The following is a 204,016-nucleotide window of genomic DNA, read 5'->3' on the forward strand; positions in this document are numbered from 1 at the left end:
TTATGATTTATAAAACAAAATCTATTGAAAACTTATGCAATGATTAGGCGATGGTATAGATAAGGTAACGATGACAGGTAGGCGAGCATATTCGGTGGACTCAATCTAATGATTTAAGCCGCGGATTCATCGCTCAAAATCAGGGCGAAGTGTAAAAAATTACGTTTCTGTCATAAATATTTAATGTTTGTATGGGTTGTTAAAAAACTGGATATTAGACATAGTGTTATTAAGCCAATAAAAAATGGCTTTTATAATAAATAGGAGATTAACTATGCATAATGAAATGATTCAACCTTCGCACTTCGGCATTATCGGCCGTACCTGCATCGCTTCAGTACTTATGATTGCGGGTGTTTTCGCTCTTATTTAAGAGTCAAGGGTAACGATGATTACCTTTTAAAGAGTAAGAAAATTCAGGGAATCACCTTAACCTTGTGTAAGGTATTCCCCTGAAAATCCAAGCTAGTCTGTAGTTATTAGCTGAAGAAGCTAAAAATCAATGCACTTACCGCCACAATGCCTGCTGCTAGAACAAAGTAAGTAGAGACATTTCCTCGATATTGTTTCATCGCCTCGATTTTATACACCGCTAACATTGGCATAATAAATAAGATCATTGCAATAACAGGCCCTGACAATGCTTCCATCATACCAAGAATACTTGGGTTCATGATCGCCGCCGCCCAGATTGAGAAGAACAGTGCTGCCACGCTGATACGATCAACACGCTTCTCAGGTAGGTTAAAATGCTTGTTAATTAAACCATTTAAGCTTTCACGCGCACCTAAAAAATGCCCAAGGAAAGATGAAGTGATAGCGACAAACGCTACTAAAGGACCAAGTGTTGCAATAAATGGATTATCGGTTGCGTTCGCTAAGTAAGACAATACGGATACGTTTTGTTCTTTTGCTTGAGCCAATTGTTCAGGTGACAGTGTTAGCACACAGGAAAATACAAAAATAAGAACAAAGGCAATCAGCATGATGCTAGTGCGACGAAGAATAACTTCGGATTTGGCATCTGCCTGCTTACCGTAATGGCGACGTTGTACATTTGCAAAGCTTGAAATTGCAGCTGCGTGACTAAACGAGAAAATCACTACAGGAACTGCTAACCACATAGTGCTAGCAAAAGCTGACGCTTCTGGCACATCCATGACAGGCATGGTCCAGTTCGGTATTAAGTAAAATGATAGAAAGGCAAGAATGGCAACAAGTGGGAACACCATAATGGCAAAGGCCCGTAGCATTACTTTTTCACCCGCCATCATAATAGCAATTAGTGCAAACACTAGTACGCCAGAAAGCAAAGGTCTAGGTAAAGAAGCCATATCAGCCTGATTTACCATGAAGCTATCTACTGTGTTTGTTATTCCAACACCATATATCAACAGGATCGGGAAGATCGAAAGAAAATACAGCAGTGAAATAGAACGGCCTGCTTTTGCGCCGAAGTGCTCTTCCACTACATCAGTGAAGTCTGCGTTTTTGATCTTAGAAGATAGTACAAAACGAGCTAAGCCACGGTGCGCAAGATAGGTCATTGGAAAAGCAAGTACTGCCATCGCGACTAAAGGCCAAAAACCACCAATCCCAAGGTTAATTGGCAGAAACAGGATGCCTGCGCCAACGGCTGTTCCAAATAGGCTAAGAACCCAATGTGTATCATGTTTTGACCAAGCTGTGGTTGTGTTTATTTCACTAGGATTTAAGGCATTTCGAGATTCTTTCACTTTAAAACTCGCTTTTATAAAAATAATAATGCTGAAAATGGTAAAGGTTTTAGTGTTTATTATCACACGCGAAGCTTGGTGAATAATGCTGTGAATTTGGGGTGGTTGTAAATTATCCAACTATGAATTTTTCAATAAACCAGAATAAAGTTCTTAAATTCAATGCGTTTAATGGTTGTATGTGTTGAAATTTTCATCTTGTGTGGTTTTTGATTTTGCGGTTAAAACTTAATCACGGATGTATGTTCTAAGTGAGTTAGGCCTAATTTTCAGGAAGAATATTACATTTCTTAAGCACTTAATTGAGATGTTTGTGTCCCGTCATTTAGATGAGATTTAGGTATACTGCTGCCATTCATGTTAAAGAAGGAGTCATTGAATGGACATCTTGTCTGCGCAAAAAGAGGACTTATTTGCCATATATAAGCTCGAAAATACTTTATTTGGAGAACACGCCTATCCTCAATTTTTCTTTCGGCAAGCTTTTGATTGTTGGGGAGAGAGCTTACTGGTAGCAAAAGAGGGAGAGCAGGTCGCAGGGTATATATTGCTAACGACTAGCACAAATGCACATCAATATTGGATCATGTCATTGGCCGTCGATATTCAACATAGAGGTAAAGGTATTGCGCGTTCCCTCCTAGAAAACGTTATTGCGCCGTTGACGTTAGGCTCAAGCGTGAAATTGACTGTCGATCCTAAGAACCAACCTGCATTGTCTTTATACCTCTCCCTTGGCTTTAAAACGTTAGAAGAAGAAGCGCATTATTTTGGTGACGAAGAATCCAGGTTAGTCATGGAATTAGTAAAGTAATACTGCACGATAATGACCGAAATTTGCACACAATCAGTGCGTAGCATTACGTTGCTATAATTGGTTTTAAGCTAACCTTTTGTATAGTAATGGTTTTTAATCTTGGCACCTCACTTGCTTTACATAAACGTTCATCGATAACTCGATGCACCGCTCTCAATAGCAGGCGAGAGCGGTATAGGGTATTACTTTTTGAAAATGTACTAACAGCGTTAAAGGCATTGCTGCCTCTCTCGATTCGGGAGAGGCTTTTTTTTGCTAGTAAGTTGGGCTGAATCGCACTGGAGGTGTTATGTCGCAAGGATGCAAAAAAACCACTTGTCCCTATTGTGGTGTTGGATGTGGTGTCGAGGTCAATGCGAAAGGAATCGTTGGGGATGCGTGTCATCCTGCAAATGCGGGATCACTGTGCGTAAAGGGCGTCGCGTTGGCAGAGAGCTTGAATATGCCTTCGCGCTTGCTGTATCCAAAGCTTGTCACCAAGCTGCGACCTCAAGGGCAAGAAGTGCAATGGCAACAAGCCACGGATCTGATTGCAGAAAAGATTCATCAAGCGAAAGCAGAGTTTGGATCGGATTCCGTCGCGATGTATGTGTCAGGGCAGTTGTTGACGGAAGACTATTACGTCGCCAACAAACTCATGAAAGGCTATGTTGGCAGCGCAAACATCGATACTAACTCCCGTTTGTGTATGTCTTCGGCGGTTGCGGCTCATGTACGAGCGTTTGGCGAAGATGTCGTTCCTGTCAATTACGATGACATTGATAATACCGAGCTGTTGGTCATCTGCGGTGCGAATACTGCTTGGACGCACCCTGTTTTATTTCGACGCATTCAACAAGCGAGAGAGAACAATCCTAATCTCAAGCTGGTGGTCATTGACCCGCGTGAAACGGTCACCGCACAGCAAGCGGATTTGCATCTACCGATTAAAAACGATGGTGATGTGTCACTCTTCAATGGGCTGCTCAAGTTTCTTATTGAACAACAATTGATTGATTCTGAATACATAAATTCTTATACCGACGGATTTAATGCACTTAGAGAAGAAGTTTCTGATTTTCGTTACGATGTCACTAATTTGACGTCTTCCATTGGCATTTCAGAAGAAAAACTCACGACATTCTTCCAATGGTTTGCGCAAAGCCCAACCGCAATTACGTTGTTTTGCCAAGGGGTTAACCAAGCCGAAAATGGTGTCGACAAAGGCAATGCCATTATTAATGCACATTTGGCGTCAGGTAAAATTGCCAAGTCAGGTTGCGGACCATTTTCTATTACAGGTCAGCCGAATGCGATGGGCGGACGAGAAGTCGGTGGTTTGGCAAACCAGTTAGCGATTCATCGCGCTTTTGACGCAAAGTCTATCAAGCAAGTGCAGGCGTTTTGGGAGTCACCAGAAATTGCCACTCAGCCCGGTTTAAAAGCTGTTGAACTGTTTGAGGCGGTAGAACGTGGTGAGATTAAAGTTCTCTGGATCATGGCAACCAATCCTGTTGTCTCTTTGCCAGATAACCAATTGGTAAAACGTGCACTAGAGATTTGTCCGTTTGTGATTGTTTCCGATATCACAGCGGATTCGGATGTAGCGCATTATGCGGACCTATTGCTACCCGCCGCTGGCTGGGGGGAGAAGCAAGGCATGGTGACCAATTCTGAGCGTCGACTTTCAAGGCAGCGCCAGTTTCAAATGCCTCCGGGTGAAGCAAAATCAGATTGGTGGGCGATAAGCCAAGTCGGACAAGCTCTGTGTGCATTGGAAAAGACACAAAATGGCTTTGCGTTTACTTCTGAGCGGGCGGTATTCAGGGAATATGCGGCGATGACAGGTATGAATGCAGATTCGCCATTGAAGCTAGATCTTTCTCAATACGCCAACTTAACCCAGCAAGAATACGAAGAGTGGATGCCGACACAATGGGGAGGAGAGCGTCCTTTTGCTGATGGCATCTATTCGCACCCAGATGGTAAAGCACGTTTTGTCGTGACCAGTGAATCTCCTACGCGTTTAGAAAGAACAAAAGGCTGGTGGCTCAATACGGGCAGGCAACGTGATCAATGGCATACCATGACGCGCACAGGTCATATCGCACACCTTGCCGCCTCTGAGTTAGAACCAACCGTGTACATGAACACACTCTCTGCTACTCAAAATCGCTTAAAAGCAGGACAACTCACCAAGCTGTTTCAGCCTACTTCAAACACCAGTATTTATGCCAAAGTTGCCATTGATGAAGGTTTGGGTTTTCAAGAGCTATTTATGTCAATGCACTGGGCGGGTCGATATGGCGGTGAAAACAGTGTTAACGCGATAGTAAACAGCGCAAAAGACCCTATTTCCGGGCAGCCTGCGTTTAAGTCGTCTTATGTTGAAGTGCAAGATGCGGCGGTAAAAACCTACGGTATGTTCATCGGTACACAGTTTGATTCCGGTAAATTTCTCTACAGCGCATTTCAAGCAGAAAGCAATTTGGGCATTTGGCGCTTTGCACACGATAAGCGACCAAAGAAGCAGAGTTTTTGTCGAACGGAAAAGAGCCGCAGAATTACGATAGATATTGCCCAAGGTTGGTTAGCAGTGGATTACGACCTTGTTGGAGACGTTCGTATCATTCGTTCTGTTTTAGTGGTGTCTAGTGAACCGATTCAAACCGACTACACCAACTTTACCGGCTTGATTGGCAAGCCAATGGAGCTATCGCAACTGCTTACCATCACTCAATCGCAAAGCAGTGCCAAACTGGTTTGTAGTTGTTTCCGTGTCACTGATAAACAAATACATGACGCGATGGAGAAACAAGACTGCACGTCACTGACCCAGCTTCAAAACAAACTCAAATGCGGCACCAACTGTGGCTCGTGCGTCTCTCAAATCAAACAAATGGTCGACAGTCATCAGCATCAAAAGGGCAAACAGCAAGCGAACCAGCAAAGTCTGGCTATTCAAATAAAGTAAGTCATAAAGAGGATAAGCACATGGAAGCGCCTTATCAAAAGTCTTGGTTTAAGAAAGGACAAGCGAGTCAGAATCAAGAACGCTCGTCTCGCTTTTCTAAGCATGATCAAGCAAGCAAACTGAACCAACTCTTAGAAGACCATTCAGTAGACTTCGACGCGAACCGCAAAGGTTTTGTCTCGATTGTTGGAGCAGGGCCGCACGATCCTGACTTGTTAACGGTAAAAGCTGTGAAAGCGATTATGTCGGCAGAGGTACTGTTGTACGACCGTTTGGTTAACAAAGATATTTTGGAGTTGGCTTCGCCACAAGCCGATTGGATTTACGTGGGCAAAAGATGCGGACAACCTAGTATTGGTCAGGAAGAAATTTGTGACTTGATGGTATCGCTCGCTCAACAAGGAAAGCGAGTTGTACGCTTAAAAGGGGGAGATCCTTTTGTATTTGGCCGTGGAGGTGAAGAGGCGTTAGCACTCGTCAAACACTCAATCGCGTACGAAGTCATTCCCGGCATTACCGCTGCGATTGGATGTTCAGCAAACAGCTTGATTCCGCTGACTCATCGTGGCGTTGCTCGTAGCGTTACCTTTGTGACGGGGCAAGTGGTAACAGGCGCATTTGAAGCGTGGAGCCAACTGATGCAAAGCGGACAAACGTTAGTCTTCTATATGGGGTTAGAAAAGTCATCGCAAATACAAACGGGTTTAATAGGCTCTGGTTTGAGAGAAGATTTTCCAGTCGCGATCATCACTCATGGTTGCAGCCCTCAACAACAAGTGCATGTTACCCAACTCAATCAGCTCAATGATTTATCGATTACACTTAAAGGCGTGAGCCCAGCATTGATTGTGATGGGAGAAGTTGTCAAACTGCGCGAACAACTAATAGAAACCGTACAGTCAGTGACGGAATACGAGGGAATATGAGCAGCATTTTGGAATGTATCAGAATAGTCGGTCGTGGCGAACGTGGTAGAAAACCACTGAACTTTGACCAAGCGTTTCGAGTTATGGATGAATATCTAAACGGTGAGTGCGACGACGATCAGATGGCGATGTTATTGATGCTGATCCGTGTACAGAACGAAACTCAACAAGAAATCGCTGGCTTTGTGAAAGCATTCCAATCCCGCATGCCTGCTATTGGTGCAGACATTGACTGGCCATGTTATGCGGGCAAACGTGAAGCGGCAGGTCAACCGTGGCACCTGTTGGCAGCGAAGATCCTCGCGGATAATGGCCATAAAGTGCTGATGCACGGCTATCATGACCGTCAATCTGGTCGTTTGCATGCCGAAGATTACCTCGACAAGTTTGCTATCAAGAAAGCGGAATCAGCCGAAGACGCAAAACGGGTCTTAGAAACACAAAACATCGTGTATCTGCCGCTGAGTTCGTTTGCACCCCAAGCAGAAACCATGATCGGTTGGAAGAATCGTTATGGGCTTAGAACGCCGATTAATACCGTGGTTCGAGCATTGAATCCGGGGCAGGCGACGGTTGGTATTCGTGGTAGCTTCCATCCTGGGTTCCAACAACTTCATGCTGAAGTCGAATTCGAGATTGGTCAAACCGCTCATGCCGTTGTTTCATTCAAAGGACAATCGGGTGAGTCAGAATACAACCCGAAAGTAAGCCAAACGGTATGGCTAAGCCAAACAAGCGGCGTGACATCGCACTACTGGACGGAGCAAATGCTGTCTGAGGTGCCAATGCCTGCGAACTGCTCATTTGGGACGTCAGAAGATGACATGAACCAAATGGCAAATACGGTTCTTGCCACAATGACAGTGGTCTTGTTTGCACAGATGCACGACAGAGAAAAAGCATTCGAACGAGCTTTCTCTTACTGGCAAGCCTATTGCGGCCAGCAATAAGATACTATTGTCAATTAATGTAAAACCAACGACGCAAAGTTGTTGAATCTGAATCCATTATCTATTGTTTGAAGAAGGTAAAAGATCCTAGCTCGCCAATGATGTGTTTCACCACCTTGCTCCGTATTAGAGTGGTGAAACCGCAGTTTTAGCCTCAATCGCGTTCGTTTCTCGCTGCGCTTTTGAGAATGAGAAAATCCCATATGGTAAGACACAGAGGACATGGATAATGGTTCTAAAGCATACCACTCCTAGTGAAAAGGCTTCTCATCCGATCCCGCAAGAAGCCTTCGATTGGTACGACGAATACGCCCACGGAAAAATCACGCGCCGTGAGTTTCTTAACAGGCTGGGTGGCCTTGCGGTGCTTGGCTTTAGCATGACAGCACTGGTCGATGCGCTAACCCCGAATTATGCACTCGCAGAACAAGTTTCATTTAACGATCCTGACATCAAAGCAACTTACGAAACCTTTCCATCTCCAAATGGGCATGGAGAAGGGCGTGGTTATTTGGTGATGCCACAGAAGAAGACCTTAAAATCGCCGACTGTGTTGGTGATCCATGAAAACCGAGGTCTGAACCCTTATATCAAAGATGTCGCAAGACGACTTGCAAAAGATGGCTTTATTGCTTTCGCACCAGACGCACTTTATCCACTCGGCGGCTATCCGGGGAACGACGATGAGGGGCGCGCCATGCAGAAAGAGATGGACAGAGCCAAGATCGAACAAGACTTTATTGCAGCGGCTAACTTCCTCAAACAATACGAGGGTGGCAACGGTAAATTGGGCGCGGTTGGATTCTGCTTCGGTGGATACATTGTCAACATGCTTGCCGCGGTAATGCCAGAAGAACTCGATGCAGGTGTGCCTTTCTACGGAACACCAGCGGCGCAAGAGATTCAAAAGCAGGTCAAAGGGCCGTTGATGATTCACTTCGCAGGGCTCGATAAGCGCGTCAACGACACATGGCCTGCCTATGAGCAGCAATTAATCGCGAACGATGCGCAATATCAGGCGTTAATGTATGAGAACGTCAACCACGGCTTCCATAACGACTCAACAGCACGCTACGCACCGGAAGAAGCGGCGCTCGCTTGGGAACGCACACTCGGCTTCTTCAAAGAACATCTCGCTTCTAGTTAAAAGGCTTCTACTTTAGTTGGCACATTCCTTGTTATGTCTCTCTTAGTGAGTGAGATATAAACAAGGAATGTGCATGACTCAATCAACGTCAAAAACACCCATCATAGTATGCTGTGATAGCCTCCAAGAGCAGGCTCGATTGTCCGGCTTATTGAGCAAAGATTACGACAACATCATGGGTTGCCAATTGGCACAACTAGAAACGTTAATGCAACGAGAACCGTCAGCAAGCGTTGTGGTTGGATGGCAGCAACCAACCGCGGAACTGCGTTTGATCGTCGATTTCTGCCGCAGAAAATTGGCACCACTTCTTATCGTCTTAAAGCAATTATCATCCAATGATATCAATCGTTTATCAGAAAAAATGGACTATGTTCTTATGCCGCACGATAGTGAGTTTGCACTTCAACCTTGGATTGAACATGCGACATTAGTGAGAGCGAAATTCGAAAGTATGCAATCGGAAATTGAATTACTGACCAATAAGATTGAAGAGCGCAAGCTGGTGGAAAAAGCGAAAGGTCTGCTGATGAAGATGCACAGCGTTGATGAAGGACAGGCTTATAAAGCGCTAAGAAATTCAGCCATGCAATCGAGCCAAACGCTCGCACAAGTTGCCAAGAATTTGATAACTACTTTGGAGGTGCTTGATTAGTCGTTCTACTACTTTGGGGTTATAGTGCGTTTTCTAACGTGGTGCGTGTTGCACTATCAGCAAGCAATAACAGGGAATAACAAACGGCAAGATATACTAATCTATTGTATTTACTGTGAAAAATAAGTTGGCACAGTAATTGGATTAGAAGAATTGGGTTTATTGTTGAATCGCTTATCTCAATTATCAACGGCGGTAATTGTAGACTTAGCAACGGCGCTACTGCTCTTCGGAGTAGCGGCGCTTTTTTTATGGGAGCAAACCAATGAAATGGAGTTCGATGCTGAAAGTGTCAGCAATTTCGTTATCGGTATTCACCGCGGTCAGTGTAAAGGCAGAGTTGGGTGAGCCAGAAATTGAAGATCTGAAGTTTGGTTTTATTAAGTTAACCGATATGGCACCGCTGGCGGTTGCTTATGAGAAAGGCTTTTTTGAAGACGAAGGCTTGTACGTCACTTTAGAAGCACAAGCAAACTGGAAGGTGCTATTAGACCGAGTCATCGACGGTGAGCTTGCTGGCGCGCACATGCTTGCTGGTCAGCCATTGGGCGCAACGATTGGTGTCGGCACAAAAGCGGAAGTGATTACCGCGCTCAGTATGGATTTGAACGGCAACGCAATCACGGTTTCCAATGATACTTGGGAACAGATGAAGCAATACATTCCAAAGCAACCAGATGGCAAGCCAGTTCACCCAATCAAAGCGGATGCACTGAAGCCTGTGGTCGACAGCTATCTGGATAAAGGCAAACCGTTCAACATGGGGATGGTGTTCCCTGTATCGACGCACAACTATGAGTTGCGATACTGGTTAGCGGCAGGTGGGATTCATCCAGGTTTTTACGCACCAGACTCAGGCGATAACAGTGGCCAGTTGGATGCTGACGTTCTTTTGAGTGTTACACCGCCACCACAAATGCCAGCAACAATGGAAGCGGGCACGATCAAAGGGTACTGCGTAGGCGAACCATGGAACCAACAAGCTGTATTCAAAGGTATTGGTACGCCAGTCGTGACCGATTACGAGATCTGGAGGAACAACCCAGAGAAAGTGTTTGGTGTTTCCAAAGCTTGGGCTGAGAAGTATCCAAACACGCACATTCGCGTAGTGAAAGCCTTGATTCGAGCGGCACATTGGTTGGATGAAAATGACAATGCCAACCGCCAAGAAGCAGTGAAGATGCTATCAAAAAGCGAATACGTCGGAGCCGATGCCGAAGTTATTGCCAACTCAATGACCGGCACATTTGAATACGAGAAAGGCGACAAACGAGACGTGCCAGACTTCAACGTGTTCTTCCGTCATAACGCCACTTATCCGTATTACAGCGATGCGATTTGGTACCTGACCCAAATGCGTCGCTGGGGGCAAATCTCAAGCGAGAAATCCGATGATTGGTACATGGATGTCGCAAAAGAGGTTTACCGTCCGGACATTTACCAACAAGCGGCTCAAGCACTGATTGAAGATGGTGTGTTGAGCAAAAAAGACTTCCCAGATTTTAGTGCTGAAGATGGTTTCCGTGCGCCACAAACACACTTTATCGACAACATCGTTTATGACGGTCGCGAGCCAAATAAATATTTAGAGAAGTTCTCTATCGGGCTTAAAGGAAAAGACAAGGTTTAACCATAACGGTAAACGCCACAGGCGAGGGAATTCGCTTGTGGTAACAAGGATGTAAATTTCTTAGGAGTGAGTATGTCTAGTAATGTCATTTCCCTTTTTCCTGCTAAGCAGGTAGTGAACCGAAGTCGGTTGGTACTTTTGCCCGTCATTGGTTTGCTGATCTTTTTGGCAATGTGGCACTTAGCAGCGAGAGAAGTGCAAACCTCATTAGGTACGCTACCGGGGCCTGTGCAAACTTTTCAGCAGTTCAGCAACCTTGTCGATGACCATTGGCAAGAGCGAGAAAAGGAACAAGCGTTTATCGAGCGTCAGGAAAAGCGCAATGCTGCGAAGTTAGCCAAGAATCCGGACGCGGAAGTGAAGATTCGTCCCTACACAGGTAAACCGACGTTCTTCGATCAAATCATAACAAGCCTAGTGACTGTAACCGCGGGCTTTTTACTGGCGACGGTTATCGCAATTCCGCTTGGTATCGTGCTTGGTCTTAATCAAGGGCTGTATCAAGCGTTCAACCCAATCATTCAATTGCTCAAGCCTGTATCACCTTTGGCTTGGCTGCCTATCGTCACTATGGTTGTAAGTGCCACTTATGTGAGTGATGACCCGATGTTTGCTAAGTCGTTCATCAACTCACTGATCACCGTGGCGCTGTGTAGCTTATGGCCGACGCTGATTAATACCGCTGTGGGTGTAACGAGCGTTGATAAAGACTTAATCAACGTGAGTAAAGTGCTTCAACTTTCGTGGTGGCAGCACATCCGCACTATCGTTTTACCTTCTGCCATTCCAATGATCTTCACAGGTTTACGTCTCTCTTTAGGTATCGCTTGGATGGTGTTGATTGCGGCAGAAATGCTCGCTCAGAACCCAGGGTTAGGCAAGTTCGTTTGGGATGAATTCCAAAACGGCAGCTCGGCATCATTGGGTCGTATTATGGTCGCCGTCATCACCATCGGCTTTATTGGATTGATGCTCGATAGAGGCATGTTGCAACTTCAAAAGTGGCTGTCTTGGAATAAACAACAAGCGTTGAGATAAGGGAAAAGATCATGGAAAAAGCATTATTAGATCTAACGCGTTTAGGGATGCGATTCCCAACGCCAGATGGCGAGTTCATCGCGCTTAAGAACGTCGATTTACAAATCAATAAAGGCGAGTTTGTATCGCTGATTGGCCACTCTGGCTGCGGTAAATCAACGGTATTGAACTTAGTTGCAGGGCTACACATGCCAACAGACGGCGGCGTAATCGTCGATGGACGAGAAGTAGCTGGACCGGGACCTGACCGCGCAGTGGTGTTCCAAAACCATTCATTGTTGCCTTGGCTCACCGTATATCAAAACGTTGAGCTAGCTGTAAAACAAATTGCCGGCAAAAAGGGCAAAGCGTGGATTCAGGAGCAAGTGAATCACTATTTGGAGTTGATTCAAATGCAGCATGCCGCGCACAAAAAGCCGGATGAAATCTCGGGTGGTATGAAGCAGCGAGTCGGCATCGCCAGAGCACTGGCACTTCAACCAAAGGTTTTGCTGATGGATGAACCATTTGGTGCGTTGGATGCGTTAACTCGTGCGCATTTGCAGGATGCACTGATGAAGATTCAAGCCGAGCTAAACAACACCGTCATCATGATTACCCACGATGTGGATGAGGCGGTGTTGCTATCCGACAAAATCGTGATGATGACTAACGGACCGGCGGCAACCATTGGTGAAGTGTTAGAAGTGAATTTACCGCGTCCCCGTGAGCGTGTCGCACTGGCGGATGATGCGCAGTATCAGAAGTGTCGCCAAGCCGTGTTGAAGTTCCTTTACGAGAAGCAATCCAAAGTCGAGATTCCTGCTTCGAAAGAAGACAAACCCAAAACCGCAGCGCAAACGGCATAAGGAGACAGCGATGAACAGTCCTTTAACGATTCCAGTAAAGAACGCATTGAGCCACATCGTTGTGGTAGGCAACGGTATGGTCGGGCAACACCTCGTCGAGCAATTAGTGCAGAAAAACGCGCATTTGGAGCACCGAATTACCGTGATTGGTGCAGAGCGCTTTATCGCGTATGACCGTGTACAGTTGTCCTCTTTGTTTGCGGGTAAGTCTCATGATGATTTGATGCTGAGTAACCAAGAATGGTACGACATGCATGGCATCCAACTCGTACTTGGCAGCCAAGTAACAGGCATCGACAGAGAGCAAAAGCGTATTCTGCTTGATGGTGAAGATGTGCTGGGTTACGACCAACTCGTGCTCGCGACCGGTTCTTACCCGTTTGTGCCTCCAATTGAAGGTAAAGACCGAGACAACGTGTTTGTCTACCGCACGCTTGATGACCTTTCACAAATCAAAAAGGCATGTGAAGGCGCAAGAACAGGCGCAGTGATTGGCGGCGGCTTGTTGGGTTTAGAAGCGGCAAACGCACTCAAACTATTGGGGTTAGAAACTCACGTCATTGAGTTTGCGCCTCGCCTGATGCCCGTGCAATTAGATGATGGTGCAGGCTTGGTGCTAAAAGAGAAGATTGAAGCGCTAGGGCTAACCGTTCACACCTCAACGGGTACGGAGCGAATCTGCGATGGTGAAACGGCTAAGCATCGTATGGTGTTTAAAGACAAAGATCCTCTCGAAGTGGATGTGATTGTCTTTTCCGCAGGCATTCGCCCTCAAGATGAGTTGGCAAGATTGGCCGAGCTAGAGGTCGGTGAGCGAGGCGGCATTGTGATAAATAACCAATGCCAAACCAGCGATGAGAACATATACGCGATTGGCGAATGTGCCCTTTGGGAGCAGAAGATCTTTGGTTTGGTCGCTCCCGGTTACACCATGGCGAGAACCACTGCCGATGTTTTGACTGGTATGCCGAGCGAAGGTTTTAAAGGTGCAGACATGAGCACCAAACTCAAGCTGCTTGGGGTGGATGTGGCGTCTATCGGCGATGCACAAATGCAAACCGAAGGCGCTCAAGAAATGGTATTGCAAGATGCGGTTGCAGGCATCTACAAAAAGCTGGTGGTTGATGCGAGCGGCACCCAATTACTTGGTGCGATTCTCGTTGGTGACAACAGTGACTACGATGCGCTCTTACAGTGTTATTTGAACAAAACTGTCTTGCCAGACCATGCAGCGAACCTGCTGTTTGATACCGGAATGCTGGACGGAGAAATGCCAGACAGCGCCATCATCTGTTCTTGTCACAACGTCACAAAAGGCGACTTAGTTGCCGAGATTCAAGCTGGTACTACCAACCTGACGGACCTTAAAGCCAACACCAAAGCCGGTACTGGCTGTGGTGGCTGTAGCAATATGGTCAAGTCGGTATTGGATACTCAATTGGCAGCCATGGGGGTAGAGGTTAACAACCACCTTTGTGAGCACTTTGAGCTTAGTCGCCAAGAGATGTTCCATATTTGCCAAGTGGAACAAATCAAAGACTTCGACACCTTAATTGCACTGCATGGCAAAGGGCATGGGTGTGATATCTGTAAGCCGACAGCAGCATCTGTGTTTGCTTCTTTGTGGAATGAACACATCATGGAGCCGCAGCATCAATCTCTGCAAGATTCTAACGATGCTTTCATGGCAAACCTGCAAAAAGATGGCTCTTACTCGATTGTACCTCGTGTTCCGGGCGGCGAAATCACACCAGACAAACTCATCGTGCTAGGCGAAGTTGCTCAGCAATACGATCTGTACACCAAGATCACTGGTGGTCAACGCGTGGATTTATTTGGCGCGCAGTTAGAACAGCTTCCTGAAATCTGGCAAACCTTGATTGATGCTGGTTTTGAAACAGGGCACGCCTACGGCAAATCGGTGCGCACCGTGAAATCTTGCGTCGGTTCTACGTGGTGTCGTTATGGTGTTGATGACTCGGTCGGATTAGCCATTGAGTTAGAGAACCGCTACAAAGGATTGCGAGCGCCCCATAAGCTTAAGTTTGCCGTATCGGGCTGTACTCGCGAGTGTGCAGAAGCGCAAAGTAAAGACATTGGGGTGATCGCCACTGAAAACGGCTGGAATCTATATGTGTGTGGTAATGGCGGCATGAGACCAAGACACGCTGATTTGTTTGCATCCGACTTATCTAAATCAGAGTTGATCACCATGATCGACCGACTCTTGATGTTCTACGTCAGCACCGCAGATCGCTTGCAGCGTACGTCGTTGTGGATGGAGAACATGGAAGGGGGCCTAGACTACCTTAAACAAGTGATTTTGGATGACTCTCTCAACCTATGTGACTCTTTGGATGAACAAATGGCGCGCGTTGTAGATACCTATCAATGTGAGTGGAAGAGTACGTTGGATAATCCTCAAAAATTGCAACGCTTCCGTCCTTTCTTGAACAGCACGTCGGGCAGCAAAGTCTTGCCGTACCAACGTGTGCGCGGTCAGCGTATTCCAGTGAAACAGGAGGTGTAAATGGCAGCGTTAACCAAAGTGAAATTGTGTCAGCTTGATGACCTAATGCCGTTCATCGGTGCCACGGTGTTGATTGAAGGCGAGCATGTCGCGTTGTTCTACATTCCTGATAGCGGTGTTTACGCCGTTCAAGATTGGGATCCAATTGGTAAGGCTTATGTGATGAGTCGAGGGATTGTCGGTGATATCGATGGTGAGATGTGTGTCGCATCACCACTGTATAAACAGCACTTCAGTTTAAAGAGTGGGCAATGTTTGGAAGACGATGCGCACTGTCTAAAAACGTGGCAAGTAACAGTCGACGATAATCAGGTTTGTTATTTAGTCGAAGAATGATCCTCGAAATTAGCTTGCGCGATATGAGTAAATTCTTAGCGTAAGAGACAAGCGAATAAAGCTCCAGAGACACCACAGTATGGCTCTGGAGCTTTTTACTATTTGGAAGGATTCACTTGTAGTTCGGTATAGCCAGTCGAGTCGTCCATCGCTCTAGTGAACTCAAGCTCTGAGTAAGAATGGATGATCAATTCTGCGGTAGTATCAATCACTGTGCCTTCCAGCAAATGCCCACCCCAAACTAGTCCATCACGATCAGACACCGAGATATGAACGTGCTGATGCTCAGGCGTTAGTGTTCCCATCACAGAGACGATTTCAAATGGTTCTTGTTTGGTTAACGTACTCTCTGCACCTGCCAAACGAAGGTTGAGGTCAGAGATACAGCCAACGCATGAGGCAATCGAGCCTGCTTTGATACCATGCTGCTCGACCAATTTCGCTAGGCTCAGCTTTAAGTCCATGCCTTTGGTAAGACGTACTGCTATCACTTCAATCGACATGTCACTTCCTAATCAAAACCAGCAAGCAGGAAAGCGCCGTATCCAAGTCGGCATAACGTTTGGCTTTGCCAAGTACGCGCATGCCTTGCATGTTGTTGAGAACAAAACGAGCAAGCTCTTCTGGTTTCAACGTTTTCGGCACTAAGGTTTCTTTTTGCGCATTGGTCAGCGCATCCGCAATGATGTCGATAAGATGGTCGAACAAAAAATGCCCTTTACGCAGTACATCATCGTCTTCACCAGCGTGCTCAATCAACGCATTTTGGATAAAACACCCACAGTTGCGTTTGCGTTGCAGTTCAGCAAAAGATTTAAGGAACGATTCCAACTCAGGTAAGGACGCGTCGTCTTTTTCCAAATCATTCAGTGACGGTAGCGAGACCTTTTTCAAGTAGGTATCGAGCGCTTCGTAGTAGAGCTGTTGCTTGTCACCATAGGTGTTGTAAAGACTGAAGCGGTTGATGTTCAACTCGTCGGTGAGATCCGAGATAGACGTGTTCGCAAAGCCCTTGCGCCAAAACACATCCATAGCCACGAGAAGCTTTTCATCTCGGTCGAAGTTGGCTTTTCTTGCCATAAATTACCTGCCTGGGTCTGCTTATCGGGTAATTAAATTGCTTTGGAGGGATGGTACAGAGAACCTCTAGCGTTCGAACTGAACCAATATGATGAATACCCATCTATTCTTGGGTATCAACCTCCAAATTCATGTGAACTCACAAACGGCATCAAAAATCTCGCTCAGCAAACAGACCCACAACTGTTTGAAAATTTTTGATAGTGAAGTTCTTGACTGATCGTTTATAAACTGGCTACAGTATATCCTAACCAATCGGTTAGAAAAAGATAAAAGGATGTGAAATGAAGCTCTATGAAACCGCAATGACTCCAAGTTGTAAGCGAGTTAGCATTTTTCTAAAGGAAATCGGTGGCGAGGTTGAGCGAATTGCGCTGAACGTTCGTGAGGGCGATAACCTATCTGAACCGTTTAAATCGAAAAGCGTGAACGGTAAAGTGCCTCTACTAGAACTGGATGATGGTACGACGATCTGTGAAAGCGTGGCGATTTGTCGCTACCTAGATGAAGCGTTTGAAAATGATCTGGCGCTGTTTGGTGCTAACCAGCTCGAACGTGCTCAGGTGGAAATGTGGCATCGTGTGGTGGAGTTCCAAGGACTAAATGCGGCATTTCAGGCGTTTCGAAACATGACCGGAGTTTATGGAGACAGAGAACGTTGCGTTGAAGCATGGGGCGAAGAATCAAAACAACGCGTCTACGAATTTCTGCCTGTCTTAGACAAGCGTCTTGAACATAATGATTTTATCGCCGTAGACCATTTTACTATTGTTGATATAACAGGCTTTATTTTGATCAGTTTCGCAATTAAAGGCCTAGAAATTGATGTGCTATCGACGTCGCCAAACATTGCTCGATGGTATAACCAAATTTTAGCTAGACCTGCATTTCAGAGTTAATGTATTGCAGCGAGTGGATGATAGCTCGCTGCTACCACCTTACCGATTCTTAACTCAGCAGGATATTCAAATTTTTTCAGATTTTTCTTATTTCTTCTCCTATCGCCTATAATTGGAAAAACAACCTCAATTTGCTTCGTTGCGTTTTAGAGCCTTGGGCTCTTGGTCCGTAGACGCTCTCTTTCATCATGGAAAGTCTAATAATAGACAAGGAGAGGTCATGAGTATTCAAGTGAAAACTATCAATAATATTCTAATCGCCCTGTTAATGGTTTCGGTTTTTGGTCTATTCGCACTGTACCTCAATTACACACAGCAGAATGAACAGATTGAAAGGCTGCAAAGTCAGTTAATCGAAAAAGAGCATCAGATACTAATTTCTAATGAAGCGTTGTCTTACACTCGATATCAACACCAATTATTAGCCGAAGACTACAGCCGTTTTAGAAATGAGCAGTCAGTGACTAGTGTTTTGCGTTAGCCAGTAAAGCAACCGTATTAAGGAGGAAGATGAAACCCATTCTTTTGGTCGATGATAGTAAAACAGTACTGCTTTACATTAGCAGTGCATTGGAAAAGCAGGGCTATGAAGTGGTTGCAGTTGAAGACGGACGAGCGGCGCTTGAGGTGCTAACCAACCGCCCTGATATTCAGTTTGTGCTGAGTGATTTAATGATGCCTGGAATTAACGGTATTGAATTGTGTCGCCAATTAAAATCTAAAGTTAGCGAACGTTACATTTTCTTTGTTCTACTGTCTTCTAGAAATGACCAAAGTTCGATCGTGAAAGGCATTGATGCTGGCGCAGATGATTTCGTAGATAAAAAGACGTCTGTAGAGGAACTTCAGGCCAGAATCCGTGCGGGGTTTCGTACTTTAGAACTGCACAACAAACTCGTTGAGAGAAATAAAGAGCTAGATGCGGCCTATCAAACAATCCACCAAGACCTACAGTCTGCTAGTCATCTGATGGAGCAACTACTCCCTGCTGAATCAACTATTCAGAATGTAAATTTTAGCTATGTCTACAAACCATGCTCCCAGATTGGTGGTGATATGTTGGGGTATTTGGAGCTCGATGAACAACATGTTGCGTTTTATGTACTTGATGTTTCTGGTCATGGTATTTCTTCAGCTTTGATGGCTTTTTCTATTCAACAGACGCTATCTCAAAGTCAGGGGCCTGATTCGATCACGATGGAGTTGAGAGATGACGGCTATTGCGTAAGTGAGCCAGCATCTGTGATTGAACGGCTAAATCGGCGTTATCAGCAAACTAGAAACAGTCAACTTTACTTTACTATGGCTTACGCCATTCTTAACACAAAATCAGGGCAACTTAGCTATTGCACGGCTGGCCACCCCAGGATCTTAGTTTGGCGAGCGAGTACGAAAACGATGGAACAGATAGGTGACGATAACTTTATCGTTGGTGCAATGCAGCCGATGGAATATATCGGTAACCAAATTAATCTGGATGAGGGCGATGCATTGTGGCTTTATTCGGATGGCTTGATTGAAGCGAGGCAGGGTGAGGAGATGTTTTCACTACAACGATTGGCATCGAGTATAAAAGCTGTTTGCACGCTGCCAGTTGAAGATCAAGTGGGAGACGTCTTTAAAAAAGTACAATCTTGGCATAACGAAGATGAGTTTGATGATGATGCCAGCCTTTTACAGGTAAAATGGCATGGTGAGAGGCTCGATTTTAAGGAAAAGAATGTCAAAGAGCGAATTTAAACGAACTTACGGGAGCTCCCTTACTCACTCACGAAGTGCGAGCAAAGACGTTGTTCGGTTTTTGATGGGTCATCAAATCCCCTTAAATGCAATTCAATCATTGGAGCTTTGTGTCGTTGAGCTCATGAATAACGCTTATATTCATTCTTACAGTGAAATAGAAGGCCTGCCAATTGAAGTGGAGTGTAGGGTTGGGGATGACCAAGTGTCCGGTTTCGTGGAACTGAGAGTCTCTGATTGCGGAGCGCCGATCAATGAAAAGACGTTCATCCAACATAAAAACAAACAGATTGAGGCACCTAACTTAATGGATGACGATAGTTGGTCCTCCTCTGGTCGCGGACTGATGTTAGTCGCTCAATTATCTGACCTGTTTAAATTGGAAAAAGGTTTCGAAAACAATACGTTTGTTGTAGTGAAAAGGAATAGGGAGAGAAACTAACAACCAAGCAAAGTCGATTTCCTTCACTTGGTCCCTAGCGTTAACCTGACGGTTGCGTTGTATATCATTGTTATTTTGTATTCGTTGTTGGTGCCGGTGATAGTAACGCCTCCAACTCTTCTGGTGTTAGAATATCACTGATGTTTAACATATTACTTTCATCATCTAGCGCCATCTTTGTACGGCTAAGTAAGTACCTTTTTTGAGTTGGTGTTAGGTCTTTGAGAGACTCAATCAACTCCCTGAAATTGCTATTATTCATTGCCATATTTCCCCCAGTTAAGCCTTGAATTTCTTTATTGCATATTCTTCAAGTAAGCGAAGATTTGTTGATTAATTGCAGCTAGCTCTTTAGTAACTATAGCTATATCTGAGCTATCTGGCGCTGTATCGTTTCTGGTTTTTTCTTCTATTCTTTGAAACGCAATGACCGCGGTGTCTTCTCCGAAACTCTCTAGAATGCCTTTTAAACTATGAGCTAATAGATAGAGTTCTGACCAACATCTGCTTGCATATAGCTCATCTATACGCTCTATATCATTCGTGTGATCTTCAAGGTATGTAGAAAAAACAGTGACGATCAGATCTACGTCGTTATCCATGTATGTATTGAGAACATCAAAATTAATCATGTATACCCCTATTAAACGTTGAGGTAGAGGAATGTTTCGGATAATGAAGGCTTAGCCGAAGGTATGAATGGCATAACCAGTATTTGAGCAGAAATAGTTTGCTTGTCGCTTGAGATAAACTTACAAAAAGAAAGTCATTGTTAAAGATATTTTGACTTATATCCAAACGGCAATGGTCGAAATGTAGGGATGAAAAAACTTCAACTCGTGTGTTTTTAACACAAGTAGCAAAGGGGACGTTTCCAAGTAAAACGGCGAGTCGGTAAGTGTCTTGCAGTCCTAGTTTAAGGCTATCGTTACATACGGACGCCAGACGTTCGCCAACTTTGACTATTCCTTCAGTCAAGGCTAACTCTCCTCATTAAGTACAAGTATAAATTAGCAATCTAGTTGCATATTGGCAAGTAATCTGCGGCAAAAAAGGGACTCGCGTCCCTTTTGTATTACTAGCTTTGCTTAGAGTCCTGTTCTATTTGCTTCATAAGCTCGTTGGCTTTCTTCATAGCGCGTCTTGCGCTTGAAGTCCTTCGCTTATTAAGTAATATATCGGAGAAGCGTAAGTATTTATCAGCAGTTTTGAATCTTAAATCGTTAACATCCTGAAAACCAATAGGAAAGTTTTTCGAGAACAGATCCACATCCTTCACTAAGTTATCGAGATGAGTTGTCGTCCTTGCCTTTTCTAGGCGAGAATAAAAGTTTTCAAACTCTTCTTGGAACAGGATTCTAGCGGCATCTTCTGGAAACGGTAGAGGGCTGTTGGAATCTAGCGCTGTCTCATACAATTTCATTTCCAGCACTGCATCTTTCATCGCATTACTTATCTGTAAGTTCTCTTGATGCTCTTCTACGTTTGAAAAGAAGGTGTTCCCAACCTTAATAAGAGCAACAAGTGCAGCTGCGTCTTTCTTTTGGAGTGCTTCAGTGAGGTGCTGACCGAAAACATCGCTAGATAACGAACTTGGCGTGAAAGGATAACCTTGATGAATCTGATTTAACTCATCCTTGAGCTCATAGATGGATTTACTGCCATCTTCTTTACTGTACCGAGACTTTTCTAGTTGACTGTTGATTTGCCTTGCTATCGAAAGTAACGTGGAGTGCTTGCTTGACTGAATATCTAAGGCAAGAACTTCTATTTTATGTGAGTCAGGATAGTAGGTTTTTGCTTTATCAAGTATGGACTCAATTTCATCATAATTCGGGTAGTTGTTGGCATCAGAATTCAAAACCTGATCAATTTCAGATTCAAACTCGCTGAGAATATAGGTCTTGTGTAAGCGTAATAAGCCAGCCTTAACGACTGGATGTAAGCTTTTTTCACTATCAATCAGTGCCAAACTTTTTTCTGCTGGCGTATCAAGCTGCCACTCTTGTCCGGCAATTTGATCATTTTGCTTGCTAATAACGGTTTCCAAAGTGGCGATGGTTTCTTGTTGCTGCTGATAACCAAATACTATGCCGCTAACTAATAATATACTCGCTGCCGCGCCGCTAGCGATAGGCCAATAGCGCATATTCAATTTGTGTTTCAACTGCTCAGGGGTCAGCTCGTTCGGAATGATGCCAGTTGAAAATACGCTTGAAAATATTGGCCACTTAGATGCAGGCATGTTAGTTGGTTTAGAGACCTTGATCTTCTTTTTGAGAGCTTCATTAACTGGAGTTCTTGCGTAAGGGTGTTTGCAACTCAATAACTCGTAAGCAATACAAAATAGAGCAAACATATCGTCGCTTAAGTTCGGTTCCTTACCGGATAACAGGTTGAGTGATGCATAGTTGGGAGTATAACCAAGCGTTTCAACATTTTCGGATTTACGTTTAGCCGCATATTGATCCTGCTTTAATTGATGAGTTTTAGATACACCAAAATCAAGCAGCTTAACGTTACCCTCAGACGTTAAAATCACATTAGCGGGCTTTAGGTCGGCGTGCACTACACCAAGAGAGTGAGCATATGAGAGTGCATCGAGTACCTGATTTAGGATTGATAAAGTTGCATTAAACTTCAGCCCATGGGGCCTAGAACGCTGTATTAAACTCTCTAATGTTTCTCCGTTAATATACTCCATAACTAAAAAGTATATTTCGCCATCAACACCAAAATCAAAAACCCTAATGATATTAGGGTGGCTTAACCTTTGAGTTTGTTGAGCTTCACGTATTAACATGCGTGCAGTCTCTGGTTGAGAAGCAAACTCTTTCTGTAATATTTTTAACGCAACGTAGGGTGTTTCTGAACCTGAAGATTCAAGAATCTTATCTTTAGCTAAGTAAACATCGCAAAGCCCACCATGCCCAATAACCGACTCAATTTCATACCGATTTTTAACGGTCGTTCCTATTAAGCTTTCGTTAATAACATCTTTGTTATTATTTAATGAGTCATCTTTATTGTTTTTTTTCTTATTAACTAACGGAGTGTTTTCTTTTTGAGACAGTTTTGTATTTGTTTCATTTTTATTTTTAACGGAGGTTTCATTATTAGTGAGTTTGGTTGATTTAATTGCATTGTCTCGTTTTTGAGTCTTTACAATTTTGGTTTTATCTCCGCTTTCTTCGTTATTTATAGAATTGTTTTTATTACTGTCTTCCATCACAAGAACTCCGTATAAATGATGGGGGAATATATACCTTTCTGCTCAATGAAAAGTCATTATGTTAGAATTTCTCGGCCAAACTAACATTCGTTTTTTTATTGATGAAAGTCTAAGTTTCAAAAATTTGAACTTGGTTGGATAATTAAAATTGTTGAACAATACGTGATTGCTTTGATAAAAAAATGATTCATTATTCCGTGCATGATTTTCAATGGCAGTATTAAGGTTTTTATTAATCTTACTGTTAATAAGAAAGCAATTAATAATAAAATTAAAAATAATATCTAGCAGGTCTTTGGCGAGGTTTACATGAAGTTGGTTTTAACCATAACAAGTTTTCACAAATTTACTCCAGAGATTGAGAGTGAGTTCGTGTTTGAATCAAGTGATGAACATGCCAAGGTTACATTTGGTAGGTCTGAACAATGTGATTGGACACTACCAGATCCTGAAAGAGTGGTATCCGGAACCCACGGAGAACTGATTAAGTTTGGTGACAAATACTTGATAAAAGACCTCTCAACTAATGGTACTTTTGTAAATAATGCAGTAACTCCTGTGGGTCAAGGAAATGAAATAGCACTAAGCGATGAGGATATGGTTAGCTTAGGCGATTATCAAATTTCAGTTTCTATTAAAACAGATACAGATGTATTCAGTCTTGAGACAAGTAAAAATCTTTCTAGCGCCCCCCCTAAAGTAGTCTCAAGTCCATCGGAAGCAGAATTTGTTGACCTAGGCCTTAGTGCTAGTGAACTCTTAAACGAAAGTGTTCCTTCTGACTTTCAGCTAGATATTGGTTTAGTCGATGATTTTATTGATATCCCAAAGCCCGAAAAACAGAGCACCGTATCTGAAACTTTACCGAAAGTTGACCGACAATCAGAACACCTATCGACTCCCAACTTTGATACCAATGGGGGTGAACTTGCGGCTTTTGTTAGAGGGGTGGGTATAGATCCAATGATGATTCCCAGCGATAACCGAGAGGAATGGTTTGAGCAACTGGGGGAGTCATTTTCTTTGATGCTAGTTGGTTTAATGGAAACGCTGCATAACAGAGCAGTGTTTAAACAAACAAATCGACTTAGTCATACCGCATTTCGTAAGTCAGAAAATAACCCTTTAAAGTTTTCTGCAAACTTAGAAGATGCGATTCATAACTTATATAACCGTCAAACCGCTAGCTTCTTAAAGCCAAATGCAGCCATTAAAGAAGCATTTAATGACATCGAAAGTCATGAGCAAGCCTTAATGAAAGGTGTTGAAGGTACGGTTTCGAGTGTTATGTCACTTGTTGAACCTACTTCTATATACTCAGATGCTTTAGCAAAAGACACGGTTATCAATAAGGTTATTCCAGCTAGAAAATATGCTCAAAGTTGGAAGAGGTTTGAGGATATTCATAAAAAGTTATCCGATGATATTATCAATAAAGAGTCTCCGTTCTATTTAGAAGACTTCGCTAAGCACTATGAATTAGCATTAAAAAACAAAGGTTAGGAATTAGGGTGATGAAAAAGTTTTACCAATATATTTTGTTATTAATTTCAATGGCTTTATTTGGGTGCTCAGCAGCGAACCTAGTTGTTGATCCATACTCAGATTTAGAAATAGCAGCAAGTCATAACATTAATCCTGATTCAAACGGCAGGCCTTCTCCTGTAGTGGTGTATGTATTTGAATTAACGTCAAATACCATTTTCGAAAGCCAGGACTTTTTTTCTATTTATGAAGACAGTGAAAAAGTTTTAGGACCTGATTTAGTGAATAAATATGAAGTTTCATTAACTCCAGGTCAGAAAGAAACATATCAAGCAAGTATGTCTCCAAAGACAGAATATTTAGGCATTGTCGTCGCGTTTCGAGATATTGAAAACTCAAATTGGCGACAAGTCATTAAAGTGGATAAGACCGGTTACAACACATATCAAGTATTGTTAGAAGATCTGTCTTTGGTCGTTAAATAACGTTTAGTTGGCTAATTATAAATGACGCAATACTCCAAGACGGCTTGGTGCGAAGGAATGTTTTTACGTCCCCAGCACTTCCAACAACAAGAACGCGCAACCTCTCAAGAATTCAAGGGCTTACATCAGTTAGGTGGGGCTTACAATTGGGGAGTTTGGAAATGTCGAGTAAAAAAACACGCGCTAAAAGATGGTCTTATTGAACTTGAGCATCTTGAAGCTGTTTTGCCAGATATGACGTTGGTTAATACGTTAATATCCAACGATTCAGTTTCGCCTCTACTTATTGATAAAAACACTGAAAATACGTTAGTAAAAATAACTCTCCCTCTTTCAAGTGTTACAGGTAAAAACGTTTCAGATGTAAGCGAATCGATCGTCTCTCGTTATGTACTTCAAGATATCGACGTGATAGATAACCTTACAGGACAAGATGAGGAAACCATCCAAGTTGCAGCCCTTAACCTAGAGTTGAAAGCGAGTAATGACAAATTAGCGGGTTATGTGGAGTTACCTATCTTAAGGATCAAAGAGGTAACTCCTGAAGGGGAAGTTATACTAGACGATGAGTACGTTCCTCCGCTTATCAATCTCCTTAGCGACAAAGTTATGTCAGCCTATCTACGTAACGTTATCGCGATGACAAAGATGCGTGCTGACGTTATTGCGCAGCGCTTGATTAAGGGTAAATCTGCATCGGCATCTGCTGTTGATTTCATCATGCTCCAAATGCTGAACCGATATGAGGCGAAGTTAAAGCATTTCAGTGAGTTAGATAGGTTACATCCACTGGAATTAGCGACGACACTTAAAGGTTACATTGGTGAGTTAGCCACTTTTTCTAATAAAACTAAAAGAGTCCCAAGTTTGCTTGCGTATGATCACTTAGATGTATCAAGTGTTTATAGCGAGTTGAATCAGATACTCAGTCAGTACCTCAGTGTTGTTCTTGACCAAACTGCGACCAAACTTCCGTTGGAGCCTCGCCAGTACGGTATTCAAGTGACGCCACTTCCAGATAAACGCTTGCTTGAGTCATGCCAATTTGTGCTAGCAATTAAAGCAGATACCACAACAGATGAAATAAGACGCCTGGTCCCAGCGCAACTCAAGTTTGGCCCGGCAGAACAGATTCGCGATCTAATTAATAATCAAATCAACGGTATAAACGTAGTGCCGTTGAGTGTCGTCCCGAGACAGATTCCTTACCAAACGGGCTATGTCTATTTCGAAGTTGTCAAGAAAGGGCCATTTTGGATGAGGCTAAAAGATAGTGGCGGTATTGCGCTTCACCTATCAGGGCATTTTCCGAATGCTGAACTTGAGCTTTGGAGTATTAATCAATAGGCGCGCTCAGTATGGAACAAACGATCGTAAAACCAACACCGGGTGGAAGAGCACCCGCATCGAAACCACAATCAGAAAAGTCACTGGATAATACCGTAGTTATCTCAAAAAGCCCTGAATTGGTGAACAATGATTCAGTGGTCGCTTATGGGAATAACTCTCTACTAGCAGAGGCGAATGGCCTGTTATCTATTATCGGTCAAATTCGGTCGACAGCGACTCATTCCGATCCGTTGTTTCTAAAAGAGACATTGGCACAAAAGCTTAGAGATTATGAGAACCGATTACGTCAGCATGACGTTGATTTGGATACCATTGATACAGCTCGTTATTGTTTATGCTGTTCACTAGATGAAGTTGTCCTTAACACCAATTGGGGTGGGCATTCATTCTGGAGTCACGATTCATTACTTAGCTCCTTCTATGCTAGCAGTCAAGGTGGGGAAGCGTTCTTTAAGCATCTTGATAAGTGCATGGCGAAACCAGATGCGAACTTAGATTTGCTTGAACTAATGTATGTGTGCTTATCTCTCGGGTTTCTGGGTCAATACCGTTTAGAAAAAAATGGACTGGAATCGCACCGGAAATTGAGAAGACAGGTTATTGCTAGTCTTAAGTCTTATGGGAGAGGAGTCCCTCAGGAGCTAAGTAATAGTATCGACCAACACATTTTGAATGGCTCAAAAGCTTCTGATAGAGCCCCTCTTTGGGTTGTATGTTCTGTAACGGCGGCATTATTGGTCTGCATATATATGTATTTTAGCTATGAGCTAAATAAGGCATCCAATCGCACCTTTTCTCAATTAGTCAATTTGATTCAACCGCAACAACTTAACCAAGATGCAACGTCAGAATCAAAATCAGCGCCAATTGCAGAAAAGATTTCAATGTATCTAGCAACTGAGATCGGTAAGGGGCTAATCAATGTTGAGCCGCTGCAAGACAGGGTAAGAATTTCGTTAAAGTCTCAAGATCTATTTGAATCAGGTAGTGCTGATGTTGTCGCTTACATCCAACCCGTTATTTCTAAGCTTGCGAGAACATTGGAGTCGACCCAAGGCAAGATCATTGTTACTGGTCACACCGACGATAGGCCTATTTTCACGAGTAAATATCCCTCGAACTGGCACCTATCATTAGCTCGAGCCACTGCTATGTCTGAACAACTGATCTCGAATAGTGCATTAGAAGGGCGAGTGATACCCGAGGGATTGGGGGATGCAAGACCATTAGTTGAAAACAGTAGTGATGAAAACCGAGCTATTAACCGCCGGATTGAAATCGACCTTCTTGTCGCGAATTAATAATAGGTAGATAGAGATGCGTATTAAAGAAATTGGCAGAATATTTACTCAAAGATGGTTTCTCGGTCTTATCGGTGTCGCTGCTTGTTCTATTTTCATTTGGGTTGTTGGTCCACTTATTACGATAGCGGGATATGAGCCCCTAAAGAGTGACTTTCAACGGCTAGTCACTATTCTAGTGTTGGTGTTGCTTTGGGCGATATTTAACGTTACCAAGCAGCATAAGCAAAAGGTGAAAGAAGACGAAAGTATTCAAACGTTGCTTGAGGTTGATAGCCAATCAGATAAAGAAGCGGCAAGTGAAATTGACTTAATGCGCGAGCGTATTGAGCAAGCTGTCAAAGTAGTGACGAAAACACACAAAGGCAAGAGAAGCTTGTATGACTTACCGTGGTATGTATTGATTGGCCCTCCTGGAACGGGGAAAACAACCGTATTAAAGCAGTCGGGGTTAGAGTTTCCATTAGGAGACAGCCTTGGCTCTGACTCTATTGCCGGTGTAGGTGGCACTCGTCACTGTGATTGGTGGTTTGCAAATAAAGCAGTTCTTATAGATACGGCTGGCCGGTATACGACACAAGACAGTCAAGAAAAGGTCGACTCTAAAGCGTGGCATGGTTTCTTAGGATTGTTGAAAAAGTATAGAACGCAAAGACCAATTAATGGTGCGATTGTTACGATAAGCTTAGCCAGCGTGATGTCTCAGACTCGAACCGAGCGAAGTCTTCATGCTCGAGCAATTAAGTCGAGACTTCAAGAACTGAAAAACCAGTTAGGCATGCAGTTTCCGATTTACGTATTGCTCACCAAAATGGATTTAGTTGCCGGTTTCAATGAATTCTTTGCCGATTTAAGTAAGGAAGAACGAGATGATTTATTTGGTTTCATGTTCCCTCGTGAAGTGGATGATGAAAGAGGCGTTATTTCTCTATTCAACAAAGAGTTTCATGGCATGTTGGAGCGCCTTGATGCCCGTATGCTTAGAATACTTGAAACTGAGGACGATTTAGATAAACGCGCGCTTATCTTTGAATTTCCAAAGCAATTAAGAGTGCTACAAGCTAATCTTGACGAGTTTTTAGCTGAAATTTTTGCACAAAACAGTTTTGAAGAGCCTGCCTTGATTCGTGGTGTGTTTATGTTGAGTTCGGTTCAAGAAGGCTTACCAGTCGATAAGCTGATGAATGAATCAACCAATGGACTTGGGTTAAATCGTTTAGCTCTAGCAAAGAGTCAGACTGGTTCTCATAGTTATTTCGTAAAGAATCTTTTTGACAAGGTTATTTTCAAAGAGCAACTGTTAGGAACAGTTAATCGTCACTATCAAAAGCAGTCAGGTTGGATGCGTCGAGGTGTTTACATTGGATGTACAACGCTACTGCTAGGAGCTTCTGCGCTTTGGTTTATGAGTTATAAGTGGAACTCACAGTTAATTGTCGATACCAATGAACAAGCTAGCCATATTGATGCACTGATTGGCGCTCAAAGTTTAGATTTTGAAGCGGATATTGTTTCAGCTGTAGAAACATTAGATAGGTTGATGACGCTTCCTCTCGGAAAGCAAAGCAACTACGGTGATGCCGACTCTGTAAAGAGGTTTGGTCTCTATCAAGGAGACAAAGTATCTCAGGCGGCAAACAATGCATATTCTGATGCTTTGACCCAATATTTCGCCCCTTTGCTTCTTGATAGCTTGGTGTCAGAAATGGAGAGCAATCAACAGCATCGTGAGTATTTGTACGAAACGTTAAAAACGTATTTGATGTTATTCAATCCAGACAAATATCAACAAGATGAAGTGTTGGCTTGGTTTAACTTTTATTTCGAACGTCAATATCCGGGTGAGCTAAACGCAGACTTAAGAAGACGTTTGCTACAGCACACTCAATATTTATTAGGCAACGATGGACAAGGCTTTACTTACAACACTGCTGCCGTTACGAGTGCTCGAGAAGTGTTGACTCAAATGTCTCTACCTGAACGTGCTTATCAGCGAATGAAAATACAATTTTCTAAGAGTCATGTACCTTCATTTCGCTTGACTGATGTATTGGGACCTAAAGGGCTTGAGCAGTTCGAGCGAGCTAGTGGAAAACCGCTATCACAAGGCATTTCGGGTTTCTACACGTACAATGGTTTTCATAGCATTTTTCAGATTCAGATCAACCGTACAGTAAAAAGCCTAATGGAAGAGAACTGGGTTTATGGTGACGATCTTAAGGCTCATGAAATTGATCAAGATAGTGCCATCCAAGGCGTTCAGTCTCGATACTATCAAGATTATGTTAATGAATGGAAAACGTTGATCGAAGATATTCAATTGAAGCAGGCTCCGAGCCTAGAACTTGCGACAGAGCAAGCGAGGGTTTTATCTGGAGTTGAAAGACCAATCGAATCTTTGTTGAGAGCAATCCAAAAAGAGGTTGCTCTATCAAAAGTATCATTGTCAGAAAATCAAAAAGCCGCTTCTGAAGTTGCTGGTAAAGTTGCCAAAGTTAAGTTTTCAAATACGGCAGATAGACTAGACATGTATTTACCTGAAGAAAACGGCTTCAATGTTGCTCTGCCAGGTAAAGAAGTCGAATCGCATTTTTCAGAGATCTTACGCCTTGGTGAGCAAGACTTTGATGATATTCAACAAGCAATGGTTAACTTGCGTTCGTATTTAAGTGACTTATCAAGCTCTGGTAACAATCAGAAAATTGCCTACAAAAGTATTTTAGATGGAACCGTTACACAAGATGTCGCAGCTTCCTTCGCTCGTGCTAAAGAACTTTTGCCGAGACCATTTAATCAATGGCTAGGTGAGCTTTCTCAAGAGTCGGTTAAGTTTGCGGAGAGCGGTTCGAAGGATCATCTAAATCAACTTTGGGTAACACAGGTGGTCCGCCCTTATCAGCGGACTATTGCTGGCAGATATCCATTCGAGCCCAACGCGAGCAGAGAAGTTAGATTGAAAGACTTTAAGCGATTCTTTGGTTATGGAGGTACGCTTGACGCATTCTTCCAAGAATACCTCGAACCGTTTGTGGATACTTCGAAAAGTCGTTGGCGATTAGAAAAGGAAATTGGAGTTCGTCCAGAAACACTAATGGTCTTTCAAAGAGCGCAACGTATCAGGCAGTCTTTCTTTGAATCTGATAATTCATTACGCGTAGAGTTTGGGATGAAGCCTGTTTATCTAGACCAGCACATTACTCGATTTGTCTTAGAGTTGGGTGGACAAGATTTGGTTTATAAGCATGGACCAGCAAGAGCTAAATCGTTGAGTTGGCCTGCCGGTCAAGATCAGACTCGAATTGTGTTCACACCACCTGAATCTAAACGCGAAATTGCGCATACCTATGAAGGTGAGTGGGGCATATTCAAGCTTTTGGATCAATCACTTAAAGCAAGGCCAGAATCGCGTAAAGACAATATAGTTATGATTGATTTAAAGGGAAACAAGGTGCAACTAGAGCTTATTCCTTCTAGTGCTATTAATCCGTTTTGGTCAAATGAAATGGAGAGGTTCAGATGTCCACGAACCTTATAACATCAGGCTGGGGATATATCGGCAAAATGCCTGCAAAAGGGGACTTTGTGAAAGATGGTTTATCACAAGATTTCTCGGAGCGTTGGCATGATTGGCAACAGGCGGTTATTGCAGTCAGCAGGGAACAACTGGGTGAAAGCTGGAATGAGCACTTTTTAACGGCTCCTGTGTGGCACTTTGCTTTGGATATTAGCTATTTAGAAGACTCAACCTACATTGGTAGCATGATTCCTAGTGTTGATGCATGCGGTAGATACTTTTTCTTTACTATAGCTCGTGCCGTAAAAGGTGAAGCTGCGCAATATTGGGGTGACAGAGCTTGGACAGAGGACAGTGCCGCTCTTGCTCTTTCAGTACTTGAGGACGACTTTGTCTTTGATGTTTGGCATAAGAGTACTCAAGAAAAAAATGACCTCGTTGCGAATGTAACAAGTGAAGTGAGGCCTCTAGAGTTTCTTTATCAAAGCCAAATATCTACAGTTTTTCATGATCACGGCAATACTGATCAAAATACGCTTTTGAATTACCTCATTAAAGAAAAATTGAGTAAACCATGTTTTTGGTGGACTGAAGGTTCAACGAAGGTTGAACCATGCATGTTCATTACTAGTGGATTTCCTTCAATTGGTCAGTTTTCAGCCATGCTTGATGGCGGCTGGAAAAAGTGGAATTGGTAGGATAGAAGAATGAATTGGAACTATTTTACCTTTGCTAAATCGCACGCAGGAAAAGTACGCCCTTATAACGAGGATGCTCTGTTGGATATGACAGAACAGCATATTTGGGTGGTTGCCGATGGAATGGGTGGACACAGTGCTGGCGATATAGCAAGCCAGATGCTAGTGGATAGAGTCGCGCGCCACATGCAGGATGTCTCCAATACTAGTATCGATGATATCCGAAGAGTGGTTCAAGAAGCGAACTTAGAAATTTACCAATACGCACAAAATCACTTAGACGGTAAAACGATGGGAACAACACTTGTTTTGTTGTTTATTCAGGATGGGTATTACCACTGTCTTTGGGTGGGTGATAGCCGAATTTACCAGCTTAGAAGTGGTAATTTTGTCCAAAAAACACGTGATCATAGTCAAGTCATGGACTTAGTGGATCAGGGCTTATTGGCATTTGAAGATGCCGAATCTCACCCTCTTGCAAATGTTATTACCAGAGCTGTTGGGGTCGACGAAAGTGTCACTATTGATCAAGTTTCAGGGCAGTTGGCTGACGGCGATCAGTTTCTACTCTGTAGCGATGGACTCTCTAAGGAACTTACGAGTGAGGAAATTCATCGGACATTGTATGCAGACTCAGTCAACCAAGCTGGATTAGCGCTCATGCATTCGGCTTTGGTTCGGGGCGCAAGTGATAACGTAACTTGTGCTTTGATCAAAGTTCGCCAAGCGCAAACGGAGTGCGAAACAGTAACTAGAGAAGACGCGACAATACCTGTCTTTCTAAGAGGGAGAGCTTATGAGTAATGAAATGTTTGATTGGTATGAACAAGCGTTGGCCCCTATATCTCAAGAAAATCCTACAGGTGTTGATCCTAGAGAGGATGTATCACCACAGTCTGCATACTATCGGTTGAAAGATCAGCGTATGGCCGCCCGCAACGCTGAACGTAATGCTCTTATAGAAGAAGAAAGTATCTATACCCACAGTAATTTATGGCGAGTATTTATTGAAGATGTCCCAGAAATACTCACGAATCAGTCTAAAGATTTGGAGTTTGTTGCCTGGCTTATAGAAGCCCTAACTCGATTGTATGGTTTTCGTGGTATGGGCGTTGGCTACAAACTCGCAACCAGTTTAATTGAGAACTTTTGGGATGATCTGTACCCAATGCCTGATGAAGATGGTATTGAGACAAGAATATCGGCGATTATTGGCCTCAATGGTATCGATAGTGAAGGAACACTTATTTTTCCAATTGCTTGTATACCATTGACTGACTTAGGCGTGGAGCAAGCTTATGCCTATTGGGAATATCAGCAAGCTATAGAGCTTGAGCGCTTAGACGAAGATAAGCGCCGAAATCGAGTCGAGCTTGGGGCTGTTGAGCTATCTGAAATTACAACTACGGTTAAGTCGACTTCTGATACGTTTTATCGAGAATTAATCACGGATTTGGAGTTCGCTAAGGAATCATTTAATGAATTCAGTCAGCGATTAGATGAAGCGGTCGGTGATGTGACTCCTAGTTCTTATATATCAAAAAGACTTGAATCAATACACTCGGCATTAAAGCACCTTCTTGGAGATCGTTTTAATCAACCACAAGCGGTGTTTGAAGAGCTAGAGGATCTTGATGAATCTTCTTCTGAACAACCGTTAAGTTCACAAAGTTGTGATGCATTATTAGCGACAAACATGAAATCACGAGAGCAGGCAATTAGACAATTGCAGCAAGTAGCTGATTTCTTCCGAGAGAGTGAACCTCACTCACCAGTTTCTTACTCCATCGAACAGATCATTCGTTGGTGTGGGATGCCTCTGCCGGAGTTACTGGCGGAACTTATCTCTGACGGGGATGCAAAGAAAAGCTACTTCCGTTTGGTTGGCATAGCAGAACAAAATGAAAATTAATAAAGGGAGAATGGTATGACGAGTATCCACTCGAAACTATCACGAGTACGGAAGCCTCGTGTCCACATTACCTATGATGTTGAAACTGAAGGTACAACTCTTAAGAAAGAACTGCCTTTTGTTGTAGGTGTAATGGGTGATTTCGCTGGTCAAAACACAGAAGCGTTGAAGCCATTAAAAGACCGCCGTTTTATTCAGATCGATCGAGATAACTTTGACGATGTACTCAAAAAAATGAATCCATCGGTGAAGTTTAAAGTTGCGAATAAGCTTGCGAATGACGATTCACAGTTTGAGGTCGATTTAAACTTTAAATCAATGCAAGACTTTGAGCCTGCTGCGATCGTAAATCAAGTTGATCCACTACGCCAATTGATGGAAACGCGTAATAAACTGCGTGATTTGATGACAAAAGTTGACCGCTCAGAAGAGCTTGAAAATATCCTAGAGGATGTTTTGAACAATACGGACAATCTGGCAAGACTTGCAGGCGAGTTAGATCTTGACAAGAAAGCGAAGTCAGACAGTACTGAAGGAGCGGAATAATGACGACTGAAGCTGAAAAACAGTTAGATCCAACAGTTAATGAACAGACAACTTCATTCTTAGATCAAGCTATTGGTGCGACTAAGCAGACCGAAGCTTCTCGTGCTGAGGAGCTGATTAAAACGCTCGCTGAAGAAGCAATGAAAGGGACAGTTACTTGGAACAAAAACCTAACTGTAACTTTTCGTGAAGCGATTAATTTGCTCGATAGGCAGATTTCTGATCAGTTGTCTGAAGTAATGCATCACCCAGAATTACAGAAACTCGAAGGTTCTTGGCGCGGCTTAAATTATCTAGTGATGAATTCAGAGACCAGCTCTACTCTGAAAGTTCGCATGATGAGTATGACCAAGAAAGAGCTACATAAAGACTTGAGCAAAGCTGTTGAGTTTGATCAAAGCCAGATCTTTAAAAAGGTTTACGAGTCTGAGTTTGGTAGTGCTGGTGGTGAACCGTATGGTGCATTGATTGGAGACTATGAGTTTACCAACCACCCAGAAGATATTGAGTCGTTACGTCTAATGTCAAATGTAGCGGCTTCTGGCTTCTCTCCATTCTTGTCCGCGGCTTCACCAGCACTATTCGGCTTTGATGAGTGGACTGAGCTGTCAAAACCACGCGACCTAGATAAGGTATTTGAATCACTAGAATACGCCCAATGGCGTTCGTTCCGCGAGAGTGCCGATTCGCGCTTCGTTAGTCTGACGATGCCAAAAGTCCTTGCTCGTTTGCCATACGGACAAGCTACCGCTCCAGTCGAAGAGTTTGGGTTTGAAGAGTTCGAAGTAGATCCTGTTTCAGGTATTGCTGTTAACGCTGAACATAACGACTACTGTTGGATGAACTCTTCGTATGTTCTTGGTGTTAAGTTAACCGACGCATTTTCAAAATATGGATTTTGTACTGCCATCCGTGGTGCAGAAGGCGGCGGTCGAGTGGATAACTTGCCAACGCATTTCTTCATGAGTGATGATGGCGACCCTGATATGAAGTGCCCAACAGAGATTGGTATTACCGACAGACGTGAGGCGGAGCTTGGTAAGCTTGGTTTCTTACCGCTTTGTCACTACAAAAACACCAACTATGCAGTGTTCTTTGGTGCGCAAACCTGTCAAAAACCAGCGAACCATGAATCCCCTGAAGCAACGGCCAATGCGGCCATTTCTGCCCGCCTACCTTACATGATGGCAACATCTCGTTTTGCGCATTATTTGAAAGTAATGGCTCGAGATAAAATTGGTAGCTTTATGGAAGCAGAAGACGTTGAGTCTTGGCTGAACCGCTGGATCCTAGGTTACGTCAATGCTTCTGAAGGCGGTGGTCAAGAGATCAGAGCGAAATACCCTCTAGCAGACGCTCGTGTTCAGGTTAAGGAAATTCCTGGCGCACCTGGTTCTTACAATGCCGTAGCATGGCTGAAACCTTGGTTGCAAATGGAAGAACTGACGACATCTTTGCGACTTGTGGCCAAGATCCCTCAGTCAGGTGGATAAGAAACGAATTGGCTGGTCGAAAGGCCAGCCATGACCAATCTTTATGTTCTAGATGGAATTAGCAGTGTCACTTAACTTTCGCGACCCTAGCAAGCTAAAACATGAGTTCAGTACCGGAGGCTACGCTGAACTTGATAGCCCGTGGTTGACTCGATTCAATGAATCTTCTGATCTTGTAGCGTCAGCGCGAATTTGGCTAGAAGGTACACGTTCAAGAGATTTGGACAGCTTTCGTCATAGTGTGATGAACACAATTAACCGCATTGATGAGCTATTAGAATCTCAACTAAACGAAATATTACATCATCCTGAGTTTCAACAGCTCGAAAGGGGGTGGGTTGGAGTTAGGTATTTATGTGAACAGGTTGATTCTCATTCATCGGATTCTGTAAAAGTTAAGGTTTTAACGGCGACATGGAATGAAATCAGTAAAGATGCTTTAAAAGCCATCGAGTTTGACCAATCAGCACTATTTAAGTTGCTCTATCAAAATGAATATGGCATGGCAGGGGGAGAACCCTTTGGTGTGGTGGTTGGAGATTATCAGCTTCGCTGTGACCCTAGTAAAAATTATTTTGATAGAGATCTGTCTGTGCTGAGTAAGATCTCTCAGTCTGCAGCTGCAGCATTCAGCCCATTTATCATGTCTGCATCGCCAGAGATGTTTGGTGTTGATAGTTTCGCTCAACTCTCTGCGATAAGAGATATAGCGGCCCAATTTGAACAGGAAGATTATGCAAAGTGGCGTAGTTTGAGAGATAACGATGATGCTAAATTTATTGGTTTGACTGCACCTAACGTCTTGTTCCGTCAGCCATACAAAAGTGATGGCTCGCGGAATGATAAATTCAATTTTCAAGAACACATCTACGACTCCAACCGAGATTTGCTATGGGGGAGTAGTGCGTACTGTTTTGCTGCCGTATCAATTAGAGCATTTCAGGAACATGGTTGGTTCACGCATATGCGAGGGATTAAACAAGGCGATTACAGTCAGGGTATTATCGTCGCTCCTACAAGGAGCAAGATGCGTGTTAATGGCAAGAATGATCGTGAAAGATGTCCGTTAAACTTGAAAATCTCTGAGAGAAAAGAACAAGAATTGTCTGAGTGCGGTTTTATTTCTATTTCTCCAATACCTGAGACCGATATGGTGGGGATGACCTCGAATGTATCTCTCTACAAGCCCAAACAATACGCAGAAAAGCATATTTCAACGAATGCAAAACTGACATCGATGTTGCAATACACATTGTGTGTATCGCGAGTCGCACATTATCTCAAGGTTATGGGGCGTGACAAAATTGGTGGGTATCAAGACGCAAAAAGCCTAGAGCGTGACTTTCAACGCTGGTTACATCAGTACACTACCGCATCAGATGAAGCGTCTGATGAGCTTCGAGCTAAATACCCCCTAAATGAAGCGAAAATTACAGTTCGAGAGAAAAGAGAAACTCCTGGACATTATTACTCAGTTATCCATTTGCGACCGCATTTTCAACTCGATCAAATGGTATCTAGCATTAAATTAATTACCGAATTATCACCAGAGCACATGGTGTAAGGAAATAACAATGACTCAATGGAAAAATGCTTTGTCCCAAGGCCTATTGCAACACGCTCTAGAGCAATTAATTGATGAAATTAAAGCAACCCCTAAAGATGCGAGCTTGAGAAGTTCCTTCATTGAGCTTCTTTGCATTGATGGGGACTTCGAGCGTGCGGACGCTCAGCTCATGCAATCGATTAAATTGTTTCCTGAGTATCTGCCTGGTGCAAGTCAGCTACGACATTTAGTGAAAGCAGCTCAAGCTAGAAAGGATTTTATCAATGGTGCGGCTAGTGCCAAAGTAATAGGTGATGAGGAATTAACTAAAGAGCTTGTTCGATTTAATCTTGCTCTCGGAAATCAAGAGTACGAAGAAGCGTCACGTCTATCGCATCGCATTGAAGAGCATCGTACTATTAAAGGGTTTAACGTAAACGGCACAAACTACGAAGATGCTAGAGATATTGATGATCGTTTAGGTGGTTACATTGAACTGTTTTCTACAGCAGGTAACTATTTTCTTGTACCCATATCGAGCATCCATACGCTAGAAGTTAAAGCACCTGCTTCTTTGTTAGAGAGTATTTGGCGACCTGTCGAGTTTGATATCGATGGGCTTGGTGAAGGCGAAGGCCATATGCCGTTGACATATGTTGACTCAGAGACCGATGCGCAAAAGTTAGGTCGAGAAACGGATTGGAAGCAGATTGGTGAGCAAGAATCTTTTGTTGGCTTGGGTCAAAAATGTTGGTTAGTCGGTGACTCAGCGCTTCCAATCTGTGATTTGACTACATTATTAGAACAGAAACAAATAGCGTAGAAATATCATGTCGTTAACCGTTTCTCTGCTCGACAAATTGATAGATAGTGATCCTCTCACTCGAGATGAGAAAGACTTCCCTGCAAGCCAGCAACAGATGTTGAGCAGCTTACTTAGAGATCTAGAGTCGATGCTGAATAGTCGTATTGGATGGAAAAACATTCCTGATGATCTTCTAGAGGTTCGTTATTCAATATTGAATTATGGGCTGCCAGATTTTTCCTCAATGCCCTATAGCAGCCAAGAAGGGCAGAATCAGCTTTGCGACATTGTTCATGATGCAATTAAAGAGTTTGAGCCGAGGTTAAGGAACCCTCATGTCCAGATTTCGGACGAGAAAAACGCTATTGATAGGGTATTGAGGTTACAGATAAATGCCACTTGCTTAATTGATAACAGTATTCATGAAGTGCGATTCAATTCTGAAGTAGAGCCGGTAAATTTAGGTATGAAACTGAGTAGAGCAAAATGAGTGAAGAGTTTCTCAAGTACTATAATCGCGAGTTAGCTTATTTGCGTCACAAAGGGCAAGAGTTTGGTGAGCAGTATCCCAAGATTGCCGCGAGACTTCGTATTAGTGAGGAACAGGTTGACGATCCACACGTAGAAAGATTGTTAGAAGGCTGCGCATTCCTAACAGCAAGGATTAGACAAAGCTTAGACAATAGTTACCCTCAGTTTACAGAGTCTTTGATGGGACAGTTATATCCGGATTTTCACGCCCCAATCCCGTCAATGTCAGTCATTAAAATGAGCTGTTCTAACTCCACTTCCTCTTATTTTGATGTAGAAGAAGGCGAGCGAGTTGTTATCGGTGCTCCTGGATATCATGAGTGCGAGTTTAGAACTTGTTATCCGGTCAGAATGTATCCTGTTGATGTGACCTCTGGCGTTTTTAAAAATGCGCCTTTCAAGCCAGTTGGCTCACGATGGGAAAGCAATGCTCATTCAGTTTTGAAAGTACAGCTCACGGCTCAAGATGAAGAGACTCCTCTTGGTGAAATGGGGGTAGAACGGCTGCGCTTCTATTTAAACGGTCAATCTCAATTGACTTTTAAGCTCTACCAAATGCTGTTTCAAAACCTAATTGGTTTATCTGTTGTTGTGGATGGCAAAGAAGTTCGTCCTTTAACCAAAAGACATCTTTCTGAAGTGGGATTTTCAGAAGGCGAGAAAGTTGTGCCATACAGTAAAAGAAGCTTTTCAGGAGCAAGATTACTTGTTGAGTATTTACACTTTCCTGAGAAGTTTATGTTCTTTGATATCACCGAACTTGGATTATCAGAGCTAGATCTTAGAGAGCAAGTCGAACTGTATTTTTACTTTGATACCAACGATGACTGGCTTCCAAAGCAAGTGGACGAAGAAAGCTTAATGGTAGGCTGTGTGCCTGTGATCAACTTATTTAAAAGTATTATGGAGCCTAAGCGTATTCTACCAACTGAATACGATTACCACTTGTCTCCACAATACCAAGAAGCTGAAAGTAATGAGGTTGTCTCAATTTCTGACGTAACGTTGAGAAATTGGAACAAAACGTACCACAATTTGCCATGTTATCACGCTGGTGAGCACACGCATTATACGAACACTAGTGAGATTTATTGGTTGATGAGACGTGAGGATAAGAACTGGGCTGGTGGGTATGATGAGCCCGGTAGAGAAACTTACATTTCTTTTGTTGATAAAAAACATCAATTGTTCAGCCCGGATAGCCGGGAAAACTGGTTAATGTACGTGGAAGCTGAGTGCTGTAACCGCAACTTAGCGCAGAAACTTCCATTTGGAGGTGGGCTGCCGCAAGTATCTTTACCGGAGGTAAATGACAATTTCGAATCTGTTCGTTGTTTAGTTTCTTTATCAGAAACTATTCGGCCAGAAATGGATGAAAGCACACGATGGCAGTTAACTAAGCTTTTAACTTTAAACCATTTTACCGAGGAAGATGGTTTAGCAACTTTGAAGCAGACCCTTAATCTCTATGCATTTTCTGGGACAGCAGAAACGAAAGCGGTAATCGATGCTTTAACTAAGTTAGAGTTTGAGCCGACTACAGGAAGAATTAGTCAGAAAGGCAAAGTTGGATTTGCGCACGGTATAAAAATTATTTTGACGGTTTCTGATCAAATTTTACCTAAAGAGCAGATCTTTCTCTTAGGTAGTGTTTTATCTGTTTACTTCTCGCAATATGCTGAAATTAACATTTTTACGCAGTTAGAAATAAGACTTAAGTCCACGGGAAAGTCTTTCCACTTATGGCCCGCATTAACTGGCGATAAGGTGTTGCTATGAACGCGGAACAATTTTATCGAGAATTAAAGCAACATCCATTGTTTGAAGCGATTCATCTTATTGAACACGAAGTTCTGCAAGCAGAGGCGCAAATAGGAACAGATGCGTTACCGAAGCATGAAAAGCTAAACTTAAAGGTTAATCCATCATTAGGTTTTGAAAATGCTCAGCTTTGTGAACTGAAAAATATAGATGACAGCAAGTTAGAGATTGAGACCAATTTAATAGGCCTAACGGGTGAGCAAGGTGTGCTTCCCCAGCACTATAGTGAATTAGCTTTACATCGCCAAAAAGAAGGCGATACGGCTATGGTGGACTTCTACGATATTTTCAATCATCGCTTATTATCTCTTTATTATCGATGTTGGCAACTGAGTCAGCTGACTGTTCAGTCTCGTGCGCATGCGCAGGGCGCGCGTTCGCCGTTAGAAAGCTGTAAATCGGCATTAACTGGGAAAGGGAGTTCACTGTCCCGGCACTATGGTGGTGTGTTTGCTTCACCAGTGAGAAGTAAAGGTGGACTAAAAAGTATTCTTGAATGTTTATCTGGATGCCAAGTAAAAGTTCATGAATTTCAAGGACAATGGTTACACCTTACGAAAGAAGAGCAAACACGCCTTGCATCCCGAACTATGCCTGAAGGGCAGTTTGCTCAACTTGGTTTAGGAGCGTCTTTGGGTTCGAAAGCATGGAACATCAACGCGGGGACAACAATAGAATTTCTGCCAAAAGATAAACAGCTAGTTAGTAAATTGCTTCCTAACCAACCCAATATAGCAATCATTAAGAACGCTGCTTATGAGTTGATTGGAAAACATAAACAACTGAAGTGGCAGCTCACCACCAAACATAGTTTGCTACCACAAGCTTGTTTATCGAAACAGCAGGGGCAGTTAGGTATTGGTTCTGTGCTTAAAAAACACGAACGTACAAAAGATCGAACTATAACAATTACTATTTAAAGGAAATGTAATGGCTTCACTCTCACTTTCAGCGTTGGTCGAAAGATTGTCTCCTCAGGCTAAGGAAACACTTGAACAGGCAGCTGCGATGGCAAGCTCCCGAACTCATCACAGTATTGAAATGTCTCACTGGTTAATGATGATTATCCGCCATCCTGACGATATTTACTCTGAAGTTTTTGACGAATTTGATGTCGATAAAATCAAGGTTGAAACCGATATTCAAAAGGCATTAGAAAAATACAAAACAGGATGCCAGTCGGTGCCTGGGCTATCAGCTCATACGGTGACTGTTATGCAAAATGCCTTGTTGTCTGCAACCATTGAATTCAATCAAGAACAGTTGGGGTGCATCCATCTTTTATTTGCCTACTTGTCTGATGATACGTTAGTCAACATGGCTGGTTCGATTAGTCCTGAACTAAACAAGATAGAACCATCTCGCTTATTGAACTTTAAAGAAAGTAATGCGCCTCAATCAAGATCGAATGACTTAGCGCAGTCAAACGCGAATTCCGCCTTAAATCAATTTACAACAGACCTTACTGAGCAAGCTAGGGAAGGTAAAATAGATCCGGTGATAGGTAGAGATAATGAAATTCGCCTAATGATCGATATTTTATTAAGACGCCGACAAAACAACCCGATTCTTACGGGAGAAGCTGGTGTTGGAAAAACAGCCGTTGTTGAAGGTTTGGCGCAAAAGATCATTGATGGCGATGTACCTCCCGCTCTGCAAAATGTGGCAATTAAGTCTCTGGATTTGGCGTTACTGCAAGCCGGCGCAGGCATGAAAGGTGAGTTTGAAAACAGGCTTAAGAACCTTGTTAAGGAAGTAAACGACGCTCCACAGCCTATTATATTGTTCATTGATGAAGCTCATGGCCTAATTGGCGGTGGTGGGCAAGCGGGCCAAGGTGATGCGGCGAATATTCTGAAGCCAGCATTAGCGAGAGGTGAACTCAGAACGATCGCAGCAACAACGTGGGCAGAGTATAAAAAGTATTTTGAAAAAGATGCAGCTTTAACTAGGCGTTTTCAAGTCGTAAAGGTTGATGAGCCTGCCCCTGAACTCGCGATCGAAATGTTACGAGGCTTACTTGATGTAATGGCACAACACCACGATGTTCATATCACTAACCAAGCTCTCAATGCAGCGGTCCAACTCTCAGCTCGATACATTAATGGTCGTCAACTGCCAGATAAAGCGGTTTCTGTTTTGGATACGGCCTGCTCACGAGTTGCGTTAAGTCAGTCATCTACACCGGGAGGCCTAGATGCGAAAAGAAATAAACTTAAAGCAAAGCAAGCTGAGTATGAGCATCTTAGCCAAGAGAATCGGCTAGGAGCATCTCTTGATGTGCAGCTGCAAAGTGTCCGAAAAGAGATTGATGCGCTATCTAATGACATTATTGAATTAGAAGGACTTTGGGAAAAAGAAAAAGAATGGGTAAGTGAAGCTAAGTCACTTAGAACCCAAATAATCCAGGAGGGTTCTGAGACTGCGAGAGACAAGTTACAAGAGCTTGAAAATAACCTCTCCGCTAACTCACAGCCCTTAGTTTTTTCGCATGTAAATGAAGCGCTAATCGCAGAAGTTATTTCGGATTGGACCGGTATACCGCTGGGTAAACTTCAGGATGATGAAATCCAAGCAGTATTGGGTTTGAAAGAAAGTTTGTGCAAGCGAGTTGTCGGGCAGGATCACGCTTTAGAGCTCATGTCTGAAGTGATAAAAACCGCGAGTGCGCAGCTCACGGATGAGACACGACCAAATGGTGTATTTCTCCTAACCGGACCAAGCGGAGTGGGTAAAACCGAATCGGCTTTGGCGATTGCAGAGAAAGTGTATGGTAGTGAAGAAAATGTCACGACTATCAATATGTCGGAATTTAAGGAAGAGCATAAAGTCTCATTGCTATTAGGTTCTCCTCCTGGTTATGTCGGTTATGGAGAAGGAGGTGTACTGACTGAAGCTGTTAGACGTAAACCTTATAGTGTAATTCTCCTCGATGAAATGGAAAAAGCGCACCCTGGTGTTCAAGATATTTTTTATCAGGTATTTGATAAAGGCTCAATTAAAGACGGTGAAGGTCGAGATATAGACTTTAAAAACACTATTATTATTATGACCGCGAACACAGGGACCGAAACGACGATGTCTTTGTATTCTGATCCTGATTTAGCGCCTGAGCCGTCAGCACTAAAAGATGCTTTACGCGATGATTTGTTGGTTGACTTTAAACCAGCATTTTTAGGGCGTGTGAATGTATTACCTTATTTGCCTCTATCAAGAAAAGTATTGATAGAAATAACAAAATTAAAGTTGGATAAAATTACGACTCGTATTCGTAAGCACTATAACGCTGACCTGTTTTTTGATGAGGAACTAATTAATGATATTGTAGACAATAGCAATGAGTCTGGGAGTGGTGCGCGTGTGGTACAAACAACCATAGAAAATACATTGCTTCCGAAGATTTCTCATGAAATATTGCATGCAATTCTTAATGATAAGACGTTTGATGAAATTATTGTTAAAGGTACAACTAGTGGACTTGATGTCTCAATAGTTTAACATCCTTTACACTCTCAATAATAATTGGGAGTTGGTTCATATTAACTATTATTTTTTATAAAAAACGCTTAAATTAAATCTTATTTAAAGATATAACAGGGCGTATTTAAAATGAAGTTTTTGATACATTAATCACTAATTATCACCAAACGTCAGATAATTAAATTATTACGATATATGTCAATTAATAATGCTATAGGAGATTAGCATGCAGTCTAATACGTATCTTAAATACGCAGATATTAAGGGTGAGGCAACAGCCGAGCAATACAAAGATTTGATTACACTACTATCTGTAGATTGGAGTGTAGGTCGTGAGATCTCATCATACACTGGTACAGCGATGGACCGTGAAGCGAGCGCTACTCGTCTATATGATTTGACTATCACTAAACTTCAAGACCGTTCTTCTCCTGACTTATTTAAAGAAGCGACGATTGGTAAAGGTAAACCAGCGGTTTTCCATATTACTAAGCAGGGTGAGAAGGTTGAAGAGATCATGAAGATCGAACTGACTGATGCGATGATTTCTAACTACTCAGTTTCTATCCAAGACGATCGTCCAGTTGAAACTATCACAATTTCTTACACAGAAATGATGATGACAGTGACTCCTACTGACGATAAGAACAACACTTCTGCTCCATTGGTATACGGCTACAGCGGTGTTAAAGGTCAACAAATGTAATTTTCATGCGGGGGAGTATTCCTCCGCATTTTTTTGAAAGAAGTATTTAATGAAAAGAGCAACTCAAGATAACAATTTCATCCGAATTTGTTCCCCATTCGGTAAAGATGCCATCATACTAAACTCGTTTGAGTATAGAGAAGAGATCTCAGAACTTTTTTCATTGCGTGCTAAAGCTTACTTTAATGATCAACGAAGTGAGTTAAACGAAATTATTGGTAAGGAAGTTACCATTACCCTTGAAAATAATGAGGATGTTTCTTCAAATCCTCGTTATATGCATGGTTATGTTTCTGCTGCAAGATTAGAAGGGAAAAGGGTTTCTAATACACATAAAGGCGAAAATTATAAAAACATAGAATTATTAATAGAGCCTAAATTACGTTTCGCTGAATATCGAAAAAATTGTAGAATATTTCAGCATAAAGATATAAAGGAAATTATCTCTGAAGTACTATCGGAGCATAGTGTTGCCTTTAGTTTTGAGTTAACCAAGTCCTATCCTAAATACACATACAAAGTACAATATGAAGAATCAGATCTTGAATTTGTTCGACGTCTGTTATCGGAGGAGGGGCTATCATTTTGTTTTACACATACTAAGTCTGCCCATACGCTCAATATTTTTGATGACATCAGTTTTTATAAGCCGGGTACTGAGTTTTTAGTCGATTTTGATACAGGTACGGCGAAATCTAGCCACATTTCTTCTTGGCATGAAACGCAAATTCTGACTACTAAAGCGAGTCAAAAGTCAGGCTATAACATGCTCAAGCCTTCTTCGAATCCTAAAAATACTGCAAAGGGTGAAAGTGATTTTTTTACAGTACCTGGAAGCGAGTATTTTGAATACATGGGTGAAATGGAGAGCAATGATCAATACGCACTGAGAAACACGCATGCAATAGAAGCACTACAGCAAAATGCATATTTGTGTCGTGGCGAGGCTACGTGCAGAACATTCAGCGTAGGTAAGTGCTTCAAGTTTAAAAAGCATGAAGATAAATCTCGAGTCGGCAAGGAATATGTACTGTCTTCTGTTTTTTTGTCAGCTGCTGTTTATAACCAGACTGGTCAAGGTGGCACCGGTGCGCAAGGTGTTAAAGTCTCGTTTAGTTGTGTTGACTCAAAGACAATCCTTCGTCCTTCAGTTAACTATCCGAAACCTCAGATGAAAGGTTTGCAAACTGCAATAGTTACGGGGAACAAAGATGGTGAAATTTACATAGACAAACATGGCCGTATCAAAGTTCAGTTTCACTGGGACCGTGTTGGTAAATACGATGTAAATAGTTCATGTTGGATTCGTGTTGCGCAAAATATCGCAGGTAACGGATGGGGGTCGGTGTTTCACCCTAGAGTCGGACAAGAGGTCATCGTCGAGTTTGTTAACGGAGACCCTGATCAACCAATCGTTACGGGGTCACTATATAACGGTAGTCAACTCCCTCCTTACGCTTTACCAGAGCAAAGTTCTCAGAGTGGTTATAAATCACGCTCTGTACAAAAAGGTACATCCAATTTTAATGAGTTGCGCTTCGATGATAAGCCTGGTGAAGAGCACATTTATCTTCATGCTGAAAAACTGTTCCAAATGCTAGTTGAAGACTGTGTTGATATCGCCGTTGAAAACAGTAAAACCGAAAAAGTGACCAATGATGTTAATCAAGAGGTTGGTCAGAACGCGAGCTTGAAAGTAGGTAAAAACTTTTCGAATGAAACGGGTGAAGTACTGTCTTTTAATGCAGGAAAGAGCGTCGAGATCAAAGTAGGTGGTGCTTCTATTCAGATGTCTAGCTCTGGAGAAATCAATATCAAAGGTAATAAAATATCCATTAACGGCTCAGCTATTGCTCTTAAAGCTGGGAAAATTTCATTGAACTAAGGTGATTTAAAGTGGGTAAACCAGCCGCAATTTTGGGCAGCTTTCATCTTTGCCCTAAAAAAACAGGAAAGATACCGCATGTCGGTGGTCCCGTCGTTGTTGGTTCACCAAACGTAACGATTGGCGGGATACCTGCGGCAAGACAAGGCGACAAGCTTATTTGTATCGGTCCTCCGGATAGTATCTCAGCAGGTTCTTCTAGCGTAACAATCAACGGTAAACCAGCCGCGAGAGTCGGCGATTCAACGTCTCATGGTGGCAAAATTCTATCTGGTATGCCTACGGTTTTAATCGGAGGCTAGATGCCACTCGCATTTCAAACGCATCTTCTATCCTTTAATGGCCGTTCACACACCGTTCGCGAGATAGCTGATGATTCTTTTAGATTGTCCGAGGAAATCCGACCCCCTGACTTTGCTCAATCAATAGATGAGCATATATTAAGCCTCGTGCGCTCTGAGCGCGAGAGTCTTGAGCAAGCTGATATCAAAGGGAATCTCTGTGTTTTTTTACCATCTTCGGTAGACAAAAGCTTGCTTAAAGCATTGATAAGCGAGCTTTCTATTTTCGTTGACCAAACTGTCAATACTGAAATTTACTTTTATCCTTATGGCCAAGCTTCATTTTTGATGGCACTAAATCGGATAAATCGTGAAGTTAATGAAACGCAAGCGACTTGGATACTGGCTATAGAGGTTACGAGTGATGTAGAAGGGCATGTCAAACCTCAAAGCTCAATCATTTTAACCAAGTGTTTTTTTCGACATTCAGGTCTTGTGCCTGATGTTGTTCGAATTGATTTAGATGCCAAACAACAACGCATCGCCGTGGACAAGGTGTTTAAGCAATTAGGAGTAAGTTGTGAACATCCACTCAGTCAATTGTATTTATCCGTTAATAAGAAAGAACCGCAATGGTTAAACTCAATGCAATTCTTGTCTCCGTGGGTGACCGATCAAACTCAGTATCAATTTGTTGATATCAAACTTGGCGGATTGGGTGCATGTGGCGGCGTTTTAAAAGCGTTAGTGATTGATGAGCTTCAAAGAAGCAGCCCCTGCCCAGACTTTCACGTGTTGCAAGCCGACATCGAGCCAGATGGCTATGCGGTAGGAGTAATATACAATTGGCGTAGTGAATAGGTCTGGCTATTGCTTTTCCTTCTAGTAGCTGAGGTTTTAGTGATGCAAATGTTATGGGGGATTGACTCGAAATTGGCCCTTTAATGATGTTTGGACAATGACTAGGCGCAGCTTGCTTTTCAAAATAGCTTTGCTCACCGCGTTTTTACAGTGTTCTTCTCGCTTTCTGATTAAATAGCCAGCCATAGAACACAAACCACATGAAAAGCTGTTCGACTCAAGATATCCTTACCGATATAAAATAACTTGAGTTTTTGGCTTGTTCGAGATCCCACCCGTGACGCATTCCTGTTTATAAACGGTACATGAACTCTGACAGAAGCAAGCCTGCTCATAGAATTGGCGGAAAGTGAATTCGAATGAAGTTTATCCACACCTCAGATTGGCATCTTGGTCGACAATTCCACAACGTGTCACTACTCGAAGATCAACAAGCAGTACTCGAACAACTGATTAACTATATTGAACACAACCCCGTCGATGCAGTTGTTGTGGCGGGAGATATCTATGACCGTTCGGTGCCACCAACGGTTGCAATAGAACTGTTAGATCGAGTCGTGAAACGCATTTGTACCGAGTTAGAAACACCAATGATATTGATATCTGGCAACCATGATGGTGCAGAAAGGCTAGGTTTCGGCTCAGAGCAAATGAAAAATGCAGGTCTCCATATTGTTAGCAACTTTGAAGATATGCTCACTCCCATCATCATAAAAACGGACTCTGCGGACGAGGTCGCGTTTTATGGTATGCCTTATAACGACCCTGAACAGGTCAGGTTTGCCTACAAAGCCTCGGTATCCACTCATGATGAGGCTCATCAATTGCTTGTTGAGCAAATTAAAGAGCGCTTTATCTCTAAGCAAAAGCGCGTGCTCGTGAGTCACTGTTTTGTTGATGGGGCCATCGAGTCAGACTCTGAACGACCATTATCTATTGGTGGTTCTGAACGCGTGAGTCATGAACACTTCTTAGATTTTGACTACGTCGCACTTGGTCATTTGCATCAGCCTCAAAAGAAAGGCGCAGAGCATATCCGTTACTCTGGCTCTCTCATGAAGTATAGCTTTGGTGAACAGAACCAGAGAAAAGGTTTCACGTTAGTTGAACTGGACAAGAAAGGATTCGTTTCTGCAAAGCATATTGATCTTACGGCTCCTCATGAAATGCGTATTGTAGAGGGCGAGCTGGATAAAGTTATTGAGCAAGGGAAAACAGACCCCAAGAATGAAGATTATTTGTTAGTTCGTTTGATGGATAAACATGCGATTTTAAACCCAATGGAAAAACTTCGTTCAGTGTATCCAAACGTTTTACACCTTGAGAAACCTGGCATGTTAATTGGGGTAGAGCAGGAAATGGCGCAAGCAAAGTTGGCGCGAAGCGAAATTGATATGTTCCGAGATTTTTTTATTGAGGCGCAAGATAGCCAGTTGTCTAAAGAGCAAGAGCAAGCTGTTACTGACATTATTAAGCAATTATCACAGCAATAGGGACCAAAGATGAAACCAATTAAACTAACCATGCAAGCCTTTGGTCCGTTTGCAAAAACTGAAATCATTCATTTTGAGAAGCTTGGCAGTAACCCTCTATTTTTGATTAATGGTCCTACAGGTTCCGGTAAAACGTCGATCTTAGATGCCATTTGCTTCGCCCTTTATGGTGAAACCACAGGTAATGAGCGACAAGGTATTCAGATGCGGTGTGACTTATCCGCGCAAGATTTACCAACCGAAGTAGTTCTCGAATTTTCGTTACACGGCAAACAATACCGAGTTGTTCGATCCCCTGAGCAGGAAGCGCCCAAGGCCCGTGGTGAAGGGATGACGATTAAAAAGCACACTGCGGCTCTTTATGAACTCGGTGAAACTGAAACGCTTATCACCAGCAAGACGACTCAGGTTAAAACTGAAGTTAGCAATATTATTGGCTTGAATGAAACTCAATTTCGTCAAGTTATGGTGTTGCCTCAAGGAAAATTCCGAGAACTGTTGCTTGCTAGCTCTAAAGAGCGTGAAGAAATTTTTGGCCAGCTCTTTCAAACTGACATATATAAAAAAATTGAGTACGCGCTCAAAGATAAAGCGAGTGCAATTAGTAAAGCGAAAGGCGAATTTGATAATCAAATTCGAGGTGCTTTACAAGTTGCAGAAGCGAGTTCTGAACAAGAACTATTACAACAACTGGAACAAGTAACTAAGCAATTAGACTCTGATAAAAAGAATGAGCAAGCAGCGTTAGATAAGCTCAATACTGCTAAATCTGAGTTGCAAAAAGCGGAAACCTTGAATGGAGAGTTTTCGAAACGAGAGCAAGCAGAAAGCGCACTCAAGCTGCATCTAGAACACTCAGATTCGATAAAAGCTCGTCAACAGCAATTAGAAAACGCTAAAAATGCCAATAAGATAGAGTTGCCCTACATCTCATTACAAAATGCAAAAGCTCAAACGCAAGAGCTTAGGCAAAAAATCGTAGCTTTGAAAGAGAGTCTCGAAAAAGCTCATGTCGTTGCGAGAGAACAAGAAAACTTGCAGCAAAGTGCAAAAGAGGCCGCGGCAAAGGTCCCGCAGTTAACGCAACTGCAGTATCAGCTTGAAAGTATGAAAAACAAGTTGGTCGAGAAAGACAATTTGGAAAGTAAAATAACGGCGGGTTATCAACAAAAACAACAATTTGAAGCAACGTTAAAACAGTACATAGAACTAAAAGATAAGTTAACGTTACAGGCCCAGCAGGGACAGAAGGAGCTAGAGAAAGCACGAGTTGATGTTGCGCTTATTGGCAGCATCGATGCGGAAATAAAACAAAAACAACGGCTGTTACAGGATCTACAAAAGCTGCATGATCTTACTTTAGAGCTCTCTAAACTCAATGCGCTAACTGTAGGCAAGCAGCAGTCACTACACGAAGCCAGTCAGCGCTATATGCAGCGTCAACAAGCCGCTGATACGATAGAGCTTAAGTGGCACAACGCTCAAGCGGCAGTATTAGCGCAGCGACTAAAAGCAGGTGAAGCATGCCCGGTGTGTGGTAGCGAAACGCATCCTAACCCCGCAACGTTTGTTGAAGAAGCCGTTACAAAAGAGCAAGTTCAGGCGGCTAGAGCGAAAGAGCGAGAAGCTCAAATCTTGTTGAACCAACTAAGCAATCAGCTAGAACACCATAACGTTGTCATTAGTCAGTATCAGAATCAGTGTAACCAGTTGAAAGAGGAGTTGGGTGAGTATGCTACATCTGAGATCTCGACGGTTCAAAATGATTTGCAAGCGCTTAATGCTCAACTCCTACGTCTACAAGCTATTGATATTGAAAAACTAGAAAGGAACGTTGAACAGCTTAATCAACGCTGCGTCGTGGGTGAAAATAAAATTCATGAGCTGCAGAATCAAATGGCGGCAAATGAATCAACCGTTAAAGCGAACCAAGAACAATTGGCTCAATTACAAGCTTTTATTGACCCAAAATACAGTTCCGCTGACTTGCTTGAACGTGAAATTTTGCTGACAAAAGAGCAAATTCTGAGTTTGAACACAGGCTTAGAAAAGGCGCAAAACGCTTTGCAGCAAGCGATATTGGAGAAATCAAATGCGGAAAGTCACTTAGCGACGAACAAGCAGTGGTTATCTGAGTCAGAGCAAAAACTTAGCCAAGCAGAATTAGCGTGGAATGAGGCACTACAGGCGAGTAAATTTGAGGATGAAAGCCATTATCTAAGTAGTCGAGTGGGAGATGATGAACTTCAAGCCTGGCAGCAAGAAATAGACAGCTTCAAACAGGCACAAACCAAGCTTGAGCAAACACTACATGATTTAAATCATGCATTGAAAGATCTTGAAAGGCCTAATTTAGAGTCGTTTAACGACAGGTTAACCACTCTGCAGGCGCAATATATTGAAGTAAGGAATCAACTTGATACCACACGCTCAATATTTGAACGCCTTGAAAAGGTTCGTAAAGATATTGCCGTGTTGCATGAGAAAAATAGTAAGTTAGAAGAAGAATACAAAATCTTTGGTACGTTGTACGACGTTGCTAGCGGTAAAACAGGCAGCAGGGTTAGCCTACATCGCTTTGTTCTTGGTGTACTGTTGGATGATGTGCTGATTCAGGCCTCTCAACGCTTAAGCCTTATGAGTAAAGGGCGCTATATTCTTGCTCGAAAAACAGAGGGCTTCAAAGGCGCTGCGGGTCGCGGCTTAGATTTAATGGTTGAAGATGGCTACACAGGAAAAACGCGTGATGTTGCGACACTTTCCGGCGGTGAATCATTTATGGCAGCGCTTGCTCTGGCACTTGGTTTGTCGGATGTTGTGCAATCCTATAGTGGCGGTATCCGTTTAGACACTTTATTTATTGATGAGGGCTTCGGTAGTTTAGACCCAGAGTCTTTAGATCTTGCTATTCAAACGCTAGTGGACCTGCAACAGACTGGGCGCATGATCGGTGTTATTTCTCACGTTTCTGAGCTGAAAGAGCAAATGGCGCAGAGGATTGATGTTGAACCATCAAGACTTGGTTCAACGGTGTCGATTAAATCTCAATGTCGCTTCGCTGTCTAATTCAGTGACTACTGTTAGATCAAAAAGCCCCTATTGTTAGGGGCTTTCTGACTAAGTCGCTACTGTTCGCAAAAGTGGCCTTCTTTTGGTGATTGGGTAATCGCATATTCGCCATCAAGGTTGCGATAAACAATCGTGTTCCAAACAGAGCCATCATCCAATTCAAACTCAATAGCATAGTTGACGCCGCTAACGATTTGCGCGTGAACATTCAGTATTCGTTTAAACGACGCTATTGTGTCCATTTTCTTTAAAACAAAGGCCATTGCCTTTTGTGCATCAGGGGTCGCGTTAAACTCATTCCACCCACCTGGCATGTTTCCTTGTGCATTACATACATCTGCCGAGGTCGTTAATTGTGTCGTTTCGCTCGGCTTTTCCTGCTGACAACCTGCAAGTAACACCAAAAGTGCACAAACTGACACTGTTTTTAATTTCATAACAATAACCTCTGTCTATAACGCAACGTATTATAGGAGGGTGATATGCCTACGAATGTCTATGTTGTGCAAAGTTTCTATATGCATAGGGTTAAATGCTGACAAAATGTACAAGCATGGTCAGCTTGTAAGTCAAAAATAGAGCAATCTTGTTATCGATTTGCAGAGATGACGAGGTTTCGGTGTTAAGCGCGCTATTGATGATGAAGAATTGTGATGTGTACCTATGAGGGCGATGGTGCGGCTTAGTGATCGATTTGTTATCTTCTAGAGTAAAATCAATCACTAATTAAAATTTAGGTGTTGTATGAAATCGATAAAAATATTTTTACTTTTGTCACTTGCAACTTTATTTGGTTGTACCTCGAAGCCGGATGGGGTGGAACCCGTGAATAATTTCGATTTAGAGCCATATCTAGGTAAGTGGTATGAGATTGCACGCCTAGACCATTCATTTGAGCGAGGCTTATCCAACGTTACCGCTGAGTATCAGGTTCGTGAGGATGGTGGGGTCAAGGTGATAAACCGTGGATATTCCGAAGAAGAGCGACAGTGGTCAGAAGCTGAAGGCAAAGCTTATTTTGTTGAAGATGAAACGGTGGGACACTTAAAGGTTTCCTTTTTTGGGCCAATATATTCTTCTTACATTGTGTTTGAGCTAGGTGAAAACTATGACTATGCGTTTGTTTCCGGTTACAACCACGACTACTTGTGGCTATTGTCTAGAACTCCTAATGTTGATGAGAAAGTAGTGGAGCGCTTTAAGTACGTAGCTAAAGAGAAAGGTTTCGCTATCGACGAGCTCATTTTTGTTGAACAAGAGAAACAACGGCAGCTTTAAGTTCATCAGCGTGGCTGAAAAAGCGGACAGAGGGGAAGCTTCCTAATTAAGAGCTCAGTTTGTCATTTCGCTTAACAGTAATTTGTTACGGCGTAACTTAATGTGGTCAAAATGGATATAGCCCCATCATTTGTGATTACTCGTGATGGGGCTTATATAAATTTGAGTGAGCGTCGAAAGGTTGCTCTATCAACAAACGGTTATGGTTTACTTAATCAAACGAACGATCAGGGAACCTGGTGCTCGAATAGATTCAACATTGTGGCTAAGTACTGTGCCGCCTGTTGGGGCGGTGTAGCGTTTAATCTCAGCGCCAAAGCTGTCGTATTGAATCGCAAGAAGTTGACCTTGCTCGACAAAATCCATCAAACTAACATGAGGCAGTACAAAGCCGCCGTGTGTCGCTTTCACACTGACGATTTCGTTTCCTTCCAAGCATGACGTAATAGGGTCCATATCACCTTCAACAATGTTATGCTTTTTCAGCACATTAAAAATGCCTGTTACAGTTCGACTGATGAGCTCTTGCTCGGTATATCGCCCCATACCTACTTCAACAGTAATACTTGGGACACCATGGTTATTCCAGACCGTTTCAAGGACGCCAGCATCTCCAGGATCATTTAAAATCGCATCAGGATTAATGAGGCGAGCCATTTCTAATGATTGCTCGATTCGGAAATCTGCAAACACGTAAAGTGGATAGGCCGCACCACTGGTTTGAGTGTGAAGGTCAATGGCTAAATCAGCATTTGGCTTGAGCAAATCATTCCACAATGCATATAAGTAACGTTGGGCCTCATTGCCGTTTTGGTCACCAGGAAAAAAGCGGTTTAAGTTTGCAGGAGACGCATCAGGGTCTGCGGAATAGAAATCGCGGCTGTGGTTTAGCATACCTGGCATGTTAATGGTTGGAACAATAGTGACAGTACCAGCGACTTCAGTGCCGATGAGCTCTCGAGCAGTTTTCTGCGCTGCTAACACACCATTGTACTCATCACCATGAACCCCTGCGGTAATCATGATCTTCTTGCCAGGTTTTTCACCTTTGAACACTAGCACAGGTAGGTGTTGCCACTGAGAGAGAGCATTCGTTGCGATGCGAAACCAAAACTTATGCTCGCCCGAATTTAGGCCTGCTACATTGAGAGATTGAATCACTTGATGACCTTGAATCACGTCATCGAGAAATTGTGTTGCCATTAAAGTTACCACTCCAAAACCATAAGCTAATCTAAAACCTTAGCGTCGTCATACCATGAATATTAATAAGGCGAGAACATGTCTCGCCTTAATTACCAATTGGTTTCGTTTTACGCAAAACCCATAATATGAGCTGCGATAACGACGATACTTGATAGGGTAAAGAGTAATAGAATAAATCGCCAGCAGAATTTTGCCCAGTCACCCCAGTCGATACGGCAGACACCAAGCGTTGCCATGAGAGATGCCGAAGTAGGGACGATAACGTTAGTAAAGCCATCGCCAAGTTGGAATGACAAAACTGCCACTTGGCGTGTAACGCCTGCAATGTCTGCCAGAGGGGCCAGTAGAGGCATCGTTAGTGCCGCTTGTCCAGAGCCCGAAGTGACGAAGAAGTTGAAGATAGATTGGAATACATACATTAACCATGCCGCAGCCACGTCAGGAAGCCCGCTAATCACGCCGCCAGCACTGTTTAGAATTGAGTTCAGTACACTCGCTTCATCAGTTGTACCACCACCAAGGATCAACAATACACCTTTTGCACAACCCACTAATAGGGCAGGTGCAAGCATAATAGCTGCACCTTCTTTAAATGCATCAGCTGCGCAGTTTAGCGTCATACCGTTCAGGCGGAAAATCGTACCGATGATCGCGACAACAAAGCCCATAGTGAAAAATTGAGAAGCGATTTCTGGGATGTACCATGCGTTAGCGACTACGCCCCAAACGACCCACACCGTGGTCGCAATAACCGTAAGGATAACGAGTGTGTCACCTAGGTTCCAACGAGAATCTTGATTGCCAAGCTCTTGCTGACGGAAATACTGGTCTGTGCGGTGGCTGTAAGAAAGTTTAGGATTTGACTTCACACGAGCGGCGTAGATCATTGTGAAAGCGATACCGATTAACGTAAAGCCAGCCCATAACCCCATGCGCACTGTCATGCCGGATAAAACAGGTACACCCGCAATGCCTTGCGCAATAGCGACGGAGAAAGGGTTCATCCAAGAAGTAGCAAAGCCAATTTGAGTCGCAACATAGGTAACCATTACCGTAGTGATACCATCATAACCAAGGCGAACCATAAGCGGCGCGATAATAATCGCAAATGCTACGGCTTCTTCACCCATACCAAATACCGCACCGCCTAGCGAGAACAGCAAAAATAGCACTGGAATGAATAGCGCTTCGTTACCTTTGGTCTTATCGATAAGGCGCAGGATACCGTTATCGATTGTGCCTGTGCGCATTACAACGCCGAAAGCACCGCCGATAACCAACATGAACATAATCACGCCGATTGCGCTGCCCCATTTAGAGCCAGAAACTAGCCCTTCGAAAGGGAAGTTCATCAGACCAATGCCACCACCAGAAGCAAACAGGCCAACCTTGTTGTAAACCAATTCACCGTTTTCGTCGGTTGCATAAGAGAAAGAAGAAGGATCGATAACTGTGCGAGTTTTTTCTGCACCGTCGACCATGTAGGTCACCTGTTGGCTATCAAAATGACCAGCAGGAATTAAGTAGGTAAGAATCGCAGCAAGAATACCAACAATGAAGATCAAAATGAGGGTATCTGGCATCTGCCACGACTTAGGGGTAGCAACCGAGTCTGCTGGTTGCGCATGTGTGTGAGACATAACTTACTTCACGTCAAATTCAATAAAGCATGAAATATCGATAAAATAGAATAAAAAGTCAATATTAATGCTTATGTTGAACTATAAATTCATCAAATATTTGAAGTGAAGTTAATTTGATTGTTTTGTGGTCAAATGTTGGGTTAATGTTTCAATATGCGTTGAGTTTGGATGATTCACGAGCTTTCATAGTCATCTACAGGTGATCTAATTACTTGATTTCTGTCTGTTCTGCATAAAAAGCAGCGACATCACGAAGGTCTCCATCATTTAACATTTTTAACTGTGCTGCCATCATTTCTGCAAGTGGCCCTTTACGCTCACCGGCTTGGTAAGATTTCATTGCATTGTAAAGGTACTGAGCATTTTGACCAGCAAGGCTTGGATAGGTGTTGTTCGTTGCGATGCCTGTAACACCGTGGCAATAGACACAGCTAGGTGATTTGATTTTACCTTTATCAGCATCACCAAACGGTTCGGCATAGATAGCGGAAGAGAAAATAAAAGAGATTAAAAGTACAAATCTGAGCATGGAGGTTATCTATTCGCTAAAAATCATGCCGATACAATAAAGCTTCCCCTTAGGGGAAGCTCAATGATCAAAATCAAATTAAAGTAGAGATTTTATACTTGATAAGAAAGTGTCGATGTCTTTCGCTGAAATATCTTTATGAGTTACAAAACGAATTGGATTTCCAGGGGTTATCGTGATGTTTTGTTCCTTTAGTTTCGCAGCGATACTTACTATGTCCACTTGAGGATCAAGCTTCGCGAACACGATGTTCGTTTGAACAAATTCAGGGTTGACTGAAAAACCAGGCAGTTCTGCTAAACCTTCCGCTAAGGTTTTTGCGTTGATGTGATCTTGTTTTAGCTGTTCCACTTGTTCGGTAAGGGCAAGTTTGCCTGCTGCGGCAAGAATACCCGCTTGACGCATACCACCGCCGACCATCTTTCTTAAGCGACGTGCTTTTGCGATGTAGTCTTTGCTACCAAGCAGTAGCGAGCCAACAGGGGCAGCCAGACCTTTCGACAGACAGATCGTCATTGAATCAAAGTACTGACCGATCTCTTTTACCGGAACATCAAGTGCAACGGCTGCGTTAAAAACGCGAGCGCCATCTAGATGCATCTGCAAGTTATGTTTATTCACGAAGTCACGTGCTTCTGCTAAGTAAGACAGAGGTAGTACTTTACCATTAATTGTGTTTTCTAAGCTGAGAAGCTTAGTGCGAGCAAAGTGACAATCATCTGGTTTAATCGCAGCAGCCAGTTTATCAAATGGTAGCGTGCCATCTGGGTTATTTTCGACTGGTTGAGGTTGAATTGATCCCAAAACCGCCGCGCCACCAGCTTCGTATTTGTAGTTATGTGCTTGTTGCCCACATAGATATTCATCTCCCCGCTCGCAATGCGCCATTAAACCGAGCAGATTGGCTTGAGTGCCTGAAGTGGTAAACAAAGCTGCTTCGAAACCAGCAAGCTGCGCAGCAAATTTTTCAAGCTCATTGACCGTAGGGTCATCACCATAAACATCATCCCCAACGGGGGCCTTAAACAGGGCTTCTCGCATGGCTTGGGTGGGCTGTGTAACGGTATCTGATCGAAAATCCATGAATGTCTCCTTGGTCAAAGTCCTAAATATATCCGCAAAGGCGCGCTTTGCTTAAGCAAGCGATCGTTTTGGCATCGGTGATCGTGCCATCGACTATCTTTTCTTCGAGTTGCTTGATTGACAAGGTGACGACCTCAATTACTTCGTCTTCATCGCACTCGTAACGGTTTGTTTTGTTGAGCTTTTCGGCAACAAATAGATACTGTATCTCATCACAAAATCCGGCAAGAGGGGTGACTTGGCCGAGAGACGTGAATTTCTCTGCACTAAACCCAGTTTCTTCCTCTAACTCTCTTTTGGCGCAGCAGAGAGGCTCTTCGTTGCCTTCTTTGGTACCAGCAGGAAGTTCCAATAGCCATTTATTAAGTGAAGGCCGAAATTGGTGGACAAGGACAATCTCACCCTCCGCTGTAATAGGGAGAATCACCGCAGCACCCGGATGATGGATTGTGGTGTGCGTAATTGCCTGTCCTGTAGGAAGCATAACGTCTTCTTCAATCAGAGAAATTTGCTTCCATTTATAAATTATCTTGCTCATGCAGTTATGAACCCTAGCTGTTACCGCATTTTTGACGTTTTTCGACATTAACCACAAATGGTGGGAAACAAAAGCAAAAAATACTGCAACACGACGAAAGCGTTTGCACTTTAAGTGAGCAATGTCTCATAAATGGAAACTTTGATTGCTTCGTCAAGAAGCGGAAAAGCATCTGCTATAAGGGGAATTCGACAAAATACATTTGTAACAAAGTTATAACAAGTGTATAAAAATGTTAACGCAATACCACTTCAGTAGCCGGAGAACGTATGACACAAACCTTATTTGCCTCAAATGCCGAAAAAGCGCTTCTCTCAGAACGCATCAATAAATTGGCGAAAGCGTTAACGGATGGCGTTTATGAGCGTGAACATACGATCAAGCTCTGCCTTCTTGCTGCACTTGCTGGTGAAAGTGTTTTTCTTTTAGGTCCCCCTGGTATTGCAAAAAGCTTAATTGCCAAACGACTCATCCAAGCGTTCGATAACAGCAGTTACTTCGAATACCTGATGACGCGCTTCTCAACCCCTGAAGAGGTGTTTGGGCCACTGAGTATCCAAGAGCTAAAAGACAACGGCCGTTATGTTCGCTTAACTAAAGGGTATTTGCCAACTGCACAAGTCGTATTTTTGGATGAAATCTGGAAGGCGGGCCCTGCAATTCTTAATACATTGCTGACAGTGGTTAATGAGAAAACATTCAAAAATGGCAGCGATATCGAGCGTGTGCCAATGCGCTTGTTGGTATCGGCTTCCAATGAATTACCCGATGAAGATAGTGGATTGGATGCGCTCTACGACCGCATGTTGGTGCGTGTGTTTGTGAATCGAATTCAGAATAAACAAAACTTTAAGTCGATGTTGACTGTGGGCACATCGCAAGAGGCACAAGTACCAGAAGGCCTAGCGATAACTGATGAAGAATATCATCAATGGCAACAACAGCTCGACAAATTGACGTTAACCGACAATGCATTCGAAAAGCTTTTCCAGCTTAAAACGATGTTAGAAAGCAAAGTTGAAGCTCAGTTTGGTGATGTGGTCAATACCGATATGTATGTCTCTGACCGCCGCTGGAAGAAAGCCGTGAAGTTGTTAAAAGCGAGCGCGTTTTTTAATGGTCGCGATGAAATCAATCCGCTTGACCTTCTACTGTTGCAAGATTGTTTATGGAACAGTCCTGAATCGCGAGATGTGGTACGTGAAGTGGTTCAAGAGTTCGCCTTAAAACATGCATTTGATCAACAAGACGCGGAGCAGGAAATTGAGTACTGCCGTGAGTCTTTGGTTGATGTCCAACATGAACTAGAAGATGCCTACCGCATGACGTTAACGTCTGAAGCGGCAACGGGTATTTTGCGTAAAGAAACCATGCGCTTTGATACCTCTAAAGCCAAGATGTACAAAGTTGGCGCAGCCGTTAACTTAGTTAAATTGGTTGTCTTGCAAAGCAACATGTCGGTTTCAGAATCAGAAAAAGGTGATAGCCGCTGGGTTTATGTACCCAAAGATGAGTTAGATCGAGTCATTAAAGAGGGAAGCGGTGATGTGTATGGTTACGTCAATCAAAACACCAACATGTGCCGTTTACGATTTGATGTTGACGCGGCGAATAACCTAGTTATCCGTGATATCGCGAACCGAGGCATTTTGGTTAGCCTAGTGACTCAAGAGGGCTTGGATGTAGAGCTTTACCAAAAGTGGTTAACGCAGAGCGAAAAAGCCGTAAATCAGCTTAGTGAGGCAGAACACCATATACGCAAGGTGAAAGCGAACTTTCATGATGCGCTTCCGCATAGCTTTGTTGATCCTGAACTACCCCGCCTAATGGAGTCGAGTCTGCAACAGGTCAGTCAGAGACTTGAATCAATCCAAGCAGAAAGTGAAAAAGTTATCCAACGCTTTAAAAACTTAAATCAGTTTTTCTCATAAGGAGACGACATGCTAGGTGCAGACGGACTTAACCTCGCGCTGATGGTGGCCGACTCCGGCATCATCGATAGCGCAGTTAATGATTTGATGGCGCGTTCACAAGTCATGATGATGGCAGAAAACCGAGGCGTTAAATCTTCGGTCAAAGGTCACTTGTTAAAGTGGCGAGGCAGCGTTAAAAAACGGATCACCAAGGTATGTGAGACAGAGCGTTTCCAACAAGAGCTGTCTTTATATCAAGAGGTCATTCACTGGGATGAAGAGGCGTTTTTTGAAAACATCGAAGATGTGATTAAAAAGCTGGAATGGCACTCTGCGTTTTACATGCAAGCTCGCCGAATGATGGAGAAGAACAAAGGGATGAATAACCCTATGTTCCCTCATTACTTTTGTGATCAATGGTACAAAAGCCTCACCGATGCTATAAAACAAGCGCAAGTAAGCGAGCTTGAAGCCAATAAAGAAAAGGTGCTGAATGACCTGTATCAACGTATGGAAACCATGCGTAATATGGATAAAGTCACGGAGTCGGGTGACGCTGAAAGTGTAGGGCGCCTGTGGGATATGGCATCTGCCAAGTTGAGTAAAACAGACTTAACGGTGATGAAGCGCCATGCTGAGTTTCTGAAGAAGCACCAAGGCTTGCAAGAAATTGCGGAGCAACTCGGTCGTATGGCGGGGCAAGTAAATGATCCTGAACTAAATCGTGCGCCCACTGAAGAACTTCAATTGGTCGAAGAGAAAAGTGATGAGGCGACGGATGATATTGTCGGTATTCACGAAAGCGATGATCTAAATAAGCTACTTCCCAACGAAACGATGTTTTTGGCGTATCCTGAACTTGAAGTTGTGTTCTATAAACACTTAGTTGATAAACGGCTCATGAACTATCGTACACAAGGCAAATCGCGCACGTTACGTAAAGTTAAAGCTCACCGACCTGACCATAAAGCGGTAGATATCGAAAAAGGCCCCTTCATTGTTTGTGTGGACGCGTCCGGTTCCATGAGTGGCTTTCCTGAGCAATGCGCCAAAGCCATGGCTTATGCTCTGATGCAAATCGCACTAGCGGAGCAACGTGATTGCTATGTCATTATTTTTTCTACGGAACACATTACCTACGAACTAACCAAACAAGATGGTCTGCGCGAGGCGGCGGACTTTCTAACTTATAGCTTCCATGGTGGTACAGACTTAGAGCCAACTTTGATTAAATCTATCGACTTGATGAGCGGTGATAGATATAAAAACGCAGACATGGTAGTCATTTCCGACTTTATCGCGCCAAAACAACAAGACGAGTTACTGGCCAAAGTGGATGCGCTCAAAGCGAAGAAAAACCGTTTTCACGCGATTAGCTTATCGAAATACGGAAATCCTGCATTAATGTCGATGTTTGATCACACTTGGTCTTATCACCCTAATGTTGTGGGAAGATTGCTAAAAAGGGTCAGCAACTATTAAACGCCTTAATGTTTCATGGGACAAAACGAACTGAAAGCGAGATTTATATTGCTTCGTTTTAAGCCAATAAGATCGAACTTTGGTCGAATTGACTTAAAAGAAATCAAACGAACAGAAAATGAAATGTTTTTGTTTGACTATCTTCTCTCAATCCGTAAAGTAGCCACCAACGCAACGGGGTAGAGCCCTGAAGCGTAATAAAAAGGCGCCTTGGCAGAGTGGCTATGCAGCGGATTGCAAATCCGTGGACCTCGGTTCGACTCCGGGAGGCGCCTCCATTATTCTTTTGAGAGTGAATGGCTTTCGAGAATAAATGCGACACTAGCTCAGTTGGTAGAGCGCAACCTTGCCAAGGTTGAGGTCACGAGTTCGAACCTCGTGTGTCGCTCCAAATTATTCAGATATGGCCATGGCGGTATCTCGATGCCAAGTGCATCAACTTAAAACCAGCGAAAGCTGGTTTTTTTGTATCTGAAGACTGATAAATTCATACCATCTCTTTTTCATTACCTGTGAGCTTAGCAACCCCATCTCTGTCACGAGTTTCTGATATTAAGTGTGACCCGATGTTTCGCACCTCAGCCAATTTCAGTTTACAATACGGGCTTCCAAAGGATTTGACGAAGACGCATGAGAAATACCGACGATTACATCATTTTTTATCACTTGATCGAGCAAGGTTCATTCAGTGCTGCCGCGAGACATATGTCACTGACCAAATCGGTCGTCAGTAAACGCATTGCCAAGCTTGAACAAGAGCTTGGTGTACAGCTTCTCTACCGAACAACGCGAACGCTAACGTTGACTGAAGCAGGACGAGCGTTTTTTACTCATGCAAAAGCGGTTTATCAAGCGGTGGCAACTGCGGAAGAATCCATTGTGGGTTTAGGTAAAAACTTATCTGGACACATTAAAATTTCGGTGCCTACTATCTCTGGTGAATTAATTCTTCCTCAAGTGATTAATGAATTTAATCAGAAATACCCAGACATCAATATCGATATGGATCTAGATAATCGTTTCGTCGATATCGTGAATGAACGTTTTGATTTGGCAATTAGAACGGGTGTGTTGCCAGATTCTAGTCTGATTGCAAGAAAGCTGGTGGATGCGAATTGGATCATTTGCGCGTCACCCCAATACCTAGCTAAACATGGCATACCTAAACAACCTCAAGCCTTGGCTAAACACAATTGTTTAGTCTATTCCTACCAAGAAACCGGAGCGCATGAGTGGGCGTTTAAAGATGGAGACGAGGTATATCAAATCACCGTCGACGGTAACCTCTGTACCAACAATTCTTCTGTATTGAGAAATGTAGCGCTGTTAGGGCAGGGAATCATCTATGTACCGCGTGTATTGGTTTATGAAGACTTAAAACAAGGCAGTCTGATTCAGTTATTTAAAGACGAAACAGCCAAATGTTTGGGTATTTATGCGGTGTATCCCTACACTCGTCAGCAACCAGAAAAAATTAAGATCTTTATCGATCATCTATACTCAAGCTTTCAAAGTCAAAACCATCGATTTTAAGCCAATAACTCAACACCGATCGTTATATTGGTGTTGAGCTTATGTTTCCATCTTCATTTCTAAGAATCCTCTTAAATTTAGGGGCTTACGCTTCTCCTCGTTTTCTTCACTAATATTGATAACAAGATACCCCGCACAACTGTTAACAAATGGTTTTGCTATTGTTTCTTTTAAGAAACGGTCTGTTTCTTACGTTAAATTTCTCAAATGTGAAAGATAAGTGACAGAAAAATAAAGAATTATTTTGTTTGTTGTTTATTGATTACGTATTGCTCGCCCGTCTGACATAGACGCAGAGAAATGGACTGCTTATAGTGGCTCAAACGCTATGCCTGCCGCTAAGCGGTGTTGTGAGCGAAGTACAATAACTAGAGATACGGATATGAAACAAAAGCAGCTGATTGAAGAATTTAAAACCATCGTTGGGGAAGAAAATGTTCTAACCGACGAGGTTAAAACGAAATATTACCGCTCGGGGTTTCGTTCGGGTAGTGGTAATGCGCTTGCTATCGTGTTTCCTAACACTCTTCTAGAACAATGGAAGATTATTAAACAGTGTGTTGAAGCAAACTGCATCATTATCATGCAGGCGGCTAAAACAGGTTTAACAGAGGGCTCGGCTCCGAGTGGTAATGATTATGATCGCGATGTGGTTGTGGTCAATATTACCAAAATCAAGAAGATTCACTTATTAGATGGTGGTAAGCAGGCGGTTTGCTTGCCTGGTGCGAGCTTACACTCTTTGGAGAAAGAGTTGAAGGCAGTGAACCGAGCACCGCATTCTATCATCGGCTCTTCATCGCTAGGTGCCACTGTGGTCGGTGGTATCGCCAATAACTCAGGCGGTGCGCTAGTTAAGCGTGGTCCTGCTTATACGGAACTGGCGATCTATGCGCAGGTGGATAAGCAAGGCCAGTTACATTTGGTGAACCACCTTGGTATTGAAGGATTAGGTGAAACGCCAGAAGAAATTCTAACAAACCTGCAAGAAGGGAACTTTGACCCAGCGAAGATCATTCATGATGAGCGAATGGCGTCAGACAAAGAATACGATGAACGTGTTCGAGACGTGACTTCTGACATTCCTTCTCGCTTTAATGCCGATGAACGCCGATTATTTGAAGCTAGTGGCTGCGCTGGCAAGTTGGGTGTTTTTGCCGTTCGGGTTGACAGCTACCCAGTACCCGAAAAAGAGCAGGTTTTTTACCTTGGCACCAATGACCCTGCGAAACTAACGAAGTTGCGAAAAGACTTCTTATCTACGTTTGATAACTTGCCTGAGATGGGAGAATACTTGCATCGAGATATCTTCAACATGGCAGAGAAGTACGGCAAGGATGTGTTCTTATCCATCGACTTGTTAGGCACAGATAAGCTGCCAAAAATGTTCGCACTTAAAGCTAAGGTAGAAAACTTCTTAGAGCGCATCCCGTTTGTCAGTAAATATCTGCCAGACACCATTTTGTACTACGCGAGCAAGTTGTTCCCACAACACTTACCAGAGCGAATGCTGGATTTCCGTGACAAGTATGAGCATCACCTGGTATTGAAAATGAGTGATGGTGGTATTGCTGAAGCACAAAAATACCTCAAAGAAGTTTGGGCTGTTGAAGACGACTGTGATTTCTTCGAGTGTACGCCGGAAGAGGGTAAAAAAGCTTATTTACATCGCTTTGCAGCAGCAGGTGCAGCAATTCGTTACGAGACGATTCACCGAAAAGACGTAGAAGACATCGTTGCACTTGATATCGCTTTGCGACGTAATGATGAAGAGTGGCTAGAAACTTTGCCTGAAGAGGTAAGTAAGAACCTTGTTCAAGCGCTCTATTATGGTCACTTTATGTGTTACGTCTTCCATCAAGATTACATTTTCAAAAAAGGGACTGACACGAAGTTGATGAAAAAGCTGATGCTAGAGCACCTCAATAGCCGTGGTGCCAAATACCCAGCAGAACATAACGTGGGTCACTTGTATGAAGCCGAAAACTCGTTGCAGAAGTTTTACCACGAATTAGACCCAACCAATACCTTTAACCCTGGTATTGGTAAAATGGACAAATATAAGCGCAATTGTAACTGCTGTGCGTGATGTGCTGTCTCACCATGATTAATAATCGTTGTTCATCGTTAAAATGATGAGCATAAGATAAGCCCTGATGACACTCGTGACATCAGGGCTTTGTGTTTTGGGTCTTTTATTGATGACTGGTATCGGCTTTGAAACAACGACTAAAGAGCACGTACTGCGGCGGCGGCGATGATGCCTGCTGCAATTGCGGGTAGAGGCTTTTTCACGATGAACATGACAACAGCAGTAGAAAACAGTGCTGCTCTAGCACCATTATCACCCTCTACTGCTAGCGGAGCTAAAAGGGCAACCAGTACGGAGCCTGACATCGCAGTAATGAAACGTTGAACCCGTTCGCTAATTGGAATGAATGACATAACATACACTCCGCCCCAGCGGGTTATGAGCGTGACTAACGCCATAGCGATGATGATAAGCAGTGTGCCACCTATGGTTGTTTCGATGTTCATGCTTTCTTCTCCTTCCAACAAGCACCCAATACTCCGCCAGTAATGGCGCCAACCACTACGTGGCTATTCTCTGGCAAATACCAATACGCCAACATAGAAGAGGCTGCTGCTATGGCCCAAATAGAAAAGATTCTTAAGTCTTTCGGCCCGGCCACCACCATAGACAGCAGGAAGCATCCCATAACCATATCGAGCCCGAGGCCCACCGGATCTTTGATTGCGCTACCAAAATAAATGCCGATCCAGGTGCCCACAATCCAAAAAGACCACATCGCTAAGCCGCCACCAACAAGCAAGCCAAAGCCTGGTTCTTTTCTACCAAATGCATTGAGTGCCATTGCCCAGTTAGCGTCTGATGCAACCAGCATTACACCGTAACGTTTTGTTGGTGGGAGTTGTCGTAACCATGGATAAAGTGTGGCTCCCATCAAGAGGTGACGAGCATTAATAGCAAATACAGTAATAAGAACTGGAATGAGAGGGACTTCTGCTCCCCACATTTCTAACGTGGCAAATTGTGAAGCACCGGCGAAGACCAGTGTGCTCATCAACATAGTGGGAAATACATCTAGTCCAGTCTGTACGGCAGCAACACCGAAAGCGAGGCCAAATATGACCACGAACATAGAGAGGGGTAAAAGTTGGGTGAATCCGTTCCAGACGTCAAGCCGATTAAATTCGTGCAACTCAGCGGAGGAGCGTTGAAGATGTTGAGTATTTTCTGTCATAGAGATACCTAGCTAGCAGGCAAAGGGGCAGTGCCATACGAGTGTGTTTGTTATTCTTTTGTAAACTTCATGTTTAACATCAATTAGAGAGGCTTTCAAACACTAAGTGCTATATAAAAATGAGCCATCCAAGCGGCTTTAAGAAACAGAGTGTAGAGAGTCGCACTTGGTAGTGCTAAAGGAGATTAAAACAACAGAAATAGTAAGCTCTGTTTAATTGATAACATCACGAGCTAGTACAGATTAGTAAATAAGAAAGAAAGCGAGCACGAGGCTCGCTTTTTCGCTCTGTTACGAATAACTGAATAGGTTTATTTTACGTAGACACGAGGGTTCGCGCTTCCCCAAACCGTGTATAGTTCAGGGAAGATGACTTCTGCGTGTTTTTCCATCTCAGCAGCTGAAATCGTTTTGCCTTGTTGGGAGCCAAACAAAACAACTTCAGAACCAGGCTCAACATCTTTGATACCTGTAACATCTACCATTGTGGTGTTCATTGAAGCAACGCCCGCAACTTTTGCACGTTGGCCATTGATCAGAACTTCTGCCGTATTCCCCATTTTTCGTGGATAACCATCAGAGTAACCAACAGGAATGTTCGCCATTAAGCTTTCTTTGCTTGTTGTGTAGCTGCTGTCGTAACCGACTGTGCTATTTTTTGGCAGGTGGTGAACGGATGCCACGCGTGTTTTGAAAGACACGATAGAAGGGTACTCAGGGTTAGTCGGTAGGTCTCCGTATAAAACGCCACCAGGGCGAACCATATCAAGCTGCGCTTCAGGAACATTAAGCGCGGTGTAAGAGTTTGCTACGTGCAGTAAAATGTTGTCGCGTTTTAGATTCGCTTCTTTAATCAGCAATGCAGAACTGTCTTTGAATGAAGCTAACTTTTGGCGCACGTCGTCTGCATTGTAGTTAGGGAAATGAGTCATGATACCAACAATATTAACGCCAGCTTGTTGAGCGATTTCTAGCGCTTCTTTCTTGCCCGCTTCTGTCGTCATATCAACACCATTACGTCCCATACCACCGTCGTTCAGAGCAAGGTGAACTTTGATTTCTTTACCAGCTTTCTCGGCTAGTTTAGACAGTGCTTTAGCTTGCTCTGCTGTGCCTATCAACTCTTCGACATTTAGGTCGATTGCGGCTTCAATCTCGCCAATATCCGCTGAGCGTACACGCATAAGTTGGCCTTTAAAGCCACTGTCGCGAACAGTTTGTGCTTCGGCGTTACTTGCAACGGCAACGCAAGGAATTTGTTGCTCGATAATAGTCGGCATCAGGCCTGCGATACCATTGCCGTATGCGTCGGCTTTCATCACGGCACAAATTTTCGTTTTGCCATCCATGTGCGATTTAAACTGCTCAATATTATCGCGGAACTGACCTAAGTTTATTTCTAGCCAAGCGTTAGCACCTTGAACTTGCTCTGCTTTTGCTGCTGTATTGCTAATTTGAAGAGGAGCAGCAGTAGCTTGCATTACAGGAACCGCGATTGCAGCAGCGATAGTCAGTGATAGTAAGGTTTTATTTAAGCGCATAAAGTCTCCGTACGCGTTTTTTGTATCGGTTATGTTATTGAGTACTTGGGGAAAGTACCTGACGAAGTAAAACGCTCCAAGTGGTGCTTTGGAGCGTTTGTTAAGATAGTGATTGAATATATACCTAAATATACCTCAGTGATGACATTCTATTTAAGCAAATCGGGATTGATTTGGTATCTACTAAGGTATCCACTGAGTTTAACTCAGTTTGAAGCGGCTCATTACATCTTTAAGAGAAATGGATAGCTGGCTTAGTTCGCGGCACGCCTGTGCGGTTTGCTCCGAACCTTGCGAGACCTCTTGAGATGCCAAATGTATGTTTTCAATGCTGCGGTTAAGCTCTTCCGCAACAGAGTCTTGCTGGTTACAAGCCGTGGCGATTTGGGTACCCATGTCTGAGATGTCCGAAATCGAATGCTCAATGTCGCTCATCAGCTGTTTTGATTGAATACCTTGTTCTGCACATTCTGAAATACTGGTTCTAGAAAGTTCAGTGGCTGATTTTGCGTCTTTTGCAAGTGATTGTAGCTGCTCAATGATCGAAGTGATTTCACTCGTTGAATCTTGCGTACGGCCGGCAAGAGTTCGAACTTCGTCTGCAACGACGGCAAAGCCACGACCAGACTCACCAGCACGCGCCGCTTCAATGGCTGCATTAAGTGCAAGTAGGTTGGTTTGATCGGCAATGTCGCGGATAACATCCACGATCACGTTAATTTTATTCGATTGCTGTTCAAGCTCTGCTACGGTATCGCCTGCAGCGCCAATTACGTTTGAAACTTCTTGAATCGCGTCAACCATACCTTGGGTTTCACGAACACCGTGTTGTGTGCGGCGGTTTGCTTCGTTAGCTTGGTTCGCTGAGTCTTCAGTGTTACGAGCAACATCGGCTACGGCCGCTTTCATTTCTGTCATTGCTGTTGCGATGTGCGTAATTTGCAGCTGTTGATCTTTCATACCAGACGCAGAAATATCGGAGATTTGATTCATTTCTTCGACAGCGCTGCTTAACTGAGTAACTGCAGCAATCACGTTATCGATAACTTGGCGTAAGTCGTCTTGCATCTTAGTGGTCGCGTCTGCCAGTTCACCAAGCTCGTCATTGCCGATTGCTTTACGGTCAATGTCACTTGATAGATCACCTGTCGCGATGGCATTTGCTTGCTCAACAACAAGTTTAAGTGGGCCACAAATTAGGCGAGTCAGCACGTATGTCATGCCTACCATGATCAGTAGAATAATCACGTTACTTGCAATTGAAGAATTACTCAATCCATTTACAGAGGACAGGATATGAGTTTTGTTGCTATCCATAGCTTCTTTAAGGAGACGGATTAGTTCGCCTAACTCTGAGTCAACCGCTTCGAAAGCAGACAAAGAGTTCGCCAAAATAGGGTGGGCCTTGCTTTTGTCGTTAGCTAGCATCGCTTCATTGTACTGGTCCATAGTAACCAAGTACTTTTTCCACTGACGCATAAGACGCTGGTAAGTTTGCTGCTCTTCGCCAGGCCAGATAGTTTCACCGTAAGCGTTGAGCTCTCTAGTGATCTTTTCGCGTTCTCTAATATTGTTAGAAATTTTAGTTTTGACTTGGTCTGCGTCTTCATAAGTGTACGCAGCAAATTGAGCTCGGCGCCAGCGAGACAAGTGGTCTCGAATCGAATCGACCCTTTCCATTGCAGGAAGCGTATCATCGGTATAGTTTAAAAGCTCAGATTTGATGCTTTTGAGCTCTGTAGATAAAAACACGCCAAATGCAATGTTGACGATGGCAATGAGTAAAAACGATAGCGATATCTTTTTCGCTATAGAAAGATTCTTGATAGACATTAGTGATATACCTTGTTTTTCTTATGTTGTGTCGCCAAAGTAAACCACATCCTTATATGTGATATATGTCCATTAAATTACTGCAACTCGTGTAACGTACCATTATTTATTGATATTTTCGATAATGAATTGAGCTTTGTTTGAAAATAAAAAAAGTCAATGATTTTATAAAGGTACGACCACATTCGATATAAAGTTATCGGTAACAAAATATGATGTTCTGTACGCAGTCGTGCCAAGAGTAGGGAATCAAATTGTTACAGATGTTACAGCGGTGAAAAGATCAGCGTTCATAACGTGATAGTCGCGTGTTTACCTCGAAGCAGTTACGGGCACTAGTATGCGTATGACTTAATAGACAATGAAAGGGAACGGGTGCTTATTGGTCTAATTGAATGCCAAATGTACTAGTCAGATCGCTTTTTAAGCACTTAAATCAAAAAGATAAAATTTATTGTTGACCAGATAAATTAATCCGTTAAAGTACGCCTCGTTCTCACGGCAAAGGTCGCTGAGACAGATGGTGTCTAACCCATCGCATGATTGCGTTGCCCTGGTGGTGGAATTGGTAGACACAAGGGATTTAAAATCCCTCGGCGTTCGCGCTGTGCCGGTTCAAGTCCGGCCCGGGGCACCATCAAAATCTTTGGTGACAGAGATACAAAATCAGAAAGGCGCCTTGGCAGAGTGGCTATGCAGCGGATTGCAAATCCGTGGACCTCGGTTCGACTCCGGGAGGCGCCTCCACTATTTCGAAAGCTAGTCTTAAATGACTGGCTTTTTTCGTTTGTAGTCCGCCTTTTCGTAACCCTTCGCGCTTTCCTAAAGTCTCCCATGTTTTGATCACCATTCAATATTTTTAACGCGCTAATCATTGATTTTGTAAATGTTAGACAACTCAATAATTGTATAGTGTGATTGGTGATAGTTTCTCTTCGATTGTAATCCGAACTTTTTGTATTACAGGCAGCAACCTAGCTAGCGTCATAGTTAGTATCGCTTGGTGCGTATATGCAGAAAGGAGGATTCTAGTCCATAACGTGAGAGAAAAATAATGAAAACATTCAACCTTAAACCTACACTTTTACCCTTAACTTTGCTGCTCAGTTCGCCTGCAATGGCGGCACAAAATGGCACCATGATGCAGTATTTCCATTGGTATGTGCCAAATGACGGTGCACTCTGGACACAAGTTGAAAACAACGCGTCGGCACTATCTGATAACGGCTTTACTGCGTTATGGTTACCACCCGCCTATAAAGGTGCTGGTGGTAGCAACGACGTCGGTTATGGCGTTTATGATATGTACGATTTGGGAGAGTTTGATCAAAAAGGTTCGGTGCGCACCAAGTATGGCACCAAAGATCAGTACCTAAGCGCCATCAATGCTGCCCATAAAAACAATATCCAGATTTATGGCGATGTGGTGTTCAACCATCGCGGTGGTGCGGATGGAAAGTCTTGGGTTGATACCAAGCGAGTAGATTGGAACAACCGAAATATTGAACTTGGTGATAAATGGATTGAAGCGTGGGTAGAGTTTGATTTCCCTGGGCGCAACGATAAGTACTCAAACTTTCATTGGACGTGGTACCACTTTGATGGCGTGGACTGGGACGATGCTGGCGAAGAAAAAGCTATCTTCAAATTCAAAGGTGAGGGTAAGGCATGGGATTGGGAAGTGAGCTCGGAAAAAGGCAACTACGATTACCTTATGTACGCTGATCTAGACATGGATCACCCTGAAGTTAAGAAAGAACTTAAAGACTGGGGTGAGTGGTATATCAACATGACTGGTGTTGATGGGTTTAGAATGGACGCGGTGAAGCACATCAAATATCAATACCTGCAAGAATGGATTGATCACCTACGTTGGAAAACAGGGAAAGAACTATTCACGGTCGGAGAGTACTGGAACTACGATGTGAATCAGCTGCATAACTTTATCACCAAAACCTCTGGCAGCATGTCTTTGTTTGATGCACCGTTACATATGAACTTTTATAATGCGTCTAAATCGGGTGGTAGCTACGATATGCGTCAAATCATGGATGGTACGCTGATGAAGGACAATCCAGTCAAAGCGGTTACCTTAGTAGAAAACCATGACACTCAGCCTTTGCAGGCGTTGGAATCAACCGTTGATTGGTGGTTCAAGCCGCTCGCTTACGCGTTTATCTTATTGCGTGAAGAAGGTTATCCATCCGTGTTTTATGCAGATTACTACGGCGCGCAGTACAGTGATAAAGGGCATGACATCAATATGGTCAAAGTGCCTTACATTGAAGAGCTAGTAACACTGCGTAAAGATTATGCGTATGGCAAACAACATTCTTATCTCGACCACTGGGATGTAATTGGTTGGACTCGAGAAGGTGATGCAAAGCATCCACATTCAATGGCCGTGATCATGAGTGATGGACCTGGCGGCTCGAAGTGGATGTATACGGGTAAACCAAGTGCTCGCTACGTAGACAAGTTGGGTATCCGAACTGAAGAAGTTTGGACTGATGCGAATGGTTGGGCTGAGTTCCCAGTAAACGGCGGATCTGTCTCGGTTTGGGTTGGCGTTGAATAATCCATTCCTGTGATTTTGATACAGAGTAGGCAATTCTTAATAAAACTTTTCAATGAATCAATGTGTTATTTGATATTCATTCGACAAATGAGTAACTTATATTTGAGCATAATCTAGAGGAAGATAAAGAATGGAATCTATTGCTGATGTATTGGTTGTGGCTATTGTGTTCGGTGCCATATTTGGGGGCGGGATAATAAAGTTAATCTTGAACCATCGTAAAGAAGTAAGAGCATTGGAGATATCTGAACGTAATACGATGAGCCGAGAAGAACAAGATAACCTTAACAAGCAAATTGGTGACTTGAAGCGACGTGTTGAAGTGTTAGAGCGAATTGTCACAGATAACAAATATCAACTTGAAAAAGAAATTGCCTCTCTGTAGATCACCACTTAATCGTAAAGCCGGCGAAGTCCGGCTTTTTCGTGTCTGTACGTCAGACCTTTCGGATGTTTAACTCAGCGTTCATCAAAAAAGTCTTTGTCGCGAATGTATTTACTCATAAAGTGATAAGAGAACGGTCGCATTAACCAACTAAATAAGGAGCGCCCAAGCCGTATGAGCGTTGGGGTGTTCTCGTATATTCTCCCGTTATATAACCATAGCATTTTGCCTACATGCCAATACAAAAAAGGTACGGGCGGCATAAAGGTCACGATGTCGATGTCGCAACAAATCCTGTATGTTTTGTGCCCCAAACGGTAGCGTTTCTTAAACGTCCAATCCCCGACAGCGGGCTGTCCGAAAGTGACCACGCGTTTAATGCTTTTTGGGTATTTTTTCTCAATATAGTCAGCAAAAACACTGCCAATCGCGCCACCTGAAGAGTGGCCAGTAATAGTGATTCTTTTTCCCCTAAGAATGAGCGGTACAACGATACCTTCGAGGCGTTCGATCACGGTCAACCCTAACCGATCTTCATTCCGGCTCGGTAAACTTTCTTGGAATAACAGATGATAGAAACCCGCGTGAATGCGATAGTTTAGTCCCAACCTTCGACAGCTTCTCGTCCACATCGCGAAGTTCAACAACCAATCACTGATACTGTGTGAGCCTTTAATCACTACGACCACTTCACTCTGTTTTTTACTCCAGAGCACGCGAATCATAATCTTACCGTGTTCATTTCTAATGACTCGTTGCCCATTAGGATCGAACCCGTATTGAGTTTGCCTGAAGACGCGAGGGTAGGCGAGATTACAAAGCACCGCATAGCGCTCGTATTGGTATCGTTTTAATGGTTTCACGTTAACTTTCTTAGTGGAGCCTAACGGTTGACTGTAATTAATGAATATTAAAAATACGTGAACCTTGATTTAGGGTCGGTAGAGATTCTGTGTATTGGTATCGCGAATGAAAGACTCAAACTGGCTTAAATGCGTCAAGATGGTTTGGCGAGAGAGTTCATGATGTTCGCTAAGTACGTTAATTAGCTTTTTCAAAGCCTTACGATCTTGTTTATTGAGATTTGCTGTCTCTTTGAGTTGTGCGAAAAATTCAATTTGACTTGAAGTGTCGTTAAAGTCACCGAGCTTGTCTTGCAATAGTTTTAGTTGTTTCACGTTGTTTTTGTGCTGTTGGGAAGGATAGAGCGTGGAAAATCCTTCTAACAAATAACGCAGCGCTTTGCACTTTATCCGCATCGAATGAATCACACTGTCACGACTTTTGTCCGAGATCTTGCGTCGTGCTTTATCAACTTTTTTAAATTGATCGGAGATTTTTTGGCTTGCGAAGAGTAACGCAGGTACGTTGCTATCCACTCGTTCGTGTTGCGTACTTCGCAGCAGACTATTCCTGACCAAAGTGCAGTGCGTTGTGTATTCTTCTGTAGCTAGCCAACGCGTAACTTTTGCCTGTTCGTAAGCACGTTCGGCTTCGATAAAGCCAAAAAGCTGCTCAAGAGACGATTTGTGGTTTGGGAGCATTTCAATGTATTGTTTTTTGCCCAAGATAAATACGTCCAAATCACGCAGCTTATTTGTTTTCTTCATCATTATTTTTAAATGAGGTTTCAAAATACTCAGTTCAAAAGGAGGTATCAGTTCGCGAAGTAGTACGCATAGTGAGCGTATGCGCCTTAGTGTGACGCGATACTGGTGTGTATATTCAGGATCCAAGTCTTCGATGATTCCCAGCTCCAGAGAGCGTGCATAATCAAATTCACTAAGGAAGAAGTAGGGCACTACGAAGTCGAGTTCGGAATCAGTATGTAGCGGTAATTGAAATGATGACTTTCGAAACATGATGAGCGCTTATTTGTCCCCTGCAGTACGAGTTAAGTTTATACCCATACTGCCAATTTGTGCGACTTGTCGATTCCTCATTGACATGAAGTGATGAAGCAAAGTAAACGAGAGCAAAGCATGCTGATGTTCTTGTGAGCAAAATGATCGCCCTTTGTTCGTTTGAGTTGGCTTTTTAACCATTTGAATAAAAAAGACTAATTTTTTGTTGACCAGATAAATTAATCCGTTAAAGTACGCCTCGTTCTCACGGCAAAGGCCGCTGAGACAGATGGTGTCTAACCCATCGCATGATTGCGTTGCCCTGGTGGTGGAATTGGTAGACACAAGGGATTTAAAATCCCTCGGCGTTCGCGCTGTGCCGGTTCAAGTCCGGCCCGGGGCACCATCAAAATCTTTGGTGACAGAGATACAAAATCAGAAAGGCGCCTTGGCAGAGTGGCTATGCAGCGGATTGCAAATCCGTGGACCTCGGTTCGACTCCGGGAGGCGCCTCCACTATTTCTAAAAACCGGCCTTGTGCCGGTTTTTTACTATCTGGTATTGTCAAACTATTCTAATACACATTTATTATTGAATAATTAATTTTTGTACAAATACCAACCTCAATTATCAGTTAATCACTCTTTAACAGGTTTTCCTGAATTGCTATCTATAGCGTTATATTATCAATGTGATTTTAGTTCAATATTGAAAATAAAGTTGTGCATATATCCTGCTTGTTTCTCTATATGTCTCTAGTTGATATTGCACTGTATCGCTCAGTCTGTCTTTTAATCGAGTATAAAACTAGGTGAGCAAAAAACTTTCACCAATTTAATTTAACATAAATTTAACAATTAAAGATGGATAATATTACTCATGAGTTGTTGAGGTATATTATTAGAATGACTCGCTATTAAGTTAATGAATTTAAAGGTTATAACTTTATGCGATGAAATTGAGATTGTTTTAGTTAAATTTATAATTGTTTGATTTTTAATGATTTAAATTGGCTGTAGTGCAAGTGATTTATTAAAGTCATTGTTGAATACAAAGGCTGTTCATATAAAACAATCATAAGATTATTTTAAGTAACTGACAAAAATGGATAAATTTATTATTACACAAACTTAACCTAAATTACTTATCACTCTGGTTGAATTTTGACCGGTTGCTTTGCTATGATTCCGGCTCTTATATTTTTGGTGGTTATCCTTTTATAACCATGTTGATGTATATAGGAACATATTTGGCTTTATAGGCTAGGGCATTTTATTTCCTAAAATTTATATTATTTTACCCTACCATTTCTGCTTATATTGGCGGGAAGGTGAACTCGTTATTAAATTAAAATTAGGTGAAGCAGTGATAAAAAATATTAAAATAAATAGAACAATCCTAAATAAAGGGTTGTCATTTTTATTAGTAATATTCGCTTGTTTACAGAGCATCCATTACGCCAGTGCAGCAGGAAGTACGACGGGACAGCAAAATACATTGGTTATCCTGCTGAACTTCAAAGAAAACCCAAATGAGCAGCCATTAACTTTGTCAGAAGCAAATAATCTAATCTTTGGTACAGTCAATGACTTCTACCGTGAAAGCTCTTTTGATCAAATGTGGCTGTCTGGGAAAGTCGTGGGTTGGTTTAATCTACCGTTGTCTAATCAGGTTTGTGACTTTACCGCTGTTCAAGATGCAGCGGATCAAGAAGCCATCGCAGCGGGAGTGAAGCTTGAAGAGTACGATCGTATTGTTTACTTGATGACAAAAACGGCATGTGGTGTCGCTGGATCCGCAACTATTGATGGCATGCCTTCACGCGCGCACATCAATGGTGATTTTTCTCCGATGAATATCGCTCATGAGCTTGGACATAACTTTGGTTTGCATCACTCTCGTGCTCTTGATTGTGGCGAGCATACGCTTTCAGACAACTGTACGTTGCGTGAATACGGTGATACCTATGATGTAATGGGTGGTCCAGACATCGGCTATTTGAATACTTTCCAGCGCGAGCGACTAGGATGGCTAGAGGGAGAGCACGCTTCAAAGACACTGGAAGTTACTCAAAATGGTACATACTCCATCGCGAATTACGAGACGACTAGTGCTCAGCCAGTTACGATAAAAGTACCTCGTGGTACTGATCCTTCTACAGGTGCAAAAAAATGGTTTTACATTGAATACCGCCAGTCTATTGGGTTTGACGACTTTTTAGATGCTCGTTCTTACTCGTTCTATCGTGGGGACGTTACGGATGGCATCATCATTCGAAGCGCTGTAGAAGGCGATGGGCGCAGCAGTAATCTGCTTCACTTTAAAACTGATTCTGAATATCGTGCGGTTTTTGGCCGAAATGACTGGTTTGACCCATCTATGCCGGTCGGTGGTAGCTATACTGACCCAGACTCAGGTGTAACATTGAGTTTGGTGAGTGCAGCGAACGGCATCGCCGAAGTAAGCGTTGTCTTTGACGACTCTGACAACGGTAATATCGGGACTTGTACTGTTAATGCTCCATCAGTGACTGCGAAAGCTGCAACAAGCCACTCGGTTGCAGCCGGCGATGAGGTTCAATATCAGGCCACTATTACTAACAAAGATAGTGCAGATTGTTCAGCGAGCAGTTTTTCTGTGAACGCGTCAGTGCCAACTGGTTGGAAAGCAAGCAGCAATGCAATCACGCTAGCAGCAGGTGGAACCGGACAAGTAATGATATCAGTCGTATCTTCGGTTGACGCTAGTGATAAAGACTATGCTTTGAAGATGATCGTGACGCACGGAGAAGACTCAAGTCTGCAAACCGCAGCATCCGTGAATTACTCTGTAACCAATGAAATCTCGCCATCACCAGAGCTCGTTGCTGTTGATGATCAGGTGACTATGTCTTCGAAACAGTCGGTGATTATCGATGTGATGGCAAACGATGTTGTTGGAGAGCAAAACTCTGCAAGCGTGGTTTCTTTTACTAGACCAAGTAAGGGGCGACTAGAGCTGTTATCAGATGGCACCCTGCGTTACACACCTGAGAAGAAATTCAAAAATAATGACAGCTTTACCTATACCATAGGTGATGGTCAAAGCAGCTCGACCGCTCAGGTCTCAGTGAAGTTAGAGTCCTCAGCTGGTGGCGATTCTGGCAACTCTGGTAACAATGGGAAAGGTAAGAATAAATAGAACGATATAGTTCGAAAGAAAACGCCTGACGAGTTAACGTCAGGCGTTGTTTTATTAAGTTGTAAGTAGACCTTATTCAGGGCAGTTAACAGGCTCTGGACAAGTTGGACATAGCGTACATTCTGCAGACGCTGTTATCGCTTCTACGACAACATTACCGAAGATAGTTTCACCACTCGCATCCACAGTATCTGTAAACGCTCTGACTTCTTCACCCGGTAATGGAAGGCCTTCACCATCTCCTGGGATTGGCTCGTAGTTACCAGTAAAGTCGTAACACTCAGCAGGCGCAAGCATACCAACCTGGATTGGATTCGAGTCTTTGTTGTCGATTACGACAATGCCGTCAATGGTGACATCGGAGGTATTACATACACTACCACTGTAATTGACTTGAAGACCGTATTCATTAATACCAGTATCCTCAAATCGATTCACGACGACGACACTACAGTCTTTCTCTAGAGACAATGAACCAGGGATGTTTTGGCTTGGGCATTCCCAATCTGCGTTGTCAGAAACCGCAACACCACCACCAGTTTCAAGTGCTGCGCTTACTTCTGCATAGTTAGTGATACCGTTTTGGTCAATAATAAACGAACCATTAAACTCTTGCGTTTGTCCAACGGCGAGCATCGCTAAATTGAACACATGGTCACCAGCAGCCATATCGTTGTCAACGGCTGTAGTGTCTGTTGCCACAACATCATACAATGCAAAGTCACCGGTGTTTTCTACAGTGAGTTTATAGTTGTATTTCAAAGTGTTACCATTGACAACATCACCAAATGTACAAGTTTTAGTGATTTTAATGTCTGGTACGCCTGGTGTGTAACAGAATGAAATATGACTTAAGCCATAGTATCTACCATTTTTCCCTACAGGTGAATGCAGCAAGGCATCATCTTGATACAATAATCCATCTGTGAAGTAGTTATATAGGTTTCCGTCAGGACCACCTTTTACGAAGATAGCTTGCATAATCACAGGGCTATCACCTTGATCCCAACTGAAGGTTTTTGCCCCAGGTTGTTGATCAATAACCACTTCAAGCATGCCATCACCGAAAGTGCCGTCTGTAACTGGCTCAAGCTTGTATTCTATCAAACCATCGATCCCTGGAAGTAATTGTTGACAGGTGTTATTCCCTTCAACAAATATTGGTTGCACGCCTCGGCTTGAAGGGTCGCCAGCGGATGCGTAAACAATTTGAGAGCTCAGCACTAAGCTAACCGCTATGACCCAAGTAAACAGCTTAAACATGCTGCTGATATTGATCGCTGTAAGTATATTCTGGCTACATAAAGTGGAACAACGGTAACTCTTATTGCCCCACCAAGAGTTAAATATGGTTTTCATAAAACCTCCTTGTGTAAGTGGGCTCGCTACGTCCTTGAGCCCACATACGTGATAGTTTTCTCACAGAGTTAAACTGCGTCGGTTGACTAGCATAGAGTGTTCCATATTTAACCTTTTGTATTTGTTGGTTATTTTTTATTTTTGTACAGAGGGGTGAACAGTTTGTTTATATTTTCATAAATGGTTGAGCTAAAACTTATTCGCTAAACTACTGAATATGTTTTAGTTAAATGAGTATTCAATTAGATGTGTAAAGGATGTAACACTATGCAAACAGGTGTTACACATCACCTTCACATTAGTTGGAACAGGTGAGTAAGCGTCTATTTCATATTCATAGTGGACAGTTTCAATACCGTCGTTTTTGTGCACCTGTCACAGGTGTAAACAATAAAGTGTCAATCTGTAACATTATCCTAGAACACGTATATATCTTTGTTATCGTAGGTTTTTTTGTCTCTTTTGTTTTCTTTCTCTTTCTTTAAAATTGAACACTCTGTTCATTCTCTTCGCTGTTGAAAATATTTAGTTTAATAAAATCATAACCTTAAGTAGTGGCATGCTCTATGCGTTATACAAGCCGAAACGAAAGTTGTATCTCGCTTTCACTCTTTCTTAAAAGGCAATTAATGACATAGGGACCTTCGTCTAGCTTTAGAAGCGTTCTAAGGAGTAGGTTATGAATTCTTGTAAGTCAGGTATCTGGCATACGATGAAGAGCTTTCTTTATGCAATATTTACAAGTTTGCTAATAGGTAGCTCTGCATTTGCAACACCAACAGATGGCGTATTTGAGTTAGAAGCAAATGCTAATGCGATAGATGACTCTGGAGTGGGAGCTCCAGATGACTGGTCAACGCCGCCAAACAGTGGTGGAGCATTAGTATTTAGCTTTGAGAATGACACGGCAACACCGGATACAATCTTTACTGGTGGTAATAAAGACATCAAAGACATACCAGAACTCGGTTGGAAGACTGGGACGGTACTTGATAAAGGGGATATTCTTCATGCGTATGCAGCGGCATACAACATTAATAATGACCTAGTACTCACCTTTGGTGCAGACCGCTTTGGTAACAGCGGTGATGCCTTCTTAGGTTTTTGGTTTTATCAAGACTCAGTCAGTACAAACCCAGACGGTACATTCACTGGTCAACATATTGCTGGCGACCTTTTGATTCAGGTGAATTATTTGCAAGGGGCAAATGAGGGGCCAGAAATTTTGGTTCTTGAATGGGACACAACTTGTGCGAAAGCTGATAACAATAATCCACAAGATGGTCAGTGTGCTGCGACAAACTTACGTTTGAAAGTTAAGACAAATGCACTGTGTTCACCGGGCGCGCAAGATGTGTGTGCTTCAACCAATACAACTGACTCACCTGCACCATGGGCGTATACGCCAAAAAGTGGTGTCGAAAATGTCTTCCCTCCAGAAACCTTCTTTGAAGGTGGTGTAAACCTTACTGAACTTCTACAAACAGACACCTGTTTTAGCTCATTTGCAGCCGAAACAAGAGCATCAAGCAGTATTACCGCTCAGTTGAAAGACTTCGTGGTTGGTGACTTTGAGTTGTGTAGTGTTGATATCACCAAAACATGTAATCAAGCGGTCGTGAATGATACAGAAGATGGTTACGTTTACTCATACAGCGGCGACGTGATTAATGATGGTGTTGGTACGCTATACGATGTTGTTGTAGAGGATTTAGAAGCAGGTACTACACATAGCTTAGGTGCCATTGCTTCAGGTGACAGTGCTTCATACAGCGGCAGTTTTGAAAGTACAAATAACGGTCTAACTAATACAGTAAGAGTCACAGCAGCTGCGACTCCGGGTGGTCAAGCGACCATTACTGATACAGCAAGTGATCCATGTGAGTCATTGAGCTTGTCTCCAATGATTAGTGTAACGAAATCATGTGAAAGCGGCTTCAAACTTACTGAAAACGGTATCATTGCAGAAGTGAGCTTCTCGGGAATGGTATGTAACACAACGCCTGGACTTACTTTAGTGAATGTTTCTGTTGTGGATGACTCAGGTACGCCTGAGGATACTTCTGATGACGTGAAAGTGGTAGATAATATCGAACTCGCTTCGGAACAATGTCAGTCTTATACTGGTAGCTATATCCCAACGGCATTTAGCAATGCAGAAACACAATCTTTCCGTGATACTGTGACAGCGGTTGGTTTCTTGAAAATCGATAATACTCAAGCGACGAATACAGCTTCTGCAGACTGTGACATTTGTCCTGCACCAAGCAACTAATTGACGTCTTGTGAATAAAAAGCCTGGAGTATTCTCCAGGCTTTTTCATATTGAATTGCGTGATTTAGTTCGGTTTCCCTTTACCGTTTCCACCACCATTCCCACCAGAACTCGATTGTAAGGTGATGCTAATCGTCGCGGTTGAAGAAGATTGACCGTCACTGATCGTATAAGTAAATGAATCATTATTCTTAAACTTCTTCGAAGGTATGTATTCAATGGAGCCATCGCTCAGTACACGGGCGCTGCCTTTGTTTGGCTTAGCGACCGTAATTGCAAGAGAAGTCGATTGTTCAAATGAGTCATTATTTAACTGTTGGATGCGAACGACGGATTTATCACTGATCGTTACGCTATCATTCACCGCTTCAAGTGGTGACGTTGACTCAGATAACACTGTGTAAGGTAGCTCGGTTTTGGCTGATTGTTCATTTTCAGCATCTATAACGTCAACGGCTATGCTGTAAGAGTTCGGTTGAGCATCGCTGTTTGACGTAACCATGACCGTCGTTTCTGCACTCATGCCGGAAGGAACCGTCAAGGCACTTGCGTCATAATTCCATCCGTCAGGAACGCTTAAAGCTGTTGTATAGGTCGCGTCTGCACATTCTGTATTGTTCTGGTTCGTCACTTTTAGATTATACGCTAATGTTTCTCCGGCATTAGCATCAGAACCTGAAAGTGGGGTTAGAGAGAGTAGAGGCGATGTCGCAACGCATTGCCCTGATTCACCACCAAATATGACACTGACCTGTGCGTTTTGACCATTAGCACTTTCCAAAGTAATCGACACGCCTGTTTTTGGATCGGTGAATGTTCCACCGATTGGAAGAGCGGGGTCTTCCCAGTCATTACTCCCAAATAATTGTCTGAAAGTGGAGTCAGGCTTCATGTGTAGCAAGCGGCTACTTTTAAGATCACCGTCTGTCGCTAGGCGCACAACCACACCTTCTGTCACATCTTGGCGGTATACGATGTACGAACGGTCACGTAAAAAGCTGTCGTAGCCAAGAGCTTGTCGATATTCAACGTAAAACCATTGGCGCTGGCCTGTAATTGGATCGGTACCTCTTGGGATTTTTAAAACTTTTGATGAAGTACTTTCAAAGTCTTCATAGGCATCAATAGAGTAAACACCATCACTAGAAATGATTTGAGCAGGGGAGGTCTGCCACCCTAAGTTTTCCAGTTGGAAGGCGCTAAAGTAACCCATATCGTAGTTACCCATCGTATCGTAGCTATCACCGTACTCTATGACACGGCAATCACCAGCCAACGTACCGTCTTTACAGTCGAGTGCGGAAGCGTGATGCAATCCAAAATTATGTCCTAATTCATGGGCGATAACTCGAGGCTCGAAAACCGCATTTATTGACGCTCTAGAGGGAGTTAATCCTTGACTACCAGAGCCTTCTGATGCACATCCAGTTTTGGTTGTTAAGTAGATAAAACGGTCATAGTTTGATAGTTGATATCCCGCAGTTTCAGCCATTTTGTTGGCTTCCGCAGCTACAGCATCATCATCGCAAATTTGGTTTGATATCGGCAAGGTGAATGTTCCAGCAACATCACCAGTTAGCCAAAGTTGCCCCTGGGACATTTGCGAATAGAAGTCGCTAACGGTATTAAAAACAACATGATGGGCGTCTTCTTTAGAGATCGGGATCTCTTGAGGGTTTTCTTGGAAATTGACGAGTACAACTAATGTTTTTTGTTCACCACTAGCCACTTGCTCAACATAAGCCTCTGATGAAAAAGAATATGCTGGCACGAGGGTTACAAAGCCAAGAGCTAGCAAGCGTAAATTTGACGCAACAAAGCCCAATTGAGGGAGGATGACCTTCTTCAATTTATATACCTACTTAATATTTTGATATTAAATGAAATTACAAATTCATAATGTTTTAAATAAAATAAATAACGAGCTCTACCCAAATAGAACCAGTAATTATCAAGTGTGCATTATGTTTTATAAAGTTTGTTTTATATTTGTGTGTGTTTATTACTTTTAAACACGAGGCGAGATATTAGCAGAAGGGGTGGTTAAAATTCAACCATGTATTTCGGTTTTTATAAGTTCATGAATTATAATGTTTAACTAATTTTTACTGGTGGTTTTTATAAAAATAATAAGAGACAATATTGTATGCAACAAAAGTAGTTACAAAGACAGTAGTAATATTACACCGTGTAGTATGCAACACTCTTAATTGTTTGTTATTTCTTTTGTTTTATATATAAATTACTTATTAAAAATAAGATGCTATCAATTCCATAGAGAAAATTGTCAAATTAAAGAAATATTAATTTCAAAAAACAAGAGATTTATTATATCTGGATATAGGCAACGCCATTTTTGCCATTTTTCTTTATCTCATACATTGCGTGATCGGCTTTTTGATACACTTCATTAAACGGTTGCTTTCCTTTGTTAAAGAGACAAACACCGATACTCATTCCTATCGTTACTTTATGTAAGTCTTGATTTATCGCTGGAATGATTGAATCTAAGAGTTGATTGCAAAGTTGGGATATTTCCTCTCGACTTGAATGCCAGTTTAAGATCACAAATTCATCGCCTCCTATGCGTCCAACTTGAGACTTGCTTGACGCAAGCTCTGTTAAGCTATTGGCGATATTGATGAGGAGGGTGTCACCAGTATGATGACCTAGCTGGTCGTTAACTGCTTTAAAATTATCTATATCAACAAACACTAAGGCAGACTGCTGAGACGGCTTGGTTTGAGGTTGATGATTAAAGTTTTCCTCAATTGCTTTTCTATTTAACAGTCCGGTCAATGGATCACTCGAAGCTAACTTAGCCAGTTGCTGCTCATATCGCTTTTCTTTTGTAATATCGATATGAGTGCCCATCATGCGCAGTGGTTCGCCATCAGAACCATACTCGACGATGCGCCCTCGATCGTAGACCCAACTATCACTGCCGTCTTTATGAATCATGCGATGAACTACCTCATAAAGGTCGGTTTTGCCAGCTAGGTGATCTTCAAATGCACCCACCGCAAGATCATAATCTTCAGGGTGGAGATTGTTTTTCCACGTTTCAACCGTCGCGGTTAACTCATGGGGCTGATAACCTAGCATTTTTCCCCACTGCATATTGAATATCGTCAAAGTACCTGAAGGAATATGCTGCTCCCACAAACACAGTCCATTACTGTCGAGTGCAGCATTCAACTTTTCTTGTAGTCGCGCATTCTTCCGCTTCAGCTCTTCATTTTCTTTTTCTAAGCAGGCAATTCGAGTTAGATATTCTTCCATTTTGCGCATAATTTACGTCGTTTTCGGAGCGACAATATACGAAAAATACTTTGCAATTTCTATGATTGAGCTTGGAGATATAAATATTGAATATGCGGTAAATAATAAAGAATCGGTGATGTTACTTAAGAGCAGTAAAGTAAATGCTTGGAAAACAAAGAAGGAAATAGGGGGTAAGCGAGGGGCTCTCCTGGTGCAAAGTCTTAAATGGAGGCCTTTGCACCGGGACTACTGAGGGTTAGCGGTTTAGTGCACCACAACGCTCAGGTTGGTATGTGATATCGACAATTTCAATTGTCTTCACTTGATTATTTGGCATTGGCCAGTCAAGTTTTTGGCCGACAGACAAACCGATCAGTGCGCTGCCTACGGGTGCAAAAATAGAGATATCATCACTGCTTTTCAGTTCAGAAGGGTAAACCAGTGTCTTTGTCATGGTTCTATCTTCACCTGAAAATTTAAACTCTACAGTCGAGTTCATCGTGACCACGTTATCTGGCATTTGTTCTGGCTCAAGAACTGTTGCTCGGTCGAGCTCTGCTTCTAATTCCACAAGCTCCGCTGCGATGTTTGGCATTTTATCCAACAAAGCCGTGATTCGGTTCATATCTAAGCTTGAGATGTAGATAGAATTGTTTTCTGACATTTTATGACTCCCAAATAAAAGGCCGCCTCACAAAAATGGGACGGCACTCTATATGTCAATTACGGTATCAATCATATGGACGCTATTCCATATGAACTAAACCTGATTTTAGTCTTTATAGTGCGACTTAGCTAGTAAAAAATTTTTGTTGTGAAGCTTGATTTTTCTAAATCTTTCAATCACTTCAGATATTGTTCTCTGATCACCTTGAAACGGTGAAGTCAAGTGAGTGCGTCGTTTAGAAGCAAAGCAGGATTTATCGTAGGTGTGCTCGGTTTCGATGGTCAGCCTAACTTCATAAAAGCAAAACGGTATAGTCCGTTGCTAGCATGGCTTCGGTTATCTCAGTTTGTTAAAACTACCAATATCCGTTAATAAATTACTTTTTATTTCGCAATAGTCAGATAAATACGTTCATCTACCCCTTTAGGGTAGTTTGAAATTGTAATTGATTTACATCATGTATTAATTTTCTTTCACAATTAACAATGAGCTCAGTGATAAGAACCTAACCCTTAGGAATTATAATGAGCAAGTTGAAGCTAGTAGTCATCGGTAACGGTATGGTAGGGCACCGTTATATTGAAGACTTAGTCGAGAAAGCTGATATGTCTAATATGGACATTACGGTTTTCTGTGAAGAACCTCGTGTCGCATACGACCGTGTGCACCTTTCCTCTTACTTTTCTCACCATACTGCAGATGAACTTTCTTTAGTAAAAGAAGGCTTCTACGAGAAACACGGTATTAACATGCTGATCGGCGAACGCGCGATCAACATCAACCGTGAAAACCGCATTGTTTACTCAAGCACTGGTCGCGAAGTTCAATACGACAAGCTGATTCTTGCTACTGGCTCATTCCCATTTGTTCCACCTATCAAAGGTCACGAAAGCAAAGACTGTTTTGTTTACCGTACTATCGAAGATCTTAAAGCGATCGAAGCGTGTGCGAAGAAGAGCAAATCAGGCGTTGTTGTCGGTGGTGGTCTGCTAGGTCTTGAAGCAGCAGGCGCATTGAAAGCACTGGGTGTAGAAACGCATGTTGTTGAGTTCGCACCGAAGCTAATGGCTGAGCAACTTGACCTTGCTGGTGGTAACCAACTTCGACAAAAGATCGAGCGTATGGGCGTGAACGTTCACACTAGCAAAAACACGCTTGAGATTGCGCCAGAAGGCACAAACGCACGCAACGTTATGCGTTTTGCTGACGGCTCAGAGCTAGAAACAGACTTCATCGTATTCTCTGCAGGTATTCGTCCACAAGACAAACTAGCACGCCAAATGGAGCTAGAAGTGGCACCTCGTGGCGGTGTTGCTATCAACGATCATTGTCAGACTTCTGATGAGAACATCTACGCGATTGGTGAGTGTGCGTCTTGGAACGAAATGTTCTACGGCCTTGTTGCTCCTGGCTACAAGATGGCGACAGTTGCTGTTGACCACCTACTAGGTAACACAGAAAGCAAATTCGAAGGCGCTGACATGTCTGCGAAGCTGAAACTTCTAGGTGTAAAAGTAGGTTCAATCGGTGACGCGAACGGTCGTACTGAAGGCTGTAAGAGTTACGTTTACCAGAACGAAGAACAAGAAGTTTACAAACGTCTTATCGTTTCTAAAGACAACAAGAAACTACTTGGCGCGGTTATGGTTGGTGACACCTCTGACTACGGCGACCTGCTTCAACTTATGCTGAACGAAATCGACCTACCAGAACACCCAGATGCGTTGATCCTTCCTGCACACGCAGGCGCTGAGAAACCAGCACTAGGTGCAGATGCTCTACCAGAAAGCGCAGTGATCTGTTCTTGTTTCGACGTAACCAAAGGCAAGATCGCTCAAGCGGTTGCTGATGGTCACCACACATTGGGCGACATCAAAGCAGTGACTGGCGCAGGTACAGGCTGTGGTGGTTGTATTCCTCTAGTAACCTCTGTCCTAAACGCAGAGCTTGCTAAATCTGGTATAGAAGTGAAGAACGACGTGTGTGAGCACTTTGCATACTCACGCCAAGAGCTGTTCCACCTAATCCGCATAGAAGAGATCAAAACGTTTGATGAGCTGCTAGAGAAATACGGTAAAGGTTACGGCTGTGAAGTTTGTAAACCACTGGCTGGTTCTATCTTGGCTTCTTGCTGGGGTGAGCACATTCTTAAGCCACAACTGGTTAAGCTGCACGACACGAACGACAACTTCCTAGGTAACATCCAAAAAGACGGTACTTACTCTGTTATCCCACGTATGGCGGGTGGTGAAGTAACACCTCAAGCACTGGGTGCGTTAGCGAACGTTGCAGCAGAATACAACCTATACACCAAAGTAACCGGTGCTCAACGTATTGGTCTGTTTGGTGCTCAAAAAGACGATCTTCCAGAGATCTGGCGCAAGCTTATCGACGCTGGTTTTGAAACAGGTCAAGCGTACGCCAAAGCACTTCGTATGGCGAAGACATGTGTGGGCTCAACTTGGTGTCGTTACGGCGTTCAAGACTCTGTTGGTCTGGGTTCTTACATCGAGAACCGTTACAAAGGCATTCGTACCCCTCATAAGATGAAGTTCGGTGTTTCTGGCTGTACTCGTGAGTGTGCGGAAGCACAAGGTAAAGACCTTGGTATTATCGCGACTGACGCAGGTTGGAACATGTACGTATGTGGTAACGGTGGTATGAAACCTCGTCACGCAGACCTACTTGCAAGTGACCTAGATAAAGAAACGCTAATCAAGTACATCGACCGCTTCATGATGTTCTACATCCGTACTGCTGCGCCACTACAACGCACATCAGTTTGGATGGAAAACATGGAAGGTGGCGTTGACTACCTACGCGAAGTGATTGTTAACGACAAACTTGGCATCAACGCTCAACTAGAAGCAGACGTAGCGAAGCTTGTAGACGAGTACGAGTGTGAGTGGACTGCGACCATCAACGACGAATCACAACTGACTCGTTTCGCGCACTTCATCAACTCTGACAAGCGCGATGAAAACGTCGTGTTTGTACAAGAGCGTGAACAGCACCGCCCAGCAACCTTCACGGAAAAACACCCTGAAGCGAAAGGCGACATCCTACACGTAGCGATCACTGAAGCATAAGGGAAGGTTGATTATGTCATTTGAAAAGATTTGCCAAATCAGCGACATCGTACCGGGCACAGGTGTTTGTGCTTTGGTTGATGGTCAGCAAGTTGCGGTATTTCGCCCAACACAAGCAGAAGAAGTGCTGGCGATCAGCAACACAGACCCGTTCTTCCAATCAAACGTGCTTTCTCGCGGTTTGATCTGTGAGCACCAAGGCGAGCTTTGGGTGGCTAGCCCACTTAAGAAGCAGCGCTTTAACCTGACAACAGGTGCGTGCATGGAAGACGAACGTTTTAGCGTGAAAGCGTACAAAACGCGTGTAACCAACGGCGAAGTAGAAATCTCTGCGTAAGCTTGGTTTTCATTCCCTCCTCTTAGGGGGAGGGAATGAACTGAAACCTAGATTTAATAGACAAAGGCTTTCCAAGCATCAACTCAGGGGAACAGGGAAGCGAGGTGTTGTAGACAGCGTTCAGGTGTCAACGGGAAGCCTTTCTCTATTCAATCTTTAACTTTTTAACTTTCAATTTTGGATAAGGACACATTCATGTCTACTGATTTTAAGCCTGCAGAATTCGTGCAAACCATGATCAATGTTGGTGAAGCGAAAACCAATACAAGCACGCGAGACCTTCTGCTTCGCGGTACGATGGCTGGCGTTATTCTTTCGCTTGCGGTGGTGGTTGCTATTACCGCGATTGTACAAACGGGTATCGGTCTTGTAGGAGCACTTGTTTTCCCCGTTGGTTTCGTAATTCTAAGTGTGATGGGGTATGACCTAGTAACCGGTGTTTTTGGTCTAGCGCCTCTGGCTAAGTTTGCTAACCGTCCGGGCATCACTTGGGGTCGTATCTTCCGTTGTTGGGGTCTTGTAGGCTTGGGTAACCTTATCGGTTCTCTGATCGTTGCTTACCTAGTGGCTATCTCTCTAACAGGTAACTTCTCTCTAGAACTGAATGCAGTAGCGAAGAAATTTGTGGCTGTTTCTACCGCGCGTAGCCTTGGTTTTGAAAACATGGGTATGGACGGATGGATCACATGTTTCGTACGCGGCATCTTCTGTAACCTAATGGTGTGTCTAGGCGTTATCGGCAACATGACGGCACGTTCTGTGTCTGGTCGCGTAGCAATGATGTGGCTCCCAATCTTCATCTTCTTTGCGCTAGTATTTGAACACACCGTAGTAAACATGTTCCTATTCCCACTAGGTATGATTCTAGGTGCGGATTTTGGTATCGCTACTTGGTTGAACTTCAACCTTATTCCAACCATTCTAGGTAATATTGTTGGTGGTCTCGTAATGACTTGTATTCCACTGTACCTAACTCACGCGAAAACAGCGCCTTCTATCAACGTAGTTGAAGAAGAAGTAAAAGCAGAGCCTGCAATCGCAAAATAAACCGCTTTTATCTGGCCCTACCTATGGTAGGTAGGGCTGTTCAACTCATTTAACTTTCGATAAGTATTGTATTGATTTAGCTATAAAAAGTAATAACTCCTTAGAGTGGTTTTAGCCCTAAGTGCATAACGCGAGTGTTACTCTTTATATCTAAATTTTTCGATAGGCGTTGATATGACAACTGTTAACTCATCTTTAAACAGCGGCTTTGTTTCTCTTGTTGGTGCAGGTCCTGGTGATCCTGATTTGCTCACAGTAAAAGGCTTAAAAGCCATTCAAGCGGCTGAAGTTGTTGTGTACGACCGATTGGTATCAAAAGAGATTCTTGAGTTGGCTCATGCATCAGCAGAGATGATTTATGTTGGGAAAAAACTCGATTTTCACTGTGTGCCTCAAGATCAAATCAACCAAATCTTGGTGCAAAAAGCGCAAGAAGGTAAGCGCGTTGTGCGCCTAAAAGGTGGGGACTCATTTATCTTTGGCCGTGGTGGTGAAGAGCTAGAAGAGCTAGCCGAATTTGGCATCAAATACGAAGTGGTTCCGGGTATCACAGCAGCAGCGGGTGCAACGGCTTATGCTGGTATTCCATTAACACACCGCGACCATGCACAAAGCGTTCAATTTATCACTGGTCATGTACAAAAAGATGGTCGTGAAATTGAGTGGCATTCACTAGCTCAGTCTAATAACACGCTTGTATTCTACATGGGTTTGAAGCAAAGCGGCCATATTATGGATAAGCTGATCACTCATGGGTTAGATCCTGAGATGTCATGCGCCATTATTGAAAACGGTACGCGCCCAGAGCAGCGCGTGTTCCAAGGAAAGTTGAACGAGCTATCGATCATGGCAGAGCAAGCCGTGAGCCCAGCATTGATTGTGGTTGGTAGCGTGACTCAACTTCACAACAAGTTGGATTGGTTCGCAAAGTAACATTGCCCAGAAGTGACTATATTTTACAGGGGCTTTGCTGCCTCTGCATTTCTTGCTTACGCATAGGCATTTGATCAATGAGGTTGTTGATAAACGGCCAGTCTGTTTCTGCGCCCCAGCGGTGCTTTTCTAGACCATCTTTACCAAGCAAAATAGCGGTGTGAGATCCTTTTTCGACCTCATAAAGACGAGCTAGCATTTTTAAGTCGAACTCTTCTTTAAGCCAAGCAGGAAAGGTATACCCTTGCTCTGTAATGACCAGTGTGACGACATCTCTGTCTTCCAACTCACACTCATTCATAAGTGTTTCTAGCAAGAATTGTTTGACGTATTCATCATTTTCCGGCGCAAAGTAGAGCACACTTCTATGTGGCCAGTATTTGGAGTGCGCTGGATAACCAAATGCTGTCGATGACAAGATACAAGAAAGTAGTATCACTAGTAACTTTCCGCCCATGACAGTTCCCCTAGAAACCCAAATAACTTTTTATACGTTAAGTTTAGTGGAATTGGCTCATTGTGCTTTTTCCAAAACTGGCATAGGGTAGGCAGCAAATAAATTGAGCGTAGAAATAGATGAGTTCGGAAAGCAAACAAAAAATCGCTATTTTGGTTGATGTACAGAATGTGTATTACACCTGTCGCGAAGCGTATCGAAGCAATTTTGATTACAACCAGTTTTGGTATGTTGCCACACAAGGGAAAGAGGTGGTAAGTGCTCGTGCTTATGCTATTGCGAGCAATGATCCCAAGCAACGTCAGTTCCACCATATTCTTCGTGGTGTTGGCTTTGAGGTGATGCTTAAACCCTACATCCAGCGTCGTGATGGTAGCTCGAAAGGCGATTGGGATGTGGGTATTACTCTCGATGCAATTGAAATTGCTCCCGAAGTTGAGGAAGTGATTCTAGTTTCGGGAGATGGAGACTTTAGTCTGCTAGTAGAGAGAATTCAGCAGCGCTTCAATAAAACGGTGACCGTTTATGGTGTACCTAAACTTACATCTCAAACTCTGATTGATTGTGCCGACAATTTTGTCGCGATTGATGACGATTTCTTGCTGTAGTTAATAGTGCAATAAAGAAAGGCGAGTCACTCAGGCTGTACGAAAACGTACAATGACTCGCCTCTAATTTATCGTTGATTTGGCTAGTTACGAAGGAATGATCATTTGCCCTAGCAAGTAACCCAAGCAACACGCACCAATCACGCCGATTAAGCCCACAGACATGAATGAATGGTTGAAGTACCACTTACCAATCTTAGTTGTGCCCGATGTATCGAAGTTCACAGTCGCGATATCTGAAGGGTAGTTGGGAATAAAGAAGTAGCCGTATACCGCTGGCATCAAGCCGATAAGCAGCGCAGGTTCCAAACCTAAGCCGAGACCAACAGGCAGCATCATGCGAGCCGTTGCAGCTTGAGAGTTCACCACAACCGACACAATGAATAACGCAAGCGCGAATGTCCAAGGATAGTTGGTTACCATCTCTACGATGCCAGATTTAAATTGAGGCATAGCGTACTGGAAGTAGGTATCTGACATCCATGCAATACCGAAGATAGCAATCGCCGCCACCATACCAGATTTAAATACCACCCCATTTGGTACGTCACGCGGGTCAGTTTTGGTCGCAAGCAAAATGATACCGCCGAAGCAGAGCATCATCATTTGAATCACAACTGCCATGCTGATTGGCTTCGAGCCATCTACGATGGTACGAATGTCTGGCCACATCGCGATAACGACGATAACCAAGATAGAAGCAATGAACAGCAATACAGAGTTACGAGCACTTGTTGGTAGTACTTCATCAAGAGACGTTGCAGTTGTGTTGAGGATTTTTTCTCTCCACACAGGATCTTTCAAACGCTCTTGGTATTCTTCATCGTCGTCTAGCTCTTTACCACGCTTTAGGCTGTAAAGTGACATCAACAACGTACCGAATAGCGTTGCAGGTACGGTAACGAGCAGAATTGAGAGCAGAGTGATCTCGTGTTGAATGTCGGAGAGTTGCGCCAAGTAGTAAACCACTGCTGCTGAAATTGGCGAGGCTGTGATTGCGATTTGAGAGGCGACAGAAGCGGCAGCCATAGGACGCTCTGGACGAATGCCGTTTTTAAGCGCAACGTCGCCAATGATTGGCATGATAGAGTAAACCGCGTGACCTGTACCAAGTAGGAAGGTCATAAAGTAAGTCACGAACGGAGCAATAAGGGTGACGCGTTTTGGGTTCTTACGAAGCACACGCTCGGCAACTTGCAGCATGTATTTCAAACCGCCAGCGGCTTCAAGAATGGAAGCACATGTTACCACCGCTAAAATGATCAACATGACGGTGACAGGAGGAGAGGTTGGCGGCATCTTAAAGATGAATACTTCAATCACCAAGCCAATTCCGGATACGACCCCAAGGCCTATACCACCATAACGTGAGCCGATATACAGCATCACGAGCAAAAATAGAAACTCAAGATACAACATGTGGATTTCCTTATTCAAAACAGAGGGCTACATAGCCAAATTACCTCTTTGTATTGTCTCGATATTCAGAAAGAAAATACTTCATGTTGTTCACAATCCGCTGGATAAGAAACAGCAATATTCAATTATTGGCAATAACTCACGCTACACAGGGAAACTGTTAACACAGTTTTATCAGGGTGTTTTTATGCTGTGTATTTTTGCGATCATGTGAGCGTTAAATGCGAAGAGGTTTAAGAGTTTGTTGCTATTCATCGCATACGTAACCAGACCTTACAGCTTCACAGAACTCGGAAATACATTCATAACTAACCCTAAGAGTGCTTCTTTGTTATGAAAACGCAAAGGATAATAGTTTGCATTGCGATTGGTGCTTGGGTATAAAGGTGTCAGAATGACTACACCAACAATAAGCCATCATGTCTGAGCAATTTTTCCCGCAACTGTTTCAAACTTCGAGTGAGATTACACCTTACCTACACGGTGATATCGGCGAGATAGGGCAAGAAGCTATCCATATCGAAAATGATATCAACCCGATCATCCAAGGCCTTTACCAGCAAATCTCGGAGGCTCATCCGGAAGCGGGAAAAGCATATTGGTTGACAAGAACGTGGGATTTACTTTGTTGGCAGCCAGTTTATGTCGCATTCATCTCTATTTACGGTTACCACACGTTGCCAAACATTCGCGAGATAGCGCAGCACCTCAAACCTTGTTTTGTTTCTGGGTACCGATTCGCCGACGAAGCGCATATACATGGCGAGCCAGAGGCGTTGATAAAAGAGGCGGGGCGTCAAATCCGAGAACTGTTCGACTTCTATCAAAAGGAGATGAGTCAATGGACACGCATTCGTCCTGGCTTCACCCATCAATTGATGTCGGACGGAATCATGGCTTGTTTAATTCGTCTCCAACAGCGCTTTCCGCAAATGACTAACTCGACACTTCAGGAGCATGCGGTCTTGTGGCTAAGCGCAATGGGTTTGGATGTTGATAATAGCCGCTCACTTCATGAGACGGAATCTGATCAGCCGCTAAAGTTAGTAAGAAAAAGTTGTTGTTTAGTCTATAAGTGTGAAGGCAGAAAGCTTTGTGCAGATTGTCCTCGTTTAGAGGAAAATCGACAGCTTATGAGCAAGAAGGTTCTTAATTAACATTTATTTAACTTGTGTAACAGTGCTCGATTTGAGAGTGAGAATAAGTATCATTGCATGCTCTTGTTGACAACAAAAAGATAAATACAATGATGAAAAGGACGTTTTCTTTCAATCTCATCGTACTTGCGATGAGCAGTGGATACGCAGTTAGCTCAATAGCAGCAGAAAATCTTCAACAAACATCGACTCCGAGCGATGAGCAATTGGTTGTTGTAGGCAGTGTGATGCCGAAATCGATCTCCGATATTCCAGGAACGGTTTGGTTTGTTGGCCAAGAAGAGATTGCTCAGCAATATCGTGCGGGGAAGACACTGGGTGATATTCTTTCTGCAACCATCCCTTCTTTAGACGTCGGCACCGGTGGTCGAACTAACTATGGTCAGAACCTTCGCGGTAGAGCAATGTTGGTAATGATTGATGGTGTCTCGTTACAGTCTTCTCGCCCGATTAGTCGTCAGTTAGACGCAATAGACCCATTCAACATCGAGCGAATTGAAGTACTATCTGGTGCAACCTCCATTTATGGGGCAGGCGCTACTGGTGGTGTTATTAACATTATCACCAAGAAAGCGTACTCGGATGACTTGTCGTTTGAATCCTACGTGAGTGGCACTACAGGTTTTAATAGCAGCGATGACTTTGATTACAAACTCGCTCAGTCTATCTCGGGTGGTAATGAGCGAATTACCGCTAGAGGTTCGGTTGTGTACACCGAGACACAAGGTGCATTTGACGCAAATGGCGACATTGTCACCCCAGACATTTCACAGGGCTCTTTGCAGTATAATTCAACGCTCGATGTTATGGGATCGACCGAGATTCAAATCTCCGATGCCAGCAAGTTAAACCTTGTCGCACAATACTATGACAGCCAGCAAGATTCGCCATACGGTTTGTACATTGTTAACAATAAATTTGTTGATGTACGAGAGGGGTTCGATTCCGACCGTGAACATGGTACAGAGCGAGTTCTCTTAAGTGCGAACTACGCTCACGACAGCGTATTCGGTCATCAACTGATAGGCGAGTTATCTTACCGTAGTGAAGACCAAACCTTTACTCCTTATTACCAAAGTGCCTCTCAACAAAAAACAGAAGTTTTTGCTGGGCGCTTAGCGTTAGCTAAAAGCTGGGAGTCATTCAAACTTGTTTATGGTGTCGATGCGTACTTAGACCGTTTTGAAAGTAACCAGGCTCTGTTCGATCCAACCATTGCGAACAGCTCTGGGAACTTAATTAATCGAACCTATGCCGAAGTGGGGCGTTACCCAGATGTTGATGTGGCGTCTTACGCAATGTTTGTCCAAGGGGATTACCAAATCAATCAAGATTGGTCAGTACAAGCAGGCTACCGCTACCAATACATGGACAATAAGATTGATGATTTTGTTGCCTATAGTATACAAAAGAAGATCGCATCGGGTAATGGTGTATCAGCGGATGCGGTACCAGGTGGCAGCACTGACTACTCTGTGAGCTTATTTAATTTGGGCACTATTTATCAGCTTAACGATGAATCTCAGCTTTGGGCGAACTTCTCTCAAGGTTTCGAACTCGCTGATCCTGCAAAGTACTACGGCCAAGGTAGCTACGATGCCGCGGATGCAAATGGTCACTACGCGTTGAACAATAGCATTAATGTATCTGACTCAAAAATGTCGGGCATCAAAACGGACAGCTATGAAATTGGTTACCGATTAGATACGGATACTGTCGCACTGCAAGCGGCGGGTTACTACTCGGTGTCGGATAACTCAATCAAGTATGACAAGAAGACGCTCCTAATCACCAATGTTGATGACGAGCAACGTGTATACGGTGCCGAAGCAAACATTAACTACTGGGTAAACCGTGATATTTTGTTAGGTGCATCAGGTCACTATGTGGTTTCTGAGCTGAAAACCAACGGTAAGTGGGAAGATCTAAGCGCGGGTAAAGCAAGTACATCAAAAGCGAACGCGTGGGCGGCTTACTATCAGGATGGCTATTCACTACGTCTACAAAGCCAGACGATGTTTGATTACGAAGATGACGCAAACAATAAACTAGATGGATACACTACGTTTGATCTTCTTGGTAACGTAACACTACCTATCGGGCAGTTAGGTTTTGGTATTCAAAACCTATTTGACGAAGACTACACAACCGCTTGGGGACAACGTGCGCAGATTCTTTATGCAGCACACTACGATGCAGCAGCGTACGACTACAAAGGAAGAGGTCGCACATTCACACTGAACTACAGTGTCGAATACTAAAGCTAACTATCTCCGAATATCAAAAAAGCCGCTTGAAGCGGCTTTTCTTTTAGGCTTGATCTGTCTGCGCTGTGTCTACAACGTTTTCCGTGTGTTCTGAAGCTTGGTTTTGTTCTTCAGCTTCCATTTTCGCGCGTTCAGCTTTGGAGATATAACGCGGCTTATTGCTCTTATGTAGCTTAGCGTTATGCTTCTTCTGCTTCGCTTTCAAGATCTGATTGATTTTCTTCTTGCGGTTCATGGTGGTGGTCCTTTAATTTAGCGAGGCAGGATAGTTACTTTTTTATCAAGTTACAACTAAATAAGCGCCGGTATCGGTCGCAAAATTCAAGTACGTTCCTATGTCCAATCATCTATCGCGTTTTAATGGAGCCCAAATGAAAACACTGTACACCGAACGTTTGATACTGCGTCTTGTGAGTGTAAATGATGCACCATTTATACTAGAACTTTATAACCACCCAGACTTCTACCGTTTTGTCGGAGACAAACAAATTCGTACCGAATATGAAGCGGCGCGTTACATAAAAGAAAACATGCTACGCATGCAAAAAATTAGAGGCGTGAGTTTACTCGTTGTAGAGAAGAAAGAAGATGGACAACCCATCGGGATTTGTGGGTTGGTTAAACGTGACACATTACAACACTATGACCTCGGATATGGATTTTTACCTTCCGCTTATGGCTTCGGCTACGGAACGGAGTCTGCAACCGCAGTGCTGGAATACGCTAGAGAGGAAATGAAACTAGATAATTTGGTTGCCATCACCAACAATGACAATATTCGTAGTATAAGTTTGCTCAAAAAACTGGGCTTTGAGTTTGAACGAGTTGAGCAGCAATATGATAATGGCCGCACGTTAGAACTTTACACAATGATGTTGTGATTTTTGGATAGCGCATGAGCGATATTTTACTTGGCAAACTCGCCACTGAATTTAAGACAGTAAAAGCCATGGTAGAGGTTTACTGTCATGACCATCATGGAACAAAACGTGACTTATGCTCAGAATGTCGTGAGCTGCTTGAATACGCAGAAGTGCGCCTCGACCGCTGTCCTTATGGAGAGAATAAACCGACGTGTAATAAATGTCCGATTCACTGCTACAAACCAGAGCCGAAAGAACAAATGCGTTTGGTCATGCGTTACTCTGGCCCCAGAATGTTACTGAAACATCCCATCTTGGCGGTTCGTCATTTGCTTCATGAAAAGCGCATGGTACCGGAAAAGCCTGCAGCGAACGCGTCAAACCGTCACAAGCGTTTATCTAAACAAAAATGCGAAGAATAAAAAAACGAGGGCGGCATGCCCTCGTTTTCGTTGAGTTCGTTGAGTAGAAGCGGCGTGATTAGAGGCCAGCGGCCATACGCTGCTTGGTTTTGCTCGCAGCAAGTAGCATGTATACGCCAGTCGCAACCAAAGCGGCAAACAAGTAGCCTAGTAAGCCGTGTTCTTGGCCCATGAATTTATCAGCGACAACTGGGCCAGCAACAGAGCCGATGCTGTAGCTAAACAGCATGACTTGTGTCGCAGAGACAATAAAGCGTTCATCAAGTCCTTCGCAACCTAAGTTGATGGCTATCGGGTACAAGGCAAAAGTAGCTGCACCTAAAAAGAATAATGCAGCAGCCAATACCACGGCTGACGAGGAAATAAAGGTCATACCGATCGAAAAAATACCCAAAATACAGAAAAACGCCATTAGCACTGTGCGGCTCATGTATTTGTTTAGCGCGGTCACCATTGGTTGAACTAGCATGCCACCTAGAATCACTAGCGCCATCAATGTACCAATGTCTTGATGGCTAATTTTACGGTTAGTTAACTCAACTGGCATTAATCCGTAGATCGCGCCTAAGGTCAAACCTGAAACAACACAACCAATAATTGCTGCATGGTTTAGTTTGGCAATTTGCTTAAATGATAAAGCGGTTGATTCATGGCTGTTTGGCTGCTCACACTCAATGAACATTAGCACCAGCATCGCCATTAAGATCAACGTCGTGATCGCAATAAACGGAACGCCGCCACTTACGCCAAGCACGCCAATACCAAACTGGCCTAATGCTGAACCACCATAAAGCGATAGCATGTACAAGCTCAAACGTTTCGCACGCGATGCTTCGTCTCCAGACATTAGCCAAGACTCAACAATGACAAAAACACCAGCAACCGCGATACCCGCAATAAAGCGAGCGGCAAGCCACATCAATCCGTTAGCAAACACGGGTAGTGTGACGATAGTTAGCGAAAATACGGCCAAGCAACCAATAAACGCGTTACGGTGACCAACTTGACGTACGATACGTTCAATAAAAATCGCGCCAGTTAATAAGCCGCCATAAAACACACTCGCCAACCAACTCGCGTAATCTGCTGAGATGTTGTATTCACCGAGCATGAGAGGGATCAAGCTCATTAAATAGCCCGAAGCCACCGCATAAAGAGACAGTGCGACGACTGGAACTATAACTCGTGGTGATGCTGCAGGAACGACTGTGTTTTCCACTGTTTTGCGCCTATAAGTTAAATGAAATCTAAGGGTTATTCGGCGCGAATATGAGGCTAATAGTTAGGCAAGTAAAATGATAAATTTAAGTCGTTTCGATAAATAATATTTGTTAACTAGATAGGTTGATAAGTTGCATAAAAACGCCAACCTACAAACAAGGTTGGCGTGGAAGATTATTTAGTAAGTGCTTGATTTAACCATTGATCGAATTGAGTTTTAGGTAACGCACCATTGATCATATCAACGCGTTGACCATTCTTGAAAACCATAATGGTAGGAATACTGCGAATACCAAATTGCGTCGCAAGTTGTTGTTGAGCTTCGGTATCAATCTTAACAAAACGAGCCGTTCCGGCTTGCTCATGAGCAACATCAGAGAAAACAGGAGCAAAACCAACGCACGGGTTGCACCATGGGGCCCAAAAATCTACTACAACAGGCATATCACTTTGTAATAGAGCAGAAAAGTTATCTTGTGTACCTTCGATAGGCGAGCCGTCTAAAAGTGCACTTTTACATTTACCGCAAGTTGCAGATTCGGCAACGCGCTCATTAGGGATACGATTTAGACCGCCGCACGAAGGGCAGCGAGTTTTAAACGATGACATGACTTCTTCCTTTATTACGTATTGATGAAAACATGACTTACCAGTCAGCCTCATTATTTGTATACTTATTTTTTAACCTGCCGAAATAACGCAGCGCAGGTTTGTATTTGAGCCTAAGGTTCTAAGAAATTTTATTAAAATACAACAATAAATAGGTCTGCGATGACAAATTACTACGCTGAAATTACAGGTTGGGGGAAATGTGTTCCGCCAGCCGTGCTCTCTAACGATGATCTTAGCACTTTCCTCGATACTTCCGATGAGTGGATTCGTACCCGCACTGGTATCGAAAACCGCCGTATTAGTCATGTAAACACGTCAGACATGGCGACCGTTGCTGCTAAACATGCATTAGCTCGAGCAGGCGTCGATGCAACAGACGTGGATTTAATCATTGTGGCGACTTGTTCACCAGATTCATTGATTCCAAATATCGCGTCTAAGGTACAGCAGAACCTAGGTATTCGTGCAGCCGCTGCCTTTGACTTAAATGCCGCATGTACGGGATTTGTCTATGGCCTAGAAACGGGCACACGTTTGATTCAATCAGGTAACTATCGTAACGCGATCATTATTGGTGCGGAAAGATTGTCTTTCTACATCGATTGGGCAATGCGAGATACCGCTGTTCTATTTGGTGATGGTGCGGGCGCCGTTGTGTTATCAAGAACGGAAAAAGAAACGGGTTTACTACAGTCTCAAATCGGTTGTGACGCAAAAGGCCGCGATATTCTGTCCGTACCAAAGTTTGGTACTTGTATGGATCGCTTTGCGGAAGACAACGGTTACTGGGATTTCAACTTTGTAGGACAAGAAATTTTCAAACGTGCAGTAAAAGGCATGGGGCTAGCTGCGAAAACCGTACTGAAAACATCACAGTTAACGACGGAACAAATCGATGTTGTGATTCCGCATCAAGCGAATATTCGTATTATTCAAACCTTGTGTGACCTGTCTGGAATTCCACACGACAAAGCGTTTGTTAACATTCAAAACTATGGCAATACTTCAGCTGCGACCGTGCCAATTGCATTGTGTGAAGCGGTAGAGCAAGGTCGAGTTAACCCAGGTGATAATATGCTTCTTGCTGCGTTTGGTGCAGGTTTGACATGGGGTGCGGCAGTATTGAAATGGGGTGACCGCGTAACGCCAGTTTCTGAAAGTGATGCGGTTCTGCCTGAATGTGAGCAATCCGCGTTAGAATTACTTGAGCGTGCCATTAAGCTGTGTAATGAACGCCGTCGCGATGAGGTGTAACGGACACTCTACAAACATAAGATGAGTAAGGGAGCGCGAGGCTCCCTTATTTGATGATGCGTTCTACAGCTAACCTGTAAAATATCTTAAGCCATAAAACCCAGGTTTGAATGAGTAAAATTACGGATGTTCGGGAAGACGTATTCCAGTGCAGCGTTATCACTCACGCCCATCCACTGTGCTAGTGTTGAACCAACTTGATCAGCGGCAATTTTGGGTATGAGTCGGCCTTGAGAGTAATCATCGTTTCCGCCCAGTATTAGTTCCGGCCATGTACCGATAGGTTGTTTCCCATTTACCGCGCCTCCAATTAATAGTTGATGGCCACCCCAGCCATGATCAGTACCATTTCCGTTGCTCATCATCCGTCGACCGAAGTCAGACATAGTGAAAGAGGTGACTTGCTTGTTTAGCCCTAACCGTTCGACCGCACGATACATTGCCAAAAGGTTTGTCGCGAGATCCTCAAGTAACACTGGATGACGTGCCAGTTGCGAATCGTGTAGGTCATACCCAGAGTGTTTAACGAAAAAGACTTGTCGTTGCTGCTTCAGGACATCTTGGCTTGCTATCAATTTGTACACGGTTTGCATCTGCTTGCCGAGCGTCGATGACGTAAACAGCGGCTCGTCAGCAATGTGGTTGAGTTGCTCGCTCAGTACACTGCTCATTACCATCGACTCATCAACCATCAAATTAAAATGACCATTAAATGGATTGTCAGTTTGATGAGAGAGAAGGCGATCATAGATCCCCTTGTATAGCGGGTTATCAATCGCGGTAAGCTGAACTGCGCGATCTTTTTTCAGGACGGTTTGGCGGTGTTCCATTGCCCGTAACCAAAGCGAGTTGCCATGCACACTGTATAGCGGTGTTATTTCTGATTCAGAGTTTAATACATCCAACATTCTGCCAGCCCAACCAAGATTTTTAGACTCACTCATTCCACCAAGTAACCAAGCGTCTGTTTGAGAATTATGAGAAAACAGTTGCTCGGGTAGTGATGCTTCACCTTGCTCAATAGCTTGTTTGGTGATGGGATGGTTGAGAATGCCACTATTGAGCACGATGCTGGCATCGCCTTGTTCGAAAACGGAAGTTAACGCATTTAACTTGGGGTGTAAGCCGAGCTTCACTGGGTGATTTGAGCTATCGACAGCACTCAAATTGATAGGGAGTATGTCTTCTTTGGCGACAGAGAGTGGCCCTCTGACTTTGGAATATTGATGATAGTGCGTCTCCGATAATGGTAGTACGGTGTTGAATGCATCGTTTCCGCCTGCTAAATACACACATATTAATGCTCGAAAGTCATTGGATGGCGCTGCGAGAGAGTAACCTGGCAGACTAAGAGAGGCTAGTGCGCCCATCGATAGCGTGCTTTGTATAAAATGTCGTCGTGAAATATCCATAATTCACTCCTAATCCTGAATATAGAATTCGTCGCCAGAAATGGCGGTAAATATCACTAGAGCGAGTTTTGTTGTTGGCACATAGTCCCCACGATAATCATTCAGGGCGGTGAGCATGAGCTCTTTCAATTCAGCAGAAGCCGTTCCAGCAAAGAAACGCTCGTTAACCAATTCGACTAAGGCACGGTGATCGTCCAGAAGAAGATAAAACTCGTTAAGATCGAAGTGGTAGGAATCACCACCTCCTCTACGAGTGCTGGTTAACATATAGTTGACCAAATCGGTATAAACAGACCAATTGAGAAGTTCATACTCTGGAGAGTTAATACCAGACTCCGTAAACTCGTTAGACGGCTGATAGTCTGGAGAGTAAAAATTAAACACGGAAGGAGAACGAAGCGGCCCTTGATTAGCGATGTTCATCATCGTTGTTGCGTCTTCGTAACGTGATCCTTTAATCGTAAAACCTGATGCTCGATGAAAATTAGTCAGGACCAGTATCGGTTCTTTCACTTTTATAGGCGGGGTATCCGTCATCCCTAATGCTTCAGGGTCGAGCAATATGGCTCGAACAACGGCGGTTAGATCGCCTTTTTCTCCTTCCCCATTGTTGTTAAATATCGTAGCAACACGCGCGACGTACTCTGGGCTTGGATTTGAACTGACCAAACGTTGGATAAGTAACTTTGAAACAAATGGAGCAACATTTGGGTGAGACATCAACATATCAATCACTTTTGAAAGCTCTTCTTGTGCGGTTAGACCCGATGGGATCACGTTCCCTAGAAATCGCTTCTCGCCGGTGTCGTGTCTTTGACTGATAACTCGCATCGGTTTCACGAATGCGATGTCGGAATTTTTCCATCCAGTTAATGCTCGCGCGAGCTCTTGAATATCAGTTTGATTGTACGTGGGGATAGGTTTGCCTGTTGCGTGGTTTAGCTTTTTACTGCCATCTAAATTGAGTTCATACAAACCGATAGTGAATAACTGCATTAACTCTCGAGCAAAGTTCTCATCGGGAAGCGTTCCTGTCGCACTATTTTCTTTTGCACTACCGAGCATAGACAAATAGCTCCCCATGACTGGATGGATGGAAACGTCATACAACAGGTCTCGGTAGTTGCCAAACGCATGCTCAACCAACAGATCGTAGTAATTCACTAACCCTGTAGGTTTGCTGGAAAGAACGCCGCCATAACGAGAAACGACTACGATCTGACTCAATGCATAAGCCGTTCGCTGTCTGAGCTGATCTTCAGCAGTAACAACAATCTGATACCAAGCATTTTCTCGGTTTGACTGTAGGCCTTTAGAAAAAGGCGTTTGATAAAGTGGTTGATGGTAGGTTGCTGGCAGGTTGATTTGTTTCTGTATCCAGTCCTCTAACCCGTTTTTCCTAACCTCATTAATTAACGCAGGAGTTGGTCCAAAAGAGGTTTGATAGAGAAAACGCGCAACGGTTTGATCGGATGGGGATTGCTGTATTTGTGCTGATACATTAGGCACATGGCTCAGCAATAAGATAGCCAATCCTAGTACCCAAGCAGAGATTTTATTTAGCTTCTGACGTCTCATAGTTAACTCGCTTACCCGAAGTAACGATTTAAGTCCATTTAACGGGAGTTATTAAGCTCTTTTGAGCTGTTTAGTAAATTTATGAAAATCAAGCAGCTGCATAGGCGAGTATAGTAGCTATAAGTGGTGAACAAAAAACTCAAACGATGAATTTGGTACTATAGTGCTAGAAGTTTTTGATGCTATTTTTTCTAAGATACTGATATTAAATATGGCCAATGAAGAGTAACAAGCAGAGATATCGCAATGGATATAGAAGGGGGACAGCTAAAGTACTGTTAACAAGAGATTGGTATGTTTGTTAAGGCTTAAGTTAGTTTCAAGAAATTATTGAGCCAATAAATAAAGTCCATTGGTTTGCACAAGAGAAAACCACACGGATGTTCTCTTGTACAAAGCAACAAAGGTTATTTTCGGGCAAGCTTATGGTGAGCACGAGAAAAGTGATCGGCACAAAATGCGCCCACGATCGAGAGTTCGCCAGCCAGACAAAGCGCAGCTGCGACTTCGGCTAACGCTTTCGCATTGCCGTTGCCGTGCAAACCCAAAATATCCAAACATGCTTTTTGTGTTGGAAGGCCAGTACCACCACCAACCGTCCCCACCATGATGTTTGGCAAGGTCACGCACGCGTACAAGTTGCCTTGAGCGTCCACATCCATACGAGTGATTCCAATGGCAGACTCTGCAACGCAAGCGGCATCTTGACCACAAGCAATGTACAGCGCGGCAAGCGCGTTTGCGTAATGCGCGTTGACGCCAATTGTCCCGCTGAGTAAACCGCCCACTGTAGTCATTTTGCCAAATTGAACCATAGACTCCGGCGTCGTATGCAGATATTTTTCCACCAACTCAGCAGGAATGGTCACTTCGGCGGATACTTTCTTACCGCGTACCGAGCGCAGTGTGTGCGCGTTTGGTTTTTTGTCGCCTGATAAGTTGCCATCCAAGAATGCTTGAGTTGGTTTGATTGGGCTGGTCGCCAAAATATGATGGAACACTTCGTTTGTTGCGATGGTCACCATGTTTTGTCCGGAAGCGTCACCAGTCACGTATTCAAAGACCAAATAAACATGGTTTCCTTCGATATTTACATTGATGTCTTTGAGTTTGCCATGTGAGGTGGTGGAGTCCGCAATTTGACGAAATGCGTCAAACTGGGTCACAACCCAACTGACGAACTGGCCAGCGTCGGCAAGGTTATTAAAGGCGAACACTGGCGTTCGGCTCACCCCTTCACTCAGCAACAATGCACTCGCGCCACCAGCGGCGGTAATAAGATTTGCGCCACGGTTGTAGGAAGCGACTAACGCGGCTTCTGTCGTTGCGAGCGGAACCAAAAAGTCATCGTTCGCATACAAGCCGTTGACGCGCAAAGGGCCTGCAATGCCGACCGGCACATTAACAGTACCAATGAAGTGCTCGATGTTGTTGGAGTAAGCATCGCAATGTGACTGCGTGAAAGGATCAAGGAGATGATCTTTATTGGTCACGTGTTCCAATACTTGCCAACGGCGCGCCAAATGCTTATCCGACAGGCCAGGGCTTAAGCAGAGACGTTTCTCTGGCTTGTGAAACTTCGGTTCTAATGCCGATTGAATCTTACTGCTGGTTTCGATATCGGAAAGGGCGGAGCTTTGAACAGGGTTATCTTGGTTTAACTTCGGCATACAAACGTTAACTGAAAAATCGAACCAGAGATTGTAGTGATTGAGGCTTTGATTACAACGTTGATTATACGTTTTGCAACAAATACCACTGTGCAAGCGCCTTTATTATCCAAGTGATTTGATATTGGAGCGACGAATTTACCGGACATAAATGGGTTTTGACAATGAATGTTGCAGTAAATGGCAGATCCGGGAGGTTATGCCTCTTAGAGAAACTGGCCTGTAGGTGTTTGGATTCGACAAGGTGTAAGCATGAGTGCCTTAAGAGCGGAATGGTTCAATCTATGAAAGGAATAAATTGTCTAACCCAGTCCCTTGGGTCAGACGTTAGTTTGAATCGGTTGTTCAAAAACTAGTTGAAGGCGCGAGCCACACGTCCCGCACTTTGAATACGGTAATGGCCAACGTAAGCAGGAACAAATACAGATTGTCCCTTCGCGGCGGTTAACGTCTCACCGTTATCACTGATGAGTGTCAGGTCGGCATCAATCGCCATCAAAATCTCTGCGCTATTGGCATCAACCACTTCATTGTTCGGTTGGTTAAGAATGCTGAAACTAAAGTCTGCCACTGGGACCGGATAAAGGCTTTGGCAACCATCGGCATTGGGTTCTAGAACAAGGCTGTTAAACGGCTTAGGCACAAAGTCTGTGCATTTAACCAGTTCTTCAACATCCATGTGTTTCGGCGTGAGTCCTGCACGCAAAACGTTATCTGAGTTCGCCATGATCTCTAATCCCGTACCTTTAATGTAAGCGTGTGGCGTTCTTGCGCTCAGGAACATCGCTTCGCCAGGTTGCAGCGTGATGACATTCAACAGTAATGGCGCAAACAAGCCGACATCGCCAGGGTATTGAGTGGATAGATCCAAGATGAGCTGGAAAACGTCGCTGTCAGTGCCTTGCTCCGATTGACGTGAAGCGTGGGCAAGAAGCTGTTTCAGTGCTCGCTCTTTTGTTTCTCCTTCCATGGTAAGAATGTGCACAAAGAAATCGCGTAAACCTTGTGAGTTGATTTCGCGTTTGAATGTGTCAAGAGGCGCGCGTAGCTCATCGATATCGCAAAGGCTAAATGCCTCAATAATCTCGGCATACGAGCGAAAACCGTTCATGGCTTGGTAACTTGTCAGCGCGTACACCAACTCAGGTTTGTGGTTTGGATCCTTGTAGTTACGATGGCTTGCGTTTAGTGGGATCCCGGCACTTTGTTCTTTTTCGAAGCCTATTTCGGCATCTTGTTTGCTTGGGTGAACTTGAATCGACAGTGCATGTTCGGCCGCTAAGATCTTAAACAGAAAGGGCAGGTCGCCAAATTTCGCTGCGGTTTCTGCTGATAAGTAAGCGGGTTGGTTTTGTTTGATCAGTTCAGACAAAGGCAGCGTGTTTTGCTCAATCTGAACTTCAGAGCAGCCGTTTGGGTGAGTACCCATCCATACTTCTGCTTGAGGCTCATTCGTTTCGTTAGAAAAGCCAAACAAATCGTGAATAGAAGAGGTGCTTCCCCAAGCGTAGTTTTGGATTTTGTTGTTCATTTGAAAGAAGCTATGCGATGAAATAGTGTTCAAATTCATGAATTTTTCCCATAGTTAACCCTCCGAACTGAATCGGAAGAAAAATTGAGCAGAGATACGTTAAATAAGGTGGGCGAGCGCGGTTAGGTCACTCGCCAATTTGCCCGAAGGGCGATAAGTCGATTTACAACCGAGGTTTTGGTTCGAGTGGTTTTCGTGATGGTTGCGCTTGCAAAAATGGCAGTAACAAAAGGCCAATGACGGCTGCACAAACTGAAATGGTGATGAAGAAACCCGTCCAATGATATTCTTCAAGAATTAACGCCAGTGGATAACCAGACAATGCTGCGCCCATGTAGGCGAACAAGCCCACGAATCCTGTTGCCGCGCCGGCAGAATCTTTGTGAGAGCACTCCGCCGCCGCCATACCGATCAGCATTTGTGGTCCAAAGACAAAGAAGCCGATGGAGAACAATCCCGCGGCTTGGAACGCAAAGTTGGTCAGGGGCATCAGCCAAAGCGCAGAGACAGATAAAAAAATCCCAATCGCGAACAGCAAGTTCATTGGTCCGCGGTTACCGCCAAAGAGTTTGTCTGAACCCCAACCCGCAACTAATGAACCAACAAAACCGCCGATTTCAAACATCGACAGAGCAGCGTTGGCGTTAATCAGGCTATAGTGATGCTGCTCGGTTAAATACAGGTTTCCCCAGTCGTTGATTGCGGTTCGGACGATGTAAACCAACACATAACTGAACGCGAGTAGCCAGATGTATTTGTTGTTAAATACGTACGATTTCAGAATTTCTCGGTAGGTGAGGCCACGTCCGTAATTTTCTTGCGCAAGTTCTAGTGCGTCGTTGCGCCATTGGCCGACACTTGGTAAACCCATTGTTGTGGGTTTGTCGCGCAATCGCCAACAAACGAATAGACCGAGTAATACCCCGATGATGCCGGGTAGAATAAAACCTTCACGCCAGCTGTAGTGCAACGTTATATAGCCCACCAAAATAGGGATCAGCGCGCCACCAACGTTGTGTGCGGTGTTCCAAATCGCCCATAAGAAGCCACGCTCGGAACGTGAATACCAAGTGGTTAACAGCTTCGAGCATGAAGGCCAGCCCCAGCCTTGGAACCACGCGTTTAAGATCCACAGAGTAATGAAAGCCGCGAGTGAGCTAGAAAAGCCGAACGCGATGTTGACCAGACCTGTCGCAATCAATCCTAGTCCCATGAAATAACGAGGATTAGAGCGATCCGAAATCGTGCCAGAAATAAACTTCGAGCAGCCGTAGGTGATGTAGAAAAGCGTACCGATAAGACCCAAATCGCCTTTATCTAAGCCAAGATCGGTAATCATCGCTGGTGCGGCGTAGTTAAAGGTCTTACGGGTAAAGTAGAAACCTGCGTAGCCGATGTACATCCCCAACATAATGTGCAAACGCCAATGGCGGTAACGCTGGTCGATTTGCTCGTTGCTTAGACTCGGTTGGGTAAATTTAGGTGAACGTAAAAATCCAAACATCTTGAGTTACACCTTAGGTAAAGTAATGCTGATTTGTGTGCCGATCACTTGATCGCTGGTGGAGTAGATAACCATTTTTCCACCTAACGCGTGCACACGCTCTTGCATGCCGCGAACGCCCATGCCTTTCATACTGTCCTGAACTTTGAAACCGACACCATCATCGTGAATCATCAATGACACCGCCGTTTCTCCAATTGTCAGTTCAATATTGATCAACTGCGCTTCTGCGTACTTGGCAGCGTTATTTAATGACTCTTGGCATAAACGGAATAGGGTTACTTTGAGTGTGTCACTCAGGCTTGTGTAATCGCCTTGCCAGTTCAGTTGAACAGTCGTTCCGTGATTGGCGAATTCCATCTCTCGCGTCAGTTGCTCGACGGATTCTTTCAAGTCCAAATCATCCAGCATTTTGGGTCTTAGCTTGCTTAACAGTCGCTTAGTAGTGTCGTACACGTTGAGGGAAAGCCCTTCAATCATGTCGGCGCAACCAACGCGTGTTTCTGCGTTATTTACCCGCTTAATGATGTTGGCTTGTGTGCGGATTGCCGTGATGTTCTGGCCGATTTCGTCATGTAGCTCGCGCGCAATATCGCGTCTTACCGATTCTTCCGCTTTGATAAGCTGGCGAGACAAATTCTGATTGCGTGCAAGTTCGCCGCGCAGTTTGTGATTGAGGTCTTTTTGTTTCTGAACCCCTAAGCCGAGCATAATGCCGGTGATGGTTTGCGCCGAGAGAGATAATAACAAATCGGTGATTTCTAGATTTGATACGCCGCTGCGAGCCGCAATCAGCGCAATGCTGTTGAGCATGGTGGCGAGCAGGGCTCCTTGCCAGCCGTAACGCAGAGCAAGCACGATGATTGGAATCGCCATACAAAATGGCGCAAATCGTTTTAGCTCTTCAGGCAAACTGGTTTGCACCAAAATACTGCCGATCAAAAGTAGCGCATAAAGCACGATATGACGCACCTGAAATACAACGGCATTACTTAGTAGGAGAGAGCTAAGCGGAGACCAACGACTTTGGAACAAATAACTCCATAACAAGTAGCACATAGGCACCACGAGCAAGCCTCCAGAAATGCTAGCCAGCCATACCATGTAAACCGAAGGAACGTGAAAACCAACGGCCATCACATTAATAAACGCGCTAATGATAATGACTGCGCTCATCACGGCTAAATGGCGGTTTTGGTCTCCGTAGTAGTATTTTTTCGCAATCAGAGTGACCGGGATACTGGCAATGCTCGCAATCAGCACGGTAAGCCACTGCGGTTGACCCAGTAACATTGCAAGTGCGATGGAAAGTCCCCACTCCGAAAGGTAAATCGTCGGCCAATAAGCGGTGCGAGTGTGTAGGGCGACACCTAATCTTAAAGCGAAAGGAAACAATAAGATCGCCAGTTCGGGATCATTGACAAAGTAATAGGCAATCACCCATAAGCAGAACCAGGCGCAAGCCATAACAAATAGTCCGCAAATGGTGGTAACAGCGTAAGCTCGCATTAAAAGGACTCTTGAGAAAATAGTTTGGCGAGCTCAACGTTGTTTTTCACGCCGAGTTTGTCGATGGCATTTGCACGATGCACATGCACGGTCTTGTGGCTCAAGCCAAGCTCTGCCGCGACAGACTTTACATCCAACCCGGTCGCAAGTAGCTGACATACCTCGTTTTCACGTTTTGTCAGTTGGCATAGAGAGGTGGTGTTGTCGCTAGGCGTTGCAAGTTTAAGTGCAATATCTGATGTGAGGTAACAGCCGCCAGAAGCACTGGTTCTCACGGCTTGAATAAGTTCGTCTGGGCTACAGCGTTTACTAAGATAGCCTTTTGCACCTAGCTTTAGTGATTTTTCCACCATCGCAGGGGAGTCATGCACGCTAAGCATCACGCAGGCAATGCCAGTTGGTATTTCGCTAAGAAAGTTTAAGCCGCTTTCATCTGGCATGGAGATATCTAGGATGACGACATGAGGGTGTACCGCAGGCAAGCCTTTGCGCGCTTCGGCGACAGAGCCGAATTCACCGACAACGGTAATATCACTTTCTAAATTTAATAATTGTGCGAAACCTGAACGCACGATGACGTGATCATCAACTAGAGCAACATGAATCATTATTACAACCAAATAGAGCAGACGACTAACAACAATAAGCTCCAACAGGAGCCAATAGAAAAACCTTTAATGATACTGAATTGATCAACTCATTTTAATGATCTTGCGCGCTTTACCGAAGTAAAGCGCGCAGAGAAGTTAGGCTTGGTTTTGTGCAAGTTGAAGCTTCTTCGCGTGTCGAATCTTCTTCTCTTCCGCGATAGCGACGAAAGCAAGCAAAACAATACAAATCATGGCGGAGGTATCTAGAGCTGCGAAGGTACCTTTCCAACCTGTTAAGCCGAAGATAGGTGTACCGTCTGCAATCATACCGAGACCAAGTTTCGCGAAGCTGTCACCGATTAGGTAAGCGAATGTACCTTTTACGCCGTCAGCCACACTGATTGCTTTTTTAGGGACAAAACCAACCGCGGCAACACCGATAAGAAGTTGCGGACCAAACACCAAGAAGCCCAATACAAATAGAGAGGCTAAGTACATGAACTCGCTAGTGGCGTGTTGGTAGAACTCAAGCGATACGATGATCAAACCAAGAGACACACAAGCAACCAATGCGCGGCGACCGTTTGCTAAGTCAGATAAGTAACCCCACATCAAAGTACCCACAAGCGCACCGACTTCGAATAGAGTAAAGCCAGAGATTGCCGTTTCTTTTGACAGACCAAGTTCTTGGTACGCGTATACCGTTGACCATTGGTCGATACCGATACGAACGATGTAAAGGAAGATGTTGGCAAAGCAAAGTAGCCAGATAACTTTGTTTTTAAGAACGTATTCAACAAAGATTTCTTTTTTGGTCATCTGGTTTTCTTCAGCGGCGGTGTCTTCTTCACTCACTGCTTCATCGAAAAGTTCTTCTACTTTACCTAGACCGTAAGCTTCTGGAGAGTCGCTACCAAAGCGCATACCGATAAAACCAACGATGATCGCGATGATAGAAGGGAACACGAACATGCCGATTACGTGGCCGTCGAATAGGTAGTTGGCACCGAAAAGAGCAACACCCGCTGCGCCCGCACCACCAACGTTGTGCGACATGTTCCACAAGCCTAGGTAAGAGCCGCGTTTGTTACGAGGTGTCCATTTTGTAATGGTTGAGTAACTAGAAGGGCCACCAGTACTTTGGAAGAAACCACTCAGAGCGTAGAAAGCCACCATCAAGAACAGGCTTGCACTACCGCCGCCCATGCTGAAGCTGAAACCAAGCATTGCAAGACCAGAAAGGATCAGCATAAAAGGGAGGAATTGCTTGGTGTTCTTACCGTCAGCGTAGTAAGAGACAACGGTTTTACCGATGCCGTATGTGATGGAGAAGCCAAGGCCAATAAGACCTAGGTCTGTCATGCTCAAACCGTAAGTTGAGATCATGTCGTTTTGCGCGACATTGAAGTTCTTACGAATCAAGTACATGGTTAGGTAGCCGATAAATACGACCAAGTAAGATTGGATGAACGGTTTAAACCACATCTTTCTTCTAACTTCGACAGGAAGATCGAGGGTCGGCTTCCGCACCTGTTCGAGGAATTTTAACATGATGAACTCTCTTGTAATTGTTTTAGAAACACAACGGAGACCGTTATGCGCTCTTGTTACCTTTGACTGAGCGGAATTCTAGAGAGTGGTTTTGTGAGGCACATGAGATGGTTGCCTAGATCGGCTAGGAAAAATTCCTAGAAATGCCTAGGAAGGCGGAAAAGCGTGAAAAGAGTCACACAAAATCCTTACTAATTTATGGGTTTTTGACAGGGTTCTTATCGGATTGGAAAGCGTTAAAATGCAAGCAGGTTAATATACGCAGCTTAGTGCTGACAAGGGGTGAGCACGTTTGGTTGGAGAGAATAGTGTCTTGTCGCTAAGTATCAATTGGGAACGAGAAGCAAACAACAGAGACCCAGAGGTCTCTGTTAGAAATATTAGGAATTCGGCTAGGTTGACGTGTTAAGGCGCGGGGCTGTATAGACGCGGCGAGCCGTGTTTTGGCAAGTGAATTAGGTTCAAATGGTTTCTTCTTGCCCATTCGACAGTTAACGCTGTAGGTGCAGATAAGCAAACCAGAGTGGGGATACGCGCGCGAACGGCTTTGTGGATCAACTCTAAGCTGCAACGGCTTGTCATGATTGCGAAGCCACTTTGAGGCTCGATGTGATTGTTGGCCAATGCGCCAATCAACTTATCTAGCGCGTTGTGGCGGCCGATGTCCTCTCGGCACAACTTGATGTTGCCTTGTAAATCTGCAAATAAGGCGGCGTGTAACGCGCCAGATTCACGTGCGGCTTCTTGATGCAGTGCGACTTTGTCTCGCAGCCCTTCGAATACACCGGAGCGCGGAGGAAGAGACGGTGTCAGCGGCGCCAAATCAGGCAAAGCTTGTTCCAGAGCCTCGACGCCACAAATGCCGCATCCGGTTGTGCCAGCAAGATTTCGGCGTTGTGTTTTTAACGCCCAGAAAGCGCGGTTGCTGATTTCCACTTCCGCATAGTGAGATTCGTGATCGCCGCCAATTTCAATGTCTTTGATCTCTTTGAAATGGTGGACGATGCCTGTGCTTAGGCTAAATCCTTTTACGAAGTCTTCCAGATGGCCTGGCGTCACCATCATGACCGCTTGGCTAATGCCGTTGTAGCTGATAGCTAAGGCGGATTCACTCGCCAGCGACATTTGTTGCACTGGGCGGCCATCAATCAATTCTCGGTAATTGAACGCACTTGGTTGAGGTGGTGCTTGATTGAAATCGGACAGTTCAAAATAAGATTGAGTAGTACATCTCATGAAATCACCTCATAAGCCGTTATGTATGCCAAAAATTGACGTGTGGGTTGTTGTTATCGATTGAATATGTTTTTTGCTTCTGCGAAGCACTGATCGGTTAGCGCGGAGAAGGGTTCTTGTTTTCGCTTTAACAAACCTAGTGGGGCGTGAACAGCGGCTTCTTCGATAGGGATAATGCGAAGCGTATCGTTCAACTCTTCCAATCCACAATTCAGAGGCATAATGGCGCAACAAAGGCCACTGGTTACTGCTTGGATCAAGTGAAAGGTGGAGTTACTTTCAATGACGGTTTGCGGAACCAGCCCTTTACTCACAAAGCTAAGATCAATTGAGTGGCGATAGTGCATGCCCTTCGAAAGCAGCCCTAGCGGAATGTTATTGAGTGACTCCCACAACACTTCAGATTCGGCAAAATCGAAATGACGCTCATCGAATAAAACGCCAAGTTTGGTCGAGTCGAGCTCGATAACATCGAAGTAAGCGGTGTTGACTTGATCGACATAACACATCCCCAAATCTAGTTGATTGCGATTGAGTTGGTCTATGATCTGTTCGGTCGTCATGGAGAGTATTTGAAAGCGTAACTCAGGGAACTGGTGAGCTAATGGTTTGAGCAATTCCATCGGGTTTTGGCTGGCGAGTGGCACCATTCCAAGCCGAAGAGAGCCGACCAACTGACCACGGCAGTTAGCAGCCTCGGCTTGCAATCCATCATGAGCTGCTAAGACGGTTTTTGCCCAAGCCAAAATGCGTTCTCCGGCTTCAGTAAATCCTTCAAATCGTTGACTTCTTTGGATTAATTCGAGATCGAGTTCTTCCTCTAAGCTTCGGATTCTCATGGACAAGGTAGGCTGCGTAATGTGGCACAATGCGGCGGCTTGACCAAAGTGTTTGGTCTGTTCAAGTGCGATGAGATATTTAAGTTGTTTGATATCCATAATGGCTTGTTAACCTTGCGTTGTGAGTCACATGTACGGGGGGAACTCCCTAAAAAGGGCACAGCACTACCGTACTTTTTAAGCGCTGGAGCGTTTTAACTGGGGAATGGAAAACCAAAACCAAGTCAAGAATAAAACCACACTCAAAATTGATCTGAATCAAAGCTATTCCTGATATTAATTAGGGTCAAATTTAAAGTATCTATAGTGTGATAGATATTATCTATTATCAAGGGTGCCGATTTTATTGAGTTCGTTAAGCGAACTAGGTGGAATCGAATGGGAAAATGATTAACCTCATAAATTGTATTGATTAAAAATGTGATGACCGTCAGTGGAAAAATTCGTCATAGATTTTGTTTATCACTCGGTCAGGATTATCAATTGGACGCATATTGAATATCGACTTAATCTTTGATTTAGATCAAGACGCAGCAATGCGAATTGAATCTACCAGTCTTAGAAACAGTAGGCGGGTATCCGATATCAAGAATCTAGATAAGTAAACGCTCGGACAAGCGAGAGCGTGTTGAGTGGTTACTTATTTGGATTAAAAAATACATGGATTAGAAACTAAGCCCTTCAATACTTCCGCATTATCTCAATAAATAACGCGCTTGTTTTCACGGGCACCCTGCTTGCTGGTATATCTGCGAGGAGTAAAGTCGTGAGCCAAAAAGAACAAATAAAAGCATACAAAGGTCCAGCTGGTGGTTGGGGTGCACTGAAAGCCGTAACCAGAAGTTGGTGGGGCAGTGAAAATGCAGTTAAAAACATTCGCACTATGCTCAAAACCAACCAAAATGGCGGTTTCGACTGTCCGGGATGTGCATGGGGTGAGTCGCCAGATAGCGGTAAAGTCAATTTCTGTGAGAATGGCGCGAAAGCAGTAAACTGGGAGGCGACCAATCGTCTGGTTGATCCTGAGTTTTTTGCCAATCACAGCGTTTCTTCTCTCTCAACGCAAACCGATTACTGGTTGGAATACCAAGGCCGTATCACGCACCCAATGCGATACGATGCTGAATCCGATCACTACGTGCCAGTCTCTTGGGATGAGGCTTTTGCACTTGTCGCGAAACATCTCAATCAATTGGATTCACCACACCAAGCTGAGTTTTATACCTCTGGTCGTGCAAGCAACGAAGCGGCGTTTTTGTATCAGCTATTTGTGCGCGCATTCGGTACCAATAACTTTCCAGATTGTTCCAACATGTGTCACGAAGCCAGTGCAATAGGGATGAAAGACACCATTGGCGTTGGTAAAGGCACAGTGATCTTTGATGATTTTGAAGAAGCCGACGCGATTTTTGTGATTGGTCAAAACCCGGGCACGAATCACCCACGAATGCTTGAACCTCTGCGCGAAGCGGTAAAACGTGGTGCTCAGGTTATCTGTCTAAACCCGCTGAAAGAGCGTGGGTTAGAGCGTTTCCAAAACCCACAAATGCCGATTGAGATGTTGAGTAACGGCTCAGAACCTACCAACACGGCGTACCTACGTCCTGCTTTAGGCGGAGACATGGCAGTGTTTCGTGGCATCGCGAAATTCTTGTTGCAATGGGAACGCGAGGCATTGCGAAACGGTGGCAAAGCGGTATTTGACCGTGAATTCATCAAGCAACACACGATAGGTATTGATGAGTATTTGGCTGAAGTGGACGCAACCTCTTGGGAACACATCGCGGAACAATCGGGTCTTGATTTAAGTGAAATAGAGATGGTGGCGAGCATGTATCGACGTGCAGAACGTGTGATCATGTGTTGGGCGATGGGGTTGACTCAGCATCGTCACTCTGTACCAACCATTAAAGAAGTCGCAAACGTGCAAATGTTACGAGGTAACGTTGGTAAGCCGGGCGCGGGTCTTTCACCAGTGCGTGGTCACAGTAACGTTCAGGGCGACCGTACGATGGGCATTGATGAAAAACCTTCAGATCTGTTGTTGGCTCGCATTGAAAGTCGATTTAACTTTGCCGTCCCGCGCGGTGAAGGCCACAACACTGTGCAAGCCATTAAAGCGATGGAAGAAGGGCAAGCGAAAGTATTTATCGGTTTGGGCGGTAACTTTGCACAAGCAACGCCAGACACAGAACGTACGCACAACGCGATGCGAAACTGTAATTTAACCGTACACATTTCGACGAAGTTAAATCGTTCTCACCTTGTCACAGGTAAAGATGCGCTTATTCTTCCGTGCTTAGGCCGTACCGAGATTGATCAGCAAGCAACTGGCCCACAAGGCGTGACGGTTGAAGATACTTTCAGCATGGTGCATATCTCATTTGGTCAGCTAAAACCGCGTTCGGAGCATTTGCGTTCAGAACCAGCGATTATTGCCGGTATTGCCAATGCGACACTCGGGGCAAAACCAATTGATTGGTTGTGGGCGATTGAAGATTACGACCGTATTCGCGATTTGATTGCCGACACCATTCCGGGCTTTACCGACTTTAACCATAAGCTTAAACACCCGGGTGGATTCCACTTGGTAAACCCAGCTGCCGAGCGTCGATGGAATACACCAAGCGGCAAAGCACAGTTCAGCTCTAGCGAGTTGCCGAAGCAGTTGATCAGCGAAGCGATACTCGAAAAAGGCCAAAAGCCAGATTTGATCTTGCAAACCATGCGCTCACACGACCAATACAATACGACACTTTACGGCTTGAATGACCGTTATCGTGGAGTATTTGGTATGCGCGAAGTGCTGTTTATCAATGAAGCGGATATTCGTAAACTCGGTTTTGAACCGGGCGACAAAGTGGACATGGTGTCATTGTGGGAAGATGGCGTTGAGCGCCGTGTGAGCGGATTTACGCTTGTTGCCTATGATGTACCAGCAGGTCAGGCGGCGGCTTACTATCCAGAAACAAACCCATTAGTTCCTTTGGACAGTTATGGGGATAGAACGTTTACGCCAACCTCTAAGTTTATTGCGATAAAATTGGAAAAATCGACATCCGATAAGATCGCTTTGGTGGAAGCGGAATAGTGAGCAAACCGGCACAACGACATTTCCGATAAGCAAACGGCTGATATTAATTATCAGCCGTTTTTAATTGCGCTCAGTCTGCATTTAGTGCGCATAGCTTGTGTATAATGTTAATGACATTATGCTGCTCGATAATAGACAGATAAGGCCGATTTGAATCTAATTTCAAGTAGTAAAACTAATAAGAAGATGCTTATGACCTTGAAAAATATAATTAAATTAACAATCAGTCACTTAGTGGCAGTTTCTATTGGCATTGCGATAGGTATCTATACTTTACCGATCCTTATTGCACCACCTGCGCCGACCGATGAACAAGTTGCTAAGAGCAAGCAAGGTGCAGAATACAGCGCAGTGTTTAAGAGGGAACTCAAAGGTAGCGACGCTTTTCATTGGGGAGAGGGAGAAATTCATTTGAGTTCTGAAGTCATTACGTTGGTAGGAAAACTCGCTCCCGGACCAGACTATAAACTCTATCTATCTCCTAAGTTTGTCGAAACGGAACAAGAGTTTAATGACCTTAAATCTGAGATGAGCTTAATTGGTGATGTCAAAACGTTCGATAACTTCGTTGTTGAGGTTCCTCAAAGCACTTCAATTTCTGAATACAATACGGTTGTTGTATGGTGCGAGACATTCGGTGAGTTCATTACTTCGGCAAAGTATCAATAAACCTTAGCAGTAGAGTGAAAGGCTTTTCTTTTCACTTTACGCTAGGATGTTGTTTCGCATAATTAAGAGGCAAAGACTCTTAAACACTCTAAATTTAAGAGCCTTTGTTTAGAGTTATTGACAGAACCATTCGACTTGTAAGTCGTTTGCACCTTTCAGGCTACGTTCTAGAAAAACAAGATTTCGAACTATTTAGAGTTATTCTCTGTTTGGCTTGTTTCGTTCGATGACGCTAATCGCAATAGCTAAAAATAGAATATCTTTTACTAAAAAGAAGTTTGTCACCAAAACCCCATCAGACACTTTCCATGTATTCGGTGTCGTAATTAGAAAGCTGAGTGTCGCAAGAAAAATAATTGCGGCGGCTATGCCAGAAAAATAAGCGACTCGTGTGTTTTTAAGGCCAACGATTAATCCAATAGCGACAATGATTTCTGTTGCGCCAATGATGTTTGATACGGCTTGAACTGACATCACATCATACAACCAACTCATCAGAAAATGATTTTCAACGAGCGGTTGTATAAGCTTGGCCTCTGTAGGTGTGAATTTATAAATACCAATCCATATTAGAACTAAAGAAACGCCGAAAACTCCGATAAGATATCCAATTGAGTCACATTGATGATGGCTTTTTACGTTTTGCATAATTAACTACATTCTCCTGTTTGTTAGCGCTTCCAACAAGACCTATAAGGTTGGTAGAAAATTTCATAGGTTTTTTCGCTCAAACAACAGATATTAAAAATCACGTGATACAGAATTACGTGTTTGATAGAACTTAAGGATATTTCGTGGAAGTTAAAATTTTTCAGGTTGACTCGTTTACATCAGAGGTTTTCAAAGGTAATCCCGCGGGTGTTTGTATCACAGAGTCAAGCCTTGATGAGGAAACGATGTTGGCCATCGCGGCCGAGATGTCGTTATCTGAAACGGCATTTCTGTCACTCAGTACAATGCAACTTCGTTGGTTTACACCGAGGACGGAAGTTGCTTTGTGTGGACACGGCACACTTGCAACGGCGCACGTTCTGAAAGAGCAGGGGTTATATAATACTGGAGATACGATTGAGTTCGTTACGCTATCTGGGGTTTTAACTGCACAACTCGATCATGAAGAAATTCATTTGGTGTTTCCTGCTCCAACTTTAGATATGCGAGCTAGTATTAACAAAGACTTACTTCATGGTTTGGGGCTAGATGCCGCCAATGTAGTCGCCTACGGTCAGTTTGATAATAAGCAGTTGGTCGTCATTAATGATGAATTTGTGCTTGAACAGCTCGACCCTGATTTTGGTGCGCTGCTTAAACAAAAAGGCCGTGGCGTCGTCATCACTGCTCAATCAAGCACTGACGCCGATTTTGTCTCTCGATACTTCGCGCCTTGGGTAGGTGTTAATGAGGACCCAGTTACAGGCTCTGCACATTGCGCTTTATGTGTTTACTGGGCTAAAGAGCTCAACAAAAAGCAACTGAAAGGCTTCCAAGCCTCCAAGAGAAGTGGGGTCGTCCATACAGAGTTGTTAAGCACTGAGCACGTTAAGCTTTCTGGAAATGCAGTAACGATATTGCGAGGATATATGAGAATCGCGTAGCGGTCCTTGTGGGAATGATTTTATTTTCGTGTTACCCAATGCTCAATAGTGAAGACGCTTGAATGCTGCTTATTTAAGTGGCTGATTTTTTTTGTAAAAACACCCCTGGCACGGTGGTGTATAACGATTGGAGAGTTATATGAAAACTATCGGTCTTCTAGGTGGTATGAGCTGGGAGTCGACGCTTAGTTATTACAAATTGATCAACGAAGGAGTCAAAGAGGCGTTAGGCGGCCTAAATTCCGCAAAAATTTGTATGTATAGCGTGAATTTTTCGGAGATAGAGAAACTTCAACATCAAGGTAAATGGGAAGAAACGGCAAGCATTCTATCTGATGCTGCATCTTTAATAGAAAAAGGGGGCGCTGACTTCATTCTTATTTGTACTAACACAATGCACAAAGTTGCGCCTCAAATTGAAGCCAGTATTAATATCCCCATACTACATATCGCAGACGCGACTGCTGAGTTACTTCGTGAGAAAGGGGTTCAAAAGGTCGGACTCCTTGGTACTCAATTCACAATGGAGCAAGACTTTTATAAAGGAAGGCTTTCCGACCGTTATGGGCTTGATGTCGTCATTCCCGATCAAGACGACCGCTCTAAAGTACATAACATTATTTATAAAGAGTTATGCCAAGGTGAAATCAAAGAGGAGTCAAGGACGATATACTTGCAAATTATTGAAAAACTAAAAGAGCACGGAGCTGAAGCTGTGATTCTCGGGTGTACTGAAATTGCCTTACTTGTAAACCAAAGTCACACCGATGTTACACTACTCGATACCACTTCTATCCATGCTCAAGCAGCAGTCCGTTTGGCAATTGAAGGTGAATGATCTACGCTTTCTTTCCTGCAAAAAAAGAGAAAACCAAGCACGTGGTTTTCTCTTTTTTATTATCAAGTTATAAGCGAGCAAATTTGAGAGTTCTGTATCCACCAATCAAGTTGCGGGCTTTGTAACCATTGTTGACCAGCTGACGGTATGCTACGTTACCGCGTAACCCAACCTGACAGTAAATCACGATCTCTTTGTCTTTAGGAAGTTCGTGCATGCGACGACGTAGTTGATCGACAGGAATATTAATTGCACCTTCAAGATAACCAACGGACTCCAATTCACCAGGATTACGAACATCAAGTAACAGTTGGTCTTCTGTCAGTGAATCCATTTCATCATAATGAATCGCGGTCGCATCGCCTTTGATGATGTTATTTGCCACAAACGCCGCTTGGTTAATTACATCTTTAGCAGAGCCATAAGGTGGCGCGTAAGTTAGCTCGAGGTGTTGCAGTTGCTCTACCGTCATACCAGCACGCTGAGCAACTGCCATTACGTCGATACGTTTATCAACACCGTCTTTACCTACTGCTTGCGCACCTAATATTTTACCTGTTACTGGATCAAACAGCATTTTGAATGACACGGTTTCTGCACCTGGGTAGTAACTCGCGTGACTTGCTGTATGCACATACACTTTTTCATAAGCGATGTTTTCACGTTTCAGCTGTTTCTCGTTTTTACCAGTAGAAGCGACGGCTAAATCAAAAATCTTACAGATCGCCGTGCCTTGCGTACCTTGGTAAGTTTCTTGGCGGCCAAGCATGTTGTCTGCTGCAATTCGGCCTTGACGGTTTGCCGGGCCCGCAAGTGGCACTAGAGTTTGCTCGCCAGTCACAAAGTCTTTCTCTTCTACCGCGTCGCCGACAGCGTAGATCGAAGGATCGCTGGTTTGCATGTATTCATTGGTATAAATACCACCAAGAGCGCCGATTTCTAAGCCAGCTTCTTTCGCTAATTTGGTCTCGGGGCGAACACCAATTGCCATAATCAAAATATCGGTGGTGAGTCTTTCACCGTTGTTTAGTGTTAATTCCAATTCACCTTCTAGATGTTGGTGTTTTTCGCTCTCACCAGAGTCGAAACTTGCCACGTGCTCGTTAGGTACGAATTTCACCGACTCAAGTGCGACGCCAAGTTTAAGGTCGATGCCTTTCTCACGAATTTCAGCATGTGCGAAGCCAGCCATTTCACGGTCAACGGGCGTCATCACTTGATCCGCCATTTCAACTAATGTGGTTTTTATGCCTAGCTGGTGGAAGGCTTCCATCATTTCCAAACCGATAAAACCACCACCAACGACCGTAGCGTGTTCAACTTTGTTGGTTTCGATCGTTTTAATGATGCGATCCATATCTGGAATATTGCGCAGCGAGTGCGTTAACGGGTTATCAATACCCGGAATAGGCGGCACAACTGGACCTGCGCCAGGGCTGAGTAGAAGAAAGTCGTAGCTCTCTTGGTATTCCGAGCCATCAAGCAAATTCTTAACCGTAACCGTTTTGTCTTGACGGTTAATAGAAACCACTTCGTTCATCACACGGACATCAACATTGAAACGCGCTAGAAAGCTCTCAGGCGTTTGAAGAAGCAGTTTGCTGCGCTCTTGGATATCGCCACCAATGTGATAGGGTAAGCCACAGTTTGCAAATGACACAAATGGACCGCGTTCAAACATAATGATTTCTGCGTCTTCACTAAGACGACGAGCGCGAGCTGCTGCAGATGCACCGCCAGCAACCCCACCAATAATCACGATTTTGCTCATGGATTTCTCCTGCTGAATGATCGAAAACGCCTACACCTTACTTAAATAAATTAGCTGAGTCTAATGTTATTTAATCTACATTAGCATTGACTTAATAATATTAATTAGTAATATCTAATGAAATGTAATGTAGTAATGAAGAGGCATAAGAATGGGCGACAGTATGCTACAAAGTGCGACCGAAGCGAGTGAGCTGCTTAAAATTATGGCTCATCCAGAGCGCCTAATCGTGATGTGTAAGCTGATTGAAGGCGAGAAAGGGGTCGGTGAACTGTTTGAAGGTTCATCATTAAGCCAATCTGCTTTTTCACAACATCTCACCGTATTGAGAAAGCACGACATCATTAAAGCTAGGAAGGTTTCTCAGCAGGTATTTTATTCAATTTCTGATGAAAGAGTTGGTCCGCTGGTTGAAGCGTTTAAGCAAGTTTTCTGTAAGTAATTAGTTTGGCGGATGCTATGTTTGAAGTTCCTTGGATGTCGCTTTTGGGCGGCATAATAGTTGGCGTATCAGCGATAACACTGATGCTATTTACTGGCAAGACTGCTGGGATCAGTGGGATCTTAAACGGTGCCGTTGAGAGCGCAGACCGCGTTTGGCGAATTGTTTTTTTAATTGCGATGGTATTAGGTGGCTTGTTTGCTGTTTATGTTCTTGGCGGGCATGTACCAGATCAGTACAGCGGTTCTCTTATTTTAGTTATCGTTGCTGGCTTGTTAGTCGGTGTTGGTACGCGTATCAGCAATGGTTGTACTAGTGGCCATGGCATTTGTGGAATAGGGCGTTTCTCAATCCGTTCTGTGGTCGCGACGTGTACTTTTATGGCCACAGCCATGTTAACCGTCTTGCTAGTATCGTGAGGAATAGTGTCGTTATGAAAACTCACGTAATGAAAAGTATTAAGCAAATGTCCGTTGTTGCATTTTCTGGTGTGCTCTTTGGTATTGGTATGGTGGTCTCTGGTATGGCTGATCCGGCAAAAGTGATCGGCTTTCTTGATATTACCGGTTCATGGGACCCAAGCTTAGCCTTCGTTATGGGCGGAGCACTTGTTGTGTTCGTTCCTGCTTATCTTTTATTAATAAAGCCAAGAAGCGAATCTGTGTTTGGTGATGAGGTTGTCTGTCCGACTTCTAAAACGATAGACAAAAAGTTAGTCGGTGGTGCAGCACTGTTTGGTATTGGTTGGGGCTTACTGGGTGTGTGTCCTGGTCCTGCGGTTGCCAGCCTTTTTACTGGCAACGTACAAGTTCTGCTCTTTATAGCGGCAATGTTGGTTGGGTCATTCACCGCTAAAAGAGTGGTTCGTGGCTAAAGAGTTCTTCAACGCAAAAAGAGTATCTCAACGTTAACAGAGAACTTGAACGCTAAAAAGTGAGTGTCGTAGAAACCGGGCAATGGTCACTCAGTTTATAGTCGAGTACATCTTGTGTTTTGAAAACGGTTTGAACACCAGACGACGCCTTTAAATCACCACTCACAATAATGTGGTCTATCACCGAGCGGAATTGGTGGGTTTTATTCGGATTACGATTAGAACGCACTTTACATTCCGCTTTAGTGTCTTTAGTCACTAGCTTTGCACTAGTATTGTCCGATATCACGTCCCATAACCAATCTCCTTGATAACCCAAGTTGTGGTTAAAGTCGCCAAGCACGACATAATGTTGTTTGTTGTCCTCGCGCGCCTTTATCCACTTAGCTAGTGCCTGTCCTTGTTGTTTCACTATCTTACAATCGCGGTTATTACGATACGCGCCACTGCAACCCGCTTTCAAATGTACAGAGAGTAGATGAGTCTCGTTTTCTTGGTTTGGATTTAAAACAAGGTAGCTCGCGAAGCGCAGCTTGCTGTTGCCTCGAGTGATAGAGAAGTCTGGCTTGTCTAATATGCTTACGCCATTGCGCACGGCAAAGCCTGTGTATTGGTTGGTGTCGTTAAACTGAAGGTGTCGGTTGGAGGCGTTTGAACGATCGGAAAGATAGATAGTGAAGTCATTGCCAACAGCTTTTTGCATTGCAGCGACGCTTTCGACTTCTTGAAAAGCAAGAATGTCGGCTTGTGTTTTATCCACATAGTGGGTCAGTTTTTCAAAATCTTGTGGTGTTCTCGACACTTTTCCACCATCTATAGATAACCATTCTATGTTCCAACTGGTTAGATTGATGGAGTTTTGAGCAAATGAAAGAGAACTAAAAAGTAATATTAACGTAACAAAAAGTGATCGCATTTTGGCCTGTTGCACTCCTATCTTTTAGCGTATTCCTTTCCATCCTTTATCCTACAAGACCTCCAAAAATAGCAAGTAGATTTAGTACCAATTTTGCAATTTTCATGGTTTTCTTCGCAACTGAGATCAACGCCAATAAGATCGATTTCTTCTTGTTCGCTAGCCAATCTTTATTGATCAAAATCAATGTTTTCGAGTGGTGCTTCTCGTTAAATACGCCACAATATATTGTGTTGCTAGAATAAAAAATAACCCCATATAGTGTGTTTGTGGATAACTCTGTGAGTATGCTCGGGTAAGGAGAACAAGGTGAAACCAATCGTAATCAAACGCGACGGATCAAGAGCTCCGTTCAACAGGGATCGTATCCAAGCAGCAGTTGAAGCAGCAGCGGAAAACAAAGATAAAGATGTCGCTATTTATGCTCTTAATGTGGCTCTTGCTGTCGAGTTACAGTTAAGAGAACACGATGAAGTTCACATCCATGAGATTCAAGACTTAGTCGAAAATGAACTCATGCAAGGTCCTTACAAAGCCCTAGCGCGTTCTTACATTGAATATCGCCACGATCGCGACATCGCTCGTGAGAAGCAAAGTGCACTAACTCGCGAAATCGAAGGTTTGATTGAAGAAAGTAATCTGGATCTAATCAACGAGAACGCGAACAAAGACGGCAAAGTAATTCCGACTCAACGTGACTTGTTGGCTGGTATCGTAGCGAAACACTACGCGAAGACGCACATTCTTCCTCGCGATGTGGTTCAAGCGCACGAAGTGGGTGACATTCACTACCACGATTTAGACTACGCACCGTTCTTCCCAATGTTTAACTGTATGCTTATCGATCTTAAAGGCATGCTGACGCATGGTTTTAAAATGGGTAACGCTGAGATTGATACGCCAAAATCAATTTCGACTGCAACAGCGGTAACAGCACAAATCATTGCTCAAGTCGCGAGCCACATTTACGGCGGTACAACCATCAACCGTATTGATGAGGTTCTAGAACCGTACGTAATCACAAGCTACGAGAAACACCTAGAGATTGCAAAAGAGTGGAACATTGCTGAGCCAGAAGAGTTCGCAAAAGCGCGCACTGAGAAAGAGTGTTACGACGCATTTCAATCTCTAGAATACGAAGTAAACACGCTGCATACAGCGAACGGTCAAACCCCATTCGTTACGTTCGGTTTTGGTCTTGGTACAAGCTGGGCATCCCGCCTGATCCAGAAATCGATTCTGAAGAATCGTATTGCAGGTCTAGGCAAGAACCGTAAAACAGCGGTATTCCCTAAACTTGTATTCGGCATCAAAGATGGTTTGAACCACAAATCAGAAGATCCAAACTACGACATCAAGCAACTTGCGCTTGAGTGTGCGTCTAAGCGTATGTACCCAGACATTCTTAACTACGACAAAGTAGTGGAAGTAACCGGTTCATTCAAAACGCCAATGGGTTGCCGTAGCTTCCTTGGTACTTACGAAGAAAACGGTGAGCTGATTCACGAAGGTCGTAACAACCTTGGCGTCGTGAGCTTGAACCTTCCTCGTATCGCTATCTGTGCAAACGGAAGCGAAGAGAAATTCTACGAGCTTCTAAATGACCGCCTACGTCTTGCTCGTAAAGCACTAGAGACACGTATCTCTCGCCTTGAAAACGTGAAAGCACGTGTGGCCCCAATCCTATACATGGAAGGCGCATGTGGTGTTCGCTTGAAAGCAGACGACTCAATCGCAGATATCTTCAAGAACGGTCGTGCGTCTATTTCTCTTGGTTACATCGGTGTACACGAGACAATTAACGCGCTATTCGGTACAGAAGCGCACGTTTATGATGACGCTGTTTTGCGTGAAAAAGCCGTCGCGATCATCAAGCATCTAAAAGATGCTGTGAATCAATGGGCTGACGAAACAGGTTATGGCTTCAGCTTATATGCAACGCCAAGTGAAAACCTATGTAGCCGTTTCTGCCGAATCGATGCGAAAGAGTTCGGTGTAATTGAAGGCGTAACAGACAAAGGTTACTACACCAACAGCTTCCACCTAGATGTTGAGAAGAAGGTGAACCCGTACGACAAGATCGACTTTGAGATGCCTTACCCAGAAATCTCAAGTGGCGGCTTTATCTGTTACGGCGAGTTCCCGAACATGCAACGCAACGTTGAAGCACTAGAAAACGTATGGGACTACAGTTACACCCGAGTGCCTTACTACGGTACAAACACGCCAATTGATGAGTGCTACGAGTGTGGCTACAACGGCGAGTTTGACTGTACAAGTAAAGGCTTCACTTGCCCAAGCTGTGGTAACCATGACTCAACTAAAGTATCAGTAACACGTCGAGTTTGTGGCTACCTAGGCAGCCCAGATGCACGCCCGTTTAACTTCGGTAAGCAAGAAGAAGTGAAGCGCCGAGTTAAACACCTGTAAGGTTAACTACCACTCGTTTTACACTTTGAAAATCAACTTTAAACAGGTTGATTTTCTTTTTCTCGATAACACAGAGACGCATTATGAATTACCACCAATACTATCCAATTGACGTTGTTAACGGACCGGGTACGCGCTGCACGCTGTTTGTGTCGGGTTGTGTGCATCAGTGCCGTGGCTGTTATAACCAGTCGACGCAACGTTTAGATTCTGGTGTACTTTTCACGCAAGAAGCGGAAGACAAAATCATCGCTGACTTAAACGACACGCGTATCAAACGCCGTGGCTTGTCGTTGTCGGGTGGAGATCCGCTTCACCCTGCTAATGTGCCTAATATTTTGAAGATAGTGAAAAGGGTGAGAGAGGAGTGCCCAGGTAAAGACATTTGGGTTTGGACTGGCTACACGCTGACGGAACTGAATGACGCGCAAAGGGAAGTGGTGCAATACATCGATGTTTTGATTGATGGTAAGTTTGAACAAGACAAGAAAGACCTCAATCTCGAATGGCGTGGCAGTTCAAACCAAATCATTCATCGCTTTACGGACATCTAATCAAGCATTCTCCGCACATAAAAAGAGCTCACGCGTGCAGAACGGGTGAGCCCTTTTGGTGTGAGTTCGTTAATGTCTTTTTGGTTACGCTGTCACCGATTGGTCATCTTCAACCATATTATTTATCCAACGTTTAGATTGAATACGGTAAGTCGTCAGTACGCCTTTCACTAACTCTTCCGCGAGCAGAGACATCAAGACAAAATGCAAAGGCAGCCCTAACACCATGCCTGTGTAATAAGTAAGGGGGATGCCAATAGCCCACTGACCGAACGTGTCGATGAAAATGCTATAGCGAATATCAGCGCCACTCTTTAGTACGCCGCCAATCCCAACCATGTTAAACACCCTCAAAATCATACCTAGCGCCATGACTAAACATACGTTAAGTGCCATGTCTGCATCGGTTAACGGGCTCAGTACCAATAGGTGATGAATCATGGGCGAGCTCAACCACACTAGGAAAAACAGCAAGGTGGCTAAGATTGCGCTGGTTAACACATACCACCACGCCGTTTTCTCGACTCGGTCATAATGTTTTGCACCAATATCATTCCCAAGAAGAACGGATGCAGCGACCGCAAATCCCATAAAGGTTGAAATCAGTACCCCTTCAATCGGTGATAAGAATGAGATGATCGCCAGTTCTGAAACGCCCAATTGACCATAGATGATGCTGTAAACGATCAATCCACCAGTCCAAAGCGCATCGTGGACCAACATGGGTAAAGAAACCTTAAAGTACTTTTTTCGATACTGTTTTAAGCGGCCTTGTACCCAATCGAACTTAGTCGGAATTAGGTAAGCATATCGTTTGTAGAAAAAATAAATCAAGACGGCGGTTTGGAAAAATCGAGAAACAAAACTACCTACGGCTGCACCAAATACGCCCCATTGAGGGAAACCAAATAAACCAAAAATCAAAACATAATTAAGCGCGACGTTAACGACAATGGCGGAGATACTAACGTTGGTTGCCAATTTGGTTTGGCCCACGGAGCGCAATACCGCTTCAATCGGTACTACTATCGCCGTAGCAATGAGGCTAAAGCCCGTAACCACAAGATAATCACGTGCATAAGTGACGTATTCAGGATCGTCTGACATAAAAGAGACGATCTCTTCATCAAAAATCGCATAAAGAACGATAAACGGCAGCGTCACCAAAATGGAAATAAACCAAGATTGCGCCAACGTTCTGCGAATTCCGGCTAGGTTTCCTGAGCCGTAGTATTGAGAAGCAAGTACGGTAACTGCACCGCACAGGCCAAAGACAACCGCTAGGTTGAAGAAAAAGATACGATTTCCAACTCCAACTGCTGCCGTTGCAGATTCTCCGAGTAGGCTTACCATGAAAATATCCACGACGCCGAGCAAAGCAAAAAGCATGGACTGAAGTGAAACAGGTAGGCCAATCGTAATCAGCTTTTGCCAAAATGCTTTATCGATGTATTCGCGTGTTAAGAGCATCGCATTTCTCCTTAAAGATTAATGCGAGTAGTTTATCCTCATGATTTGGCGGTGTATTTTTCAAAGGAATCCAAAACCTTTGTAAAACTCTCTACTAACGCACATGTGAGCCAATAAATCATGGAAGATAAACAAGAACGCTACGCGATTTCAGAAAAAACTTATCAAGAGTTTATTGATCACAGTCGAGTATTAGCACTTGAGGAGAGAGGCATTGTGCAGTGCGGCATTGCCACTTGTCGTGACTTCTTCTCTGTTTATCGTAAAAACCAAAAGAAACACATGCTGCTCTATACGGTGCGTGGTAAAGGGTGGCTAGAGAGTGGGACTTATCGATACGATTTGGAACCGGGCTCGTTGATTACAGTACCCGCAGGTGTTGAAAACGGTTTTGGTATAGAAGAAGAACCTTGGCAGATCGCGTGGCTTTTTCTTGCTCCTGATAGAGAGTGGCCGATATTAGAATGCGATGTTCGCTACCAGCTTTCATCTACACCTGAAGTGATGTATGCATGTATCCAAACACTACTACGCAGCATTCACCTTCCAATCGATTATGGTGGTGCGGTAGGTGAGCATAGTGTGGCTCAGTTAGAGCTGATGTTAAACATGCCGCCCTCAGAGTCGATATCACGCAGCCAATTGAGGCTTCGGCGTGTATTTGACCTTGTCCAACGTCAGCTCCATAAGGATTGGAGCGTTGAGCAGGTGGCGGCTCTATATCCATGTTCGGAGCCTCATTTGCATCGACTGACTCAAAAGCAGTTTGGTCGAAGCCCAATGGCACATTTAACGCGTATGCGCATGGAATATGCTGCTAGGTTACTTCGTTCAACAGAATGGCCAATTCAGCATATTGGAGAAATAGTCGGATATCCGACAAGCGCTAACTTTAGTACACGTTTTAAAGCGTGGTCGACCATGACACCAAGAGAGTTTAGAAAAAACGGTAGAGTGGATTGGTACGACAAGGAGTGAATCGTTCTTTTTCTGAACGATAGAGCGCACAAAACTCACCGTAAGCCAGAATTTTGTTCTATAATTGATGAAATAAGTGAAAAATCATTTCGTCATTTTTTGCGATGGTGTTAACGTGAGGTTCGGTACTTGAATTTCAAAGGGTTATGACTTTCATGTTTTCTAATCTCCCAACTCCCGTATTAGATCCTATTTTATCTCTATCCGTTGCATACCGTAACGATGAACGTCCAAACAAGGTTGACCTTGGCATTGGCGTATACAAAAACAGCGCAGGCGAAACGCCGATTATGAAAGCCATTCAAATGGCGCAGGATGTCGTTGTTGAAACTCAAAAAACCAAGTCTTACGTTGGTCTTGCGGGTTGCGAAGAATTTAATAAAAGCATGATCGATTTGCTGCTGACGGGAACGTCTGCAATGGATCGTGTTGCAGCAATTCAAACGCCAGGTGCAAGTGGTGCGCTGCGTATGCTCGGTGATCTGATGAAGATCGCACAGCCAGATACGACGGTTTGGATTTCCAACCCAAGTTACGTAAACCACAAGCCAGTAATGGAAGCAGCAGGCCTTAAAGTTAAGTTCTACCACTATTTCTCTTCGGAAACGAAACAAGTAGACACCGCAAAAATGATGGATGATCTTGCGAAAGCTGGGCCTTCAGATGTGGTACTTCTTCATGGTTGTTGCCACAATCCAACTGGTGCGGATATTGACTTCTCTGCTTGGCAAGCCATTACAGAATTGTCGCAGAAGAACGGTTTCATCCCATTTGTGGACATTGCCTACCAAGGCTTCGGTGATGGCCTAGAAGAAGACGCAAAAGGTCTTCGTTTTATGGCAGATAACGTTGAAGAGATGTTGATTACTACTTCATGTTCGAAGAACTTTGGTCTGTACCGTGAACGAACTGGTGCAGCGATTGTGGTTGGTAAGAACATGCATGATGTAACCAATGCAAAAGGTAAACTCCTCACTCTAGCTCGCTCGACTTACACGATGCCACCCGACCATGGTGCAGCTTTAGTTAAGACCATTCTGCAAGATGACAATCTCACTTCCGTTTGGAAGCAAGAATTGAGTGAAATGCAACATCGTTTGGTTAGCCTTCGTCAAAGTTTGTGTAACGAGTTGAGAAACAACCATAATACAGATCAATTTGATTTCATTGAGGGTCACAAAGGCATGTTTACTGTGCTAGGCTTTAGTGGAAACCAAATGGCGCAACTGCGTGAAGATTATGGCATTTATGGTGTTGGCGATGGTCGAATTAACATTGCCGGACTTACCGAAACTCATATTCCATACGTAGCGGACGCAATTAAGAAAGTATCTCAAGCTTAATTGGAGTGTGGATGAAAAACTGGAAACTGATTCTGCCGCTTATGATGAGCGGCAGTTTAATTGCTTGTACGTCAACTCAAACGACGCAGGAACCTGTTGAGCCAGAGTCGCCAAAGGTCGAAGAGCCCGTTAAAGTCGAGCCAGAAGTGAAACCTGAGGTAGATCCAAAGCCAGAGGTGGAGCCCAAACCAGAAGCGAAACCTGAGAAAAAGCCGGAACCAAAGCCTAAAAAGCCAGTCAAGGTCACAAAAACACCCGATGGCATGTTAATTCTTGGTTCTGAAGAATGGGTTTATGTTCCTGAAATTGACCAGACTTTCAAGGCTAGAGTCGATACAGGTGCGACAACATCATCAATTAGTGCGACTGACATTGTTCCGTTTGAGCGTGATGGTAAAGACTGGGTTAAATTTAAGATAGATTTAGGTGACAAAGACACCAAAGAATTTAAAGTACCCGTTGAGCGCTGGGCTAAAGTTAAGCAGTCTTCGTCAGAAGAGGTGGATAAACGAGCGGTGGTAAAAGCCTACATTACCGTTGGGGATCACAAAGAAAAGACAGAGTTTACGTTAGCGGATCGCGGACATATGACGTTTGCAATTTTGCTTGGTCGAAGCTTTTTTAGAGATATCGCCGTTGTAGATGTATCGAAAAAATATGTGCAAGATAAACCTAAAAAAACCGCTAAAAACTGATGTATTAAAGCTAGTTTCTGCTACAAGCTAATAATTCCTGATTAGCAAAAAATGGCCTCCAAAATCGGAGGCTATTTTTATTGAATCATATGCTTGCTTGTGATGCCTGGTAGTCATGTCCACTAAAATGCAAAACGAGCAGACATTACAATTTGCTGGCCATAGACACCATTATTTTTAAAATCTGCACCAAGCGATAGTTGCTGAGTTGAGTGGAATCGTGCGCCTAGATTGTAAATGGTATTCGAATCGTCATTATCTATGATTTGGCCGATACGGCCATGTAGCTCAACATTTTGCATAAACCAAATACGAGTGCCAATATTCACTTCCGTGCGCCACTCGTCGCCGACTTTATCACTGCCGTTCTCTTTAATGTTGTGTACCAACATTTGGCCATAAATATCTGCAAATTGGCCTGCTGGCCCATTAAAGCCTATACCACCAGCAATGTCCCAGTCTCCGCTGAATTCACTGTCTGCGCGAGCAATGAAATGGGTATTCTCTGTAAAGTAGGTATTGAACTCGCCACCAAATGTACCAGGGCTAGTGCCCATGCGAAATTCCATCGTGTTGTAGTTGAAATTATTTGCATGTGCGGAAAGTGGCAAAATAGCACACAAACCAAAGGCTGCAACCTTTAGAGCTTTACCTAGCATGGTGTCTCCGGGCAAGATGAATAAAATGAACAAAAAAATGGTCTGCAAAAAGCAGACCAAGATTGATAAAGCTATCATTTTAAGTGCTTGCCGTCACTATTTAGCTGTAATCGTCACTACATCATGTTGATATGCACAGCAATCGGGGTTTGTTTCACATGACCACGAGTTGTTCGACTTCAATCTCTGGTTTGTTCCCGCCTTCAAATTCGCCAAACAGACGGACTTTAGTCGTGTGATCAATCGGAGTATTTAGCTGAATATCGTCATCGAGTTCGACCATCACTTCACCGGAACCATCGCTAAAGACAAACTTATCCGCGCGAACTTGACGCAATAAGTTACCTTCAACGACCACATCTTTTTCAGTAAACATATTGGAGTCGTTTAGCAAGGCATCCAATTTTTCCACAGTGACAGGACCGTTAAACTGCAAGTTTGATTGGTTTTGAGCGTTATCTTTCGCGAACGCGATAGAAGGAGCAATAGCTAAGGCGGCGATTGTTGCGATAATTGTATTCTTTTTCATGTTACATCCTCATCGGTTTGTTTTGATGGGGTCATTAAAACAGGGCTTGTTTGAACCAATGATGATTTCAACATTCATATTCTATTCATTTGCTTGAGTAAGTGGGGACGATGACGTTATGATTGTTCATCTTCCTCTATTCCTTACAAATGTTCATGAAATCAGCGATCCCATCTTTAATGGTTCAAGGCACCACTTCGGATGCCGGAAAAAGTGTCCTTGTGGCAGGTTTATGCCGTGTATTAGCAAGAAAAGGGATAAATGTTGCCCCATTTAAGCCACAAAACATGGCACTAAATAGTGCGGTAACCAAAGATGGCGGTGAAATAGGTCGAGCACAGGCCGTTCAGGCACAGGCGTGTAATATTGAGCCAACCGTACATATGAATCCGGTTTTGATTAAACCTAACAGTGATACAGGTGCTCAGATCATTTTGCAGGGTAAGGCGATTTCCAATATGGATGCGGCTGGCTTTCATGATTACAAGAAAGTGGCGATGGACACGGTGTTAGATTCCTTCTCTCGTCTGACTCAAGAATTTGATTCGATCATTATCGAGGGCGCGGGGAGTCCTGCTGAAATCAATTTACGAGAAGGCGATATTGCAAACATGGGTTTTGCTGAGGCCGCTGATGTACCAGTGATCATTGTTGCTGATATTGATCGTGGTGGAGTGTTTGCACATTTGTACGGAACACTTGCGTTACTTTCTGAATCTGAACAAGCGCGAGTAAAAGGATTTGTTATCAACCGTTTTCGAGGTGATATTCGCTTATTGCAATCGGGCCTCGATTGGCTAGAAGAAAAAACAGGTAAACCTGTACTTGGTGTACTTCCTTTTCTTCATGGTTTGAATTTAGAAGCAGAAGACGCGATCACTGCGCAGCAAGAGTTGCACTCTGAGGTAAAACTGAATGTTGTTGTGCCTGTTTTAACCCGGATTAGTAATCATACTGATTTTGATGTGCTGCGATTGAATCCAGATATCAATCTACGTTATGTAGGTAAAGGCGAAAAAATAGATAAAGCCGACCTTGTTATTTTGCCTGGGACCAAATCAGTGAGAGACGACTTAGAGTATCTAAGAAGCCAAGGGTGGGATAAAGATATCTTGCGTCATATTCGTCTTGGTGGAAAAGTGATTGGTATCTGTGGTGGCTACCAGATGCTTGGAAACTTGATTGATGATCCAAACGGCGTCGAAGGCCAACCAGGTCAAAGCGAAGGACTTGGCTTGCTTGATATCACTACGACGCTAACTAACAGCAAACAGCTTACAAACACACAAGCACAGCTTTCTCTTAACGGCAAAACAGCCAATGTAAAGGGTTATGAAATCCACGTAGGGCGAAGTGAAGTACGGGGCCTGCAACCTCTTACATTCAGTTCCGGTGAAGCGGAAGGGGCGATCAGCGAGTGTGGCCAAATCATGGGAACCTACCTTCACGGGTTCTTTGATGAGGCAGATGTCTTAAGCCTGGTATCAGAATGGGTAAACGGCACCCAAATCAAACAACAAGACTTTAAAGAGTTAAAGGAGCAAGGCATTAATCGCATCGCAGATGCGATAGAACAACATATGCGCCTTGATTTTTTGTTTAAATAGCACATTAACTGATTGAACTTTATATTCAAATAACCTGTTCTTTCGCTTGCCTTGTATTGGAGTATCTCTATGAAAGCATGGAAACAGCATGCTTGCCTTGCGGCAGTATTAAGCATTTCATTTTCAGCAAACGCAGCAACGAACCTAAAAGTGTATGCAGCCTCTTCTATGACGAATGCGATTAACGAGATCGCGCAAAACTTTGAAGAAAAGTATGACGTTTCTATCACTCCCGTTTATGGTGGTTCTTCTTCTATCGCTCGACAAATTATCAATGGCGCACCAGCGGATGTATTCATTTCTGCGAACACGAAATGGATGGATTATTTGGTCGATAAAGACGTCATTTATCGTGACAATGTCACAAATCTAGTGCGCAATAGCTTAGTGTTGATTGCTCCTCAGTCTTCAGAATTAACCTCATTTAACTTTTCTGATGCAAAGGCATGGGAGAAGGCATTGCATGGAAATCGTCTTGCTTTAGGCAATCCGACGTCAGTACCTGCTGGTATGTACGCGAAAGAGTCATTGACTACACTGGGTGTATGGAAAGCGGTTCAAACTCACGTCGCACCAGCAAAGAATGTGCGCTTAGCTTTGGCGTTGGTTGAACGTGGAGAAGCGCCTTTAGGTGTGGTCTACAAAACCGATGCTCAGTTAACTGATAAAGTCAAAATTCTCGGCGAATTTGCGAGTGATACGCATGCGGCTATTGTTTACCCGGCTGCAATTGTGAATGATTCTACTGAGTCGGAGCAGTTCTTCCAGTACCTAAAATCGGACGAAGCCGCACGCGTTTTTGCTCAATATGGCTTTCAGCAATAGACCGGCCTTCAATTATAGGAACGAAGCGTGACAGAACTGGAATACCAAGCCTTAATGTTAAGCCTCAAAGTAGGCGCGTACGCAGTACTTTGGCTGATTCCTCTCGGCGTTTTTCTTGCTTGGCTACTTTCTCGAAAAAAGTTCTTTGGTAAATCGATTCTCGATAGCTTAATTCATTTACCACTGGTATTGCCGCCAGTGGTAATCGGCTATTTATTGTTGATTTCTTTAGGACGACAAGGGTTCCTTGGAAAGTGGCTCTATGAAAACTTAGGGGTAGTATTTAGCTTTAATTGGAAAGGGGCAGTAGTCGCTTGTATTGTCGTGGCTTTGCCTTTGATGGTTCGTTCAGTACGCTTAAGCTTAGATAGCGTCGACCCTAAATTGGAGCACGCAGCCTCTACGTTAGGCGCTTCTCCTTTAAAAGTGTTTCTCACCATCACGTTACCACTGATCATTCCCGGAATTATTACGGGCACGATGCTGTCATTTGCTCGTAGTCTTGGCGAATTCGGGGCGACGATCAGTTTCGTCTCTAACATTCCGGGTGAGACCCAAACGATTCCGCTGGCAATGTACAACTTTATTGAAACGCCAGGTGCAGAAATGCAGGCGGCTCGTCTGTGTATCATTTCTATCGCGTTAGCCTTGTCTACATTAATGATCTCTGAATGGCTAAATCGTAAAGCGGCAAGCAGATTGGGTGCGAAGCAATGACGATTAAAGTCCAATTTAAACAAATGCTTGGTGAGACTGACTTCGACATCAAACTTAAGTTACCCTGTAACGGAATTAGTGCCTTGTTTGGACGTTCTGGTGCAGGTAAAACGACGTTGATTAACATCATCAGCGGATTGGTCACTCCAAGGCAAGGGTATGTTGCGGTTGGTGAGCATGTTTTGTTTGACAGTGAACAGGGAATCAACCTACCAACGCACAAGCGTGGTATTGGTTATGTGTTTCAGGATTCACGTTTGTTTCCTCACTATTCGGTTCAAGGCAATTTGTTATATGGCGTTAAAGAAAAAGATGACGAGTATTTTGATGCAGTCACCGAACTCTTGTCTATCAAACCGTTACTAAAGCGCTTTCCGGTATCACTTTCTGGTGGTGAAAAGCAACGTGTTGCGATTGCGCGCGCATTGCTATCTAAACCCAATTTGCTTTTGATGGATGAGCCACTTGCCTCACTCGATATGCCAAGAAAGCGTGAGGTAATGCCTTTTCTTGAGGAGTTGTCGGAGAAGGTAAATATCCCTATTATCTATGTCACACACAGTCTCCAGGAAATTTTAAGGCTTGCTCAGCACCTTGCAATTATTGACCAAGGTAAAATTTCGAGTTCAGGTAAGCTTGAGGAAGTGTGGGCTTCTCATGCTATGCGTCCATGGCAATCTTTCTCAGATCAAAGCAGCTTATTTGAAGGCCGGATTGCTGAACATCATGAACGTTATGCACTGACTTGTATCAGCCTTGCACCTAATGTATTCCTGTGGGTGCAAAAGATTGACGGAACACCAGACACGCCAATACGCTTGCAAGTGCGTGCCAACGACGTTTCTATCACGCTCGAGCAACCCAAGGCGACGTCGATTCGAAATATTTTGCCTGCTATTGTCGATTCCATCGAGGCGTTTAACGCAGCCGATGACAAGCAGAGTATTAATGTATCACTCAAGCTAGACGAGAAATGTTATTTGTGGGCAACGATCACACCGTGGGCCCTTGATGATCTCAACCTAAAAGTTGGTAGCCGTGTTTTTGCACAAATTAAAGGTGTCAGTGTGACACAAAAAGATATGGCACTAGCGCCTCATTAACCGTTTAGACTGATTTACGCTTCATGATCAAAAAAGACCGCAAAGTGCGGCCTTTGTTACTAGAAGAATGTCGGAATTACTTCGCGAATACTTCTTTGAATTCACGCTTAAGAAGTGGGTCACGGCGTGCTTTCTTAAGTTGCTTAACCATGTCTTTCACACAGTTGTGAAGCACATTATCAAGTAGTTGAGCACGGTATTCTTCTTTATCTTCATCTGTCATGTTTTCTGGCAGATTAAGAGTCGGAAACTCTTCCATCACATTAATACCAGCGAATGCTTGGCCTACAGAAACTAGAGCATGAAACTGTTCAAAGTTGTCTAGAATGTTCTGTGCACTTGCTGGCATTTCGTCCCATGATTCACGTACCGCTTCTTCAGACACTTCATGGATAGAGGTAACCATTTCGAACATTTGCTCTGGAACTTCGTCAAATTCGATAACTTTACGTAGCTCTGGAGAAATGCTGGCTAGATCGATTTTTTTGCTTTCGCTGTTAGTTGCTTCTGACATGGTGTGTCTCTCATTACAAAAAGGCGGGAATATTAATACCAAATGCATCAAATAGCTATACCCATTAGTCCGCAAGATGACCAAAGTGAATGAGTTTGTTGAACTTCTGCTCACAGGCCATGATTAGATAGGGTAACGTCCAGTCTAACTGCTTTATGCAATGGATTCCGTGATATTCAAACAAAAATATAGCACTTAATTATGAGTCAAATGCAACAACTCTATGAGTATGGTATATGTTTAATAAAGACATAATTAAAAATGGAACGCGTTATGCAACCGACAGGGACATCGATGCGAATCCTTCTGGTTGACGATGTTCAGCTAGACAGGATGCAGTTGGCTATTCGTCTAAAGCAACTTGGACATATTGTAAAAGCCGTAGGTAGTGGACTAGAGGCGTTAAATACCTACGAGAGTTTTGATCCGGAACTGGTGTTACTCGATATATCAATGCCAGATATGAACGGTTTTGAAGTCTCTCTTCATATAAGAGAAACGTTTCCGGATTGGATCCCAATTATTTTCTTGAGTAGTCACGAAGAGCCAGAAATGATTGCTAAAGCCATAGATGCGGGCGGTGATGACTATTTAATTAAGCCGGTAGATAAACTGGTACTGAACTCTAAACTTATCGCAATGCAGCGTATTGCTCATATGAGACGAGAGCTTAAGCAAGCGACAGCTCAATTGGAGCAGGTTAATCAACTTTTGACTCAGCAAGCGAATGAAGATGGCCTAACCAAACTCTATAACCGCCGTTATATCGACCATAAGTTGGAATCGATGGTTGCATGGCATGGTCGTCACAATATGCCAATGGCTTTGATTCTATTGGACGTCGATTTTTTTAAACCGTTTAATGATAATTACGGTCATATTGAGGGCGACCGTTGCTTGCAAGCGATTGCGAATCAACTCAAGGCTACTTTTTGTCGCTCTGGGGAATATGTAGGTCGATATGGTGGAGAAGAGTTTGTCGTGTTGCTAGGGTGTACCGACACTCAAACAGCAGAAAGAGAAGCCGAGCGTATACAAGAGGCTATGTATTTTCTCGATTACCCACATGAGTATTCTAGTGTGTCAAATAGAGTGACAGTGTCACAGGGTGTTTTTGTTTTTCAACCGACAGGGAAAGAAGTGCAATCAGACTTGTATGCAACCGTTGATAAAGCACTATATACATCAAAATCTTTGGGAAGAAACACACATACTGTAGTTAATTCTTTTTAAACAAAATCTTATGAATGCCATTTTTTTGTTGCGTTGTCACGTTTTGGTGATTCTTTTAAAGTTAACTCAAGTAAGATAGGCAAACAGTACGAACGGATGTCGCAATCGGGCGTATACCTTATACCTTTGATTAGATAGATAACATCGGGATAGTGGCAACGATGAGTGCAGGGAAGTTCGGTTTAGTTGTAAACCCAGACAAGCTTGTTAACTTTCACGATTGGTGAGGGTCTAACGAAGCTTTATGCAGTTACGTCCGGCCTTTTTCGCTTTGTAAAGTGCTTCGTCCGCTGATTTAATGACGTCCAGAGGAGCTTGCCCATTCCGGCTATCAGCAACTCCGAAACTTGCGGTAACAAAAACCGACTTTCTTTTCGAACTGTTGCTACCACGACGTTTTTGTCCTTGTTTATGGTTCTCAGGGCGAGATTCTTCATCGCGTAATATCATCTCGTATTCTGCAATCGATTTGCGAGCTTCTTCCAAAAAGTTCTTACATTCGTCAGCGTATTTGCCTTTAAAAACGATGGTAAATTCTTCTCCGCCAAATCGATAAACTTTTGCGCCGCCTGGGGTTTTAGTGAGGCGCGAAGCGACCATTTTTAGAACGTCATCACCAGTATCGTGACCGTAGGTGTCGTTAAACTTTTTAAAATGGTCAACATCAAGCATTGCGATCGTGAACTTCTTACCCATGTGTTTTAGATCGAGATCAAGTGCACGTCTGCTCGGAATCAGCGTTAGGCTATCGGTGAAAGCCAGTTGATGGCTAGCGGAAGCGGCATAAATAATGATAAGCAGCCCTGTTAGCGTAAACATGGTGCTTGATATGTACTGCACATCAAAGAAAATGAACGTCGCAGACGCCAATACCATGGCAGAGTAGGTCATCGCATGGATAATTTCATTCTTCTTTAAAACAAGAATTCCAAGAAAACAGACAATACCCACGCAATATAAAACAAGAATGAAAGGCAGTTTAGAGACCGTCGGTACAATAAATAAAATACCGCTTGTCCATTGTTCAAACCCTCCTTCAACGTAATATGCTAGCGTTAGATAAGACCAAAGAACGAACATTGCTAACATCAAGATGTAAGTCAACATGGCTCTGGAGTCAAAACCTTCTTTACTAAACAAAAATACCGTAAGAAACGAGACAGGAAGTAACGTGGCTAAAATGGTTAGCTCAAGTAAAGCGGTACCACTTTGAAGCGGGACTTGTAGGCGGTGCTGTATCACGAAGTAGGCTAGCAACATTGCCAAGCACACCATGGACTCTCTGCCTTGCTTAAATGAATAACAAAGGAGTAGCGCACAACCTAATAGTATGTACGGCAAGTTTGCGGCAATGCCCCAGTTTGCCTGAGTCATCTGAATAATGCTGTCCATGCCCGAACTCACTATGCCCAGTAGCAAAAAAGGGAATAAGAATCTGAAGCCTGATGAAGTCATTGACGATGAGGACATCTATTACAAACTGCCTGAAAATAGTTGACTATATAATTGGTTAGGTAAATCGTTTTATCAATATGGATATTTATCCGTTATTGAATTTCGAACTTTGAGAACTAGCAAGAATACGTCTATTTGTTCCTTTTCCCAAGTATTTTGGAAGACATTACCGCAAAAAGAGAGAGATTGATTAAATTAAGAGCAATCAATAAGTTGTTATAAACAAGTCGTTGCTATACTCATTTCATAGGAAAAAGGAGATTTACAGATGCAGATAAGCTCAGATGTGCACAACTACATGGAAACATTAGTAGGCCAGGTTCTCAGTTTGCCTGAATTTTTAGAACAGTATGACAACGAACAGTTAGCCGATATTGCTTGCCTTGCGCTTATCCAGCTCAAGCCTGTCTATATCCGTCATGATATTGATTTTTTGTCTTCACTTCCTGAACAAAAATTAAGCCAGTTTAAGCAAAGCGCGGATATAGCGGTGAAAAACGCCGCAGAAATGGTGAAAGAAGACAGGCGTAAGAACCGAGATTATGATGTGCCTGTAATTTTTTCCCATACTAGTTATGATGATGACAAAGAGTTGGATTGGTATGAAAAACCGATCCTTAACGTTAATATTAAGTAAGAGTCGCTCAGTTGACTAGTGAGCTGACCCAAGGAGGAATCGTGGGATTTTTTTCGCGTTTGTTTGGTGGTAGTGAGAAAACGGTTGAAGCCAAAAATATCGAACCAGTTGAATATAAAGGTTTCCTTATTTACCCAGAGAGCCTTTCAGAGGGCGGACAATATCGCATCGCTGGTCGAATAGAAAAGCATGACAATGATGAAGTGAAAACACATCGGTTTATTCGCTCCGATTTGCTTGGCTCAGAGCAAGATGCCAATGACCTTATGTTGAAGAAATCTCAAATGTTTATTGATCAAATGGGCGATAAAATCTTCGACTAGCAATTTACTGCAATTTGATTCCAGTCATCTTAAAAAGAGCCATTAGTGTATATGCTAGTGGCTCTTTCTTTTTAACGCTTAAATCTCTGTTAAGTCAGTATTTAATCGTTACCTGGTTAGACCTCAGTCTAGTACGGTGTTGCGTTGTTATTTTTCGTGCACAGAGCGACAATCATTCATTACTTAGCGTTATATGTAATGAAATTTAGTATTTAAATTACAAAACACTTGAAGTAATGAGACGCGTTCGATACAAACAGAATAATAACAGGGCTGTTAGTCAAGGTGTTATTGTGCAAATGGGTGTCCCCAAACATCATCTTTCGTTTGCAATTGTCTTGCGTGGTAAACAGATAGAAATAAAAAAGAATTAGAGTAGAGCGACGCTCTGTTTTGGGACTAATTTATTGATATGTATACAAGGAGTATGCGTTTTGCAAATCGGTGTACCTAAAGAGATACTCGCGGGTGAATCGCGAGTGGCTGCATCGCCGAAGTCGGTTGAGCAGTTAATAAAATTGGGATTCGATGTCGCGATTGAATCCCAAGCGGGGGTGCTAGCGAGTTTCGATGATGCCGCTTATGAAGCAGCTGGTGCGAAAATCGTTTCTAGTGAAGAAGTTTGGGCATCTGGCCTTATTTTAAAAGTTAATGCGCCAATTGTGGATGATGAGCAAGGCATTGACGAAATTGCGTTACTGCAAGATGGAGCAACACTGGTTAGCTTTATTTGGCCGGCTCAAAATGCTGAGTTGATGGAACAACTTTCAAGTAAGAACATTAACGTTCTTGCCATGGATTCCGTTCCTCGTATCTCACGTGCACAAGCCTTAGACGCGCTATCTTCGATGGCTAATATCGCTGGTTATCGTGCAGTGGTTGAGGCAGCTCATGAGTTTGGTCGTTTCTTTACAGGTCAAATTACGGCTGCCGGTAAAGTACCTCCAGCGAAAGTATTGGTTGCGGGTGCTGGCGTCGCTGGCTTGGCGGCTATCGGTGCTGCAGGTAGCTTAGGTGCTATTGTCCGTGCGTTTGACGTTCGCCCAGAAGTAAAAGAGCAAGTTGAATCGATGGGCGCTGAGTTCCTGACCGTTGACTTTCAAGAAGAGTCAGGCTCTGGGGATGGCTACGCAAAAGAAATGTCTGATGACTTCAACAAAAAAGCGGCAGAGTTATACGCAGAGCAAGCTAAAGATGTTGATATCATTATTACGACCGCGCTCATCCCTGGTAAACCTGCGCCGAAGTTGATCACCAAAGAAATGGTCGACAGCATGAAAGCGGGCAGTGTAATTGTCGACTTGGCAGCTGCTAATGGCGGTAACTGTGAATATACAGTGAAAGACCAAGTTATCATGACGGATAACGGCGTAAAAATTGTTGGTTACACTGACATGGTTGGTCGTTTGCCAACACAATCTTCTCAGCTTTACGCGACAAACCTTGTTAACCTTCTAAAACTGCTGTGTAAAGAGAAAGATGGCAACATCAATATTGATTTTGAAGATGTTGTTATCCGTGGCGTTACCGTGGTGAAAGAAGGTGAAGTTACTTGGCCAGCGCCACCAATTCAGGTTTCAGCTCAGCCGCAAGTGAAACAAGAACAGCCTGTGAAGCCAGAGCCTAAAGTAGAAGAACCTACGTCTCCAACGAAGAAAATTATTGGTGTGGCAGCGGCTGTTGGAGCCTTTGCATGGGTAGCATCGGTTGCTCCAGCGGCGTTTCTCTCTCACTTTACTGTATTTGTTCTAGCGTGTGTTGTCGGATACTACGTAGTATGGAATGTTACCCATGCACTTCATACTCCACTAATGTCAGTAACGAATGCTATCTCTGGCATTATTGTCGTTGGTGCATTACTGCAAATTGGACAAGGTAATGGCGTCGTTTCATTCCTATCTTTTATTGCCGTATTGATCGCGAGTATCAATATCTTCGGTGGTTTCACCGTCACCAAGCGTATGCTTGAAATGTTCCGCAAAGATAAATAGGAGTCACAATGTCTGCAGGATTAGTACAAGCAGCTTACATTGTTGCTGCATTATTTTTCATCATGAGTTTGGCGGGGCTTTCAAAGCAAGAGTCTGCTCGTAATGGTAACTACTACGGTATCGCTGGTATGACGATCGCGCTGATAGCGACGATCTTTAGCCCAGATGCGCAAGGTTTTGGTTGGATCATTATCGCGATGGCGATAGGTGGTGCGATCGGTATTTTCTATGCGAAGAAAGTAGAAATGACCGAGATGCCAGAACTGGTTGCGATTCTACACAGCTTTGTAGGTTTAGCTGCGGTTTTAGTTGGCTACAACAGCTACCTAGATGCGCCAGAAGCAGCAACACATGCTGAGCATGTTATCCACCTTGTAGAAGTATTCTTGGGTGTGTTCATCGGTGCCGTAACTTTCACCGGTTCAATTGTCGCATTTGGTAAGCTGCGTGGTGTGATTTCTTCGTCGCCACTTAACCTGCCTCATAAGCACAAAATGAACCTCGCAGCGGTTGTTATTTCTACGCTTCTTATGATCTACTTCGTAAAAGCAGATGGCAGCATGTTCGCTCTTATTGTGATGACTTTGATCGCGTTCGCATTCGGCTACCATTTAGTCGCTTCAATCGGTGGTGCTGATATGCCAGTTGTTGTCTCTATGTTGAACTCATACTCAGGTTGGGCAGCAGCGGCAGCAGGTTTCATGCTAGCAAATGATCTATTGATTGTAACAGGTGCTTTGGTAGGTTCATCAGGTGCGATTCTTTCTTACATCATGTGTAAAGCAATGAACCGTTCGTTTATCAGTGTTATTGCCGGTGGTTTTGGTCAAGAGATAGTGATTTCAGGTGACGAAGAGCAGGGCGAATATCGTGAAACAACGGCTGAAGAAGTTGCAGAGATGTTGAAGAACTCAAAATCAGTAATCATCACTCCAGGATATGGCATGGCAGTAGCTCAGGCACAATACCCTGTTCATGAAATTACTGATGTACTTCGTTCACAAGGTATTGAAGTTCGCTTTGGGATTCACCCAGTAGCGGGTCGTCTACCGGGGCATATGAATGTGTTACTCGCTGAAGCAAAAGTACCGTATGATATCGTTCTTGAAATGGATGAAATCAATGATGACTTTGCTGAAACCGATACCGTATTGGTTATCGGTGCTAACGATACGGTCAACCCAGCCGCACTGGAAGATCCGAACAGCCCAATCGCTGGTATGCCCGTATTGGAGGTATGGAATGCGAAAAACGTAGTGGTATTCAAGCGCTCAATGAATACGGGTTACGCAGGGGTACAGAACCCACTGTTCTTCAAAGAAAATACATCAATGCTATTTGGTGATGCGAAAGAAAGTGTTGAGTCTATTTTTAAAGCACTTTAACCATTCTTGATTTAAAACTATACAGGGTCAGCAATCGCTGGCCCTTTTTTGTTCCGTTTCAATGTTATAGTAATGCAAATCCTTCTGTTAGCTGATGTCAATTGCTTGTAGATTGATGTATAGTTTTGGCTAATGTAACAAGTGACGGTAACAGTTTGATTAAAAAGTTTTTGCTCGGTTTTGCAACTGTATTGCCGCTTTTTTCGGCACCTGCATTTTCCGATTCACTACCAGAAAGAATAGATACGTTTACAGAGCTATTTAACTATGAAGTAGCTCTTAAGTCGTACGATATTCGTATTCTGCAATCAAATTATCCTACCAAGTTACTTGCGCCAGATTCGCTTCTGCCGCAAACGTCTGACTATCCGTTAAAAGATATCCAACAGCTTTACAGCTTGGCGAATACTTGTCGTGGCAAATTACCATTAAGTCCTTTAATTACTGAGCCTTTAGTATTTACAAGAGCGATTTGTAAAGGGACGCAGCTGACACCTCGTTGGTTCTCGCGTAGTGGTCTCATTCACCCTGGTGGTGGGACGTACGCGGCGCGTTATGTGGATAAGTATCCAGAACTCAAACCCAAACTATCTCAGTACATGCATATAAAAGAGCGTGATAACGAGGAAGGGGATGAGTTGCTAGAAAGCTTGAAAAACATGGATGACGACGCCATTAATGCTTTGATTGCAGGCGCGAGCATGTTTATTGAAGGTAATGAACTTTGGCTAAGACGTGGTGACCGTTACTTTGTTTTCGAGAAAGATATCTGGCAAGAGAACGTAGCGAATGCGGGTCTGTCATACGCTCTAGCCTCTCAAAGCAAAAGTTGCTTTGTTAAACGAGGCAATATTTGTTGGGATGTAGAAGATCACTCGCAAGTTTTGCGGATCAGTATGATCATACTGGTAATCGCCAATATTCTTTTGGTGATTGGTTGGGCGGTATACCGTTGGAATAGCAAGCGAGAAGAACTACGTAGTAGAATGCTCGTGTTGCAAATTTTAACGCATGAGCTCAGAACACCGATTGCATCTCTATCACTAACGGTTGAGGGCTTTCGTCGAGAGTTCGAGCATTTGCCTGAAAGTGTGTATGACGAATTCCGCAGATTGTGTGAAGATACGCGCCGCCTGCGTCAATTGGCAGAAGCGAGTAAAGATTATTTGCAATCTGATAACCAAATGCTTGCAACAGACTGGGTACCATCCGTTGCAGATTGGTTAGAATTTAAGATCGAAGAAGAATTTGATAGTGCCGTGCTTTTTAACATCAATGAAGATGTGGCTGCTAAAGTTAATGTGTACTGGTTAGGAACTTGTATCGATAACTTGCTTCGTAATGCGCTTAAGTACGGTGTCGCACCGGTTGAATTGGATGTCTCAACTAGTGAAGAAAAAATAGTATTCCAAGTCCGAGATGCAGGAGGCCTAACGGCTAAAGATTGGGCAAATTTGAAGAAACCGTTCGTAAGTAAGAGCGGGTTAGGACTTGGATTAACAATCGTTGAATCTATGGTAGGCCGCATGGGCGGAAAAATGTCCTTAATGGGACCACCTACAACTTTTATATTGGAGATACCTTGTGAAACAGACACTGCTTCTCGTTGAGGACGATAAAAACTTGGCTGACGGCCTGTTAGTAAGCCTGGAACAAGCAGGATATGAGTGTTTACATGTGGAGCGTATTGCAGACGTAGAGCCACAATGGAAAAAGGCTGACTTGGTAATTCTCGATCGCCAACTCCCAGATGGTGACTCTGTACAATGTCTCCCAGAATGGAAACAGATTAAAGACGTACCAGTTATCTTGTTAACGGCACTTGTTACCGTAAAAGATAAAGTTGCAGGCCTTGATTCCGGCGCGAACGACTACTTAACAAAGCCTTTTGCTGAAGCGGAGCTTTTTGCGAGAATCCGTGCACAGCTACGAGCACCGGATTCAGCAGAACAAAGCAACGCTGATAAAGTGATTACAAAAGACTTAGAGATTGACCGCTCGACTCGTGAAGTGACTTATAAAGACGAGCTAATTACGCTTACTCGAACAGAGTTTGATTTGCTGCTATTTTTGGCGTCAAACTTAGGTCGCGTGTTTACTCGTGATGAGCTACTTGACCACGTTTGGGGTTACAATCACTTCCCGACAACACGTACGGTTGATACACATGTATTACAGCTTCGTCAAAAACTGCCAGGACTGGAAATTGAAACACTTCGTGGTGTTGGCTACAAGATGAAAGCATAAGTCGTAATGAAAATACTACTCCCTGTAGTTGTCTCATTAGCGTTAGTGAAACCAGTCCATGCGATGGACTGGTTTCAAACTAACACGCCTTTAACACAGGCACATCAACACTTACTTGAAGATGATCTTGCGGGTATGTTCAACTCTCTTGTTGAACTCTGGCAAACGGAACCAAGTAAAGATTTGACTCCTCACCTTAATGATCTTCTTGGTCAGTCACTATCTAAAAACTGTGGCAAGGCTCTCACTGGTGTAACGCTGCCTGATTGGATAAGTGGTGTGAACGTTATTCGTCAGACTATTCAAAGCCCTGGGCGAGATACATTTAGATTGGTGATCAAGCTAAGAGCTACAACTGACATCGAAAATATTTCATTTAATCGATGGGTGGATGATTCTATATCCGCGGACAGTTCATTCAGCTATGAACAACAGCCGAACGGGACAGAACTTGCCAACGAGCGTAGTTACTCGAAACGCTATAACTTAACAGGTAAACTTGAAGCTGGTTTATATCACTTAACCGTTGTTTCTACTGATAAACAAGAGTATCGAACTTGGGTAATACTTGGAGATTCAAACTCTTCTCAATATGTTCGTTGGACATCTAAAGAGAATTGGAAAGTAGAAAAGAGCGCACTTCGTAATCCCCATTGTCCATTACCGCAACTTGAAGTTGGTTTGTATGACTACATTGATGGCCAGTACGAGCAAATGTGGAAAAAGACTTATGAGTCTAACTATCCAAATTCATTGGAGCTAGCGGGTGTCCCAAACGATAGATACGTATTGGCGGTAAGTATCAATAGTCGCCGTTGGCAGGGCGATATAATTGTTGAGCAGGCTCAAACTATTAGCCGAACCTATGATCTTTCCCAGGAAGAATAGTTAAAGAAATACTACTTGTGCCGATAAAGGTTCAGGACGAACTAAAATCACAAGTGTAGTATGAAAAACAAATATAAAATTCTTGCCACTTCTGTTGCTACTATTCTTTTCGCTAATGCTGCTTCTGCTGCTACTTATGCGATAGAGGCTCGTAGTGATGCAATGGGTGGCGTTGGTACCGTATCAGCAACTTATCTAACTGCGCCTTTTTTCAACCCCGCTCTTACTGCGATTTATCGTCGAAATGACGATGCAGGCATGATCGTGCCAAGTTTTGGTGGCAGCTACGATGATCAATATGATCTAGTTGATGAGATCGAACGCATCAGCAAATTAACAGACGTCGATGAAATCAAAAAATCGATGGATGCTATCGATGGGAAAAAGACAGACTTTGATCTTGGTGGTGTCGTTGCCATTGGTATCCCCAACAAATTCTTATCTGCAACTGCATACGGTAAGCTATACACTGAATCATTCGTACAACCAAATGTTGATACCTCAGGTACTAATCCATTAGATGATAGCTATGTACAAGGTGTTTCTATTGGCGTGGCTGAAGCTGGTATTTCACTTGCTAAATACACTAATTTCATGAACCAACACCTTTCTTTTGGTGTTACTCCTAAACTTCAGCGTATATACACGTACTCATACGCCACGAGTTTTCAGAATTTTGATACTAAAGACTTACGTGAAAATGAGACCGCGGAAACGATGTTTAACTTAGACGCAGGCGCACTTTGGTTCTTTGGCCCATATCGTCTCGGTATTTCAGCAAAAAATTTGATCGGAAGAGACGTTAAAACAAAATCATTTCAATATGGCAGTGATACGATAAAATCATACGAATATAGCATGCGTCCTGTATACACCGTTGGGGCAGGGATTGTTGCCGATTACTTTACGATGAGTGTTGACTACGATCTTAACGAAGAAAAACGTTTTTCATCCTTTGATGATAATACGCAAATGATTCGAGCTGGTATTGAATTTGATATTTTGCGTCAAATGGCATTACGAGCAGGGTATATGAAGAACTTAGCTCGAAATAATGACGAAGGAACCATTACTGCTGGTATCGGGTTGTCTCCACTTAAGTTGTTCGAATTGGATATTGCAGCTCAGTACACAAACGAGAACGCTATGGGGGCATCCATTAATTTCCTTGCTACCTATTGATTGAATCGTTATAGTCAGCTCCTCAAAATGAGGAGCTTTTTATGTTTGACGATTTACCCCCTCTATCTCACCAAGAGCAACAACAAGCTGTAGAGAGAATTCAAGAATTGATGGCGAAGGGCACAAGTACTGCAGAAGCTATCAAAATTGTTGCCGAACGGATTCGATCTGAGTACGCAGAAAAACAACAGCAACAAAACTAATCAATTCATGGACAGGGCATACGCCCTGTTTTTTTTTGCCTTTCTATTTTCTATTCCTTTACATTCCCAAACACCACCCTGGTTACGCTGTAACTCAAATTTACTATACCTATATGATTTTAATCTTGTTCAATTGCCTTTAAGACTAAATAGCGAGTTAGTAAAATTTTACCCAATTGTGTTAACCTTAGTTTGCGCAGCACAGGCAATTAGGCATTTCTTAATGAACTCATAAATTAAACTCCATATTATCAATTATTTACCTCGGACTTTTAATCTGTCAACTATATTGGTCTTGATTGATCTTGTAATTTAATTACAAAGCGCGAAAGGACTTCGTTCTCAGGCAGAGGATTATGCTGAAAAAATAAAAAAGATACACCGTAACTTATAGCGGTAATTAAACTAGAGTTATTAAATAAGCGATATAAGAACAGTAAGCACTCGCAGACATATGTAATAGATGAATCGGAAGTTCATCTTATTTAGCTGCTTTTTTAGCCGAAATACGTCTCCTGGATTTGAGCGGAGCGTTACATATTGAAAACGCTTGACCTAAAGTAGTTTTACTAAACTAGGCGACGTTGAAGTGGGTAATATGAAACCTCAGGAGTAGTAGAAATAAAGAGCAGTGACTCGCGTTACAACGTAATGTTTCTTAGCATACTTCCTGTTAAATAGTCCGATAATTAGAGAAGAAATTGGAAAAACATCGTTGATCTTTGGATGAGAGGAAGCAACAAGGTTGCAATGAAAACTATTTGCCTGTTTTACACTAAACTCCTTTAACTATCATGTAGCAGTAGTTTTGATGTTGTGTTCGCTCTATGTGGACTAGACTTAATATGAGAACAAAAACTAACCAAGGGAGGAATGATGGGTTACAAGCACGTTTTGGTTGCTGTCGACTTATCTAAATCTAGCCAAGCCGTTATCGAAAAAGCAATAATGCAAGCAGATAACTCAAGCAGCAAACTCTCATTTGTTTACGTAGATGTTGATCGCATAGTCATGGAAGCGAAGGAAGAGCAAGAATTGGAAAGAAGGCTGCAAGAGCTCGCTGATAAATGCTTATACCCAGTAAACGAGACCATGGTAGTAATCGGCGATCTTCATATAAAACTATCGGGAATCGTCAAAAAAGAGGGGATAGATTTAGTTGTCTGTGGTCATCATCACTACTTATTGAGTCGCTTTTTTTCATCGATATCAAAGGTTGTGAACGAAGTTGAAGCTGATTTATTAATCGTCTATTTAGACGAGTGATCGACAACTCTTGTTCGCACTCATCATTTTTTGTCACTAAAAAGCCGAACTTTTATGTTCGGCTTGGTGTATCGGTGATAATAAAAGTTTTTAGCCAGGAATGATTGATGCCTCATGAGATAAAACAGATGCAGACTCCGCGTTTGACTGCAGATCAAAATGTACGTTAACTTGCACGCCTTCTCGCTCAAAAGTGACATCATCAAAATCGGTCATAGCGATTTTGAATCCATTTCTAGCAAAAAAGCCAGTCACCATAGTTCGCTGCTTAATTTCTAATGCAGACGCGAGTAGCTTATCCATGGCATTCTCCTTGGTTATTGTGGGGATATGGGTAGAAGATACACATAGATTGGTATGAAATCAATTTTATATAAAGTTGCTTTTGATGAAAATTTTAATGTAAGTCAATCTATCGTTTACCCCACGTGATTTATTCCACGCAAAACCTTGATAACAAGACGGCAGAGCATCTCACATTGTGATAGCAAGCATAAAGATGGGGGTGTTAAGAAATACCGCCGAAACAATATGTTACAAAGATTAGCGTTAGGCCTAGTTGAGTAGACAACGCAAAATTCTAAATCTGAACAACCGCCCTAAAATGACTCACTCTTCAATACTTGTGATAACTCAGACCTAATAAAAGTAGATATCTCAGCTAGCTTTCTTGGCAAAGGGTTTTGATAAGGGTAGGCAATACACATGGAACGTTCTATATCAAAAGTTTGCGATATTCGGATGTTTTTGTCTATATAGTTACTTTTAATAAGATAGTTTGGAATGACACCAACCCCAACTCCCTCAGAAACAAAGTTTATTAAAATAGAGGTGTTATCAACTTCGATAATATCAGTATATTGATTTTTAATTGATTCCTTATTCGAATGATGTTTGTAGATTAATAGTGTTTTGTTGTTGGCATTACTTACCCTAGATATCAAAACATCACTATAATCACCAATTTTATGTGCAATAAGAGTGTCATCAATAACATTATTAAGCCTAATCGCTAAATCTACATTGCTTTCTAATAAATTTTCTACATTGTTACTTGACGATATTTCAAAATCAACTTTTGGATATCGTTCTTTTAAGTCTTTAAGAACAGAACCAAAAATAGAAGAGGCTATAGAGTTGGGCATTGTGATTTTAAACTTTCCATCAATGCATTCACTCAACGAGCTAGCTCTGTAATTTAACTCGTGCAAACTCTCTAACGTCTTGATAGCAAGCTCTCTAATGCTTTCGCCATGATCAGTTAAAACGAGTTTCCTTGTTGTTCTGTGGACGAGTGTTACGCCAAGTTGTTTTTCTAATGCTGCTAGCTGCCTGCTGACTTGAGCTTTAGACTTTCCAAGTTCTTTTGATGCCTCTGTAAGAGAGAGGTGTTTACAAATGGCTGCAAAGCAGATCAGCTCATTGTTCATCAATTCCATGATTGTTACCTTTTTGCAACTCTGAGTCACGTTGTCTTTTAACTGGTGGGAAAGTATAACTTGCATCATCGGAGGGGGACAATGATATTTAAAAGCCGCCATGAAATAATGGCAGACTACTATCTTAATAAAACTATATTGGATATTAAGTTAAACCGATATCCTGAAGAAATTAACTCAATCGGATTAAATATAGAAAATAAAGATTTAAAAATAAAGAATTTGTCTCGTGAAATTACTAAGTTGGGTTCGGGTGATTTAATTGTTGATTGTGCATCATTGATAATGACTCATTACATATCGGAAAAAGTAATAATAAAAGTTGAAATTGATTTTTTAAATTATAAAGTTAAACGTGTAAGGATATTAAAATATGAAGACTGCAATACAAAATTCGAAAAGATCTGTTTATCAGAAAGATACATTGTATAGAATAATAAATAATATTAGTACTTTGTATACCAAATCACTAGTAAAATTATTTGGTGAAGAGCTGAGAATCCATCATTGCAAACATAAGATTAATGTAAGAACCACTAACGAGTTGAGTGAACATATGAAGAAAGATCTAGGTATAGATTGAAAAGTAGAGAGTTTACATCTGTTAGATTCCTTGTTCCTATAAAACTAATGTAGTACTTACACGTTTGGGTTAAGCAAATGCGTGTCCATGTTGACTCATGTTGAATGAGCAAGATGCAGAACCAACGTGTACAGTGTTGAACGTAACCCAAGATACAATGAAGGAACTTAATCAGCCACACGGTGTTAAAGTTGATGACTGGTTATTATCAAGTTGTCGCTGTGGTGAAATCGAAGTTCACGGTCCATACAAGACAGCTGATGAGGCTTGCAAAGCAGCTACAGGCAAATACGGTGTAACTAAACTGACTTCACCAATGCTAATCTTCTAACTCTTAAGTTCGTATTATGTATATTATGTTAAATTTTATATCGCCGTACGCTAAATGTTGTCTGAGTATGCTCCTATTCCCCTGCAGATTTTAAATTTAAGGGCCTTACTGTGAGCATTAAACATAATGGTTATTTACCATAAAATAGCTAATATCGATCTATCAATCTACGATTGCTTGCTCTTCAATTAGCAACTTATAAAAAATGGCGTCTATTTCTTTAGACGCCATTTTTGTTTACTGGAAATATTAAATTAGCCACCGGCTAATTTGACTGTCATGCCTTTCTTTTCAAGATGTGCCTTGATCTTGTCTCTAGCATCACCTTGAATCTCGATATTGCCATCTTTTACAGAGCCACCACAGCCACAGACTTTTTTGAGTTCTGCCGCTAATAACTTTAAAGGTGCATCATCCAAGTCTAAACCTGTAACAATGCATACGCCTTTACCTTTACGGCCTTTCGTTTGGCGCTGAATCCGAACAACACCATCGCCTTTAGGGCGAGATACTTTTTCTTCTTCCGGTTTAATTCGACCGGTTTCTGTTGAATATACCAGAGTCATTCTATTGTTTCTTTTGTTGTTGAGCTTGCATCGCTTTTTGCTTTGCAACCAAATAAGCTTCGATATGGCGTTGAATAGCGGCTTTACTGCCCTTAATCAGTTTACCATTAAACATACAGTACCAAGAGTTAGGTTGGCCTGTATCGTTTTGAATAGTATAGCCGTTAAAGACCTCTGATTTTGCAACACCAGTTTGCTGCACTCTTTGTCCGAGTGAAGCAAACTCTTTGGGATCAATAATCGATGCGGTGTCACACCACCAATCAATGCTTTTCTTTACCGCCGTCAAACTGCCCTGTAAAACGTGGTTCTTGATTTTAACCTTCCAAACACTGCCATCTGATCCGACTGACTGCAGGTTAAAACCTCTATAATTTGAAATCGCCATACCACTGAGTCATCTGTTTAATGCGTTGATATAATCATAATTGCTACTGAGCAATATTCAAATACGGCTTGAATAATCCTTGCTCTAGAAAACAACTTGTATCATAAAACGCGTCTCGATAACGTTAATCACTTTGCACTGTTTATACAATCTTCCAAGAACTCATGAAATTTGTGCCCGTTGTTTTGAAGCATTTTAGGGAACATTGAGATCGGAGTCATTCCAGGAAATGTGTTTACTTCGTTTAAGTAAATCTCATCATCTTCCGTTAGGAAAAAGTCGATACGAGATAAATGACGAAGATTCATTTGTTTAAATACCGTCTCTGACGCGTGTTGGATGGAATCTAATTGTATTTGAGTTAGATTCTTCGCCTCAACTTCTGTGAGCGAGTGACTTGAACTGCTGTACTTTTCATCGTACGAGTAAAAAGCACCATCAGGCGCGATGACCTCGCCTGGCTTAGTGATATGTAGTTGGCCATTCATCTCATATGCAGCAACTTCAAGTTCTCGAGGTTTTACTGCTTTCTCAACCAACACTTGGTCAGAAAACCCAAAAGCATCATTTACTGCATTAGAAAGCTTGTCTTTTTCTGTGACACTGTAACAGCCAACGGAAGAACCTTGGCGAGCGGCTTTAACAAAAACTTTTCCCCACTTTTCAAAGGCTTTATGAGCTTGAACGTAAGCTTCTTCATCGTTTCGCGTTAAGAATAAGTATGGCGTATTGGGTATGCCAATAGCGTCGTACCAAAGCTTAGATGTGATTTTATTGAAACTATTGCTACTCGCTTCTGGCCCGCAGCCAAGATAAGGAATACCTGCGATTTCAAACAGAGATTGAATGTCGCCTGTTTCGCCAGGAAAACCATGTATACAAGGCACGATGAAATCAATGGTTTGATTAGATTCACTTGAGCACAACTGCTTGGTATTGAGATCCAAGTAAACCAACTCACCTTGGTTGGTCATCCAACCTTCGTTTTTTATTTCTACGCGTGTAACGTGAACGTCTTCAATAAGATTTAGTTGTTGTTCGACAAAGTTTGCAGACAATAATGAAATCTCGTGCTCAGAAGAGCCACCGCCGCATAGTAAAAGAATATTTTTAATCATGAATCCATCTTTCCGTGACCTACAAAAGATACTATTTATTATGATAAACCTTTGAAGTGTGACGTACAGTAATTTTAGTGTGAGGAATTTTGTTCGAATAGGATTTGAGCAAATAAATAAGGGAGCTATTCGCTCCCTTATTTGATGTGTTAATTTAATTTGTTAAGCGTTGGGTAAGCTGAGTTTTTGATTGCATCAATGCTTTTAACAAATGGCCTTAACTGCTGAAATTGAGCTGGCAAAGTCGAAATCGCTTGCTTGGCTTCTGCGCTTGTTGCGTAGTCTCCGTATAAAACTGAGAACCACTTAGTACCGTTTACAACTTTGTAGTTTTCCCAAATTGGCTGACCGTTCTGTGGCAGCTTATTTGCAAACTGATCGACTTTAGCTTGGCTACCCACAGCTGCGACTTGAATGGTATAGCCGAATCGTTGAATGCCAGCTTGCTTTTTACTTGGTGGTACGATCTTAACTGGCTTCGCCTGCTCTTTTGGCGTTAGCTTGACTACTTTCTTTTCTTCAGGCTTTGCCGTCATTTTCACAACAGTTGGTTGTACGTCTTTTTCTACTACAGCGTTTTCAGACGCCATAATTGGCTTAGAGATACGATCTGATTTGTAGTCCTCTCGGTAACTTTCTGAGGTCACATCCGTGATGTAAGTTTCAGATGCACAAGCAGAAAGCAGAACTGACAAGCCGATGATTGCGATTTTTTTCATGAAGTAACAAATGCTCTGGATAAATATTACGATAAATCATGCCGATAGCAGGGCCGTTTATCAAGCATCAAATACAATAATCTGTGATTTTGATGTGATGAATAACACAAACTCCATAAGCATCGTACACATTTTCTGCAATGTCTGGTCTGAAGATGTTTTATCAGTAAATTATTCGTTTATGATTGATATGAAACCGAGAAGCCAACGTGACTTACAAACGGCCAGGAGTCAGCATGAATAAACTACATAAACTCTTTAAACCCAACTCTGTGGCCGTTATTGGGGCATCTCAAAAAGCATTGCGAGCAGGACATGTTGTGATGCGCAACCTTCTACAAAGTGGATTTGGTGGCGCGATTATGCCAGTAACGCCGCGATATAAAGCCGTATCTGGCGTGATCGCTTACCCTGATGTAGCTTCCCTGCCCTATACGCCAGATATTGCAATTTTGTGTACGAACGTTTCACGTAACGAGCAGTTACTTAAAGAGCTAGATGAGAGAGGCACACCGTTTGCGATTGTTATCTCTGATGACCCTAAGCCTTTAGATATTTCATCATTGAACATTCGAGTTTTAGGCCCAAACAGCTTAGGTATCATTCTTCCTTGGCACAATTTTAACTGCACGTTTTCCCCTGTCGCAGCTAAACCCGGAAAAATTGCTTTCATCTCACAATCCGCGGCGGTTTGTACCACGGTTTTAGACTGGGCAAATGATAAGAACATTGGTTTTTCTTCGTTCATTTCAATTGGGCGTGGACAGGATATCGATTTTGCAGATTTGCTCGACTATTTGAGTATGGATGGAAACACAGAAGCTATTCTGCTTTATGTTGATAATATCCAAGACGCTCGCCGATTTATGTCTGCTGCGCGAGCCGCTTCACGTAACCGACGTATATTGGTGCTAAAAGCGGGCCGCTCTAAAGAGATGAATACTTTTGAGCAGCAAGACGGAGATACACTTGACGTAATTTACGATTCTGCTATTCGCAGAACTGGTATGTTACGAGTCAGCAATACGCATGAGCTTTTTGCCGCGGTTGAAACACTCACGCATTCTGTGCCACTTCGTGGAGAGCGTTTAGCGATCATCACCAATGGCGGCGGCCCTGCTGTTATGTCCGTTGATACTTTGATTGAACGTGGTGGCCAACTCGCAACGCTTGATGACGCTTCCATTGAGCAATTACAAGCAGTACTTCCATCCAACTGGCGTGCTCGAAATCCAATTGATCTGTCTGGTGACGCAACCCAAAAACGCTATATTGATACCATTAACGCACTGATGAATAACGACTGTGCAGATGCGATATTGATTATGCATAGTCCTTCTGCTGTTTCTGATCCTCTTGAGACTGCTCAAGTCGTTATTAATGCCATCAAATCTCACCCTCGGCATAAGCATTTTAATATCTTGACCAACTGGTCAGGAGAACAAACGTCGAGAGAGGCACGACTGGCATTTACTCAAGCAGGCATTCCAACCTATAGAACACCTGAAAGTGCGGTTGTAGCATACATGCACTTGGTCGAATACAGACGAAACCAGAAACAACTAATGGAAACGCCAACGACGGCAGAGCCATTACATTCTGGAAGTGTGAGTTCAGCAAAAGAGTGGGTAAACGAACGACTACTGGATAAAAATACAGTTACCTTGGATACGCATCAAACCAGCCCATTATTTAAGCTGTTCGGGTTTAACGTTTTGCCTACGTGGATTGCATCTGACGACATTGAAGCTGTTCATATGGCAGAAAATATTGGATATCCTGTTGCGGTTAAATTACGTTCTCCAGATATTCCTCATAAATCGGATGTTCACGGTGTTGCTCTAAATTTAAGAAACAGTCGAGAAGTTTCCAACGCAGCGCTATCCATTTTAGATACCGTAAAGCTCAGTTACCCTTCCGCCAATGTACATGGGCTGTTGGTACAAGGGATGGCAAAGCTCGGCAGCGCTGAAGAGCTACGGATTAGTATTGCAGTAGATAAAGTCTTTGGACCAGTGATCTTGCTTGGTCAAGGCGGCTCTGAGTGGAATATCGCCCAAGATGCCGTCGCTGCACTTCCTCCTTTGAACATGACGCTTGCGCGCTACCTTGTCGTTGTTGCCCTAAAGTCTGGAAAGATTCGCCTGCAGAAACACAAAGATGCGCTCGATATTACTGAGTTGTCGAAGTTCTTGGTTCGTATCTCCCAAATGGCAGTTGAGTTACCAGAAATACAAAAACTGGATATTCATCCAGTACTAGTATCCGGAAGCGATTTAACTATCCTTGATGCAGATGTCACACTGTGTAAATACGAAGGAGACGCCCAAAAACGGCTAGCGATTCGCCCTTTCCCGGCAGAGTTTGTCGAAACGGTGACGCTTCGAGATGGCCAACCTATCCTGCTTCGTCCTATCTTGCCTGAGGATGAGCCGCTGCATGCTCAATTCATTAATAGCGTATCGAAAGAAGATCTCTATAAACGTTTCTTTTCTGAAGTTGGAGAGTTCAACCATGAGGCTTTGGCAAACTTTACTCAAATCGACTACGACCGCGAAATGGCGTTTGTTGCGGTAGCGTTTAATACTGACGGACCGTCTATCATAGGGGTAGCCCGCGCATTGATTACACCAGACAATAGTGACGCTGAGTTTGCTATTTTGGTTCGTTCAGATTTGAAAGGAAAAGGTTTAGGCAAAGTGCTGATGCAGAAAATAATCAGCTATTGCAAAGTTAAAGGCACAAAGCAAATGTCTGGAATGACCATGCCAACAAACAGAGGAATGTTGATGTTGGCTCAGAACTTGGGGTTTGAGATCGATGTCCAGTTTGCAGACGGTACGGCAGATATGGTGCTCCCTTTAAATTGAAAAGCGCAGCATTAGCGATGACTTTTACTTCTTACATTCGATAATCAATGGGAATCTAAGAAGTAAAAGTTACGTTGTTACTTTAGTTTCCAATTCTTTTTTAAGTACTGAATACACCAGGATTTTGCCTCACCCATAGTGTTCCGGCGCCATGCCAAAATAATATCCATCGGCTGTTCTTCAGTGCCTTCGATTCGTTTCAATACACCACTATCAATAAGAGGTTGTGCAATTTGGCTTGGTAATGTACCAATACCCAAACCTGCAGTGAGCGCTTCTACTTTTGCCGTAAAGTTGGTGACGGTCAAGCGAGGCTGTTTTTGAATGATATTAATTGAGAGCGCTGGTTGCTCACGTGCGGTATCTGCAATAGCAATAATCCGATACTTTTCTCGCGCTGCTTCATCAAACTTACCACTACGCTTGTGAACATAGTGATCAGCGGAAGCTACCCAATACATACTCATTTTACCAATTTTTTCTGACTTAACTTCTTGAGGAAGCGTATCCAGTGATGGGCAAATCAGTAAATCAGCTCTCCCCGTATTCAACGACTCCCAGCTACCAGCCAGAATCTCCTCTTGCAGCCTGACTCGAGTTGAGCTGACCTCGGCCAGCGCATCAACCATCGGGAAAAAGTTGGATATAGGAATAATGCCATCGAAGGCAATGGTAATATCCAGTTCCCAGCCATTCGCCAATAACGTTGCATCGTTCACTAACTTTTCACTGGCTTGTAAAATGGCTCTTCCTCTTTCAAGAATAAGCTTACCTGCTTCAGTAAAATGGGCTTTGTGACCAGAGCGATCGAAGATAATAATGTCTAAGTCTTGCTCGAGTTTCTGGATTTGATAGCTCAGCGATGACGGGGCTCTGTCTAACTCATTCGCAGCAGCAGCAAAACTCCCTCTTCGATCAATAGCATCTAGAATATGGAGTGCTTCTAACGTAATTGGACTCTGCACATGGCCTCTCTTAATGTGATATCCATCACATTCGTTGTATTTGGATGAACTTATCAAGAACTAACGACAAATAATATAACATATTGATAACTAAAGACTAGGAATGCTCATAGCCTAAGAATAAGATTCAATACAAATCAATAAATGACAATGGTAATGATAGTAATTACCATTTAGATCCATTAATATCCGCGTGTTGTTACCTATTATGGATCTAAGGTATTGAAGCCAATGTATAAAAAATCAATTTTGTCAGCCTCCATTTTAGTTGCCCTTTCCCATACTGCTTATGCGGAAGAAGCTTCTAAGTTTGAAGAAGTCGTTGTGTCGGCCACCCGTACCAACCAAACCATAAACACTGTTGCTGCTTCTGTTGCTGTTGTATCAGAGAAAGACATCGAAGAAAACATGGTAAAGGACTTGAATGATCTATTCGAGTATACGCCAGGTGTTACTGTTAATGGCACTCAACGCCAAGGCGTCCAAAGTATCAACATTCGCGGGATGGAAGGTAAACGAGTTAAAATCTTAGTAGACGGTGCATCTCAACCAGGTGTATTCAGCGGTGGACCATATTCGTTTATCAATTCTAGTGCCGTTACTGTCGACCCCGATATGCTAAAGAGTGTCGAAATTGTTAAAGGAGCAGCTTCTAGCCTACATGGTAGTGATGCAATTGGCGGTGTTGTCGCATTCGAAACAAAAGATCCGAAGGATTTCCTCAAAGATGGTAAAGACTTTGGTGGTCAAGCTAAACTCTCTTATTCATCGGAAGATAACTCTTTTAGTGAGCATGTAGCTTTAGCAAAGCGTTTCGGTAATACAGAAGCACTTATAGCCTTTACACGCCGTGATGGTGCAGAGCTACAAAATTTCTCTAAGGCGCCTTACGATAACTATTCTGTGGACAACCAAGATTATTACAAAAACGATCTATTGGTAAAACTTCAATCTCAATTGAATGACGCTCATCGCTTGGAGTTCTTGGGAGAAGTTATTTACAACGAGACTGACTCAGAGATCGCACATAAAAGTTACAAAAACTTCAACGCTGAAGACACAACCAAGCAAAATCGCATTGGGCTCAAGCACATTTGGTTTGCAGATGCAGCTATCTCGGATACGATCACGTCCAAGCTTACATGGATTGGTAAAGAAGAAAACGGCGTCTCTAATCGCTTTATCGAAGCCAGCCCTGGTTACCCACCTTACGTACCGCCTAGTGGTGACAACCAACAGAAAAAAGATTACGAATATACTGAAGACAAATTTGAATTCGAAACTCAGTTAGATAAAGAGATTCAAAATCACTATATTGTTTACGGAATATCGTACAAACATAGTGACATCAGTAATACCAATCGCGAGTTTAATTCCGATCCTGGCACGCCAGATACTGTTTACGTTTACACACCGGATGCAAAAGAAGAAAGCTTTGGTTTATTCTTGCAAGATGAAATTTCGCTTCTTAATGACAAGCTAATTCTGACTCCAGGTGTGCGTTACGATTACTTCTCTACTAATCCTTCAAATACTTCTGAAGAGTCATTCGAGAAGTTTAGCGACTCTGCATTAACTGGTCGTTTAGGAGCAACTTACTCTGTATCGCAACCTGGCACGATCTTCGCGCAAGTGAGCCAAGGGTTCCGAGCGCCATCGTTCGACGAGCTTTACTACACCTACGATAATCCGGCTCATGGCTATACCAACCGCCCTAACCCAAATTTGGGATCTGAAAAGAGTTTGTCTTATGAACTTGGTTACCGTCATAACATTGCAGCGTCTGCAACTGAAGTAGCGTTCTACTACAGTGATTACAGTGACTTTATTGAGCAAACGTCATCAAACAATGGTGGTTTAACTGAATTCACAAATATCAATATTAGTGAAGCAAACATTAAAGGGGTTGAGCTCTCTAACCGTCTTGATTGGCATGCCATTGCTGGTCTTCCATCAGGCGTGACAACTCGCTTTGTTGCAGCATACACAGAAGGTGAAGATGGTGATGGTAATCCTTTGAACAGTGTAAACCCATGGAATGCCGTAGCTGCAGTAAATTACGATTCACCAAATGCACTTTGGGGGACAAGCCTAAAAGTAAACTACACGGCTAAGAAATCGAACAGTGATATCAACTCAGATGGTGATAAAGGCGGAATCAAAGACCAAGTTGCTTTGCCGTCTGCGACAGTCGTTGACTTAACGGCGTACTACAAACCAATGAAAGATATAACCATTCGTGCTGGTGTTATGAATCTAACGAATGAAGAATACCATCTTTGGAACGATGTTCGCGGTAAGACTGAGTTAAGTCGAGACAAAACGCAAGCTGAGCGTAATTATAACATTAGTGTTAAATACGAGTTCTAAACCTTAAAAACACAAAAGCCAGCGTAATGCTGGCTTTTTTTATGGCTTTCATTTCAAAAATGTAAAGAAAAGTATGAAAAATGAAAGTTTACTGTTTTGCCATCTCTTTTTTCACCATTACTGCTGCTGCAATGATGAAAGTGATGATCAGACCGAGTTCCATGAACTACCCCAATAGCTATGAGAAAATTTATAACCCAAATTAAGAGTCGGGCATAGTTTAACAGCTCTATATATACTTGCTACCTTTTAACCAGTAATTTACGATTTTTTCCGATTTGGATCAAAAAAGACGCAATTATGCGCCTTTTTGTTACTATTATGTAAATTAAAGATTAGGCATCTGGATAACCTTGAGGGTTAGTAGACTGCCAGCGCCATGTATCGCCAGTCATTTCTTCTAGAGTGCGAGTTGCTTTCCAACCTAACTCATTCATCGCTTTTGATGGATCCGCCCAACACTCTGCAATATCACCTGGACGACGCTCAACAAGTTGGTATGGGACATCTTTACCACTTGCGGCTTCAAATGCTTTCACCATGTCCAGTACACTGTAGCCGTTACCAGTACCGAGGTTATAGATATGAAGGCCAGCTTTGCTACCTACTTTTTCTAATGCAGCAACGTGACCATCGGATAAGTCCATTACATGAATATAATCACGTACGCCTGTGCCATCTTTGGTCGGATAATCACTACCAAACACAGAAAGGAACTCTCTGCGCCCTACCGCAACTTGAGAAACAAACGGCATTAAGTTGTTGGGAATACCTTGAGGATCTTCACCTAGCTCGCCTGTTGGATGTGAACCTACCGGGTTAAAGTAACGAAGAAGTGTAATGCTCCAGTCAGGGTTCGCATTTTGGAAGTCGGTTAAACACTCTTCTACCATTAATTTGCTGCGCCCATATGGGTTAGTTGCGCTAGTTGGAAAGTCCTCTGTGATGGGTACAGAAGCAGGATCACCGTATACAGTCGCTGATGAACTAAATACCAACGATTTAACTCCGGCTTCACGCATTGCATCAACCAATACTAAAGTGCCATTAACGTTGTTGTCGTAATACTCTAAAGGTTTTGCTACAGACTCACCGACGGCCTTTAAACCTGCAAAATGGATAACAGCTTCAATATTGTGCGACTTTAGTGCTTCTACCATCGCCAATTTATCTCTGATATCGGCTTTAATGAAGGTTGGCTTTACACCACATACCTTTTCAATTCGATCTAATACCGTAGATTTACTGTTGTACAGGTTGTCTAGAATCACTGGCGTCATGCCAGCTTCGATCATTTGAATACACGTATGACTACCGATATAGCCCATACCACCCGTAACGAGTACTTTCATTTTATTATTCCTTCTGACGCGAATTGAGTTAGTTTAAAGCTTTGACGTTACGATTTAAACTGTCTCTTGTAATTCGCATCCCATTAATATTGCTTGGCCTTTCCCGGCTTTCTTTGCTTGATACATTGCCGTATCCGCACTTTTTAAAACTCGAGTAGCATCGCGCTCATTTACACCGACTAATTTTACGCCGATACTAACGCCAACTTTGAGTAAGTGACCTTTGTACTCAATTGGAGCACATATGCTCTCGAGCAACTGTTCTGCTATTCGGGTGACCACTTTTTGATTGGCGGGATTAACCAACATGACAAATTCATCACCAGAAAGTCTTGCGATTAAATCACTATGTCTCGTCGCAGATGTTAGACGTTCGGAAACTTTTTTCAAAACTTCATCACCTGCATCATGACCGTAGGTATCGTTAACTTCTTTAAATCCATCCAGATCGAGGTACAAAACTGCAAATTCGTCACGCAAGTATCCAGAGCGTTGTACTAGTTGTTCCAACTCTAAATGGAACTTAGATCGATTGGCTAACCCCGTTAAAGCATCGTGATGAGCTAAATGCTCTAATCGTTCCATCTCTTTTGCGCCGGAAAGGTCGGTAAGAACAATAACCAGATCATAGAAACCATAGTCTTCACACTTAACGATACGATTGACTCGAGCAAACATCGGTACAAACTGACCAATATGGTTCTTCTCGATAACTTCACCTTGCCAAACGCCATAATTTTCTATCGACTCGATGATACTAGGCATCATTTCCTGTAACTTGCGCCACTTTAGCGTTTGGATGAATGACTTCCCAATAAGCTGATCCACCTCTAAGCCGACTAACTTAGTGACGGCAGGGTTTACCATCGTAATGACACCGCGATGATTAAGAACAATGAGACCATCTTGGCTGCTTTCAAAAACACGTCCCGCAACACGTTGCCGGTTTATGGCTTCTTCAATTTCGGTGATATCTTGAATCGAAAACAGTAAGTATTCATGTGTCGAGAGGCGACGACTGGTTAGGCTCAACTGCTGTTCGTTATCTGCATTTTTGAGGTGAATATCATCGCACTCTAGGCCTCGACTCAGGATCTGACTCAGCTCATTCGGTGTTTTGGTTTTAATTAGATCACGAATATTGGCGTATTTAAGTTCATCTAATTTTTTTTGAAATATTTGCTGGGTCGCCGTATTACAATGAATAACACGTCCGGAATTGTCTGTAATAACTAATGCATGCTGAATAGATTCGATAACCTCTTCTGAAAATGCGCGCTTTTGTTCTAGTGTGTCTAGCGAATGTTGCCGCTGCTTCTCACGTACTGTTAACCTATTCATCATTTGATTGAAAGATCTCGCGAGCTCTCCAATTTCATCGTTGGCGTAATAGCGTGCTTGATTTTCCGTGCTTCGTCCGTGTGTCACATTCTCTATTAAGCGGCTAAGCTCCATAACGGGCTTGAGAACAAGCCTCTCGATACTTATGTAAAAAACAGTGCCACCAGCGATCAGAAACAGAAGAAGTAAAGCGCCATCTTGAAGTAAAGATTGTATGGCTTCTACAATTGGGCGATGAGAAAGCGTAACTCTCATGCTACCAATGACATAGCCATCATGGATAATCGGCTCTAGAACATAAAGAAATTTGGTTGATAAGGCATAGCCTAGAGCGTGCAACCTACTTCTTTCGGTTTGACTTGGAACGGGTGCCAGTGCCCCACTTATCTCCATAACAGCGAATGGTTGGTCATCTTGGTCATAAAGTTTGACCCGCGTTACATTTGGCTGGTTTAAAAAGTTGGCGAGAATAGTTTGAGCTTTTTGCTTGTCCTTTGTCGTCAGCGCATCTTTAATTGAGAAAGAAACGTTGTTAATCAACTTTCTTGTCTGCTCGACCAGTTCATGCTTAGACGATTGGTATACAGTATACGAGGTGTAACCTTTTGAGATAACAAAGATAGCCGTTAAAAAGACCAGAAGAGGCCAAATAAGCTTCGCTCGTAATGACATATATATTCCTGTCGCAGACAACTACAAAAATGACAGAAGAACCATTATGCAATCTATCACCCATGAAGGGCGACAAGATTAACACGATGCTAATGCAAAATAACCTTAAATTCTCAAAAATTGGATGGAAAAGAAACGAAATACCTTAAAATTCGGATCAACTCAAATAACGGCAACATCTTTATGGACTAACGTGATCTTTTTTGTCAGCTATCTGCTCAAAAAGCTTCGTTTTCATGATAGAAGAATGAAGTGAGTCACTGAACCTAGATGCATTTTCCTGCATCGTAAACCCATTGCTTGTGTAGAAATAAAACGTATGACATTGAATAAACAGCAACTTACATTGAACTGTGATATGGGCGAGAGCTTTGGCTCTTGGAGTATGGGCTCAGATGAAGACGTGATGCCCCATGTTGATATGGCGAACATCGCGTGTGGTTTTCATGCCTCCGACCCTAATGTCATGCACGACACCATCACCCTAGCGAATGACAACGATGTTGATATTGGCGCACACCCAGGTTACGCCGACCTACAAGGCTTTGGCAGACGAAGCATAAGCATGACGGGTGATGAAATTACGAACATGGTTATATATCAGGTTGGTGCTTTACAAGCATTATGCCGGGCGCAATACACAGACATCAGTTACATAAAGCCTCATGGCGCTTTATACAACGACATGATGAAAAGTGATGCGATATTTAGAGCGGTAGTAAAGGCGGCAGCACTGTTCAAAGTACCGTTAATGATCCTAGCTTCACAGGAAAACGAAAAATACTTAGAAATCGCAGACGATTATGATGTTCCCTTGCTATTTGAAGCATTTGCAGATCGTTTGTACCAAGATGACGGCTTACTGACTCCTAGAACACAGCCCAATGCTGTGTTAAAAAGCGAGCACGCGATACTTGAGCAAGTCCGGACCTTAGCTGACTCTGGGCGTGTCAAAACCGCTTCAGGCGGTTACATATTATTGGAAGCCGACACAATTTGTGTTCATGGTGACAATGAAGAGTCGATCGCGCTGATCCAAAAGATCCGCCAAAGCCTATACGCTGGAGGAAATTAATGCATAAAGAGAAATTTAATATCTCTTTGATCTCCGAGTGCAGTATTTTCATTAAGTTTGATGAGAGTATTTCTGAAAATGCAGTCGGAGAGCTTGCTCACAGCATAAGAGAAACTTTCGCTTCAATTATTATGAACGTTGTCCCCTCCTATCAAACTATTCTCATTGATTACTTACCTTTTCGAATCAACGAAAAGAACTTAGTCAATGAGCTGCAACAAATCGTGAGCCAGTTTGATACTCAATCACTTAAGCTTTCCCAGCCGAATCACATTACTATCCCTGTATATTACTCTGAAGAAACCGCGTTAGATCTATCTCGTTTTCAAAAGCGAGGTCTGTCATTAGACGATCTTATTACCTTGCATACGAAAACCGAGTACGCGGTTTCTGCAATTGGCTTTGCTCCAGGCTTTGCATTTCTCTCTGACGTTGATACTCAATTGCACATGGCAAGGCTTGCCACACCAAGAACTCACGTGCCGGCCGGAAGTGTCGGAATCGCAGACTCTAAAACGGCCGTCTATCCATCAGATAGCCCTGGCGGATGGAACATTATTGGTAAAAGCCCGCTTGCGCTCTTCTCCGACTCTCCTCCTTTTATACCGTTTGAAGTGGGTGACAAGGTCACCTTTAATGCTATTTCAAAACAAGAGTTTATCGATTTAGGAGGCGTACTATGAGTTACGGTGGATTACTGGTGGAAAAGCCAGGACCGCTCTCTTTAGTTCAAGACTTTGGTCGTTTTGGCTTAGCGCATGTCGGTGTGACTCAAGGCGGGCCGGTCGACGACTATGCTTACAGCTGGGCCAACCATTTGCTTGGTAACGTAGTCAATTGCGTTGCGATTGAAATTACTTTGGGTAACGCTTGTTTTATTGCCTTGCATAACTGCCACCTTGCTATATGTGGCGGTGATTTAAATGCAAAAATAGATGGTGAACCTATTTCAAATTGGTCCGACTTTACGTTGAAAAAAGGACAGAAGCTTCAGTTCGGAGTCGCAAGAAATGGACTTCGCTCCTACCTAGCGGTTAAAGGTGGATTCAATGTTGCTCAGCACTTAGGAAGCGCATCGACCGTCTCGAGAGAATCTCTAGGTGGTTATGATTCAAATGGTGGCGCTTTGAAAGCTGGCGATATTCTTCCCTTTGTCCCTCATAACTTACCGAAACGTAAACCAAGGCAAATGACGTTTCGTTTTAAGCCAGATTACAACTTACCTATTAAGTTGAGAGTGATTGAAGGCTATCAGAACGAGGACTTTGATGAAGAGGCTCGCCAAGCATTTTATAACAAAGCATTCATCATCTCCCCCAATTCGAATCGCATGGGCTACCGTCTTGAGGGCAATAACATTCGTCCACCTTACGAAGGCGTCCTATCAGAGGGAATTGCATTAGGTTCAATTCAAGTACCTAGCGATGGTAACCCTATTGTGCTGCTCAACGATCACCAGACTATTGGCGGGTATCCTAAATTTGGCTGCGTAGCTCGTATTGACTTACCTAGACTGGCACAGGCGAAACCCGGACAAAAAGTCAATTTTGTGAAAGGAGATAGACTAGGCTTGCAAGAAGTATGGTGCCAATGGGCTCAGTTTTTTGGGTATTAATACAACCACTGAGCCCAAACACAGCCGATTATGCAGGCATACCATAACGCACTGCTAAAGCTTGTGGATAGCCTCGCTCTTGAGTGAGTTTAATCGCGTACTGCTCGACCTCTTGTTCAGACCACTTTACAGCGACCGGATGCTGTGTTTCCACATTTTGGTTAGGATCGATGTCAAACCAGAATTGAAGCATTTTTTGCGCTGCGAGTAGTGTCGATGACGCTTTTACCACCTCTATTCTCGCGTAGTGGTTATCTTCAAAAGTCACATCTGCCGCTCTGAGTACTGGATCTGTGCCGGGAATTTGCTGAGCGCCAAATAATGCTTTTCCTCCTTTTACAGCAGAGTGATAGTCGGGAATGAACTGTGCCATGTGTTTGATGGCGTTGTTCGTTCGCTCTTCTAACACTTCTTCTCTCCAGCCGTTACGGATCTTCGAGAGTAAAGGCATAGGCAGTTCAGGTTGAGCAGATGAGTTCGTGCTCTCCACTAAACCATCTTCAAACAGCGTGATTCCTTTTGTCATACCATGAAGTTGAAAGTAACCATCGCCATAAGGCGTCAATTGAGCCATTCCTTTATCGGTTCCACGCGGGCCATGAAAAATAACTTCTGGCCATTGTTGTTGACAGTCTGCCCACCTCGTAACGTAAGCGGCTTTAAACTCCACCAACCTGTCTCGCTTGGCACCAACTGTGTTGTCAATTGAGCCTGTTTCAAAGCCACACGCGTTAACCAAGTAGTCGCATGTCATAAGGTAATCGATACCTTCACGTTCATAGCCAAGTTGCCAGTGTTCCCCCATCCAATCGGCTTGCTTGAACGTTGCTTGTGTGAAGACTGAAGCATTAGGAAGCGTATCTAGTGTTAAGTTGGCAATTGCAGCGAGGCGAAAAACACTCCAACCATATTCTTGAACTGCGACAACAGGATACTTTAGCGCTTCAAGATCAGCATGTTGAGCAAAAGGAATACACCACTCATCGAAGTTTGTAGGATGACTTGGTTGAGTACGTTGCGCGAGAGCTTCTAGCTCCGCTTTTGAATACAGTTTGTAGTATTCGCTTGGTTCGCCGAGCACTTTATTACTCTGATCTTTATCAACGAGCGTCTGATAAGCACTTTTCACAACCTCTAATCGCGGAATTAGTGTGGATGGGTCTCCACCATCGGAATGAGGAACCGCGATGATTGTCGGACGAATATTCAGTGAAAGCGGATACAGGCGAACAGTATCAATAGATTGTGCTAACAAGTCTAAGCATTGTTGCTCGGAAATCTCTCGATATAAATTACCACCAGCATGCAAATGACAAATGGGTGGACCATTTACTAGTGATACGCCCTTCTCTATTACGGAAACTTTAAAACCTAGCTCCGCAAAATGAATTGCTGCTGTTGCACCTGCTACACCGCCACCAACAACAGCGATATGCTTATCTTTATAACTTGGAAACTCAGACTTCATTGCTTCACTAAAAATTTTATAAGGAAAATTCTTTACTAACGGTGGATTCTACTCGTGTTTGGACTTGATTAAAATCACAAAAAGTTCATGGGTTTGCGAAATATCCAACAGCGCCTGTAAAGTGCATTAAAGTAGAAAAAATTTGCGAAAAAGTACTTGACTACATGGTTAAGAAGACACTTTTTTGTGTCTATGTGAATAAGAATTTCACTGTAAGACCCATGGCGCAAAGCCTGCAGAAACACCCCACTTTTTACCCAATTTAGTTATCCCAAAAGTTATCCACTGTTTTTGTGGATAACTAAAATAAAAGTGTCATGGAGTGTTCCAAACTTGATAACACTCGCTGCGATTAAGTGTTTACTGGCGTTAACAATCTTTTCAACAAACTCATCACTACAAGTGCCAACGTAACAAATGTTGCAAGCGGTAAAGCTATCCACAATTCGGGGTTCTCAGATAAGTAAAACACGTGCTTTCCGGTAGGTTAGCATGATTATCTGGATGATATACACATGTCATACGTCTTGTCATACACGAATGGTTCAAATTACCTAATAAAAAGAGGAAGATTTTTTTATATTTCTATCCGTTGCGAAGGGAAAATTTTTAGGAAGTCACTTAAAACCGATATACTACCGATTGCTCAAGAGATGGTAGAAAATGTATTAATCGAAACAAGGAGAATTGGGAAAATGTCTGTAGAGTTGTTAAAAGCGATAGTTGATGATCAGATTGATACAGCCATAGAAGCAGCAACAGCCGTGCTATACCCTCGTTCTTTACAAGGTAAGGCAGCTATCAAAGCTCACTACAAGCAGACTATAGGCGCGACCTTACACAATATGCAGGTAGAAGATGCAGAAGGAATGGCAAGCGAAGATCTAAGCCAGCATTACAAACATGTGCCTACTTTTAGAGAATCACAGGTTGATAAGCTTCGCCGTCCTTCGAATTTACCTCAAGCAGATGAAAACGATTGTGGTTTAGAAGAACATTATGAACAGCCTACCCAAGAGTTAGGACTACTCGACACATATAAAAAATCGATTGCTAACGCTCTAGCCAATGATGACCTAGTTACGGCTCACAACAACCTAGCTGCTTTAAAACAAAGTTTTGAGATTGGTACAGCGTCACAAACTGAGTTAGTAGATTCCCCAACCACACCGACTTTCAAAGAAGCCTTAGATCAATATATTCATGATAAATCGAGCAACTTGTACATTAATAAAAACAAACCTGTTAGTAAGAAAGCCTCAGATGAAAAGATTAACTATCTATCAGGTTTAATTCTGCACTTGTGGAAGGATAAACCAATCGGCGACATCAACGGTAAGGAGATTGATAGAGCTTTCAGGTTGTATAGTCAGTTCCCTTTAACCAAACACAACCCTTGGAAGTCGATGACCCTTGAGGAGCGCATAGAAGCAGCAGAACAAGGTGATGTTCCAGAAGGTGAACGTGTAGGTAAAACACTAGGTAGGATTAAAACGGCTGTTAATTTGTTTTTTGACCACTTTTGGCGTTTGGCTGTGATAGATAACAATCCAGTGAAAGATATGCGCTTTAATGACTTTGTTGGAGGTGGTGAACGTGGTTCATTTACAAAAGCTCAGTTGAATGACTTTCAAACCTTTGCAACGACTAATGATTTAGATGGTTTCAAAGTAGCGATCCTTCTTCAAATGTATAGTGGGATGAGGAATAGTGAAATCTCTAACATTCAACCAGAAGATATTAAGACTGAGCAAGGTGTTGATTACATACATGTAAGAGGAACTAAAACCGTCAATGCTGAACGTTACATACCTATTCACTCTAAGTTAAAAGAATTCGGTGTGGTCGATTATATTAAAGCAGGTGGTGAAATATACACCTCTCAAAGCATCACACAACGTTTTAATCGTTTGATGCAATCTCTCAGTATGTCTAAAGAAGATAGCAAAGGCTTACCACTAAGCTTTTACAGCTTTAGACATAACTTTGCTTCTGGTTTGGCTTCTGGTGGTGTTTCAGAGCTTCACATTGAATGGTTAATGGGGCACAGCCACCAAGGGACGAAGCAACGATATATAGATAGAGGTGTTGAACACGTTCCATCATTAGCCGAGAGTATCAATTGCTTAAGCTATGAATTCATGTAGAACTACAGGCGGCAACGTGGCCGCCTTATTTACCTTTCAAGTTTGCACCTCTCAACGTTTGCCAGTGTACAAAGTCATGTTCATTGTTGATTCTTACAAAGGGATAAGGCGCAGCAAAATAGACTAATTGATTACAGCTGGAACAAAGGTGTGGGATCTGATTGTGTCTCGTTATCGGGTGGTCTTGAGATACACGATAAAAACCTTCACCACATTCACAACGGTACTCTACGAGCAATGCAGATTTTAACGGTCTGGTAAAATGGTTCTCTGTAAGCTTCATATTGACATCCTCACTTGCTCAAAATGCTAGAATATACCAATACTGTATAAATACACAGTTCTGTGAAATTTTTCCATAAGTGCAATTTCTACACTTTTTGAACTAGTGCAATCTTACTTTAAGGTTAAGGCACTAAAATATGTAACTAGATGAGCATGATCTAGGATGTGTTGATGGCATTGATAACGTGTACAGAGTGTGGAAAGGAATACAGCGATAAGGCAAGCGCATGTATAAACTGTGGTTGCCCAACGGAAGTTAACGTTTCACCACCTCAACAAGAAGGTGCGCCCATACAAAGCAGTGTAGAATCTCGAACCTCCGACACACCTAAAAACGAGCAGACCGTTCAGAAAGAACCAGAAAGTAATGCAAAACAAGCATCTAAAGGTAAACCGTTGTTGATTTGGGGTTTAATTGCATTGGTAGTGGTAATCATTTTTAGCCAAAACAAGCAACAAGTAACTGACGATACAGGTCAGCTATCCACCAGAGTCAAAGATGATATTTGCAAGAGCTACATAGGCGAAGTTACAGACAAAAATCCCCTTCTCTTAACAACTACAAAAAATGAAGACGTTAGGTTTTCCATTGTAAGCATTAATACGGAAGGAACTAAAAGTGATTATGCTTGCCATTTCTTTAACAATGGAACTTCTGTTATCTGGTCAACTTTAGAAAATGCTAAACAAGGTAAATGGAAGGATGAAGAAACCGCAACGATTGAACACCGCCGAAAGTTTAATGTAGCTAAACTGAACGGCAAGGACTTCAATATAGAAGTTCCTACCTACTATGCTAGTGAAGCAACAAAAACAACGAAGAAACAATCCATCACTCACCCACTACTTGAATCTGACGTTAACCTACCAAAAGGAGTTGAAGATCACCCAGAAGTAATCCCACAAATGGTGCGTATGATTCAACTCACGGGATATAAATGCGACTCAATTTCAGCAATTAGAGAAATGATGGTATCTAGAGGGTTTACGGTGGTGTGTAACAACTTTTACTATGAATATGAAATTGAAGATAAAGGTGGTAACTGGGTTGTGACACTTCAATAAATTTATTTGAGACTTATTGCGCTATTTTTATATGAATATTGATAGTATCTCGTATTATTCGTTTTACGTATGCTTTAAGTCGTTTCTCTTTACATGAGACTCTATGTCATATCAAGAGAGGCATACTCAACAAGGAATAGCGTTCTTATGATCCCGAACTTACCAACAGACAATTTATATAAATTTTTAGCATTATCAGGGGTACTCTTATTCTGTTTTGGTCAATATTTCGTGCACTCTCAAATATCTGACTTAGAGGAAAAATCTAACAAAATGCAGTTATCTTCCGTTGAACTGGAAATCAAATTAGAATGGCTTATAGATGAAATAAATACATTACAAGAAATACAGGACAATACTATCGCAGAACAAAAAGGAGAGTTGAAAGATGAACCAAGCAAAATGCTCATTACTTATAGCATTCAAGAGTACAAAGCGTTGAGTGAGACACTCAATGATAAACGTTTAGAATCTAAGCTTGAAACAGCAAGGCTTAAACATTCCGCTAAATATGTAGCTAAGCTGCTAGACTCTGTCACCAGATACAATAACATTCTTTGGGTATGGAGTGCTGTATCTCTGATGTTAGCGATTTATGGTTTTACGATGTGGTACTTAAAAGTTCAAAAACCCTTAGATAAGAGTTTTTTGCAAGAATCTGAAATATGTACTAATCCCAAAAGAAAGAGGAACTAGGTTGATTTAACTTAGTTACTTTGTCCAAATCCCATTATGATCTCACAGCCAACAACCTTTTCTTTGTTGTATAGCTTTACAGCTTCATTAAATGCTTGTGTGAGATCCTCTTGTGTTGGTGGTGCAAACGGTAAGCCTGTATTTTCAACAAATTGTTGTAGTACAAAAATCAAATGGTTGAACCCGCCTAGTTTAAGAATTTCGAACAGTGATCCATGTTCACTCAGAATGAAATCATACAAAACTTGGTGTGTTTCGGTAGAGGTTAGGCTGATTAATGGACAGTACACCCCTTTCTCTTGGATCTCTTCTTCACTGTAACCAAGGTGTGTTAAGTATCTGTACAGCAGTGAGATGTGCTCACCAATAAGTCGAATTTGCATAGTACACCTCTCGATTAAAGTTTAGGGAGAAGAGAAGATTTACTATCTTTTGGTGCTGTCTTTTCTGCTTCTTTGACAGCTTCAAGAGCTAAGACAATCTGCTCACTGTCTTTGATAGATTTTTCTAAATCTGTAACCATTGATAAGGCCATTTGAACCGCTTTCAATTGGACTCCTGAAATATCCTTGTTCTTACCTGTGGCAGCGTCGAGGATAACCTTTGTGAGCTTTGGGAATGCTTTCGTGAGATCGCCTAAGCTTTTATTTTTCTGCGTAATCAGGTCTAGGATTTGATCTAGTTGATTGTCAAGAATGCGCTGGCTTGTATTTTTTGGTTGAACTGGGATGTTCACTGTTACGGCTGACATTGTGTTACTTCCTTATTTTTATAGTAGGTTGGCTTTTGCGTAGAGTTCGTGAGATTCGATCTTTAGTAACTTCACTGTGTCTTTGAATCGACTAGAAATCTTATAAACGGTTGTTAGTGTCGGGGATGAGTTGTGTACGGCTGGCTGAAGTTCTACCACTTGCTTAGGTGTTAGATTCAAACCTAATAACCAGACTGTGACTACCGTACTCTCTGCGATCCTTGGTGTATCACCTATCAATGAGAACGTAAGAGTTCTTAAATCTGATTGAATTAATTCTGCAAGGCGTTGTTTTGCTGTCATTGGGATACCTTGATGTGCTGAAATATCGTGTAAAAAGGTGTGCTGCTTACTTTTGTGTAAATACGCCAATATTTAATATAATTTACTTATATTTCAGCATCTTATGAAAACACTTGGTGTACTGCTTAAAATTGGGGTATTTGGACTAGTTCGGGAAGGATAGAAATATTTCTATATGTCTAATTATACCATAAACAACATATTTATTCTTAAAAATACGCATATTTATGAAATTAAATTTGACATATAAGCATTTAAAATATTGGCTCTGGTGTAGATATGGCAAAATATCTAAATGGATAGATAAGTTAATGGTGGCAAGGTTTGAAAGGTTAGAAATGAGCGAGAGACCATTTAAGCGCGCAAAATCCGTCACATTCTCTCAGAAAGGCTAATTTTCAAATATCCATGCATTAAATGTGAATACCAGAAATGCAATCACAACCCCCCACCAACCACTACCCTTTTCTGTGGACAATTTAAGAATCATTTAAGTAACAAATGATAGTGGTGATACTTGAGAATTACTCTCATTTAAACCTTGTGATGTACGATTGTATAATAACAATTACGGACATGTACGAAACTTAACTTTACAAACAATGTACACCACCCTATAGTCATGTACGTAACTACATAGTTTTGGACAGGGGGATTTATGACATTAGTAGGCTATGCACGAGTAAGTACACATGACCAAGATTTATCAGCACAGCTTGAAGCACTGAATAACGCAGGATGCGATAAGGTATTTCATGGTAAACAATCAGGTAAATCAGACGATAACCAGAAGCAGCTAGATGCACTTGTAGATTATGTTCGAGAAGGTGACACTGTTGTATTAACAAAGCTTGATCGTATGGGTAGAAGCCTCAACGCTATTCTGTTCACTATCCAAACCTTGCAACAGAAAGGTGTTCAAGTTCGTACGCTTGATGGTCAAGTAGATACTACCAGTAACAATCCAATGCAAAAGGCTATGACACAACTACTTGGGGTATTTGCAGAGCTTGAGCACTCCATAATAGTAGATAGATTGCAGACAGGTAGAGAACGTACAGGTAATAAAGGTGGACGCTCTAAGGCTCTCACAGACGCTCAGATTGATGATGTTAAGAAAAAGCTTGTTGATGGTGTGAGTAAGTCAGAACTTGCAAGAGAATACGAGGTAAGCCGTCAAACTATCATAAGAATTTCAAAGACTATCTAACCGTTCAATCTATCCCCTGTCCTATCATCAAGCCGCCTATCATGGGCGGTTTTTTATTGCCTATTAAAACTTGTTCTACCTCCCTGTAATAACTCCTCAAAGCCTCTCACAACGTCCTAATCAATATTAATACATTCATACTAATTCACCGCTAAAACGCTTCTACTGGCTACACAGAAGCATTTGCACACCAATTACCCCACACTCACGCACCCAATGCACAAATCGACTTAATATCAGAGTATTTGCATTTATATTGCACAAATGGGCTATATGAATTTATTGAATTATTATTCAGCATCGATTGTTGCGTTTTTGGTAAGTTGATTACCATTTATGAAAAGTTTTAATCTGTGGGGTAAGAATGGATAGAGAGGTTTGTTAAGCACCTCTCTGTAATCTTATGGTAGTGATGCGTGCTGTTTATATGATACGGAACTATCCATTCTATATTCTATATGGGGCTTCCTCTATTTGGGTATAGTTGCGCATCACATAGCATTTAAACGTATTAGGTTTGATTATGTCTTTATTTGACTCGAACCCTTCACGAACCTTTCGAATGTAATCTTCCTTGCTATTGCACAGCATGTTGGCATATACGAAGATTCGATACTTATCATCAACACTGGTAAACCCTAAGTTTCTCTTAACTCCAGTTTCATCCTCTCGAACAAACTCAATACCAAAAGTTTGCTGTAAGATCTCTAGAATTATCTCTGACTTGTCATCTGCTGTTAGCATTAAGATTCCCTTCTTTATTACTATAATAATTCGACAGTAACACACCATATGCAACAAGATTGTGACAAGGTAATCAACGTAGAAACTTACTTATTCAACTATCTTAATCTGTGCATCTTACGGCACCGTGGGGATCTTTCTTACAAATCGATCCGTCCGACCCCCTCAACTTTCCATGCGTATCCTCACGCCATGTATTACCCTCGTTATCCCTAATGATTCCGTTTGCATCAGTCTTATATATTGAGCCGTCAGAGCCTCGTATAGCTCCATGAGCGTCAACCTTATACGTCCTACCATCCGATGATCTAACAGTGCCTTGTGCGTCTGTACGATACCTTGTCTCTACCCCATTGGAATCCTTACAACGTGTTATTCCTATCGCATCGGTTTTACAGATGGTTTCTGCTTGGGTAACAACTGAGAGTAGACAGAGTATTAATGATAAAAATTTTTTCATGGGGTCATAGACTCTTAGTCCGTTTTATTTCAATCTATACAATCAATTAACATTTTAATTTAAAGTAAGTGGTTAACGCTGATTTTAAACAATCTTACATTATTATGGTACCTGAAAATAAAAATAGGAGAACTTAATGATAATTATTGATGAATTTGTAATTGAACCTAATTCGGTAGAACCAAAAGCAGTAATTAACAAATTAAAATACAGTTACATATTAAATCCACAAAGTAACACTATCACTATAATTAATCTTTATATAGATTGTAAATATTACGATATAATTATTGATTCCTATCTAGAACTTAAGTTACAAGATTTGAAATCCAATTATATTAAAGACCACCCAGAGTGTTTTATTTAGATTCTAATTAAATTTAACTAATTGGTTATAAGGCGTTTATCGGTGTATTCTCTACGTCACACCGCCTTTTTGATTAGATGAACACATCTACAAATGTACTGTATCGTGAATCTTACATATGCACCTTCACATGGAGTGTAAGAGACCACACACTACGCAAGCGGAGTTTGTTCATTACACCAATATCTTAATTACGACACAAGGTTTCTTTTCTTAGTGAACACAGTGAACTTAGAAAACACATAAACGTAGTGTTGTATTATTAGTGAGCAAGGCGAACACAACACAATGGAACGTAGTGGAATGGTGTTAGTTATCTTCTTATACATATTCTAATAAAGAATAAAAATCTGTTTGTGTTAGAGCGTAGCGATATTCACTTATGAACGTAGTGAGTTAGTGAACACATAAACGTAGTGTTGTTGTGTGGTCAGCGTAACGGAGTGAAGAGACGACACAGTATTATTACTATATAAAGCAGTCAATGTAAGGAGCTGGCGACTGAAAGGATTGCTTTAGTCATTATTACAGAGAACGAAGTGAACGTATTATTATTATAAGGGCAGAACTACGGACTGGTTCCGGTACGGTTCACGGACTGCTTTTTAGGATTATATGAGTAAAAGCGGTACAGTTTACGGACTGGTTCTTATTGGTATTGAAGTAAAAGCGGTCTGAAATCCGAACTCCTACCTTCCCATGAAACTGGTTCATTCTACGGACTGGTTTACCTGTTGGTATCTTTCAGTTTGCCTAAATTCAGGCAGAAATACGTATTGGTGTATCCGTTGTAAGGTTAGTAGCTTTCGTTCCCACCTTTATTCTTACTCCCACACCCATTTGACTTAACTTTTAAATGTTGTTATTATTACTCTTTTGCACTTACAAAATTACAACGCTCAAGAGGACTTACTATGGATATGCACAATGATTTAATCTCTATCAACCTAGATTTCACGTTAGAACAGGCAAAGTATTTCAAAAGGAAACAAGAATTTCATCCTTACCTGCGTTTGTTTGTAGAGATCAGTGAAGATGAGGACAACGGAATCTTTCATGCTTGTGTGGTTGATGCGGTTGCTAAGGATTCCATTCACAAGATTGGTTTCTATCAGGACTACTTCAGCGCTCTGCGTGCTACAAAAGAATGGTGGAACAGTGTGGAAATTGAGGACTTAATGACATACCTTGTATCTAGAAGGAATTTTGTTGAGAACATAATGACCTACTACTCTATTACTGATGATGAATACAAACCAACAAAGAAAGAAATAGAGGTGCTATCTCTTATTGTCTATGAACATGACTCGAACTTTGCTTTAGAATTTGGACAGCTCCCATACAGTAACACCGATATTCTGAACCGAGCTAAACACTATGGTGTCTCACTTGAACGATCAAACCTACACCGTATTCTCAAAAAGCTTGTGTCAAAAAATATTTTGATTGAAGAAGAAAATACAACACTCGTCTGGATGGACTCAGGTAAAGGTGAAGGTAGGTATGTAGAGAAGAAGGTTAAACAATACCGCCAAATGCTTTCATATGAATATGATACAAACATGATCGAAGGTTGGTCTTTATATTTGGACAGTCAGAGCTAGTGTGAATCGCTACTGGGTAGTGGTTCTAATGAAAACAGTAACTTACATACACCTCGCTTGACAAACTATTTTTAAATGGTAGATTGGTAATCATAGATCTAAACAAAAGTCAACTCAAATGACTTAAAAAGAGACATTCATCACAAATAGTTGTTGACAATCATTCTCATTTAGTGTTATTATATAAGAATAGTAATTCAGTTTACTACTCTAGCATCCAGATCGTCCCCGATCACCTTACCACCTCACAATCTAATTTATACACTACGTGCTGAACTTGTTCAGAACCACACGTTGGTGGTTTTCTCGTATCTGCAATATAAGGATTTTTAATATGACATACACACTACCAGATGAAATCAACCTAGCCACACTCCCACTCATCACTCAGTTACAACTTCGGCGGTTAATGAATGGAGAGACAACACCAGCTAATGTTAGTCAACGAAAGAGTGTCAGAACTAAAGAAGGTAAATTCAGTGAAGCGATACATTATGGGTTGGCTGTGTATATGTTTCGATTGATTGAAGAATTTAACAGTAATATTGATGAGTAGGAGGATTTAAAGATGAACTTTAAACCAAACAGTAATGAAACTAACCGATTGATGCACCAAGTTCGCCGATTAAATAAGAAGCCATACCAATTAATGCGAGAGGCGTTCAACGCATACATGACATTATTAGAACAACAAGAAGCAGAGGAGCTTAACAACCATGACCAACAAGTTAAAAATTGATTGGGATAAACTAAAAACTTTCACCCTCATTCCGCTAGAAGTTTCGAGCATTTGCAAATACAACGGTAAGAAGCTCAGCGCAGACCATAAGAATATCTACAGTTACTTTCACAAACTCCAGCATGATGGGAAACTGAACGACACCGGATATGCTAGCTTTGATTCTTTAATGAAAAGGTTCGGTATCGGTTCAAAAGGTAGCTTAACCGGATTCATTAATCACTTGGTTGATATTGGCTTACTGGTAAGACATAAAGAAGGGAACGGAACACGTAACCGATACGAAGTAAAAGACATTGATTTAGAGCTTGCCACCTACCCTAGTAAATCTCATGTAGCAGGTAGTAATAAGAACAAAGTCAGTATTAACAACCTACAAGACAAAAAAGCGAATAACTACCTCTTAGCGAAGAAATACAGAGCAATTCTCAAGGGTGACAAGCTAAAAGCTTTCAATCAATGGATATGGAAAGCGGATCAAGAAGGAATTCAATTAACCGCACAGGATTACGCTACTTGGTCAAAGCATTACGCCGACACAGAAGAACGTAAGCAACACTTTGAAGATATGACTCCTTGTGACGGCACAGAAAATTACGCAGCTCTAGTCCCAAACTCTGAAGATTTCGACTTAACGCCAGCACCAGACAACTACAGTGATTCATCAGAAGCTAACTACGGTTTCATGAATGATATTAGCCTTGATGGTTGCCCTACTTTCTCTAAGTCCGAGCAAGAGCTGGCAAGCTATGAACAATACTTGTTTATTGATGAAGACACAGCAGAGCGAGAAGAAGATATTACGAATCTTTTCACTAACTCGTATGATGGAAAACCCGAGCCAGTTAAACACATGGCACCTGCTGAAGAAGCTGAAGTAATAACAAAGATTGTTGAAACACTAACAGAGGTAACAGCACCTTTGGGTGATAAGTCTAAACTGGTTGGCCTGATCGGAAATGTCGATGTTTCAGATATTAACCTTGACGGTAAAGGGATCGGATACTTTGCAGCACCACTGGCGAAGGGCGAACTCAACCGAACAGAGACGCAGCAATATCTCACAGTGATACATACACATTTCTGGGATGACTATTCACCAGATCAAACAACAGTGGAATCTATCTGTAAAAAGCTACTCTGTGAAGTTTGCGGTGACAAGTTAGATGATCTCGGTTACTGCTTAAACCGCGATTGTCCTGAACACGAATCAGTAATCCCATTCTAACTAACCCACTTTTAGCGCAACGCTAACTCCTTACACAGCCTTTACAGGCTAACCCACAACACTAAAAAAAACAAACCTGATGCATGCTTGAATGAAGCACAATGTAGGGCTTCTTGTATGTATCACTCCAAACAAGAGGAAACAATGATATGAACACTTTCACGGTATTAAAGCCAGAGCAAGGTTATGACACCATTTTTATTACTCGCCAAAATCACAAGATCGAAGACATTTTTGTAAATAGTTCAACAGAACTAATGATCACTGAGTTACCTATTTCCACTAAGGAAACAAAGGAGATTATCGAGCTATATGAAGATCAGTGGTTAGATTTGAATGACAGCGAATTTAAAGTTCCAACATCAAAACAGAATGACGTTTTTGTATATGACCAACTGGATTCAGATGACTTTCTAGCCTTGTTGATAAGATACCCTAGTGTGATTGGCAAATTAATAGCTAGGGAGTTTTATAAAGACATTGAAGAAGTGACAACTCGATTAGATTACGAGTTGTACGAGTTTTATCAAACTCATAAGGCAACCTAACCCCTCTCAAATAAAACCTAATACAATCGCCCTCTATACGTGCTTAATCGCTTGTAGGCACGTTCTCGCACGTATATAGGGCAGATATAACAATAAGGAAATCATAACGTGAAGAAATACCGAACTAAAGCGATCAGAAAGAGCCGTAAACGTTTCAACTATTCATTATTAAATAAATAAGAGGTGAATATGGAAAATCTTCAAGATAAATACACTCGCGCTCTCAACAATTTTGAACCAGAACAGAGATCGAAGTTTTTAGAACTTGTTGAATCCGCATTGCATGAGTTTAAGCAAAACCTTGATTGTGCAGCTAGTGAGCTTGGTGTAGACATCATACAAAAACCAATCTTGTTACCATTTGGTAGTTCTCTTGCAAAGTCCAAGATGCGCCTCATTTTTTATATAAAATCAGAACAATTTATGCAGCCACTAAAGATTGATGTCGCTTTAACATCTTACTTATACAAACAAGAAGAACAACGGAACTTCTACCTTAAAAACGTGATTAGTAGGTATATTGATAGAGAGTTGAAGATAGGAAACAAACCGAAGCACAAACCTCTTCATGTAAGATTCAACGAGATGCTAACAACGTTTAGAAAAGGAGCTGCAATAAAACCAAACCACTTAGAAACATTGAGTAAAGTTAATAAAATTGTACGTAACCATAGTTTAAAGGTGTTTGGTAAGAGTAACACCGAACCTACGATATGGGATTATTGTTACTCAACAAAGATAGGTCTTAATGAGGTTGTAAATATAATTAAAGATGCTGAGTAAAATACAAAACACCTATCATAATAAAACGGTAAAGTAAATATTTTTATTACATTTAATGTTGTATTTTAAATAAAGTAATGTTATAATGGTTGTATAAGTTAATGTTCTTGCTGAATCAATACTTATGTTACTTCAAACAATCACTAGTTAATAATCCTCCTATTATTTTGGTGATTGTTTTTACTCTCGAATTGTAATAAAACATATTACATAACACTCCCCCGATTAAACTAAAACCTCTTAGCTTATCATATTAAGCATTAATATCTATTATCAATAATGGAGGCTAAACAATGCCTAGAAAACGTCTAATCTATGAAGATTCAGAAAGTTTATTAAAAGAATTGATTGAAGGAACTCGAACACTTAACAGTGCTTATCTTTTAAAATTCAGAAGTATCTCTGTATATAATGACATCGACCAATATAATATTATTAGTGATGCCATTTCGTTATACCTTGCATCTAAGAAGATAAAGAACCTCAAGTTCTAACCATCCTAAAAATAAAAACAATACTGGAAAGCAAAACTATGAAGTTAAAAGACCTCTGTGAGCAATACCCACAATATAATAAAGAACAAATTCTGAAGTTACGTACTTTATACTACAACATCAAAGCTAGATGTAACTCCTCTCATGAACATTTTAAAAGTTATAAACATGTAGCGTTCGATTTTAAAGACATCACCCATTTTATAGATTGGATTATCAGTGAATCAAAGAGAGGTAGAGATTATTTCAAAATCAATAAACCTCATGTTTCGAGACTTTTTGATCAGGGCAATTATTCTCCTAAAAACTGTGTACTAAAACCAGCCTCCGCTAATGCTCGTGAGTCAGGTGCTAAAAGCTACAAGGTTTACGATAGCCTAACGGGTAAAACGTCATACTTTCAAAGTTTGCGTTGGTTTTATAACAAGAATAAACATGTGTTGAACATTAGCTTAAGCAAACTGTATAGGCTAGTAAATAACCGAGAAATCATCGAAGTTACAAACGGCTCCATTAACGGCTTTATCAAAATTTACGCAATTGATTAATAATAGGAAAACAAGATTATGAACATTCAACAAGTATTAAAGCAACTTAACACCCTGCAAGAATTAAACAAATTTTCAAACGATGAAAATATTTATGAGATCCTTGAAGAGTATGAGATTAAGAAAGCCCATAAACAAATGAATGATGATGTGAAGACACTAGAGAAATCCCTTGAATCAAAGTTCAACGGAGTAGAATACCTAGAACCTGAACATAATCACTCTCAAGGTGTTCAAGCTTATTCACCTACTGTTGAAGAAGATAGCGACACTCAAGCTCTTCTAAAATCACTTGAAGATAAATATAACGGTCAAGAATATTTATAAATAAAAATTATTTATAACAGTAATTCTCTTTCCCCTCCTACCCTAATATTAAAATAAAAACAATTACAGGAAAACAAAATTATGAAGATAGATTTACCTCAAGAACTATTTATTGATGTTTGTGAACGCATCAAGAAAGAAAATTCAATCCCTCTTTATGAACATATAGAAGGTTGGCAAATAGCTGCAAAGATTGAACAGCTATTAGAAGTTTATGCAGATGATGAGTTATTCACTTTCGACGATCTACCTGAACAATTACGGAAGCGTGTAGAAAATATTGCTCAAAACTCTAGTAAGTCAAAATCACAACGTCGAGCTTTACGATCTAGGTTAAAAGCTGATGCGGATTTAATCGAATCACTCAAAGCTAAGTTAATCGAACGTGACAATCTAATCGCTGAACTCAAACAAAAACAATAATAAGATAGGAGTACATAACATGAATATGACTGAAACAAAAACACTAGAAGATTTTATCAATGAATACTACGACAACGTTCAATTAAGTACATTTACTGAAAAGGATGTTGAAGAAGTATTTGATAACTGCTTATGTCGCTACCCAACTACAGTAGCAGGTGATATGCGCCCAGACCACATTTCAGGTGGTGAACTCGATAAAATAAAATATGCTCTAACCTCTAGCAATCTCCTGTATATTCTGAAAATTGGAGCTATTGAAGCGTTTACACTTCATCCGCACAAGCAACACCAAGATGTGTTTGTAGAATATGCTGAAAAGCTTAGTGAAGGTTATTCACCTGTAAGTTCACAGCAACGCCTTTTCAGTAAATATAACAATGGTCGTCAAATCGGATTCGTAGCCTTTAAACCTGATTGTGTTCAAGAAGAAGAAAAAGATAAGCTCAAGCAAGAAATTCAACGTCTTCTAACTCGTAAGTGCTCATTAGAGAATGAAGAACTGTTAGCACCGGAAGAAGCTAAAGCCTACGGCCTCCAAAAGCTTGCTGAACAGGAAGAAGAGAAAGAGCAAGCATTACACCTAAGAGCAGCTAAAGCAGCCCAGACAGCCAAACAGAAGCTTTTAAATAGTGGAAATGAAGAACTCACGAAATTACTAAAGCGTGATTGGGTGACATTTGAAGAAGCTAAGAAAGTTAGTAAGTGTGACCAAAACACGAAAGTCGAATCACTACTGACTGATAACGGTTTTATTGCTGTCCGTAAATATTTATCAGATGGTAAACAAAGAAAGTTATGGGTTAAAGAATCTAAATCTGAAACTCTCGATTACAAGGATATCACTCTTTAAACATTACTAGTAATAGCCCCTTTTAATGAAGGGGTTTATAAAAAGCCTATGGAATTTATACAACAATTACCTCCTCTCCTTCTTATCCTCATCCCTATTCTAATTATCAATACCCTATTTGGTAAACCAAAAGAGAAAGATCCTAAAGAAGATTATCGAACAGTATTGAAGAAGATAAAGAAGATTGTGGATGAAGAGCTGAGAAAATAAGGAAGATTTATGATTACACCCACATATATTATGGATAACAACCTAGGTAGACTTTATGCCGATGCGTTTACTGAGGTGTTACCCAGTTATCAAGCTAATGCTACCAAATACCCAGTAAGCGATAAGAGCGTTATCACTTCAAATGTAGTTAAGAGCAACCCTACATTATCACTTACCTGTTTCGTTGGTAAGAATCCCCTCAAAAATATAAATGGTAATTTGTTAAGTGTTGATGACAAACGCCCTTTGAATGCGCATGAAATTCTACTCAATTGGTTTAATAGAAGCACTAAATTAACGATAGTGAATGAGTTTTATAACCTCAAAGATTACGTCATTGTTAAATACACCCCTAAACAAGTTGGGACAACAGATAGTATGCAGTATCGTCTCCTCTTAGAGCATATCCGAAACGTGTCTTATGAGCGAGGCTACTTATTAACCGCAGCAGATGAACAAAAAAGCATTGATGGTCAAAACAAAACTAGCAGCACAAATAACGGCTTTAGTGGGAAGGTGAATAAACTACCTGATTTATATAAAGATGGTTATGTAAATCTCATGGGGTTAGAACAAAAATCGAATGAACAAATTATTAAAGAATTTTTTAACAGAGAAGGTTAATTCATATGGCTCGACAACTCCATAAATTTACAAACACGATTGCATGGAAGCTCGATCGTCCGTCTTGGAATAAGGTGTTGAAAGATAGTAAAAAGCTGGCTCGACAACTCGATAAAGCTAACCCTGAAAATGTTCTTGGTGTTGGTGGTTCTCCTAGAGCTAGGCGACAACGACAACAAGATCAAGATTCTCACATAAGACATTATCGAAAATTACAAAAAGAACAAGAGAGGTTTGAGTTTACACAAAAGACAGTGTTGAAACGGTTTACACAATCCACAAGTGCAATTCGAGATATGAATGGGGCAGAAAAGAAGGTTCTATTAAATAAGCTCAAGCAAGCAAAAACTACCGATGAGTTGTTACACCTTGAGAAGAAGCTCAAGAATCAAGTAAGTGATACCAATCGAAAAGAGAAAATCAGGACTCGTGAGTTATCCAAACAAGCAGCACTCATCACCCGTCAAAACAATGAGCGTAGAATGGCGGCAGCAAACTCTCTCAAGAATGCAGGCATGAGCGCTGCGTTAGTTGGTGGTAGTTTAGCAGCAGTGGGTATCCAACAATCACTACAACGAGCTACTGAATTAGATGCTGCTCTCAAGAAATCTGGTTTGGATGCTAAGACATTCCAAGATATTGCGGCAGCGTCAAGTAAGTTTGGATTGAGTATGGATTCGGTTGCAGACCAATACAAAGACTTCGCAGACAAACTCGGAGACTACCAACAAACGCAAGGCGGTGAGTTTAAAGATGTTGCAGAGTGGCTAAAAGAAAATAGTAAGATTTCTGAGAAGATGCTAAAAGAGTTACGACCACTTGAAGCTATGAATCTTATTGCTAAGGAAGCCAAACGTAGAGGAACAGACATGAACAAGTTAACGTTCTTGTTAGAGTCGTTCGGCAACGATGCTATTTTGCAATTTAAGGCAATCCGTAACCTTGATGAAATTGCTTCACAACGTGAAAGATTTGGTTTGAATCTCTCACAACAAGATTTAGATACCCTAGTGAAAGCTAGACAGAACATCACGTTGATGGGTGTAGGGGTTGGACGCCTAGCCGACGAATTCCTTGTTGGGTTTGGTGGAGGTAATATCAACTCCATTATGATTGACTTAAAAGAATTACAGCCTACTTTCCGACAAATGGGTGAATCTGTTAGGTCTTTCGTTAACACAGCTGTTAAACATGGTGATGAGATTATCATGATTGGTAAAACAATTGCTTCAATTTGGGTCGGTTCGAAAATCTTCACTGTATTAAGCGGTGGCTTGAGTGTTGTAAATACCTTAACAAGTGCATTCAAAGGACTGTTTAAACTAATAGGTCGAGCCGCTGGTGCATTAGGATTTGGTGGTGCAACAAAAGCCGCAGGTTCTTTAGGTGGTAGTGTTGGAAGAACAGCAGCAGGTATTGGTGCAAGAGCTAACCCTTATCTAGCTGGTGCTCTCGCCGTTTACGAAGGTCGTCCAGGTGGTTTGTTAGACCCTGCTAATTTCTTTGGTGATAACAAATACACCAAATTCTTAAATACAAATATCTTCGATCTGCTTGGTCGTGCTGGTAAAGAGATTAGTTCAATTCAAACACAACATCAAAAAGTAGATGTTAACCTCAATATCGTATCCGATGTGAATCATAACGGGAACATTATTAACACAATTCGTTCTGAGATCGATAATGATAGAGAAAATCAAATCATAGGTTTCTATCAAAATCTAAGTCCTAGCAATTGATAGACTTCTATAAAAGACCTAAAACATTATATAAAAACCCCACCTTATCGGTGGGGTTTTTATATCTAGAACTACACGTAAACCAACTTTGAAGATTTGACAGACTCATTAAAATTGTCATACGCTGATGATATCAGTGGTATACAAATTCAAGCATTATCATGTAAGCCACTGATTTAATGGGCTGAGAGTCCCACTGTTTTTGTGGATAACTAAAATAAAAGTGTCATGGAGTGTTCCAAATTTGATAACACTCGCTGCGATTAAGTGTTTACTGGCGTTAACAATCTTTTCAACAAACTCATCACTACAAGTGCCAACGTAACAAATGTTGCAAGCGGTAAAGCTATCCACAATTCGGGGTGAATTTGTGCATTGAGATCGAACCCATATGTCATGACTGCGGCCACACAAATTTCCGCAGCGAATACCGCAACACCACTAGCAATCAACGCCATAATTCCGTACTCGGCCCACAGGGTTGTGTTGATCCGTTTCTTACTTGAACCTAATGTGCGATACAAACGAATCTCTTGTTGACGTTGGGACAAGCTTAACCTCAGTAGAGTAAAGATGAGCAGCAGACCAGCAACAACGCCTAAAAGAGCAAGGATGGTGATTGCTGATACGATTTGCTGAATCAAAGCCTGAATTTTCTCGCCCATAGTTCGGATATCTAAAACAGAGACCGTTGGGTGAGCACGTGACATTGACGTCAACAACGCTTCATTTCCTTCTTCAATCCTATAACTGATGAGGTAAGAACCAGGTAAATTAGCCATCACGTCAGATGAGAAAATAAAATAAAAGTTAGGCTTCATGTCACGCCATTCGACATAACGGATGGTATCTACTACTGCATCGTAATTCTGACTGTTTATTACAAAGCGCAGCGTATCACCGAGTTTGATGCCTAAGTCATTTGCTACATCCGCTTCTACAGATACACTCCCTTTGTTTGTCCATTCACCCGAAAGCACATCATTATATTCTGGTAGGCTATCTCCCCATGTCAGGTTTAGCTCTCGACGTATCGCGTCAGAACCTTCTCCTTCGTACTCAACCTCTTTGACGTTTTGACCGTTGATCTCTGTTAGTCGTCCACGAATTATTGGATAAGCTTGTGACCGCGTAACTCCGTTTTTATCTAGGGTTTCTAGGTAGTTATCGAGCTCATAATCACCAATGTTCAAAGCGAACACATTTGGCGCGTCTGCAGGTAAGGTTCTCTCCCAATCAGCGAGAATATCGCTGCGCACAAGCCAAATGATAGACAGCAACATCAAAGATAATGCCAAAGCACCAAACTGTAGACCGCTGGTTACTGGCGTCCGGTTGATACGACTCAACGCAAGCTTCATTGCAGGATGGGTTGAAACACGTGCAAACAGTTTTGTGAGTATGACGCTAACTGCTGCGAGTACCACAAACAGTACCGCTATACCAGTGAGCACGATCCAAACTAAGGTGTTGTCTGCATACAGTAAAAGCAATGGAACAACGGGAACTAGAACAAGTAACATTCGCTTCCAAGAACGTTGCGCTTTGCCCTGCTGTAGCACTTCTAACGCGGGAGTTTTAATCAAGCCTAACAATGGTATACCGAGAGCGGGCACCGTAATCAAGACTGCTGAGATAAATGCCACCAAAAATGGTGTGACGCCGTAACTAGGGAGTGGATCGGGTAATAAGTCTTTGAGTGGAATGCGTAATAAATACTCCAGCCCGCTCCCTAGCAGTAGGCCGACGACACTGGCACTAATGAGAAGGATTGTGACTTGAATAAATAACCACTTTTCAATCCATCGGCGGCTCGCACCAAGACTTTTCAACATCGCAATAGTTTGTGTCCGGCTGTTCACGTAATTTTGACAAGTAAGAACCAATGTTGTCGCCGCCATAATGATGACAATTGCTACGGTCAAAGACAGATACTGCGTCGTACGTTCAAAAACCTCATTACTACGACTGGCAGTATCTTGCGTGCGCCAGCGATCGCTCGGAGAAAGCCGCGTATCATCTTGTAAGCTCTTTAGTGTTTTATCATCGGCTTGTAAAAACAGACGGTATTGAACTCGGCTCCCAACTTGAATTGCTCCTGTTTTATCTACGTCACTTTGATGAATGTATGCAGAAGGCATTTGCTGAAATGGATTAAAGCTCAAGCCAGGTTCCATCAATACTGCGCCTGATACAGTAAACTCGGCATCGCCTATCGTGACACTGTCACCTGACTTTACGCTTAGTTGAGTCATAATCCGTTCATCAAGCCAGAGTTGGTTCTCTTTAACGCGACCGGCTGGATTATTTTCAAGAACGAGCTCTCCCATTAAAGGGTAATTATCATCCACCGCCCTTACAGAAATAAGCTGCATACCATTATCGCTAAATGCCATAGTGGCAAAGCGTGTCATCGTCGAACGGTCAAGACTTTCAGTCGAGGCTAACAACGTGTCCGGAATGGGATTAGCAGACACAAACACCGCATCTGCCGTTAATGCGTCCTTCCCCTGCTTGACGATCACCTGCTCCATTCGTTCTGCTAATGCAGAAAGCGCAAAGATACTCGCAATCACGAGAATAAGAGCAACGCTAATAGGCCAAAGATTCCCCTGCCTTATTTCGCCGAAACTCCAGCGTATCAAACTTTTATTCGACGAGTGCTGTGATGTACTGTTTTGCTCTGTGGATGTTGCTTCACTTGATGATACTGCAGACATTACATCTCCTCCTTAAGCTCACCCGCCTCCATACGATAAATACGGTCACATCGGCTTGCTAGATGACCATCGTGTGTTACTAAAATCAGAGTTGTCCCGTGCTGTTCATTAAGATCGAATAGCAGCTCAATCACTTTGTCTGCGGTTTGATGGTCAAGATTGCCGGTAGGTTCGTCTGCGAACAACAGTTCAGGTTGTGTCATAAATGCGCGCGCTAGTGCAACTCGCTGTTGTTCACCACCAGATAACTGGCTTGGTAGATGGTCGACACGTTTTTCCAATCCAACAGCAGCTAATAATTCCGCTGCTCTTGCTTCATCTTCGGCTTCACCACGTAAAAGACAAGGAAGTGTGACATTACGTAATGCACTCAAACTCGGGATTAACAGGAAACTTTGGAAAACGAAACCTAAAGAGTCAGCGCGAATTTTCGCACGTGCTTCATCGTCCAGTTTTGATAATTCATGACCTAATAAAGTAATTTCGCCTGATGTCGGCGTATCAAGACCAGCTAGCAACGTCATCAATGTTGACTTACCTGCACCGGAAGTTCCGACGATGGCGATTTTTTCTCCTTTTCGGATGTCAACATTTACGTCTTTGAGGATTGTTAATTGTTCTTGATTAGTAGAGACTTGTTTAGAAACCAAATTGGCTTGAACAATAGGTGCATTAAGTACAGGTGTTTGCATGATTCGTATACTTTCCTTAGTTCTATTTTTTTGTTTTTCCGCTACTGCACATGCGAGCGAAAAGCTACTTGTCTTGGGTGATAGCTTGAGTGCAGGCTATCAGATGCCAATCGAAGAGAGTTGGCCTAGCTTACTCCCTGATGCGTTGTCAGAACATGGTCAAGATGTAACAGTTATTAATGCCAGCATTTCTGGCGATACAACCGGCAATGGCTTAGCACGGTTACCTCAGTTGCTAACTCAGCATAGCCCTGACATGGTACTTATTGAGTTAGGTGCCAACGATGGACTGAGAGGTTTCCCTCCTAAACTTATTACGTCGAATCTTTCAAAAATGATTACCATGATAAAAGATTCTGGTGCGGACGTTGTCATGATGCAAATTCGGGTTCCACCTAATTATGGTAAGCGCTATAGCGATATGTTTTACGATATCTACCCTAAGCTTGCACAGCATCAACAAGTTGCCTTGATGCCATTCTTCTTAGAGCATGTTGTCACCAAACCAGAGTGGATGATGGATGATGGCCTTCACCCAAAACCAGATGCACAACCTTGGATCGCTGATTTCGTTGCTCAAGAATTAATTAAACATCTCTAATTTTAATGGTCTAGCTCAATAAGTTTTACGTAACTTTACGTTAATCTATTTTCAATTCCACTCATCGAGGATAGATAACAACATGCGAATAGAACCGTTAATTCAAGGTGTTGTTGCTCGCTCTGCGCACCCCAAAGGGTGTCATGCATCTATTAAAGAGCAAATTGAATACGTAAAACGCGCCCCACAGATCAAAAAAGGCCCAAAACGGGTTTTGATTATTGGAGCCTCCTCTGGTTTCGGCCTAGCGGCACGAATCGCCTTAACGTTCGGTGGCGCTAACGCCGATACCATTGGCGTCTCATTTGAGCGTGGCCCTTCAGAGAAAGGGGTTGGGAGTGCGGGTTGGTATAACAACGTCTTTTTTAAGCAAGAAGCAAATCAAGCCGGGCGTACCGCAATAAATATTGTTGGTGATGCATTCTCTGGTTCGGTGCGCAATCAAGTGATTGAAGCCATTGAAACGTACTTTGAGGGTGAAGTTGACTTAGTCATCTATAGCTTGGCAACCGGTGTTCGACCTAAACCTGAATCTGATGAGTTTTGGCGCAGTGTCATTAAACCTATTGGTGAACCTGTCACTGGCGCTTCTATCATGCTGGAGAACGATAAGTGGACAGAAACCACCTTAACGCCTGCAACAGAAGAGGAAGCCAATGCCACCATTAAAGTAATGGGCGGCGAAGACTGGGAAAGCTGGATTGACACACTCATTAATAACGACTCTATCGCAAACGGCTGCAAAACCATCGCCTTTTCTTACATGGGCCCTGACATTACGCACCCAATTTATCTCGATGGTACGTTAGGTCGAGCGAAAATCGATTTACACCAAACCAGTCATTCATTAAACCTCAAACTCGCCAACTTTGACGGCGGTGCTTACGCAACCGTGTGTAAGGCGTTGGTGACGAAAGCCAGTGTATTCATACCTGCTCTAAGTCCTTACCTGTTAGCGCTTTATCGAGTGATGAAGGAAAAAGGTACTCACGAACGCTGTATTGAACAAATGCAGCGACTGTTTACTACGAAGTTATACGATCAAGAGAAAGTGCCAGTTGACGGTGAACGCTTGATTCGAATAGATGACTTGGAACTTGAACCGCAAGTTCAACAAGAAGTCCACGCTCTTTTAGAACAAATGAATGCTGATAACTTTAAAGAGATTGGTGATTACCAAGGTTTTAAAGATGAGTTTATGAAGATCAATGGCTTTAACTTTGAATATGTCGACTATTCGCAAGACATTTCTATTGAATCGTTAATGTCGCTTAAGCCTTGATGCTTGTTATCTGTTTCAAGGATGAGATATGTGACAACTATTCCTAGTCCTGAACACTTTTCAGGACTTTTTTTTGTTTCGAGCCCTAGCCACCCTATACTTAATTAAAAAGCGAGAACAAAATAGAGCAGTCTGCATTTTTAATTCACAGGAAGTGAAACCACGTAAAGGATGACCTATATGGGGAGATTGCAAACATTAGACTACGAAATCCCTGAGTCTATGCGAAGAAGTTGGCAGGAAATCGTCAACTTACTGGCTCAAATAACGCACGTACCCACCACATTAATTATGCGTATCCATCCAGATCGCATAGAAGTAAATACATCCAGCGAAACTATAGGTAATCCTTATCGTACTGGCGATACTGAGTTGCTTGGCAACGGTTTGTATTGTGAGCATGTCATAAAACACAAAAGTGAACTTATTGTCCCAAACGCGCTTGAAGATGAAGAGTGGCAAAATAACCCTGATATCAAACTAGGTATGATCTCTTATTGCGGCTTACCGCTATTCTGGCCAAATGGAGAGACGTTTGGAACTATTTGCATGCTTGATTCTAAGGAGAATGAATACTGCGACACTTACCGGCAATTGCTTGGGACTTTTAAAGATTCAATCGAAGCGCAGCTTTCCATCGTGCATCAGCAACACAAACTTCAGCGTCTTAACAACGAACTCAAAAATAGAGTTGAGAATCGCACTACAGATTTGGCGCAGTTAAGTTATTCCCTAACGCAAGAGATTGATCGTCGCAGAGCCGCTGAAAAGCAGGTGAGCTACCAAAAAACACACGATCAAGGAACTGGATTCCTAAACCGAGCAGCACTCGAAAATATAGTCAGTGACACACTCAGAACGTTAGATCACAGTCAGCAATCATTAATCGTAATAAACATTGGTTTTAGCAATGCACGCAGTATCCAAACCCGTTATGGCTTTGAAGCTTTCGACGAAATATTGAAAGAGTTTCGGTATCGTCTTGGTAAGCGGGAGTCTAGACATTTTGTTACGGGGAGGCCTAGCTCCAATGATCTCGTATTGCTCGTTTGGGGCACAGAAATCGATATAAAATTGCATCAGCTACTGAATGATATTACCGATATTGGTATGGGAAGTTTTAATGTAAAAGACACGGAGGTTCACCTAAACTCTTACATTGGTGTTGTACAAGCTCACCGAACCAGTAATGCTAAACAACTACTCCAGAATGCATGTTATGCCATGCTTTTGTGTAAAGAATCTGGCGAAGCGTATAGTTATTTTTGTGAAAGCCATTCAAATGAACTCAACAACCACAATCAACTGGAAAGCTACTTATTGCAAGCGGTAAGAAACGACGACCTAATGCTCTACTTTCAGCCCAAAGTGCACCCTCAAACCCACAAGTGGATTGGCGCAGAAGCGTTACTACGCTGGAGGCATCCAATACTTGGCGACGTATCCAACGAAGCATTAATACATATGGCTGAACAAAACGGGCTTATCTTTGAAGTTGGCTCTTTTGTTCTTCGAACCGCGATAGACAAAGCAAAACAATGGTCTGAGTTAATTGATAACTTCAAAATGGCCGTCAACGTTTCTCCCATTCAATTACAAAACGTAAATTTTGCAGAACAAGTGCAACACCTACTCGAGTCTTTTCATTTGCCAGCACACTTTCTCGAGCTCGAGGTGACCGAGAGCGCTTTAATTGCCGATGAGGTCGTAGCACGCACTACATTAAATAAACTGCACAAATTGGGCGTGACATTGTCACTTGACGATTTTGGTACAGGATATGCCTCGTTCAGCTATTTAAAGAAATATCCATTTGATGCCATCAAAATTGATAAAAGCTTCGTCCAGCAAATGGAAAAGTCGGACGATGATCGCGCGATAATTTGTTCTATCATACACATCGCGAAAAAACTGGAACTCCAAGTCGTGATCGAAGGCATTGAATCTCCCCAACAAGAACAGTTTCTCATTGGTGAGGGCTGTGATATCGGACAAGGTTTTCTTTATGGTAAACCTATGCCTTGTAATGAATTTGAGCAAAGTTTGTTTAATCAGCGCCTTTCTGGCGGGCAATACGCCTACTCTTCCTAAGCATTCTCTTTACTATGAGGGCGGTGGTTTCTATAATCGCCGCCCGCTTCTATTAAAAGGCCAATATCTTCATGGATCAGTTGACTGCCACGCTTAAGAAAATTGAAAAGCAGAACTACCGAGCTTATCAGCAAATCAAAGGTCAATACGACTTCACTGATTTCACTTTGTTTATCGATCATGTACAGGGTGACCCTTATGCATCGGCGTCACGTTTTCGTGCGACTCGCGCATGGTCTTTGACTGGTCTTGAGTGGCTAAGAGACGAGTCTCCTGCATTTCAAAGAGGTGCACGTGATTTTATTGCGCGTAGTTTTGAACAGTTTGCTAAACAAGAAAACTCAGTATCAATTTCACTGACAGGCCAAACTGTACTGGATAGCACCGCGGTGTTGTTTACTGAAGAAGGTATTGAACTGCGTTTTCGAGTTAACTTACCAGCCGAAGGTCGTTCAGTATTGGGGAAAAAAGCCAACAACATACTGACTTTCCACCTGCCTAAGTTTATCCGTCGAGCAACTTTAGAGCGTGAACTCGACAAAGCCGCTTTAATTAAGCACTGCCAAGTTGTTGAAGACCAAGATGCCCTGCGAGAACAGTTGGAGGCCAATAACTTAGTCGCGTTTGTCGCAAACGGCAGTATTCTTCCTCGAATTGCAGGTAATTGCGACCTTCCAATGAAAGAAGCCGTTGAGTTTAAAGCCCCTGAATCTCTACAAGTCACTTTACATGCGCCAAACAAGGGCCATGTCACAGGATTAGGAATTCCAAAAGGTATCACACTGATCGTAGGTGGCGGCTTCCACGGTAAATCTACCTTATTAAATGCAATAGAGCGTTCAATTTACGATCATATTCCAGGAGATGGTCGCGAATACATTGTTGCCGATAACAAGGCTATGAAGATTCGTGCCGAAGATGGCCGATGCGTACACCACTTGAACCTCTCGAACTACATCAACCATTTACCGATGGGTAAAGATACGGCGGACTTTTCTACTCAAGACGCATCAGGCTCAACGTCGCAAGCCGCTTGGCTTCAAGAGTCTATTGAAGCGGGTGCAAGCACATTATTGATTGATGAAGATACTTCTGCTACCAACTTCATGATTAGAGATGAGCGTATGCAGGCATTGGTGGCAAAAGGTGATGAGCCAATTACTCCTCTCGTCGACCGCATTGGTCAATTACGAGATGATCTTGATATCTCTACCATTATCGTTATGGGTGGGTCAGGCGACTACTTAGACGTTGCCGATACCGTCATTCAAATGCACGACTACCAAGCCGTTGATGTGACTGAAAAAGCGAAAGAAGTTATCGCTCAGCACCCTACTCAACGTCATAACGAGTCGGAAGAACGTTTACAGACCTTCCCACCTCGAGCACTGAACCGCGTTGCGTTGATGAATATTCTCACTGACGGCAAGTTCCGTGTGAATGCGAAAGGCAAAGAGTCACTTCGATTTGGTAAAGAGTTTACTGATCTTAGCGCTTTGGAACAGATAGAGTCAGCCGATGAAATCAACACAATTGGCTGGTTATGGTTCCAAATTGCTCAACTTCCAGGTTGGTGTAATCATCCAGCGAAGGAGATTGAAGAAATGCTGTCTGGTGAGTGGCATGCCGCTCTTCCTAAGCAAGGCGACTTAGCCAAACCACGCACACTAGACGTTATGGCTGCCCTCAACCGCATGCGAAAATCTCAGTTTAAGCCATCATGCTAGTTTTGATACGCTGACAAAGACAGTGCAATCAAAAGGCAGCTATAGTTAGCTGCCTTCCTTTATCTTTATTCTTAGCGAATCATTCGTTTCTCAGTACATTCCACGCTTCACAAAGAACTCTAAATCTTTCTGCATTGCCATTTTCCCGATCAGGATGCCAACGAAGCGCGAGTTTTCGCCATTGTTTTCTAATTTCCGCAGGCGTAGCGTCAGTGTTAAGTTCAAAGAGTGACAGTGCCTTTGTCTTATCTACGCTGGCTACCGACGAACCACCGATGAACTTTTGATAAGTTGTCCAAAATTCATTCAACAGTCGACGCACTTCATCTTCGTCCGCTTCGTAATTGCGCCAATCTAAGTAATACTCACGCAAAGGATCATGAATATCGATCTTATGCCTCAAAGCTTCCATCGAAGACATGAGCTGAATATCCATGGCTTCGACTTGAAGCCAACTATCCGGATACAGAGTGTCTTGCAGTTGATATAATGCATTCATGATCAGGAAATTTCTTTTGAATAAATCCTTATCGGGAGAGTCGTCCAGCTTTGAAATATAACCTTGTTCACCCAACGAGCTTGCCAAGGTGTGCACTTTCCAATTGGAGGGCTGTTTTCTCAGAATTTCTAGCATTGGCCAAAGCAGCGGATTTTCTATTGCATGAGGCTCAATACTATTGACAGTACGTTGTCCTTCCATTCATCCTCTCTGACACGAGTTTAGGGCCCCATTCACGGCACAAAAAACATAGTTTCCACTTTGTAGCATAAATGCAAAAAGGCCGATAGTCATTCACCATCGGCCTTTGTAAGGAGATCACGTAAAGGTTAAATAACCCCTAGCTCACGTAAACGTTCCATAAGGTAGCTATGTGCAGTGTAGCGCTCAGATAACACCACTTCCGGCTTTGGATGCAGGAACAACGGTAATGAGATACGTGACTTTTCTTGACGGCCACCCGTAGGGTTGATTACACGGTGAGTCGTTGAAGGGAAATAACCACCTGACGCTTCTTGAAGCATATCACCAATGTTGATGATTAAGTTCCCGAAGTCACATGGTACATCGATCCAATCACCCTCTTTACTCTTTACTTGCAGTCCAGGTTCATTAGCAGCAGGCAAAACCGTTAACAGGTTAATGTCTTCATGCGCAGCAGCACGAATAGCGCCTGGCTCTTCTTCGCCTGTCATCGGTGGGTAGTGAAGCACGCGTAGTAATGTTTTGTCACTGTTATTGATCATTTCTGACAACGCGATAGAGAACTTCTCTTGAACGTCCTTAGGTGCGTACGCTTCAACCCAGCCTAATAGCTCTTGAGCAAATGCATTGGCACGCTCGTAGTACTCTAAGATTTCAGCTTTAAGCTGCTCTGGGATCTGACCCCAAGGGTAAACATGAAAGTACTCTTTGATGTCTTTCACTTTGTGCCCTTTCGCCACTTCAGACACAGAAGGTGGGAAGTAGCCATCTTGGGTGTCTACGTTAAAGTGAAAATCATTCTTTTGTTCTGAACAGAAAAACTCATGCCAGTTTTTGTAAATTGACTCTACAAGCTCTTGTGGAATCGGGTGGTTTTTCAACACACCGAACCCCGTTTCGCGTAGAGAGGTAACGAACTGTTGAGCAGCATCGTCAGCAAGATAATCGACAGTTTCCAGTTTCATGGCTTTACTTCTTTTTTATTAGACTGAATCATGGATTCTATGGATGGGCATGTTGTAAATCAAACTTTAATGAAAAGTGCACGCGCAAACGTTTTAATGTTGAGCAGTTTGCCAATAAATCAACATTTTCAGTGATCAAAAAACCCATTAAAATATCAATTGCACACCGTTCAATTAAGTGCAATCATTAACACAATCTATGGAGTCCCACTGTAAGATAAATTGAAGGATCAAATAACTCTATGAAAAGCACCTCGACACTCTTAGGATTAACGATTTTTTATGCCATCGTGTTTTTATTTTCTGCGTTGGAACCTAACTCACGTGCAGTTTGGTTTGCGGAGATTATCCCGGCGATTGGTATTCTTGTTGCTATTTGGGCGATTTCGATTCGCTATCAGTTCAGTAATACGGCTTACTTTTTAATGTTCATCTGGCTCTGTTTGCACACTATCGGTGCGAAATATACGTTCTCCGAAGTGCCGTTTGACTGGTTTAACGACATGATTGGTTCAGAGCGAAATAATTTTGATCGCGTTGCGCACTTTTCAATTGGCCTTTACGCATATCCGATCGCTGAATACTTGATAAACAAAAAACGGTTCAACAAAGCGTTCTCTTGCTGGTTTGCTTTGTTTGCTATCATGTCACTTGCTGCTGGCTATGAGATTATCGAATGGTGGTATGCGGAGTTGGCTGGTGGCGATGAGGGAATTGCCTTTCTGGGCTCGCAAGGTGACATATGGGACGCCCAGAAAGATATGTTGTGCGATACCGTTGGTGCAGTGTTGTCGTTATTCTTAATGTCGGCTCAACGTCGATTCTCTCAACCATTCTAAATAAGGGTTAAACCCATCAACAATTGGAACCTGTACGATTTGAGCGACCTCGTATTCGTGCAGGTTTTCTATTTTCTCTTCCACCAATTCATAAAGTTCTCGACGAGTTTTGATGACTAGCAACCATTCGTTGTCAGTACAAACCTCCCCTTTCCAAACGTAGTGGCTTTCAATAGGCATTGTTTGAATACACGCGGCTAATTGGGCATCTAGCAAACCTTTAATGATCTGATCTCGATTTTTTTCATTACTGGTTGTACTTAAAACCATGCAATAGTCATGTTTCATACTCATTTTCTAGCCCTTTATTATTTCATCGTCACTTTGCCGCCAATCATTTTGTAAGCGGGGGTTCCTCTTACTAGGGTATCTCTTGCAAACTCTTGTCCGCAAGCGGGGCAAATACATGGGGTTTGTGTGAAATCGTCAACAATGCGCTCTTTGAAGCATTTAACCAGTGCGCCTTTCCCGCCTTTACGGTACTTAAATAGTTGAGTTTTACATTTAGAGCAAAAGATATCGACGGTTTTCGTCGGTTGTTTTTTATTCGGTTTCGCCATGGTTACTTTCTATATCCGGTTTGACCCATACATTATTAAAATCAAACCAACCTAAGGCATTACACTTTGCATTTTGTAACGCACCGCTGTGGTCTTTATTCACGCCTAGCCAGCAGTGAAACATAGGAATCACCTGACAGCTTTTTACTAACTGTCGTCCTAGCTCACGCGCAGGAAAGTCTGTGTGCATCCCAGCACGCCATTGATCGACAAGTTTAGCCCATTCACTAAAATCGTAACCTGAACTGAACTTCTCAATATCACTGTAATCCAGGAGCCAGCCCGCCAACGCGTCATTTCGGTTCGTTGCAATGCCCATAGCTTTCACCCAGATATCCACTTCCTCCGGCGCGGGCGGTTGAGAATCATAACGAATAAACTCAACCTCTATACCGTGCGGTTTTAAGAGTGTCTTGATGGCCTTGGCAACTACTGGAAACATCGGATGCTTTTTCTGATACGCTACGGAAATTACCTTATTAGCCTGTGGTACGCTGCCCGCTTCCGCTGGCCTGAGATCAATCCAACCGGGCTTAAGGCCAAAGGCTTGCAATACTCCCAGTTCCATCACTTTATCTTGTGGAACATGCGCGTAAATCTGGTGACTGTTGAGGGTTTGCGAGAGGAACTCTGCCCAACGTGGATCTTTTGCAATCCCAGTGTTTTTGTTTAGTAATAGGAATGTACAGCCAGGGTCCAGCTCGACTTCATCGGATGAACCTTGTTTATCCATCTTCGGCTTTGACAGGCTTGGATAAACCATTGAAGAATAGGCTTCATCGATTACCCACACCTCCACTTGGTCAAGTAAAGGGCGAAAACCAAAGTAGCCATCAAAAGCCGTCAAAATAAGACGCTTATCATCATTCATTTTAACTTGGAACGGCCCTGTCCCTATCGGTTGTCTATCGAAGCTTTCAGAACGCAAAGCACTCGGTAGCAAAATTTTTGCTTGCGACTCACTCAGAGCCAGAGGCAGGTAGCGATCAGGACGGATGAGCTCAATATCAACGGTCCACTCTTGTGGCGAAGACACCCGCTTTATGTGAGAAAACAAGTTCAAGCTATTTAACGCAAGCACACTCTCAAGAACACAACTGGTTGTTAACGGTTCACCGTTATGAAAGCGTACTCCACGACGAAGATAAAAACGCCAATGTGTATCAGAAATTGCTTCCCACGTGTGGGCTAAATCTGGTTGAAGTTGTTCATTTTCATCAAGGCGAGTGAGTCCGCTAAAAATTTGTCTGGCGATGTGCTGTTCAGAACGCCGCATCGGTTTCTGCGGGTTTAACATCGACAATGGTCGATAATAAGGCAAACGCACGACCTGCTCGCCCTGTCGATGCTGAAGCCCTAAATAACCTTGGATAACCTGCGTCAATCGTGCCGCATCGTTATCAAGCGCATCTAGAGCCTGACCGATTTTCCCTTCATCGAGATAACGCCTGGCGAGGTTTTCGCTGACGTCGCTTCGATTACGTTTAAAAACGAGTTTCGAAAGTTTTCCTCGACCCGCTGCCGGATGCCACTCAATCCAGCCCTCTTCTTCAAGTTTATTTAGAACAATACGAGCATTACGACGTGTACAAAACAACGCTTCGGTGATGTCTTCGAGCTGAACGTCCGTATCGTGACCGGAAAATTTTTCAAACAGTGTTTCGAACTGAACACGTAAACGAGGGCTACTCATAAAGAGGAAATTCTTATCTTGTTGTCGATAAGCTAAGTTTCCTCATTTTTACCAAAAAGTGCAAACATCACACTATAAATTATTGAATATCGATACCAATTTCTCGCGAAAGTTCAGCCAGTTGTACCTCGTTGTCGAGCTTGATAGACCATTTGCACTCTGCTCCATGAGATAAAACAACGTTCGCTCCTCTACCCAGCAACTGAATTGCATCGGTTTGCGCTTGCAAGGTTACCATTGCACTACCGGAGAGCTTAATCACTATTTCACGCTGGGTTGCAATGATTTTTCCTAATGAAAACTCAATCACCATCTTAGTTTATACCGACTTTGTTTTGTGTTGTTTCACAGCGATGGTCAAGCGACTGGTACACACTAAACGGCCTCGCTCATCAGTGATATCGATTTGCCACACTTGCGTTGAAATACCCAGATGAAGCGGTTTTGCCGTACCAATCACATGACCACTTCGCATGGCTCGCACATGGTTCGCGTTAATATCTAAACCGACGCAGTAGCTGCCCTCATCGACAGAGAAGTTTGCAGCCAATGAGCCTAATGTTTCTGCGAGCACGACTGATGCACCACCGTGAAGCATTCCTAAAGGTTGATGAGTAAAGCTGCATACGGGCATGGTTGCTGTCAGGGAGTCGTCAGTGAAATCTGTATATTTAATTTGTAGGTGCTCGATCAGGGTATTTTTTGACGTGGCATTCAGAATCTCTATGCTTACGGGCTTTTTCCATATACTCATTGTTTTACTCTTAGTTTCACAAACTGGTTTGTTAGGTTGTAACGATGTACTGGGAAGCTAGCATAGACGCTACCTGGGCATAACTTCAAGACGTAACATCTCACCTTCTTTATCAATCAGATGAATAACTTGATCCATGCATCATGTTACTATTTGGGTATATACTATTGCTTCAAAACAAAAAATTAAATGGAGCCTATTATGAAGGTATGGATGAAAGCCTCTGCTCTTTTAACTATCGCGGGTTTAACAGCGTGTAGCGCATCACCGACGGGTCGCAACCAGATCCTGATGTTTTCAGATCAGGAAATGTCATCGCTTGGCGCTAAATCTTTCGAACAAATGAAGAAAGATATCCCAATCAGCAAAGATCGCAAAACGAATGCCTACGTTCAATGCGTTGCCAAACACATCACTGACACCATTCCCGCTCAATCTGGATTTAAAGACTGGGAAGTCGTTGTTTTTGATAGTGAACAAGTCAATGCGTTTGCTCTACCAGGTGGGAAGATCGGCGTGTATACCGGGCTTTTAGATGTCGCGAAAAACCAAGATCAGTTGGCAACAGTCATTGGTCACGAAGTCGCTCACGTCCTCGCTGACCACAGTAATGAACGTCTCTCACAAAGTCAGTTAGCAAATGCCGGGTTGTCTCTAGCAAACGTTGCCATTGGAGCTTCCGAGTACAAACAGTATCAACAAATGACGATGGCGGCACTTGGTGTCGGTGTTCAATACGGTGTTATCTTGCCATACGGTCGTACTCAGGAATCCGAGGCTGATATTGTCGGGCTGGAATTCATGGCAAAAGCAGGTTTCGACCCACGTCAAAGTGTCGATTTATGGAAAAATATGAGTGCTGCATCAGGTGGTTCTCAACCACCTGAATTCTTCTCAACCCACCCATCGCACAGTACGCGCATTAAAGATTTACAAGCAACCATAAATAAGCTGCCTGCGTATAACGCGAAAGCACCAAGATGTGGCTAATTCATTGCTACTTGCTACTATCGTCTACTACTTAAGCTTGCCAAGTAAATTACCACCTTCTAAAGAAGGTGGCTTTGTGTGAGCCCCCTAAAAGGGGACCTTTGTTTAGTCCAGCGCCAATTGCTGCTGCTCTACTCGCTCTTGCTTCTCTTGATGTCTTACATATCGGCGTATTATTTCTTCATTGATTCCAACACTATCGACAAAATAGCCTCTTTGCCA

Annotated in this window: 180 protein-coding genes, 6 tRNA genes and 1 pseudogene; 118 read left to right on the top strand and 69 right to left on the bottom strand. The window is 42.8% G+C overall.

Translation table 11 applies throughout. The annotated features are described in order from the left end of the window. Nucleotides 1-479: 479 nt before the first annotated feature. Nucleotides 480-1,736, bottom strand: a complete 1,257-nt coding sequence (locus tag R7P64_RS04010; RefSeq protein WP_054574325.1) for an aromatic amino acid transport family protein — start codon at nucleotides 1,734-1,736, stop codon at nucleotides 480-482. A gap of 379 nt (nucleotides 1,737-2,115) precedes the next feature. On the opposite strand from R7P64_RS04010, the gene R7P64_RS04015 reads away from it, so the two are divergent. From R7P64_RS04015 to nirD (R7P64_RS04065), 11 genes are all read left to right on the top strand, one after another. After that, nucleotides 2,116-2,550 carry a GNAT family N-acetyltransferase gene (locus tag R7P64_RS04015; RefSeq protein WP_005375870.1) on the top strand — a complete coding sequence of 145 codons (435 nt, stop codon included), beginning with the start codon at nucleotides 2,116-2,118 and terminating at the stop codon, nucleotides 2,548-2,550. Nucleotides 2,551-2,842: 292 nt separating this feature from the next. Further along, a complete protein-coding gene (locus R7P64_RS04020; protein ID WP_318077231.1) occupies nucleotides 2,843-5,506 on the top strand; it encodes a nitrate reductase in 2,664 nt (887 codons plus the stop codon). A gap of 20 nt (nucleotides 5,507-5,526) precedes the next feature. Then, a complete protein-coding gene (gene cobA, locus R7P64_RS04025) occupies nucleotides 5,527-6,432 on the top strand; it encodes a uroporphyrinogen-III C-methyltransferase (RefSeq protein ID WP_318123181.1) in 906 nt (301 codons plus the stop codon). Further along, on the top strand, nucleotides 6,429-7,382 hold the full coding sequence (locus R7P64_RS04030) for a glycosyl transferase family protein (RefSeq protein WP_318123182.1): 954 nt from the start codon (nucleotides 6,429-6,431) through the stop codon (nucleotides 7,380-7,382). Before cobA (R7P64_RS04025) ends, R7P64_RS04030 begins: the two co-directional genes overlap by 4 nt. 229 nt (nucleotides 7,383-7,611) lie before the next feature. After that, nucleotides 7,612-8,529 carry a dienelactone hydrolase family protein gene (locus R7P64_RS04035; protein ID WP_258647213.1) on the top strand — a complete coding sequence of 306 codons (918 nt, stop codon included), beginning with the start codon at nucleotides 7,612-7,614 and terminating at the stop codon, nucleotides 8,527-8,529. Nucleotides 8,530-8,602: 73 nt separating this feature from the next. Beyond that, on the top strand, nucleotides 8,603-9,184 hold the full coding sequence (locus R7P64_RS04040; protein WP_318123183.1) for an ANTAR domain-containing response regulator: 582 nt from the start codon (nucleotides 8,603-8,605) through the stop codon (nucleotides 9,182-9,184). A gap of 265 nt (nucleotides 9,185-9,449) precedes the next feature. Next, nucleotides 9,450-10,814, top strand: coding sequence for a CmpA/NrtA family ABC transporter substrate-binding protein (locus R7P64_RS04045; protein WP_318123184.1), 1,365 nt, complete (start codon nucleotides 9,450-9,452; stop codon nucleotides 10,812-10,814). Nucleotides 10,815-10,886: 72 nt separating this feature from the next. Further along, nucleotides 10,887-11,852 carry an ABC transporter permease gene (locus tag R7P64_RS04050; RefSeq protein ID WP_005375889.1) on the top strand — a complete coding sequence of 322 codons (966 nt, stop codon included), beginning with the start codon at nucleotides 10,887-10,889 and terminating at the stop codon, nucleotides 11,850-11,852. Nucleotides 11,853-11,863: 11 nt separating this feature from the next. After that, nucleotides 11,864-12,700, top strand: a complete 837-nt coding sequence (locus R7P64_RS04055; RefSeq protein ID WP_005450080.1) for an ABC transporter ATP-binding protein — start codon at nucleotides 11,864-11,866, stop codon at nucleotides 12,698-12,700. 10 nt (nucleotides 12,701-12,710) lie between these two features. Continuing rightward, nucleotides 12,711-15,230: a nitrite reductase large subunit NirB gene (nirB, locus tag R7P64_RS04060; protein ID WP_318123185.1), complete on the top strand. Its 2,520-nt coding sequence runs from the start codon at nucleotides 12,711-12,713 to the stop codon at nucleotides 15,228-15,230. Further along, a complete protein-coding gene (gene nirD, locus R7P64_RS04065; protein ID WP_042764613.1) occupies nucleotides 15,231-15,566 on the top strand; it encodes a nitrite reductase small subunit NirD in 336 nt (111 codons plus the stop codon). It begins immediately after the preceding gene. Nucleotides 15,567-15,664: 98 nt separating this feature from the next. Here the strand turns inward: nirD (R7P64_RS04065) and R7P64_RS04070 are convergent, their stop codons facing one another. Further along, nucleotides 15,665-16,069: a PPC domain-containing DNA-binding protein gene (locus R7P64_RS04070; protein ID WP_031845699.1), complete on the bottom strand. Its 405-nt coding sequence runs from the start codon at nucleotides 16,067-16,069 to the stop codon at nucleotides 15,665-15,667. A 1-nt stretch (nucleotide 16,070) separates the two neighbouring features. Next, complete coding sequence (locus R7P64_RS04075; RefSeq protein WP_005375904.1) at nucleotides 16,071-16,646, bottom strand: TetR/AcrR family transcriptional regulator; 576 nt, start codon at nucleotides 16,644-16,646, stop codon at nucleotides 16,071-16,073. 284 nt (nucleotides 16,647-16,930) lie between these two features. Between R7P64_RS04075 and R7P64_RS04080 the strand changes: the two genes are divergently transcribed. The 4 genes from R7P64_RS04080 (at nucleotide 16,931) to R7P64_RS04095 (ending at nucleotide 19,727) form a co-directional block, all read left to right on the top strand. Next, complete coding sequence (locus R7P64_RS04080; RefSeq protein WP_005375905.1) at nucleotides 16,931-17,545, top strand: glutathione S-transferase family protein; 615 nt, start codon at nucleotides 16,931-16,933, stop codon at nucleotides 17,543-17,545. A 220-nt stretch (nucleotides 17,546-17,765) separates the two neighbouring features. Continuing rightward, nucleotides 17,766-18,026 carry a hypothetical protein gene (locus tag R7P64_RS04085; RefSeq protein ID WP_017820228.1) on the top strand — a complete coding sequence of 87 codons (261 nt, stop codon included), beginning with the start codon at nucleotides 17,766-17,768 and terminating at the stop codon, nucleotides 18,024-18,026. Nucleotides 18,027-18,055: 29 nt separating this feature from the next. Then, the gene (locus R7P64_RS04090) at nucleotides 18,056-19,285 is read left to right on the top strand and encodes a PP2C family protein-serine/threonine phosphatase (RefSeq protein WP_318123187.1); all 1,230 of its coding nucleotides are present in this window, start codon (nucleotides 18,056-18,058) and stop codon (nucleotides 19,283-19,285) included. Next, a complete protein-coding gene (locus tag R7P64_RS04095) occupies nucleotides 19,266-19,727 on the top strand; it encodes an ATP-binding protein (RefSeq protein WP_053349943.1) in 462 nt (153 codons plus the stop codon). The genes R7P64_RS04090 and R7P64_RS04095 overlap by 20 nt, the downstream gene beginning before the upstream one ends. Nucleotides 19,728-19,797: 70 nt before the next feature. Here R7P64_RS04095 and R7P64_RS04100 read toward each other — a convergent pair whose 3' ends face one another. The 3 genes from R7P64_RS04100 to R7P64_RS04110 all read right to left on the bottom strand — a co-directional run bounded on the left by R7P64_RS04100 (nucleotide 19,798) and on the right by R7P64_RS04110 (nucleotide 22,956). Next, complete coding sequence (locus R7P64_RS04100; protein WP_025767706.1) at nucleotides 19,798-19,989, bottom strand: hypothetical protein; 192 nt, start codon at nucleotides 19,987-19,989, stop codon at nucleotides 19,798-19,800. Nucleotides 19,990-20,023: 34 nt separating this feature from the next. After that, entirely contained in the window at nucleotides 20,024-20,359 is a 336-nt protein-coding gene (locus R7P64_RS04105) for an Hpt domain-containing protein (RefSeq protein ID WP_025767707.1), read from the bottom strand. Nucleotides 20,360-20,805: 446 nt separating this feature from the next. Then, nucleotides 20,806-22,956 (bottom strand): serine/threonine-protein kinase, encoded by a 2,151-nt coding sequence (locus R7P64_RS04110; protein WP_170960374.1) that lies wholly within the window; start codon nucleotides 22,954-22,956, stop codon nucleotides 20,806-20,808. Between the two features lie 312 nt (nucleotides 22,957-23,268). Between R7P64_RS04110 and tagH the strand changes: the two genes are divergently transcribed. The 22 genes from tagH to R7P64_RS04220 all read left to right on the top strand — a co-directional run bounded on the left by tagH (nucleotide 23,269) and on the right by R7P64_RS04220 (nucleotide 52,218). Next, nucleotides 23,269-24,462: a type VI secretion system-associated FHA domain protein TagH gene (tagH, locus tag R7P64_RS04115; RefSeq protein ID WP_213972784.1), complete on the top strand. Its 1,194-nt coding sequence runs from the start codon at nucleotides 23,269-23,271 to the stop codon at nucleotides 24,460-24,462. Nucleotides 24,463-24,473: 11 nt separating this feature from the next. Then, nucleotides 24,474-24,929 (top strand): type VI secretion system lipoprotein TssJ, encoded by a 456-nt coding sequence (tssJ, locus tag R7P64_RS04120; RefSeq protein ID WP_213972783.1) that lies wholly within the window; start codon nucleotides 24,474-24,476, stop codon nucleotides 24,927-24,929. A gap of 21 nt (nucleotides 24,930-24,950) precedes the next feature. Continuing rightward, nucleotides 24,951-26,276: a type VI secretion system baseplate subunit TssK gene (gene tssK, locus R7P64_RS04125; protein ID WP_080276943.1), complete on the top strand. Its 1,326-nt coding sequence runs from the start codon at nucleotides 24,951-24,953 to the stop codon at nucleotides 26,274-26,276. 11 nt (nucleotides 26,277-26,287) lie between these two features. Beyond that, entirely contained in the window at nucleotides 26,288-27,580 is a 1,293-nt protein-coding gene (gene tssL / locus R7P64_RS04130; RefSeq protein WP_213972782.1) for a type VI secretion system protein TssL, long form, read from the top strand. A gap of 16 nt (nucleotides 27,581-27,596) precedes the next feature. Continuing rightward, complete coding sequence (gene tssM, locus R7P64_RS04135) at nucleotides 27,597-31,115, top strand: type VI secretion system membrane subunit TssM (RefSeq protein ID WP_213872419.1); 3,519 nt, start codon at nucleotides 27,597-27,599, stop codon at nucleotides 31,113-31,115. After that, a complete protein-coding gene (tagF, locus tag R7P64_RS04140) occupies nucleotides 31,097-31,792 on the top strand; it encodes a type VI secretion system-associated protein TagF (RefSeq protein WP_005387528.1) in 696 nt (231 codons plus the stop codon). Before tssM ends, tagF begins: the two co-directional genes overlap by 19 nt. A gap of 9 nt (nucleotides 31,793-31,801) precedes the next feature. Next, on the top strand, nucleotides 31,802-32,596 hold the full coding sequence (locus R7P64_RS04145; protein WP_005387527.1) for a PP2C family protein-serine/threonine phosphatase: 795 nt from the start codon (nucleotides 31,802-31,804) through the stop codon (nucleotides 32,594-32,596). Then, complete coding sequence (tssA, locus tag R7P64_RS04150; RefSeq protein WP_005387526.1) at nucleotides 32,589-33,704, top strand: type VI secretion system protein TssA; 1,116 nt, start codon at nucleotides 32,589-32,591, stop codon at nucleotides 33,702-33,704. The genes R7P64_RS04145 and tssA overlap by 8 nt, the downstream gene beginning before the upstream one ends. A gap of 15 nt (nucleotides 33,705-33,719) precedes the next feature. Then, on the top strand, nucleotides 33,720-34,250 hold the full coding sequence (gene tssB / locus R7P64_RS04155) for a type VI secretion system contractile sheath small subunit (protein WP_005387524.1): 531 nt from the start codon (nucleotides 33,720-33,722) through the stop codon (nucleotides 34,248-34,250). Further along, complete coding sequence (gene tssC / locus R7P64_RS04160) at nucleotides 34,250-35,743, top strand: type VI secretion system contractile sheath large subunit (RefSeq protein ID WP_005375950.1); 1,494 nt, start codon at nucleotides 34,250-34,252, stop codon at nucleotides 35,741-35,743. The genes tssB and tssC (R7P64_RS04160) overlap by 1 nt, the downstream gene beginning before the upstream one ends. Before the next feature lie 52 nt (nucleotides 35,744-35,795). After that, nucleotides 35,796-37,307, top strand: coding sequence for a type VI secretion system contractile sheath large subunit (gene tssC, locus R7P64_RS04165; protein ID WP_005387521.1), 1,512 nt, complete (start codon nucleotides 35,796-35,798; stop codon nucleotides 37,305-37,307). 10 nt (nucleotides 37,308-37,317) lie between these two features. Beyond that, entirely contained in the window at nucleotides 37,318-38,112 is a 795-nt protein-coding gene (locus tag R7P64_RS04170) for a type VI secretion system accessory protein TagJ (RefSeq protein ID WP_318123189.1), read from the top strand. Between the two features lie 7 nt (nucleotides 38,113-38,119). Continuing rightward, nucleotides 38,120-38,584: a type VI secretion system baseplate subunit TssE gene (gene tssE, locus R7P64_RS04175; protein WP_017635621.1), complete on the top strand. Its 465-nt coding sequence runs from the start codon at nucleotides 38,120-38,122 to the stop codon at nucleotides 38,582-38,584. Beyond that, the gene (gene tssF, locus R7P64_RS04180) at nucleotides 38,581-40,404 is read left to right on the top strand and encodes a type VI secretion system baseplate subunit TssF (RefSeq protein WP_151515519.1); all 1,824 of its coding nucleotides are present in this window, start codon (nucleotides 38,581-38,583) and stop codon (nucleotides 40,402-40,404) included. Before tssE ends, tssF begins: the two co-directional genes overlap by 4 nt. Beyond that, the gene (tssG, locus tag R7P64_RS04185) at nucleotides 40,401-41,366 is read left to right on the top strand and encodes a type VI secretion system baseplate subunit TssG (RefSeq protein ID WP_262657212.1); all 966 of its coding nucleotides are present in this window, start codon (nucleotides 40,401-40,403) and stop codon (nucleotides 41,364-41,366) included. Before tssF ends, tssG begins: the two co-directional genes overlap by 4 nt. A 10-nt stretch (nucleotides 41,367-41,376) precedes the next feature. Further along, nucleotides 41,377-43,944, top strand: coding sequence for a type VI secretion system ATPase TssH (gene tssH / locus R7P64_RS04190; RefSeq protein ID WP_213987032.1), 2,568 nt, complete (start codon nucleotides 41,377-41,379; stop codon nucleotides 43,942-43,944). Nucleotides 43,945-44,152: 208 nt separating this feature from the next. After that, nucleotides 44,153-44,632: an Hcp family type VI secretion system effector gene (locus R7P64_RS04195; RefSeq protein ID WP_005375967.1), complete on the top strand. Its 480-nt coding sequence runs from the start codon at nucleotides 44,153-44,155 to the stop codon at nucleotides 44,630-44,632. Nucleotides 44,633-44,681: 49 nt separating this feature from the next. Next, nucleotides 44,682-46,517 carry a type VI secretion system tip protein TssI/VgrG gene (gene tssI, locus R7P64_RS04200; RefSeq protein ID WP_256902668.1) on the top strand — a complete coding sequence of 612 codons (1,836 nt, stop codon included), beginning with the start codon at nucleotides 44,682-44,684 and terminating at the stop codon, nucleotides 46,515-46,517. A gap of 11 nt (nucleotides 46,518-46,528) precedes the next feature. Further along, nucleotides 46,529-46,819 carry a PAAR domain-containing protein gene (locus R7P64_RS04205; protein WP_005375969.1) on the top strand — a complete coding sequence of 97 codons (291 nt, stop codon included), beginning with the start codon at nucleotides 46,529-46,531 and terminating at the stop codon, nucleotides 46,817-46,819. Then, nucleotides 46,820-47,659, top strand: a complete 840-nt coding sequence (locus tag R7P64_RS04210; RefSeq protein WP_318123191.1) for an NAD/NADP transhydrogenase subunit beta — start codon at nucleotides 46,820-46,822, stop codon at nucleotides 47,657-47,659. It begins immediately after the preceding gene. Between the two features lie 359 nt (nucleotides 47,660-48,018). Continuing rightward, nucleotides 48,019-49,152 carry an exonuclease SbcCD subunit D gene (locus tag R7P64_RS04215; protein ID WP_256902669.1) on the top strand — a complete coding sequence of 378 codons (1,134 nt, stop codon included), beginning with the start codon at nucleotides 48,019-48,021 and terminating at the stop codon, nucleotides 49,150-49,152. A gap of 9 nt (nucleotides 49,153-49,161) precedes the next feature. After that, nucleotides 49,162-52,218, top strand: a complete 3,057-nt coding sequence (locus R7P64_RS04220) for an SMC family ATPase (protein WP_318123193.1) — start codon at nucleotides 49,162-49,164, stop codon at nucleotides 52,216-52,218. Between the two features lie 59 nt (nucleotides 52,219-52,277). Here the strand turns inward: R7P64_RS04220 and R7P64_RS04225 are convergent, their stop codons facing one another. After that, a complete protein-coding gene (locus R7P64_RS04225; RefSeq protein ID WP_025767719.1) occupies nucleotides 52,278-52,658 on the bottom strand; it encodes a cystatin domain-containing protein in 381 nt (126 codons plus the stop codon). A 307-nt stretch (nucleotides 52,659-52,965) separates the two neighbouring features. Between R7P64_RS04225 and R7P64_RS04230 the strand changes: the two genes are divergently transcribed. After that, nucleotides 52,966-53,499 carry a lipocalin family protein gene (locus tag R7P64_RS04230; RefSeq protein ID WP_025767720.1) on the top strand — a complete coding sequence of 178 codons (534 nt, stop codon included), beginning with the start codon at nucleotides 52,966-52,968 and terminating at the stop codon, nucleotides 53,497-53,499. Between the two features lie 207 nt (nucleotides 53,500-53,706). On the opposite strand, the gene R7P64_RS04235 is transcribed toward R7P64_RS04230, so the two are convergent. From R7P64_RS04235 to R7P64_RS04255, 5 genes are all read right to left on the bottom strand, one after another. Beyond that, nucleotides 53,707-54,702 (bottom strand): succinylglutamate desuccinylase/aspartoacylase family protein, encoded by a 996-nt coding sequence (locus R7P64_RS04235; RefSeq protein WP_318123195.1) that lies wholly within the window; start codon nucleotides 54,700-54,702, stop codon nucleotides 53,707-53,709. A 110-nt stretch (nucleotides 54,703-54,812) separates the two neighbouring features. Then, nucleotides 54,813-56,345 carry a putative basic amino acid antiporter YfcC gene (yfcC, locus tag R7P64_RS04240; protein ID WP_005387492.1) on the bottom strand — a complete coding sequence of 511 codons (1,533 nt, stop codon included), beginning with the start codon at nucleotides 56,343-56,345 and terminating at the stop codon, nucleotides 54,813-54,815. A gap of 211 nt (nucleotides 56,346-56,556) precedes the next feature. Then, a complete protein-coding gene (locus tag R7P64_RS04245) occupies nucleotides 56,557-56,877 on the bottom strand; it encodes a c-type cytochrome (protein WP_054701389.1) in 321 nt (106 codons plus the stop codon). Nucleotides 56,878-56,955: 78 nt separating this feature from the next. Beyond that, nucleotides 56,956-57,960, bottom strand: a complete 1,005-nt coding sequence (ltaE, locus tag R7P64_RS04250) for a low-specificity L-threonine aldolase (protein WP_213968365.1) — start codon at nucleotides 57,958-57,960, stop codon at nucleotides 56,956-56,958. A gap of 22 nt (nucleotides 57,961-57,982) precedes the next feature. Continuing rightward, nucleotides 57,983-58,498: an NUDIX hydrolase gene (locus tag R7P64_RS04255; protein ID WP_213968366.1), complete on the bottom strand. Its 516-nt coding sequence runs from the start codon at nucleotides 58,496-58,498 to the stop codon at nucleotides 57,983-57,985. Between the two features lie 269 nt (nucleotides 58,499-58,767). On the opposite strand from R7P64_RS04255, the gene R7P64_RS04260 reads away from it, so the two are divergent. From R7P64_RS04260 to dld, 6 genes are all read left to right on the top strand, one after another. After that, nucleotides 58,768-60,429 (top strand): ATPase RavA domain-containing protein, encoded by a 1,662-nt coding sequence (locus tag R7P64_RS04260; RefSeq protein WP_318118449.1) that lies wholly within the window; start codon nucleotides 58,768-58,770, stop codon nucleotides 60,427-60,429. A gap of 9 nt (nucleotides 60,430-60,438) precedes the next feature. Further along, nucleotides 60,439-61,893 carry an ATPase RavA stimulator ViaA gene (gene viaA, locus R7P64_RS04265; RefSeq protein ID WP_318118450.1) on the top strand — a complete coding sequence of 485 codons (1,455 nt, stop codon included), beginning with the start codon at nucleotides 60,439-60,441 and terminating at the stop codon, nucleotides 61,891-61,893. A 204-nt stretch (nucleotides 61,894-62,097) separates the two neighbouring features. Continuing rightward, nucleotides 62,098-62,171, top strand: a tRNA-Cys gene (locus R7P64_RS04270). A 37-nt stretch (nucleotides 62,172-62,208) separates the two neighbouring features. Beyond that, nucleotides 62,209-62,284: transfer RNA gene (locus tag R7P64_RS04275), tRNA-Gly, on the top strand. 239 nt (nucleotides 62,285-62,523) lie between these two features. Beyond that, nucleotides 62,524-63,426 carry a LysR family transcriptional regulator gene (locus tag R7P64_RS04280; protein ID WP_053303670.1) on the top strand — a complete coding sequence of 301 codons (903 nt, stop codon included), beginning with the start codon at nucleotides 62,524-62,526 and terminating at the stop codon, nucleotides 63,424-63,426. Nucleotides 63,427-63,808: 382 nt separating this feature from the next. Continuing rightward, entirely contained in the window at nucleotides 63,809-65,515 is a 1,707-nt protein-coding gene (dld, locus tag R7P64_RS04285; protein ID WP_053303669.1) for a D-lactate dehydrogenase, read from the top strand. Between the two features lie 140 nt (nucleotides 65,516-65,655). Here dld and R7P64_RS04290 read toward each other — a convergent pair whose 3' ends face one another. The 4 genes from R7P64_RS04290 to R7P64_RS04305 all read right to left on the bottom strand — a co-directional run bounded on the left by R7P64_RS04290 (nucleotide 65,656) and on the right by R7P64_RS04305 (nucleotide 70,066). Next, nucleotides 65,656-65,964, bottom strand: coding sequence for an AzlD family protein (locus R7P64_RS04290; protein WP_005375985.1), 309 nt, complete (start codon nucleotides 65,962-65,964; stop codon nucleotides 65,656-65,658). Further along, nucleotides 65,961-66,692, bottom strand: a complete 732-nt coding sequence (locus R7P64_RS04295) for an AzlC family ABC transporter permease (RefSeq protein ID WP_031781397.1) — start codon at nucleotides 66,690-66,692, stop codon at nucleotides 65,961-65,963. The genes R7P64_RS04290 and R7P64_RS04295 overlap by 4 nt, the downstream gene beginning before the upstream one ends. A 311-nt stretch (nucleotides 66,693-67,003) precedes the next feature. Continuing rightward, nucleotides 67,004-68,233: an alanine racemase gene (gene alr / locus R7P64_RS04300; RefSeq protein ID WP_318118452.1), complete on the bottom strand. Its 1,230-nt coding sequence runs from the start codon at nucleotides 68,231-68,233 to the stop codon at nucleotides 67,004-67,006. 201 nt (nucleotides 68,234-68,434) lie between these two features. Beyond that, a complete protein-coding gene (locus R7P64_RS04305) occupies nucleotides 68,435-70,066 on the bottom strand; it encodes a methyl-accepting chemotaxis protein (protein ID WP_005375988.1) in 1,632 nt (543 codons plus the stop codon). Nucleotides 70,067-70,616: 550 nt separating this feature from the next. On the opposite strand from R7P64_RS04305, the gene R7P64_RS04310 reads away from it, so the two are divergent. The 4 genes from R7P64_RS04310 (at nucleotide 70,617) to R7P64_RS04325 (ending at nucleotide 73,029) form a co-directional block, all read left to right on the top strand. Continuing rightward, a tRNA-Leu gene (locus R7P64_RS04310) sits at nucleotides 70,617-70,703 on the top strand. A 36-nt stretch (nucleotides 70,704-70,739) separates the two neighbouring features. After that, nucleotides 70,740-70,813: transfer RNA gene (locus tag R7P64_RS04315), tRNA-Cys, on the top strand. 307 nt (nucleotides 70,814-71,120) lie between these two features. After that, complete coding sequence (amyS, locus tag R7P64_RS04320; protein ID WP_318118453.1) at nucleotides 71,121-72,644, top strand: alpha-amylase; 1,524 nt, start codon at nucleotides 71,121-71,123, stop codon at nucleotides 72,642-72,644. A 130-nt stretch (nucleotides 72,645-72,774) separates the two neighbouring features. After that, the gene (locus tag R7P64_RS04325; protein ID WP_005375990.1) at nucleotides 72,775-73,029 is read left to right on the top strand and encodes a hypothetical protein; all 255 of its coding nucleotides are present in this window, start codon (nucleotides 72,775-72,777) and stop codon (nucleotides 73,027-73,029) included. A 74-nt stretch (nucleotides 73,030-73,103) separates the two neighbouring features. Here the strand turns inward: R7P64_RS04325 and R7P64_RS04330 are convergent, their stop codons facing one another. Continuing rightward, entirely contained in the window at nucleotides 73,104-73,892 is a 789-nt protein-coding gene (locus R7P64_RS04330; RefSeq protein ID WP_005375991.1) for a lipase family protein, read from the bottom strand. A gap of 69 nt (nucleotides 73,893-73,961) precedes the next feature. Beyond that, on the bottom strand, nucleotides 73,962-74,891 hold the full coding sequence (locus R7P64_RS04335; protein WP_167416011.1) for a CHAD domain-containing protein: 930 nt from the start codon (nucleotides 74,889-74,891) through the stop codon (nucleotides 73,962-73,964). Between the two features lie 301 nt (nucleotides 74,892-75,192). Here R7P64_RS04335 and R7P64_RS04340 point away from each other — a divergent pair. From R7P64_RS04340 to R7P64_RS04350, 3 genes are all read left to right on the top strand, one after another. Then, a tRNA-Leu gene (locus R7P64_RS04340) sits at nucleotides 75,193-75,279 on the top strand. A 36-nt stretch (nucleotides 75,280-75,315) separates the two neighbouring features. Continuing rightward, a tRNA-Cys gene (locus R7P64_RS04345) sits at nucleotides 75,316-75,389 on the top strand. A 981-nt stretch (nucleotides 75,390-76,370) separates the two neighbouring features. Further along, on the top strand, nucleotides 76,371-78,053 hold the full coding sequence (locus tag R7P64_RS04350) for an Ig-like domain-containing protein (RefSeq protein WP_213972901.1): 1,683 nt from the start codon (nucleotides 76,371-76,373) through the stop codon (nucleotides 78,051-78,053). Nucleotides 78,054-78,125: 72 nt separating this feature from the next. Here R7P64_RS04350 and R7P64_RS04355 read toward each other — a convergent pair whose 3' ends face one another. After that, on the bottom strand, nucleotides 78,126-79,412 hold the full coding sequence (locus tag R7P64_RS04355; RefSeq protein ID WP_151515534.1) for a hypothetical protein: 1,287 nt from the start codon (nucleotides 79,410-79,412) through the stop codon (nucleotides 78,126-78,128). Nucleotides 79,413-80,091: 679 nt separating this feature from the next. Between R7P64_RS04355 and R7P64_RS04360 the strand changes: the two genes are divergently transcribed. Next, the gene (locus R7P64_RS04360; protein ID WP_318118454.1) at nucleotides 80,092-81,687 is read left to right on the top strand and encodes a DUF11 domain-containing protein; all 1,596 of its coding nucleotides are present in this window, start codon (nucleotides 80,092-80,094) and stop codon (nucleotides 81,685-81,687) included. A gap of 64 nt (nucleotides 81,688-81,751) precedes the next feature. Here the strand turns inward: R7P64_RS04360 and R7P64_RS04365 are convergent, their stop codons facing one another. From R7P64_RS04365 to rnk, 3 genes are all read right to left on the bottom strand, one after another. Then, nucleotides 81,752-83,536, bottom strand: a complete 1,785-nt coding sequence (locus R7P64_RS04365) for an Ig-like domain-containing protein (RefSeq protein WP_262658382.1) — start codon at nucleotides 83,534-83,536, stop codon at nucleotides 81,752-81,754. Nucleotides 83,537-84,015: 479 nt separating this feature from the next. Further along, nucleotides 84,016-84,969 carry a GGDEF domain-containing protein gene (locus R7P64_RS04370; protein ID WP_262658392.1) on the bottom strand — a complete coding sequence of 318 codons (954 nt, stop codon included), beginning with the start codon at nucleotides 84,967-84,969 and terminating at the stop codon, nucleotides 84,016-84,018. A gap of 238 nt (nucleotides 84,970-85,207) precedes the next feature. Then, on the bottom strand, nucleotides 85,208-85,615 hold the full coding sequence (gene rnk / locus R7P64_RS04375; RefSeq protein WP_005390213.1) for a nucleoside diphosphate kinase regulator: 408 nt from the start codon (nucleotides 85,613-85,615) through the stop codon (nucleotides 85,208-85,210). Between the two features lie 527 nt (nucleotides 85,616-86,142). Between rnk and nirB (R7P64_RS04380) the strand changes: the two genes are divergently transcribed. The 4 genes from nirB (R7P64_RS04380) (at nucleotide 86,143) to cobA (R7P64_RS04395) (ending at nucleotide 91,024) form a co-directional block, all read left to right on the top strand. Next, nucleotides 86,143-88,707 carry a nitrite reductase large subunit NirB gene (gene nirB, locus R7P64_RS04380; protein ID WP_238854907.1) on the top strand — a complete coding sequence of 855 codons (2,565 nt, stop codon included), beginning with the start codon at nucleotides 86,143-86,145 and terminating at the stop codon, nucleotides 88,705-88,707. Between the two features lie 13 nt (nucleotides 88,708-88,720). Further along, nucleotides 88,721-89,044 carry a nitrite reductase small subunit NirD gene (gene nirD / locus R7P64_RS04385; RefSeq protein ID WP_005387969.1) on the top strand — a complete coding sequence of 108 codons (324 nt, stop codon included), beginning with the start codon at nucleotides 88,721-88,723 and terminating at the stop codon, nucleotides 89,042-89,044. A gap of 195 nt (nucleotides 89,045-89,239) precedes the next feature. Then, nucleotides 89,240-90,091 (top strand): formate/nitrite transporter family protein, encoded by an 852-nt coding sequence (locus R7P64_RS04390; protein ID WP_213972773.1) that lies wholly within the window; start codon nucleotides 89,240-89,242, stop codon nucleotides 90,089-90,091. A 174-nt stretch (nucleotides 90,092-90,265) separates the two neighbouring features. Further along, nucleotides 90,266-91,024 (top strand): uroporphyrinogen-III C-methyltransferase, encoded by a 759-nt coding sequence (gene cobA / locus R7P64_RS04395; protein WP_025767740.1) that lies wholly within the window; start codon nucleotides 90,266-90,268, stop codon nucleotides 91,022-91,024. Nucleotides 91,025-91,040: 16 nt separating this feature from the next. On the opposite strand, the gene R7P64_RS04400 is transcribed toward cobA (R7P64_RS04395), so the two are convergent. Next, nucleotides 91,041-91,481 carry a DUF4174 domain-containing protein gene (locus R7P64_RS04400; protein ID WP_005376058.1) on the bottom strand — a complete coding sequence of 147 codons (441 nt, stop codon included), beginning with the start codon at nucleotides 91,479-91,481 and terminating at the stop codon, nucleotides 91,041-91,043. A gap of 119 nt (nucleotides 91,482-91,600) precedes the next feature. Between R7P64_RS04400 and R7P64_RS04405 the strand changes: the two genes are divergently transcribed. After that, on the top strand, nucleotides 91,601-92,089 hold the full coding sequence (locus tag R7P64_RS04405; RefSeq protein WP_005387978.1) for an NYN domain-containing protein: 489 nt from the start codon (nucleotides 91,601-91,603) through the stop codon (nucleotides 92,087-92,089). Nucleotides 92,090-92,176: 87 nt separating this feature from the next. On the opposite strand, the gene R7P64_RS04410 is transcribed toward R7P64_RS04405, so the two are convergent. Continuing rightward, complete coding sequence (locus tag R7P64_RS04410; RefSeq protein ID WP_005376060.1) at nucleotides 92,177-93,508, bottom strand: anaerobic C4-dicarboxylate transporter; 1,332 nt, start codon at nucleotides 93,506-93,508, stop codon at nucleotides 92,177-92,179. A 419-nt stretch (nucleotides 93,509-93,927) separates the two neighbouring features. Here R7P64_RS04410 and R7P64_RS04415 point away from each other — a divergent pair, with 419 nt between their 5' ends. Together R7P64_RS04415 and R7P64_RS04420 are read left to right on the top strand one after the other, a co-directional pair. After that, entirely contained in the window at nucleotides 93,928-94,665 is a 738-nt protein-coding gene (locus tag R7P64_RS04415; RefSeq protein WP_005387980.1) for a siderophore ferric iron reductase, read from the top strand. Between the two features lie 89 nt (nucleotides 94,666-94,754). Beyond that, nucleotides 94,755-96,926, top strand: coding sequence for a TonB-dependent receptor (locus R7P64_RS04420; RefSeq protein ID WP_005387982.1), 2,172 nt, complete (start codon nucleotides 94,755-94,757; stop codon nucleotides 96,924-96,926). 49 nt (nucleotides 96,927-96,975) lie between these two features. On the opposite strand, the gene R7P64_RS04425 is transcribed toward R7P64_RS04420, so the two are convergent. Next, nucleotides 96,976-97,167 (bottom strand): DUF2986 domain-containing protein, encoded by a 192-nt coding sequence (locus R7P64_RS04425; protein WP_005376066.1) that lies wholly within the window; start codon nucleotides 97,165-97,167, stop codon nucleotides 96,976-96,978. A gap of 136 nt (nucleotides 97,168-97,303) precedes the next feature. On the opposite strand from R7P64_RS04425, the gene R7P64_RS04430 reads away from it, so the two are divergent. Beyond that, the gene (locus R7P64_RS04430) at nucleotides 97,304-97,813 is read left to right on the top strand and encodes a GNAT family N-acetyltransferase (protein WP_047101056.1); all 510 of its coding nucleotides are present in this window, start codon (nucleotides 97,304-97,306) and stop codon (nucleotides 97,811-97,813) included. Nucleotides 97,814-97,827: 14 nt separating this feature from the next. Further along, the gene (locus R7P64_RS04435; RefSeq protein ID WP_005387988.1) at nucleotides 97,828-98,217 is read left to right on the top strand and encodes a nitrous oxide-stimulated promoter family protein; all 390 of its coding nucleotides are present in this window, start codon (nucleotides 97,828-97,830) and stop codon (nucleotides 98,215-98,217) included. A gap of 58 nt (nucleotides 98,218-98,275) precedes the next feature. Here R7P64_RS04435 and R7P64_RS04440 read toward each other — a convergent pair whose 3' ends face one another. Continuing rightward, entirely contained in the window at nucleotides 98,276-99,436 is a 1,161-nt protein-coding gene (locus R7P64_RS04440) for an MFS transporter (RefSeq protein WP_318123197.1), read from the bottom strand. A 176-nt stretch (nucleotides 99,437-99,612) separates the two neighbouring features. Beyond that, nucleotides 99,613-100,047, bottom strand: a complete 435-nt coding sequence (trxC, locus tag R7P64_RS04445) for a thioredoxin TrxC (RefSeq protein WP_065275331.1) — start codon at nucleotides 100,045-100,047, stop codon at nucleotides 99,613-99,615. A gap of 162 nt (nucleotides 100,048-100,209) precedes the next feature. Between trxC and R7P64_RS04450 the strand changes: the two genes are divergently transcribed. Next, complete coding sequence (locus R7P64_RS04450) at nucleotides 100,210-101,304, top strand: ketoacyl-ACP synthase III (protein WP_262651307.1); 1,095 nt, start codon at nucleotides 100,210-100,212, stop codon at nucleotides 101,302-101,304. 86 nt (nucleotides 101,305-101,390) lie between these two features. Here the strand turns inward: R7P64_RS04450 and R7P64_RS04455 are convergent, their stop codons facing one another. The 10 genes from R7P64_RS04455 to R7P64_RS04500 all read right to left on the bottom strand — a co-directional run bounded on the left by R7P64_RS04455 (nucleotide 101,391) and on the right by R7P64_RS04500 (nucleotide 114,823). Further along, nucleotides 101,391-102,716 (bottom strand): DUF1501 domain-containing protein, encoded by a 1,326-nt coding sequence (locus R7P64_RS04455; RefSeq protein ID WP_318123199.1) that lies wholly within the window; start codon nucleotides 102,714-102,716, stop codon nucleotides 101,391-101,393. Between the two features lie 9 nt (nucleotides 102,717-102,725). Next, nucleotides 102,726-104,294: a DUF1800 domain-containing protein gene (locus tag R7P64_RS04460; RefSeq protein WP_182016098.1), complete on the bottom strand. Its 1,569-nt coding sequence runs from the start codon at nucleotides 104,292-104,294 to the stop codon at nucleotides 102,726-102,728. Nucleotides 104,295-104,701: 407 nt separating this feature from the next. Then, on the bottom strand, nucleotides 104,702-105,964 hold the full coding sequence (locus R7P64_RS04465; protein ID WP_182016097.1) for a hydroxymethylglutaryl-CoA reductase: 1,263 nt from the start codon (nucleotides 105,962-105,964) through the stop codon (nucleotides 104,702-104,704). A gap of 352 nt (nucleotides 105,965-106,316) precedes the next feature. Further along, nucleotides 106,317-107,534 (bottom strand): mannose-6-phosphate isomerase, class I, encoded by a 1,218-nt coding sequence (gene manA / locus R7P64_RS04470; RefSeq protein WP_005388002.1) that lies wholly within the window; start codon nucleotides 107,532-107,534, stop codon nucleotides 106,317-106,319. A 124-nt stretch (nucleotides 107,535-107,658) separates the two neighbouring features. Next, the gene (locus tag R7P64_RS04475) at nucleotides 107,659-108,999 is read right to left on the bottom strand and encodes an MFS transporter (protein WP_017634643.1); all 1,341 of its coding nucleotides are present in this window, start codon (nucleotides 108,997-108,999) and stop codon (nucleotides 107,659-107,661) included. Nucleotides 109,000-109,005: 6 nt separating this feature from the next. Then, nucleotides 109,006-110,508, bottom strand: a complete 1,503-nt coding sequence (gene uhpB, locus R7P64_RS04480) for a signal transduction histidine-protein kinase/phosphatase UhpB (RefSeq protein ID WP_138940303.1) — start codon at nucleotides 110,506-110,508, stop codon at nucleotides 109,006-109,008. Continuing rightward, nucleotides 110,508-111,116 (bottom strand): transcriptional regulator UhpA, encoded by a 609-nt coding sequence (uhpA, locus tag R7P64_RS04485; protein ID WP_005376090.1) that lies wholly within the window; start codon nucleotides 111,114-111,116, stop codon nucleotides 110,508-110,510. The genes uhpB and uhpA overlap by 1 nt, the downstream gene beginning before the upstream one ends. Before the next feature lie 138 nt (nucleotides 111,117-111,254). Beyond that, nucleotides 111,255-112,649, bottom strand: a complete 1,395-nt coding sequence (gene uhpT, locus R7P64_RS04490; RefSeq protein WP_021707729.1) for a hexose-6-phosphate:phosphate antiporter — start codon at nucleotides 112,647-112,649, stop codon at nucleotides 111,255-111,257. Nucleotides 112,650-113,054: 405 nt separating this feature from the next. Continuing rightward, on the bottom strand, nucleotides 113,055-113,885 hold the full coding sequence (fdhD, locus tag R7P64_RS04495; RefSeq protein ID WP_213874092.1) for a formate dehydrogenase accessory sulfurtransferase FdhD: 831 nt from the start codon (nucleotides 113,883-113,885) through the stop codon (nucleotides 113,055-113,057). Between the two features lie 53 nt (nucleotides 113,886-113,938). Next, nucleotides 113,939-114,823, bottom strand: coding sequence for a LysR family transcriptional regulator (locus tag R7P64_RS04500; RefSeq protein WP_005388011.1), 885 nt, complete (start codon nucleotides 114,821-114,823; stop codon nucleotides 113,939-113,941). 667 nt (nucleotides 114,824-115,490) lie between these two features. Between R7P64_RS04500 and R7P64_RS04505 the strand changes: the two genes are divergently transcribed. Then, a complete protein-coding gene (locus tag R7P64_RS04505) occupies nucleotides 115,491-117,815 on the top strand; it encodes an FdhF/YdeP family oxidoreductase (RefSeq protein WP_318118456.1) in 2,325 nt (774 codons plus the stop codon). Nucleotides 117,816-118,010: 195 nt separating this feature from the next. Beyond that, on the top strand, nucleotides 118,011-118,487 hold the full coding sequence (locus R7P64_RS04510) for a DM13 domain-containing protein (RefSeq protein ID WP_005376099.1): 477 nt from the start codon (nucleotides 118,011-118,013) through the stop codon (nucleotides 118,485-118,487). A 198-nt stretch (nucleotides 118,488-118,685) separates the two neighbouring features. Here the strand turns inward: R7P64_RS04510 and R7P64_RS04515 are convergent, their stop codons facing one another. After that, nucleotides 118,686-119,135, bottom strand: a complete 450-nt coding sequence (locus R7P64_RS04515; RefSeq protein WP_005376100.1) for a YkgB family protein — start codon at nucleotides 119,133-119,135, stop codon at nucleotides 118,686-118,688. A gap of 146 nt (nucleotides 119,136-119,281) precedes the next feature. Here R7P64_RS04515 and R7P64_RS04520 point away from each other — a divergent pair, with 146 nt between their 5' ends. Beyond that, the gene (locus R7P64_RS04520; protein WP_031781164.1) at nucleotides 119,282-120,082 is read left to right on the top strand and encodes a PhzF family phenazine biosynthesis protein; all 801 of its coding nucleotides are present in this window, start codon (nucleotides 119,282-119,284) and stop codon (nucleotides 120,080-120,082) included. A 139-nt stretch (nucleotides 120,083-120,221) separates the two neighbouring features. Beyond that, nucleotides 120,222-120,920, top strand: a complete 699-nt coding sequence (locus R7P64_RS04525; RefSeq protein ID WP_053349909.1) for an aspartate/glutamate racemase family protein — start codon at nucleotides 120,222-120,224, stop codon at nucleotides 120,918-120,920. A gap of 67 nt (nucleotides 120,921-120,987) precedes the next feature. Here the strand turns inward: R7P64_RS04525 and R7P64_RS04530 are convergent, their stop codons facing one another. Further along, the gene (locus R7P64_RS04530; protein WP_154204409.1) at nucleotides 120,988-122,691 is read right to left on the bottom strand and encodes an FAD-dependent oxidoreductase; all 1,704 of its coding nucleotides are present in this window, start codon (nucleotides 122,689-122,691) and stop codon (nucleotides 120,988-120,990) included. 151 nt (nucleotides 122,692-122,842) lie between these two features. Between R7P64_RS04530 and R7P64_RS04535 the strand changes: the two genes are divergently transcribed. Genes R7P64_RS04535 through R7P64_RS04545 form a run of 3 tightly spaced genes read left to right on the top strand, consistent with a single transcriptional unit; the run spans nucleotide 122,843 to nucleotide 124,007 of the window. Then, nucleotides 122,843-123,133 carry an ArsR/SmtB family transcription factor gene (locus tag R7P64_RS04535; RefSeq protein ID WP_005376206.1) on the top strand — a complete coding sequence of 97 codons (291 nt, stop codon included), beginning with the start codon at nucleotides 122,843-122,845 and terminating at the stop codon, nucleotides 123,131-123,133. Nucleotides 123,134-123,138: 5 nt separating this feature from the next. Then, complete coding sequence (locus R7P64_RS04540; protein WP_262579291.1) at nucleotides 123,139-123,552, top strand: YeeE/YedE family protein; 414 nt, start codon at nucleotides 123,139-123,141, stop codon at nucleotides 123,550-123,552. A gap of 14 nt (nucleotides 123,553-123,566) precedes the next feature. Beyond that, nucleotides 123,567-124,007 (top strand): YeeE/YedE family protein, encoded by a 441-nt coding sequence (locus R7P64_RS04545; RefSeq protein WP_213972764.1) that lies wholly within the window; start codon nucleotides 123,567-123,569, stop codon nucleotides 124,005-124,007. Nucleotides 124,008-124,059: 52 nt separating this feature from the next. Here R7P64_RS04545 and R7P64_RS04550 read toward each other — a convergent pair whose 3' ends face one another. Continuing rightward, complete coding sequence (locus R7P64_RS04550) at nucleotides 124,060-124,923, bottom strand: endonuclease/exonuclease/phosphatase family protein (protein WP_213885566.1); 864 nt, start codon at nucleotides 124,921-124,923, stop codon at nucleotides 124,060-124,062. A 309-nt stretch (nucleotides 124,924-125,232) separates the two neighbouring features. Between R7P64_RS04550 and nrdD the strand changes: the two genes are divergently transcribed. After that, entirely contained in the window at nucleotides 125,233-127,353 is a 2,121-nt protein-coding gene (gene nrdD, locus R7P64_RS04555) for an anaerobic ribonucleoside-triphosphate reductase (RefSeq protein ID WP_213972763.1), read from the top strand. An 83-nt stretch (nucleotides 127,354-127,436) separates the two neighbouring features. After that, nucleotides 127,437-127,907, top strand: a complete 471-nt coding sequence (gene nrdG, locus R7P64_RS04560; protein WP_154204406.1) for an anaerobic ribonucleoside-triphosphate reductase-activating protein — start codon at nucleotides 127,437-127,439, stop codon at nucleotides 127,905-127,907. 84 nt (nucleotides 127,908-127,991) lie between these two features. Here the strand turns inward: nrdG and R7P64_RS04565 are convergent, their stop codons facing one another. Continuing rightward, complete coding sequence (locus R7P64_RS04565; RefSeq protein ID WP_005388027.1) at nucleotides 127,992-129,377, bottom strand: MATE family efflux transporter; 1,386 nt, start codon at nucleotides 129,375-129,377, stop codon at nucleotides 127,992-127,994. Nucleotides 129,378-129,497: 120 nt separating this feature from the next. Between R7P64_RS04565 and R7P64_RS04570 the strand changes: the two genes are divergently transcribed. The 3 genes from R7P64_RS04570 to R7P64_RS04580 all read left to right on the top strand — a co-directional run bounded on the left by R7P64_RS04570 (nucleotide 129,498) and on the right by R7P64_RS04580 (nucleotide 132,393). After that, nucleotides 129,498-130,355: an AraC family transcriptional regulator gene (locus R7P64_RS04570; RefSeq protein ID WP_017634626.1), complete on the top strand. Its 858-nt coding sequence runs from the start codon at nucleotides 129,498-129,500 to the stop codon at nucleotides 130,353-130,355. A gap of 155 nt (nucleotides 130,356-130,510) precedes the next feature. Further along, nucleotides 130,511-131,698, top strand: coding sequence for an aromatic amino acid transaminase (locus R7P64_RS04575; RefSeq protein ID WP_017634625.1), 1,188 nt, complete (start codon nucleotides 130,511-130,513; stop codon nucleotides 131,696-131,698). An 11-nt stretch (nucleotides 131,699-131,709) separates the two neighbouring features. After that, on the top strand, nucleotides 131,710-132,393 hold the full coding sequence (locus R7P64_RS04580; protein ID WP_318118457.1) for an ATP-dependent zinc protease: 684 nt from the start codon (nucleotides 131,710-131,712) through the stop codon (nucleotides 132,391-132,393). A gap of 122 nt (nucleotides 132,394-132,515) precedes the next feature. On the opposite strand, the gene R7P64_RS04585 is transcribed toward R7P64_RS04580, so the two are convergent. Beyond that, the gene (locus R7P64_RS04585; protein ID WP_017634623.1) at nucleotides 132,516-133,052 is read right to left on the bottom strand and encodes a hypothetical protein; all 537 of its coding nucleotides are present in this window, start codon (nucleotides 133,050-133,052) and stop codon (nucleotides 132,516-132,518) included. Nucleotides 133,053-133,206: 154 nt separating this feature from the next. Continuing rightward, a complete protein-coding gene (locus tag R7P64_RS04590) occupies nucleotides 133,207-133,581 on the bottom strand; it encodes a YgiW/YdeI family stress tolerance OB fold protein (protein ID WP_005376220.1) in 375 nt (124 codons plus the stop codon). 155 nt (nucleotides 133,582-133,736) lie between these two features. Between R7P64_RS04590 and R7P64_RS04595 the strand changes: the two genes are divergently transcribed. The 4 genes from R7P64_RS04595 (at nucleotide 133,737) to modC (ending at nucleotide 137,833) form a co-directional block, all read left to right on the top strand. Then, entirely contained in the window at nucleotides 133,737-135,188 is a 1,452-nt protein-coding gene (locus R7P64_RS04595; protein WP_025767761.1) for a cobyric acid synthase, read from the top strand. 69 nt (nucleotides 135,189-135,257) lie between these two features. After that, nucleotides 135,258-136,013, top strand: coding sequence for a molybdate ABC transporter substrate-binding protein (gene modA / locus R7P64_RS04600; RefSeq protein WP_137282621.1), 756 nt, complete (start codon nucleotides 135,258-135,260; stop codon nucleotides 136,011-136,013). Between the two features lie 27 nt (nucleotides 136,014-136,040). Next, complete coding sequence (modB, locus tag R7P64_RS04605; protein WP_258654999.1) at nucleotides 136,041-136,730, top strand: molybdate ABC transporter permease subunit; 690 nt, start codon at nucleotides 136,041-136,043, stop codon at nucleotides 136,728-136,730. Next, the gene (gene modC / locus R7P64_RS04610; protein ID WP_005388041.1) at nucleotides 136,727-137,833 is read left to right on the top strand and encodes a molybdenum ABC transporter ATP-binding protein ModC; all 1,107 of its coding nucleotides are present in this window, start codon (nucleotides 136,727-136,729) and stop codon (nucleotides 137,831-137,833) included. Before modB ends, modC begins: the two co-directional genes overlap by 4 nt. A 76-nt stretch (nucleotides 137,834-137,909) precedes the next feature. Here modC and R7P64_RS04615 read toward each other — a convergent pair whose 3' ends face one another. Then, nucleotides 137,910-138,347: a DUF3069 domain-containing protein gene (locus R7P64_RS04615; protein WP_005376232.1), complete on the bottom strand. Its 438-nt coding sequence runs from the start codon at nucleotides 138,345-138,347 to the stop codon at nucleotides 137,910-137,912. A gap of 273 nt (nucleotides 138,348-138,620) precedes the next feature. On the opposite strand from R7P64_RS04615, the gene R7P64_RS04620 reads away from it, so the two are divergent. After that, entirely contained in the window at nucleotides 138,621-139,580 is a 960-nt protein-coding gene (locus tag R7P64_RS04620; RefSeq protein WP_017634619.1) for a diguanylate cyclase, read from the top strand. Nucleotides 139,581-139,811: 231 nt separating this feature from the next. Here R7P64_RS04620 and R7P64_RS04625 read toward each other — a convergent pair whose 3' ends face one another. Beyond that, the gene (locus tag R7P64_RS04625) at nucleotides 139,812-141,050 is read right to left on the bottom strand and encodes a sensor domain-containing diguanylate cyclase (protein WP_053349903.1); all 1,239 of its coding nucleotides are present in this window, start codon (nucleotides 141,048-141,050) and stop codon (nucleotides 139,812-139,814) included. A 253-nt stretch (nucleotides 141,051-141,303) separates the two neighbouring features. Between R7P64_RS04625 and R7P64_RS04630 the strand changes: the two genes are divergently transcribed. The 10 genes from R7P64_RS04630 (at nucleotide 141,304) to R7P64_RS04675 (ending at nucleotide 151,157) form a co-directional block, all read left to right on the top strand. After that, on the top strand, nucleotides 141,304-141,672 hold the full coding sequence (locus R7P64_RS04630) for a late competence development ComFB family protein (RefSeq protein WP_213972762.1): 369 nt from the start codon (nucleotides 141,304-141,306) through the stop codon (nucleotides 141,670-141,672). A gap of 41 nt (nucleotides 141,673-141,713) precedes the next feature. Continuing rightward, nucleotides 141,714-141,995, top strand: a complete 282-nt coding sequence (locus tag R7P64_RS04635; RefSeq protein ID WP_005376244.1) for an HlyU family transcriptional regulator — start codon at nucleotides 141,714-141,716, stop codon at nucleotides 141,993-141,995. A 434-nt stretch (nucleotides 141,996-142,429) separates the two neighbouring features. After that, entirely contained in the window at nucleotides 142,430-143,986 is a 1,557-nt protein-coding gene (locus R7P64_RS04640) for a Re/Si-specific NAD(P)(+) transhydrogenase subunit alpha (protein ID WP_054575447.1), read from the top strand. Between the two features lie 8 nt (nucleotides 143,987-143,994). Next, nucleotides 143,995-145,371, top strand: a complete 1,377-nt coding sequence (gene pntB, locus R7P64_RS04645) for a Re/Si-specific NAD(P)(+) transhydrogenase subunit beta (RefSeq protein WP_005376248.1) — start codon at nucleotides 143,995-143,997, stop codon at nucleotides 145,369-145,371. Nucleotides 145,372-145,526: 155 nt separating this feature from the next. Continuing rightward, entirely contained in the window at nucleotides 145,527-146,981 is a 1,455-nt protein-coding gene (gene vxrA, locus R7P64_RS04650; protein ID WP_025767766.1) for a sensor histidine kinase VxrA, read from the top strand. Continuing rightward, nucleotides 146,956-147,618 (top strand): response regulator transcription factor VxrB, encoded by a 663-nt coding sequence (gene vxrB, locus R7P64_RS04655; protein WP_005376251.1) that lies wholly within the window; start codon nucleotides 146,956-146,958, stop codon nucleotides 147,616-147,618. Before vxrA ends, vxrB begins: the two co-directional genes overlap by 26 nt. A gap of 6 nt (nucleotides 147,619-147,624) precedes the next feature. Further along, nucleotides 147,625-148,506 (top strand): DUF2861 family protein, encoded by an 882-nt coding sequence (locus R7P64_RS04660; protein ID WP_005388048.1) that lies wholly within the window; start codon nucleotides 147,625-147,627, stop codon nucleotides 148,504-148,506. Between the two features lie 60 nt (nucleotides 148,507-148,566). Beyond that, complete coding sequence (locus R7P64_RS04665; RefSeq protein ID WP_182038275.1) at nucleotides 148,567-149,688, top strand: conjugal transfer protein TraF; 1,122 nt, start codon at nucleotides 148,567-148,569, stop codon at nucleotides 149,686-149,688. 41 nt (nucleotides 149,689-149,729) lie between these two features. Further along, on the top strand, nucleotides 149,730-149,891 hold the full coding sequence (locus R7P64_RS04670; RefSeq protein ID WP_005376257.1) for a YoaH family protein: 162 nt from the start codon (nucleotides 149,730-149,732) through the stop codon (nucleotides 149,889-149,891). 876 nt (nucleotides 149,892-150,767) lie between these two features. Beyond that, complete coding sequence (locus R7P64_RS04675) at nucleotides 150,768-151,157, top strand: universal stress protein (RefSeq protein WP_213972761.1); 390 nt, start codon at nucleotides 150,768-150,770, stop codon at nucleotides 151,155-151,157. A 90-nt stretch (nucleotides 151,158-151,247) separates the two neighbouring features. On the opposite strand, the gene R7P64_RS04680 is transcribed toward R7P64_RS04675, so the two are convergent. After that, nucleotides 151,248-151,460 (bottom strand): hypothetical protein, encoded by a 213-nt coding sequence (locus R7P64_RS04680; protein ID WP_005376260.1) that lies wholly within the window; start codon nucleotides 151,458-151,460, stop codon nucleotides 151,248-151,250. A gap of 296 nt (nucleotides 151,461-151,756) precedes the next feature. Beyond that, complete coding sequence (locus R7P64_RS04685) at nucleotides 151,757-152,596, bottom strand: LysR family transcriptional regulator (RefSeq protein WP_213972760.1); 840 nt, start codon at nucleotides 152,594-152,596, stop codon at nucleotides 151,757-151,759. Between the two features lie 81 nt (nucleotides 152,597-152,677). On the opposite strand from R7P64_RS04685, the gene R7P64_RS04690 reads away from it, so the two are divergent. After that, the gene (locus tag R7P64_RS04690; RefSeq protein WP_213972759.1) at nucleotides 152,678-153,028 is read left to right on the top strand and encodes a hypothetical protein; all 351 of its coding nucleotides are present in this window, start codon (nucleotides 152,678-152,680) and stop codon (nucleotides 153,026-153,028) included. Between the two features lie 248 nt (nucleotides 153,029-153,276). Beyond that, a complete protein-coding gene (locus tag R7P64_RS04695; RefSeq protein ID WP_213972758.1) occupies nucleotides 153,277-153,510 on the top strand; it encodes a hypothetical protein in 234 nt (77 codons plus the stop codon). A 254-nt stretch (nucleotides 153,511-153,764) separates the two neighbouring features. Here R7P64_RS04695 and yciH read toward each other — a convergent pair whose 3' ends face one another. The 4 genes from yciH to R7P64_RS04715 form a co-directional block, all read right to left on the bottom strand. Continuing rightward, nucleotides 153,765-154,076, bottom strand: a complete 312-nt coding sequence (yciH, locus tag R7P64_RS04700; protein WP_005376292.1) for a stress response translation initiation inhibitor YciH — start codon at nucleotides 154,074-154,076, stop codon at nucleotides 153,765-153,767. Nucleotide 154,077: 1 nt separating this feature from the next. Then, nucleotides 154,078-154,464 carry a DUF3319 domain-containing protein gene (locus R7P64_RS04705; RefSeq protein ID WP_005376294.1) on the bottom strand — a complete coding sequence of 129 codons (387 nt, stop codon included), beginning with the start codon at nucleotides 154,462-154,464 and terminating at the stop codon, nucleotides 154,078-154,080. A 128-nt stretch (nucleotides 154,465-154,592) separates the two neighbouring features. Beyond that, nucleotides 154,593-155,582: a D-alanine--D-alanine ligase gene (locus R7P64_RS04710; RefSeq protein ID WP_222712624.1), complete on the bottom strand. Its 990-nt coding sequence runs from the start codon at nucleotides 155,580-155,582 to the stop codon at nucleotides 154,593-154,595. A gap of 149 nt (nucleotides 155,583-155,731) precedes the next feature. Beyond that, complete coding sequence (locus R7P64_RS04715; protein ID WP_005390018.1) at nucleotides 155,732-156,301, bottom strand: SPOR domain-containing protein; 570 nt, start codon at nucleotides 156,299-156,301, stop codon at nucleotides 155,732-155,734. 236 nt (nucleotides 156,302-156,537) lie between these two features. Here R7P64_RS04715 and R7P64_RS04720 point away from each other — a divergent pair, with 236 nt between their 5' ends. After that, nucleotides 156,538-159,171: a bifunctional acetate--CoA ligase family protein/GNAT family N-acetyltransferase gene (locus R7P64_RS04720; protein ID WP_213874162.1), complete on the top strand. Its 2,634-nt coding sequence runs from the start codon at nucleotides 156,538-156,540 to the stop codon at nucleotides 159,169-159,171. A 77-nt stretch (nucleotides 159,172-159,248) separates the two neighbouring features. Here the strand turns inward: R7P64_RS04720 and R7P64_RS04725 are convergent, their stop codons facing one another. Next, nucleotides 159,249-160,136: a LysR family transcriptional regulator gene (locus tag R7P64_RS04725; RefSeq protein WP_017634152.1), complete on the bottom strand. Its 888-nt coding sequence runs from the start codon at nucleotides 160,134-160,136 to the stop codon at nucleotides 159,249-159,251. A 231-nt stretch (nucleotides 160,137-160,367) separates the two neighbouring features. Between R7P64_RS04725 and R7P64_RS04730 the strand changes: the two genes are divergently transcribed. Continuing rightward, complete coding sequence (locus R7P64_RS04730; protein WP_318119270.1) at nucleotides 160,368-162,506, top strand: TonB-dependent hemoglobin/transferrin/lactoferrin family receptor; 2,139 nt, start codon at nucleotides 160,368-160,370, stop codon at nucleotides 162,504-162,506. Nucleotides 162,507-162,841: 335 nt separating this feature from the next. On the opposite strand, the gene galE is transcribed toward R7P64_RS04730, so the two are convergent. Continuing rightward, entirely contained in the window at nucleotides 162,842-163,858 is a 1,017-nt protein-coding gene (galE, locus tag R7P64_RS04735) for a UDP-glucose 4-epimerase GalE (RefSeq protein ID WP_005376309.1), read from the bottom strand. Nucleotides 163,859-163,912: 54 nt separating this feature from the next. After that, nucleotides 163,913-165,871 carry a diguanylate cyclase domain-containing protein gene (locus R7P64_RS04740; RefSeq protein WP_222712622.1) on the bottom strand — a complete coding sequence of 653 codons (1,959 nt, stop codon included), beginning with the start codon at nucleotides 165,869-165,871 and terminating at the stop codon, nucleotides 163,913-163,915. Between the two features lie 319 nt (nucleotides 165,872-166,190). On the opposite strand from R7P64_RS04740, the gene R7P64_RS04745 reads away from it, so the two are divergent. From R7P64_RS04745 to R7P64_RS04755, 3 genes are read left to right on the top strand one after another with little or no spacing between them, the layout of a single operon-like run. After that, nucleotides 166,191-166,946, top strand: coding sequence for a 5-oxoprolinase subunit PxpA (locus R7P64_RS04745; RefSeq protein ID WP_213972756.1), 756 nt, complete (start codon nucleotides 166,191-166,193; stop codon nucleotides 166,944-166,946). Continuing rightward, a complete protein-coding gene (locus tag R7P64_RS04750; protein ID WP_213972755.1) occupies nucleotides 166,946-167,629 on the top strand; it encodes a 5-oxoprolinase subunit B family protein in 684 nt (227 codons plus the stop codon). Before R7P64_RS04745 ends, R7P64_RS04750 begins: the two co-directional genes overlap by 1 nt. Continuing rightward, a complete protein-coding gene (locus R7P64_RS04755; RefSeq protein ID WP_170893224.1) occupies nucleotides 167,626-168,561 on the top strand; it encodes a biotin-dependent carboxyltransferase family protein in 936 nt (311 codons plus the stop codon). Before R7P64_RS04750 ends, R7P64_RS04755 begins: the two co-directional genes overlap by 4 nt. Nucleotides 168,562-168,589: 28 nt before the next feature. Here R7P64_RS04755 and R7P64_RS04760 read toward each other — a convergent pair whose 3' ends face one another. Then, a complete protein-coding gene (locus R7P64_RS04760) occupies nucleotides 168,590-170,029 on the bottom strand; it encodes an FAD-dependent oxidoreductase (RefSeq protein ID WP_138940264.1) in 1,440 nt (479 codons plus the stop codon). Nucleotides 170,030-170,544: 515 nt separating this feature from the next. On the opposite strand from R7P64_RS04760, the gene R7P64_RS04765 reads away from it, so the two are divergent. The 3 genes from R7P64_RS04765 to R7P64_RS04775 all read left to right on the top strand — a co-directional run bounded on the left by R7P64_RS04765 (nucleotide 170,545) and on the right by R7P64_RS04775 (nucleotide 174,222). Then, nucleotides 170,545-172,176 (top strand): tyrosine-type recombinase/integrase, encoded by a 1,632-nt coding sequence (locus tag R7P64_RS04765; RefSeq protein ID WP_081107504.1) that lies wholly within the window; start codon nucleotides 170,545-170,547, stop codon nucleotides 172,174-172,176. 456 nt (nucleotides 172,177-172,632) lie between these two features. After that, a complete protein-coding gene (locus tag R7P64_RS04770) occupies nucleotides 172,633-173,526 on the top strand; it encodes a zinc ribbon domain-containing protein (protein ID WP_064376832.1) in 894 nt (297 codons plus the stop codon). A gap of 147 nt (nucleotides 173,527-173,673) precedes the next feature. Further along, complete coding sequence (locus R7P64_RS04775) at nucleotides 173,674-174,222, top strand: hypothetical protein (RefSeq protein WP_064376831.1); 549 nt, start codon at nucleotides 173,674-173,676, stop codon at nucleotides 174,220-174,222. A gap of 11 nt (nucleotides 174,223-174,233) precedes the next feature. Here R7P64_RS04775 and R7P64_RS04780 read toward each other — a convergent pair whose 3' ends face one another. The 3 genes from R7P64_RS04780 to R7P64_RS04790 are packed head-to-tail and all read right to left on the bottom strand — an operon-like array spanning nucleotide 174,234 to nucleotide 175,276. Beyond that, the gene (locus R7P64_RS04780; RefSeq protein ID WP_064376830.1) at nucleotides 174,234-174,605 is read right to left on the bottom strand and encodes a hypothetical protein; all 372 of its coding nucleotides are present in this window, start codon (nucleotides 174,603-174,605) and stop codon (nucleotides 174,234-174,236) included. A 14-nt stretch (nucleotides 174,606-174,619) separates the two neighbouring features. Next, a complete protein-coding gene (locus tag R7P64_RS04785) occupies nucleotides 174,620-174,973 on the bottom strand; it encodes a hypothetical protein (protein ID WP_258470498.1) in 354 nt (117 codons plus the stop codon). A gap of 18 nt (nucleotides 174,974-174,991) precedes the next feature. Continuing rightward, entirely contained in the window at nucleotides 174,992-175,276 is a 285-nt protein-coding gene (locus R7P64_RS04790) for a hypothetical protein (protein ID WP_225472870.1), read from the bottom strand. 658 nt (nucleotides 175,277-175,934) lie between these two features. Here R7P64_RS04790 and R7P64_RS04795 point away from each other — a divergent pair. Continuing rightward, the gene (locus R7P64_RS04795) at nucleotides 175,935-176,486 is read left to right on the top strand and encodes a recombinase family protein (protein ID WP_262639962.1); all 552 of its coding nucleotides are present in this window, start codon (nucleotides 175,935-175,937) and stop codon (nucleotides 176,484-176,486) included. Between the two features lie 447 nt (nucleotides 176,487-176,933). Here the strand turns inward: R7P64_RS04795 and R7P64_RS04800 are convergent, their stop codons facing one another. Next, the gene (locus R7P64_RS04800; protein WP_318123205.1) at nucleotides 176,934-177,230 is read right to left on the bottom strand and encodes a hypothetical protein; all 297 of its coding nucleotides are present in this window, start codon (nucleotides 177,228-177,230) and stop codon (nucleotides 176,934-176,936) included. A gap of 1,741 nt (nucleotides 177,231-178,971) precedes the next feature. Here R7P64_RS04800 and R7P64_RS04805 point away from each other — a divergent pair. From R7P64_RS04805 to R7P64_RS04860, 12 genes are all read left to right on the top strand, one after another. Then, nucleotides 178,972-179,661 (top strand): hypothetical protein, encoded by a 690-nt coding sequence (locus R7P64_RS04805; RefSeq protein WP_262639961.1) that lies wholly within the window; start codon nucleotides 178,972-178,974, stop codon nucleotides 179,659-179,661. Between the two features lie 334 nt (nucleotides 179,662-179,995). Continuing rightward, nucleotides 179,996-180,217: a hypothetical protein gene (locus R7P64_RS04810; protein WP_257888643.1), complete on the top strand. Its 222-nt coding sequence runs from the start codon at nucleotides 179,996-179,998 to the stop codon at nucleotides 180,215-180,217. Nucleotides 180,218-180,229: 12 nt separating this feature from the next. Further along, complete coding sequence (locus tag R7P64_RS04815; protein WP_237310012.1) at nucleotides 180,230-180,400, top strand: hypothetical protein; 171 nt, start codon at nucleotides 180,230-180,232, stop codon at nucleotides 180,398-180,400. Further along, nucleotides 180,378-181,628 carry a hypothetical protein gene (locus R7P64_RS04820; protein WP_262639960.1) on the top strand — a complete coding sequence of 417 codons (1,251 nt, stop codon included), beginning with the start codon at nucleotides 180,378-180,380 and terminating at the stop codon, nucleotides 181,626-181,628. Before R7P64_RS04815 ends, R7P64_RS04820 begins: the two co-directional genes overlap by 23 nt. Before the next feature lie 149 nt (nucleotides 181,629-181,777). Then, nucleotides 181,778-182,176, top strand: a complete 399-nt coding sequence (locus tag R7P64_RS04825) for a hypothetical protein (protein ID WP_262639959.1) — start codon at nucleotides 181,778-181,780, stop codon at nucleotides 182,174-182,176. Between the two features lie 189 nt (nucleotides 182,177-182,365). Beyond that, nucleotides 182,366-182,959 carry a hypothetical protein gene (locus R7P64_RS04830; RefSeq protein ID WP_262639958.1) on the top strand — a complete coding sequence of 198 codons (594 nt, stop codon included), beginning with the start codon at nucleotides 182,366-182,368 and terminating at the stop codon, nucleotides 182,957-182,959. Nucleotides 182,960-183,491: 532 nt separating this feature from the next. Continuing rightward, nucleotides 183,492-184,001, top strand: coding sequence for a hypothetical protein (locus tag R7P64_RS04835; protein ID WP_140101684.1), 510 nt, complete (start codon nucleotides 183,492-183,494; stop codon nucleotides 183,999-184,001). A gap of 18 nt (nucleotides 184,002-184,019) precedes the next feature. Further along, nucleotides 184,020-184,328, top strand: coding sequence for a hypothetical protein (locus tag R7P64_RS04840; RefSeq protein WP_262639957.1), 309 nt, complete (start codon nucleotides 184,020-184,022; stop codon nucleotides 184,326-184,328). Between the two features lie 81 nt (nucleotides 184,329-184,409). Beyond that, nucleotides 184,410-184,751, top strand: coding sequence for a hypothetical protein (locus R7P64_RS04845; protein ID WP_262639956.1), 342 nt, complete (start codon nucleotides 184,410-184,412; stop codon nucleotides 184,749-184,751). A gap of 19 nt (nucleotides 184,752-184,770) precedes the next feature. Next, entirely contained in the window at nucleotides 184,771-185,604 is an 834-nt protein-coding gene (locus R7P64_RS04850; protein WP_318123208.1) for a hypothetical protein, read from the top strand. A 219-nt stretch (nucleotides 185,605-185,823) separates the two neighbouring features. Continuing rightward, a complete protein-coding gene (locus R7P64_RS04855; RefSeq protein ID WP_262639953.1) occupies nucleotides 185,824-186,438 on the top strand; it encodes a phage baseplate protein in 615 nt (204 codons plus the stop codon). A 5-nt stretch (nucleotides 186,439-186,443) separates the two neighbouring features. Further along, on the top strand, nucleotides 186,444-188,177 hold the full coding sequence (locus R7P64_RS04860; RefSeq protein ID WP_140101688.1) for a hypothetical protein: 1,734 nt from the start codon (nucleotides 186,444-186,446) through the stop codon (nucleotides 188,175-188,177). Nucleotides 188,178-188,440: 263 nt separating this feature from the next. Here R7P64_RS04860 and R7P64_RS04865 read toward each other — a convergent pair whose 3' ends face one another. Then, nucleotides 188,441-190,897, bottom strand: a complete 2,457-nt coding sequence (locus R7P64_RS04865) for an ABC transporter permease (protein WP_213901208.1) — start codon at nucleotides 190,895-190,897, stop codon at nucleotides 188,441-188,443. After that, nucleotides 190,897-191,589: an ABC transporter ATP-binding protein gene (locus tag R7P64_RS04870; protein ID WP_047101137.1), complete on the bottom strand. Its 693-nt coding sequence runs from the start codon at nucleotides 191,587-191,589 to the stop codon at nucleotides 190,897-190,899. The genes R7P64_RS04865 and R7P64_RS04870 overlap by 1 nt, the downstream gene beginning before the upstream one ends. Between R7P64_RS04870 and tesA the strand changes: the two genes are divergently transcribed. From tesA to R7P64_RS04890, 4 genes are all read left to right on the top strand, one after another. Further along, entirely contained in the window at nucleotides 191,588-192,190 is a 603-nt protein-coding gene (gene tesA, locus R7P64_RS04875; protein ID WP_005376324.1) for a multifunctional acyl-CoA thioesterase I/protease I/lysophospholipase L1, read from the top strand. The genes R7P64_RS04870 and tesA overlap by 2 nt on opposite strands. Nucleotides 192,191-192,272: 82 nt before the next feature. Continuing rightward, a complete protein-coding gene (fabV, locus tag R7P64_RS04880; RefSeq protein WP_213867709.1) occupies nucleotides 192,273-193,472 on the top strand; it encodes an enoyl-ACP reductase FabV in 1,200 nt (399 codons plus the stop codon). Nucleotides 193,473-193,652: 180 nt separating this feature from the next. Further along, nucleotides 193,653-195,563, top strand: a complete 1,911-nt coding sequence (locus R7P64_RS04885; protein WP_167416034.1) for an EAL domain-containing protein — start codon at nucleotides 193,653-193,655, stop codon at nucleotides 195,561-195,563. Nucleotides 195,564-195,634: 71 nt separating this feature from the next. Continuing rightward, entirely contained in the window at nucleotides 195,635-197,290 is a 1,656-nt protein-coding gene (locus R7P64_RS04890; RefSeq protein ID WP_167416035.1) for an ABC-ATPase domain-containing protein, read from the top strand. Nucleotides 197,291-197,369: 79 nt separating this feature from the next. Here R7P64_RS04890 and R7P64_RS04895 read toward each other — a convergent pair whose 3' ends face one another. Both R7P64_RS04895 and R7P64_RS04900 read right to left on the bottom strand, forming a co-directional pair. After that, nucleotides 197,370-197,990, bottom strand: a complete 621-nt coding sequence (locus R7P64_RS04895; RefSeq protein ID WP_005386286.1) for a DNA-J related domain-containing protein — start codon at nucleotides 197,988-197,990, stop codon at nucleotides 197,370-197,372. 128 nt (nucleotides 197,991-198,118) lie between these two features. Then, nucleotides 198,119-198,958: an isopenicillin N synthase family dioxygenase gene (locus R7P64_RS04900; RefSeq protein ID WP_005386285.1), complete on the bottom strand. Its 840-nt coding sequence runs from the start codon at nucleotides 198,956-198,958 to the stop codon at nucleotides 198,119-198,121. A 242-nt stretch (nucleotides 198,959-199,200) separates the two neighbouring features. Here R7P64_RS04900 and R7P64_RS04905 point away from each other — a divergent pair, with 242 nt between their 5' ends. Continuing rightward, the gene (locus R7P64_RS04905) at nucleotides 199,201-199,797 is read left to right on the top strand and encodes a DUF2238 domain-containing protein (RefSeq protein ID WP_005376330.1); all 597 of its coding nucleotides are present in this window, start codon (nucleotides 199,201-199,203) and stop codon (nucleotides 199,795-199,797) included. Here R7P64_RS04905 and cutA read toward each other — a convergent pair. The 5 genes from cutA to R7P64_RS04930 all read right to left on the bottom strand — a co-directional run bounded on the left by cutA (nucleotide 199,759) and on the right by R7P64_RS04930 (nucleotide 202,804). Next, the gene (gene cutA / locus R7P64_RS04910) at nucleotides 199,759-200,091 is read right to left on the bottom strand and encodes a divalent-cation tolerance protein CutA (protein ID WP_017634166.1); all 333 of its coding nucleotides are present in this window, start codon (nucleotides 200,089-200,091) and stop codon (nucleotides 199,759-199,761) included. The genes R7P64_RS04905 and cutA overlap by 39 nt on opposite strands. 14 nt (nucleotides 200,092-200,105) lie before the next feature. Next, entirely contained in the window at nucleotides 200,106-200,357 is a 252-nt protein-coding gene (locus R7P64_RS04915; RefSeq protein ID WP_005376334.1) for a hypothetical protein, read from the bottom strand. Then, on the bottom strand, nucleotides 200,341-202,050 hold the full coding sequence (locus tag R7P64_RS04920; RefSeq protein ID WP_033907082.1) for an SgrR family transcriptional regulator: 1,710 nt from the start codon (nucleotides 202,048-202,050) through the stop codon (nucleotides 200,341-200,343). Before R7P64_RS04920 ends, R7P64_RS04915 begins: the two co-directional genes overlap by 17 nt. Before the next feature lie 79 nt (nucleotides 202,051-202,129). Further along, complete coding sequence (locus R7P64_RS04925) at nucleotides 202,130-202,363, bottom strand: DUF3389 domain-containing protein (protein WP_005386281.1); 234 nt, start codon at nucleotides 202,361-202,363, stop codon at nucleotides 202,130-202,132. Nucleotides 202,364-202,369: 6 nt separating this feature from the next. Continuing rightward, on the bottom strand, nucleotides 202,370-202,804 hold the full coding sequence (locus R7P64_RS04930; RefSeq protein ID WP_005376340.1) for a hotdog fold thioesterase: 435 nt from the start codon (nucleotides 202,802-202,804) through the stop codon (nucleotides 202,370-202,372). A gap of 201 nt (nucleotides 202,805-203,005) precedes the next feature. Between R7P64_RS04930 and R7P64_RS04935 the strand changes: the two genes are divergently transcribed. Further along, a complete protein-coding gene (locus R7P64_RS04935) occupies nucleotides 203,006-203,794 on the top strand; it encodes a M48 family metallopeptidase (RefSeq protein ID WP_017634168.1) in 789 nt (262 codons plus the stop codon). Between the two features lie 105 nt (nucleotides 203,795-203,899). On the opposite strand, the pseudogene R7P64_RS04940 reads toward R7P64_RS04935, so the two are convergent. After that, nucleotides 203,900-204,016 (bottom strand): annotated as a pseudogene (locus tag R7P64_RS04940) (IS200/IS605 family transposase); the annotation flags it as partial.

The sequence above is a fragment of the Vibrio sp. 2304 genome (assembly GCF_033339475.1).
Lineage (GTDB): Bacteria > Pseudomonadota > Gammaproteobacteria > Enterobacterales > Vibrionaceae > Vibrio > Vibrio alginolyticus.

What these genes read in the sequence shown, in the direction of transcription:
- R7P64_RS04015 (WP_005375870.1), top strand. Translation starts at nt 2,116, where the DNA reads ATGGACATCTTGTCTGCGCAAAAAGAGGACTTATTTGCCATATATAAG.
- R7P64_RS04020 (WP_318077231.1), top strand. Translation starts at nt 2,843, where the DNA reads ATGTCGCAAGGATGCAAAAAAACCACTTGTCCCTATTGTGGTGTTGGA.
- cobA (WP_318123181.1), top strand. Translation starts at nt 5,527, where the DNA reads ATGGAAGCGCCTTATCAAAAGTCTTGGTTTAAGAAAGGACAAGCGAGT.
- R7P64_RS04030 (WP_318123182.1), top strand. Translation starts at nt 6,429, where the DNA reads ATGAGCAGCATTTTGGAATGTATCAGAATAGTCGGTCGTGGCGAACGT.
- R7P64_RS04035 (WP_258647213.1), top strand. Translation starts at nt 7,612, where the DNA reads ATGGTTCTAAAGCATACCACTCCTAGTGAAAAGGCTTCTCATCCGATC.
- R7P64_RS04040 (WP_318123183.1), top strand. Translation starts at nt 8,603, where the DNA reads ATGACTCAATCAACGTCAAAAACACCCATCATAGTATGCTGTGATAGC.
- R7P64_RS04045 (WP_318123184.1), top strand. Translation starts at nt 9,450, where the DNA reads ATGAAATGGAGTTCGATGCTGAAAGTGTCAGCAATTTCGTTATCGGTA.
- R7P64_RS04050 (WP_005375889.1), top strand. Translation starts at nt 10,887, where the DNA reads ATGTCTAGTAATGTCATTTCCCTTTTTCCTGCTAAGCAGGTAGTGAAC.
- R7P64_RS04055 (WP_005450080.1), top strand. Translation starts at nt 11,864, where the DNA reads ATGGAAAAAGCATTATTAGATCTAACGCGTTTAGGGATGCGATTCCCA.
- nirB (WP_318123185.1), top strand. Translation starts at nt 12,711, where the DNA reads ATGAACAGTCCTTTAACGATTCCAGTAAAGAACGCATTGAGCCACATC.
- nirD (WP_042764613.1), top strand. Translation starts at nt 15,231, where the DNA reads ATGGCAGCGTTAACCAAAGTGAAATTGTGTCAGCTTGATGACCTAATG.
- R7P64_RS04070 (WP_031845699.1), bottom strand. Translation starts at nt 16,069, where the DNA reads ATGTCGATTGAAGTGATAGCAGTACGTCTTACCAAAGGCATGGACTTA.
- R7P64_RS04075 (WP_005375904.1), bottom strand. Translation starts at nt 16,646, where the DNA reads ATGGCAAGAAAAGCCAACTTCGACCGAGATGAAAAGCTTCTCGTGGCT.
- R7P64_RS04080 (WP_005375905.1), top strand. Translation starts at nt 16,931, where the DNA reads ATGAAGCTCTATGAAACCGCAATGACTCCAAGTTGTAAGCGAGTTAGC.
- R7P64_RS04085 (WP_017820228.1), top strand. Translation starts at nt 17,766, where the DNA reads ATGAGTATTCAAGTGAAAACTATCAATAATATTCTAATCGCCCTGTTA.
- R7P64_RS04090 (WP_318123187.1), top strand. Translation starts at nt 18,056, where the DNA reads ATGAAACCCATTCTTTTGGTCGATGATAGTAAAACAGTACTGCTTTAC.
- R7P64_RS04095 (WP_053349943.1), top strand. Translation starts at nt 19,266, where the DNA reads ATGTCAAAGAGCGAATTTAAACGAACTTACGGGAGCTCCCTTACTCAC.
- R7P64_RS04100 (WP_025767706.1), bottom strand. Translation starts at nt 19,989, where the DNA reads ATGAATAATAGCAATTTCAGGGAGTTGATTGAGTCTCTCAAAGACCTA.
- R7P64_RS04105 (WP_025767707.1), bottom strand. Translation starts at nt 20,359, where the DNA reads ATGATTAATTTTGATGTTCTCAATACATACATGGATAACGACGTAGAT.
- R7P64_RS04110 (WP_170960374.1), bottom strand. Translation starts at nt 22,956, where the DNA reads ATGGAAGACAGTAATAAAAACAATTCTATAAATAACGAAGAAAGCGGA.
- tagH (WP_213972784.1), top strand. Translation starts at nt 23,269, where the DNA reads ATGAAGTTGGTTTTAACCATAACAAGTTTTCACAAATTTACTCCAGAG.
- tssJ (WP_213972783.1), top strand. Translation starts at nt 24,474, where the DNA reads ATGAAAAAGTTTTACCAATATATTTTGTTATTAATTTCAATGGCTTTA.
- tssK (WP_080276943.1), top strand. Translation starts at nt 24,951, where the DNA reads ATGACGCAATACTCCAAGACGGCTTGGTGCGAAGGAATGTTTTTACGT.
- tssL (WP_213972782.1), top strand. Translation starts at nt 26,288, where the DNA reads ATGGAACAAACGATCGTAAAACCAACACCGGGTGGAAGAGCACCCGCA.
- tssM (WP_213872419.1), top strand. Translation starts at nt 27,597, where the DNA reads ATGCGTATTAAAGAAATTGGCAGAATATTTACTCAAAGATGGTTTCTC.
- tagF (WP_005387528.1), top strand. Translation starts at nt 31,097, where the DNA reads ATGTCCACGAACCTTATAACATCAGGCTGGGGATATATCGGCAAAATG.
- R7P64_RS04145 (WP_005387527.1), top strand. Translation starts at nt 31,802, where the DNA reads ATGAATTGGAACTATTTTACCTTTGCTAAATCGCACGCAGGAAAAGTA.
- tssA (WP_005387526.1), top strand. Translation starts at nt 32,589, where the DNA reads ATGAGTAATGAAATGTTTGATTGGTATGAACAAGCGTTGGCCCCTATA.
- tssB (WP_005387524.1), top strand. Translation starts at nt 33,720, where the DNA reads ATGACGAGTATCCACTCGAAACTATCACGAGTACGGAAGCCTCGTGTC.
- tssC (WP_005375950.1), top strand. Translation starts at nt 34,250, where the DNA reads ATGACGACTGAAGCTGAAAAACAGTTAGATCCAACAGTTAATGAACAG.
- tssC (WP_005387521.1), top strand. Translation starts at nt 35,796, where the DNA reads ATGGAATTAGCAGTGTCACTTAACTTTCGCGACCCTAGCAAGCTAAAA.
- R7P64_RS04170 (WP_318123189.1), top strand. Translation starts at nt 37,318, where the DNA reads ATGACTCAATGGAAAAATGCTTTGTCCCAAGGCCTATTGCAACACGCT.
- tssE (WP_017635621.1), top strand. Translation starts at nt 38,120, where the DNA reads ATGTCGTTAACCGTTTCTCTGCTCGACAAATTGATAGATAGTGATCCT.
- tssF (WP_151515519.1), top strand. Translation starts at nt 38,581, where the DNA reads ATGAGTGAAGAGTTTCTCAAGTACTATAATCGCGAGTTAGCTTATTTG.
- tssG (WP_262657212.1), top strand. Translation starts at nt 40,401, where the DNA reads ATGAACGCGGAACAATTTTATCGAGAATTAAAGCAACATCCATTGTTT.
- tssH (WP_213987032.1), top strand. Translation starts at nt 41,377, where the DNA reads ATGGCTTCACTCTCACTTTCAGCGTTGGTCGAAAGATTGTCTCCTCAG.
- R7P64_RS04195 (WP_005375967.1), top strand. Translation starts at nt 44,153, where the DNA reads ATGCAGTCTAATACGTATCTTAAATACGCAGATATTAAGGGTGAGGCA.
- tssI (WP_256902668.1), top strand. Translation starts at nt 44,682, where the DNA reads ATGAAAAGAGCAACTCAAGATAACAATTTCATCCGAATTTGTTCCCCA.
- R7P64_RS04210 (WP_318123191.1), top strand. Translation starts at nt 46,820, where the DNA reads ATGCCACTCGCATTTCAAACGCATCTTCTATCCTTTAATGGCCGTTCA.
- R7P64_RS04215 (WP_256902669.1), top strand. Translation starts at nt 48,019, where the DNA reads ATGAAGTTTATCCACACCTCAGATTGGCATCTTGGTCGACAATTCCAC.
- R7P64_RS04220 (WP_318123193.1), top strand. Translation starts at nt 49,162, where the DNA reads ATGAAACCAATTAAACTAACCATGCAAGCCTTTGGTCCGTTTGCAAAA.
- R7P64_RS04225 (WP_025767719.1), bottom strand. Translation starts at nt 52,658, where the DNA reads ATGAAATTAAAAACAGTGTCAGTTTGTGCACTTTTGGTGTTACTTGCA.
- R7P64_RS04230 (WP_025767720.1), top strand. Translation starts at nt 52,966, where the DNA reads ATGAAATCGATAAAAATATTTTTACTTTTGTCACTTGCAACTTTATTT.
- R7P64_RS04235 (WP_318123195.1), bottom strand. Translation starts at nt 54,702, where the DNA reads ATGGCAACACAATTTCTCGATGACGTGATTCAAGGTCATCAAGTGATT.
- yfcC (WP_005387492.1), bottom strand. Translation starts at nt 56,345, where the DNA reads ATGTCTCACACACATGCGCAACCAGCAGACTCGGTTGCTACCCCTAAG.
- R7P64_RS04245 (WP_054701389.1), bottom strand. Translation starts at nt 56,877, where the DNA reads ATGCTCAGATTTGTACTTTTAATCTCTTTTATTTTCTCTTCCGCTATC.
- ltaE (WP_213968365.1), bottom strand. Translation starts at nt 57,960, where the DNA reads ATGGATTTTCGATCAGATACCGTTACACAGCCCACCCAAGCCATGCGA.
- R7P64_RS04255 (WP_213968366.1), bottom strand. Translation starts at nt 58,498, where the DNA reads ATGAGCAAGATAATTTATAAATGGAAGCAAATTTCTCTGATTGAAGAA.
- R7P64_RS04260 (WP_318118449.1), top strand. Translation starts at nt 58,768, where the DNA reads ATGACACAAACCTTATTTGCCTCAAATGCCGAAAAAGCGCTTCTCTCA.
- viaA (WP_318118450.1), top strand. Translation starts at nt 60,439, where the DNA reads ATGCTAGGTGCAGACGGACTTAACCTCGCGCTGATGGTGGCCGACTCC.
- R7P64_RS04280 (WP_053303670.1), top strand. Translation starts at nt 62,524, where the DNA reads ATGAGAAATACCGACGATTACATCATTTTTTATCACTTGATCGAGCAA.
- dld (WP_053303669.1), top strand. Translation starts at nt 63,809, where the DNA reads ATGAAACAAAAGCAGCTGATTGAAGAATTTAAAACCATCGTTGGGGAA.
- R7P64_RS04290 (WP_005375985.1), bottom strand. Translation starts at nt 65,964, where the DNA reads ATGAACATCGAAACAACCATAGGTGGCACACTGCTTATCATCATCGCT.
- R7P64_RS04295 (WP_031781397.1), bottom strand. Translation starts at nt 66,692, where the DNA reads ATGACAGAAAATACTCAACATCTTCAACGCTCCTCCGCTGAGTTGCAC.
- alr (WP_318118452.1), bottom strand. Translation starts at nt 68,233, where the DNA reads ATGCGCTTAAATAAAACCTTACTATCACTGACTATCGCTGCTGCAATC.
- R7P64_RS04305 (WP_005375988.1), bottom strand. Translation starts at nt 70,066, where the DNA reads ATGTCTATCAAGAATCTTTCTATAGCGAAAAAGATATCGCTATCGTTT.
- amyS (WP_318118453.1), top strand. Translation starts at nt 71,121, where the DNA reads ATGAAAACATTCAACCTTAAACCTACACTTTTACCCTTAACTTTGCTG.
- R7P64_RS04325 (WP_005375990.1), top strand. Translation starts at nt 72,775, where the DNA reads ATGGAATCTATTGCTGATGTATTGGTTGTGGCTATTGTGTTCGGTGCC.
- R7P64_RS04335 (WP_167416011.1), bottom strand. Translation starts at nt 74,891, where the DNA reads ATGTTTCGAAAGTCATCATTTCAATTACCGCTACATACTGATTCCGAA.
- R7P64_RS04355 (WP_151515534.1), bottom strand. Translation starts at nt 79,412, where the DNA reads ATGAAAACCATATTTAACTCTTGGTGGGGCAATAAGAGTTACCGTTGT.
- R7P64_RS04360 (WP_318118454.1), top strand. Translation starts at nt 80,092, where the DNA reads ATGAATTCTTGTAAGTCAGGTATCTGGCATACGATGAAGAGCTTTCTT.
- R7P64_RS04370 (WP_262658392.1), bottom strand. Translation starts at nt 84,969, where the DNA reads ATGGAAGAATATCTAACTCGAATTGCCTGCTTAGAAAAAGAAAATGAA.
- rnk (WP_005390213.1), bottom strand. Translation starts at nt 85,615, where the DNA reads ATGTCAGAAAACAATTCTATCTACATCTCAAGCTTAGATATGAACCGA.
- nirB (WP_238854907.1), top strand. Translation starts at nt 86,143, where the DNA reads ATGAGCAAGTTGAAGCTAGTAGTCATCGGTAACGGTATGGTAGGGCAC.
- nirD (WP_005387969.1), top strand. Translation starts at nt 88,721, where the DNA reads ATGTCATTTGAAAAGATTTGCCAAATCAGCGACATCGTACCGGGCACA.
- R7P64_RS04390 (WP_213972773.1), top strand. Translation starts at nt 89,240, where the DNA reads ATGTCTACTGATTTTAAGCCTGCAGAATTCGTGCAAACCATGATCAAT.
- cobA (WP_025767740.1), top strand. Translation starts at nt 90,266, where the DNA reads ATGACAACTGTTAACTCATCTTTAAACAGCGGCTTTGTTTCTCTTGTT.
- R7P64_RS04400 (WP_005376058.1), bottom strand. Translation starts at nt 91,481, where the DNA reads ATGGGCGGAAAGTTACTAGTGATACTACTTTCTTGTATCTTGTCATCG.
- R7P64_RS04405 (WP_005387978.1), top strand. Translation starts at nt 91,601, where the DNA reads ATGAGTTCGGAAAGCAAACAAAAAATCGCTATTTTGGTTGATGTACAG.
- R7P64_RS04410 (WP_005376060.1), bottom strand. Translation starts at nt 93,508, where the DNA reads ATGTTGTATCTTGAGTTTCTATTTTTGCTCGTGATGCTGTATATCGGC.
- R7P64_RS04415 (WP_005387980.1), top strand. Translation starts at nt 93,928, where the DNA reads ATGTCTGAGCAATTTTTCCCGCAACTGTTTCAAACTTCGAGTGAGATT.
- R7P64_RS04420 (WP_005387982.1), top strand. Translation starts at nt 94,755, where the DNA reads ATGATGAAAAGGACGTTTTCTTTCAATCTCATCGTACTTGCGATGAGC.
- R7P64_RS04425 (WP_005376066.1), bottom strand. Translation starts at nt 97,167, where the DNA reads ATGAACCGCAAGAAGAAAATCAATCAGATCTTGAAAGCGAAGCAGAAG.
- R7P64_RS04430 (WP_047101056.1), top strand. Translation starts at nt 97,304, where the DNA reads ATGAAAACACTGTACACCGAACGTTTGATACTGCGTCTTGTGAGTGTA.
- R7P64_RS04435 (WP_005387988.1), top strand. Translation starts at nt 97,828, where the DNA reads ATGAGCGATATTTTACTTGGCAAACTCGCCACTGAATTTAAGACAGTA.
- trxC (WP_065275331.1), bottom strand. Translation starts at nt 100,047, where the DNA reads ATGTCATCGTTTAAAACTCGCTGCCCTTCGTGCGGCGGTCTAAATCGT.
- R7P64_RS04450 (WP_262651307.1), top strand. Translation starts at nt 100,210, where the DNA reads ATGACAAATTACTACGCTGAAATTACAGGTTGGGGGAAATGTGTTCCG.
- R7P64_RS04455 (WP_318123199.1), bottom strand. Translation starts at nt 102,716, where the DNA reads ATGGATATTTCACGACGACATTTTATACAAAGCACGCTATCGATGGGC.
- R7P64_RS04460 (WP_182016098.1), bottom strand. Translation starts at nt 104,294, where the DNA reads ATGAGACGTCAGAAGCTAAATAAAATCTCTGCTTGGGTACTAGGATTG.
- R7P64_RS04465 (WP_182016097.1), bottom strand. Translation starts at nt 105,964, where the DNA reads ATGCCGAAGTTAAACCAAGATAACCCTGTTCAAAGCTCCGCCCTTTCC.
- manA (WP_005388002.1), bottom strand. Translation starts at nt 107,534, where the DNA reads ATGAATTTGAACACTATTTCATCGCATAGCTTCTTTCAAATGAACAAC.
- R7P64_RS04475 (WP_017634643.1), bottom strand. Translation starts at nt 108,999, where the DNA reads ATGTTTGGATTTTTACGTTCACCTAAATTTACCCAACCGAGTCTAAGC.
- uhpB (WP_138940303.1), bottom strand. Translation starts at nt 110,508, where the DNA reads ATGCGAGCTTACGCTGTTACCACCATTTGCGGACTATTTGTTATGGCT.
- uhpA (WP_005376090.1), bottom strand. Translation starts at nt 111,116, where the DNA reads ATGATTCATGTTGCTCTAGTTGATGATCACGTCATCGTGCGTTCAGGT.
- uhpT (WP_021707729.1), bottom strand. Translation starts at nt 112,649, where the DNA reads ATGTTAAAATTCCTCGAACAGGTGCGGAAGCCGACCCTCGATCTTCCT.
- fdhD (WP_213874092.1), bottom strand. Translation starts at nt 113,885, where the DNA reads ATGAGATGTACTACTCAATCTTATTTTGAACTGTCCGATTTCAATCAA.
- R7P64_RS04500 (WP_005388011.1), bottom strand. Translation starts at nt 114,823, where the DNA reads ATGGATATCAAACAACTTAAATATCTCATCGCACTTGAACAGACCAAA.
- R7P64_RS04510 (WP_005376099.1), top strand. Translation starts at nt 118,011, where the DNA reads ATGACCTTGAAAAATATAATTAAATTAACAATCAGTCACTTAGTGGCA.
- R7P64_RS04515 (WP_005376100.1), bottom strand. Translation starts at nt 119,135, where the DNA reads ATGCAAAACGTAAAAAGCCATCATCAATGTGACTCAATTGGATATCTT.
- R7P64_RS04525 (WP_053349909.1), top strand. Translation starts at nt 120,222, where the DNA reads ATGAAAACTATCGGTCTTCTAGGTGGTATGAGCTGGGAGTCGACGCTT.
- R7P64_RS04530 (WP_154204409.1), bottom strand. Translation starts at nt 122,691, where the DNA reads ATGAGCAAAATCGTGATTATTGGTGGGGTTGCTGGCGGTGCATCTGCA.
- R7P64_RS04535 (WP_005376206.1), top strand. Translation starts at nt 122,843, where the DNA reads ATGGGCGACAGTATGCTACAAAGTGCGACCGAAGCGAGTGAGCTGCTT.
- R7P64_RS04545 (WP_213972764.1), top strand. Translation starts at nt 123,567, where the DNA reads ATGAAAACTCACGTAATGAAAAGTATTAAGCAAATGTCCGTTGTTGCA.
- R7P64_RS04550 (WP_213885566.1), bottom strand. Translation starts at nt 124,923, where the DNA reads ATGCGATCACTTTTTGTTACGTTAATATTACTTTTTAGTTCTCTTTCA.
- nrdG (WP_154204406.1), top strand. Translation starts at nt 127,437, where the DNA reads ATGAATTACCACCAATACTATCCAATTGACGTTGTTAACGGACCGGGT.
- R7P64_RS04565 (WP_005388027.1), bottom strand. Translation starts at nt 129,377, where the DNA reads ATGCTCTTAACACGCGAATACATCGATAAAGCATTTTGGCAAAAGCTG.
- R7P64_RS04570 (WP_017634626.1), top strand. Translation starts at nt 129,498, where the DNA reads ATGGAAGATAAACAAGAACGCTACGCGATTTCAGAAAAAACTTATCAA.
- R7P64_RS04575 (WP_017634625.1), top strand. Translation starts at nt 130,511, where the DNA reads ATGTTTTCTAATCTCCCAACTCCCGTATTAGATCCTATTTTATCTCTA.
- R7P64_RS04580 (WP_318118457.1), top strand. Translation starts at nt 131,710, where the DNA reads ATGAAAAACTGGAAACTGATTCTGCCGCTTATGATGAGCGGCAGTTTA.
- R7P64_RS04585 (WP_017634623.1), bottom strand. Translation starts at nt 133,052, where the DNA reads ATGCTAGGTAAAGCTCTAAAGGTTGCAGCCTTTGGTTTGTGTGCTATT.
- R7P64_RS04590 (WP_005376220.1), bottom strand. Translation starts at nt 133,581, where the DNA reads ATGAAAAAGAATACAATTATCGCAACAATCGCCGCCTTAGCTATTGCT.
- R7P64_RS04595 (WP_025767761.1), top strand. Translation starts at nt 133,737, where the DNA reads ATGAAATCAGCGATCCCATCTTTAATGGTTCAAGGCACCACTTCGGAT.
- modA (WP_137282621.1), top strand. Translation starts at nt 135,258, where the DNA reads ATGAAAGCATGGAAACAGCATGCTTGCCTTGCGGCAGTATTAAGCATT.
- modC (WP_005388041.1), top strand. Translation starts at nt 136,727, where the DNA reads ATGACGATTAAAGTCCAATTTAAACAAATGCTTGGTGAGACTGACTTC.
- R7P64_RS04615 (WP_005376232.1), bottom strand. Translation starts at nt 138,347, where the DNA reads ATGTCAGAAGCAACTAACAGCGAAAGCAAAAAAATCGATCTAGCCAGC.
- R7P64_RS04620 (WP_017634619.1), top strand. Translation starts at nt 138,621, where the DNA reads ATGCAACCGACAGGGACATCGATGCGAATCCTTCTGGTTGACGATGTT.
- R7P64_RS04625 (WP_053349903.1), bottom strand. Translation starts at nt 141,050, where the DNA reads ATGTCCTCATCGTCAATGACTTCATCAGGCTTCAGATTCTTATTCCCT.
- R7P64_RS04630 (WP_213972762.1), top strand. Translation starts at nt 141,304, where the DNA reads ATGCAGATAAGCTCAGATGTGCACAACTACATGGAAACATTAGTAGGC.
- pntB (WP_005376248.1), top strand. Translation starts at nt 143,995, where the DNA reads ATGTCTGCAGGATTAGTACAAGCAGCTTACATTGTTGCTGCATTATTT.
- R7P64_RS04660 (WP_005388048.1), top strand. Translation starts at nt 147,625, where the DNA reads ATGAAAATACTACTCCCTGTAGTTGTCTCATTAGCGTTAGTGAAACCA.
- R7P64_RS04665 (WP_182038275.1), top strand. Translation starts at nt 148,567, where the DNA reads ATGAAAAACAAATATAAAATTCTTGCCACTTCTGTTGCTACTATTCTT.
- R7P64_RS04670 (WP_005376257.1), top strand. Translation starts at nt 149,730, where the DNA reads ATGTTTGACGATTTACCCCCTCTATCTCACCAAGAGCAACAACAAGCT.
- R7P64_RS04675 (WP_213972761.1), top strand. Translation starts at nt 150,768, where the DNA reads ATGGGTTACAAGCACGTTTTGGTTGCTGTCGACTTATCTAAATCTAGC.
- R7P64_RS04680 (WP_005376260.1), bottom strand. Translation starts at nt 151,460, where the DNA reads ATGGATAAGCTACTCGCGTCTGCATTAGAAATTAAGCAGCGAACTATG.
- R7P64_RS04685 (WP_213972760.1), bottom strand. Translation starts at nt 152,596, where the DNA reads ATGGAATTGATGAACAATGAGCTGATCTGCTTTGCAGCCATTTGTAAA.
- R7P64_RS04690 (WP_213972759.1), top strand. Translation starts at nt 152,678, where the DNA reads ATGATATTTAAAAGCCGCCATGAAATAATGGCAGACTACTATCTTAAT.
- R7P64_RS04695 (WP_213972758.1), top strand. Translation starts at nt 153,277, where the DNA reads ATGTTGAATGAGCAAGATGCAGAACCAACGTGTACAGTGTTGAACGTA.
- yciH (WP_005376292.1), bottom strand. Translation starts at nt 154,076, where the DNA reads ATGACTCTGGTATATTCAACAGAAACCGGTCGAATTAAACCGGAAGAA.
- R7P64_RS04705 (WP_005376294.1), bottom strand. Translation starts at nt 154,464, where the DNA reads ATGGCGATTTCAAATTATAGAGGTTTTAACCTGCAGTCAGTCGGATCA.
- R7P64_RS04710 (WP_222712624.1), bottom strand. Translation starts at nt 155,582, where the DNA reads ATGATTAAAAATATTCTTTTACTATGCGGCGGTGGCTCTTCTGAGCAC.
- R7P64_RS04715 (WP_005390018.1), bottom strand. Translation starts at nt 156,301, where the DNA reads ATGAAAAAAATCGCAATCATCGGCTTGTCAGTTCTGCTTTCTGCTTGT.
- R7P64_RS04720 (WP_213874162.1), top strand. Translation starts at nt 156,538, where the DNA reads ATGAATAAACTACATAAACTCTTTAAACCCAACTCTGTGGCCGTTATT.
- R7P64_RS04730 (WP_318119270.1), top strand. Translation starts at nt 160,368, where the DNA reads ATGTATAAAAAATCAATTTTGTCAGCCTCCATTTTAGTTGCCCTTTCC.
- galE (WP_005376309.1), bottom strand. Translation starts at nt 163,858, where the DNA reads ATGAAAGTACTCGTTACGGGTGGTATGGGCTATATCGGTAGTCATACG.
- R7P64_RS04740 (WP_222712622.1), bottom strand. Translation starts at nt 165,871, where the DNA reads ATGTCATTACGAGCGAAGCTTATTTGGCCTCTTCTGGTCTTTTTAACG.
- R7P64_RS04745 (WP_213972756.1), top strand. Translation starts at nt 166,191, where the DNA reads ATGACATTGAATAAACAGCAACTTACATTGAACTGTGATATGGGCGAG.
- R7P64_RS04750 (WP_213972755.1), top strand. Translation starts at nt 166,946, where the DNA reads ATGCATAAAGAGAAATTTAATATCTCTTTGATCTCCGAGTGCAGTATT.
- R7P64_RS04755 (WP_170893224.1), top strand. Translation starts at nt 167,626, where the DNA reads ATGAGTTACGGTGGATTACTGGTGGAAAAGCCAGGACCGCTCTCTTTA.
- R7P64_RS04760 (WP_138940264.1), bottom strand. Translation starts at nt 170,029, where the DNA reads ATGAAGTCTGAGTTTCCAAGTTATAAAGATAAGCATATCGCTGTTGTT.
- R7P64_RS04765 (WP_081107504.1), top strand. Translation starts at nt 170,545, where the DNA reads ATGTCATACGTCTTGTCATACACGAATGGTTCAAATTACCTAATAAAA.
- R7P64_RS04770 (WP_064376832.1), top strand. Translation starts at nt 172,633, where the DNA reads ATGGCATTGATAACGTGTACAGAGTGTGGAAAGGAATACAGCGATAAG.
- R7P64_RS04775 (WP_064376831.1), top strand. Translation starts at nt 173,674, where the DNA reads ATGATCCCGAACTTACCAACAGACAATTTATATAAATTTTTAGCATTA.
- R7P64_RS04780 (WP_064376830.1), bottom strand. Translation starts at nt 174,605, where the DNA reads ATGCAAATTCGACTTATTGGTGAGCACATCTCACTGCTGTACAGATAC.
- R7P64_RS04785 (WP_258470498.1), bottom strand. Translation starts at nt 174,973, where the DNA reads ATGTCAGCCGTAACAGTGAACATCCCAGTTCAACCAAAAAATACAAGC.
- R7P64_RS04790 (WP_225472870.1), bottom strand. Translation starts at nt 175,276, where the DNA reads ATGACAGCAAAACAACGCCTTGCAGAATTAATTCAATCAGATTTAAGA.
- R7P64_RS04795 (WP_262639962.1), top strand. Translation starts at nt 175,935, where the DNA reads ATGACATTAGTAGGCTATGCACGAGTAAGTACACATGACCAAGATTTA.
- R7P64_RS04800 (WP_318123205.1), bottom strand. Translation starts at nt 177,230, where the DNA reads ATGCTAACAGCAGATGACAAGTCAGAGATAATTCTAGAGATCTTACAG.
- R7P64_RS04805 (WP_262639961.1), top strand. Translation starts at nt 178,972, where the DNA reads ATGGATATGCACAATGATTTAATCTCTATCAACCTAGATTTCACGTTA.
- R7P64_RS04810 (WP_257888643.1), top strand. Translation starts at nt 179,996, where the DNA reads ATGACATACACACTACCAGATGAAATCAACCTAGCCACACTCCCACTC.
- R7P64_RS04815 (WP_237310012.1), top strand. Translation starts at nt 180,230, where the DNA reads ATGAACTTTAAACCAAACAGTAATGAAACTAACCGATTGATGCACCAA.
- R7P64_RS04820 (WP_262639960.1), top strand. Translation starts at nt 180,378, where the DNA reads ATGACCAACAAGTTAAAAATTGATTGGGATAAACTAAAAACTTTCACC.
- R7P64_RS04825 (WP_262639959.1), top strand. Translation starts at nt 181,778, where the DNA reads ATGAACACTTTCACGGTATTAAAGCCAGAGCAAGGTTATGACACCATT.
- R7P64_RS04830 (WP_262639958.1), top strand. Translation starts at nt 182,366, where the DNA reads ATGGAAAATCTTCAAGATAAATACACTCGCGCTCTCAACAATTTTGAA.
- R7P64_RS04835 (WP_140101684.1), top strand. Translation starts at nt 183,492, where the DNA reads ATGAAGTTAAAAGACCTCTGTGAGCAATACCCACAATATAATAAAGAA.
- R7P64_RS04840 (WP_262639957.1), top strand. Translation starts at nt 184,020, where the DNA reads ATGAACATTCAACAAGTATTAAAGCAACTTAACACCCTGCAAGAATTA.
- R7P64_RS04845 (WP_262639956.1), top strand. Translation starts at nt 184,410, where the DNA reads ATGAAGATAGATTTACCTCAAGAACTATTTATTGATGTTTGTGAACGC.
- R7P64_RS04850 (WP_318123208.1), top strand. Translation starts at nt 184,771, where the DNA reads ATGAATATGACTGAAACAAAAACACTAGAAGATTTTATCAATGAATAC.
- R7P64_RS04855 (WP_262639953.1), top strand. Translation starts at nt 185,824, where the DNA reads ATGATTACACCCACATATATTATGGATAACAACCTAGGTAGACTTTAT.
- R7P64_RS04860 (WP_140101688.1), top strand. Translation starts at nt 186,444, where the DNA reads ATGGCTCGACAACTCCATAAATTTACAAACACGATTGCATGGAAGCTC.
- R7P64_RS04865 (WP_213901208.1), bottom strand. Translation starts at nt 190,897, where the DNA reads ATGTCTGCAGTATCATCAAGTGAAGCAACATCCACAGAGCAAAACAGT.
- tesA (WP_005376324.1), top strand. Translation starts at nt 191,588, where the DNA reads ATGATTCGTATACTTTCCTTAGTTCTATTTTTTTGTTTTTCCGCTACT.
- R7P64_RS04870 (WP_047101137.1), bottom strand. Translation starts at nt 191,589, where the DNA reads ATGCAAACACCTGTACTTAATGCACCTATTGTTCAAGCCAATTTGGTT.
- fabV (WP_213867709.1), top strand. Translation starts at nt 192,273, where the DNA reads ATGCGAATAGAACCGTTAATTCAAGGTGTTGTTGCTCGCTCTGCGCAC.
- R7P64_RS04885 (WP_167416034.1), top strand. Translation starts at nt 193,653, where the DNA reads ATGGGGAGATTGCAAACATTAGACTACGAAATCCCTGAGTCTATGCGA.
- R7P64_RS04890 (WP_167416035.1), top strand. Translation starts at nt 195,635, where the DNA reads ATGGATCAGTTGACTGCCACGCTTAAGAAAATTGAAAAGCAGAACTAC.
- R7P64_RS04895 (WP_005386286.1), bottom strand. Translation starts at nt 197,990, where the DNA reads ATGGAAGGACAACGTACTGTCAATAGTATTGAGCCTCATGCAATAGAA.
- R7P64_RS04900 (WP_005386285.1), bottom strand. Translation starts at nt 198,958, where the DNA reads ATGAAACTGGAAACTGTCGATTATCTTGCTGACGATGCTGCTCAACAG.
- R7P64_RS04905 (WP_005376330.1), top strand. Translation starts at nt 199,201, where the DNA reads ATGAAAAGCACCTCGACACTCTTAGGATTAACGATTTTTTATGCCATC.
- cutA (WP_017634166.1), bottom strand. Translation starts at nt 200,091, where the DNA reads ATGAGTATGAAACATGACTATTGCATGGTTTTAAGTACAACCAGTAAT.
- R7P64_RS04915 (WP_005376334.1), bottom strand. Translation starts at nt 200,357, where the DNA reads ATGGCGAAACCGAATAAAAAACAACCGACGAAAACCGTCGATATCTTT.
- R7P64_RS04920 (WP_033907082.1), bottom strand. Translation starts at nt 202,050, where the DNA reads ATGAGTAGCCCTCGTTTACGTGTTCAGTTCGAAACACTGTTTGAAAAA.
- R7P64_RS04925 (WP_005386281.1), bottom strand. Translation starts at nt 202,363, where the DNA reads ATGGTGATTGAGTTTTCATTAGGAAAAATCATTGCAACCCAGCGTGAA.
- R7P64_RS04930 (WP_005376340.1), bottom strand. Translation starts at nt 202,804, where the DNA reads ATGAGTATATGGAAAAAGCCCGTAAGCATAGAGATTCTGAATGCCACG.
- R7P64_RS04935 (WP_017634168.1), top strand. Translation starts at nt 203,006, where the DNA reads ATGAAGGTATGGATGAAAGCCTCTGCTCTTTTAACTATCGCGGGTTTA.